Source organism: Cutibacterium modestum (assembly GCF_008326345.1).
Taxonomy (GTDB): Bacteria; Actinomycetota; Actinomycetes; order Propionibacteriales; family Propionibacteriaceae; genus Cutibacterium; species Cutibacterium modestum.
This window is the reverse complement of record NZ_BJEN01000002.1, coordinates 461,372-691,567: the sequence shown is the minus strand read 5'-3', so window position 1 is coordinate 691,567 and position 230,196 is coordinate 461,372. Positions and strand designations below refer to the sequence as shown.

The window sequence follows — 230,196 nt, the reverse complement described above, 5'->3', positions numbered from 1 at the left end:
CACAGCCGCGCACAGACTCCTGGAACTGCACGTAAATCTCCGAATTCGCATACGTAACCTGACGCGACGGGACAAGCTCGACGCCGAGTTCGGCAGCGATCTGCTCGGCAAGTTCGGGATAGGCCCGTCCTGAGCAGATCATGAGGTGCTTGTTGTTCGGACGGGTGGTTCCACTCACTGGTCAGCCTCCGGGGTCGGGGTGTCGTCTTGGCTGTCGGACGTGACGTCCGAGTTGGTGGCGGGAGCTGCGTACTCCCGAGAGAGAACGGATCCGGCAACGACGGAGGATCCTGCGATCACCTCGGAATCGCCAACGTAGGCCATGTGGGGAATGGCCGCTTCCGTTCCGACGTGGGTGTTCTTGGCTTCAACGAAGGCTCCGACTTTGGCGTCACGGTCGAGTACGGAACCAGGACGGATGTTTGAGAATGGGCCAACCCGCGCTCCCTCACCGACGACGGCGAGAGTGATCTCGGAGCGGGTGACGGTGGCTCCCTCGCGAATCTCGGAGTCGGTGACGGTGACGTCCGGACCAACCGTGGCCCCAGCACCAATGGTGGTGGCCCCATTGAGAAAAACTCCGGGATACAGAGTGACGTCATTGGCAAGATCAACATCAGGCTGGACCCACGTCGCTGAGGGATCAATGACAGTGACCCCGGCGCGCATCCATCCAGTGACGATGCGGCGATTAACCTCGGCATTCATGCGGGCGAGCTGGACCCGGTCGTTGACCCCCTCGGTCTGCCAAACATCATCGATACGGAAGGCGCCAACGCGACCGCGGCCAGGAACTTCGACAGTGCCGTCAGCAGCCATGGTGACAACGTCGGTGAGGTAGTACTCGCCCTGAACGTTGTCGTTAGAAAGCTTGGAGACACCATCGCGCAAGGCTCCGGCATCGAAAACATAAATACCGGAATTGATCTCGCGGACAGCTCGCTGGGCCTCATCGGCGTCTTTGTGCTCGACGATGCCCACGACGGCCTCGCCGTCTCGCAGGATGCGTCCGTAACCGGTAGGGTCCTCGACTTCAGCGGTGAGAACCGTGACAAGATTGCGGCGCTCACGATGAACCTCAACCATCTGCTGAAGAGTCTCACCGGTGAGCATAGGGACGTCGCCGTAGGTGACGACGACCTCACCGTGGAGCTCACCCAATCCCTCGAGACCGCATGCGACGGCGTGACCAGTACCCTTTTGCTCCGCCTGGACAGCCGTGGTGACGTCGGGGGCATCCTCAGCCAGATGAGCTTCGACCTGCTCACGACGATGCCCCACGACCACGACGAGGTGGTCCGGGTTAAGTCCGCGAGCCGCTCCGACCGCCCACGACAACATTGGCCGACCAGCAACCTCATGCAGCAGCTTGGACTTGGTCGATTTCATGCGGGTGCCGCCGCCGGCAGCCAGCACGATGACGGCGGCCACTCCGTCGATCATGGCTCGGTCAGTGGACGGGCTCGACGTCACGGTGCTCCCCCAGGCTCGGATGTGGCATGCAGGATTTACTTTAGCCGTCACTTGGTGACACCGCATTGTGGGGAGCGGGATGAGCGGGCTCCCCGGGCAGGAGTCGAACCTGCGTCGCTAATCCTGATTCAAAGTCAGGCGGGCCCTGCCGACAGACCAACCGGGGAACGCTCGGCGAACCGAGTCCCCATAACTCTAGAGCATGCATCGCGATTCGGCCACGCGGCAGCGCTGAGTAGGCTCAATGTCATGACGTCCGAATTCACATCCCAGCCATCACCCCCCCAGCGCCATGCGCGGATGACCAGTGGTCAGCGTCGTGAACAGCTCATCAGTGTGGCCCGCCGACTTTTCGCGGATAATGGCGTGGCGGGGACCTCCGTCGAGGAGATCGCTACGACTGCGGGAGTCTCTAAGCCGGTCATTTACGAGCATTTTGGGTCCAAAAATGGGCTGTACGCCGTCGTTGTAGACCGCGAGGTGCGCCACCTGCAAGATTCCCTCAATGCTGCCATGACTCGCCCAAAACAGGGTCCGAAACGCACCCTTGAGTCAGCGGTATTGGCCTTGTTGGACTACATCGGTGATCGTCCAGACGGTTTTCGGATCATTTCGAGAGACTCCTCGGTCGGTTCAACCACCGGTTCGTACGCATCGATTCTCTCCGACGTCGCATCGTGGGCTGAGGGAATTCTCTCTGACAACTTCGACCGTCACGGGTTCGACGCCTCGTACTCCTACCTGTACGCCCAAGCTCTCACCGGCATGGTCGGCATGACCGGCCAGGCGTGGCTCGACACCCGTGAACCGGCCAAGAAGGTCGTTGCCGCCCATCTAGTTGATTTGGCTTTCAACGGGCTCGCTCGTCTCTCGGAGAGCCCACGTCTCAGCCACCACGCCGAGAGAGAAATCCCTCAGTCCAGCTCCTCCTGACGAGCCAGGACGGCGCGCAAACCTTGGCCTAGCTGCTCGACGACCTCGGCGTCCATCGAGTCGAGTAGACGTCCCTCAGACTCAAGTAGTGCCGCCAGGGCACCATCGACCCGGTTGCGCCCTTCATCGGTGAGTTCGACGATGACTCCACGCCCATCCTTGGGATGGGGAAGGCGCCGCACCAGATCACGATCCGACAGCCTCGTAATGCGGTTAGTCATCGTCCCTGATGCCACCTCGAGCTCGTTGAGAAGTTGGCCCGGACTAAGTTGGTAGGGCTCACCACAGCGTCGCAGGGCCGCTAGCACGTCGAATTCCCAGCCCTCGAGGCCCCACTGCGAGAACGCTTTGGCGCGGTCACGATCCAGACGACGAGCGAGCCTCGAGACGCGCGACCACACCTCCATCACCTCGACGGGCAGATCAGGACGCTCCCTAGCCCACGCCGCGATAATGCCGTCGACCGCATCCTTCTGTGGCAAATTCTGATGCGGAGCGTTCTGATGTATGGGGCGGGTCATGCGAAACTCCCCACCGGGCCAGGCAGGAGCTGCGCTCCCGCGGCTGGACCGCAGGCAATTCGGGTGCGATGAACCTGGGGCAGATTGGACACCGCAGTGCTGACCTTCTTGACGCCAGCGGTGCCCCGAACGAGAAAAGCGCAGGTCGGCCCCGACCCGGAGACCAGAGCGGTCAGTGCTCCGGCCTCCCGCCCGACCGTCAGCACCTCTTCAAGTTCAGGTCTAAGGTCAATAGCGGCGGCCTGTAAATCATTGCTCAAGCTGCCAGCGACAGCATCGAGATCGCCGCGGGTCAAGGCCGAGATAAGGTCATTAGGGACTGCTTCTCCCCCAGGGTTGCCGCCTAACTCGTCGAAACGCCGGTAGACGGCTGGGGTGGACAGTCCTTGATTCGATGTCGCGAAGACCCAGCGATGACGTCCTCGGCAGATCACCGGCGCAAGGCGGTCTCCTCGGCCTCGCCCTAACGCCACTCCACCGGTGAGGCAAAAAGGTACGTCGGAGCCGAGCTCGGCAGCCAGCGGTTGCAATTCCTCAGGAGAATCGGGGATCCGATACAGCGCGGCTGCGGCCATAAGGGCGCCCGCGGCGTCAGCTGATCCACCAGCCATCCCACCAGCGACCGGAATCGACTTATCGATGTGAATATCAACGCCGTGGCCACGATTTTCCCACTCTGGGACGGATTCGTTGCGGACGAGTTCCACAGCCTGCCAGGCCAGGTTCGTCTCATCGGTGGGGACTTGGTTGGCGTCCTCTCCTGAGATGGTGAGGGTGATGCGCGAATCGTCGCGACGAGTCACCGTCACCTCATCGTAGATACAAATAGCCTCAAAAACCGTCGCCAACGGGTGAAAACCGTCAGGCGCGCGGTTGCCGACCCCGAGCGCCAGATTGACCTTGGCGCTGACCCGCACCGTCACCGTCGTCGGCCGGAGCAAGTCGAACGGATCGTCCATCATCACCATGTGCTTACCGTACCGGTAGAAGTTCACACCTGACCGGGGTCACCAAGGGCGCCAACCTGGGCTAGAGCCTCTGCGACCCGAGCCAGATCGGCAATGTCAAGGGCTTCACCGCGGGCCGTCGGGTCAATTCCAGCGGCAGTGATGAGCTCGGACGCCGCCGTTGATCCACCGCACAACCCAGCCAAGGCCGAGCGCAGCATTTTACGGCGAGAAGCGAAGGCTGCGTCGACAACTCGGAAGACTTGGGAGCGGGTGGCGTGCGGGTCCCGTCCGTCGATCTGGGGAGGACGTCGTCTCGTGATCCGGACCAACCCGGAGTCCACATTGGGCACCGGCCAGAACACCGTCGGTGGAACGTTTCCGACCCGGGTCGCCTCGGCATACCATGCCAGTTTGGCGCTAGGGATGCCATAAATCTTGGAGCCGGGAGCGGCTACCAGCCGGTCGGCCACCTCCGACTGCACCATAACGACGCCGGTGCTCCACTGTGGGCACATTGCCAGCATGTGGAGCAGCACCGGGACCGCGACGTTATACGGCAAGTTCGCCACCAAAGCGGTGGGTTCCGCGCCGGGAATGGCCTTGACATCGAGGGCATCAGACAGGACGACATCCAACCTCTCAGCGGCTTCTGGCATCCGCTCGGCAATGGTGTCGGGAAGCTGGTTGGCCAATGTCTCGTCAATCTCGACGGCGACGACCTGCGCGCCGGTTTCCAGCAGTCCCAAGGTAAGCGACCCTAGCCCAGGGCCGACCTCAATGACCCGGTCCTCGGATCCCACCAGTGCCAGGGAGACGATCCGCCGCACCGTGTTGGCGTCGTGGACGAAGTTCTGCCCCCGGGTCTTGGTCGGCCGCAAGCCGATCTGGTCAGCAATGCGTCGGATCGACGCCGGGTTAAGCAGTCCGGTCTCACTCACCAGGCACCTCCGTAGGCGGCAAAGGCGTTATCGGTTAACTGTTGACAGGCATGGACTTCATCCCAGCCACGCTGCTCCGCGACGAAGCGGGCGGTGTGAGGCAGCAAGTACGGTCCGTTGCGCTTGCCGCGGCACGGCACGGGGGTGAGGAAGGGAGCGTCAGTCTCAACGAGGATGCGGTTGTTCGGCGCGATCGCCAATGCGTCGCGTTGTGGGCCGGCCGAGTTGAAGGTGATGGTCCCTGAAAACGACAGGTATGCTCCGTGGTTCAGGCAGATCCAGGCCAGGTCAGCGTCACCCGAGTAGCAGTGCATGATAACCCGATCGGGCCAGCCTTCCGCGTTGAGAACGTCGACGACGTCATCGTGAGCCTGACGGCCCGAGCTCGACCCGCCACTCTCACCGCCATTATGGGCATCGCGCATGTGTATTGCCAAGGTGAGTCCGTGGGCGTGAGCCATGGCGATATGAGCGGCGAAAACCTCGCGCTGTAGAGCTTGACCGTCGGCGTCGGTGGTACCGAAATGGTCGATCCCGGTCTCACCTATAGCGCGAACGTGGTTGCCGACGCTGGCAAGCTCGTCGATCCGTTTCAAAGCCTCACCAATCGTTGTCCTGCCGAGACGCGCAGCGTCGTTGGGATGGATGGCAACCGCAGCGATGACATTCTTGTGCGTCCGCGCCAACTCCTCGGCGAACTCGGAGCCCTCGACGTCACACCCAATTTGAGCGATGCGGGTCACCCCGACCTCGCGAGCGGCTGCCAAGCTGATCGCCGGCTCGATGCCGACGATGTCCTGCACGGTGTCCAAGTGGGTGTGGGAATCCACGATACAGCCCGCCAACGGCTCAGGCAGAGGCGGTGCTCCGGCCTCGCTCAATACCTCGCGGATGGCTTCGTTCACGATTCCTCCTTGTCGGTGGTCACAGCGTTCTGGGCTGCGTCATAGAGTTCATGGCGGTCGACTCCGGTGGCACGGGCCACTTGAGCGACGGCTTTAGATCGCTTGATGCCGTCGGCGGTGAGCTCTGCGACCATCTCAGCAGCCTCATCGATGCCGATGACGGTGCCCTGGGCTCCCTCGATAACGATCGTGATCTCCCCGCGGGCGTGCTCACGGGCCCAGTTGGCCAACTCGCCTAAGCCGCCGCGGCGAACTTCCTCGTAGGTCTTCGTCAGTTCCCGGCACACCGCGGCCCGCCGATCGGTACCGAGGACATCAGCGGCGTCATCAAGAAGATCAGCAAGCCGGTGCGGGGCCTCATACAGGACGGTGGTGCGTGGCTCTTCAGCCAGTTCGGCCAGACGACGACGCCTCTCCCCCGACTTGCGCGGCAGAAATCCCTCGAAACAGAACCGGTCAGTGGGCAGCCCGGAGATAGCCAGGGCCGTCGTGGCGGCGGTGGGCCCAGGCACCGACGTGACAACGATGCCATGCTCAATGGCTGCGCTGACAAGTCGGTATCCTGGGTCCGAAACCGAAGGCATCCCGGCATCAGTCGTCACCACAACATCGTCACCGTTAAGAAGGCAGTCGATAAGTTCGGACGTGCGGGCGAACTCGTTGCCTTCGAAGTAGGACACCACGCGGGCAGAGGTCTCGACGTCGAGGTGGCGCAGCAGGTCACGCAGCCGGCGGGTGTCCTCGGCCGCAATGACGCGGGCATCCCGCAAGGCCTCGATGAGGGCTGGCGAGGCGCTACGACGGTCTCCAATAGGGGTGCCTGCCAGGATGACTCGTCCCGGATGTGTCTTGCTCACCGGGCTATCGTCCCACGCCGGCGCGACGATAGTGTCCCACCAACCCTTTACGATGGCACTGTGCCAGCAACGAGAAGATCGACCCTCGAACGCCTCGACGACGGTCGCATGACCGACGAGTACCCAAGCTGGATTATCACGGCCCTCATCACAACTGTGGCCTTCCTGCTGCGCACATGGAACGTCGGGTTCCCAAACACTCTCGTCTTCGATGAGACGTACTACCCCAAGGACGCCTGGACGATGCTCCATCAGGGGTACGAGACCACCTGGCCCGACGCCACCAAGGCCAATGCCGACATCATCCGTGGGATCACGAATACCTGGACTCCAGACGCCGAGTTCGTCGTTCACCCGCCAGTCGGTAAGTGGCTCATCGCAGCAGGGGAACAGCTGTTCGGCTTTAACTCCTTCGGCTGGCGGTTCGCCTCGGTGGTCTTTGGATCCCTGCTTGTCCTCATGACGATCCGGCTGGCTCGACGTCTCTCCCGTTCCACCATGGTGGGGGCTATTGCCGGCATCCTGCTCACCCTCGACGGTTTAGCCTTCGTCATGAGCCGGATCGGCCTGCTCGACATCTTCCAAGCCTTCTTCCTAGTGGCAGGGGTGTCCGCGGTAGCAGCCGACCGGGACTGGTTTCGTCACCGACTGGCCGATCATTTGCGCACTATGGGAAGTCCGCACCTCGACGGGGATTTCGGCCCCGCTCTGCGGTGGCGTCCCTGGCGGCTGGTAGCAGGCATCATGTTCGGTTTAGCCTGTGGCACGAAATGGAATTCCGTGTTCGTGCTGGCGACCATAGGCGTCGTCTCTGTCATCTGGGACTGGTCAGCGCGTCGCTTAGCTGGTGCCGGGGTGAAGGCGTGGTGGTCCTTCCTCCGGGACGGGGTGCCGGCCTTTGCGTACCTTGTCATCGTTGCACTGCTGACATACATCGCCACCTGGGCGAAATGGCTGGTCACCTACCCACACATGGTTTTCGGCAAGTCGTGGGCTGGCCCCAACCCTGATCCAGGCCTGTCTAAGGTAATCGGGAAACCATTGGCTGCACTGTGGGATTACCATCTGCAAATATATGACTTCCACACTGGCTCATACATGATGACGCAGACCCACGTCTATGCCTCGAATCCGTCGGGATGGCTGGTGAACCAGCGTCCATTGGGTATCGACGCCGTCAACGACATCAAACCGGGCCAGCAGGGTTGTGGGGCCGTCGGTGGTACGTGCCTGCGCATCATCTCTGCGACCGGAACCCCGGTGCTGTGGTGGTTCGCTGCCATCGCCCTGGTGGTTGCGGTGATCTGGTGGATCTTCGCCCGTGATTGGCGGTTCACCCTGCCGATCGTCGCCATGATGTCGACGTGGATTCCGTGGTTCCGCTACGACGACCGCCCGCTGTTCTTCTTTTACGCGATCTGCATCATCCCGTTCACCGTAACGATCTTGGCGATGTGGCTCGGTCGGATCCTCGGACCAGCAAAGGCCACTAGCCGACGGCGTATCGGTGCGATTGTCGTCGGGACGGTGATGGCCCTGGTCGCTGCAGATTTTGCCTTCATCTACCCGATCCTCACCGACGGTCTCATGACCCGTAAGGCATGGCTGGCGCGCATGTGGTTCCGCTCCTGGATCTAAGTCACCCATCCGGGGCTTGGATGAGTATGCGTGCCAGACCGATACGCTGAGGCTCTGGAAGGGAATCAACCCTGGAAGGACGCCCATGATCTGGAAACTGCACAATTGCGGTGTATTGAAGCCAGGTGAGGTGGTGGCTCCCGATGAGAGGCTCGGGTGGGGCCGCACCATCGGGCTAGGTGCCCAGCACGTGGTGGCTATGTTTGGGGCGACCTTCGTCTTCCCCGTTCTCATGGGTCTCAATCCACAGTTGGCGGTCATGATGTCGGGTGTGGCGACCCTGGTGTTTATCTTCGTGACTCAGCATGAGGTGCCGTCATATCTCGGCTCGTCGGCCGCTTTTCCTGGGGTGGCCACCGCTATCTACGCTTCGGGAGGTAAACCCAATGACGTTTCTGGTGCCCTGCTGTGCGTTGGCCTGACCCTGTTTATCTGTGGCATCGTCATCCAGACCGCCGGATCTCGGGTCGTCCATAAGGTTCTGCCACCGACGGTGACCGGCGCCGTCGTTATGCTCATCGGGTTCAACCTCGCGCCGGTCGTCGCCAAAGCCTACTGGCCCACCGACCAGTGGACCGCACTCATCGTCATGCTGCTCGTCATTGCACTGTCGGTGGGACCACGCGGCTTCGTGTCCCGGATCGCTATCTTCTTGGCCCTGGTTATCGGCTATGCGCTGTCGTGGGTCGAAGATCTCGTTTTCGGCCCGCTGCGCCACTCCGATGGCAGCACCGCCCCACGGGTAGATTGGTCGGCGGTACATGGCTCCGCGTGGATCGGCTTGCCTCCGGTGACGAGCTTGGACAGTTGGCGATACCTGCCTCAGGCCCGCAACGGGTCCCACTATGCGTCAACCAATGTCGTCGGATTCCACCTGCCGACCTTCCACTTGGCGTTTATCTTGCTAGCCCTGCCGGTCGTCATCGCCCTCATTGCTGAGAACACCGGCCATGTCAAGGCCGTCGCTGAGATGATCGGTAAGAATCTCGACCACCAGGTCGGACGGGCAGTGGCTGCCGACGGTGCGACCTCGATGCTGGCGACTTTCCTGGGCGCCGCCCCGACGACCACCTACTCGGAAAACATCGGAGTCATGGCTGCGACAAGGGTGTACTCGACGGCTGCCTATGCGGTAGCGGCCGTCGTGGCTATTCTGTTTGGCTTCTCCCCTAAATTCGGCGCTGTCATCTCGGCAACACCTAGCGGCGTCTTGGGCGGCATCACCGTCGTTCTCTATGGGATGATCGGTCTGCTAGGAGCGAAAATTTGGAAGGAGAATAAGGTCGATTTCGGTAATCCGGTGAACCTCGTCCCGGTAGCCGCTGGAATCATCATCGGTGTCGGAGACGTGTCGCTGAAGTTCAGCGAGTCCTTCACCTTGGGCGGCATCGCTCTGGGCACCATTGTCACCGTCGGCGTCTACCACCTAGCCAAGTGGCTGGCACCAAATGAGCTCTCTGACGTGGCGGGTGGCACCAACATCATCCTCGATGCCCCAGGGATGTATGTCGATGACGACATCCCCGGTAACCACGGTCATGACGGCGGTGACTGACGCCGTACCCAGTAGGCTTGCCGCGCAAATGTCGGAGGAGGCGATTCAATGTCAGCAACATTCCAGCCCAAGAATACCGCGCTAACGAGCGCGAGGACCCGTGGGGGAACCTCACCAGTGGCAACCGGACCGATCGCCGACACCAAACCAGGCATTGTCGACATCAAGTGGTTCGAGCAGGGAGTTCCGACTGACCCGGAGCATCAACCTGATGTCGAGTCCACTCTGTCTTGGTTGGACGGGCACCCGGAACGGCTAGGAATCATCGTTGAGCAGAGCCCCAATCGCACGCAGATCAAGCGGTTGGTTGACCTTATGAGCCTCGATCCGTTGCTAGCTGAGGACCTCGCCGAAGGCCATCAACGACCCAAGCTCGAGCGACATGGCGAGGCCCTGTTCCTGGTGCTGCATCCACCGTTCTACATCGATTCAATCGAGGACGTCGCCTTTGTTGAGGCTGAAGTCATTAAGCGGCGCAATTGCGTCGTCGTCATCATGCAGCGCATACCCGACGAACTGTCGAGCCTCAGGTGGGCTCCTCGCCTGCCCAGGGACGGAGAACTACTGCGACACGGCCCTGAATCGGTGCTGTATACGATTCTCGACGGCGTGGTCGATCAGACCTTCCCCGTCATCAGCGGCATCCAGTTCGACATCGAGCAGATCGAGAGGCAGGTGTTCAGTGGGGATTCTGCGGCCCCCGAACGCATCTACCGCCTGTCTCGAGAAGCCATCGACCTGCAACACGCCACTAACCCACTCATTCCGATCATTGCGGCGCTCAGGGCAGGGTCGGCCAAACACCAGGTCCCTCCAGAACTGCAGGCCTACCTGGTCGACGTCGCAGACCACCTAGCCCGGATCTCCTCACAAATCACCGACATTCGAGAGCTACTTACTCAGATCCTCACCGTCAACGCGACCCTGGTCGACCAACGTTCCAACGAGGATCTCAAGATCATCTCCGGTTGGGCAGCCATCCTTGTCGTCCCCACCCTCATCGGGTCGATCTATGGCATGAACTTCGACAATATGCCAGAGTTACATTGGAGGTTCGGCTACCTTTACTGCATACTCGCAATGGTGGCCAGCAGCGTGATCCTCTACGCCATATTCCGCAAGAACAACTGGTTGTAGGTCTGGAGGACGGAGCCACGGACCAGACCTCCATGACCACGACCTATGATGGGAGAAGTTTCCGCGGGAGTCGCACGGAACGAGATGCGGCTGAGAGGGCATATTCGCCGACCGCTTTTACCTGATGCGGGTCATGCCGCCGAAGGAAGGACACGCTGTGGGCACTGCCGTCATACCCCAAATGTTCGCTGGATCTACTGTCGTGGGTCACGCCGATAAGAGCCGCCACAGTCCCGAGGCTTCGATTCCTCGACCGTCGGGGCGTGGTCGCCCTTCCTCGGTCGTCATCGCCGGAGCCGGGATTATCGGCCTGACGACGGCCTGGCGACTGCGTCGTCGCGGGATCGAGGTCTCCGTCTTGGACGACGCTCCAGTCTCCGGTGCCAGTTTCGCTGCTGCCGGGATGCTCGCCCCGGTCTCCGAGGTCGTCTGGGACCAACCGACCCTCTACCCGCTGATAGTGGAGTCGGGCCGGATCTATCGCGACTTCGCTACCGCTATAGCCCAAGACGTTGGCCATGGCGTCGGGTATCGAGAGAGTTCCACCTTCGTTTGCGCTGGGGATTCTGCCGATCATCAAACCCTCAATGAACTGCTGGAGCTCCAGCACCGGATGGGCATGGACATCAACCGAATTAGCGTCTCCCAGGCACGAGTGGCAGAACCCGCACTGGGCCCAGGATACGTCGGGGCTGTCGACATTCCTGGCGACCACCAAATCGATCCCCGACGGCTGTGCGGTGCCATCCTGGAGATCCTTGGTGACCGGGTCGTGCCTACCCGAGCCAGTGAGGTTCTCTTCGATGAGAATCATCGCGCGATTGGTCTGCGTGGTGCCGACGGCAGAAGCTACCACGCCGATCACGTCGTACTCGCGGCCGGGGTAGAAACCGGTGAGATCGCCGGCATTCCGCAGGCTCTCACTGGTCTGCTGCGTCCGGTGCGAGGTGAGGTGTTGCGCCTTCGTGTCCCCGAGGCCTTGCAGCCGTTGGCGACAAGGACCATCCGCGGCGTCGTGCAGGGCAATGCAGTTTACATTGTCCCGCGCGTCGACGGCACCGTCGTCCTGGGCGCGACGACCCGGGAGGACGGCATGGTGGGGGTGCGTGCCGAGGGGGTCCACCAATTGCTACGCGATGCCCACCGCTTAGTGCCCGGAATCCTCGACTGCGAGTTCTACGAGATGACGGCCAAGTCCCGCCCCGGTTCCCCCGATGACGTGCCCATGATCGGACGGGTAAGCGACGGGCTCACCGTCTCGATGGGGTACTTTCGGCACGGCATTCTTCTGGCCGCTATTGGCTCCATGATTGGCGCAGATTTCGTCTGCGGCACCGAAAAGGACAATGACCCGGCCCTACTCACGGCAGTCAGCCCATTTCGATTCTGCAACCGGTAAGGAGCCATCATGACGACGCACAATGGTGAACACATGGCGATTAACCATGTCGGTTGCACCACCACGATGATCAACGGAGAGCCGTACGCCCATGGCGGTAACGAGACAATTCTTGATCTGGTCAGTGCCCGTACCGGCAAGACGCTGAGAGCCGACGGGCGGACCGTCGATGGCTCTCCTCTGGGGATTGCGGTGGCCGTGGACGGGACCGTCATACATCGCGCGCAATGGGCGAAGACCCCGGTGCGAGGAGTCATCGACGTCGTGGCTGCGGTACAAGGCGGATGACAAGGGGACAAGCGGACGTGACGAACACGAGCGAGATGACGGTGACCGAGGTTGGGAGGACAACGACGGACCCCGACGAGCCGCTGCGCATCGGTGGTCTGGAGTTCACATCCCGACTCATCATGGGCACCGGCGGTAGCACGAGCATGGTCACCCTCGAGCGGGCCCTGGTGGCTTCGGGAACCCAACTGACGACCGTAGCCATGCGTCGATTCGCCGCCGGGGCTCGTCAGTCGGTGTTTGAGATCCTGCAGCGGCACCGCATCACCGCCCTGCCGAACACGGCTGGCTGCTACACGGCACGAGACGCCGTCCTCACCGCGAATCTGGCCAGGAAAGCTCTGGACACCAACCTCATCAAACTTGAGGTCATCGCCGATGAAGATACCCTGCTTCCCGATCCCGTCGAGCTCATCGACGCCGCCGAACAACTCGTCGCTGACGGTTTCGTGGTGCTGGCCTACACCAACGATGATCCGGCAGTCGCCAAGCGGCTGGAGGATCTCGGTTGTGCTGCAGTGATGCCGGCCGGCGCCCCAATCGGTACTGGGCTGGGAATCCTCAACCCGCACAACATTGAGTTGATCGTCGATCGGGCAAGTGTCCCCGTCATTCTAGAGCTGGGGTTGGCACAGCATCGGAGGCCGCCCTGGCCATGGAACTAGGGTGCGACGCGGTGCTCCTGGCGTCGGCAGTAACCCGTGCCCACAATCCAGTGGGCATGGCCAAGGCGATGAAGATGGCCGTAGCGGCTGGACGGGCAGCTCGCACGTCGGGACGCATCCCACCTCGGCGTCTAGCGCAAGCCAGCTCGTCCTTCGACGGCATCATCACTGAGCGGGTACGTGGCCCGAGAGAGGACGATAGCCTGTGAACGCTCCGAACCCGGTGGGCAACGCGGCATTACGTGCCACCAGTGACCGCGACGCCGTAGGAGATTTGTCCCCCGAGACATCGCTGACCAACCGTGACCTGACCCGATATGCCCGCCACATCGTCCTACCCGGATTCGGGCAAGATGCCCAACGGCGGCTGCGAGATAGTCGGGTACTCGTCGTCGGAGCCGGAGGACTTGGCTCCCCGGCACTATTATACCTGTCCGCGGCTGGGGTCGGCCACCTCACAATCCTTGATGATGACGTCGTTGACGAGTCCAACCTGCAGCGTCAGGTAATCCACCGCCAAGCCGACGTGGGACGGCCCAAGGCCGTTAGCGCCAAGGATGCGGCGCACCGATTGGACCCGCAGCTGGCGGTGGAGGCCGTCGTCGCCCGGCTGGGAACCGACAATGCGCTCGGCCTAGTCAAGGATCACGACCTTGTCCTCGATTGCACCGACAATTTCACGACCCGCTACCTAGCCTCCGATGCTGCCGAGATCACCGGCACCCCGCTGGTCTGGGGAACGATTCTGCGGTACCAAGGACAGATATCGGTCTTCTGGCCTGGTCATGGACCGATGTTGCGTGACCTGTTTCCCGAAATTCCCGCTGCCGACTCGGTACCGTCGTCCGCTGTCGGAGGCACATTCGGCCCGATCGTCGGCCAGGTGGGATCAATGATGGCCGCCGAAGCCATCAAGGTGCTCACTGGGGTCGGGGCACCCTCCGTGGGGAAGCTCGTCGTCGTCGACGCTCTCGACGTGGGCGCCCGCACCCTCAGCTTCGCCCCAGACCCGGACCGGAAACCGGTGACGCGGCTTCCTCCGTCCGATCGGTGAGTCATCACCAATGGCTTTGGTGCGCTGTTCTGGCGTCTCGATACATTTGGGCGTTCCGACGAAGCTACTGCAGTACGGAGGTTTCCCCGCCTGATCGAGGGTGAGCTCGCGAATGGTGTCGGTTGGGCCAAAGACAGACAGCAAGGTTTCCCCTGGTTCGAAGTGAGGCTCTCCTGAGGGTTCGCGCCGCACGACGACAGGTGGGCTTCCCCGGGACGTCGTCATGGCCCACCCGTGCCCCGATCAGCTCTGGGTCAAGGCACCGCTATAGCTAACAGCAGCAATAGAAAACCGTATGGGGCACCGGACGCGTCGACCGCCGCGAAAGAAACACTCGCTGAAGCATACTGCCGCATTGTACAACAGCATAGTCAAACGCTACGACAACTCTCGCAGCAAACCGAGTGAGAGTCCGCCTAGATCCGCTGCCCGGAACATCCTTACTTTGCCTCGCCGCGAATTCCCGCACGATATGATGGCGTATCGACGACATGTCGTGTGTCGGGAGGTCTCAACGTGGAACCCAATTCGACCAATATGTCTGGAACACGTCCTAAAGTGAGTCGCCGTGAATTCATGAAGTGGTCCGCGGTGGTCGGTGGAACCGCCGCCCTCGCCCCGGCGCTGCACGAGGCGACGGGCGCGCGGACCAACTAGCTCGTCAACCACACCTCGACCACCGTGTGGTCTGCCTGCACCGTCAACTGCGGATCCCGCTGCCCACTGCGGCTGGAGATCAAGAACGGAACTGTCACGCGCGTCTTGCCAGACGACACGGTCGGCGACGAGCTCGGCTCTCAACAGGTGCGTGCTTATGTGCGCGGACGCTCGATTCGCCACCGCATCTACAACCCGGATCGGTTGAAGAAGCCGATGAAACGCAAGCCGGGCACTAAACGTGGTGACGAACAATGGGTGACAATCAGTTGGGATCAGGCTCTTGACGAGATCACCGACAAGATGAAACAGATCAAGGCCAAGTACGGAAACGGGGCCTTCTACATCAATTACGGCACCGGAACCCTAAGCTCAGTCATGGCCAAGTCGTGGCCGCCAGACCAGAGTGCCTTCGCCCGGCTCATGAACACCTGGGGTGGCTACCTCGATCACTACAGCGACTACTCCACCACCGAGATCACCCAGGCCTACCCGTACTTCTACGGGTCGTGGGTAGCAGGCAATTCTTTCGACGATGCCAAGAACTCCAAGCTGCAGGTAATGTTCGGCAACAACCCGGCCGAGACACGCATGTCCGGCGGCGGCCAGGTGTTCGTCTCCCAGCAGACACGCAAAGAGTTTGGGGTGAGCACGATCGTCATCGACCCGCGCTACTCCGAGACGGCCATCACCATGGCCGACGAGTAGATCCCCGTTCGGCCAGGCAGCGACGCAGCCTTGGTTGCGTGTCTCGTCCACACCATGATCACCGAAAACCTCCACGACCAAGCCTTCCTCGACCGCTACTGCATAGGATTCGACGACGACCATCTACCCAAGGGAGCACCCGCAGGGTCTTCCTACCGCGCCTACCTGGAAGGCAAAGGACCCGACCACACCGTCAAAGACGCCACCTGGGCCTCCCACATCACCGGAATCCCCGCAGACCGCATCCGCCGCCTCGCCCGTGAGATCGCCACTGCAAAGCCCTGCGCGATCACCCAAGACTGGGGTCCCCAACGCCACGCCAACGGTGAGAACAGCGCGAGAGCAATCTTCTTGCTCGCTGCTGCTACCGGCAACATCGGCATGCCCGGCGGCGGCACGGGGGCCCGCGAGGGCAGCCAGGCATTCGACTTCGCTTTGCCCTTCAACACGGGGATCACCAACATCCATTCCAACAAGATCATCTCGGTGTTCTCCTGGCTGGACGCCATCGACCACGGCGACCAGATGGACACCTTCAACTCCGGTGTGTGCAAGAAAGCAGTCCCAGGAGTGCGCGCCAACAAAGTGCCGATCGACGAACACGGCAAACCGACAAACGTGAAACTCACTACCCCGATCAAGATGGTCTGGCAGTACTCAGGCAACTCGTTACTGGGACAGACCGGTGACAACAATCGTTCAGCCGAGATCCTGCGCGACGACTCTAAGTGCGAACTCGTCGTCGTGTGCGACATTCAGTACACAACCTCGGCCCGCTATGCCGATTACATCTTGCCCGGCACCTCCACCGCCGAGGAGGACGACATACATCCCGGCGAAAACGGCGGCCCCATGGCCTATGGAATCGTCTCGTCCCAGGCAATCAGACCACTATACGAGTGCCGCAATATTTACGACATCTGCGTCGGACTCGCCAAGCGTCTAGGCACCGAAAAGGAATTCACCGGGGGACTGACCCGCACCCAGTGGTTGGAACGGACGATAGCGGAAACCCGTAAGGACAATCCCGAACTACCCACCTATCGTGAGTGGAAGAAGATGGGCATTTTCCGCAAGGACATGGACCCGCACGTTGAACTCGCCGAATTCCGCAAAGATCCAGGATCCAACCCGCTGGACACTCCGTCAGGCAAGATCGAGATCTACTCCGAGCGCCTAGCAGCGATGTCCAAGGTATGGACGTTCGGGACCTTCCACGACAAGCTTCGCGGTGACGACCTCACTGCCCTGCCCGAATACGTCGCCACTTGGGAGGGCCCCGAAGAAGCCAAAGCATCCAAGAAGTACCCGTTCCAGGTGATCGGCCACCACTTCAAGGGACGCACTCACTCCAGCTACGGCAATGTTGATTGGTTGGTGGATGCACACCCCCAGACGGTGTGGATCAACACCAAGGACGCCCGAACCAAGGGGATCACCAATGGCGACGAGGTCTTCGTCTACAACGACCGCGGCACCATCCGGCTGCCGGCTCGCGTGACCAACCGCATCACACCCGGAGTGCTCTCGGTACCCCAAGGTGCTTGGTACCGCCCCTCAGATGCCAGGGACATCACCCCGCCGAACGGGGCCAATCCCAATCACCCGGTCGATATTAACGGTGCCGTGAACACTCTCACATCCCTACACCCTTCGCCGCTGGCGAAGGGGAATGCGGTGCATACAACAATTGCTGATGTGGAGAAAGCGTAACCCGCATCTCTTTCCCATAATCGGCCAATCCGCGCCAGGTGATGAAAGTGAGCTGGTCGGATGTACCCGACGACGACGTGGCATCCACCGTCTTTAACGAGCAGCACCGCATATCACCTAATAAAAGCCTAGAGAATTTGAAAGAACCGAAGGATGAGTACGAACCACTACACCAAGAGGGGGCCAAATACGGCTTCTTCTTCGACCAGACGCTGTGTACCGGGTGCAAGGCCTGCCAGATCGCCTGCACCGATAAACACGATCTGCCTACGGGAGTGCGGTGGCGGCGGGTAGTTGAGTATGCCGGCGGAGGATGGCAGACCTCCGGCGACACCTTCAGCCCATCGGTTTTCACGTACTACACGTCGATTTCCTGCAACCACTGCGAGGACCCGATCTACATGGAAGTGTGCCCCACCACGGCGATGTCGCGTCGCGATGACGGCACCGTTTATGTTGATCAGGACAAGTGTGTGGGATGCAGGTACTGCGAGTGGGCTTGCCCGTACAGCGCACCACAGTGATACCAGCCGGATGAGCAAGTGCGACCTGTGTTATGACTACCGTAGCGAAGGCAAAGAACCGGCCTGCGTAGCCGCTTGCCCGTCGCGAGCCCTCGACTGGGGGCCGATCGACAAACTGCGCAGTAAGTACGGCGATGAAAATGCCATCGCACCGCTACCTGACCCCTCGGTGACAAAACCACATTTAGTCATCGCTGCACACCGTGATGCCCAAAGCATGGGATGAGGGCACCTGCGAGATCGCCAATCCCGGGGAAATCTGATGCACACTCACGATATACCTATGATCCTGTTCACCATCGTCACGCAGATGTGCGTCGGTGCCTTTGTGGTTCTGGGGTTCGTCCACGTGGGCGCAGCCATCAAAAGACGCGAAAACAGCGTCGTAGAACGGGCCAGCCGCCCTGTGCTCTACGCCATCGGTCCGGCCATGGTCTTTGGCCTCTTCGTCTCTATGTTCCATATGGGTTACCCAGCTCACACCCTCAATGTCCTGCGTCATCCGCAAACTTCCTGGCTGTCGCGCGAGATCATGTTCGGCTCTGGCTTCGCATTGCTCGGCTTTGCCTTCGCCCTGGTCAGTTGGTTCCGACGAGCCTCTTTCACTGTTCAACGAATTCTCGCGGCCCTCACCACAATCGTGGGCATCGGCCTGGTGGTGTGTGAGTCGATGATCTACTACTCCTTGGTGACGGTCCCGGCTTGGCACAGCTGGTGGGTGCCCTTCTCCTTCGCGGCTACCAGCATCATATTGGGGACTCTCGCAGTTGCGTGTGCGGTCATGATCACCGCGATGGTGCGTCATCGTCATGAAACCACTGGGACCCCAGCCAAGGAGACACCTCCGACGACCACGGGTTGGTGGTCTCGATACGTCACTGACGAGATTCACGCAACCAACGCCCCTACCGACGACCAGGATGGGCTCTTTCGCTGGCGGTGACCAAGTGGTGCTCCATCGTCGCTGCAATAGCCACAGCGGCCCTCATGGTGGGTTACCCGATCTATACCTCCAGCCTCGCATCAGGCGGGCCTGCAGCCCATCAAGCTGGCGGCCTATATTCCGGCGCAAGCTACACCATCCGGCTCATGCTGCTGGGTGTTGTCGTACTCATGCTGGGACTCGTCGTCTACCACGGTGCACTACGTACCCCGCGCGAACACCCCAACGGATTGGGTCGGTTACTCGTCGCTGTCCTGGTGATCGCTTTCACTAGTGAACTCGTCGGAAGGGCACTGCATTACGCGAGTCTGGCACGAATCGGGATATGACCGGCGACGACCTGAAACCACTGCTGAGATGGCAACGTGGCCACGATCTTCCTCGTGCAACGGTCTTCGGTTGCGGTCATGAGCCGGAACTGCGGGTACACCGATTCATGGTCGGGGTGCGCATCACTGGCTGCCTGCCTGAATACCCGGTGGATCTCGTGGCTCAGATATTGGCCATGGGGTGAGCGTGATCCCCGTCACCCTCTGTAAGGATAATCCACGGGGCGTGGCTGACCGCATCAAGGAGTGGTCGCGACTTCTACCGGGATACGTGCGGACGGTCACACGCTCCCAGATCCAGCCGCGATGGCCTCGCCGCGCCGGAGTCTCGCTGATCTTGGGACGAATTGCGCTGCCACGCCGCGAGGCACTTGGCCTAGAGGCGGTAGATCAACTGCGTGCCGTAAGCAACGAGACGCCGGATCTGTCTGATGACCACGCAGCTCGCACCACCCAGGCGCCGCGCACATCGCGCATATTAAGTCGCCGGCCGTCTTCCCGACCCAAATGTGCCCCACAGATGCGGCCACAGGCCGGCGAAAGGAGACTAGGTAATGCTGTTGTGCCCTCAGCGAGCCACATGGAGGCATGGATCAGCAGGGTGATACTGACGAAGCAGGCAGTAGCATCAGACCTCTGTTCCCGATCGTAGGCTCGGGGATGCGTGGCGTGCGGTGTGTGCGTTCAGGCGTGTCCGACACGGACATTACGACTGCGCACCGTGGACGGACTTGCTGAGCTTGTCCACATGACCTCATCTCACTGACAGGGCGGTGAGAAACGCCCGCACGGCCCGGTGCCTCGATCCCACCGCCTCTCGCACGGCTTTAGCTTTGTGCCGAACCTCGCTGGCCGGCAATCCGCGTCAGTTTCGTCGCCAGCTCCGTCGTATTGCCACCTTGTGCAGTGGCAAGACCAACGAGGAAGGCTGTAAGCGGCGCCCCCGGGCGTGACGGCCCGTGAGAGATGGCCGAGACCATATCGAGCAGGGGCTGCTCGGCATCTGTTAAAACGGCTGGGTCCACACTCAACTCGTCGGCCGCGGTCTTCAACCATTCGCGCATCTGGGCCATTTTCTCCGGGTTGTCGTCATGATGCGGCACGATTTCCTCCTGACATCTCATGGGCATCACACGTAGTAGTTCACCTATTCTCGTCCTAGGGACACCCTATGACCCAACAGCAACCCCGAGGACGGGGCGCAGGTGTGTTAGAGCGTACTCCGCAGACTTGCGAGATGTGACGCACCGTCCCGCGTGTGGTGGGCGTCAATGTCCCCCACCTGCAAGCTGGCTAAAGATGTGCTCGAGCACCGGACCGATCACGGCGAAGGTATCGCGCACCCCTCCGGTGGATCCCGGGGCATTGACGATGAGCGCCCCCTGACAGTCACGCGAAGTGACTCCCACCAGCCCGCGCGAAAGCCCTGCTACGGCGGAAGCATGACCGCCATTGGCTCGGATCTGCTCCGCCAACCCATCCAGACGGGCAACCAGCATTGGCTCAGTAGCTTCCGGGGTGAGGTCACGCGGCGATACCCCCGTTCCGCCAGTGGTGACGACAAGACGGTATCCATGCCTCAGCGCGTCCCTCAGGGCACCACGCACCGAGTCGATGCCGTCGGGCACGACAACTACCGGTCCGGGGCGAAGCCAGCTGTAACCCAAGCCAGCGAGCAACGAAAGGGCCAAAGGGCCAGACCGATCCGTCGCCGCTCCCGAGGCACAACGGTCCGAAACGGTGATAACACGGGCCTTGATCTCTTCCACGCGGGAAATGCTATCGGGGGCCTCACCAGCAGTACCGTTGACCAACCCCCAGTCGACTGGGTGAAGCGCATCCTCGCTGGAGAGCATAACCTGGACGTTGCGCGGGGAGAGATTCTGTCATCGCCAGCAGGCCTGCCGGCAAGCCAAGCATGAGCGAAGCCAACAGGAGCTTCTTCATCACCTGGGAGTTACGTCAATGCCCAGCTTCTGGCCGAGCGCGGCCCTTCCGCGACGAGAAGCGCCCAACATCTGTTTCTCCGGGAGAAAGCGTCTTGCATACCTCGAGCAACGTGAATGACCCGGGGCGGGACAACAGACGAGTAAGGCTTCCGAGAACACGCCAATCGGAGGGTCAATCGGCGGCATGGTGCCGCCACCATTCCAGGTCATCCGGGGTGTCGAGGTCACGACAGACTTCTGGGCCCACCGGCACATCGAGTAAATCCAACTTTCCCAGCACGCTGTGCACCGAGCGGTTGATGACCATGCCGGAAGCAACAATGGTTGCCTCCAAAGACACTCGTCGATACACCCCCTGCAGGAGTTGACGACGAGGTTGCGGGGTTCCTCCGAAGGCCACCGCCCCAGCGAGGTGACTCACCGAGTTGTCATCCAAGGCACGGCACAGTTGCGGAATACACTTCCCAATCCCTGGGGAATCCACTGCGCAGACGAGCACCAAGTCGCCCGGCCGAGCGGGAGGCAGAACCTGCAATCCTGCGTCGATCCCGGCCAGCGGCCCAGAGCCGGGCGGTTCCTCCATGGTGCGCAATACACGTCGAGGCAACCCGACCGATTCACGGGCAACGATAACGTCACAGCCTTCCGCCCCCTCACGGACCCGATCTACTGCATCCATCACGACATCCAGTAGACGACGCCCCCCTACACGCAAATCAGCCTTCGATACCCCGCCCAGTCGGCGGGCACGTCCTCCAGCGAGGATGACGGCATCCAGACGATGATCGGTCATGTCATGATCATGCCTCGCCACGGGCAGGCAACCTCAGAACTAGGACTTGCCATGTCGTGAAAGGCATTAGAAGATGAAGAATCTTGATCTTGACAGGTCACGGTCCCTGGCGAATGACGAGAGGGACCAGCTGCACATGAGGCCCATGAGGCCAACACCTCGTCGCTCAACGGCACCTGGTTTCACTGGGCGAGTCTCCCCGTGGAGGTGGCGTCATCGAGGCGGAAAACTTTTGTTGGTTCCACGACCCGGTCGCCCGCTCCCCACCCAGCTCGCTAGTGCAACCTGGGCCATGTCGACGTTGGGACGAAGTGCCCGATAGTATCCCAACACCGATTTTCTCTGGTAATCTCCGTGCTAATTAACCGATCCCACGCGGAGGCACCGTGAGCACAAGCCCCTCCCGCCATCTCATCGAGAACTGGGACCCCGAGGAAAACTGGGATTCCCGTATCGCATGGCGGACCTTGACCATTTCGACGTTCTCTATGATCATCGCGTTTTGCGTCTGGTTCTTGGTGAGCGCGATCGCACCCAAACTCAACGCCATCGGATTCCAGCTGACAAAGTCGCAGCTGTACTGGCTCACCGCCATGCCAGGGCTCTCGGGAGGCCTCATCCGGCTGGTCTACATGTTCCTGCCGCCGGTGACCGGCACTCGCAGGCTCGTGGGATACAGCTCCCTGCTCTACCTCATCCCCATGCTGGGCTGGTTCTTCGCCGTCCAGAACACGTCGACCGGGTATGGAACCCTTCTCCTGCTCGCCTTCTTATGCGGCATTGGAGGCGGCTCTTTCTCCGGTTACATGCCGTCGACGGGCTACTTCTTCCCTAAACGCAAACAGGGCACCGCTTTGGGACTACAGGCTGGCATCGGCAACCTGGGGATGTCCATCGTCCAGTTGCTCGGCCCGTGGCTCATGAGCTTCGGACTCCTCGGCCTCACATGGGTAGCCCCGCAGCGCACAGCCGGGAGCCCTCTGTGGGTGCACAACATCGCCATAGTCTTCGTACCGTGGACCATCCTAGCCACGATCTTGGCCTTCACCATGCTCAAAGACGTTCCAGTGAAGGCAAACTTCCGTCAGCAGATCGACATCTTCGCCAACCCCGACACTTGGATCATGACACTCATGTACGTCATGACCTTCGGCCTGTTCAGCGGTTTCAGCGCCCAGTTCGGATTGCTTATCAACAATACTTATGGCAGTTCGAGCAGCTTGGCTCAGGGATTCTCTGATTTGCCCGCCGGCGCCTCCTATGCCTTTCTTGGCCCTCTCATCGGTTCGTTAGTGCGTGTTATCTGGGGGCCGCTATGCGACCGCTTTGGTGGGTCGATCTGGACCTTTGTCTCGGGCATCGGGATGGCGCTGACGCTCGGATTCTGCGCTTTCTTCCTCAATCCCACCAATCCGGACCAGTTTGCCTACTTCCTGTGGGGAATGCTCACCATGTTCTTCTTCTCCGGCATCGGTAACGCCGGGACCTTCAAGCAAATGCCCATGATCATGCCTGCCAGGCAAGCTGGTGGAGCCATCGGGTTCACCGCCGCCATCGGCTGCTTCGGCCCGTTCGTCGTCGGCGTCGCCCTATCGTCGATGACGGCCGCTGCCTGGTTCTGGATCTGCACCGCCTTCTGCATCCTGTGCTCGATCATCTGCTGGATCCGTTACGCCCGCCCTGGTGCCCCATACCCAGGCTGACCAGTGGGCCCCAGTTCCAACACACTTAACTCGGTTCGTTTTTACGAAGGAGGCCCCCGATGACGGCGTACGGCGAAGCATCTGACCTCGAGCCCCCCAGCAGCTCAGCCTTACTCAAAATGGGAACCTGGCTACGCCGCGGCACGACGTCGTCCGATACACGCCAGCTGTTCCTGAAGGGCGGACGCGACGCCGACGTCTTCTACCGCAAGCGTTGGGCCCACGACAAGGTTGTGCGCTCTACCCACGGGGTGAACTGCACCGGCTCGTGCTCGTGGAAGATCTATGTCAAAGATGGGATCATCACCTGGGAGTCTCAGGAAACCGACTATCCGTCCACCGGCCCGGATATGCCCGACTACGAGCCACGCGGATGCCCGCGTGGCGCCTCGTTCAGCTGGTATGAATACTCTCCCACACGGATACGCCACCCTTACGTACGCTCGATCCTACTGGACGCTTGGCGAGACAAGCTCGCTGAACTCGGCGACCCGGTCGATGCCTGGGCAGCCATTGTCGATGACTCACAGCTCTCCCGCGCTTACAAAAGCGCTCGCGGGCATGGCGGTATGGTGCGTGTGTCGTGGGAGGAGGCCACGCAGATCATCGCGGCGGCCTATGTACATACCATCAAAGCCTACGGACCCGATCGCATTGCCGGGTTCTCGGTCATCCCGGCTATGTCCATGGTGTCCTACGGAGCCGGATCCCGGTTCACAGAACTTCTTGGTGGCACCATGTTGAGCTTTTACGACTGGTATGCCGACCTCCCCCCGGCCAGTCCCCAGGTCTTCGGCGACCAAACCGACGTGCCCGAGGCTGGCGACTGGTTCAACTCCCAATACCTCATCATGTGGGGATCTAACGTTCCCGTGACACGCACCCCAGACGCGCACTTCATGACCGAGGCGCGCTATCACGGCCAGAAGGTCATCGTCGTGAGTCCGGACTATGCCGACAACACGAAGTTCGCCGACGAGTGGCTGCGCGTCGCCTCGGGAACCGACGGAGCTCTTGCCATGGCCATGGGCCATGTCGTCCTCTCGGAATTTCATGTCAAGCGTCGCGAACCAATGTTCCTTGACTACATGCGTCGGTACACCGACTCTGCCTTCCTCGTCGAACTAGACCGTTTCGACGGCCCACAGGCCGACGGCGCGGCATATGTACCCGGAAAGTTTCTCACCGCCGACAAGGTCGATGTTGAGACGCGTCCAGATCACCCCGAGTTCCGTCCGCTAGTGATAGAGGCTGACGGGTCACTCAAGGATCCCGGTGGAACCTTGGCCGATCGGTTCTCCGAGTCGGGGGCCGGGCACTGGAATCTCAATCTCGATGGCGTCGACCCCGTCATGAGCATGATGGACACCGATTCCTGGGAAGCCGTAGAGATTGCCCTGCCCCGCTTCGACCTGCCCTCCAGCCCGGACCAGACAAGCCTAGGTGCCGGCATCGTGCACCGCGGAGTACCAGCCCGTCGCATCGGTGCCAGGCTCGTCACCACCGTCTACGACCTCCTGCTCGCCCAATACGCCGTCAGCCGTGAGGGGCTGCCCGGTCAATGGCCCAGCGGTTACGACGATCCCACGGTGCCGGGAACCCCCGCCTGGCAGGCCGAACTCACCGGCGTGCCAGCGACCGCGGCCGAACGCATCGGCCGGGAGTTCGCGCTGAACTCGCTGGAAACCGGTGGACGGTCCATGATCGTTATGGGAGCAGGAGTCAACCACTTCTACCATGCCGATGAGATCTACCGGACATTCCTCGCGTTGACGAACATGTGTGCCACCCAGGGCGTCAACGGTGGCGGGTGGGCCCACTACGTCGGTCAGGAGAAGGTGCGACCATTCACTGGCTGGGCCAACTACTCGTTTGCGCTGGACTGGGCACGTCCGGCACGTCAAATGATCTCCACTGCCTGGTACTACCTCACCACCGACCAGTGGCGCTATGACGGTGCCCGCGCCGAGAGCGTGGCCTCTCCCCTAGGCAGCAACTCCTTTGCCGGCCGAACCACTGCGGACTGCTTGGTGGACTCGGCACGCCGCGGATGGACACCGAGCTACCCAACCTTCACCCGCAATCCGCTGGATCTCGCCGACGAGGCCGCCGCTGCCGGGATGGAGCCAGCCGGTTACATCGCTCAGAAACTGACCGACGGTTCCTTGGGCTTCGCCTGTGAGGATCCCGATGCCGCTCAGAACCATCCACGCCTGCTGGCCAACTGGCGCACCAACCTACTGGGCTCCAGCGCCAAGGGCACCGAGTTCTTCATGAAGCACATGCTTGGCTGCGAAAACGACGTCAACGCCACCGAGCTACCCGAGGATAAGCGTCCTGCCGACATCCGTTGGCGCGACGACACCCCACCGGGCAAACTCGACCTCATGTGGACCGCGGACTTCCGCAACACGTCCACTACGCTGCATTCCGACATCGTCCTGCCGGCCGCTACGTGGTATGAGAAGCATGACCTGTCAAGCACCGACATGCATCCCTACGTTCATTCCTTCAACCCAGCGGTGGATCCACCGTGGGAGGCACGTACTGACTTCGAGGTGTTCCAGACCCTGGCACACCTCGTCTCCCAGATGGCGGCAACACATCTGGGGACCCGCACCGATATCGTCGCTGCACCGTTGATGCACGACACCCTCGACGAGATGACGACGCCCGCCGGTTCCGTCAGCCGGGAGCAGGAAACCTGGATCCCCGGAGTGACGATGCCCAAGCTCGTCACCGTGGAGCGTGATTACACCCGGATCGGTGCGAAGTTTGACACCCTCGGGCCACTCACCGAGAATCTCGGGATGGTGACCAAGGGGGTGCCATTCCATCCCGATCAGGAAGTCGCCGACTTGGCACGACGCCACGGCGTCGCCACCTCCGGCCCCGGTGCGGGACGCCCGCTCCTCGACACCGCGATCAAGGTCTGCAACACGATTCTGGCCACCTCCGGAACCACCAACGGTCGTCTGGCCACTGCCGGTTTCGAGCAATTGGAAACCCGTACGGGCACGAAACTAACCGACCTGTCCACGGGGTCACAGGACCGCAGGGTGACGTTTACCGACACAGTCATCCAGCCCCAGCCCGTCATCACCTCACCCGAGTGGTCGGGTTCGGAGCACGGAGGACGTCGCTACTCGGCCTTCGTCATCAATGTGGAACGACACAAGCCGTGGCACACCCTCACCGGACGAATGCATTACTACCTGGACCACGACTGGATGCGTGATATGGGTGAGAGTCTTCCGATCTTCCGACCCCCACTTGATGTCGCACACATCTACGACGAGCCAGCTGCCGGATACACGGGTACTGATGCCAATGGCACGGCGGTGGTGTCGGTGCGGTACATGACCCCACACAACAAATGGGGTATCCACTCGCAGTACTACGACAACCTGCACATGCTCACCCTGGCCCGCGGAGGCCAGACGATCTGGATGTCTCCTGTCGATGCCGCGAAGATTGGGGTCACCGACAACGACTGGGTGGAGGCTTACAACCGCAACGGCACGGTCGACGCCCGCGCCATTGTCAGCCACCGGATCCCGGAGGGAACAGTGTTCATGTACCACGGGCAGGAACGCACTGTGAACACTCCACTGACCGAACGCTCAGGCAAACGTGGCGGCACCCACAACTCCCTCACCCGGATCATGCTGAAACCTAGCCACTTTATCGGCGGGTACGCCCAGCTCAGTTACGCCTTCAACTACTACGGCCCCACCGGTAATCAACGGGACGAAGTGACGCTCATCCGGCGTCGTGGCCAGGAGGTGACGTTCTGATGAAAGTCATGGCTCAGATCGCAATGGTGATGAACCTCGACAAGTGCATCGGCTGCCACACCTGCTCGGTGACATGCAAGCAGGCCTGGACCAACCGTGAAGGCACGGAGTACATGTGGTTCAACAATGTCGAAACCCGGCCTGGCGTCGGCTACCCGCGCGGTTGGGAGGACCAAAAACGATGGAGGGGAGGATGGAAGCGCACCCGTTCCGGAAAACTGGTCCCCCGCCAAGGAGGGCGCCTGGCCACCTTGGGCAAGATTTTCGCCAATCCGAACCTGCCCGGAAACAAGGACTACTACGAGCCGTGGACCTACGAATACGACCAACTACTGTCGTCCCCATCGACGACGCACATCCCCACTGCCCGGGCGACATCAGCCCTCACGGGTGAGCACAGAGACACCATCGACTGGGGCCCTAACTGGGATGACGATCTTGGTGGTTCCATGGAAACCCTCGACCAGGACCCGGTGCTACACCAGATGAACCTCACGGTGCGCAAGTCCATCGAGGATTCATTCATGTTTTACCTTCCACGCATCTGCGAACATTGCCTCAACCCGACGTGCGTTTCCGCTTGCCCATCCGGGGCGATCTACAAGCGCACCGAGGATGGAATCGTCCTCGTCGATCAGGATCATTGCCGCGGCTGGCGCATGTGCGTGTCCGGATGTCCGTACAAGAAGGTGTTTTTCAACCACCGCAGCGGCAAAGCCGAGAAATGCACACTGTGCTACCCACGTCTAGAAACCGGGCAGCCAACAGTATGTTCGGAAACCTGTGTTGGACGACTTCGCTACCTGGGAGTGCTTCTCTACGATGCGGACAAGGTCACCTGGGCCGCATCCCAGCCGGATCCACGCACCCTGTGCGCTGCCCAGAGAGAAGTCCTTCTCGACCCCAACGATCCCGAGGTCATCACACGAGCCAAGGCCGAAGGCATCCCACACTCTTGGATCGAGGCAGCCCAAGCTTCACCGGTATGGCAGCTCATCAGCCGCTATCAGATTGCCCTGCCCCTGCACCCTGAGTACCGAACGCTGCCGATGGTCTGGTACGTACCACCCCTGTCACCAGTCGTCGACGCCGTCAGCGCCTCGGGCAACGATGGGGAGGACCATAGAGTGCTGTTAGCAGCGATCTCCCAGATGCGTATTCCGCTCGAGTATCTCGCCGGGCTGTTCACTGCCGGAGCCACGGCTCCAGTGGAGTTCTCACTTCGTCGTCTGGCCGCAATGCGCTCCTACATGCGAGACATCTTCCTGGAGAATGACACCGACGAGGCGATTCCCAAGGCAGTGAACATGACCAGTGAAGACATGCGAAGCATGTACCAGCTGCTGGCCATCGCCAAATATGACGACCGTTACGTCATCCCTACAACCCGCACCGATCTACCCGACGGAATCACAGGATTGGACCGCTGTCCGGTGGGCGGGAGCCTCGAGGCCTTCCACAGCATCTTCTCCCCGGCCAGTGCCCCGGAGGGCACACGCATACTGCCGTTGGAGGTGATCTGAGGTGGACGTCTTTTTGGGCGCACCGCGCATGCCAGTGTCGACTCACGTGGATGCTTCCCCTGCCCAGCGCCGCGTAGTCCACATGGCGATGAGTCTGTTGCTGGACTACCCGGACGGGCAACTCACCCACAGCATTGCGGCAGTGCGCCACGATCGTATCCTCATGCCTGCCGCTGTGGCCGATGAGATCATCGCCTTCTGTGATGTGGCTGAGAGCTGGGGGCTGCGCGCCCTGCAGGAACACTACGTGGAGACCTTCGACCAGCGTCGCCGTTGTGCGCTGTACCTCAGCTATTACTCGGCCGGGGACACCCGCGAACGGGGGGCTGCGATCCTGGGGTTCCGGGACGTCATGCGCAATGCCGGGTTCGAGATGAACCATGCCAACGAGTTGCCCGACTACCTACCCGTGGTGTTGGAGTTCTCGGCACGCGCCACAGAGGGTGACACGTTGTTACGTGCCAACCGGGAGGCCCTAGAGATCATCAGATCAGCATTGGTCGCGGCGTCCAGCCCCTATGCGCACCTTCTGGAGGGTTTGTGCCTCGTCTTGTCGCCCCTGGACGAGAGGACCCTCGGCCGTTACCAGAAACTCATCAGCCAGGGGCCGCCTGTTGAGATGGTGGGTCTCGCCGCCATGGATTCCGTATCAACCCCTAGGAGGCAGTCATGAACACGAAATCCTTGCTGGTGTGGCTGGTACTGCCCTACCTGTCGATCGTCCTCTTCATCGGAGGGATGATCTGGCGGTACCGCACGGATCAGTTCGGTTGGACGAGCCGATCAAGCCAGTGGAACGAGCCAGCCATCCTGCGCTGGTCATCGCCACTGTTCCACTTCGGGATCCTCTTCGTCTTCCTGGGACACGTGCTGGGGCTTGTTTTTCCAGCGCCGTGGATCTGCGCCATCGGGATCACCGAGGATGCCTATCACGTCATGGCAACTGTCCTGGGGGGTGCGGCTGGGCTGGCGGCCCTCATCGGGCTTTTCGGGCTGCTGTACCGCAGATTCGTCATGAAGTCAGTGCGCCTCACGACGACCAGGATGGACATCGTCACCTATGTGTTGCTCACCCTTGCAGTCGCACTTGGCTGCTGGGCTACCGTACATCAGCAAATGATTGTCGGTGGTTACGACTACCGGAATACCATCAGCCCATGGTTCCGCTCCATCGCCCTGTTCCAACCTCGGCCTGCGTTGATGGCCGCGGTGCCGCTGGATTACAAGATGCACGTACTGGCCGGGTTGATCCTACTTAGCGTATGGCCATTCACCCGACTTGTGCATGCCATCTCTGCACCAGTGAGTTATCCGACAAGACCATACGTCGTGTACCGGTCGAGGAACCAGCATCTGGAACCTTCGTCACAACGCTACGAATGGTGATGTGGTGAGCGAGCGAGGCATTGACGCGATCCTCACCACCATCGCATCGCTCACCCCTGCCCAGCAGGCAGTCCTCAGGGCGGTGTCGCTTCATGCGGGACCGGTAACAATTGCTGATCTGGCCCAGGAGTGCGGGCTGCACGTCAACACCGTTCGGGAACCCCTCAACGTGCTGGTGTCCGTGGGGCTGGTGGAACGCGAGCGGATGCCGGTGTCGGGCCGTGGACGTCCATCCTGGGGATATACGAGCCGCACTCTGTCCGGGCCGAACTCGCCGACCGATCTCCTGCGCCATCTTTTTCGCTCGACGACCCGCTGGATCCGCGACAGCAGCGACGATCCCGTCGCCGCTGCCACAAGTCTGGGGCAGTACCTGGGTGATGAGGCCTTGGCCATGGCCAAGGTGCCAGACCACTTGGGACGCCCCGTGACTGACCAGTTCAGTCTGGCCGAGCACATGACGAAGATCCGAGTATTCCTCACAGCGTTCGGCTTCTGCGCCGAGTCACACCCGACGAATCCCACCGCTTTGGTACTGCGTGCCTGCCCGTTCACCGACCCCAATGACACCGATCCAGTGGCCATGGCGATCCAGCGCAGCATGCTGTACCGGGTGATCGAGCGTACTGGTGGTAACTGCGTACATGCCACACTGCGTCACGATGAGGACTCGGGAACCTGCGAGTTGGTCCTGGTCTCGAACCGCGCCAGCGCGGCAAGTTGAGCCGTGAATGCCATGCACGGCTCCCTCAGCAGTTGAGACACGCCGCCATCCTCCACGACCCGGCCGTGTTCCAGAACCACCAACCGCTCAGCCAATGCCATCGTGTCGGCGACGTCGTGGGTGATGATCAGGGCCGTCGTGCCGGTCTGATCCAACCGAGACCTCAGCAGGTCCCGCACCAGTGTCTTGGCATCAACGTCAAGTGCTGCGGTGGGCTCGTCGAAGACCAGGACGTCCGGGTCGACGGCAAGCGCCCGAGCCAGGCTAACCAGTGCCGCTTGACCACCCGAGAGCTGTGCACCGCGCCGCCCGGCAAGGTGTGAACATCCCACCGCGGCAAGTTGGATGCGAGCCACCTTCCGTGCCTGCCTACGGCTCAGCCCGTGGCAACGTGGACCATAGGCGACATTGTCGAGTACTGACATGTGCCCGAAGATGCACGCATCCTGGGTAAGCAGGCAGACCCCACGACGTTCTGGACGTACGATGTTACCGTCCCCGGCGTCGACGACCCGCCCCCCGATGTCTACCTGGCCGCGGTCTAGGGCGAGCAGCCCGGTCACGACGCCAGCAAAGGTGGACTTACCGGCTCCATTGGGTCCCATGACGGCAACGACCTCACCGGACTTAACATCCAGCCTCACCTGCCATGACCGAATGGCTACCTGTCCGTCGACGTGGACTGCAGCCGCGGCAGAACCGGCCGGTTCATGATCAGCCGTCGCGCCCCAGACCCGATCCCCGCAAACGTCGACAGTCAGGGGGCGCAAGCCGGTCGTGGAAGCGGCACCCAGGCAGGCCTCAACCGGCGACTGTCGGGAGGGCTGTTGCGCAGGCGGGTTTAGCCCCACGAACACTGACTTGTCTCGTCGTCGTGGGCACTGACTCAGCCGCGACTGGGTGAATCCCACGACAATGGCCCCCACCACTACCAGGACGAGCCCTAATGCCATGGCGGTGCCCGAATCGGTTTCACGGGCCAGGTACACCTGCAGCGGCATTGTCCGGGTGACGCCTTGCAGCGACCCCGCAAAGGTGATCGTCGCCCCGAATTCTCCCAGACACCGTGCCGCAGCCAGCGCTGTTCCCCGTCCCAGAGCGGGAAACACAGTGGGCAGCGTGATGGTCGTGAGTACCCGCCACGGCCCTGCCCCCAAGGCCGCTGCCGTCTGCTCCAACTGCCGTGACCGAGCCCGGAGCGAGGACTCGAGCGTCGTGATGAAAAACGGCAGCGAGACATATACCTGTGCCAGGATGACAGCCGCCGTGGAGAACGCAATGGTGATACCTGCTGCGTGCAGCGACGCCCCAACCATGCCGCGTCTACCGAACGTCGCCAGCAGGGCCAGACCAGCTACCACCGGCGGCAGCGATAGGGGCAGCAGCACGAGTACTCGCACCACTGCCACACCTGTCCAGTCGCGGGCCAGAAGCAGCGCGATTGGCACGCCAAGGATCACGTCGATGACCGTGGCCATCACGCAGGTGCGCACGCTCAGCCACAGGGCTTCCTGAGCCGCCGAAGTGGCCATGATTGAGGGGATTCGAGCCCAGGGCACCTCGTTGCCCATTCCCACCAGAGGCAAAACGAGCGCCCAGATCCCCACTATGGCGGGGATAACGATCCACACCGGCAACGGGACTGGGGCGAGTGAGCGCCGTTGGGAATCAACCCCGAGATTGTTCATCGTGGCCTGAGGAAACCGTTACCGGCGAGAACCCTTTGAGCCTCACCCGACATGACGTATTCGACGAAGTCCTTGGCCAGGTCATGGTGGACCGCACCCGCAGCGACAGCGATCGGATAGTCGTTGACGACCTCGCCGGCTCGGTCGATCGGCACCACATGCACCTTGCTGCCAGCAGTGATGGCGTCTGTGCGGTAGACGATCCCTGCATCGGCTTCCCCAGACTCCACCTTGCCCCGAACGTCGGTCACCTTCTGTTCCTCACTCATCGGCTTCAGGGTGACACCTAGTCTGCTGGTGAGTTTCCTCGTCGCGTTGCCACAGGGCACTTCCGGGGCGCAAATGACGAGCTTGGCGCCATCTAGCGAGGAGTTCAGTCCAGTCACCTTGGCCGGGTTGCCTGCTGGAGTGATGAGGGCGAGGACGTTGCGGGCAAACTCGCGTGGAGCTTCCACGAGGTTCTCCTTGACAGCGGCGTCCATGCTTGTCCGATCAGCGGTGGCCAACACGTCAGCCGGAGCTCCCTGGGCCATCTGAGCGACGAGGTCTTGGGACCCCTCGAAAGTGAACTGTACGTCGACGCCCGAGTGATTCTTCTCAAACTGCTTACCGATCTGCTCGTACGACGGGGTGAGAGATGCTGCGGCAAGGACCGTCAACCTCGTCGTGTCAGCAGCGGGTGCGGACGACGGCGATCCACCGCCGCACCCCGAGACCGCAGCTGCGACGATGCACCCCAAGGCAGCCTGCAGAACTCTCCTCATGTTGCTCACCTGGTTTCGGGGAGTTGGAGGGACACGTTGGTCGCCTTGACCTGAGCGACGGCGATCGAGCCGACCTGCAAACCCAGCTCCTGCACGGCTTCGGTAGAGATGAGTGAGACGATACGCAAGCCTCCAGTGACGAGTTCGACCCGGCTCATTACCGTGTCGGAGGTAACGGCCGTGACGATCCCCTGAATGTGATTGCGTATCGACTGCACCTGTGAAGCATCGGAAAGGTTGTGACGCCCGTTCAACTGGTCGACGAGGAACGCAGCGAGATCAGCACCGTCCACACGAAGAGGCCCACTGCCATCCTTCGCAGCATGTACCTGCCCCAACTCGATCCAACGGCGCACCGTGTCGTCGGAGACCCCGAGCAAGGTCGCGACGTCGGAGACTCGATGCGAAGGCGAATGTGGATTCTTCGTGCCCATAGTGGAAAACTCCGTGTAATCACTTTGAAATACCCGTATCCGCGGACATACTGAGCGTTTTCCTCCGGATATCAGAAATCAGACTATCCCATTTCTCCGACGTACAGGACAAGGGATCGAGCCAACTTCATCTGCGCAGTAATGCCGTATATCCTCAGACTCATAGTTGTACCGCCGCATCAGCCATGACGCCTACACCAGCGGCAGAGCAGGAGGATGGTGAGGCTATGAGCACGATGATCGGCCCTCGCCCAAACCACCGCGGTCTGCCAGACCGGTTCGGACGGGTCGCCACCGACCTGCGTGTTTCAGTAACGGACCGCTGCAACCTGCGCTGCACCTACTGCATGCCGGCACAGGGCATGGATTGGCTGCCTAGACGTGACTTGCTCACCGACGCCGAGATCATCCGTGTCATCGGCATCGGGGTCAAGCGGCTCGGCATCACCAAAGTGCGATTCACCGGCGGAGAACCATTGCTGCGCCCCAGTTTGGAGCACCTTGTGAGCGCCACGGTGGACTTCCGATGCGCTGATGACAAACCACCGGTCGCGGCCTTGACGACCAACGGCATCGGCTTAGACAAGCGCGTAGCCGGACTCGTTAATGCTGGCCTTGACCAGGTCAACGTGTCCCTGGACACCGTGGATCCCGAACGATTCACCACGATCTCCCGGCGCAACCGGCTCAGCCAAGTGGTTACTGGGATCGACACCGCACTGGCCGCAGGACTGCCGGTGAAGATCAATGCCGTTCCCCAAATACACTCGTATCACAGCGACGTACCCCAGCTCCTGAACTTCTGCCTGGATCGTGGGCTCGAGTTACGATTTATCGAGTTCATGCCGATTGGGGCGAACGGCTGGCGGCGCGACGCCACCGTGAGCGCCGACGACATCCTTGGTGTGGTGCAGGATAGTGGGTTCATCCTCACCGAAGACACCAAGCCTCGGGGCTCTACACCGGCGCAGTGCTGGCGAGTGCGTTCTGCGGACGGTCGTACCGGACGAGTGGGGATCATCGCCTCAGTGACCAGGCCATTCTGTGAGCACTGCTCACGGACCCGATTGACGGCCGATGGACAGATCCGCAACTGCCTGTTTGCCATCCGCGAGGCCGACCTGCGTTCTGTGCTGCGCTCCGGAGGCAGCGATGACGAAATCGTTGCCGTGTGGCAGGGTGAGATGTTGCGTAAGAGCGCCCAACACGGAGTTGATGCCGAAGGTTTTGCCGACTCCGGACGACGCATGTCTGCCATAGGAGGGTGATGGTGCTGGTGCATTACTACGGTGGCACCGCCGAAGCTACGGGGACCACCGAGGAGACGATCGAGTTGCCTATTGACCTCACCGTTGACCAGGTGCTGGAGCACCTCGGCAAACTCCATTCCGATTTGGGGCGGGTACTGGGAGTGTGCACCTTATTCGTTAACGGATTTGCAGCCCGAGGTGACCAAACGGTGCCAGATGGCGCCCAGGTCGACGTGCTTCCGCCATTTGCAGGAGGGTGAATGTACGCCGAAATCTCTGAGCAGCCGCTAGACGCCGCCCGCATCGTCAGCCTTGCCGGTGACGACCGCAGCGGTGCCGTGGTGACCTTCACCGGCATCGTGCGTAACCATGATGCTGGCCACGCCGTCATCGCCATCGACTACAGCGCCCACCCACAGGCCGACCTGATCCTCCGAAAACTGGTTACACAGTACGGTGCGCGAGAGGGGGTGCACGGTGTCGCCGCCGTGCACCGGACCGGCCATGTGACCGTCGGTGAGATCGCGATGGTCGTGTCGGTGTCTGCGGAACACCGCCGGCAGGCCTTCGACGCAGCCTGCGATCTCGTCGACTCCGTCAAAGCGACGCTTCCGGTGTGGAAGTGCCAGTGGCTCGCCGACGGCTCCCACGAGTGGACCGGATTGTCAAGGAAAACCTTATGACCGACACATCGAGTCTCGTCCGGCCCGTAACTCCACCCGAGCGAGTGAGCATCGAGGAGCATCTGCAACTGGTCTCCGCTCTCCCCGCCACACCGGGGACGGTCACGTTGCCCCTGTCCATGTGCTTGGGACTGGTCACAGCCGAGGACATCGTTGCCCGGCTCGAGGTACCGCCGTTCACCAACTCTGCGATGGATGGATTCGCGGTATGCTTCGATGACGTCTCCGCCGCCACCCCGAACACGCCTGTCACTCTCCCGGTGACTGCCGACGTGCCAGCCGGTTCTCCAGCCGACTATCCGTTGAAGGTCGGCACTGCCCAGCGCATCATGACTGGTGCTCACATGCCGGAGGGAGCTGACACCGTTGTCAAGGTAGAAGACACCGATCACGCCGTCGGCGTGTTTGATGCCCCTGCAACGGTGACAATCATGCGCGCTCCCGCAGCTGGTGCTAACGTGCGTCACCACGGCGAGGCGCTGACCGTTGGGGATCTAGTGCTGTCAGCCGGGACGAGCCTCACTCCCGAGGCACTCACAGCTGCCGCCGCAGTTGGATACGGTGATCTGCGGGTGCATCCGGCACCACGGATCGGCGTGTTGACGACGGGCTCGGAGCTCAGCGAGGCCGGTGAGCCGCTGGATCGTGGGAAGATCCCGGACTCCAATGGTGTCCTGCTCGCAGGCTTGGTGCACTCATATGGTGGAATCATCACCGAACAGGCGAAGGTGCCCGACGACCCGACCCGGTTGCGTGAACTCATCACCTCCTGGCAGGTAGATCTCGTTGTCACGGCGGGAGGCATCTCTATGGGAGCTTACGAGGTCGTGCGCCAGGGGTTGCCAGAACTTACTTTCCACCCCGTCGCCCAGCAACCCGGCGGCCCACAGGGGATAGGTCTCATTGGCTCGACACCCGTAATGGCCTTGCCCGGAAACCCGGTCGGAGCATATGTGAGCTTCCATGTCTACGTCGTACCACTGATAGCCCGGCTACGTGGCCTCCCCCCAGATGGCACTCACGAGATGCCCGCCGAAGCGTCTATCATCCTTGACTCAGTGCTGAATCGCCCCATCAAACGGGCTCCCGCTGCTGCATCGTGGCGCTCCCCGGTTTCCAAGACACAGTTCATGCCCGTACGCTGGGTCGCCGGAGGAGTCGCTCCTGTGCACTCGTTGGGTTCACAGTCACACGTGGTGACGGCTCTGCCGGCCACCGACGGACTGGCCATCGTCGACCCCGGCGTTGATCACGTCGACATTGGCAACGAATTGAGCATCCTGTTGACCAGGAGGAATAGTCCATGAGCGCATCTCCTTTCACCCACCTACGAGGCGACGGATCGGCCCACATGATCGATGTGACCGACAAGACCCCCACCGTGCGTGAGGCAACAGCAGAGTGCTGCGTAGTGTGCTCCGAGCCGATCATGTCCGCACTGCACAACGAATCGGTTCCCAAGGGAGACGTGCTGGCCGTGGCCCGCATCGCAGGCATCCAGGCCATCAAACACACACCTGACCTCATCCCCCTGGCGCACCGTATCGGCGTGCATGGAGCCGAGGTGGACCTGTGGCTCGAAAACGACCGAGTGCGGATTCGCGCCACGGCGCGCACCGCCGACCGCACCGGGGTCGAGATGGAGGCACTCACCGCGGTGACGGTAGCCGCTCTCACGGTGGCCGACATGGTCAAGGGTGTCGATCGTGGCTTCGCCATCGAACACGCAGTGATTACTCATAAGGCTGGTGGCCGCAGCGGCGAATGGACCCGAGAGGACGATAAGTGAATCCCGGCGGCATCACCTCCGACAACGGGCAGGGCGCCAGCCTCATCCACGAGCCGTCCGAGGATGACCTCGATGCCTTCGCGGCCACGTTCACCACCTTGGGGTCGTTGCATCGCACAGCCCCCGGCCCCGAACAGCTCAGCACACTATTGGGGATGATCAACGAATGGCCACGAAAGGGCTGCCTGGCCGCAGGAGCACACCATCCCGCTGTGAGCTCAGGCCTCACGATGTGGCGCCTTTCTTGTGACAAAGCAGAGTCTTGGCAGGATGTTGCCTCCGACCATGATCGTCTGTACGGGGATTCCGCCGTGGCTGTCGTTGCACCGTACGAGTCGGTGCACCGCAGCGAGGAGGGCTTGGTCTTCGACGAACACACCCTTCAGGTACGCACCTGCTACGCGCGTCTGGAATTGGTCACACCAAACATGAACCGAGAACCTGACGATCACATCGGTCTGGAGCTGGACTTTCTGGCCCAAGGATGCCTTCACGCCTTGGACGCCCGGGAAAGCCACGACACCGACCAGAGCCACCACGTACTCATGGTCGTCGCCGATTTCCTGCATACCCACGTGCTCGTTTGGGCACCGTCGTTCCTGTCACGCGTCACCGAGTACGCACGGACATCCTTCATGCAGGGTGTGGCCTTACTCACCATTGGGACACTGGATGAGTTTGACGAATGTCTGGTTGAGCACCGACATTGGTGACATCATGTCGGCATCAATGTGAGGTGACAGCCCTCGGAAGTGGTGCGTCTAGTCGCAAGCCACGGCCCTTACTAAGAGACTCGCCTCTCCTCGCTCTAGCCCAAAACGTCTAGAAGTTGGGGAGATGAGGTTGGCGACACCGGCTCGTGTATGGAGACGGAGACACGTCAGGAGTGATGCTGTCACACCTGACGGACCCAGCGCCCGGTCGCGGATGGGTCAACCCACCACGTGTGGTTTCCGAGAACTACGGGCGCGCGGACACAGTTATGCCTCACAACAACCATATACACATGTGCGCGATTACGTCAGGTGCCCTGACCAAGAAAAAAGCCCCAAACATTAAAGTGGTTCACGAGGTGGACTGATTCAGAGGTAGGGGCCAAGCGACAAGGACTTGGCCGAGGCTAAGGAAGCCCCGATGCTCATACAGGGCGTGCCATGCTGACTTTTAGAGTCGCTACGGGCGGCATCGTGTGGATGTTTTAAGCAACGTGCTTCACCTCAACGAATTCATATTCACCACCGTTTGCCACGTGGGCGACGTTGCGCATTACCTGAAACCTCATACTTTCATACACCTTGATTCCCTGCTAGTTGAATGACACAGCGGAAAGGCGAATTTCGGCGCCCGGGTAGTACCGTCGGATCTATTCCAGGCTGTATCTCATGAAATTACGCCCAGGCCCCGACCGGTGATACCTGGGCGCAGCCCTAGCCCAATCTCCACAAACTCGCTCCTTCCTACGACGTCACCGGAAAAGAAACTAGTAAGCTAGTCGTCCTGCCGCGCCTGGGGAAAGTCTCCGACCACAGCGGCGAACACATTCCTGATAGTCCTCGGGTTCCGCTGTCATGCCGTAGAAGTCATATGGTAACGGGTATTCCCATTTATCCGTGATCTGTCGGGCGGTCGAAGCGTCCATTGGAAAGTACCCGAACTCGTGACCGATTTCGGTTGGCACTGAACGCAGCTTTCTCTCCTGCGTGGCGATAGGGAACGTCACGGGGCACAGCGCCCGCACGAAACAACCTAGCTGAGGTCATGCAGCATCCCCAGAAGCAGACCGCCCATGCCTCGCCGCCATCCGCGACGACCTCACCTCACCAGCACCGGCGTTCTGACGGGAGTCACCGCAGAAACGAGTTTGCCCTGCCCGTGATTCAGATAGGGCGAGCACACGAGTCGATCCGCGCTGGACAGCACAGGACGCACCGCCGGAGGTGCCAGCCACGGTAGACGCCGTGAGCATCCGAAGGCCTCCTCCAGCGAGTGGAAGCCGCCTACGCTTCCGGCGGGTCCCTGAAAGCCGTGGCCCGACAGGTTGGTCTTGGACACGAGCGGCTCTCTCGCCTCCTGCGAGAACGTGGTGTCATCCTCCGCGACCGCTCTCCGGCGACCACGAAATTGGGCTGATGCGTGCCATATATGAGCAAGGGGCTTCACTGGAGCGTATGGGCGACAAGTTCGGTTACACGGCAGGGACAGTCCGCAAACACTTGATCATCGCCGGCATCGTGATGCGCGACACGGACGGTCGTGTCTGAATGGAACCCCACGGCTTCGGCCAAGAACTCACGACAACATGACGAGCGTTGATGCTCGCAGCAAGCGCTGGTTCAGAGCATGCAGCCCGCGCCGCGCATATCAGCTCTGTACCTGGCCGCGCGCATGATCGCGGGCTTGCTGACGCAGTCTTGCCCGTACCTCACCGTAGATCATGGTCGACGTCTGTTCTGCTGTCTCGATGGAGGCCATGAGTGCGTATCGCACCGTCTTGCCGACACCAAGGTGTTGAGCCTGGTCCATGCATTCGACGTGGATTCGGAGCGTGTCATGGTCGCCGAACACTATGGCGCAGTTGCCTTGGACGATCTCGTGTTGGAGGCTCCTTCGCCCGACCGAGTTGTGCTCCGCACCAATGCGTTCTCTGCCTGCAAGTTGCTTGTCTGGGGCGGCGAGAAGTACACCTTCGCACTTCGGTAGCGGTTGAGCCGACTGACGGTGGGGACCATGTACGCCAGAATGATAGTGAGGCGATGCCATTCTGCGCGTACACGAAGCTAAGGCGGGAGGACAACTCGTAGGTGTTGCGTTGATCGCCGGCTATCAGCCCTCCGCTGACTAGGACCGCCGTGTTTGTGGCCGCAGCGCCGAGCTGAGCTGTGTCGAGGCGTCCATAGCCTAGAAGCGCGGTCAGGTGTTGACGAGCTTCCTGCTTGTTCAGACTTAGTTCGCGGCACAGTTGTGCCTCCCAATCGCCCCAGCTACTCGCATGGGCGAGGAGGGCTCTCACGAGTAGTGAATGATATTGAGGATCTGGTAGCGGCATATCTTCGGAATCGTCGGGGCACCCCACGCACAAGGTTCGAACTCTTGCTATCTTGGATGGCTTCGGTTCGGGCCTTGTTGTCGTTCTTAGGCCCAGGTGAGGGCGTTGGCGTTGATCTCGGGGTCGAGGAGCATTTCGAAGGGTCGGTTGTTTTTCAACGCGGAGTTGGTCGTCTTCGTCGATGTAGATCTTGGTGAAGAAAGCTTGATTGCATAGGCGTCGGTTGGCGTTGTCGCAGCGTGCGTAGACGTCGGCGCAGTTGGCGAGCAGGTTGAGGGCGTCGTCGAGGCGGTCACGGACTCGTACTGCCCTCCCTCGTGCAGATCGCCGCGGCTCTTGCCAAGCGCAACCTCGAGGATCTGCGGGAGCTTAGCCACGTACTCATCCTGCGTCAACGATCCTGATCGGTAGGCCTCTGGCACGATGCTGTCGATCATGAGGATGTCGCTAACCATAACATTCCTGCGGCGCAACTCGTCAGCGACGGCTACGGCCTCATTCCCACCGAACGAGTAACCGCCCAGCAGCACGCACCGACCCTGGCTGGTAGCTACGACCTCCTCCGCGTAGAGCGGAGCCAGGTCCTGCACGGTCATCATGGCAGAGCTGCCGCCGTAGGGTATACCGTACACATTGACCGGCAGATCCAGTCCACGCAGGAGATCGCGATAGCACTCGATGCTGCCGCCCGCTGGATGGATCAAAAATAGATCGGTACTCGAACAGGCGTCGTGGAGGCAGACGGCAAATGACCCCGAAACATCGTCATTACTAACCTGTTCGACCAGCGAGCGCGGGGTGACATCTCCCTCCAGGCGGTGAGAGGGGATCTCGCAGCCCAACAGGTCAGTCAGGTCCGAGGCAAGCATGAGCGTCGTGAACGAATCCAGCCCCAGCGAGACAAAGGTATCGTCGGCTCCGACAGGTGTGCCCACCTGCTGGGAGAACAGGTTGAGTACCTGATCAAGCAGGTTGCTGTGGTCGCCGCGGGTCGTCCCCGTGTTCTCCCGAACAGCTGGTGCCACCTCGAGCCAGCAGCGCTCGCCGCGCAGCGTGAGCACAGGTAGCGGCACGCGGTGACCGTCCACGGCCACCGTCGCGATCAATGATGTCCTGTCACCCGTGGTCAGCCAGTCCTGCACCGACTCGCACCCCTCGACGGTCCGTCCGGCCATTGGATCGGCCATCCAATCGTCCAACGCAGACACTAGCGCCGCCCGGTTGGTCGCGCGGAAGCAAGCCCGCCACGGTGCATCCACCGACACCCGCGAGACGAGCGTTGTGCTGATGTCGGCCAGCGAGAACGGTGCTTCAAGCAGGTGGTCGCGCAGCGACCGGACAAGCTGCAGCAAGTCGTCCTCACGGTCGGCGGCGAGCGGAAGGATGCGGAATCCGTCGTCGTCACGACGCCCGGACTGCTGGCCGGAAACGACAATGTGAACGTTGGTGCCACCCATGCCCAATCCCGTGACGCCCATGAGATGGCGTCCCGGTGCCAGCGACGTCTCCTCAACGGGCACCATCCCGTCGGCAGCGGCGTCAAAGGGCGAGACAATACCCGTCTTGGAGAACGGCGAGCCCGGTAGCCAGATGTAGCCACTAGGGTTGGGGAGTTGTAGGGAAGCGCCGCCGACGAGAGCCGCGTCACAGTCGCCGCTGTCGATAGCTCGGCACGCGGTGACGAGCGCCGTCAGTGACGCCGAGCAAGCGCTCAGCACGGTCATACTGGGCCCCTCCAGGCCGAGTTGGTAGGAGATTCGCGTGGCGGCTCTCACGATCAACACCCCTCGACCTTCTATTCGCAGCGCGGAACACATTCGAGTGAGGGCCAAGAACGCTATAACGACCACTTCCAGCCCCACAACGGGCGGCACCGACGAAGGTTTCTCCATCCCCGCCCAACGCGAAGCCGTGCGCCGGAAAACCGAACAACTCAAAGCCACCATCATCGAAGAATTCGTCGACGCCGGAGCCGTCCCACTGTCGGTGTTGGAATGAGGGCAAGACCGCGTCCTGGCCGAACTCGACACCACCAACCGCAGAATCCAAGCCCACCACGGCGACTACGCCGACGCCCGTGACCGCCTCGACGACGCCCTCAACCTGCTCGCCAACTGCGCCGACGTCTACGCACGCTGCGACAACGCCAACCGACGCCTATGCAATCAAGCTTTCTTCACCAAGATCTACATCGACGAAGACGACCAACTCCGCGTTGAAAAACAACCGACCCTTCGAAATGCTCCTCGACCCCGAGATCAACGCCAACGCCCTCACCTGGGCCTAAGAACGACAACAAGGCCCGAACCGAAGCCATCCAAGATAGCAAGAGTTCGAACCTTGTGCGTGGGGTGGAGCATAGGGGATTCGAACCCCTGACCTTCTCATTGCGAACGAGACGCGCTACCAACTGCGCCAATGCCCCAACGGCACAGTTAAGCTACCACACTCGGGCAATCTGCGTCACGCTACGAATCAGTTGGCAAAGAGAGCCCATCCGCTCAGGATCCCCCTCCTTCACCAGCAACATCACCAAAGGCAGCGCGCAGTACCCTAAATTATCATTTCGATGGTTGACAACCCCATTTGCCGAACACACCACCGGCGACTACCGACAGAGCACCCCGCACTCTCCCCACGGCAACATGGACAATACCTCTGAGAGCAATTGAGAGCCAGGGAGCTCTAACGCATCGAGGGCGTCACCGACAGCCTCGCGTGGCTGAACCTCATTGACACCCAAAACGACAAAAACAACAGCGGGGGAACCGCGCACAGCATCAGACCGGAAAACACAGGTGTCATTGTGTCAATCCCATGCCGTCAGAACTCGGTTCAGGCCGACGCAATTCCGACGACCCCCGAGGGACCCTCGTGCGCTCCCGCAGACTGCCCATCGTCGGACTTCCCAACCATCTCCTCGACAACGACAGGGGTGTCAACCTGGCCGGGAACCGGCCCGGGCGCGGACAGGTCAATGGTGCGGACTGTCCGGGCGCTCAGCGGCGTCGAGACATAGGTCGGGGCAGTGACGACGACGTCGTTCCACAGGGAGCCTTCCGGCGCCGTCACTGGACGGTCGAGGTCGATGGTCCAGGAGGTGGGCTCGACCTCGGCACGAAAGGGCTCCGTGCTCACCTCCAATACTACCGTGTCTTCGTCCCATCCTTTATCGATGAGCGCGTATCTGCGATCGAAGCGCTTGGCCATTGCCACCACGGACCAGCGGGCAAGGACAAAGAAGCCCACCACCAACAGCGCGAAGACGGCCACCAGCCACCATGGCGTCACGTCAACAACAGCAAGCACCATCGACAGCACCGTCAGCCCTAACAGCACCAACATCGTCGTCATCCGGCGTCGGGCGGCCACCGCCCATGAACGCCTCAGATTCCAACGTGCATATGACCTTGTGTACGGAGTGGAGAGCTCCACCCCGGGGCCCTCGTCGGTGTCGCCAGGAGTGACTGTGCAGGAGCCCCGAGATACCACGCTCATGGTGTCCGGAAAGTCCTCGTGCTTGTCGTCAGTAACCTCTTGGGACCGTCGTCGATTGACGACCATGGGGACGAGGTAAGCGATCCACCCCACGAGGACGATGGCAATGAGGACAGCTTGGAGGGCTTGCACGAATGACACGCTACGGGGAGGCTTCGGCGTGTCGCCGGGACCACACGCGGAGTGTCGGGAAACGAATCACAGCGATGTGGTTCAGCCCTCGTCTTCCCCTACCGCAGACCCTGGAAGAAGATGGTTGACCAGGTAATTGCGCAGAACCCCATCAGGATAATCATCAGCTAACAAGCGGAACACTCGATGGTCGCGCCATTGGCCGTCGATATGCAGGTATGCTGGCCGGACCCCTTCCTCCGTCAGGCCAAGCTTTTCGACGACGCGCAAACTCTTGGTGTTTTCCGGCCGCACGCAGATCTCAACGCGATGCAACCCTATGACCTGGAAAACGTAATCACACGCCAACGCCACTGCAGTGGGTGCAATTCCCTTACCAGCATAGGCGGAAGCCACCCAATAGCCCATCGAGCACGACATCGCAGACCCCAATGAAATCGACGACACCGTCAATTGCCCGATAAGCGGCGTGGTGGCTCGGTTCGCGACGGGACAATCGGGCCAACCATCATCCCATCCAATCGCCCACGGCAAAGAGGAGCCTCCTTTGGCTCGTCGGTGATTCCGGGAAACCATCGTAAGGTAGCCGCCAACCCGCTCTCGAGAGCCGGGAGGCTTGGTGGCCTCCCACGGGCCTAGCCAGTCCCAATCGAGTTCCCGTGTCGTCGTCCACCTCACCTGGTCGGCACAACGCAGCGGGCGCAATACCACCCCGCCGGCTTGCATTGTCACTGGCCAGTGTCGATGCCGCGGCATCGACACCCCCCACGGCAGACGCGATGAGGTCACGACGTCACCTCAACCGCCAACAGGTTAGCGGCATTCCGGTGGGAACTGGCTCATCCCCCGCCCCGACAACAGCGATGGCGTCGGACATCGACAAATCGACGACATGGGTGACATCCCCCATCCCTGCTCGCGATAGCACCGGGCGACCACCTACCCGCGCTAAACGTACCGGGACGAACGTGGTGGATTCTGGATGCCGCACAATCGGTCGATCCGTCTCAGCCGTGAGCTTCTCGGTCGGCGGCAGCCCCGATAATTTGCGCAGAAGGGGTTGCACAAAGGCCATGAAGGAAACGAGAGCTGGCCCAGGCCCAACCGGCAGGACGACGAGGGGAACCAAACCCGGATCTATCAGGGCGAACCCTTGATTCGCGCCAGGCTCCATCGCCACTCTGGCGAAGTCGGCACCTCCCATTCGCGGCAACACCGAAGATACGGGGTCCTGCTGACCCACAGCTATCCGGTCGCTGGTAGCGATCACAAGATCAGCTCCACGTGCAGCATTCGCCAGCAACCGCATCAACTCATTGTCACTAGAGGTACTGGTGGAAACGACCGTGACATTCACGTCGAGTGCTCGGGTAGCAGCTTCGATAGCGGCAGCAGTCGCGTCAAGGGACGCAACATCCTCGGCACCATTGGCCCGAGCCCTTCGCTCAATCTCCCCCCGCTGGTCCTCATCAGCACGCACTGCAACAATGACAACCTTGGGGCGCGGACGGACGAACACCTCGTCAATTCCGGCCGAAGCGAGCACCGAGATAATGCCGGGGTGCAGGATCGTCCCGTTACGTACCAGAACTTCGCCAGCGCCGTAATCCGAGCCCGCAAGTCGGGCCCCGGCCCATCTCTTCACCGGTGAGAACAGCACGATGTCGCCATCGACATTTAACAGGTCTAAAGGGAGGACGCAGTCGGTCCCCTCGGGAAGCAGAGATCCAGCTATGACCCGCACAGCAGTACCGGGGATGACCGGGCTAGGTGGGCGTCGGTCAACCTGAACCTCGATGGCACCGGGACGTCCGGCCATTCGAGTCGACGCCGAATCGAGGGCGTAGCCGTCATTGATCGCCGTCGTCACGACTGGAACGTCATAGGGTGCGTGGACGTCCTCACAGACAGCCAGACCAACGGCTCTCGGCACTTCCACGGTTACTGGCGGGACGGCTTGCACCAGGCTGCACAGGTAGTCGCGATGATCGTCGACAGATCGACGACCTGACATATCCGTCTCCGGCGCTCCCGGCAGGCCGAGAGGCTCCGCTTCGGGTTCGGGGGCCTCGACCTGCTTCTTCCTGTGGAACAACGCCATGACATCACCCTAGAGGGCATTATGTTGTCTGCCAGGCAGCGACTCGGCTTGGGCATAGCATGAGGTAGTGACGACAGACCATGTTCCGTCAGATAGGAGACCCGCCGGAGTGGATCCTCAACTCGGCAAGGAGGAGTTGCGATGCCGCTGCCTCGCTCGTCGTGCCGCATTAGATCACCGAACGCGGATGAGCCGCGACGATCGACGCACCGAGCATGCCATGAGTCGGTTGCTGTGGGCCCACAAGGTCGCCCTCTACCTCTCTCGTGGCGATGAACCTGACACTATGGATCTTGCCGACACCCTCGTCATGATAGGCAAGAAGGTCCTGGCACCCGTTTTGACCGACGGCCGTGGCCACCCACTTCACGAACCGGCCTGGGCGTGGTACGACAGCAAAAACGTACGAACCGGCCTATGGCAAATCCCCGAGCCGATAGCTCCCGTTCTCCCTGCCTCAGCGATCGACCAGGTCGAGGTGGTGCTGTGCTCGGCGCTCTTCGTCGACCGATCCGGATACCGCGTCGGCGTGGGCGGTGGCTGGTACGACCGTGTTCTCACCTACCGAGCCCGCGGCGTTCCCGTATGGGCAGTCGTCAACAACGACGAGATTCTCGATGAGGTGCCCCGCGAGCCATGGGACGAGCCCGTCACAGCAGCGCTCACCCCCAGCGGACTGCACTTGCTGGGCCAGTAAGTGACGCGGAGTTTCCTGGTACCCGGTGGCGCGCCTATCATTCGACAGGCGCCCGATACCGCCGGAACGAGGAGATCATGCCCACCTACCAGTACCAATGCAATAACTGCGGCCGTGACCTCGAGGTTGTGCAGAAGTTCAGCGACTCCTCGCTGACTGTCTGCCCATCCTGCGAGGGCACTCTGCGCAAGGTCTTCAGCGCGGTCGGGGTAGTTTTCAAGGGTTCGGGGTTCTACTCCACCGACAATCACACCAAGAGCGCATCAAAAGCAGCCACCGGGGATAGCTCCACGCCAACCTTCGCGGACCCCTCGACGAAGTCTGAGTCGTCCTCGTCGTCATCGTCCGCGACCACAAAGGCCTCCGAAAGCGCGTCCTAACATGAGCTTGGGTGAGGCAACTTCAAAATTGCCCTGTGGATAACTGAATATTCTGTTCTGGCCTGCCGATAACTGTGAGTGTGAGACTGACATCGAAGAACTCCCAGGACCCCCGACGCCCAAGCTTTACCAATAGATCCACCGCGCGGCGACGCGTGCACGTCATGGTGGCCCGCCACCGGCGTGGGTTAGCTGCCCTCCTCGCGGCCCTCGCGGTACTTCTGGTGGCATCCCCAGGAATGGCGACCTCGTCTTCCGGACGTGAAGTTGTGGTTGCCGCGCGCGCCATCGAAGGCGGTCGCGTCATTCAACGCTCTGACCTTCGCACTATCCGGATTGATCCAGGCATTCTCCCCCACGAGGCAGCCGCCCTTGCGCAAGTCGAGGGCCGCCAAGCATCGGTACGGATCACCGAGGGGACGATCCTGACAACCTCAGCGGTACTGTCCGGGTCCGCGACCGGGTCTGGAAAAGCGCTCGTTGGCATCCACTTGGCCGACTCGTCGATGGTCGGAATGTTGCAGGTAGGCCAGCAGGTATCCGTCGTCTCTCCTAGCGAGGACGGAACCCCGCACGTCCTGACGCGTGGCGCCATCATCCGGAGCCTGCCTACCAGTGGAGGTGGACTCATCCAGGGCTCTCCGTCAACGGAACTCGTCGTGGTATCCACCGGATCAGCCGATGCCGCGGCGATCGCGGTAGCCGGCCAGGGGCAGCCTTTGGGATTGGTGGTGGAGTGAATACGCGGCTGGCAAGACACAACGAACCGTATTAGCCAAGCCTTCCCAGTACCGTTACCGTTCTTAGCAGGCCCGACGTCTGCGGGCAACACACCAAACCGAAAGGAGCCCTGTGAAGGGATTCAAGGACTTCCTGATGCGTGGCAATCTCATTGAACTCGCCGTCGCATTCATCCTCGGCAGCGCGTTTTCCACCGTGGTCAAATCATTTACGACGATCATCATGGACCTGATCGGCAAGCTCGGCGGGACCCCGAACTTCTCCGGCTGGGTTCCGGGCGGGGTCCACGTCGGCACCTTTATCACCGACGTCATCTCCTTCTTCGTCATGTCCCTCGTCATTTACTTCGGACTCATCAAGCCCATCGAGGTGGCTACGGCAAAGCTCAAGCCTGCCAAGGATGAACCAGTGGCTGCCCCCACCACCGCCGACCTGCTTATCGAGATCCGCGACGAGCTGCGCTCCCGTCCGGTCCAGTGAGGGCAAGGCTGTCAGATTCAGTGCAACAGGCTGTGCGGTGGACGCTCGGCCAACAGACGAGCCTCGTCCGGCCCAATGACCACCGCACCCCGGTGCACCGTAGCGCTCAAGCCATCAAGGCCAGTGATCCGACGAACCTGGGCTAGTAACGCTCCGTAGCGAGCGAACTCCAGTCCTGTGGATAAATCGTCGGGGATCGGGGCGGGCCACGATCGCCTGGCCTGCTGAAACTCGGCACGCCTACCCGCCAACCGGCCCGCCGGCCACCCTTGCCCGGCCAGCCACTCTACGAGATCGACGGCCTGCCATCCTGGCTTGTCAGGGGCGGTAATTCGCTGTCCGGTCAGGACCGCAGCTACCGCCTCCCAGCACTGCTGATCCGGTGTCACTTCGTCTCGCCGGGAATATCACCCGTGAGCACGGTCCCATCGGGTATCGTCAGGGGCTTCTCAGTGGCCAGCGAAGCATCCCCCTCGACGACAACTCCCGAACCGAAAGTCCAGTCTCCCTTGACGTTGAGCGAGGTGGCGCGACGCAGAGACGGCAGCTCAGGAATGCGATCGACGAAATCACCGACCTTCTTGTAAAACTCCTTATCAAGGTCGACCGCGCAGGTCTCGTGCGTAGTCTTGACGAGGTGGCCCGAATCGTCAAGGTCATAGACATCGGAGCGGAGCAGCAGCAGCTCGTTGGTCGTCTTGACCGGTAGGAACCGGGAGCGATCGACGCAGATGCAGGTGGCGCCTTCGAAGACCTCAATAGCGCCTCCCATGGCGGACTCGATCTGGATGACGGGAGTGGATGAGGAATCCTTCGGATCGACCGTCTTCTCGTTGCGAATAATTTGCAGGCCCATGACGCCGTGCCGCTCGTCGAGCACCTTCTTGAGGGCCTCAAGGTCGAACCACAGATTGTTGGTGTGGAAGAAGGGGTGGCGATGCTCGTCGGTGAAATAGTCCATTTCCTCGGCAGCCGTCTGTGCGGTATCGCGCAGGATGAGCTGATCGTCGGACTTACGGATGGCCAGGTGGCCGCCCTTCTTGTCGTTGATAGTGCGACGGCACAACTCAGCAGCGTAGGGCGCGCCCGACGTTGCAAACCACCCTGCGAGACGACCGTCGGGAACAGCGCCGAGATTGTCACCGTTAGAAACCGAGGCGTATTTGTATCCGGCTTCGAGTAGATGGTCGAGGGCGCCGGACCCGAGCAGGGCGGTATAGAGGTCGCCGTGGCCCGGAGGACACCACTCGAGGGAGGGGTTCTTCACCCACTCGACCGGGGCGAGGGTCTCGGCGTCAAGCTTCGGCTCTTGATCTTGTAGAAAGTCGAGCTCCAAGGCGTCGACAGCCAAGTCTGGGTACTTCTCGAGGGCCTTGAGGGTGTCCTCACGGGTATTGAAAGAATTCATGAACATCAGCGGCAGCCGGGCACCAAAGGCCTTGCGCGCCGAGAGCACCTGGATGGCGATGATGTCAAGGAAGGACTTTCCATCACGCACCTCGAGCAGTGACTTGGCTCGGTCAAGGCCCATCGAGGTTCCGAGCCCACCGTTGAGCTTGATGATGACGGTCTTATCAAGGGCTTCAGCAGCCTGCGCTTCGCTGACCTCAACGTCGTCGAGCATCGGCGGATCGGTGAGCGGGGAGATGGTGTCCTCGCGGATGAGCCCGGTATCGCCGGTCTCGAGCTGGTGGTAGTAGGAGGTGAAGACCTCAATGGCGACGGGATCGACACCTGCCTCGGTCATTTTCTGGCGTGCAGCCGCAAGCCCTTCTTCACTCATCCTGGCTCCCCTACGTGTTAATAGACGCCGTCAGTCTATCGGGAAGGGTCCGCTAACAAGCCAGAGCACGCCACTCCGTCAGGTGCGGCGGTCCCCGAAACTCCCCTCCGTGAGATCACTGGCAAGGGTGAGCTGGCCGTCAAGCGTTCCTAGCATGGTGGTCCTGGGAAGGCCCGGGGAGACTGCCGTCTTTAGCGGCAAATCCCCTACCAGGGTGACGCGCCGCTGCTCTGGCAGGGAAGGCTTCTAGATACGCAGCCTCTGAGGCCCACCTGCGGGTGCGGGACTCGATATGCCACCTGGGTGAAGAAAGTCGATCCGATGAGGTGAGGGGGATAGCGTCGGACTGGGTAGTCACCCGGGCGACATGCGATCACCAAGTGGACAACCCACCCCACGACGACAAAGGTTTCGAAGTTGGTTCAGCCAGCTCTGCCGGACTAGTCTAGTAGGGCCGTTTGTGGGCATGGCCCCGTAGCTCAGGGGATAGAGCAGTGGTTTCCTAAACCATGTGTCGTAGGTTCGAATCCTATCGGGGCCGCCATACAAATCGCTCCCGGCAAGGGAAAACGTTTCCCACCTGCCGTCTGAGACCGTAGGGAGTAAAAATCGGTCCGCCCTCAGGCGTAGCGCCGTTTCATCTCGACCTCGATCTCCTCTAATGAGCGCCCCTTCGTCTCCGGCATGACCTTAACGAGGACCAACGCGATGACAAGGTTTACTAGGCCATAGGTCAGGTAGGTTCCCGCGCCTCCGAGCCCTGCGAGCATAGCTGGGAAGGTCCACGTGATGGTCGCATTCGCCAGCCATTCGCAAAATACTGCAGCACCGTTCATCACTCCGCGCATCCGGGTCGGGAACATCTCACCAAGCATGGTCCACACCACTGTGCCGTTGGTGGATTGCACGATGAGCATGAAGATGCTCATTAGGACGAGCACGAGGACGGGCGCCCACTTCGGGACCTCTCTACCCACATGAGGAGCAATCGCCAACCCGAACGTGGCCGCAATGCCTAGAAGACACGCCCCGACCGCGGTGACATCAAAGATAAGCAGGTGACGACGGCCAAACCGTTCGATGAGCCACAAGCCTGCGGCGGCCCCAATAACAGACATCACACCGTTGGCCACCTGGGCGATAATCGACGCCTGGGTGCTCATCCCTGCGAACTCCAGCACCTTAGGGGCGTAGTACATGACGGTATTGACGCCAGTCGTCTGGTTAACCGCAGCAAGGAGGACCCCGACCAGCAAAAGGCGACGCGTCCACCGTGACTCCATCACGGCCGCCCACTGCCGACGATGGCTGAGCCTGCCGCCCTCACCGTTGAGTTCAACCATCTCAGTGACCTCATCGACGACAGGCTCATCAACCCCTTCGACGCGCACCTGCTTTAGACATGCAATGGCCTCCCGGAGCCGACCGTGACTCAAGTACCAACGTGCCGATTCGGGCATCCTCCTCATACCGATCCACAGCACGATAGCGGGCAGGGTGCATACCACTAGCATCCACCGCCACGCTCCACCAGATCCGGCGGGCACCGACAGCTGCATGAGGAAGGCGTGGAAAGCCTCGTCGCTCATCGTTCCGCCATGGGAGGTCGTCATGGCCTGCAGGGTGTCCCACGAATAGGTCCCCGGAGCCAGCCGTCGCGACGGATCCGCCGTTACCGTCAAACTGGGTCCTCCGTGAGCTGCTGAAATGGCGGCATTGACGGAGAAAGCCAACAGCTGCCCAAAGACGATCATGAACTGGTCAAGCGCGACGATCCGACCACGCAGCCGCTTAGGTGAGGTCTCCGACAGGTAAACCGGCACTGTCGCTGAGGCCGCCCCTACGGCGAATCCGAGTACTATTCGGAAGGGGTGCATCACCCACACGCTGGGGGAAACGGCAGTGCCCAAGGCTCCCACGATGAAGAGGACAGCCAGGGTCAGGAGGTTATGACGACGACCCCAGCGGTCGCTCATCATGCCGCCCACGAGACCGCCGAAAGCCGCGCCAAGGGTAAGCGTGCCACCGATGGCACCTTCGTGTCCCAACGTCAGCGCCAGACCGCCGGCGCCATGGGGCAGATACATGAAGGGCAACGCGCCAGAAATCACTCCGGTGTCGTAGCCGAAAAGCAGTGAGCCCAGGGTAGCGACTGCGGCCACCACACCTATACGGCGCTTCGGGCCGGCCGGCTGCGTCGTCTCGACGAGCTCAGCCACCTCGATTCTCGATGTCACGGATAACTCCTAGGAACGGCATGGTCAGCCTACGCACCACTGCGCTCGGCACCACGACCCGCCCCATCGCTTCTTATGAGATACGACGAAAGACAGGCCGACGGCAGGACGTTACCACCCTGCCGCCGGCCTGGAACCCCGCGTTTCAGCGGGATATGGAAAACCCGGTGTCAGCCCTGGCTTTGGGCCGCAGCCTGCTTCTTGAGATCCTCAACGTCGATCTCTTTGACCTTCTCAATAAGCTCATCGAGCTGACGACCCTGCAGCAGACCAGACTGACGGAAGACAAGGTATCCGGCGCGGAAGGCCATGATCGTCGGGATGGAAGTGATCTCCAGACCGGCAGACAGCTCCTGCTGGTCCTCGGTGTCGACCTTGGCGAAGGTCACGTCCGAGTGACGTCCACTGGCGTCCTCATAGATCGGCGAAAACCGCTGACACGGCCCACACCAGGATGCCCAGAAGTCGATGAGAACGACATCGTTGGAATCGATGGTCGAGGAGAAATTATCCTTGGTCAATGCGACGGTTGTCACCTTGTACCTCCCGGTAATCGCTTAGGTTCGGTCGACCGCAACGCCGTGGCGCCTCGGCCCGTACGTCATCAAACAGCAACAAGCACCGAACTATTCCCCGACGCACCCGCACTTAACGGGATCTCAAGCAGCCTTCAACTCGGCAATTGCGGTGGCACCCAAATCTTGAAGCAAATGACCAGCTCGAATCGGCCGCGCAGCGATGACCGACACCACCCGGGACATCCCAGGCAACGCCTCGTCAGAGACATCAACATCATACCCCGGAGCCGACGGGTCGAGCATTGGATTGGAGCCATCAGCCCACTGCTCGTTGAGCTTGTTCCACGTCGTCACCCACGCATGTCCGATCTCGCTGCCCGACGGCACCCCAAAGAAATGACCCACCGGGGCGTGATGACGCAGGGCCACCAGGCCAGACTCTTGGAAAATCCGAGCCAGACGCACCCGAGCGTCAAGGGCTCTGCGCTCCTCCCGGGTCCCAGTCAAGGCCCACTGGCACGGTGCAGGACAGGTGATGCCAACGTCGGGACGCTCACCGGCACTGATAGTGGCATGGTTCATGGCGCACACTCCGAGGGCCTCCCCCAGCCGAGAGTGGAATTTGTCAAGGTACGAGGTATACCCCTCCTCGTCTCCCTGGGCAGCATGCAGACTGCGCCGCGCGGTGGCATTCATAGCGGAGGTGTGGGCACAGCCTTGACCATCACCACCCCATTTCTCGCCAACCTTGCCGGGAAGGGTGAGAGGGTCCCCGCCGTCGCCTAAGACCGGTTGCCAGGCCAACTGCGCTAAGTATTCACCCAGGATGTGGCAGACCATAACGACCTGCTGAGGCTCCTCACGATGCATCCGGATGTCAAGGACCTCAAGCATAAGCTCGTATAAAGGGACGAGGCTACCGAGCGCTCCTCTCGCTGCGGCACGCGGATGGTGCGGAAAACCGGAGTCAATAAGGCGGAATCGCAGATCGGTTGGCAAGGCGTCACCAATTTCCTCAAAATCCTCAGCGTCCAAAGTCATGACTCGGCGAGCTACCGCCATTACGGCAGCGGCCTGCACTAGGTGAGGATTGTCAGACTCAGATGCGTGCACCATTCTCAACATGGAATCAGCGGTGTCGTACCAGCCTGATTCACAGAGGGCGGCGATCTGGTCCAAGTTCAGTACCTGACTGGGCCACAGGGTTTGAGGCACACTCATTGCGGCGCAGTCACCGTGACTCAGGAATTCTGAGCGACGAATAGGCCCGAGAGGATCCCTGGATCGACGACGACAGAACCCTCAGAGCCGGTCAACCGGATACCATCGGCGTCATCATCGACCTCAATGCTCTTACCCGGCAATAAGCCGGCCGCGTAAACGTCCGCGAGATTGCCCTCTGTAGCTTGGAAGAACTCTGACAACCGGGTAACAGTCACACTGACCGGACAGCCAACCTCGGCGATGACCTCGTCTAAGGGCATGGAGTCGTCACGAAAGCGGACGGAACCATCCGGACAACACCCAGTTTGTTCAGGCGGCAGTGGGCAGCCGTACGGAGAAACATCAGGGTTGTCAAGGAGCCCCGTGAGTCGCTTCTCAACCTCGCCAGAAATGACGTGCTCCCACCGGCATGCCTCGTCATGCACCAAATCGGGGCGAAGGCCAATGACCTGGGTAAGCAGACATTCGGCCAGACGATGTTTGCGCATAACAGTCTGGGCCACGTCGTGGCCTTCTTGGGTCAGCGAGATCGAGCGATCAGACTCGACGACTACGAGGCCATCACGCGCCATACGAGCCACGGTCTGGGAGACAGTCGGGCCAGACTGGTGCAATCGCTCGACGATACGGGCCCGACGCAGTTCGACGCCCTCCTCGAGCAGCTCGTAGAAAGTCCGCAGATACATCTCCGTCGTGTCAACGAGCTCACTGCTCACGGTGCCACCTCTTCCCCGCCCTCGCAGCCGAAGGGCGACGCTAGCCGCCTGCCCATTGGACAAGCTCACTATCAACAATCTTTCGGGCGTCATTGCTCACGCCCGAGCGACCCCCTGCAAGGAAAGTTTAGTGCTCAATCAACCGCGGTAGCCGTCAGATTGTCTCACCGCGGCGAACGACGCGCACCAGATGACCCCTCGCGTCAGTGAGACACAAGTCAGCCCAGCGGCCCTCTTCGATGGCGCCAACCTCATCCAAACCGTGGATTCTGGCCGGTGTTGTGGCCGCCACGACGGCAACCCGACCCAACGGGACACCCACGACGGAAGTAACGAACTCGACCGCTCGACCCATCGTCAGAGTCGATCCCGCTATCGCTCCCAGCGAACCATCAGCAGCCAACAACCGGGCGCGCCCATCGACAACTTTCACTGGCAAACTACCCAGAATGTAGTCGCCGTCAGGCTGACCGGTCGCGCTCATAGCATCGGTCACCAAGGCGATGCGTTTCGGGCAGGCGGTCGACATCGCCATCCGAACGACGTCCGGGGCCAAGTGGACGCCATCGCAGATGAGCTCACAGACCACCCGAGAATCAGTGAGCATCGGCGGCACCGGACCGGGCTTTCGGTGATGGATGGATGGCATCGCATTGAACAAATGGGTCACGACGTCTGCTCCGGCGTCGACTGCAGCGCTAGCCGTCGTGTTGTCACATTCGGTATGACCGATAGCAGCGTGTACCCCCGCGTTACTGAAGGTGGCCACCGCCTCCAAGCCGTGCGCACGTTCCGGGGCGATAGTCACCATCTTGAGAGCCGAACCGCCAGCCTCGATGAGCCGATCCACAGATGCCGGATCTGGGTCACACAACAGCTCGACGGCGTGGGCCCCTTTCCGCGACTCAGCCAGGAACGGCCCCTCCAAGTGGATGCCGGCGATCTCGTCAAGGTCGACGAGTCGACGAAGTCGCTCAATCTGCGTGACGACGTCGTCAATTGCCGCAGTCACCGTCGAAGCAAACAGAGTCGTCGATCCCTGGCTGCGGTGGTAATGGACGGCACGTAGAGCGGCCTTGGAATCAGGATCGGTGAAGTCAGCACCGGCGCCACCGTGACAGTGGGTGTCGACATATCCCGGCAAGATCCACTCGTCAACGAGTTCGGCTTTCGGTTCAATACCCTCGCTGACGTCACTTATGCGTCCAGCCTCGACGGTGATCGTCGCTGGTGAATCCCTGCCATCACGATCGACGACGTGGTGAGAAGCAATGCGGGTGATCATCTATGCCTCCTAGCCCGGTTCCCCTCATCCTGCCACACGATCACAGCGTGAACTCTGCTGTTATGCACTACATGATCTGCGAAGATCGGATTATGGCTCAGCCGAGGATTCCCCGTGACCTTTTACCCTCCGACCCCCGATTCGGTTGTGGACCGTCTCGAATCCGTCGTGAGGTGGTAGCCAGCCTGTCCGAACCAGGATCAGTGATGGGCACCTCCCATCGCCAACCACCAGTCCGTCACATGGTCGCGGCGATCCGTGAAGAGTTAACCGAACTGTATAACTTGCCAGCCGACTATGAAGTGGCACTCGGCAATGGTGGGGCCACCCTGTTCTGGGATATGGCGACCGTCTGCCTCGTCGAAAACCGAGCTGCCATCGGTGTCTATGGCGAATTCACGCGAAAATTTTCCTCGGCGTTGCAGCGTGCTCCCTTTCTTGCCGACCCCGCCGTATTTCACGCCGAACCTGGCGAGCTCGCCTTACCGGAGGCTGTCAGCGGCGTCGACGCCTATGCCTGGGCCCACAACGAGACCTCCACCGGTGTCGTGGCACCAGTCCAGCGGCCTGGTGACATTGACGACAACTCCCTCGTCCTCGTCGACGCCACCTCGGCTGCCGGTGGCGTCGCGGCGGATATCTCAACCATTGACGCCTACTACTTTTCACCGCAGAAAAATCTGTCCTCAGATGGTGGATTATGGCTTGCAATCCTGTCACCCGAAGCAATCGAACGCTCGAACAAAGTGACATCCTCGGCCCGTTGGGTGCCCCAAATGCTCGACTTAAGCCTTGCGGTGACGAACTCGCGAGCCGACCAGACCCTTAATACCCCAGCTTTGGCCACCCTCGTCATGCTAGAGGCGCAGTGCCGGTGGTTACTCGATCAAGGCGGTATGGCGTGGGCTGCGTTACGCACGGCGTCAACGTCAGGAATCCTCTACCGCTGGGCCGAAGACAACCCCCTGACGACCCCCTTCGTCACTGACCTGACGCTACGCAGCCCGGTTGTCGTAACGATCGACATCGACGAGTCCATCGACGCCGCGCACCTGTGCGCCCGTGCCCGCGAAAACGGCATCCTGGACATCGAGCCTTACCGCAAACTGGGGCGCAATCAGATCCGGGGCGCGACCTTCAGCTCGATTGAGCCGAGCGACGTCGAAGCTTTGACGGCATGCCTGGACTGGCTGCTCGAACATCACGACTAGCGGTGGCGCCAGGTGGTGTCACGGGAGCGGCCGTAGAAGAAGGTGATGACGCCGGCGCACAACGCCACTGCAACCGCCCCCATCACCGCGATGAGAGTTCCTGATCGCGCCTTGGATGTCGGTTTGCCGTTAGCGTGGGGAGCCGCTGCCTTGACTTTTGGAGTGTGTGACGGGGTCGGCGTGATCGAAGTCAAAGTTGTTGGGAACTTGATCCCCTTCACCTTGTTACCTGAGGTCGCAATCTCCAGAGTCTTTTGAGTGGTGTCCGTCGTGATGGCCTGACCGCCGGAGAAGGCCGCGTTGGCGACTGTCTTCCAGGAGTAGGCGTCAACGATGCGCACCTCGTGCCCAGTAAGTATGGCCATTCGTGACCCGTCTGGCAAGAATGTGGCGTCCTTGACCCCAGCGGGAGCATCCGCCACTTTTTCGAGCGGGTTCGATTCGGTGCGACTCACCTGAGGACCGCCTCGGTAAATCGCAGGGTGCGGACCGTCGGTGATGATGTAAAAACTCCCCTTGGGGCTGACGGACAAGGCTTTGGCGTCGTGAGCACCGTCCGGATAGGTGAACATCCACTCGTAATAGGCGGACTGTTTAGCTGTCGTCGAGGTTGGGGACACCACCCGAATGCCATGACGCCGAGCTTTCTTGTCACCAATGTCAGCGACGTACAGCACACCGTTAGCCCACGACATCGCCTCGACGTCGTGGAAGGCTGGCTCCCATGCCACCCGGTGAACTTCTTTGCCCGACCTGTCGAGAGCAAGCAAAGAACGGACCGTTGACGAGGAACCATCGGTGATCCAGTACCAGTCATGATTAAGATCGGCAGCCATACCTACAAGGGTGCCAAGCTTCTCACCCGTGCTGACGGTGAGGCCAGCAGCTGCTGCAGGACCGACCGATAACCCCCAAGCGCATCCGAGCGCCAGGAACGCGCTCGCAGCTCGAGAGACGCGAAGTCGGGTCCGGGATCGTTGGGTCACAATGTCACATCCTGCCATGTCGGGCCGGCCTATCACAGCAGGGATCCCATCACGACGAGGAACACGAGGATGATGAGAACCCCGCTGATGATGTGCTGTCTGGAGCGTGAATTCATGGACGACACCTTATGCCGACCCGCTGTCTTATACCCTGTCGCTATGGGTGGGTTGAGATTCAACGCCATCGCGATCGACGAAGTTCGCGACATATTCGGGGCCGACGAGGGTCTCGCCATGAAACTACGTAGGTGGACCGAGGCTCGCCTTAGCGTGCCCGTTCATCACCACCGTCGGTCGAGGTGGCGCAGCACGTTCCACCCGCTCTACCAGCCCAACGTTGAAGGTCCGATGCTGCCAACCGGATGGCCGACCCCCAACGATGTCGAAGACCTCGTCCGCGGGCACTATATCGAATCCGATCGGTTGGCACGGTGCTAGCGGCTTGTTAGTGATTGGCTTACCCATCTGTCATGGGGGTGGACTGAAATTCCCATGTCGATGGCGCGCTCCGAAGAGTTGGATTGTGATCTGGCAGCGGCTGGATTACCCAGCGCCTACTCGCTCAAGCGGCTCATGAGTGGGGACCCCCAGATTCCATTACGACCAGCACCTGGCATGAAGATTGGTTACGTCGACACCGCTCAGATACTAGCCACCTGGGTTGAGCTGTCAAAGGTCATTGGCACAGTGCCGTCTGCACGACGAGGTGAGGCTGAGGCCGTGCTGAAGTTCCTCGATTCTTACCCGGGGTGGAAGCACCTTGCCGTAGACCTGGGCCGCCCGGCGCCAGACCTCTTAGTGGTCTGGCAGCCGGACACTGTCGAAGGCGCCCACCCTACTGGTCTCAGAGCTGACCAAACAGCCTCATAAGAAGGGACTGGCTGAAGTACACCACGAAGAGGAGGGCAACGACCCACAGCAGGGGGTGCACGCTGCGAGCCTTACCAGCGATGGCCTTGGTGATGCAGAACATGATGAGGCCAGCTCCGATACCCGTAGTGATCGAGTAGGCGAACGGCATGAGCACCATGCCCAGGAAGGCTGGTAGGCCCTCCTCAACGTGCTTCCAGTCAATGTGCGTGACCTGAGCCATCATGAGGAACCCGACGAAAACGAGCACCGGCGCGGCTGCCTCAGAAGGAATGATCGACACGATCGGTGACAGAAACATCGCCAACAGGAATCCCAGACCGGTGACGATGGAAGAGATACCTGTGCGGGCCCCCTCCCCCACGCCAGCAGCCGATTCAACGTAACCCGTTGCCGACGATGCTGACCCAAGACCGCCGGCGACCGCAGCCAAGGCATCAACGACGAGGATTCCCTTGAAGTGCTCAGGGTTGCCGGTCTCGTCAAGGATGCCAGCCTGGTCACCAATCGCGACAACCGTCCCCATGGTGTCAAAGAAATCAGCGAGCATCAGGGAGAACACCACCAGCAAGGTACCCAGGAAGACACCGATTCGGAAGTGGCCGTCGGCAAGGAACCCGCCAAAAAGGTCAACATGACCAAGCAAGCCCAAGTCAGGCCAGCGGAAATCCGAGGCTGCGGGCAGACGGGGCACGTTGAGAGCCCAGCCAGTGGGGTTCTTGTCACTCTGCGCGCCAATGGTTCCCATGGTTTCGATGACCACCCCCACCAACGAGGTGCCGATGATCGCGATGAGCATGGATCCCTTGACGTGACGCTGATGCAACACCACCAGCAGCAGGAAACCAAACAGGCACAGCAGGATTGGCCACCCCTCCAAGCTGCCACCAACTCCCAGAGTGACAGGGGTACCCGAACCGCGGCGAATCACACCAGAATCCACGAATCCGACAAAAGCGATGAACAGGCCAACTCCGACGCTGATCGCCGAACGCAAGGAATTCGGGACGGCCCGGAAAATCATTTCCCGGACGCCAGTAAGGACGAACACCAGGATGAGGATGCCCTCCCAAACAACCAAGCCCATAGCCTGAGACCACCTCATCGTCGGGGCGACGACGTAGGCCAGCAAAGAATTAATGCCCAAGCCTGTTGCGATACCCATCGGGAATCGTCCCCAGATACCCATGGCAATCGTCATGACGCCAGCCACGAAGGCGGTCACGGCCATTACCATGATTTTGTTGTCATCAATACCAGCGGTATTGAGGGTGGTGCCGGCAGCGTCAAGAAACTTTGGCGCTCCATTGAGGAGCTTGCCATTCTTATCTGCTGCGGTGCCGATGATAAGAGGGTTAAGGGCCAGGATGTAAGCCATCGTAAAGAAGGTGACGATGCCGCCGCGAACTTCACGTGACCTCGTCGAGCCACGTTCTGTCAAATGAAACCAATGATCGGATCTTACTGATGTGGTGTTGCTAGGCACGGAGGCATTCTAGGGATGACGTGTCACGGCAATGTTGCAGGGCATTACGATGGGGCCGTGTCCAACCATCACCTGCTTACCCAGGCGAACGTCGCCCCCATTGACGAAAACGGGGTGACGGTCGGCATCGTGGGAACTATCGCTTTCGCAATGGCATCTCTTATCTGCTGGATCATGCTCGACCGTCTCACCGAGAGTGGTTACCGCGACTGGCTATGGATCTGCCTGACGGGTACCGGCCTAGGTGTTCTCGGCAGCGCATATTGCTGGCGACGTTCCTGAATTCGCTCGCAGGCCGGGATTCCTGCAAGCGAGATGACTCAGTCGAACAACGACTCGTCGATCGAAATGGTGTCAAAAACCGGCTCTGGGAGCTCAATCCCCCGACGCTTCTCAACGACATCGGAGTGGCCTCCGCAACCATGGTCGACATGAACCACCGAGCCGTCGGAGGGAGAGAACTCGTTCGAGCACACCCCAAAAACCCATCCCAGGGAATGTTGCAGACGCACGAAGTACCCGCACGTCACGCAACTGGCTGGCGCATGCCGGCTCGTCGCGTTATCCGGACCGCCGTCACCAGCAAACCAGCGCTCAGCAGTGGAGTCACGGCCCTCTCGCGACAGCAGTCGCTCACGCCCTAGCCCCAACTCGGAGACGACAGCGCGAGTGGCAGCCCACTCAGCTGGGTCCTCATCTGCAGCCAATTCACCGCCGGTGTAGCCAGGTTCCAAACGCGGATCGTTGTCGGCGGTCGGCATGATGGTGCCGGCGGCGATGTCACCTGCCCGCACCCGGTCACGCCACGGCACCCATTCAGGGACCAGCAGGGAATCCTCACCAGGGATGAGAACGACCTCATTAACAGTGACGTTACGGCCACGTAGAGCGCGCGACATCGTCACGGCCCAGCGCCATCCCCGGTAGCCGGGATGCGGACACTCGAACAGGTGAGTCAGAACACGCTCATCCTCGGCGATAGTCCCGACGTGCTCACCCACACCGAAATCACCGGCACGACGTTCGGCAGCTTCCCGGGCCTGATCAACAGCCTTCGCAATGGTCACATCAGCCTTGACAACTCGGGTCGCAGTGCGCGGCTTCGACGTCACCTGTGTCATCACAGCTCCAACTCGTCAGCGACCGCACGAAGCATCTTGGCCACCGCGACGGCAGTGCGCGGATCAGGGTGACGTCCGTGCCGGTAACCATTGCCCATCTTGTCGAGCATTTTGATGAGGTCCTCGCAAATCACCGCCATCTCTTGCGGCTTCTTGCGGCTCGCCTTGGACAACGATGCAGGGGTCTCGACGATCTGCAGAGACAGGGCCTGCTCTCCTCGACGTCCCTCAACAATCCCGAAGTCAACCTTCTGACCGGGTTTCAGGGCGTTCACCCCTGCGGGCAGAGCGGAAGCGTTGACGTACACGTCACCGCCGCCGTCCTTCGTCAGGAAACCGAACCCCTTGGTGGCGTCGTAGAAACGCACCTTTCCGGTTGGCATCTCTGGCTCACTCCTTCTGGTCATGACGGTCAATGGACCGCCATACAAGGCTACAAGCCTTAACGGCGGTCCACCACTCACAGTTCTTTCGAAATTCGATAACCGAGGATACTTACCGGGCCGGAAGCGTCGCTGAATCTCACATCGCTCCGGAGAGCCCACCTCGCTGAGAATCGGTCCACCGGAAGTACTCAGCCATAGTGAGTTTCGAGGCTGCAGCCTCGTCGGCGATCACCAGAACGTGTGGGTGGAACTGCAGCACCGACCCGGGACACATCGCTGAAACCGGTCCCTCGACAGCTCCTGCTAGCGCATCAGCCTTGTTGGCGCCGACGGCCAATAGCACGACATTGCGGGCATCCATGATCGTGCCGAGTCCTTGGGTGACGCAATGGCTTGGCACCTTCTCCCCCCTCTCAAAAAAGCGGGCGTTGTCGGCCTTAGTACGCTCAGCGAGGGTCTTCACGCGAGTGCGCGAAGACAGCGAACTGGTGGGCTCATTGAAACCAATATGCCCATTCGCCCCGATGCCGAGGATCTGAACGTCTACCCCGTTGACGTCCCGGATGGCCTTCTCGTAGGCGGCACAGGCAGCGTCGAGGTCATCGGCCATGCCATCGGGGGTGTGGACGTTCGCCGCATCGAGCCCCAACTGTTCGGTGACGGTATGGCGGATGGTAGCGGCATAGGAACGCTCATCGTCTGCAGGAAGCCCGACATATTCATCAAGGGCGAAGGCGCGCAGACCGGTAAAGTCAGCCTTACCTTCCGCTGCGAGAGCGGCCAGAGAAGAGTAAGTCGTCAGCGGGGTCGATCCAGTCGCCACCCCTAACACCGGAGTCTCGGCCCGACTCAATACCTTTGTAATCCGGTCAGCGGCGATCCGCCCGACGGCCTGCTCATCGGAGCAGATGATGACCTCCATGTCGAACCCTCCTTGATGCGCATGGGTCACGTCCTATCTGACGACGTGCCTGATGTGAGACTAAAGCCGCGTGAGCGTTCCTAAGTGATCGCACTCACCACCTATGAGCGTTGGCCTGGTACGGGTGAGCGTGCCGCTTGGTCGGTCTTACCCTCTACCATGGAGTTATGGCACGCAGCATCACCGTACCCGTCGATGTCGTCGGCTCTCGGCCTGCTCCGCGCGCCTTCCGGGCACCTCGGGTCGAACCGTTGGAAACTCCCATCCAGCCTGTCAACCCCGCTGCTGGGAAGCCCATTAACGCCCCGCGCCACTATCGGGGAGGCGATCACCGCCCGCTCACCGAGTTGATCCCCCGTCGACGCAGTAGCCGTCAGCCCCTAGATCCGTTCTCCACCCAGGCTGGGCTGGCACGGCCGCGCATCACGCATCGCGATCCGCATGAACCAATCCGTACCAGCCGGCTGACTAGCGGTTATTCCACATGGTCAGCACCGACCGAAGCGCCGGTATCGACGACACCGCCGTCCCGCATCAAATTGGTTCGCATGCCTACCCGTCTCGATCCGCGTACCCCGGCCAAGGCTGGCAGTCGGTCCTTCCTCGACCTGTGCCGAGGGTTGGGGTGGCCGTGGATCGTGGTCCTCGTATTGGGATTCGCGTGGTCTCCGTTATCTATTCCGGCCCTCTTCGTCACATGGTGGCTGGCATGGCGTCACCCCTTTGCGGCCGGACGTCTCACTAAAGCTCTTACCGCGGTGACGGTAGCGGTCATTATTGGCGGAGCCATCGAGTCACCGGTACGCACCGCGTTGGCACAGTTCGCATGGATGTCTCGCCTTGGTTGCGGGATCATGCTCGGCCTGGGGTTCCTCCTCATTGACCGTCAGCTCACACCCACGGATCCGAGGACTTCCCGATGAGCGCGGCCGAGGAGCCGACGACCCTTGCCTCCACTATCCGAAATCTCGATGCGCAGAGTCTGTCGCGGCTGTTAACCCTGCGTCCTGACTTGGCCAACCCCACCCCGAGAGATTTAGCTGAGGTGTCGTCGCGCGCGAGCACCCACGCGTCGATCAATGCTGCGATCTCCAGTCTCGATCGTTGGCGATTGAGCCTTTTGACTGCACTGGCTGCTTTGGGGGACCTCAGCCTCGCCGAGCTCGCTGATGCGTTGTGCCAAGGGTGGCCGGCTACGCCTGAAGCCATCCAGGCCGACGTCGTCGACGGCATCTCCGACCTGCTCGATATGGCCCTAGTCCTGGAAGATTCCGGACGGCTGCACGTCATCCAAATCGTCACCACTCATCTACCCGGATATCCTGCCGGACTCGCGCCTGTGTCCGTCACGCCCATGGACATTGACAAGGTCACCGAAAGGTTGGCGCAGGCTGACCCCAAGGCTCGCTCGGTGCTCGAGCGTCTGGTGTGGTCCCCCACTGGGCACGTCCCCAATGCTTGTCGCTCTGTAACTCCCGCGACGGCCACCACCCCCGTCGAGACCGCTCTGGCCCATCGGCTCTTGCGTCCTCTTGACGACAACACCGTTATCTTGCCTCGTGAAGTGGCCCTGGTGTTACGCGGGAATCGCCTCTTTACCGAACAACCTAGCCCTGCCCCACCACCATGGCCCGAACCACGTCAGACCACTTTGGTGAACCGGGCCGGGCTCGGCACTGCCCTCGAAGCTGTTAGTGCGATGTCTGCTCTATTAGAGGCAGTGGAGCGTCACGACTGTGCTCTGCTGGCCAGCGGTGGCATTGCCAAACGAGACGCACGCATCGTGCTCTCCCGGGTAGCACCCGAAGACGATGCATGGGTTTACCTTGCCCTGGCGGCCGCGGGCGGTTTCATCGGGGCAGACGGACGCAGCTGGCTTCCCACTCCCCTGGCCGACCGATGGCGTACTGATTCACTATGGGGACAATGGGTGAGCCTCAGAGATGCATGGCGAAGCATTCCGCAGCTACCCGGCAACCTCAACAACACTCTCGACGCCTCAGCGCCTGCAACTGCTCGGGCATGGCGTCGACTGGTACATCGGGAACTACGCACCGCCGAACCAGGCACCCCAATCAAAGCCGAGGTCGTCGCGAATCGGATCCGGTGGCGTCAGCCTGGCACCACCGTCAACGATGCCTTGATTGAGGCCGTCCTAGATGAGTGCCGAGTGCTCGGCATGGTCGCGCTGGACGCGAGCACTGATCTGATCGATGCGCGCACCTGCACCGACATGCCGGAACGCACCGACGACGTGATCCTGCAATCCGACCTCACCGCAGTTGCCCCCGGCCCGCTGACCCCCGACACCGCTGCCGACCTCGCCCTGCTGGCCGACCGCGAGTCCACTGGGATCGCCGGAGTGAGACGATTTAATCGCGCAAGCCTGCGTCGCGCCCTCGATGCCGGGTGGACTGGCGAGCGAGTGCGCCAATGGTGGGCCAAGCACTCCCTTGGTGATGTTCCGCAGGGCCTTCTAGTGCTTCTCGACGACGTCGTGCGTGACTACGGCCGGGTGTCGGTAGCAGCCGCTGGAGCCCTCCTAGAAGTTGACGATCCCGCTGCCGTCGAGGCAATTCTGCGTAGCTCGCTGGCTACCGATGCTGGGTTGCGCCGCGTCGGACCGCAGGTGTTGGTGGCCCAGGCGGAGCCAGAGCAGGTGCTGGCACGTCTGCGTCAGTTGGGAATGTCTCCGGTAGCCCGCGACGCCCACGGTGACGTGTTCTCGACCCCTCCCCCACCTCGAGGCAAGGTAGAGGCACCGGCATCACCGGCTCCCCAGACCAACCCCGTGGAGCTGGCTGCGTCACTGTTGGACAATCGGGGACGCGGATTCTCCGATCGACGACAACTCATCGCTCAATTGCACCAGGCACAACAAAACGGCACCTGGATGCACATTGAACGGGTCGTCGACGACGGCACCTCGGTACGTCAGACAGTACGGATCATGGCCGTGGCCGCCGGCGCGGTGCGCTGCGGCATTCGGGGCGGCGGCGGGGTGGCCATCGTGCCCGTCTCGCGGATAACCTCCTGCCAGCCTGCCTGATTGAGCTACCAAGGCCGGTTAATTCCCTACCCGGACGCGTCGTGGAAGAGCATCATCTTGTTGCCAAAGTAACTGCCAAACTGGCTGATAGCCGGGAGCAAGAATACCATTTCAGTCTTTGCTACTATCCAGCCATTGAGCGACGCAAGCGACATACTGACCGTACTGTTCAAAGACCAGGGGAATCGCCACATCCACCTTTCGCGGATCTACCTCCACGTACTCATGGGTGAGGACGTTACGCATACCCACGCTGCGTTCTTGGTCTTCCACCAACGATATTGGTATCACGCGCGGCCGAGCGAAACGACTCCTTCACCTCAAAGGGGTCCCCGTACCCATGCTTGCACTGACATGAGTGTTGATGCCGACAGCCAGATCTACAAGCTGAATCAGTATGCGCTCCACAGCCAACCGCTCGACCAGCTCCAAGTTAGGCTTAGCACCCACCTCGCAGAGAGTGCGCAACAAACTAGACGACAAGTTCAGGCGCCGCAGCACGACATCTTGGTCAAACCGTCGCGGCACCATAGGCAAGCTCCTTCAACAATGCTCTCCGCAAGGGCTCCTCGCCACAGTACAGACCAAAAGCCGCGATCTGCTGGTTGGCGTACAGGTGCGGCACCCGCTCCACGAGAAGCTCACCGAGCATCAGGGCGCCGTACCGTGCGACGGCACCCGCGCGGACAAGCGGCATGAGGTCAACACAGTCGCCATACCGGTTGATGAAAGCACTCGCCACGTCGACGTCGTCACCATCCACCCCAAACTCAAACAGGTATGCCAGATCGAGGTCGTGGGCCTGAGATAGACGGTTCACTACGCTGCCGTGCAGCGTCAGCAGAGCAATCCGTTGCTCGGCGCATAGCTGCTCCAGCGCGGCCACTGCGGCAATCATCCCAAAGGCGCGAGATGGCTCCCTGCACTGTCGTCATGGCCCAACGTAATCGCGCACCGCGCCTTGGAACACGACCGGTATGGAACTGTTGGTTCCCTATGCCTCTGTCTGGCCGGGCCATCCGGTTCACAGTGGTTCCCCTTGCCATCTACGGTGGCAGAAAGATCCACACCGCACATGATTGCCACAACCCCTCGGGCTCTGACACCGACGCCCCCAACCCGGACCTCCTCGGGAACAAACACACGCCGCGGGGCGATACTTGAGGTGATGATTTCTGTACCCGGCCCTCTCATTGTCCAGTCCGACCACACCCTCCTGCTGGAGGTAGATCACCCTCAGGCAGACGAGTGTCGTCACGCTATAGCCCCGTTCGCAGAATTAGAGCGTGCCCCTGAACACATCCACACCTACCGGCTTACCCCGCTGGGACTGTGGAACGCCATGGCCGCCGGACACGATGCGGAGCAAGTCGTCGATACCCTCATGAGGTATTCGCGCTACCCGGTAGCCTCCGGCCTACTCATCGACGTTGCCGAAACGATGTCGCATTATGGCCGGTTACGCATTGAAAAGCACCCCACCCACGGGCTGGTACTGGTGTCGACTGACCGAGCCGTGCTCACTGAAGTATTGCGTTCCAAGTCGGTGCGCGGTCTTGTCGGTGACCAGATTGATGATGAGACGGCGGTGGTCCATCCTTCGCAGCGCGGCACCCTCAAACAGGCGCTACTTAAGCTGGGATGGCCCGCTGAAGACCTCGCCGGTTACGTCGACGGCGAGCACCACGACATCGACCTCGACGAGGGCGGTTGGAAACTGCGTCCCTATCAGAAAATAGCGGCACAATCCTTCTGGGACGGCGGATCTGGCGTCGTTGTGCTGCCTTGCGGCGCTGGTAAGACGATTGTGGGGGCCACCGCGATGAGCCTCGCCCGCTGCACGACGCTGATCCTCGTCACCAACACCGTCTCGGCCCGGCAGTGGAAAGAGGAACTCGTTCGTCGTACCTCCCTCACCCCCGACGAAATCGGCGAGTATTCCGGGTCGCGCAAACAGGTGCGCCCGGTGACAATCGCCACCTATCAGGTCATCACAACCAAGCGTCACGGAGTGCACCCACACCTAGAACTCTTCGAAGCCCGCGACTGGGGTCTGGTGATTTATGACGAAGTACATCTACTACCGGCCCCAGTCTTCCGAATGACGGCTGACCTACAGGCACGCCGCCGTCTCGGCTTGACGGCAACCCTGGTGCGTGAGGACGGACATGAGGACGACGTCTTTACCCTCATTGGCCCGAAGCGCTATGACGCTCCGTGGAGAGAAATCGAAGCCCAGGGGTGGATCGCCCCTGCTGATTGCGTCGAGGTGCGGGTGAGCTTGTCTGAGTCCGACCGGATGACATGTGCGATGGCCGAACCTGACGTCCGCTACCGGATGGCCGCAACCCTCCCGATTAAAAATCGGGTCGTGAGAGACTTGGTAGAGCGTCATCGTGGCCAGCCGACCCTCATCATCGGCCAATACGTCGACCAGTTGGAGGAACTAGCCACAGAATTGAAGTGCCCGATCATCACCGGTTCAACGACACCGACTCGACGTCAGGAGACCTACCAGGACTTCCGGGAGGGACGGGTCGACTTGCTCGTGGTCTCTAAAGTCGCCAACTTCTCCATTGATCTACCGAGCGCCGAAGTCGCCATCCAGGTCTCCGGAGCTTTTGGATCCCGTCAAGAAGAAGCACAGCGTTTGGGCCGTCTTCTGCGACCCAAGGACGGCCTGGTCGCCCGTTTTTATGCGGTCGTCTCGCGCGATACTGTTGATGCCGACTTTGCTAGCCATCGTCAGCGATTCTTGGCCGAGCAGGGATATTCGTACCGCATCATTGATGCGGACGATCTGGACGCGTTGGGCTGAACGGCGTGAGAATGGACGTGAACGCACCGGGTCCACGAATAGGAGGATATGATTGTCTGCGAAGGTGCTAATCACCAGGCGTACGGCGTTAGGGGGCTTACTCGTCGCTACCGGAGCCGCCATTGGTGTGCCAGCAGTGCGAGCTGCCAATAGGCCGGAGAAGTCAGCACCGCGCAAACCTGCCCCGACCACGGTGGTGAACCCTGCGGCTCCTGGGCTATATGTGCCATTCCCCTACCAGAATGAGCTGAAAAAATACCTCAAGACCCGTAACGGAGAACAGTCCGTGGCGATGCGGGTACACGGGCAGCGTGAAATCCATGTTCTCAATCACGGCGCTACCACCTACATCACCGCGTCCATTATCAAACTGGCGATTATGGAAACCGTCCTGATCCAGGCCATCGGTGAGAAGCGCCAGCTCACCAAGAGCGAGAAGGACCTTCTAGTTCCCATGATCGAGAATTCAAGTAACGAAGCCGCGACTGCGCTGTGGGAGCAGGTTGGCAAAGCTGACGGTGTCCGCAAGGCGATGCGTCGCATGGGAGCTACCCACACCACCTTCGATCCCGAAAACCGTTGGGGTCTGACCTCGACAACTGCCGCCGATCAGATCGTAATCGCCGACCACATTTTCTGCCCTAATACCATCATTCCAGAGTCCATGCGTGCGTACGCCTGCGAGCTGATGTCTAGCGTCGAGGACGACCAAAACTGGGGCATGTCAGCGGGCATGAAGTCCCCTTTCGTCAAGAATGGGTGGCTGCCGCGCGACGATGGTTGGCACGTGAATTCAGTGGCCTCTACCGGAGCCAAGGGATACACCGCCGTCGGTCTAACCCATTCCGCCACAGCGTCCATGGACGATCTGGTGGAGACCATCGAGGGAATGGCGCAGATTATTGCCCGCCATCAGCCTCGTGACGTCACAGCTCCTCCCCCGTCAGCCCGCCCACAGACCGCCACCCCAGCCCCTCAGACTGCGGGAGGCGATCACGGTCACATTCCTTTTCGGGCACCGGGCACCCGGAATGTCTGGGTCCGGGCGTTCTGACGCGAACCTGGCCTCACCCAGCCAAACGGTCGAGGAGATCTCGCCAGGACCTCACTAAGTCAGCATCAACCCACGCCTTCCATGACCCTTGGGGTCGAGCAGGGCTGCCAATGTGAAAGGCCCGAATGCCGGCCCGATATAGCCACGGGACATGTTCGGCGCGTAACCCACCGCCAGCCATGATGAGGTCGGCTACTCGAGGATCCGTTTTAGCCCGGGCGATGAGGTCGTCCAGACCGTGCTCGACACCTCGTGGCGATCCGGCCGTCAGCACCTGATCGAGCCCAGGTAAACCGAGCAATTGCACCCATGCCTTATCCGGCTCCAAGCTGTTGTCAATGGCACGGTGGAAGGTCCAACGCCGGCACCCCTCCGTCAGCTCGGTGATAATCCCGACGTCAACTCCGGTCGCCTCGTCGAGAAAACCCAGCACCGGGCCGTCAGCTCCCAGGTCCCGATACGTACTAACCAAACACAAGATCTCGTCACGACGACGCGGATCAGCCCGAAATCCACCACCAAGACGCAACATGGGACGCACCGGGATGTCGACAACGCTGAGGGTGCGTGCCAACAGCTCGGGGCTGGGCGCCAACCCGCCTTCGCCCATTGTGCCGACCAATTCTATGCGGTCAGCGCCTCCCTCCGCTGCCCGCTTGGCGTCGTGTTCGTGTAGACAGATGACCTCGAGCAATGCCATAGGTCTAATTGTTGCGCCATTCGTGTCTAATCGTCACGAGAAGGCCGGTAACAAGGATAACCAGGACAATCGTGCTGATGATGGATCCCTCCGCCCCGAACGTTCCCCCAGTTAGCCAAGGGTGGGAGCCAGTTGTCCTCACGGTCGTCAGTACGCTCTGGTTGAATTCCAGGCCTGAAACGTCGAACCCTAACACCATCCCCTGCAACCAATTCCAGACTGTGTGGAAGCCCATCGCCACGAGCAGGTTGCCTCGCCAGACCACCAGCAGCCCCAGCATGAGACCGAATCCTGCAACGTTGACCAAGGCCACCCATGTAGTACCTGGGTTAGCCCCGTGAAGCGCGGCGAAGACGACGGCTTGAATGGCCAATCCAGCGGGGATCCCCCATTTAGCTGCCACCGATTGCATGATGTAGCCGCGCAGCACGACCTCCTCGGCGCATCCCTGCACCAGAAACAACAAGATCGCGGCGACAATGAGCACTACCGCCATGGCGCTTGGCCTTGCCCACAGCATCGTCACCTGACCGCTGGTCGTCATAACCACAACGTCGATAACGAGGATTGCGACCGCGATTGCCACCCCAATCCAGACGTCGTTGCTATGCCCGCGAAAGCCAAGACAGTTCATGGGCCTCTGCTCGACGAACCGCATCCAAGCCCACAACGCTAACCAAACCCCAGCGAAGGATGCCAGCAGCAAGATCGTCGAAGTCTGAGCGTCTGGATGGCCGCCAACCAACGCGGTAAATACAAAGGCGAAACCAGCCTGTCCCACCCCAAGGATGGCCATTGCTGTTAACAATGACAACAGCGGGTGAAGCGTTCCGGCTCCAGCAAGAAACCGATCGACGGGTCGTTCGCGAGCACGAGAAGACCCCGGAGACAGGTCGAAAACACCTCCGTCACATCTCGGCGACATCTTCGCAGATTCAGTGTCCTCCGCAGGCGACACTGAATCTGCGAAACGTTGATTGTCGGTGTTCACCTAGGTGATCGTACCGAGCGGCATCAGAGGGCGACGACGCGATGCTCCTTGGCACTATGCGTTGCCGCATCGGCCAGGACCAAGGCTTCATAGCCGTCACGCGCTGACGAAGAGACCGCGCCGCCGATAGCGATTGAGTCAAGGAAAGTCTCCAACTCGATACGGTAGGCATCCTCATAGCGCTCAAGGAAGAAGTCCATGATCGCGGTCTTCGCCTCGGTCTGGGTGCTGGTGGCCTTGCGCACCGCAGTTTCGGTGAGGTTATCAGCGCTGAGCATGCCGGCGGCGCCAAACGCCTCAATGCGCTGGTCGTACCCAAAGGCGCAGGTCCGTGAGTTGATAATGGTCGCGAGCTTGCCGTCGCGAGACTTCAAAGTGACGATCACCTGATCGAAGTCACCCTGCTTTGCGATCTCCGAGGAGGCATTGGTACCCACAGCGTTAACTTCGGCAATGTCACCGAGGAAGTGCCGCACCATGTCGAAGTCGTGGATCGTCATGTCCTTGAAGATGCCCCCAGAGCCCGCAATGTAGGACGCCGGCGGGGCTGCCGGGTCTCGAGAGATGACGGTGAGTTGCTGCAGACTGCCAATCTCCCCATCGTCGAGGCGACTCTTCAAAGCGCTAAAAGTCGGGGCAAAACGGCGGTTGAACCCCATCATCACCTGGTCTGCACAATCACCCAGTTCGTTGATGCACCTCTTGGCAGACTCAACGTCGAGCGCAATCGGCTTCTCACACATCACTCGCTTGCCGCTGTTAACGGCTTTGAGGATGTGGTCGACGTGGAACTGGGTTGGAGATCCAATGACGACAGCGTCGATTGTGGAGTCGTCGAAGACCTCATCCGTATCCAAGCAGTAGTTCACGTCGTATTCCTCGGCGAGAGCACGTGCATTCTGCTCGAATGGATCACAGACGAGTGCCAACGTGACGTTGTTGCGGCCTCGGACGGCTCGGGCGTGGACGTGACCAATGCGTCCGGCCCCAATAATGGCGATCCTGATCATGCTGTGAACCCCTATGTTCGACAAAGCTGGTTTCTCGCCACTGACGGCAAGATCCCGCAATGTTAGCACAAAGTCTACTAGCAGCGTCGATTCTCACACCGGCGACAGCTATTGCTCCGTCATTTGACAGGACATATACTACATGGATCGGTCTGATGCACAGGAGCTCAGGCCTCCGAGACACGAGGAGCACATCAATGAAGATTGCCGGAGCGCCCATCAGCTGGGGCGTCTGCGAGGTTCCGAACTGGGGTTACCAGATGGACGCCGGAGCGCGTCCTCACCGAGATGAAGCAAATCGGTCTTACCGCCGCTGAGTTTGGCCCTCAAGGCTGGCTACCTATTGAGGCCAAGGCCCGCGCCACAGAAGTGAAGAAGTACGGCCTCACGCCCGTGGGCGCGTTCTTCCTGTCCGTCATGCACAATCCGGACTTCGATCCGATCCCCATGGTGAACAAAGAGCTTGATGCTTTCGAAGCCGCCGGGGGTGACTATCTCATCCTCGCCACGGACTCCGGACGCAATGGATACGACGATCGCCCCGTCCTCGACGAGACGGGTTGGAAGACGCTGTTCACCAACCTGGACCGTATTCGTGACGTCTGCACCAGCCGCGACGTCACCGCCTGTCTACACCCCCATTGGGGAACGATGGTCCAGAACCGTGACGAAGTGATCCGAGTGCTCGAAAACTCCTCGATTGGACTGTGCCTAGACACCGGACATTTGGCCTGTGGCGGCACCGATGTCGTTGAGCTGGTGCGTGAGTATGCCGACCGCATGGACATCGTCCACGCCAAAGATGTCCATAAGGAGATGGCCGACAAGCTTCTACCTGGCGAGATCACCTGGTCCGAGGGCATCCGCGCCGGGATGTTCGGGCCCATCGGCGACGGGGACATAGACTTCGCCGCCATTGTAAAGCTCCTTGACGAGGCTGGGTTTGACGGCTACTACGTGCTAGAACAAGACATCATGATCGACGAGGAGCCGCCCGTTGGCGACGGCCCTATCATCAACGCCCGCAAATCCTTCGAGGCCTTGTCAGCACTGGATCACTGATCCAAGACACAAACTCGGGTGGCCCCTCCATGGCAGAGCAGGCCACCCGGGTGTCCTCATCCTCTCGGCAGTCTCATAAGGACATGTTGACTCATAAGGACATGTTGACAACCCCGCGGGAGGCCATAGCCCCCGACAGCAGGAAGATCGACGCGGGTACGCGTACCGCAAGAATCCAGGATCGACTGTCTGCGTCGCACCGTACGGTCAATCTCGACGCCGCCCGTCTGTACTCTGGTCTCAGGCCAATGGACACCATCTGCCCCTCATCGGCGAGCACGCCCCATGGCCGTCGTCCACGTTGCAGGGATGCCCCAGCGCTTCGAAGGCAACGTCAACTCCGCACCCACCGGTGATCTCGAAGACCTTCTCTCATGCGTCGTCGGTAACGGAATTGACAATGTGAGTGGCGCCGAGCCTCTTGGCCTCAGCGAGTTTCTCACCCTGGACATCGATGGCGATGACCAGATCGGCACTCATGGCCCTAGCGAACGATGGTGTTCGAACCCGCTCCCCGGTCCCGACCACCACCACAAACTCCCCGTAACGAAGGTCAGCGCCGTGATGGGCAGCACCATAGGCCGTCATCACGTCACACCCCAGAATGGCAGAATTAACCGGGTCACGGTTATCAGAGAGGGGCGCCCAGCCGTCGCCGGCATCACACAGTATTGCGTCAAGGCTCCCACTGAGTACATTGCCACTGGCTCGCCGTCAGGGAGCTGAACAGACGGGTTCGCCCGTCATGGAGAGTGCCGTTTAGCCGATTCATCTTGATGAACGGCCCGAACAGATCGTCTCGTCCACGGCAGCACGCATCGCACCCGCCCGCAGGACACGAGGAGCCCACCCGAGACGGACTATCCAATCTCGAGGCCGAAGCGTCCCAGACTTTCACCGGGTTCAACGATGACGCAGCCGACCTCATGCCCGAAAACCGCCGGAACCGGAAAGGTTATCACCCCGACCTAGGGCATGCAAGTCCGAGTGGCACAGCCCACAGGCAGTGACCTTGAGAAGAACCTCATCGTAATGTGGTCGTGGGACATTGAGGTTTTCAATGACGAACGGCTCACCGGGTTTCCGTAGCACCGCGGCACGCATAGTTGTTGGCGAGGAAGCCATAGCCACCTACTCGTTTGTCCTTACATCAAATGTCATTGCACCAGGAGCTCTTAGGTGTCACAAGACCCAATCACAGCAAATTTCGAGATTTCCGCAGGCTCAGCGATAGCGTTATTTCATTACCCCAATCGGCAGTGGTTGCGTGCAGAATCACCCATCATGAGCCAAGGAGATAGGGTGCATGGCCACAGCTACACACCCCATTCAACAAACCAGATAAACTCAAGAGTAGCGCTCCTCCATATACGCTTCTATCTGTTCCAAGGACTTATTTCGAGTCTCGGGCATGATCTTGAAAAGGACTACTGCGATGACGAGATTCATAATGCCATAAATAATGTACGTCAACCCACCACCCAAGCCTGCCATCATGGACGGGAAAGTGAAGGTGATGACGGCGTTGATCACCCACATGAAGAAGATGGCCGTGCCATTCATGATGCCGCGAACGTTCGCCGGAAACATCTCGCCGAGCATGGTCCACACCACCGTGCCATTGGTGGACTGCACGATGAGCATGAACACTGCCATAAGTCCGAGAATAAGGTACGGTGCCCACGCCGGCGGTGTGGTCTTGTCAGCAATATGCGGAGCGATTGTGAACTGGAAGGTTGCCGCAATAACGAGCAAAGTAACGCCCACGGCGGAGACGTCGAAGATGAGTAGACCGCGTCGACTGAACTTAAGGATGAGCCACAAACCACCGACAGAGCCGATGACGGACATGACGCCATTGGCCACCTGCGCGGTAATCGACGCCGAAGTCGTCATACCGGCGTATTCCAGTACCTTCGGTGCATAGTACATCACGGTGTTGACACCCGTTGTTTGATTCACGATGGCAAGGAAGATACCCACTAGCATGAGCCTGCGCAGCCATGGCGTCCGCCACACATAGGCAAAAGCATTGCCCTGATACTTGTTCTCCAACTCGCGCTGCTGGGAAATAAGCATCTCCTCAACCTCTGCGTCCAGAGGGCCGTCCTTCTCAGGATCGCGCACTCGTTTGAGGGCTCCGACGGCATCAGCCACCCGACCTTTTGCCAGGTACCAGCGAGCCGACTCCGGCATGAGGCGGATACCGATCCACAGGGCAATTGCCGGAATCGAGCACAACACCAGCATCCAGCGCCAGGCCGCACCGTTGCCGGACTGGATCACGAGATTCTCCACGAACGCGCGGTACTGGTTCCCCTCTAGAGGCCCACCCTTTGAAGCCTGGAGAGCCAGAATTTGGTCCCAAGAGTAGGCGCCCTCGGTAATCCCGAGGCTGTTCGGATTGTTGTTGGTCTTGACGACCAACTGCGGACCGCCATGGGCAGCGTTAATGATGGCGTTCATGGAAAACGCCAGAAGTTGACCAGTGACAATCATGAGCTGGTCAATGGCAACGATCGACCCTCTGATTCGTTTTGGCGCATTCTCAGCAAGGTAGACCGGAACAGTGGCCGACGCGGCACCAACAGCGAATCCCAGCACGAAGCGGAAGACGTACATCACGAACACGTTCGGCGAGAACGTCGTGCCCAAGGCCCCCAGCAAAAAGATAACCGCGAGTACCGTGATGTTATGACGCCGCCCCCACCGGTCGGACATGATGCCGCCAGTCACGGCGCCAATTGCAGCACCGATGAGGAGTGTGCCGCCAATGGCACCCTCCTGCACCGGAGTTAGGGCGAGACCGCCAGCCAGCTGGGGCATGTATAGGTAGGGAAGCGCCCCGGATATGACACCTGTGTCATATCCGAAGAGTAGGGACCCCAGGTCGCCACAGCTGCAAGTGCACCGATGCCCCGGTGTTTGCCGGACGGCGGAGTCTCATCGATCATCCGGCTAATGTCTTCTTTGATGTGTGGAGGTGTACTCATGTCACCCTTTCAGTCAGAGGCAATTCCAGCCCCAATCCATCTGGCGGCAGCTCCCACCGGCGGCCCAGTTTTGCTGCCAGGCCCGGTTAAAGGCACGCGATAACGCGGTCACTTGTCGAATGTGGTTCTCCCCGAAACCGGCTTCACGTCATGCCAAGAGTGGTCCCCACAGGAAGCAACGATCGCGTCGTTGACCTCCGCCGAGGCCCAACCGTCTGCGACGGATGGGCCATACTGCTGCCCATCCAAGACTCCTCGGACGAACTTCGCAGCCTCAACGACCTTCATATCGTCGAAGCCCATGGATGTTCCGGCTCCTGGTTGGAAACGCATGAACTCAGGGAAGTCTGGTCCGGCCATGCAGTCGACATACCCTTGCAGGGCACGATTGTTTCGCCCCAGACAAACCTGTAGGTGGTTGAGATCCTCGAAGTTCCATCGGATTGATCCGTCTGTTCCATAGATCTCGACGATGTATTCCGCGCGCGGCCCAACACTGACCCGACTGGACTCCAGGGTGCACATCGCTCCGTTCTCCATGCGGGCGATGACGGCGCAATAATCCTCGTTGCTCACCGTCCCGAGCTCGTCGGAGACGACCCAGCCCGTGTGACCGATACCTTCCTTGAGCGGCTTGGGACGCTGACGAATGAACACCTCGGACACGGCGGACACCTCGACGATTCGCCCCCTGAGCAGATACTGGACAAGATCCTCGCCGTGACCCATGAGATCGAGGATGACGCCGGCGCCCGCCCGCTCTTTGTCATAGCGCCATGTCAGCGGCCCGCGCGGGTCGGACGCGTAATCCGCAATGAGCCATGCCCTAGCATTGGTCACCGTCCCCAAGCGCCCATCAGCTATCAGCTGGCGTGCGAACTCGATGGAGGGAACGTGCCGATAGTTGAAACCGACCGACGTAACAAGCCCCTTAACCTCCGCTGCCTCAGCGATCTGGCAGGACTGCTTCGCATTGGTCCCCATCGGCTTTTCAATCCAGAACGGCTTTCCCGCCTCCGCAGCGACAAGAGCTATATCGCGATGCAGAAAATTCGGTGCGCAAATGGAGACGACATCCACCTCGGGATTGTCGATAAGATCATGATAGTCCTCGACCGCAGTAGAGAATCCCAGTCGGTCCACTGCCTGTATTCGGTTTTCCTTTAGCAAATCGCAACACGACACCAGTCGGATCTTTGCGTCAATCTCTGGAAATTTCTCGGCAAGTGCTTTGTACGCACGGGTGTGTAGTCTCCCCATCCACCCTAGCGAGACCACGCCGACACCAATGGTTCGTCTCTTGTTCATCATGACCCCCATGAATCACCGTCAGCTCCCATAGCTGACGAACCCACGCACAGCGCCGTGCATTTGTCCTGTCAAAAGGATAGCACAACGAAAGTTGCCGTCCAGTGCCTATGCCAGCCAGCCCCAGACCTCCCCATCGTCACTGACCTCAGTCATGGCTATAGGAACGTCGACAACCTTTATCTTCCCCGCCAACGCGACCCCGGCTCGAGGATAACGAGGCGGCCGGGGTTGAACCCGGCCGCCTCAATCACACCCGCCGTGTCATTCCTCGCGCTGGAACGACATCGTCGCGGCGTAGGTCTTCTCCGTTAGCCAGCGCTCGGTGATGGCCTTGGCACGAGTGTAGAAATTAACGCCTTCTGGACCGTGGATGTGGGTGTCGCCCAGCAGCGACTCCTTCCAGCCGCCGAACGAGTAGAACGCGACCGGGGTCGGAATCGGCACGTTGACGCCGACCATGCCCGCTTCCACATCAAGGGTGAAGCGACGGGCTATACCACCGTCGTTGGTGAAAATCGCAGAGCCGTTGCCGAATGGCTGAGCGTTGACGATCTTCAGCGCCTCGTCGTAGGTATCGGCGTGGACAACAGCGAGCACCGGTCCGAAGACCTCCTCAGTGTAGACCGGGGCATCGAGTGGGACGTCGTCAAGGATTGTCGGCCCAAGGAAGTGCCCGTTCTCGTAGCCGGGAACAGTGAGTCCGCGGCCATCAAGGACGACCTTCGACCCACGCTTCTCGGCGTCATCGATGAGGTCGACGATACGAGTCTTGGCCCGGGCAGAGATGACGGGCCCCATCTCGACACCCTCACCCATGCCCTCACCGACCTTGATGGCCTCGGCATGCTGCTTGACCTTCTCAGCCAATTTCGGACCACAGCCCCCCACAGCGACGACCACCGGGAGCGCCATGCATCGCTCACCGGCAGCCCCGAAGGCGGATGCGGAGATGTGCTCGGCAGCGAAATCTAGATCACAGTCAGGCATGACGATGGCGTGGTTGTTCGCACCACCAAGGGCCTGGACGCGCTTGCCACGGCTTACACCCGTGTCTTGGACGATGTGAGCCACCGGCGTCGAACCAACGAAGGAAATAGCGTCGATGCCCGGGTGGATCAGGATGTCCTGAACGCTGCGGCGATCACCCGAGAGCACATTGAAGACACCGTCGGGAAGTCCGGCCTCTTTGTAAAGTTCTGCGGTAAGAAGCGACGCGGACGGCGTGGGCGACGCCGGCTTGAGGATGAAGGCGTTCCCCGTGGCGATCGCCAGCGGGTGCATCCACATCGGCACCATAGCCGGGAAATTGAATGGACAAACGCCCGCAACGACGCCAACCGGCTGACGGGTCGTATGAATGTCGACTCCGGTGGAAACATCGTGAGAATATTCACCCTTGAGGGCAACGTTGATTGCCGTTGCGAAGTCAAGGGTCTCCCGACCACGCTGAATCTCGCCGATGGCATCGGAGTAGTTCTTGCCATGCTCTTCGACGATGAGTCGTGCCATCTCGTCCTGGTTGTCGAGGACGAGCTGACGCATCCGGAACATGATGGCCACACGCTTCGCCAAAGAATAGCTCGCCCACTTCTTCTGCGCCTGGCGAGCCACCTCGACAGTGTGGTTCAAATCCTCCTGGGACGCCTGCAAGAGCTCTGCAATTATCTCGCCAGTTGCCGGGTTCTCAACGGGGATCGCTCCCAGCGGGGATCCCTCGTAGTACTCACCGCCAACCCATTGCTTGATGGTCTTCATGCTCGATAACTCCTTCGTCGTCGACGGATGTCGAAGGCGACCGCCTCCATGGTTAACGCACCTCATGATAACCCCTCAAGCACTCTTTGTACTAACAATTAGCGATCCTGGTTCTAGTACGGGATCGTTTCCCCATGCCCCCGGCGACACAACCACGCGGAATCATGAATTCATTCCATGCCCACATGAAGATTGAGTATGGTCAAAGTTTCCGTAGAGGACTCGACTGACAGCGCCGTCACCAGCTTCAGCGCGCATAACGCACGGGCATCGTGGATCGCAGCGGCTTCGATGATCGACGTCGGAAGTTCGTGAAACTGCGCGCATTCAGGACACACCGAGTGCGACCGACCGTGAGAGCTGAGGTGCCATCACCGCCGCCCTGACGATCATGCGATCACTCAGGTTATTGTGCTAACATTCGATCCATTGGGGTAGTTCCCCACCGCTCGAGAGACCTCGAGCGTGCACACGGTCGTGCCGAGCACGGCCGTACGGTCATGTCTCGGCACCCGAGAGGGAGTTAAGACACCACATATGTCCTTGAGCTACGTTGACTCTAACGTCATTCTGCGCGCCCCGGCTGGTATGCGGTCGGTCGCGCACAGTCAGGCAGTCATCTTGCTTCGCTTTGTTCCGGCGGCACTAGTCTTGTTTGCTTTAGCTATCGCCGGTGTCATCAACCAAGCCACAATCCTCACCATCGTCTCTGGCCTCATGACTGTCGCCCTGACGATCACGTTGAGCATGATGCACTTCTTCGACAACGCCTGAGCACACGCAGCCCCATATCGCAGCAACCACGCCCGACGGGCAGGGCAAGACACCAAAACATCGACGTGTGAAGGGGCCCAGCCAAGCTGGAACCCCTCGCACTGCCTTTGGGACCCGTCGTTCGACCGCCCGGCCGATAGGGCGTGGGTACCGTCAGAAGAACCTGCGCTGTGCGGCTACTCGTCCGATATACTCGGCATAGGCTTTCTGCGTCGACTCCAGACGCGATTGTGACGTGACCGGCACATCCCACCATCCTGATGCGGGTGGATTGGGCCCGTACAGGTCAGTCTCGATATGGATCATGGTGGCATGATCAGACGCCGCGGCCTTGTGGTAGGCCTCCTTGAATTCCTTGATGGTGTGAACCTCGAGGACGTCAATTCCCCACGACCGTGCATTGGCAGCAATGTCAAGAGGTAGCAGGGCGTCATCCCCGACCACATGGCCTTGTCCGTCGTCGTGCTGGCGGTACTTCGTCCCGAACCGCTGGGAACCGTGAGATTCGGACAGCGCCCCGATGGAGGCGAATCCGTAGTTCTGAAGCAATACGAGGATGACCTTTGCACCCTCCTGGACGATCGTCGCCAACTCCATCGGCAGCATCTGGTATGTGCCGTCACCGACAATCGCGACGACCTCGGAATCTGGCAACGCCATTTTCACGCCCAAAGACGCCGGAATCTCGTAGCCCATGCAGGAGAAGGCGTATTCCACGTGGTACTGCACCGGCGTGCTGGCACGCCACAGGCACTGCAGGTCGCCGGGCATCGATCCGGCCGCATTGATGACGACGTCGTCGTCACCCATGAGCTCGTTGAGGGCACCGAACACCTCGGTCTGGGCGGGCAACGGCCCGTGGCCCAGGTGGTAGCAGCGGTCGGTGACTTCGGCCCAGGCCCGCGCCTGGGTCACGGCGAAGTCACTCCACTCCTGGTCGACGTGGTAGTCGGCCAGCTCTTCGGTGAGAACCGTGAGGGCCTCGCGAGCATCGGCCACCACCATCTCGGCGCCCTGCTTGGCCGCGTCGAAGGAGGCGACGTTGATGTTGACGAACCGCACGTCCGGGTTCTTGAAGGCCGTCTGGGATGCGGAGGTGAAGTCCGAGTACCGGGTTCCCACCCCGATGATGAGGTCCGCCCGGGCCGCCAGCGCATTGGCACTGTCGGAGCCCGTGGCACCAACACCGCCGACTGCACACGGATGATCCCAGTTGATGGCCCCCTTGCCGGCCTGGGTGTCGGACACCGGGATGCCCGTCGCGGTGGCCAGCTCCCGGAGTTGCTGGGACGCCTCGGAGTAGATGGTGCCGCCGCCGGCGATGATGAGTGGGCGACGTGCCGACCGGATCGCCGCCACGGCCCGCCCCAACGCAGCGGTATCGGGACGACGTCGGTCGATGTACCAGACCTTCTTGTCGAAGAAGGAGACCGGCCAATCGTAAACCTCCGTCTGCACATCCTCTGGCAGGCAGATGACTGCAGCGCCCGTGTCCACGGGGTCAGTGAGCACACGCATCGCACGAGGCAGCGAAACCATGAGCTGTTCGGGACGATTCACTCGATCCCAGAACTTCGAGACCGGACGGAACGCATCATTGCACGACACATCGGGATTGGTGGGGTCCTCCAATTGCTGAAGGACAGGGTCTGGTGCCCGATTGGCGAAAATGTCAGCCGGGAAGAGCAACACCGGTACCCGATTGGTGGTGGCGAGGGCTGCGCCGGTGACCATGTTGAGCGAGCCCGGACCAATGGACGCCGTCGCAGCTAACGCTTGCAACCGGTTAGTAGCGCGGGCATAAGCGGAACAGGCGTGAACCATACCTTGCTCGTTTCGGCCCATCCAGTACTCGAGGCGACCTTCCTCATCGTCAGGGGCGACCTCGTTCTGCAGCAGTGCCTGGCCTAGACCGGTGGCATTTCCATGGCCGAAGATCCCGAAGACCCCTCGTATGAAGCGGCGTTCATTCCCGTCTCGCTCGGTGTACTGATGGGTCAGATAGCGCACGATGGCCTGTCCGACGCTAAGCCTCACAGTCTTGTCAGTCATAATCACTCCTCTGAGCCATCCACTGCCAACAGCAGACGGGGGTCAACGTCTTGGTCCTCCCAAGTCTGACGAATCCACCCGTAATGCGGATCGTCGACCGATTTCCACTCGGCGGTGCCCGGCCCCGCCATAACGTTGAGGTAATAGAGGTCATACCCGGGAGCGGCCGAGCAGGGGCCGTGCCAGCCGTGCGGCACCAGTGCCACGTCTCCGTTGGCGACCATCTCGGCCACATGGATCGGCCGATCCGGAGTCCCGTAGGTCCCGTGAAAGGCCATGCCGGGGCCGTGCTCGTCACCGCGGATCTCGAAGTAATAGATCTCCTCGAGCTCGTGCTCGGCCTCCGACTCCTCATCGTGTTTGTGCGGCGGGTACGACGACCAGTTGCCGCCTGGAGTAAGGACCTCACAGGCCAACAGTCGAGATGTGTGTAGGGGATTGGAGACGGCGTAGTTCACCACCTGTCGCGAACAGTTGCCCGCCCCACGCAGTTCCACACGCACCTCTTCGGCCGGACAATAGCGCGGTTCGAGATCCTCGCTTGCAAGCGCATTCGGCAGGGCCACTCGTCCACCACTGACTGCAGTGACGGCGACCGTCCTGCGCCGGGGCACAAAGGCATAATCGGTGACCTCACCCCAAACAGTGTTGCGCCCGGCGAGACTAGCTCGGAATCCATCGCCCTGCACCGTGAACGACCCTTCCAGAGGCAAAACGAGGTACTCGTGGTCGTCGGTGATCAGCTCAAAGGTCTCGCCTTTCGCCAGACTCGCAATAGTTAGGCCGGAGTACGTCCAACCAGCCCGCTCAGGGTCAACGACGACGTCGCGGCAGCCTGAGGCAGTACTCCCAGATCGAAATATCAGTTCCGTCATACTTGTGCTCCCAACAAATGAACAGCGTTGTCAATCGCAGCCACCACGCCCGAGTCCGGTGGATAGAGAACCGACCGACCCAAGACGAGCCCATGGACATTTTGTGCAGCCAATGCAGTGGCCCAGCGACGCCGGGTCCCTCCAGGATCCGTGCTCACCTCTCCCCGAACAGGGCAATAGGCAACGAGGTGGCTCGTACCGCCCGTTCCTTGTCGTCTACCCCAGGCAGGATGATCAGCCGCAACGACCATTAGCGGTTCGGTGAGGCTCCACGTCACTCGTGGACACTGTCTGACACGATCGGCGAACCGAATTGAATCGGCACGTCGCCGATCCCACAGCTTGTCGATAAGCGGCGTGCGCGTCATGACAGACGCTCCTCTTTGATAGCAATGTCTGGATGCTTCGCCATCATCGCGAACAATTCCGGTTCCGAGGGCATTGCCGTGGAGCATTCCAACCGCGTCGTGACAAGGGCTCCGGCGGCCGAGGCAGCCTGAATCGTCTCGGTAAGGCTCCATCCCTCCAGCAGTCCGTGACATAAGCTGCCGCCGAATGAGTCTCCGGCTCCAAGTCCATTGGTAACGTCAACTGGGGTAGGGGCGACCTCTACGCGTTCTTCGCGAGTCATGGCCAAGGTGCCTTTGGGCCCCTGCTTAACGACGGCCAGCTGAACGCCTGTCTCAAGCAGCGCACGGGCGGCTCGGTCGGGGTCAGCCTCCCTAACAGCCACCTCACACTCCTCGCGGTTTCCGATCGCCACCGTCACATGCGGCAAGATCGCCGAGACGGCCTCATGGGCTTTCGCAGCAGATTCCCAAAACATCGAACGGTAGTCGAGGTCGAGGACGGTGTGTTCTGCCTTGCCGCGCACTTCGAGGGCCCGGCAATGCGCATCGTAGGAGGGCTGTTGACACAGACCAGTCACCGAGAGCCACAGGATCCTCGCATTCCCCACGGCATCCTCTGGCATGTCGTCCGGGGTTATCCTCAGGTCTGGAGCGGTGGGGCGCCGGTAGAAGTACAACGGGAAGTCGTCGGGTGGAAAGATCTCGCAAAACGTCACCGGGGTGGGCAGTTCGGAATTGACGAGCACATAGTCGTCATAGACGCCGAGCCTGGCCATCTCACGGCGACAGAAGCGCCCGAAGGGGTCATCGCCCACTGCTGTGATAACTGCAGCAGAATGACGTAACCTGGCAGCCGCGACGGCCACATTGGTCGGGCTACCACCGAGAAACTTTCCGAACGACGTGACATCCTCCAGCCCCACCCCGTACTGCAGCGGATAGATGTCTACACCGATTCGTCCCACCGTGAGCACATCAAGGTCACGACGGCGGCTAGAGACCATGACCACTCCACTTCATCGAGGATGTCTAACCTCCTAAATGCTACCAACCAAGGGAAGTATGTCAATACAATTGACGACGCTGTCAGATACCTCACATGCAAAGCTGTCGAAAATCGCCATCCGCGCACATCCTGACGCAGTCCGCACGATCGGCCGCCCCTTGCGCCGACCACCAATAGACTGTGCGGCAGCACATACTCACAGATGAGGAACGGCAGTGGAGAACGAGCCCTACATCGCTGACATCACCATCGACCGGTCCAGCCCGGACCCACTCCACACTCAGATCGCGGAGCCACTGGCACAACTCATCGAATCTGGGGAACTTCCTCCGGGAACGCGCATCGAGGACGAGATATCCATGGCGGCACGCCTGCATGTGTCGCGTCCCACCGCGCGTCGGGCCTTCGAGACTCTCACCCAACGTGGACTCGTCATCCGCCGACGCGGCATCGGCACCCAGGTGACTCCTACCCGGGTGCACCGTGCCATGAATCTCACGAGCCTTTACGACGATTTGCAGGCATCTGGGCAAAGGCCCCGCACCAGCGTGCTCGACTGGAAAGTGGAGACCGCCCCACCAGCTGTCGCCGCAGCACTTGGCCTACCCAGCAACTCCGAAGTGACCCATTTCCGCCGATTACGAATGTCCCAGGACGAACCGTTGGCGATTATGACAAACTGGGTGCCTGTAGACCTCGCACCCAGCGCGGAGGCGCTTACAACCACTGGTTTCTATAACTATCTGCGCAGCAGGGACGTCGTCATCGCGGTAGGTCATCAACGATTCAGCGCCCGTCTCGCCCTCCCCGACGAAGCACGTCTACTCAACGAACCAGCTGGCGCCGCCTTGCTTACGATGCAACGCACGGCGTGTGACGAATCGAACCGTGTCATCGAGTTCGGACAGCACGTGTACCGAGCTTCTATCTATGCCTACGAGAACACGGTGTACGCCTGACACCACAGCGAAACATTTGACAGGACAAATCTTGGGGTGTTGGCTAAACCTCGTACCGGCGACGACGACGCGCCGGTGAAGACCTCGCATAGGAGCCGCCATGAACATCGAATACACCCCAGGTCCACTCCTTGACGCGTCCCGCATGACCCCGACGGCGCTGTGGAACGACTCGGCCGACCTGGACGAACTTCGTCAGTCCATCGCGTTTGGCGGCGTCGGTGCCACTTGCAACCCGGTCATCGGTTACACGACGATCAGGAAGCACCCAGACATCTGGCAAGACCGCATTCGCGCTATCGCCGAGAGCAATCCCACGTGGGGGGAATCGCAAATCGGATGGCAGGCCATCAAGGACATGTCGGTCGAGGCCGCAAAACTCCTCGAACCGATCTTCGTCGAGCACAGGGGCCGAAACGGCCGCCTCTCCATCCAGACCGATCCGCGGCTACACCGCGACGCCAAGGCCCTGACAGACCAGGCCGAAGAATTCAGCAACCTTGCGCCAAACATCATCGTCAAGATCCCCTGCACCTCTGTGGGCATCGAGGCCATCGAAGAGGCCACCTACCGTGGCGTCTCGGTCAACGTGACGGTATCCTTCACCGTCCCTCAGGCAGTGCGCTCTGCTGAGGCCATCGAGCGAGGGCTAAAGCGCCGGGTAGCCGAAGGCAAACCTATTGACGAGATGGGACCCGTGGTTACGATCATGGCCGGTCGCCTTGACGACTGGCTCAAGGTCGTGGCCGAACGCGATCGCCTTTTTATCGATCCCGGGCACCTGGAATGGGCCGGCATCGCCGCGATCAAGCGCGCCAACCAAATCTTCATCGAGCGCGGATTCCGCTCCCGGGTGCTGTGCGCTGCATTCCGCAACGTCCTGCAGTGGTCAGAACTCGTCGGTGGCGACCTCGTAGTTTCTCCCCCATTCAAGTGGCAGAAACGCATCAACGACTCCGGCTACCAGACTGTCCCCCGCATGGATGAACCGGTTGCCACCGAGCATCTCGACGCTCTCAAAGAGATCCCGGAATTCATGCGCGCCTATGACCCGGATGGAATGACGATCGAGGAGTTTGACACCTTCGGTGCCACGCGAGCAACCCTCCGCCAGTTCCTCCAGGCTGATGCCGATCTCGACATCTTGGTGCGTGACATCGTCACCCCAGCCATCTGATCCTCCTCGGAGACACTGATCTGATCGACACATGACCCGACCGGGGCGGTTGCCACGGTCGGGTCTCGTGTAGCCTGCGGCGATCCACACAGTCGGCGCGTGCTGTCCTCACCCTTACTCGCTGTATCTGGTCATGACATTGGTGACACGGCCGTGACGCGCGTCACAGGTAACGGGCCACCAACTGCGCGCCTCTCGGCAACAGCTAAACATACTTATCGTTCGATTTAACTGATGCATGATCTGACGTACATTACCTCTTCAGCAATCCGGGTTAGCAGCAAAAATATACGTACGAGATAACTATTCCTATGCAGGTCAGCTAGAGACGATAATGGGTTAGACATTCCCTGGGAACATGTACGGTGCAGGTTCCGACGAGTCGCCGGCAGCGCAGCGATGAGAAACTGGTAGAGAGCACCACGACCATGTCGGTCAGGGCCCGCTGGCAATACACATCGTGCGCCGCCTAGGTAGCCTATCCCAGGCCACGCCACCGCAGAAATTAGCGCCATGCTACGGGACTCATCTCAGAGGAAATCGCATGAAGCGGGGGATTCTATATTCCGCACGAATATCTACTCACGGGTGCGGATGCAGTAGCCTGTCCACACGAATTGTTTCCCACATGGCACATTTCCAAGCCAGAGAGGATCTCATCATGACCAATCAACCGCCAGGCGGTGGATGGTCCCAAGGACCACAACCACCCATATGGCAGTCCCCGTATGGGCCGAATCAGCCCTACCCAACTATCCCTCAACAGCCAATGCGCAGGACACACCGCCCCCAAGTGGAGTGGATTCGTTTCGGTGTGGGCGCTGCATTGATGCTGTGCGGAGTCCTCACTCTGTTGAGTCTGATGCTATCCATGGTTACATTGCACGCCTCCAACGTTCGGGAAGACGTTCCACAGAGCGTGTCCATCAAACCGTTCAAGGGAATCGACGCGGGAATTGTGACGGACGCGATGTCAGCTGACGCTCATGCCAGGCCCTTCGTCGACGGAGCCCATCCATGGCAACTTTCACCGGTATCTTGTCCTTGCTGGCCGCATTGCTCTTCATCGCCGCAGGCATCCTTCTCATGCTGCGTCGCACGGTTCTCCTCACGACCGGTATGACCGCAAGGGCCCTTTATCTGTGCTTGACAGCGCGTATTCCTGTCAAGATTCTCACTGGATTATCAGGTGCGGCGGATCCATCAGGAGAAGACCAACTCGAAGACCTCGGAGATCTGGGCTTCATTTCTTCACGCATATTACGTCGTACTAATGATTTCTTAACATCAACCTCAATAAGCAATGGGGCTGGAACGAATCTCATCATCGCTTCCGAAGTTATCGGAGGCGTAGCGTTGATCACCCTGGTTGTCTGGGCCATCATCCGCGGGTTCAAGGCGACGAGGAGGGTCCCGCGATGAGCGAGAACGACGACTTCGACAAGACTCACATCAGCGCGGCGCCGACGTCGAATCAGCCCCCGAGCCAACCCGGGAGCCAAGGTAACGGGCCGCTTCCGCCTTCCCAAGACAACGGACAGCCGCGCCCCGCTCCGTACCCACAGCAGTACGGGCGACCCCCGCAGCAGCCACCCTTCCCTCTGGGCGCTCAACAACACCCCAACCCCTACCCCCAGCAGTACGGCCAGCCCAATCCGTACTACAACACGCCGGCCGCACCATCCGGCATACCTGCGAGATCGTCCCACGGCTTCATGACGTGGGTGAAGCAGGACAAGACTTCGCTGCTGTTCGGCGGGGGGCTGGCGCTCGTGGGTATTCTGCTGTTCTTCGTCCCGTTGTTTACATGGTTTTCCATCGGAAATCTCAAAGGCAAAGCCACGATAACGGGCACCGGCCACGTCACTGTCAGTTCCGTGGAACTCGGTGACAGTACCGAGGACATCAACGCACTCCAACTAATCAAGTCATGGGCACAGGCATTCACCAGCCCGACCCACACGATGCTCATATGGACGGGGATCATCTTCATCGTCGCCGGACTCATCACCGCGCTGACGGCGAGCAAGCTCGGTGACGTCATCGCCGCCGTCTCTGCCGGGTGCATGGCCGTGTCCTGGCTGACGATGGCTGTCGTTCCCATTCACAAGATCGCCGAGGCGCTTTCAAAATCCGAAGCCTCGGCACATGCGAAGATGGGCTCCGGTGTCATCATCGGCCTGGTGCTGCTTGTCGCAGCTCTCGCCGTATCGATTGTCCATCTCGTGCGAGAACCATCACCTTCGCGCAGGATGGTATCCACGGATCATCTCTGACCCATACGAATATCCATAAAACAATGGGGCGGCTCCAATTGGAGCCGCCCCATTCAGCTGGGCTAGATCACATCATGCCGCCCATGCCGCCCATGCCATCCATGTCGCCGCCGCCAGCGGGAGCCTTGACCGGCTCAGGCTTGTCGGCGATGACAGCCTCGGTGGTGAGGAACAGGGCCGCGATAGAGGCCGCATTCTGCAGGGCCGAACGAGTCACCTTCGCCGGATCGATGATGCCGGCGTCGACCATGTCGACGTACTCGCCAGTAGCGGCGTTGAGCCCCTCGCCGGCAGGCAGGCCGGCGACCTTCTCGGCAACAACTCCACCCTCGAGACCGGCATTGATTGCGATCTGCTTGAGCGGGGCGGCGCAGGCAGCCAGGACGATCTGGGCACCCGTCAGTTCATCATCCGACAGGCCCTCGATCTCGGCAGCCTTGGAAGCCTGCAGCAAGGCGACACCACCACCGGGGATGATGCCCTCTTCCACGGCGGCCTTGGCATTGCGCACGGCGTCCTCGATGCGATGCTTACGCTCCTTGAGCTCGACCTCGGTGGCTGCACCCACCTTGATGACGGCAACGCCACCGGCAAGCTTAGCGAGGCGCTCCTGCAACTTCTCGCGGTCGTAGTCGGAGTCGGAGTTCTCGATCTCCTTGCGGATCTGGCTGACGCGCCCGGCAATCTGCTCGGAGTCCCCGGCACCGTCAACAATAGTGGCCTCGTCCTTGGTAACGACGACCTGACGAGCGTGGCCCAGCAGGTCTAGGGTCACGGCGTCAAGGGACAGACCGACCTCTTCGGAGATCACCTGACCACCGGTGAGGATGGCGATGTCGTTGAGCATAGCCTTGCGACGGTCGCCGAATCCCGGGGCCTTGACGGCGACGGACTTGAAGGTGCCGCGGATCTTGTTGACGATGAGGCCAGCCAGAGCCTCCCCCTCGACGTCTTCGGCGATGACGAACAACGGCTTGCCCGACTGCATGACCTTCTCGAGGACTGGCAGGAGGTCCTTCAACGAGGAGATCTTGGAATTGACGATGAGGATGTAGGGATCCTCGAGGACGGCCTCCATGCGCTCGGTATCAGTAACGAAGTAAGGCGAGATGTAGCCCTTGTCAAAGCGCATGCCCTCGGTGAGTTCGAGCTCCAGGCCGAAGGTGTTGGACTCCTCGACAGTAATGACGCCTTCCTTACCGACCTTGTCCATGGCCTCGGCGATAATCTCACCGACGGTGGGGTCGGCAGCCGAGATGGAGGCAGTGGAGGCGATCTGGTCCTTGGTCTCGATGTCGATAGCCATGTCGGACAGACGAGCGCTGATGGCCTCTACCGAGGTCTCGATGCCCTTCTTCAGGCCCATCGGGTTGGCACCGGCGGTGACATTGCGCAGGCCCTCCCGGACCATGGCCTGGGCCAGAACGGTTGCGGTAGTGGTGCCGTCGCCAGCGACGTCGTCAGTCTTCTTGGCGACCTCCTTGACAAGCTCGGCACCGATCTTTTCGTAAGGATCGTCGAGCTCAATCTCCTTGGCGATGGAGACACCGTCGTTGGTGATAGTGGGAGCGCCCCACGACTTTTCGAGAACGACGTTGCGGCCCTTGGGACCGAGGGTGACCTTGACCGCGTCGGCGAGGGTGTTCATACCCGCCTCGAGTCCGCGGCGGGCCTCGATGTTGAATTCGATGAGTTTTGCCATATTTGGGGATTCCTCCGCTCCGGTGGGCTTGGCAGCCCGTGGACGTCAGATGGTGTGGCGGGAGCGACCCGCGTTGTGGTTCCCCGTGATGCCCGCGACGGACGATCTGGTGATCTCATCACCGGGATAACCACCCCCATCGGCGCTCGCAACACCGATCCGGGCGGTAGCACTCTCGCTTGCCGAGTGCCAATGACATGTTTAGCACTCACGCCCGGCGAGTGCAAAGAGTTCGTGAGCGGAAAATTGCCACTTACGCCGCCAACGATGACGAGGGACCCCTGTAGCGTCACTTACCCAATCCATTACGGGGCCGCCCCTAAACTGGCACCGTGTCAGATTCCGTCACCCCCGACTCCGAGAAGTCCGGCGAGCTGTGCGCCTCGGACCGCGCGATTTTAGACGTGGAAGATTCCTGGCAAGCCGGGAATCTAGGCGTTGACAAGGAAACCGCCATTCGCGACAGCCTTGGCCTGTCGTCCCCCCGCTACCATCTGCGACTCAATGAACTCATCGACGACGAGAGGGCCGCACGATATGCGCCGTCCCTTATCGGGCGGCTCCAGCGGATTCGCAGCCAGCAACGCCGTTCCCGTAGCGCACAATTGCTCGGATAACATCTGCGATGTCGTCAACGATGCGACACGATGAGAGGCACACTATGAAACGCCTGACCGGAACGGTCCGGACGTACTCCTGGGGCTCCTACGATGCAATCCCAGACATCCTTGGAAAAGAGGCTGACGGACAGCCCTGGGCGGAATACTGGCTGGGAGCCCATGAGACCTCGCCGTCAGTCCTCGATGGCATCTCACTGACCGATTACATTCACACCCACCCCGACGAACTCGGCGATCGCAGCCGCGACGTCTTCGGTACCCGCTTACCGTTTCTCCTCAAGATTCTCTCGGCCCGCCACCCGTTAAGTCTGCAAGCTCATCCTGACGCCGCGATGGCACGGACTGGATTCATCCGAGAGAACCAGAGCGGCATCGACGTCAACGACCCCCACCGCACCTTCGTCGACGATTGGCCCAAGCCCGAGATTCTCGTCGCCCTCAGCGATTTCGAGGGGCTGTGCGGGTTCCGCGATCCGCACGAAACCCGCCAACTCTTTGATGGGCTCAACATCCTCACCCCGACTGACCCGCTGTTAGGATCGCTGACCGAACGTTCCGGTTCAGCCGCCCTTGCCGAAACCTTCCTCGACTGCCTCGCCGGGGACGGCATGCGACGTCAGATCGCCACCGAGGTGGTATCGGAAGCTGTCAACCATGTGGGAGAGGACACACCGCTGGGAGAGTTCGCTCGCACCGCTGTCGAACTCGACGAGTATTTTCCTGGAGATCCCTCGATCCCGGCGGCACTCATGCTCAATCGAATTCACCTGAAACCGGGGCAGGCGTTGTCCGTACCGCCGGGGCTTATGCACTCATACCTATCGGGCACGGGCATTGAGATCATGGCTGATTCCAACAATGTCGTGCGTGGCGGGCTCACCGACAAGCACATCGACGTCGACTCACTGATCCAAATCGTCTCCTTCCAGCCCCAGCCACCACAAATCATCGAGACCGAGGAGATCGAGCACGGAGCCCACGCATATCCCGGCATCGCCAACCAGTTTCGGCTATGGAAACTTGACCTCGACGCGACTCGCCCGGCAATGCTGCCTGCCACCGATCTGGCCCGTATTCTCCTCATCACCGGAGGATACGCCGTATGCTCTAGTTCAGGCGACACCGAAGAAGTGGTCCGTGGACAGGCCATGTGGATCCCAGCGAACGAACAGATCCAGGTCGACGGCGATTGCGACGGATTCCTAGCCGCTGCTGGAGTGTGACGGACACACCCCAGGCAGGGAACCCGCTACATTACAGACGGCCGACAGCTGCCCAAATCATATCAACAAGGCGAAAAGGCTTGTAAGCCAGTTTTCGACATATCTGATCTATCTGCCGTGCTGAGCCCCGAACCCCAGAGCAGCCACCGCCCGAAAAACACGAGGGATCCGATGGCGACCGCTGAGCCATCCGCGACGACCGAACCCGAACAAGAAGGTGATCATTATCTTCATGCACGCCATATTTGCTGGGCCCTCAAACCGGTTTTGGAGGAGATCGCCACGGATTCCCCAGCCAAGAACCCCAATATCCTGTCATATTGCAAGAGCAGACGACTTCCCCACCCTGCATACCAAGCCCCAGACCCAGATCGCGGCCACCTCCGCTCCCGCCTTGGCCCAGGTCTACGAGAACCGAGCCACCGAACACCGAGATACTGGCAAGATCGACGAGCTCTACAAGGAGGTCGAGAAAGATATCGAACTAGCCGACAGCAAAACCTGAATGTCGCCATTCAACAAGTCCCTCATGATGATCTACCGCAACACCAGGATGGTCCTCGACGCCCTCGTCGAGGCCTGCCGGATCATCGGAACACCGCGCATTATTGCCCTGCACGGGTTCCATCCGGAACGGTTTGACGTGCCCGGATCGGTAACCGTCCTGCCCGAGTTGAGTGAATCCATCACGGTGTGATGTGGGCGTTGACGACGCTTGGAGTTCCCCGGTTCACGAATGGTTGCTGGCGTCTTTCTGACGTTGCAGTGCCCTATCAAGGACAGGTTCGGTGGCGGCCGTGATAAGTGTCACCACAATGGCAGCAGAAAAGGCACAGATAGCAGGGTGTATGAGAGCGGAGTAAAACCACCAGAGCACCAGAAATGCAAGGGATTCGTGAGTGACCTTGTTGACCACAGGGTGAGCCAATGGCGCAAAGAGCCTTGCGAGCACGCCCATGAGCAGGGAGACACCCATCCCCATGGCGAACAGCGCCACCCCACCGACAATGACAGTTTGCCACATCCACGGTGAATCTAGATCACACCCGGGAAAAACCAGGGCAAAGATTGCTGGAACCATAATAAAAGGCGCCATGACAAAAACGATGACACCAAGGAAAACGGCACCTGCACCCAGCATTCCTACCAGGTCATCGAATTTTTTGAGTCCTGCCATATCCAACCTCACCCTAAGAAAAGCACGATCCAATCTGCAACCGCAGCAGCAACATCGTATGGGATTCTTGCCTTGGTTACGACGGAGATGATAGAGGCTTTTCCCAAACTTGTGTATACTCAAGAATATCTGCGATTTTGTTTGCCCACGGCCGGATTTTGGCGGGCAACTTGTGAATCGTGTGGCGAAGCACGAATAGGACAGCTTTACGCCCCCAAGACACCCAACTATACGTGGTCACTTCGGGAGAGTTCACCACTCCTGCGACTGGCATTCCACGATGCGATCGCAATACTCCAATATCACCAACACGATCAGTACAAACAGAGACGCGAGCACCGTCGGCATAGCCTAGGTCATGACGATCCGACATGGATCGCATCATCGAGATAGCGGTTTGGCTCTTGCCAGATACTGTCTCCGCATACGCGACTACAGACGTCGATCCACCAGGAACACTAAATAGTGCCGCAAGGGTAACCGTCGCCACTGTAGTTGAGACGAACTTCTTTGTTCTCATGGCTGTACTTTTCGAGCGAGATAGCTTCATAGCCCGCGATAGTTAGGTAACCCTTGCTTACGACAATAGATTGTATCAGTGCGCCCGTCAACCCCTGCTAGTTGACCGATCCAGGAGTGCAGTCGAAGCGGGGCGCTGTCTTACCCGCTTTTCGGGTCGGGCCATGGAGCAACCGCATAGTTCATCATCACGCGAATCAATCTGTTCTACGAACTCAGTTGCTCGCCTTTGCTGCGTAGAGAGTCGATCAAACTGACGTGCGAGAGAATGGGATCATGGCACACAAGATGAATGTCGAGAGTTTCAACCTGGACCACACCAAGGTCGCGGCACCCTTCGTGCGGGTGGCCGACGTCAAGCATCTGCCCGCCGGGGACGTCCTCACCAGGTATGACGTGAGGTTCTGCCAGCCCAACCGGGAGCATTTAGAGATGCCTGCGGTGCATTCGCTCGAACACTCCTTCGCCGAATGCGTGCGAAACCACTCCGAGTCCGTCATCGACTTCGGGCCGATGGGATGTCAGACCGGGTTCTACCTCATCATGGTTGGTGAGCCAGATGTCCCGGCCACGTGCGAGCTCGTCGAGACCACCCTGCGCGACATCCTGAAGCTCGACACCACCCCGGCTGCCAACGAGGTGCAGTGCGGATGGGGAGCCAATCATTCTATCGAAGCCGCCCGGAAGGCTGCCCAGACGATGCTGGACCACCGCGATGAGTGGGAACAGGTAATGGCCTGATTGAGCCGGGGCACCCTTCCCAAGCATATGGTGTGGGTAATAGGATAAAGTGTCTCATTCTTGCGCCGATGGAAAGGTTACAGTGATAAACTTAACCAGTATTTTACCTTCGGAGGCAATTCGACTCGGAGTGCAGGCCCTTGACTGGCAGGGCGCCATTCGTCTTGCTGGCGAATTGCTGGTTACCGCTGGCACGACCGCCCCGGAATACACCGAAGCTAATGGTCGACAATGTCAGGCAAAACGGTCCTTACATCGTCGTCGCCCCCGGGTTCGCACTGGCCCATGCCAGGCCGGACTCCTCAGTGCTGTGGACAGGCATGTCGTGGATACGTCTTGACGAGCCGGTGGCATTCGGCCATGAGACGAACGATCTAACTCTAGTAGCAGGACTCGCAGCCACAGACGCCTCTGCCCACCAAAATGTTCTGACCGCGTTGGCGAGCGCACTGGCCGATCCAAACAGACGCAACGCCCTCGACACTGCGACGACCCCCCAGGAGGTCGTGTCGATCCTCTCCAACGAGGCCGGACACCGTTCAACTGGGGCATCGGCATCCCGAAACCTCTTGCTCACAGTCTGCGGCAACGGATTAGGTACTAGCTTGTTCCTCAAGAACACTACCGAACAAGTTCTCGACACCTGGGCATGGACCCCATACCTGTCGGTTGAGGCGGCAGACACTATCTCAGCGAGAGGGCGCTGCAGTGAAGCAGACGCCATTCTGACGTCGGGAGCCATTGCCCAGACCCTCGGTGAGCTACCCATTCCCGTCGAGGTTATTGACGATTTCACATCAATGTCCCAGGTTGATGCCGCGTTGCGCCGCATCTACGACGTCTGATCGCCGACCACCAGCCATTCCGCCCGCATCGTCCCCGGAGGTCCTCCATGAGCATCGCCCTGGCCATCGTCCAGTTCCTCGTCAGCGAGATCCTCAGCGTCCCTGCCTTCCTCATCGGCATCATCACCGCGGTCGGACTGGCAGCTATGCGCAAATCCGTCGGCCAGATCGCCGATGCTGCTATCAAAGCCACCCTCGGTTTCCTCTTGATTGGGGCCGGGGCAGGACTAGTCGTCAACTCTCTCGGACCGTTGGGAAAGATGATCGAAGGAGCGCTCGGAGCACACGGCGTCGTACCTACCAATGAGGCGATCGCCGGCATAGCCCAGCAACAATATGGATCCCAAGTCGCATGGATCATGCTCGCAGGGTTCCTCATCTCACTGTTACTGGCCCGCATCACCCCACTCCACTACGTGTTCCTCACCGGACACCACATGCTGTTCATGGCAACCCCCATCACCATTGTCATGGCATCGTCATCAATGCCCACCCCCGTCACCATCGGACTGGGATCGCTACTGCTGGGGGTGCTCATGGTGAGTCTTCCCGCTCTGGCTCACCCCTTCACACGAAAGGTCACCGGCGGCGAAGGCATCGCCATCGGACATTTTGGTACCTCGGCCTATATCGCCGCTGCCGCCACCGGCCGCTTAGTCGATCCGCACGGAAAGAGCCAGTCGACCGAGAATATCAAGGTTCCCGAAGGCCTGCGGTTCCTTCGAGACTCCATGGTGGCGAAAGCACTGTCAATGGTTCTTATGTACGTCATCATCGCCATTATCTTCCTGGCTCGTCGCGGCAAGCAGGCCGCATTCCAGACGTTCCTAAAACCAGCGACCGACACCGGGAACTACATCATGTCGTCGGTCACCCAAGGGCTCGAGTTCGGCATCGCGGTGGCCGTCATCCTCTTCGGCGTCCGCACCATCCTCGGCGAGCTCATCCCTGCATTCCAAGGGATCGCCAACAAGGTCGTCCCCGGAGCCATCCCGGCACTCGACTGCCCTATTGTCTTCCTACGCCCAGAATGCCGTCCTCATCGGATTTATCTCCTCATTCATCGGGGGACTAGTGGGATTAACGATCCTCGCGACCGTGCTCGCCGGCATTGGGGCTCGCCCTGATCCTGCCCGGGCTCGTACCCCACTTCTTCACCGGTGGAGCCGCCGGAGTCTACGGAAATGCAACTGGCGGACGACGCGGCGCGGTTGCGGGAGCGTTCGTCAACGGTCTACTGGTGACCTTCTTGCCAGCTTTCCTCCTCAAGGTTCTTGGGCCGTTCGGTTCGGCCAATACGACCTTCGGAGATGCCGATTTCGGATGGTTCGGGGTTCTCATCGGATTCAGGGCTCGAACCGGCACCATCCCAGGGTCCATTATTCTCGCCCTTATCGGTGTCGTCATCCTCGGCGCCGCCATCGTGGTACAGCGCGGGGCCGTCACCGCCGGTTGGGATCCAGCTCCGGCACGACGATCGGCATCCTCTGGTGTGACGGCCGTCGTCATGACCCAGGACGTGAGCGCTGGCCAAAGCGAAGCCGTGTGTGTAGCAACAGCATCTACGAATCACGACCACCGCATCACTCCTCCTATCGGGGCACCAAAACCTCCATCCCGGGATAAGTTGGGGTTGTAACAACCTCCGCGAACGGTATCGAAAACAGAAAACCACCCAAGCGATAAGACCGTTCTCTGCGGGTCGATGGTGGATTCATGCAGCACACTGTGGATGAGCCACTCGCGTGCTAGCGTCCCTCCAATGGTTAGCGGTTCCCTAAAAACCCTTGCGAAGGGCGGTGCCGCGATTAAACGGATAGAAGGCACCATGAGTCGCCAATCTCGGCATCCGCCATAGTTTCATCGCGCATTCATGATTCACTGACGTTGAATGATGACTTACCAGACACCAATCCTTCACGCACCTAACACCAAAATGGTTGCATATATTTTATCTGTTCGGCGACGAAGGAGACGCCAACAATGCTCATCTCAAAGCGCCCTATAAAACTGGCTGCGATCGTCATGTCGCTCATCCCTGTCGCCGCCATATCGGCCCCATCCGCTATAGCGGCATCGACATCCAACGACACCGCTATCTCACCGCAGGACCAGGCTGCTCTCACCGATCGTACCGGCCCGGCAACATCACCTATGACCCGAACGTCGCCCAAATGGTCGACAACGAACTCGACCCGGATAACGCACATACCGTCCAATTCAGGCGGATTCCATTCATCAGATGACCGAAACGAGCCAGCCCCGAACTGAATCACTCGACAAGGAGACGATTCACATGAAATCACACAAGCTACTCACGATCGCCGTGGCTGCAGTCATGGCCACATCCGGACTCGGTACCATGATTCCTTCCCAGTCCGCTCATGCGTCGGGACCATCGCAGGAGGAACAGGCCCAACAGATCGGCCCCAAGACATGTGTGTCCTTCCTCGGACGCCCCGGCAGCTCGGGACAATTCCCCCTCGGGATCATCCCACCGAACTGGGGGACCAACGGTTGGCAGCGAATGGGCTCTGCCAACCGCCCCGATTTGCCCAGCAAGGTCGTCATGCGGGACAACAACGAGGGTTTCAACCAGCGCATGGATTTCGCCCTGCGTGACGGCAAAGTCTACGGACGTTTCCAATCCGAGAACCAGTGGCGTCACGTCGACACGCCACCCTGCTTGGATGGGCAAATCTCGGCCATCTCCGTCAATGACGCCATGCTGGTTGCTGTCGATTCGAACGGATGGGTCTACACCCTTAATAATCTGCTCTCCTCCCCTAAGGATTGGGGCTGGTTCCGGGCGTGGGGCAGCCCATTCTGGTTCGGACGCGGCCTCAAACTCGACAACCACGACCAAGGCCGGTGGGCCCTGTCCCTCATCGACAACCAGACCGACCGCACCTATCGCGGTGTCGACGGTCATGATCACCCAATCTCGTTGGCGATGTGCACCGAGATCATGATGGTCTCAAAAGACGGAGCTCACATCTACCAGCACGATCCCTGGCTGCAGAACGACTACTCCTTCGAAGCTTCAACCCCGTACAACTCGAGGTTCCGTGTGCACTCCATGTCCGCGTCGGGGTCAGTGGCGCTGATCACGAATGATCACGGCGACATGTTCACGAGGCTCTGGGACTACGACATCGCCGGAACCGACCCGGCCCAGTTCCGCTACACCTGGCAGGACCAGAGTAATCTTCCCAGTCCTTCCACGTGGCTGCAGGGCAAAATCAATCCCCGCTACGCTGCCATTAAGCTGCCACCGGCCGGATGGAAGCACCAGCCGAAGGTCCCTGGCGAGATCACCGACAGACTTACTGTGGTGTCCACGGCTCCCGGATCACAGAACCGGGAGCTGCGTGTCGAAGGACGTCGTGACGGCCATACCGGTTACTGGTCCAAGATGATTGACGCGAAAACCTGGACGTTCGTACCCACCGATCAGAGTCTCAAGGGCAAGTCCCTTGACAACCCGCAGCGCGATACCTCGAAGGTGGGTCTCGGGTCTGCCAGCGGAGTTCACTACTCGGGAAGCCTGCAGGGCGCGGCAACCATTGATATCAAAGACTTCGCTTACCAGTCGACGACACGGACGGTTGACCTCAAGATCAGCGGAAAGACTTACCCTGTGAAGCTCCATTCGATCGACGGCCGCCTCAAAACAGCCATTTCCATGCTGAGCCCCCGCAAACGCGGACTCACCGATACCCCGCGTTACTACGACGCCGCCATTGAGGTCCCCGACTCTTACCTCGAGGATCCGAATTTCTCGTCCTTCATGAAGGGGTATATGAGGGGAGAAAAGGTCCACGAGGTCTACCTAGTGGTGACCAAGGACTCGTTCAAGGTGATCAACGACAGACACCCCGGAATCGCGTTACGTCTCGGACGAAACGTTTCCATCCTCCACCGGGTCAAGTGACGCAATCCCCGCCTGATGGCGCTGGCGCTTCAGCGTCGGCGTCATCATGGTGGTTGCTCGCGCGGAGAAGTGTTCTGCACCTAAATTGGAGGCCGATAGAATGATTGATTCTCGTGCTTGACCTTCGAATCCTGTTATGGCAGCAGGGGCAGCAATGTTTAACGCCTCTAGACGTGAAATACAAGAGCCCCGAGACTTTCGCTCGTGAAGCGAGCGGACCTGATCAAGCTCATCCAACCGATGGGACAAGGACCACTAATTGGATGTCCCATACGCCGAAGGCAGAAACCACACCAAAGTCAAGGTGACCGTGACAGCCGGTCGGGCCACTGGTAGGCCATCGATGTACCCCAGATCAAAGAACTTTTCACCAGGCCCGACAATTGGACCATGTGCAAACCATGGTTGTCGGCGCAGCTGGAATGCTCACTAGGTAACCCGCAAGCAGCTTCCAGGTCTGCATGGACACAACGGGACCGTGCAGAGACGAATTGTCCGCTCACGAGGAGGCCAGCGGACAAGCTGAAGCAGCAGCCAAGCGCGCCATGCAAGCTTCACGCGATGCATTGGCTGCTATGCGCGCTGATGCCTCGCCAGCTCGTGGTACTACCACCCCGATGTAGGTCGCCCCGCAGCGGGTCAGCCAGTTGAGCCGTTCATGAACTCATGGCATCGGTCATGGAATGGTCTGATTGACCTACTCCCTCCACACTCGGAAGCCGCATGGACTCCAGTTCGGTGTCCACCACTGACAGGAGACGGCTCCGTCATCGCCATCGGGGAAACTCGCCTGACCGGAGAGTGCCGCTGTCGGGATACACCCGTTGGGACGTTTTACAGACAGCTACAAATCCCGACGATGACGAGACTCCCCAAATGGCCTCTGGCCAGGGATTTGTTGAGCCTCTGACAGGATTCGAACCCGCGACCATCGCTTTACAAGAGCGGCGCTCTACCAACTGAGCTACAGAGGCCTGCCGCCTCATGGCGACGTGGGACATTGTGGCACATCTGCCGACTATGCGTCATCAGCCCGGCCGACAAGGTGTGTCGTCAGGCTATTGCCCGGGCAAGATACCGACGCGCACCCACCATGGACGGGCCGTACCACGCGAGCTTTTGGCCATCAACCAAACGCACGTCAAGGCCGGGGAAGGCAGATACATCGTCGGGACCGAAGTGGTACGGCTCGTCGGGAAGGATGACGCGATCAGGATGCGTCGAAATAAGCTCGGACAACTCGGCATGGGGATAGCGAGACTCCCCCGGCAGGTCGATCAGCTCTACCCCAACCCGCCTGAGTGCATCGGCGATGTAGGTGTCTTTTCCAACGCAGATCCACGGATCTCGCCACACCGGGACGACGGCGCTGCGGGTCTCACCGGGCCACGGTTCATTCCACTCCTCGCCGGCGTCGTGTAGCCACTGCGGTTTCCCGCCGTCAAATCCCTCCTTGAAGAGTCTCGTCAGGCTGGAAATCGCCTCCGGTACGGTGTCGATGCACGTTACCCACACTGGCACTCCCGCCTCGCGCAGCATGGTGACGTCGTGCTCACGGTTTTCCTCTTGATTGGCGACGACGAGGTCCGGACGAAGGCCGATGATGGCCGGCCGATCAGGGTTCTTCGTCCCCCTGACCCGAGCCACCTTGTGCCCCACGACCTGTTCGAGATTGGCCGGACGGATGCAGTAATCAGTACACCCCACCAGGACGGTGGGACACGTCATCGCGATGGCTTCGGTAATCGATGGCACCAAGCTCACCACTCGCTGCACCGACCCTACCATCGGCACCTCGACACCAAGATCGTCGATCATGACACCACCGCCACTGTCAGCGCCGACAAAACCCAAAACGTCATCTGGGTCACTTCATTAATGCTTCCAAAAGTGTCCCCCGTCATCCCGGACAAGCGTCGCACCAGATGATGAATCCATCCTCGCGCGATAAGCAAAGTCGCCGCAGTACAGCCAAGGGCCACCAGGCACCACACCCAACCTCCAGCCACCAATCCGGCCAAGACACACACGCAACTCACCGCCGTGAGGTTGATCGTCGCGGACCTCGGCGTCGTCACTCCTGCAACCAAGGACCCAAACCCGCCCGGGCGGGCACATGGCACTCCGGTCATCGTCGCGAAGAGAATGGCGGCACGACCTACCGTAGGGCCCAGTCCCACCAGAATCGCCACGCGCCACCATGCTCCCGGTCCAGCGGTTCCAGCCAGGCTCACTACAGCGGTCGCGTCAACGAACAGCACCAAGACGATACTGATGACGCCCATCGGCCCGATATCGGACTTCTTCATGATCTCGAGAGCCTTCCCTGGTGCCGCCCGGGACCCCAAACCATCAGCGGTATCAGCGACCCCGTCCAGATGGAAGCCACCCGTCGCCCCAGCCAACCAGCACAGGGCTAGCGCCCCAGCAAGCCAGGACCCAGCACCCATTACCAGCACGAGAGCGACGATCCCTCCCGCCACCGCGCCCAGACACAAGCCCAGCCACGGGAAAGCGGTAATGGCACGACGGGCCAGCGGGCGGTCAACGTTGCCCAGGTACGGCCCAGGCAAGATCGTAAAAAGGGACAATGCCTCGGCAACCCCACGCAGCGGCCCGAGCCTCCTAAGATCCATATGTGGGGTCATGCCCACCTCTTCGGGATCCCGGCCACACACATCCACACCTCATCGCAGGCCTGCCCAACAGCGGCGTTGAGTCGCCCCAACTCGTCGCGGAAGAGCCTCCCGGCCGGAGTGTCGGGCACAACCCCCATCCCGACCTCGTTGGAGACAAAGGTGACGTCGCGACGAGTACGGCGGATAGCGTCCGTCAACTCATCGACGTGGCCTTTCAGATCATTTTGCCAAGTCTGGTCGCCGGGGGCGGCAGTCCAGGCACCAACCTCGTCAAGAATCCGCGTCATCCACACCCCGAGGCAATCCACCAGCATCGGGGATTCATCGTCGGCTAGCAGCACTGAGGCGATGTCGGTGGTCTCGACGGTGTGCCACGTCGCCGGGCGCCGGGCCTGGTGCAGGCGGATTCGCTCCTCCCACTCGGCGTCGCCAGAATTGCGCTGGGAGGTCGCGACATAAGTGACACAGGAATCACGGGGCAGTCTCGACTCGGCAAAGGTCGACTTGCCCGACCTCGCACCACCCAGAATTAGCGCCCGGCACGGGGGAATGCTCGCTTGGACAGCGTCGGGAATGTCCGTCTCCCCGCTCACCTTGATGTCGGTAACCTCGGCGTCCTCAAAGGTGGCCATCTCGTTGAGGATGTGAGCGCTGGCCTGCACGATCGGCAGGGCCAGGATGGCCCCGGACCCCTCCCCCAGCCTCATGCCGAGGTCCAACAAAGCGGGCAAGCCCAAGGCAGAAGTTGTCGCCGTAATTCCCGGCTCGGCGCCCGCATGGCTCGTGATGACGAAATCTCGCGCCCTCGGACAGATCGCGGTAGCCGTCAGGGCGGCAGAACAGGCGATGACTCCGTCAATGAGTACGGGGATCCGCAACGAAGCCGCAGCCAAGATAAAACCGGTCATGGCAGCGTGTTCGAGACCGCCTACCTTCGCCAACGCCTCGACCGGGTGCTCGGCGTCGGGTCGGTTGACCTGCAGGGCGCGAGCGACGACACCGATCTTATGCTGGTGACGACGATCGTCCGACCCGGCTCCTTTTCCGGTCACCTCGGCGGGTGGCAGCCCGGTGAAGACGCTGATGAGGGCCGATGCCGGAGTGGTGTTGGCGATTCCCATCTCCCCGGTGACAAGGATGTCAGCCCCCTGCTCGACGGCCTCCACCCCAGTCTCAATACCGACCTCGAGGGCCTGGACAGCCTCGTCAAGGCTCATCGCTGGCCCTTGGGAAATGTCGTCAGTGCCGCGGCGCACACACCGCTGCCGGATTGGGGCGTCCACCTCGTGACGAGCGCCGACGTCGGTAATCCACAGCTGCGCACCCATCTGGCGCGACAGCACGCTGATCGCCGCCCCGCCAGCTGCCATATTGACCATCTGCTGGGTGGTGATCTCCTGAGGATCCGGGGAAACACCTTGCGCCCATACCCCGTGATCACCGGCGAACAGCCCGACAACTGGGTGGCTGGGCACCGTCTCTGGCACCTGCCCGTACATTCCTGCCAAGCGAATCGACAGATCCTCCAGCAACCCCAGCGATCCCTCGGGTTTGGTCAGAAGCTGTTGGCGGGATCGCGCGGCCTCCAGGGCTGTGGAGTCAGCTCCTCGGATGGCCCGCACTGTGCGTGCGAGCAAGCTTTCAGCAGATAGGGACTCGGGCAGGCGGGCCATCATGCTCCATCGTCGGGGACGCCGCCGCATCCCCCGGGTCTGTGTCCTCGCAGACCCGGGCGCCACGCACGGCGCCGCAGTGGTTCCGCTCCGGTTGGAGCGGGTGAGCGCGGTTCTGGTCTGGCTTCGCCCCAGAGGCGTCACAGTGGCGGGACCGTCCCGGATTCTCACCGGTGTTCCACCGCGATCGAGGTTCATTGTTCCACAGGCTGGTTTGATGGACTTATGGACGTCCTCATTCTTGGCGGTACGACGAAAGCTCGGCAATTGGCCACCCGGCTGGTCGATGAGGGGGTGGACCTGTGTACGTCGTTGGCGGGGCGCACGAAGTCGCCCCGACCAGTTCCTGGCCTGACCCGGCTGGGTGGTTTTGGCGGCGTCGATGGTCTCAAGGAATTCCTGACTGATAATGAGGTCAAGGTCATGGTGGACGCCTCTCATCCCTTTGCCGCGACTATGCACGGCCACGCCGCCCAAGCATGCCGCGACCTTAACCTTCCGCTAGCCCGGCTGGCACCACCAAGCTGGCGTACCCAACCTGAGGCGGCCACCTGGCGCTGGGTTGACGACCACTACAGCGCTGCTCAAGCTCTAGCTGACATGCCAGACGTCATCCTGCTGACGGTGGGACGCCAGCCCGTCAGCCACTATTTGAGACTTGGCCCGCGCCAGGTGATCGTGCGCTGCGTCGACGCCCCCGAGCAGGAGCTTCCCGAAGGCTGGACGGTACTGCAGGAGCGCGGACCATTCACTCTCGACCGCGAGCGAGAGATCTTCTCGCAGGGCGTGGCCACGGTTGTCTCCAAGGACTCCGGGGGCACTGACCTCGACCCCAAGCTCAGACTGGCGGCAGAAACCGACGTCCAGGTCGTCATGGTGTCACGTGGTCCGGCCCCCGGCTGGGGGGATGAGCTGAGTACGGTCGACGAGACGGTGCAGTGGACAAGCGATCACATTGCCACCGTGATTGAGCTCCCCCGCCAAGCAACGACTCAGTGATCAGACGGCTCGTGAACCTGGGTCCCATCGAGGTTTAGCCCAGCAACGTCGCCTACGACGGTGATGGCCGGCGGCTTGATCTCGGCCTCAGCCATGGCTTCGGCAGCCTTCTCAAGGGTCGTCGTCAGGCAACGCTGAGTGGGCAGTGAGGCATCAGCAATAACGGCGACGGGCGTGTTCCCGGTCAGCCCGCCGTCCATAAGGCGTGCCGCGATGTCGTCAATATGAGCCACACCCATGAGAATCACCAGGGTGGTGCCCGTCTTGGCGATCTGGGCCCAGTCCAACTCCGACCGGGTATCACCAGGGGCGACGTGGCCCGACACGACGGTGAATCCCTGCACCATGTGGCGGTGGGTCAGCGGAACCCCCATGAGTTCGGGCCCCGCCACACATGAGGTGACTCCGGGGATGATGCGCACCGGAACGCCAGCAGCGACGCAGGCCTGCCATTCCTCGCCACCGCGACCGAAGACGAACGAGTCACCACCTTTAAGACGCACCACCTTGCGTCCGGCTTTAGCATGCTCGATGAGCAGTTTGTTGGTGCGTTCCTGGGGAACGTAAGGTCCTCGTGGCACCTTGCCGACCGGAATCCTTTCGGCCTGGGGGTTCTCGTCCATGACGGCAGCTGGGGCCAGACGGTCATAGAGGATGACGTCGGCCTGACGCACCGCCTCAAGTCCTGCGACAGTCAGCAACCCTGGGCCACCAGGGCCACCTCCGACAAGGGTGACGGTGCCGGGAACGAGGTTTGCGGAGTAGGTCATTAGTATTCCTTAGTTGTGCTGTGCGGTCAGGTCGGAGATAGCTCGAGCGAGCTCAGCGTGGATCTCCGGGTCACGGACTGCGAGCCTGATCCAGGTGGGCCCGAGCCCGGGGAACGTCTCTCCTCGCCTCACCGCAAAACCACGCTTGGCAAGGGGCTGTCGTATCGACTTCCCGCTGAGGGACGATGTGTCGACCAGAACGAAGGGAGCCTCAGAGGTGACGACGCTCAACCCGAGGACTGTGAGCCTCTCGACAAGGTCAGCGCGGGCGGCAGGGATATCGTCGCACAGCTTGGTCTGGAAGCGTCTTGCCTCCTCACAGGTGCAGGCGATCATGGCTGCGATGGCTGGAGTCGACACCGACCATGGAGTCTGATGGTCTGCCAGCCGTGCGATGAGTCGCCGGTCGCCGATAACATATCCGGCCCGGATTCCGGCTAGCCCGTAGGTCTTTGTCAGGGACCGTAAAACGAGGAGGCCATCCATATCGCATCCTATGAGGGACTGGGACTCATCGGTGGCATCCATGAAGGCCTCGTCAATGACGAGGATTCTTCCGGGTCGGCGCAAAGCCAGCAGATCAGTAGCTGGGTGCAGCCTGCCAGTGGGGTTCGTCGGGTTCCCGACGATAACGAGGTCGGCGTTGTCAGGAACGAGAGCCGGGTCGAGGGCGAATCCATCGGAAGCCTTGAGGATGTGCCGAGCGACGTTAATCCCGGCCACTCTCAGAGCAGCTTCAGGTTCGGTGAACTGGGGGTGGACGACGACTGCGTGGCACGGTTCGAGGGCGGAGACCAGCGGGAAAGCCTCTGCGGCGCCTGCGGTAGGCAGCACCATGTCGGTTGGCACCCCATGCATGGCCGCCAGAGCCTCGCGACCCGGTGTGGCGTCGGGGTAGCGGGCCCAGTCATGCTCGGTGGAGGTGATGGCGTCACGGAGCCACTGCGGAGGCTCAGTCACGCGGACGTTAACGGCCAGATCGACCAGGCCGTCGGCGATGTCACGGTCCCCGTGATGGTTGAGATCGAGATAAGCGTCTTGACCACCTCGCTCCTCATGGAACCTCGCCACCTCACTGGCAAACCACGCTGCTTGGGCGGGCTGACCGGCCCAGTGCAGGTGCAGATAGGACGCCTGGATCGTGGGTCGGCCCCGCCCTGCTGGGTCCCCCAGGGCACCTTCGGCGCGGCCGGTTCCGTCGGGCATCGTGATGTTCCACGCCGGCTCGACGTCAGCAAGTGGAGTCGCCATGGTGCGGTGGAATTCATGGCCAACGACACTGATGGAGTCACGCGTAGCGACGCGGTAGCCCATCGTGAGCCATTTCGCCATAGCTGCATCCATCGGCAGCACTCCAGCCATCTCATGCCCGTCAAGATGCCGGCACAGATACAGCAACCCGGCACACTCGGCGACAATCGGCATCCCGGCGTCAGCGTGAGACCGCACGTCATCCGCCAGCTCCGAGTTGGTTTCTAAATCGGTGACATGCATCTGGGGGAAGCCACCCCCCAAGTAGAGCCCTTGAATACCATCGGGAAGACGCCGATCGGTCAGGGGGTCGACGTCGACGACCTGGAACCCTGCGGCTGTCAGCATCTCGGTGGTCTCGGGGTACCGGAAGGTAAAGGCCCGTCCGGCGAAGATACCCACTAACGGAGGCTCATCAAAGGAACGACCTTGCCAACCCGCGGATTCTAGAGCGGCAGCAGGATCCCATGGTTCGACGTCGAGGTCGGGGGCAGCGGCAGCCAGATCCATGACAGCGTTAAGATCGACGTATTCAGCAATAAGGTCTCCCAACCCGGCGACCTTGGCTGCGGAGTCCTGCCACTCCCCCGCCGGCACCAGACCGAGATGGCGCGACGGCACGAAGATCGACTCAGTGCGCGGAATCTGGCCGAGCACCGGGATACCCAGTCGAGCTAAGCCGCGAGTGACTTCGGCACCGTGTCGCGGCGAGGATACTCGGTTCAGGATCACTCCCGCGAGGGTGACGTCAGGGTCAAACGTCGCCAACCCGGCCACGACGGCGGCATGGGTGAGTGATGCATGCGCGGTGTCAACGACCACAACAACCGGAGTTTCAGTCGTCGTGGCGATCTCGGCGCTGGAGCCGCGGCCGGTTCCAAGCTGGCCGTCAAAAAGCCCCATAACCCCCTCAATGACCGCGACATCGGCCGGATCGGGGGTGATGAAACCGTGGGCTAGTAGGGGGGCCATGAGCTCGTCACCGCACATGACGGAATCGAGGTTGCGGCCGGGACGTCCACTCGCCATCGAGTGGTATCCGGGGTCGATGTAATCTGGTCCGACCTTGAAAGGCGCCACCGTCCGGCCGCTGGCGCGAAGCGCTGCCATGAGACCAGTGGCAACAGTCGTCTTGCCGCCACCTGATGCTTGGGCGGCTATGAGAATTCGTGGAAGGCGCATCACCACTCAATTCCTGCCTGGCCACGCTGACCAAGGTCAAACGGGTGTTTGATTTTCGTCATCTCGGTGACGATATCGGCCACCTTGATGAGCGCATCCGGTGCCCGACGACCGGTAATGACAACGTGCTGGGTTCCGGAGCGGTTGACCAGGATCTCGACGACCTCGTTGACGTCGAGCCATCCCCAATCCATCGGGTAGGTGAACTCGTCAAGGAGATAAAAGTCGAAGGCCTCGTGGGCTAACAGGTCAGACACATGGCGCCACCCCTCTCGGGCGGCAGCCTCAGGGTTTTCCGCAGCATCAAAGGATCGCGCCCACGACCACCCAGTGCCCATCACCTCCCAGGTGACTGGCCCTCCGACACCGGTCTCCTCATGCAGCTGTCCGAGGGCCTGCAGAGCATCTTGCTCACCGACGTGCCAACGCCCGGATTTCACGAACTGAAAGACGCCAACTCGCCATCCCTGGTGCCAGGCGCGCAGGGCGGTTCCCACAGCTGCCGTCGTTTTTCCCTTGCCTTCACCGGTATTAACCACCAAAACTGGACGTAACCGCCGCTGCTTTGTGGACAGTCCATCGTTGGGTTCGGCGTTAGTGCACGCGTGCGGCATGAACGACCTCCTTGCGGGTCCGCGACCTGACCTGCGGGACCGACCTGGCTTGTGCCGAGACGCGCACAGTGGCGGGACCGCCTCGGATTCGTACCAGTTTTCCTCCCCACGGGTCTCGCCCGATTCTGTCATATAGGTCATGTTGCTCTCATACCACGCTGCCCTAGGCTTCCCACATGACCCATGATCCTGACACCACCCTTCTCGGACGCACGCCTGGCCTGGACGAACAGCATTTCGTTCACGATGGCCTCATCACCAAGCACCCAGTACGCGCGGTCGCTATGGCTGCCCTGCGACCCATGCCGGGGCAACTGCTGTGGGATCTGGGGACTGGGGCCGGGTCAATCGCCGTGGAATGGTGCCGCGCAGATCCGAGTTGCCGGGCCCTTGGGGTAGAGCGCAAAGCGGAGCGAGCCGCCAACGCCCGCACCAATGCAGCCGAGCTCACCTTGCCCGGACAATTCGAGGTCATCGACGCTGACCTGACGATGGGACTACCCGACGGGCTCCCGGACCCCGACGCCATCTTTATCGGTGGCGGTGTCACTGAAACCCTCGTTGGCCAGTGCCGACTTCGCCTACCCATCGGAGGGCGCCTCGTCATTCACGGGGTGACGATGGAAGCCGAGATGCTAGTAGAGGCTTTGCACCGGAACCTGGGCGGGGACCTCATGAGGTTCGGAGTTGAGACCGCCGACAGCATCGGACGGCTGCGCGGCTGGAAGCCGGCCCGCACCGTCGTGGCGTGGACGTGGCAGCGCACTGAGTGACAGCTCTGGCCACCAGCGCGCCACTCGACGACTTCGAGTTCCATCGAACCACCGAGGCCACATCACCGAGACTGACTCATACCGCCCCTGCGACGAGGCACAACACCATCACTGTGCAACGCTCGGCGGGTGCCTGCGCGACAGCATCGCCACAACCCCGCTCATCGTTCGCGGCCGCTCGTCCATGCCAAGGCGACGAGCCAGTTCAAGAGACCATGGCAGATGCAGGTGAGCTTTCTCCACCACGGACGCATTCGCCAGCAGCTCGTCAATCGGACCTTGACGCACTCCCCCGTCAACAACGATGAGGGCTTCATCAGCCCAGGCCAGAGCCAGGTCGACGTCGTGGGTGGCCATCGCCACCGTTGTCCCGTGGTCGCGCAGCCGATCCAATGCCTCCAGCATCTGGGTGACCCCAACTGGATCAAGTCCGGCGGTGGGCTCATCAAGGAGCAGCAGATCCGGGCGCATGGCCACGGCACCGGCCACCGCAATCCTTTTACGCTCGCCATAGGACAATTGATACGTGGCACGTTCAGCCAGGTGGCTAGCCCCGAGTAGTTCTAGAGCTTCGGAGACCCGGTCACGCACCTCGCCAACATTGAGGCCCATATTCATGGGACCGAAAGAAACATCCTGACTGACATCGGCACTAAAGAGCTGATCGTCAGGGTCTTGCAGCACGAGCTGGACGGCTCGTCGGTGCTCACGAAGTTGGGCGCGCCCGTAGCTGAGCACGGTGTTGCCTCTCTTGACATGACCCTTGACAGGTTTGAGAGAACCGGACAGGCAGCGCATGAAGGTCGTCTTGCCGGATCCATTAGCTCCCAGGATCGCCACGCGGACCCCGGCACGAAAGGACACATTGACGTCGGTCAGCACCATAGGACGCCCCGGGTGAGTGGCGTACAGCTGCTCGGTCGACAGCAGGACCTCGGCGCTCATCTGAAAATCCTTCCAGTCGTCGTCCAACTGACCCCCCACAGGCCAGCAATGACGAGGACGACGATGATCTTGTACCGCACCGAACCGGTGCGCTTGATGGGGAGAGTGACCAGTGCAGCTTCAAAGCCACGGTTAACCAGTCCATCGTTGAGGCGGCTAGCCCTCGTCCATGCCCGGATCCCCACTGATCCCAGCAGAGCGGCTGTGTTGTTCATGCGCCGATTGAACCCGCCGAATTGTCCAACCGGGGTATCGCCGAGGCGGGCGTGCTGGGCCTCGCTGGCCGTCACAACGGTATCGAGTAGCACGAAAATGAGTCGATATGTCAAAGATGCGATTTCCAACAATGGATCAGGGATGTGGAATTTCCGCAGCCAGGTGAGAAGATCAACCATCGGCGTGGTGACGGCCAACACCATGAGGGTGAGAGTGCCGCATACACCGTGTTCGATCAGGGACATCGCTTGGGCGCTGGAGACCGGTCCAATGTTGAATAGCCCGGCATGCCACCAGACCGTTCCTACGGGGGTAGAACCAAGGCTGACAAGGACGGAGATACCGCCGATGATGAGGAAAACCAGCGGGGCGACGACCGCCTGCCACAGCACTCGTCCAGCAATGCGGGCCGGCCCCAGGATGACGAACACACTAACGATCCCAGCCAACAGGGCCCCGGGCCAGATACCAGAACCGACGACCGAGCTCACCCACCGCGAGAACTTCATCGACGGGGTGCAAAGGGCGGTCAGAAGCAAGGCAGTCGACAGGGCAACCTTTTCTCCGACCGGACGACGCCGCCAGGGGGAATCCCAGGCGGCGTCGTCAAGAGAGGTAATCGTCATGACTTGTCAGTCGCGTTGACTTCCGACGAGGTGACGGCGGCCTCGGGCACATCGTCAACACTGTGGAGATCAGAGGCATGCTCAGCCTCTTCGCGACCTTTCTTACGGCCACTCATGCGGCCTAGGGCGTATCCAGCGATACCAGCACCCAAGGCTGCCTGCAGCGCGAACAGACCGGATTCGACCTCACCAGAGTTCGGCTGGAAAATCGGCTCGATCCACTTCTTGGCACCGGCTTGCTCGGCGGCCTCGGCAGCAGCGTCGTCAGTTCCTCCGAAACCTTCCTCGTCACTGCTGGTCTTCTTAGCACCGAAAACCATGCTTATGATGAAAAGGGCAACCAAGAGGACGATGATGACCGGAGTTACCCACTTGCTCTTGCCGGTCAGGGAATTGTCCTGACGGACCTTAGCAACAGTATTCTCAGGCATGAGTCACCTCCGGGTTGCCGTCGAGGACACCGAGCTGCCGAAGTTGCGGGGCTGCGACCTTGGCGAGGAAACGGAACAGCAGGATGCCGACCAGACCCTCAGCGAGGGCCAGCGGAACCTGGGTCACGGCGAAGATGCCAAGGAACTTGCCGACGGCTCCCCAGAAACCACCAGTCGGATCTGGGAAAGCAAAAGCCAGTTGGAAGCTCGTAACGACATAGGTGATGAAGTCGGCGAAGACCATGCACAAGAAAATCGCCAACGCGTCAGGTCCATGGAGTTTTTTAGTGAGCTTGTAGAAGGCGTAACCGGCCCATGGTCCAGCGATGGCCATGGAGAAGGTGTTGGCACCCAGGGTGGAGATACCGCCATGAGCCAATAACAGCGCCTGGAAGATCAGCACGATCATCCCCAAGAATGCCATGACCGGTGGTTTGAACAGGGCTGCACCGACTCCGGTTCCCGTAGGGTGGGAGGACGAACCGGTCACACTCGGAAGCTTGATAGCAGATAGAACGAAGGTAAAGGCACCTGCGGTAGCTAGCAGGAGCTTGTTTTCGGGGTGCTCCTTGACTTCCTTGACGACTCGATAGCCGCCATGGATCAAAAATGGTGCGGCAGCCGCGTACCAGACTGCGCACTGGGTCGGTGAGAGAATCCCCTCAGCGATATGCATGAGGTGTCATCTCCTTTCTCGGGATTCGCGTCCCGTCCTGGAAAGGCCTGACGTACGTGGCAGATCTGACTTTCGATCCGCATGGGATTGTTCACAGTGGCGCGCCCGTGCCGGCACTTCCCGGCTTCAACCACGTCATCAAGACGTTCTTGAGTTGTACAGAAGCCAGTAAAACACAGCCATTTCAGACATTGAATCCGAGGGTTGCCTAAGCATAGTCCCGCTCCACTACAGCGCAATGGCTTAATGTTACGCTTCCAAGGAATCACCCTAAGTCTTCGCCATCGTCAGGAGCAAGATCGTGGCCCACGAGTACGTCAACAACGGATCCGACATTTATCGCGAGTCTTTCCGCATCATTCGCTCCGAAGCACACCTGGATCGCTTCCCAACCGACGTCGAGGGAGTCGTCGTCCGGATGATCCACGCTGCCGCCGATCCAGCCATCGCCAACGACATCGCCTTCACCCCCGGCGTAGTGACGGCAGCTCGCAAAGCTCTAGGTGACGGAGCACCAATATTGTGCGATTCCTCCATGACCGCCACCGGCATCATCCGATCCCGACTTCCGCGCGATAACGAGACGATCTGCTACATCAAGGACCCTCGCCTGGCCGATTTCGCGAAGGCAAAAAACATGACGAAGACCTGCGCCGCGGTCGATTTGTGGGCCGAGGAAGGCAAACTCGACGGAGCCATCGTCGCCATCGGCAATGCGCCGACTGCCCTGTACCGGGTTCTCGAGGTCTGCGAGGAAACGGGAGCTAAACCCGCAGCCATCGTCGGCATCCCGGTCGGGTTCGTCGGTGCAGCGGAATCCAAGCAAGCCCTTGTCGACTCGACACTTGGCTTGGAGTACCTTACCTTGCTGGGACGACGCGGCGGCTCAGCGATCGCGGTAGCAGCCGTCAACGCCATCGCATCGACCGACGAGCTGACCAACAGTCATCGCTGAGGGCAGCACATCGCTCTTTCCGAGACGGCGAATCGTCACTTTTGAAGCTCCTTCGTTACCTACTAGGTGCGAGCGCTATCGTGGGATCCCTCATCCTGCTGAAAACCGCCTCCCATACTGGCCTAGGAGCACTATTCGGTGCCACACTGTTATGGGTTGCAGGCTGTGTGCTGTTGGTAGCATCAACCCTGTTCTTTGCAATATGTAGAGTGTTTTCGCGCCTGCCCGGTACAGGCTGGGCATGGCCTGCTCGTATTAGTCTCGTCCGTAATCGCGTTTTCAAGCTCTCTGCCAGCGTCACTATAGTTGCGCTAGCTGCATTATTGTTTTCTGCGACCGTTTCCATGATTACTGGTGCCGAGCAAGTGCAGCGCGAAGCACTTGCTAAGTCTTTCCGGCCGGCAGCCATTGTCGCCACGACCACGAATGGCATCCCACCGGACGTAACTACTGCCCGATATATATGCACCAGCAAGCCTGGCTGTTCCGGCATCGTGCTGATAGCACCAAAGAGTAGTTCACAGTCAGGAGAAGCTTATACAACTTCACAAGTAATCAACCCTTTATATAGCAACGGATTCCACGAAATAGTGCCCGGTAGCCTATCAGCCTCGCCATGGAGACATCTGAGTGTTACTCCCCCGGTTGACCTATCGGAAGCTTGGCATGGGATCCCGATCTTCAAAACGCAACCTGCGTCCACCCACGCGAGCCTGCGTCATGCGTCTAGAATCATCACGCAACCAGCAACCTCGTGGGCACGCACCGGTCCAGCGCAAGTTATTTTAAGAGGAAGCGGAGCCGCCGACATTGGTCCGATGATGGCTCCCATGCTCACCACGGCGCTGCTGTTTTCTGCAGCCTCGGCTTACCTGCTCCAAGCAAGCTTCCACCGCACAACCCACACCATCGACATGCTGGGATCAGGCAAGTTCACTGATATGACATTCGTATTAGCCGACGCATTCGCTCGGAGTCTAACCGTTTATGCTATCATGTGGGCTAGTTGGATCTTGATGGCCAGAGCGCTCGTAGCAGTTGGTCACTCGTATGGCCTGCGTACTATCGCGCACCCGCTGCCAAGTGTTGTGCACGTCGCCTTCGTTGGATTACTTATCATTACTTTCATCGGAGGGTTGCTTGGTATGCGCGCAGGGCGAAAACTTTAGTGGAGTTAAGGTCACGATGTTAACCCGAGTGACAGAGCGCCGTGCAAAAATGCTTGAACAAGCACCAGCAGACACGGTTTGTTTATGCTCAAAGGGTCGTCGGTACTTTGGAATCACCATCGCCTGCGCGTCGTCCGGTGTCGGTTCTGTTTTGATGGTGCTACAGCCCATGGCGGCGAGAAAAGCCATAGAAACCGGATGGCAAAGTCGACTATGGTTTGTAGGCGCAGCATGGGTTGCCCTTCTTGTAGGGCAATGCGCGCAGGCTCTTTAGTTGCAACAATTATCGGCGTCTTTTTAGTCTCACACGGGGAGGCAAACACTGTTGACCTTGCAACACTACTCATGTTAGGCGGTCTAATCGCGAGTCCCTTTGGAACTTTTTCCACCATCGGCCAAGACATGACACGGCCGCGAAGAGCGTTGCGAGATATACAGAGGATTATCCACCACGATCATGACCTCGTCCACTGCTCAGGTGAGATTACTTTGGGGCGACGTATGACACTTAGAAACGTATCCGTCAAAGCTGGAGACACGCAAATCCTGAAGAGCGTCAACCTTGATTTAATTAAAGGTACGAAAGTAGCCGTCGTGGGAGCTTCCGGGAGCGGAAAATCACTCTCCTTCGGTTGCTGAGCGCACAGATTATTACCGCTGAGAGTCACGATTATTCAGCCTTGGATTCATGTCGAAGAACGCTGTTTTAAATCTTATTAAAAAGACTTCTTCTACGCTTATTCTGGTTACTCATGACAAAGTATTAGCCTCCGTATGTGCAAGGGTATTATTCGTTTCTCATGGTCAAATTCGAGCTGTTGGTAGGCATGACCGCCTGAAGATCACCAACCCAAAATATCGTCACCTATGGACCCCAAAAATGTTGACGATAAATAACGAGCTTATCGTCTTAATCGGTGTAAGAATTCCTCAGCCCTCGTGCCCCGGCACGGATGTAGGGATGATGAGTTGCGGCTTGATCGACGACTTAGGCTCCAACCCCCACTTCTCCAGGCTGACCCGCAGGTGCTCAGCAGCATCAATGTTGAGAGGGCCAGAGGTCCACATGGCGTAGGGAAGATTTAGGAAGCGCTTCTTCTGCACCGCAGCAAGCTTCTTGGTCGCCGGGTTGGATTGCAGAACCTTTACCTTCTCAGAGAAGGGCTGGGCATCGTAATCAACGAAGGCGATGGCGTCGGGCTTGAGTGTCGCCACTTTCTCCCAGCCGATCCCCACCCATGTGTCGTTGACATCGTGAGTCGCATTCTGCCCACCGGCAGCGTTGATGATGGCCTGCGGGCCGCCCTTGCTGCCGCTAGTGAGGACGGTGTCCTTAGCTGAGTCGAATAGCAGAACTACAGGGGTTCTCGCAGCCTTCGGAGCCTTGTTGAGTGCATCAAGTCGGTCATCGAGATCCTTAACCGCTTTCTTCCCGGTCGGTTCATTACCAGTGAGCTTAGCCAGGTTACCCAGATCGGTACGGACGGCGTCCCACGGCTGCATGACACCACGGGCCTTCTCACTGCCCTCCTGCCGACAGGATTCGCTGAGCAGGTAACTGTTTATGCCCCGCTCATGGAGTTTGTCGGGTGTCAGATTGCCCTCTTCGGAGAACCCATAATTCCAGCCCGCGACGACGACATCGGGCTTGTTGGCTATGATCGATTCCAGCGTCGGGCACCCCTTGACAGCTTCATGCAGGTTGTCGATGACACGTGAGCCGTACTTGGCGGCAAGAATCGTTTTGTCATCATCCAATGAACTTACAGCAGCAATCTGCTTAGCGGCCCCCGCGCTGAGAGCCATGGCGATGATGTTGCCGTCATTGACATAGAGGCGCCGGGCGACCTTGGGGTACGTCACCTTGTTCCCACAGTTAGTCAAGGCGACTTCGGATGGGCTCTTGGCGTCGTCACCCTTGGAGGTGGATCCATTGCTGCATCCGGCAAGAGCCATGGCTAGGCACGCGACCACGGCGATGGGCAGGCGAGGAATAGACATTTCAGATTTCCTTTCTGGAGGGCTCGGGCAGCGCTGCGGTACAGACGAGTTCCCGGCTGCCTTCAGGAGTGGTGACATGATGCGCGACGACATGGAAAGCCGTCGCCACGTTCGATGAGCTGAGGGCCTCCTCGGCGGGTCCCGTGGCAAGAACCCCACCGCTGGCCAGGACGACCACGCGATCGAAGTGCGAAGCGGCCATGCTTAGGTCGTGGATGGTGGCCACGACCGTCCGCCCACTGGCACGCAGCGTCTCCAGCAACTGCAACTGATGCCGAACGTCGAGGTGATTGGTCGGTTCGTCCAGCAGGATGAGATCGGCCCCTTGAGCCAGCCCACGCGCGATGACGGCGCGTCGCCGTTCACCGCCCGACAAATGGTCGCACCGACGATCGATCAAATGATCCAACCCGACCAAAGCCAAAGCGTCACGAATGATCGCGCGCTCGGAACGCTGCCCCACCTGCCACGGCTTGCGGTGCGGCGTGCGTCCCAGCGCCACCATCTCTCCCAGCAGGAGGTCCGGGGAAGGAGATTCCTCCTGCCCAACGAATGCCATGAGTCGAGCCCGCTGCATCGGGGTATACTGGTTCACGGATTTCCCATCGAGCAGGACATCCCCGGCATTGACCTTTCTGACACCGGCGATGGATCGCAACAGCGTAGACTTACCCACACCATTGACCCCAACGATGGCAGTGAGTTGTCCCGCTTCCGCCGTGAAGCTCACGTCGTCAACGATGACGCGATCACCGATCCGGCACTGCACATTGCGAACGTCAAGACGCGTCATGATTCACTCGAGAATCGGTACTGGCTGCGACCCATGAGGTACAGGAAGATGGGCGCACCGATGAATCCGGTTACAACGCCGAGGGGCACTTCTTGCGGCGCCGCAATGACTCGTGCACCGACGTCCACCCATAACAAGAACAGGCTGCCCACGGCGGCAGCAATTGGGAGCATCGACCGATGACTGGCTCCCACGAGCAAACGAGCCATGTGGGGGATGACAAGCCCCACGAACCCGATGCCGCCGGAAACGGCCACGAGCACCCCAACGAGCACTGAATTCCCGACGAACAGCGCCTTGCGGACACGAATGTCAGGTATGCCCAGGGAACGAGCGACGTCGGTGCCGGCCGCCAGAGCATCTAACCACCCGGAGAACGCGATCATCAGCACGGCGATAACAACAGTGACAAGGGCCGCCACCCACAGGCTGTCCCAGGTGGCACCCGCAACCGACCCCAGCATCCAAAACAGCACCGACTGCGCCGCACGCGGTTCGGGACTTCGGAAGACGAGGAAACTCGCCAACGCAGAGAACGCCGAGGACAACACCACGCCCGACAGCACCAACCGAAGCGGCGTCATGCCTCCTTGCACCATCGAAATGAGATAGACCAGTGCAGCTGCCGCCAAGGCCCCTACAAGGGCACCAAGAGTGAGTCGGTGAGTCCCCCACGAAGTGAACATCCCTAAAGCGATGACCGCGGTTGCTCCCACACTCGCGCCAGCCGACACACCTAGCAGGTAGGGGTCAGCCAACGGGTTCCGTACCAAAGTCTGCATGCCGCTTCCAGCCAGGGCAAGACCCGCGCCAACGATAACCGCCAGTAGAGCCCTCGGAGCACGCAGGTCCCAGACGATGACGTCGATCGTCGGATCAGGTCCCGGTTGACCGGTCACCCGAGCCCCAAGGGTGTCAAGGACTCCACGCAGCGGCAACGGTTCGGAGCCGATGGCCAACGAGACGACGGCGCTGACGACGATGAGCACCACGAGGACCAGCAGCAAAGGCGCCACCGGCAACCTGCGGTCACGCTCCACCGATCGCCTCGAAGAGGGCATGATAGTTCCTTCTTGGTGCGAGGACCTTGATGCGAGATCCGAACAACCCAACGCCATGCATGGGAGTCTTCGGACTTCGGATCACCCTCGGTCGGCCCTTCCCAGGATCGCTCCCAGTGGTTTCGCCGACGTCGTCACCGTCACCGCTGCGCAACAGTCCCGGAATCACACCGGGTTCCTGCGACCTCATCGGGGTCGCACCATGCAGACCCATGGAGGATATCAGGGACCTCCATTCCATGCCGCACAGCCTCGTCAACGTACCGGGCCACACAACAGAATCGGCTCGGACCACAACTTTGTGAATGGACAGTTATACCGGCGATCGCGAGGTGCCCACGGGTTTTCGATCGCCTACGAGCCAAGCTTCACCGTGATGCAAACCTTGCGTGAGAGCAAGCCACTGGACGCGAAAACGTCAGGACGTGTTGTCACCACGCAGATAGTGGAATCCACAACCCGCCATGCTCTTTGACGAAGGCCTCAACACACCTTGGCCCAGGAGATCTTTCAGGACCGGTCCACATTGGAGGCCAGAGCACCCACAGTGGCACCCAACTCCGTCGTACTGATGCGACCCCGATGTTGGGCATACCGGCGTGCCGTCGTCATCCGGTTGGGCACCGAACGGACCAAGCCCCGCTGCCGATAGTCTTTCTCCAAACTCGCTGTTGCACTCCTAGACAAGGTGAATGCCGGATGGGCATCAGCCTGAATGCCTCGGATCGCGCTCAATAGCGGCTCCCCACCCACCTCCATCTGCCGTAGCAGGTCAAGAACCTCGCGCACCTCCTCACTCGCAACCTATAGCTCGTTCGGGCAGCAGCTCGCTAAGCTTCCCTTTCAGCTGACGTCCTCCTTGAAGTCGACGCGCTTGTGTTCCTTCACCCTAAAACCCCTATCGAGGTGCTCCAGCGCTGCTTGGATCTCGACTGTGATCGGATCCAGCCCGAAAGTTGTACCCATGTGGACAATATCGGTGACGAGTGCAATTTTATGATCGAAAAGTTGTACCTCCGGCGTCGGTGCGGGAGGCGCCTACAACTTTGGACGCTCGACGTGAAACACCGACGCCCGCGAGAAGGTCCCGTTGCCTGCCACAGGAAACCGTCCGCCACGATCCACACCGGAAAACCACAAACGCCGCAACTCAATTCACACTGCAAAACTTAAAGTGTTAGTTGTAGTGTGACGTTCCCACACTGCAAGCATGACCAGCCCGCCATGACGACGAGGTGTAGAGCGTTGCAACAAAGGACCGCTCATTCTCACCCCCAGAGGGCATCACCCTCCCAGGTTCCCGTCGACACCACCGGGACAACCTGCCCCGTGACGACTGACCCCTCATGCGGCGTTCGCGGTAGGTTCGCGGGGGCAGCCAAAGTCATGGGAATCGAAGTATTCCCCACGATCCGGTACCAGTCTGCCCCGGTAAGCGCGTTCGTGCGTTTCTCAACTTTCTTACAGACCATCGTCATCTCAGCGACAGCGCTGGCCTCATCACGGGTGGCACGCCCGGCGTTGATCTCCATGAGCCAGGGACTGATCAGCGTTCCTGCGGCGAACTGTAGCTCGCTGCCCAGGGAACCTTCGTGGGAACGACCATACTCCTCTTCGGCCTCGAACACCCGCAACATCTGATTGGCGACCGCTCCCACACGCAGGTGCTCGACGAAACGCGGGGTGTCGTCGCCGGGTTCGGGACACAGCGGCACTTCAACGGGATCGTCAACGTTGGCCAGGAACCGCGCCAGGTGCTTGCGATTCGTCATCGGCAGCTTGAGGACAGACTCCCCGGTCAGCATCGAGGCGAGGCTGGCATGGGAATAGATGTCGACCAAAGCCACCGACGGGCTGAATCGCACCAGATCTGCTGGATGGGTCGTCGGGGCGACGAGGGAGGCCATCGTCTCCATCTCCTCATGACCTTTTTGCTTCATGAGGGCTAGCCGAGCTCCAGACGGATCCGTGTAGGCAGCCAGCAGGTCAAATCCGCCGACATCCCCCACACCGACAGCACCAGCCTCAGCCGCAGAGTTGACGAGGGCGTCGAGATCGGGAGCGTCGAAGCCCAGGGCATGCAGGTCGTGAGAAATCACCCGACGATGATATGCACCGCCAAACGCGTCCGTCAGGTCAGGCGATCCCACGACACGTCATGAATGACCCAGTTGATCACCCCTGCAAGGCTCGCAACACCTCGTCACGCAGCCTGGCGGAACGACGTGGGGTGCGATCACCGACGACGCTGACTGTCATGCCGCCGGCCTGCTGGGTGGCCGGAGTGAAGGCACTACCCTTGCAGCCCTTATCGCCGCGCACGCAGAAGATGCCCCGCCTGTCGGCCTCCTCAGCCACCAGAGCATTCACCTCCGGATCGTTTGTCAGCGCTTGGACAAACCAGACGCCGTCGAGATCCTCAACCCGGAAAGCCCGATGCTCCAGATTCACCAGCCCTTTACGGGACATCCGGGTGAGTTGGATGCCCGAGTTGGGGGCTACGACGTGGACGTTGGCGCCGGCATCCAATAACCGCACGACGCGACGCTCAGCCACGTGCCCAGCACCAACGACGAGCACCTTGCGCCCTTGCAACCTCAGCCCTGACATGTACACCGGGGCACCCTCCCCGAGACCGACCTCGTCGAGGGGTTCGCGATAACGATCGACAACAACATCTGCAACTTCGTCACAGTCGCCGATCACCGAGGCAATGCGGATCTCGACTCCGGGGTGGCTGACCTGCCAGGCCTCCACTTGCTCGGTCATCCACACATGTAGCAAGCCTGGGAAGAGGAAGTTGCCCTGCACGACGATCTGGTCGGCACCCTGAGCGGCAAGGGCTGACAGGGCTTCCGGAACCGATGGACGGGTCACCTGGATGAACGCCGGCTCCACCCGCGACAGATCGTTTTCCTCCCAAAACATGCGTGTCAAGGTGTAATGGGCGGCGTTAGCGTCAAGCACTAAGGCACCACGCCCCACCAACACCACCGACGTGTCGCGTGGCCTCCACTCCTCGCGTCCGTCACCAACAGCAAGAGCCTCGACAAGGCGATGGCTGAGGGCCTTGCGCATGCGAACGTCTGGCAGCAACGGGGCAGAGTACATCACCCGGGCATCGCCCCGACCTTCGTCAATAGCCTCTGGGATGTCCTCGCGGACGTGACCACCAGTGTTGAACATCAGCGGTACGACGACGACGGCTGCCTCCTCGTCGCCGTCGGCGCCCTCGGGATTGTCCGGGGCCTGGGCGACGGCGGCACGGACAGCCTCTGGAATGCCAGGCTCGGCGAGTTCGACGAATCCCAGTTCCACCGGGATTCCGGGCAACTTGCGGGCAACGCGCTCAGCCAACGCACGGCATTCGGCTACGCCTGCCTCGTCACGGGTGCCATGAGCAGCAATAACGAGCGGGGTTCCGCTGGTAAGGGGATCGGTCATTTCGAATCCTTCGTATCGGGTGTGGACTCGGGCATGCGAGTCGAATGGACCGGAGGCTTGGAGAGGTAGGTCCCCTCGTCAGCCTTGGGCAGATCCTTGTGGGTGTAGTTCTTGCGAACCTCACCGGAGACATGTCCGTCCATCCAGTGGTAGTCACGCGGCGTAACCATAAGGCGCTGCCCGTCCCCGGAACTGACGTACTTGGTCGTCGTCGAGCCAACGACCACCAAAGTTGTCATGCCACACCACTCGGGTTTGAACTCCTCCAGGGTGGACATGATCACTTGCTGCTGACGACGCTCAGCGTGGGAAACCAGAGCTACTGGGGTGGACGGGGGACGGTGCTCCGCCATGATCGCCAGAGCGTCAGGGAGCTGATGGGTACGGGTACGCGAGCGCGGGTTGTAGAAAGTGGTGACGAGGTCTCCCTCGGCAGCCGCCTTCACTCGCTTGAGGATGAGGTCCCAGTCGGTGTGCAGGTCCGACAAAGAGATGGTGGCGTGATCATGACCCAACGGCGCTCCGAGGATCGCCGAGACGGCGAGCTCTGCGGTGACTCCAGGGACGATCTCGACGTCGATACCGTCGGTGCCCATCTCTAACGTCGGGGAAGCCATCGCGTATATAGCCGGATCGCCGCCACACACAAAAGCCACATTGCGGCCGCCGCGAGCGGCGTCGATAGCAGCCTGAGTGCGCTCCTCCTCAGTGCCCATCTTGGTCGCCAGGATCTTGGCTCCCGGACGCACCAGGTCGCGAATCTGACGCACGTAGGGGGCGTAGCCGGCGACGAAGGTGGCGTTGCGAATAGCCTCAACGGCGCGCGGAGTCAGCAGGTCACGAGAGCCTGGCCCGAGCCCCACCACCGAAAGATGGCCGCGAGCTGGGATGCGGCCGATAGCGCAGGTGGCCTCAGGCGTTTTGGTCTTATGCACCAGCAACTCGGCTCCCTGACACATCACGGCGGCCTCACTAACACTCGGGGTTCCGACCTCACGAGCGACGACATCGGAAGGGCTCGGAACGTCCTGGGCGGCCAGGGCCTCGGCTGACTCGGTGCGGTACTCCACACCGAGTTGGTTGGCCAGCTTTACCAGACCAAGCTCACCGGCCTTGACCTCATGAGATACCAGGCGGGTCACCGAGCCAAGGGCCAAGCCGTTATCCTCCAAGGTCGTGACGAGGAGTTCACGCAGCGTCTCGACCTCGGTGCCTCGGTTGCATCCCATCCCGACGACCAGGCAACTCGGATGTAGTACGACGGTAGGCAGGTCGTCACCATGATCGTCGAGAACACGCTCCGCAACCCGCTCGGACACAATGATCCGGGTAGCCGGGGCCTCGGCGTCCTCGGTGACGTTCTTGGGTAACGGGGGCAATGGCCAAGGCTGCTCGCGGATGACGTGCACCGGGCGTCCGGCAATGATCGAGCCAGTCACGCCCGCGACGTCACCTTCGTAGGCCCAGCCGAGCTGGTCGAGGGCCGGTACACCGAGGGAGTCGGTGGCGGTGGAAACGACCGCAGTACCGCCAAGAGCCTCAGCGACAGTGCGGGAGAGCTCGTTGGCTCCACCGACGTGGCCACCCACTAGCGGAATGGCGAAGCGTCCAACCTCGTCAACGACGACCACTCCCGGGTCGGTCTTTTTGGACTTCAGCAGCGGGGCAATGATCCGGGTGGTGGCGCCCAGGGCTAGGTGGGAAATGATGAGGTCGCATTCCCCCCACGCTGCGGCCAGTCCAGTGCGCGATGGCCCAACGTATTTCTTCGTCTCGCGCTTGAGAGCACCGTCGATGGCTTCGGCGTGAGCTGCCGCAGCGTCGGAGTTGATGATCTGTCCGATGATCGGGTCACGGTCGGAACCGTCGGGGTTGGTGTCGGAGCCTGGATGCGGGTCGTCGGGGCCATTGACGTTAACGTCACCGGCGAGTTCCGGGGTGACGCCAAGCGCCTCCGGGGAATCTGGGTGGTGGTCAAGCACCAGCACAACGTTGGGGCTAAGAATGTCCTCCTCGGCAATGACGGCCTTGGCGGCGTCCTCGTCGAAGATGCGCACCCGCTGACCCTCCTCTCCGATCTTTTCGGCCAGCACGAAGGTCTTGCCACGCCCGGCGAGTCCCTCGACCAGCTCAGCGAGACCTCGGTTGGGAGCCGTCAGCACGCCGACCTTGGGATGGATCTTCGCAAGCCGAATGGCCGTCCCGATGTCCTTGGAGTGGGAGGAGACGAATTGGGCGTCATCCCACGGCAACGCAACGGCGGCGAAAGCGGCCTGCAAAGAGGTCGGGGCGGTCACCACGTCGACGCGCAAACCGGCCTGCCGGATGCGGCGAACCACACCAAAGAACAGCGGGTCGCCGGAGGCAATGACGACGATGTTGGCGTCGTCGGGTAGGGACTGGATCCGTTCGACGGCGGGCCCAATAAGGCCAAGCTTTTGACGCTTATCGACGGGGACGTTGAGGGCGTCGAGGTGACGCTGGCCCCCGACAACCAGATCAGCCTGGACAACCTCCTCGCGCAAGGCGTCGCTAATGGTGCCGAGATATCCGTGGACGCGAATCATGAATTGCCCTTCGTGTCGGGGTTCTGGTGGTAGACGCCGCGGGTGCCGTGAGTCTTAAGGTCAGCGTGGGCCTGAGCGTCGGCACCTCGGTATTCGTGGCGGAAGCCGGGATGGTATAGGTGGCTGCGGGTGGAGATCGGTCCCTCCGCCAGTGCCGGGCCCACCAGGACGACGGCATGCTTCCATAGCTTGTGGTTGCGCATCGTCTCCGACAGGTGAGCCAGGTCGCAGCGGAACATCATCTCCTCGGGCCAGGTCACCGCGTATCCGATGATGCACGGAGTCTCGGACGGATACCCACCCTCCAATAAGGCCTCCTGAAGCGCCTTGTTACGGGCTGCCGACAGGTAGATCGCCATGGTCGCCCCGTGGCGGGCAAAGGATGCGACGGTCTCGCCGTCGGGCATGGGCGTGCGCCCACCCTCAAGCCGAGTGAGGATGAGGGACTGAGAGACTTCTGGGACGGTAATTTCGACGTCCATCCGGGCAGCAGCGGCCGAAAAGGCAGAAATGCCAGGAATGGTCTCGAAGTCGATGCCGATGCGACGGCACAAGTCACGCTGCTCTGCGGTGGCCCCGTAGATAGACGGATCACCGGTGTGGACCCTGGCCACCACCAGCCCCTCGTCACGGGCGCGGATGTAGAGGGGTTCAAGGTCTTCCAACGGGATGGATGCGGAGTCGATGAGCTCGGCGCCCTCCTTGTGACGGGCGACCATGTCGGGGTGTACCAGGCTGGATGCCCAGATGATGATGTCGGCAGTCTCAATAACTCGAGCGCCACGCACACTTACCAAGTCTGGGGCGCCCGGACCGGCCCCGACGAAGACGATCTTGCCGGCTCCTTCGGGGATATCGCGACGGGACACCGGCGGAGGCTCGATGGCGTTGTGGTCTAAATCCTCCAGGGCTTTCTCAGACACGTGCTGAGTAGGTCGTGCGGCCTGGGGTTCGTTCACAGTTTTCCTCCTGTGGTGGTGCGCTCCGGAGTGGTAAGGACGGTCGAAAAGTACGGCAGGGTTTGCGCGTCGGTCACTTCGTCAAGGTTGATAATCTGCTCGGACTTTAGGGTGATGTCGGTGCCGATGACGGCTTGACGGTCCCGGCTGCGCAGCTGCTCGACGACCTCGGGAAGTTTGCGTCCGCCTTTGTAGATGGCCACCGAGTCGACGAGGTCGAGGACCTTCCCAAGTTTGTCTATGCCGACGGTGGCCGGGACGAGAGCTAGGATCTCCTTGCCTTCCACCAGCGGACGCCCGGACACCGCTGACAGGGCCTGCATGGCGGTAATACCGGGGCTCAACTTGACGGTGACGTCGGGCAGCCTCTCCTCAACGTTGGCACGCAGGTAGGTGAAGGTAGAGAAAACAGTCGGATCTCCGACGGTGGCGAGGGCAACAGTACGGGCTCCCTCGCCGAAGGCTGTCACCACGGCGTCTGCGGAGACTTGCCATGAGGCCTTGCGCTTCTCACCGACGCCGGACCTCTCCCGCATTGAAAAGGGGATGCGTTTGATGCGCTCGGTGATCTCGGGGGCGATAGCCGTAATGATGCGCTCGGCACGCCCCGGACCGTCAGTAGTGGCCTCGGTGTAAGGGACGAGGATGACGTCTGCCTCACGCAAAATGTGCACGGTTTTTAGGGTGACCAGTTCCGGGTCTCCCGGACCGACCCCCACTCCGAAGAGCGTGCGTGACGTGGCATCATTCATGTAGTTCTCCTCAGATATCCTCGCCTGACGGTTTGTTCGGCAGGAGTCGGGAAAGCGTCTGGCTACACCGCATGGGGTGTTACAGTGGCGGGACCGCTCCGGACTTGCACCGGCATTGCTCATCGCCCGATCGCGTGTCGAGCATAGCTGAGACGAGAGGCCACACACCCAGCACTGCCAGGAACACATCCCCAACGCCGTGTTCTCCATCGTCACGGAGCCGTTCTTGCATACAGTACGGTTTGGGCCAAGTCCTCCGAGCCGAGGTGGCCGAGCCCGTCGCCGAGTGGGGAGGCACCTCAGCCGCCCTCAGCGAGCCAGATGCAGTATCTGATCGACATCGACATGGGCCTCCACGGCATCGGCGAGGGTTTCGATCATAGCCTCGCGTCTAACCTGATAACCCGGCTCGTCGGGGTTGGGGCGCCAGGATGAACCAGCGTGACGGGCAATATCGGAAAGCCAGGTACGTCGGAACTCATCATGCTCGAAGGCCCCGTGCCACATCGTCCCCCACACCGAGCCCACGCGGACTCCATCGAGGAAGGCCTCAACCTCCTCGAGCGGGTGACAGACGCCGTGATGGATCTCGTAACCGCCGACGTCGATACCCCGCCACCTCCCGTGCGACAGGGTAAGGGTCTTGGTAGCGCCGAAGTCGACCTCGACCGGCAGCAACCCGAGCCCCCCGACGACAGTGCCCGGAGCCGCCTCCTGACCGTCGGGGTCGATGATGGTGCGGCACAGCATCTGATACCCGCCGCAGATACCCACCACGGTGCGCCCCTGCTCGGCACGACGAGTCACGACGTCGGCGATGCCCGAGCGTCGCAACCATTCCAGGTCAGACACAGTGGACCGTGACCCCGGCAGGACGAGGACGTCGGCAATCTGACACGTGTCCGGGTTTGTCGTCACCTGGACGTTGACGCCGCTTTCACCGGCCATAGCATCGACGTCGGTGGCATTCGAGATGCGCGGGAATCGCACCACGGCCACCCGCAAAGCTGACGGGACGGTGGCGTTACCTTCGTAACGCCACCGTCCCACCTCCAAGGCATCCTCGCCGTCGAGCCAAACCCCCGGCACCCAGGGCAGCACGCCGAAACTCGGCATGCCGGTACGCCGAGTGACCTCCTCAAGTCCGGGAGCGAGGATGGCATCGTCACCACGGAACTTGTTGATGATGTACCCGGCTAACAGTGCCCGGTCGTCATCGTCGAGGAGCGCCCAGGTACCAAAGAGGCTGGCGAGCACCCCACCCCGGTCGATATCGCCGACCACGACCACCGGAAGGTTCTTGGCTCTAGCCAAACCCATGTTCGTGTAGTCGCCGCGGCGAAGGTTGATTTCGGCCGGAGATCCGGCTCCCTCGCAGATCACCAGATCGTGGGTCGCGGCAAGTTCGTCGTAGGCTGACCATGCGGCATCGGCTAGGCGACGCCGTCCGGTGGTGTACTCCCCCGCCTCCAACGTTCCGCAGGGTTTTCCGCGCAGCACGATGAAGGAGCGTCGATCAGTGCCCGGTTTGAGCAGGACGGGGTTCATGGCAGAGGTTGGTTCCACGCCGGCTGCGGTGGCCTGGAGGTACTGGGCCCGGCCGATTTCGGAACCGTCGGCACACACCATCGAGTTATTCGACATGTTTTGGGCCTTGAAGGGCACCACGTGGACGCCGCGACGCCGGGCGACCCGACACAAGGCGGTGACGACGAGGGATTTGCCAGCGTCCGAGGATGTTCCGGCGACGAGGATTCCGGTCACTGTGAGTCTCCTTGTGATCGACGCCTTGTGCTGTGTGGCAGAAGACCGCGTGGAATCGGGCCACCGTAAAACAGCACGTGGGCTACACTGGCCAGCCCTGCGACAGCGCAGCAGGTGGCTGCCATGGTAACCGTAGTGACCAGGAGCGCCGCGTCTGCTGTCTTGTTGGCGTCGGGACGCGGGCCCGACCCCAACAGGGGACGGAACTCCACCCGGTTACCGTAGTAAACGTTACGTCCGCCGAGTTGAATGCCGAGGGCTGCTGCCCAGGCAGACTCGCACCAGCCGCCGTTGGGGCTGGGATGGTGGCCATGCTCGGCCCGCATCACTCGCCAGGTGGTTGCGCGATCGCCTCCGACCATCGGGGCACACGCAGCAGCCAAGGCTCCGGTAAGCCGAGCTGGCACCCAATTGACGGCGTCGTCGAGGTGAGCCGCCACCTTGCCGAAGTATTCATAGCGATCGTTGTGGTGGCCGATCATGGCATCGAGGGTGTTGGTCCCGCGGTGGACGAGTAGGCCGGGCAACCCGGCGATTGCACCCCACCAGATCGATGCGACGGCGGCATCGGAGGCGTTCTCGGCCATGGACTCGACGGTGCCTCGGGCGATCTCAGGGGCGTCGAGGGCGTCAGGGTCGCGCCCACACAGGTGCGGTAGACGTTTGTGCGCGGCACGCAGGTCATTGTCGGCCAAGTGGTCAGCCATCGCCCGTCCTTCCCGAGCCAGGGATGCGGACCCGATGACGGCCCACGTGGTCAGGGCGGTGGTGGCGATGCGCAGTGCCGATCGATGCCGGGTGAAGCGGTCGACAAGGGTTCCAGCAACGGTGAGCGGAGTCAGGCATGCGGCGGTAAAGATGGCACCACGCCGAACCGAATCCGCGTACATGATCTTTTCCAACCGGGCGACCGCCGAGCCGAATACGGCCACCGGGTGATGGGTCTGTGGGTCGGGCACGATGCGGTCGGCGATGATGCCTAGCCCCAGCCCGGCCGCCCGGGCCAGCAGACCGGCGGCGGTGTGGCGACGTGGCGTGATCGACATGCCTTACACCTTATCGAGAGCGAGTTATCAAGACGCCCGGGTAGCCTTCGTGGGGTGAGTCGCATCGTCATCGTCAGGCACGGGCAGTCGACGTGGAATCGTCAAGGGCGCATCCAAGGGCAGACAATGGGTATTCCCCTGACGATGCTCGGGAGACGCCAGGCTCGCCAGGCCGCTCACACGGTGGCAGGTCTGGTACCCCACGACACCCCGATCATCGCCTCCGACCAGAAGCGGGCGCGTCAGACAGCTCGTCCTATCGCGCGGGTGCTGGGCGTACCAGCGACGACCGACCCACGGCTGCGCGAGCAAGGGTTGGGAGCCATGGAGGGTCACACCGCGGATGATCTCGAGCCCCTTCCCCAGCCAACGGGTGTACATCCGGCCGACGTGCGATGGGCTGGTGGGGAGTCGCTCGCGGATGTGGCGGAGAGGTGCCGCAGCCTGTTGGATGACGTGGCAGCTCGCGACCTACCGGCGATCGTCCTCGTCACCCACGGTGACACCATGCGGGTCCTGCTGGGGATTCTCGACGGTCGCAGTCACCGCGACCTCGACTGGGACCTTCCACTGACGAACGGAAGTGTCATAGCGCGAGATGTGAACCTCAGCGAGTCGCATCGGCGGCTTTCGCTGTCGTAACCAGTCAATCAGCGGTGTGTCCCACGTCCATCAGCGCTAGCGAGGATGTAGGGTCCTCTTTCCACTCATCGCGCGTGTCAACAATCACCAGATCGCCGTCGAGACCTCCCGAACACATTGACTGGACTTTGAAAGCATAGGTCCCGGATCGCCCTGAGAGGGTTGTATAAAGACTCGCAGCCGACTCCAGCACAATGGGCAATCTCCCTCATGACCTCGACCTTGGGATGTCAGACTGTTGGCTCGCCTTGTCACCACCGCTGCGCAACGCCCGCGGCCGCAATCACGAATCTCCTCACAACCACCCCCGCTGTCGAGCCGTGACGGCAGCCTCGGTGCGATTCGCAGCACCCGTCTTGCCGATGGCCGAGGATACGTGGTTGCGCACCGTGCCCACCGACAGATAGAGCTGGGAGGCGATGAGGGAGATGGAGGCCCCCGACTCGGCCAGCCGCAGAATCTCCCGTTCCCGCTCCGACAAGGGATTGTGTCCCTCGATGAGGGATTCGGCGGCCAAAGCTGGGTCGATAACTCGACCTCCGGCATGGACCTCGCGCACCACTCGGGCCAGGTCCTCAGCTGGGGTGTCCTTGACGAGGAACCCAGCCACACCGGCATCCATGGCCCGCCGCAGATAACCCGGCCGCCCGAAGGTCGTCACAATGAGAACTCGACACCACGATGCCTGGTCTCTCAGCTCAGCGGCGACGGTGATCCCGTCGATACCTGGCATCTCGATGTCGAGCAGACACACGTCGGCATGGGTGGCCTGCACAAGGGCGAACACCTCGTCTCCCCGACCACACGTACCAACGATCTCCAGGTCGTTCTCCATGCTAAGCAGGGCTGCCAGAGCGCCGCGTACGAGGGTCTGGTCGTCGGCCAGCACGAGCTTGATCATGGTCTTATCGATCATGGTCTCAGCCTGTCACGATGATCCGGGTACCGTGGTCGCGCTCCCCCGGTCCGATCCACAGCTCTCCCCCTGCTGCCTCGACCCGCCGGCGCATTCCCGTCAAACCATTGCCCTCGGGGGCATTACTCCGACCCCGGCCATCATCGCTGATGGCCAGAATCTCGTCACCGACCTCGATGAGGCAGGTATGGGACTGCGCGTGACGCACAACATTCGTCACCGCCTCGCGCAACACCCAGCCGCGCACTGTGTCGAAAGCCGAGTCCTCCTCGTGGCCTCCATGGGTACGCGAATCGGAGACGACGCATTCGACCCCAGCAGCCTCAAGCGCCGTGCGAGCCGCCGCCAGTTGCGCATCGACCTCCATGCGGGCCATGCCGCTGACCAGTTCTCGCACCTGTGCCAAGGCGTGGCGCGACAATCCGTGCAGTTCGACCGCCTGGGCACGCGCAGCGTCCGGGTCGGTGCCAATGAGGCGTTCCACCAACTGGGCCTTCATGGCCATAACCGTGAGTGTCTGACCGAGCAGGTCGTGGACATCGGAGGCGACCCGTTGGCGTTCCTCCAGACGTGTCAGGACGTCCTGTTCGGCTTGACGAGCCAACTGCCCCCGGCAGGCCGCCCGCTCCAGGACCCCCACCACCGTCACTACAGCAACCGAGATGGCTGAACCGATCGCCCACGCCATCAAGCTCGGAGTGACCCACACCAGGACGGCCATCCCGACAACCTCGATGGCGAGCGTGATCCCTAGGGCTACCTCAGGCATCTGGAAGACAGCGAAGGCTATCGGGTATGCCAGCACACTGGCCGCCACCTTGGGTCTGACAAGGGCCAATAGGGCGCACAAGACCACGAGCATAATCTGACCCACGATGGCACTTGCGCGAACCTGATGCTTTGTGTACCACAGTTCCAGGCCGTCGACATGCCACCAGAACAGCGCCAGGTAGAACAGCGCGAAGATGGCCAACCCCATCCAGCCCAAAGCAATACGCCATGGCGGTAAATGCGAGCTCTGAAGGGACATCACAGCATAGGCCAGGAAAACGAGCCAGATACCAGCAGCGAGGGCGTTGCGGTTGCGACGGCGTAGGGGAATCGAGGTCGATGCCCCTACGATCACTGCCATGGTGGTCTCCTTCCTGCTGGCCCAGTTGATTCCACGGGTGCTGTCATGGCCGACCCCGTCGCCGAGTGGGCTTCTCGCTTACTCGGCCCTTATCAGCGGTTCTGACGGCGTCTGCCCACCAGCACCGCCACGATCCCCATGATGATCGTCCAAGCGATAATACTGACGACAGGACGCCACACCGGCTCGTTAATCACGCCGTCCATCGTCACCATCTGCTTTCCGATGAGCGGCATCCGCGTCAGCTGACCGGGCCCATACATCGGGGTGAATCGCGACACTTTCAGAATGAATCCACTTAGCGGGATAAACATATTGCCGAGGAAGGACAGGGCGACGATGCAAAAGGAAGTGATCCCGGTTGCTGTCTCGCCACGCACCAGCAGGGCGACGGCCAGACCGAACAGAGTGAAGGGCATCGAGCACACCCAGCACAGCAGGAAGGTCCACAGCCAGCGCAACCCGTCAGCGCGGGCATTGGTGGCAGCACCCGTGACGAAAACGATCGCCAGCGGAACCAAAGCCACAGTTTCAATCGTCAGCACCTTCGAGAAGACGTATTTCAACGGCGTCATCGGGGTAAGCGCCAGCTGACGGCCCCATCCGCGCTGCTGTTCGAGGGCGGCTTGGGACCCCCACATAGTGACGGCCATGATGGCCCCGTAGACGGCCATGGATACCATGATCGTCGCCTTGACGTTTCCATGAGCAACGGCGGTATCGAGGTTCGGTTGGGTGGCTCCGAAAATAAGGTAGAAGCCAGCAGGCATAAGGATAGTAAAGATGATGCCGCCGGTGTTGCGAAGCAACCTGCGGGTGTCGAGAAGGGCGTAACTGATCATGCTGCTGCCTCCGAGTCGTCGGAATTATCGCGGGGGTCGTTGGAGCCTGTGAGTTGGACGAAAGCGTCCTCAAGGGTCGTCGTCGAGATGAGTAGCCCGTGGGCGTCGGTGCGGGTCAGGAGGTGACGAGCCAGATCGTCGGGTTGATCGGTATGCATGATGAGTTGCTGTCCCTGGACGGTGACATCGGTAACACCAGGGAAAGCGTGCAGGCCATCGGTTAGCCCGGTGGGGTCATCGAGGGTCACCCTGACGGTAGATCCGGACATCGATGCGCGAATCTCGGTGATGGTGCCGTCCGCAACGATCTGTCCGCCACTGACGAGGACGACGCGACGAGCGAAGGAGTCGGCCTCCTCGATGTAGTGGGTAGCGAAGATGATTGTGCGGCCGGCGTCGGCCTCCTCACCCATGACCTGCCAGAAGTGGCGCCGAGCCTCAACGTCCAGGCCGGTCGTCGGCTCGTCAAGGATAAGTACATCGGGGTCGGGCAGCATGGCGAGAGCAAACCGAAGACGCTGGCGCTGACCTCCTGAGCATTTGCCAACCTTGGTTCCAGCGAATGGAGTAAGCCCCCACCTCTCAATGAGGGGCTTCATCCTCGAGCGCTTCCCATGTGCGGCAGCGATGGCCTTCATGGTCTCTACGACGGTGAAGTCAGGTAACAGCCCGCCAGTCTGAAAGACGGCACTGATGCGGCCAGCACGCGCGGCCATCCTCGGATCGGAACCAAGGACGACAACCTTCCCACTGTCGGGGCTGGTCATGCCCAGAAGCATATCGATGGTGGTGGATTTTCCGGCACCATTGGGGCCGAGAAAAGCGACAACCTCTCCGCAGTTGATTGTCATCGACATGTGGTCGACGGCAACGAGACGTTCGTGACTGCCGACTTGGGGGAACGACTTGACGAGATCGTGTATCTCAATCGCTGGTTTTTCCATAGCTTCAGTCTCGAACCGACAAAACTGAAGCCACCATCATCCAATGTCACAACCTGGCCGTGACATTCGTCATGGTCATCAGCGCAGGCTGCTGACCAGTACTTGTTCAAGGGTTGAACAGCCCCCGCGATTCACAACCGGACTAGCATCTTCCCCGTATTTGCCCCATTGAGCATGTCGATGAATGCTTTCGCAGCGGCGTCGAGGCCGTCGCGGAAAGTCTCGTCCCAATGGATTTCGTCGGCCGACAACCATTTGGCCATCCGCTGCTGGAACTCTGGACGGACCTCCTCGGCGTATTTGGCGATGACGAAGCCACGTAGGGTGAGACGTTTCCCGATGGTCAATGCGAGATTACGAGGAGCGCACGGCGGTTCGACGGAGTTGTACTGGGAGATCGCCCCACACATCGCGACCCGCCCGTCGTTGTTGAGATGGTCGATGGCGGCCTCCAGGTGATCGCCGCCGACGTTGTCGTAGTAGATGTCGATGCCGTCGGGGGCAGCTTGTCCAAGCAGCTCGGTAACCGGGCCGTCGTGGTAGTTGAAGGCGGCGTCAAAACCGAGGTCGCGCAACCGGGTAACCTTCGCGTCAGTACCAGCCGAACCGATAACCCGCGAAGCACCGAGCAACCGCGCTAACTGACCGACCATCGATCCGACGGCCCCAGCGGCTCCCGAGACGAAGACGGCGTCACCGGCCTTCATCTCGGCGGCACGGGTCAGGCCAGCGTAGGCAGTGAGTCCAGTCATTCCAAGCACGCTCAGATATGCGGACGCGGGGGCGATGTCGGTGTCAATGATGTGTGCGCCATCAGCGTCGAGGACAGCGTGCTCGCGCCACCCCAGCTGGTGGACGACGTGGCTGCCCACCGGGATCTCCTCACTGCGGGATTCGATGACTGTGCCAACCGCGCCGCCATCGAGCGGCTGGTCAATCTGGAACGGCGGTACGTAGGACTTGACGTCATTCATCCGGCCGCGCATGTATGGATCGACCGACATGACGTCATTGGCAACCAAGATTTGTCCGTCGGACAGTTCAGGGAGACTGATTTCCTCAATGCGGAAGTTGTCCTCGGTCGGTGCGCCGTCCGGGCGAGAGGCCAGGTGGACGGCACGAGAGTTTGTCGGACGCGTAGTGCTCATGAAGATACTCCTGTTCTCGACCCGCTACGGCATCATTACCTAACTCTTGCGCGAGCATCACGCCCACACCAGACGATTCCGCGGAGGGTGATCACGGGTCATGCACAATAGGGATTATGGCCGACATTACGATCCTCCGAACAGACATCACCACTCTCGACGTCGAGGCCGTCGTCAACGCGGCAAACCGTCAGCTGGCTGGTGGCGGCGGGGTTGATGGGGCCATCCACCGGGCTGCTGGGCCGGAGCTGTCGGCGGCCTGCCGGAAGCTACGCGAGACTACACTGCCCGACGGTCTGCCCACCGGCCAGTCGGTGGCCACCACTGCTGGAAAGATGCCCGCGAAGTGGGTCATTCACACCGTAGGCCCGGTATGGGCCAAGACCATCGACAAGTCTGATCAACTCGCCTCCTGTTACCGCAGCTCGCTACGGGTGGCCGACGAGATCGGCGCGCGAACGATTGCCTTTCCGACCATCTCTGCCGGGGTCTACGGCTACCCCATGGACGAGGCTACCAAGATTGCCGTCGAAACCTGTCTCCAGGCCGACACCAAGGTGGAGACGATCTACCTCGTTGCCTTCAACACCGAGGCCGAGGCGGGCTACCGTGCCGCTCTCGGAGAAGACTGATCCGGGTACTCGACCGAGAACACTGACAATTCAGCTAGCCAACTCTGTGAGGATCCGCGCCAGTATAACGGCATGGTTGACCTCGCGGTCGCCTGCGCCGAAGAGAAGGATCACCTCGTCACGGTCGGCACACTCGTCAACGAACTTCTTCGCCGCACCGGACTCGTCGAGTTCGGCCTCATAGCGACCTGCGAACTCGTCGAAACGCTCAGGATCGTGGTTCCACCACGTGCGCAGGTGGGAGGACGGGGCCAAATCGGTACGACGCTCGTCAAGGTCGGCGTCGTCCTTCTTGACTCCTCGCGGCCACATCCGATCAACCAATACCCGGTACCCTTTGGCAGGGCCCTTCTTGAGGTCATCACGAATGTTCACTGCACGGAAGATCGTCATACCTCCCACTGTGTCATACGGGGATCAAGCCTTCTGCTTCTTTCTGACGAAGATCGGCGCCAAAATGACAATGACTAGGGCGATAGCCACCCAATTAGCAATCTTGGCGTAGTACTTAAGGGCGCCGACGATGGGATCACCCACTCCCCAGCCCAGCCCCAGATATCCCAGGTTCCAGACAGTCGCGGCGATGAAGTCCAGGGCAACGAACCACCTCACCTTCATCCCAGACGCCCCCGTTAAAACGAAAACAACCGGCATGATCGGAAGCGGGATAGGCACATAGGCGACGAGCACTCCTAGCCAGCCAAGCTTGCGTGCCCATTTCTCCGCCTGGTCATACCTGCGACGGGCCCGCTCAGACCGTCCAGCCCAGACCTCGATCATGCCTCGGCCCCACAGCTTGCCGGCCCACCAGTAGACCCAGTCGAGTTTGATCGACATGATCGAGCCCAGCAGCAGCCACCAAACCCAGTGCGGAACCTGCCCTACTGATGCCAACGCCCCAGTCGCGGCCGCACCGGTACGAGACCCCGTCAACCCCATGAGGATGGGCGGATCAAGGCCAAGCAGCCAACCACGCAATGGGAGCATCGCCAAAGAGAAGATGCCGAGGAAGCCGATCCACCCCATGCACCAGTAGTCGGCGCGACCCGGCTTGTGGTTCCAGGGCATGCCCTCGGCCTTCCACCACTCCTCCTCTGTTGCGGAGTCAGATCCGGCGGAAGACTGCTCGTCTTCGGCTACGGCGGTAGCGACAACGGCGAAGGAATCCCTCTCACCTACCGCCGCGGTGCTCATCTCATCCTGCACGCCGTTGAGGATACCCAGAACCAGTGACAACTCTGCGTCGGCAATATCCGCCAAGAGGAGAACGCCCTACTCATAGAACTATCGCAGCGGTAACATGGCGCCTCAACCGGCCACCCAGCACACGCGAACCTCCGCCGGGCGAGGAGGGACCACATGATCCGCTTCGACCACGTCAGCAAGCGTTTCGATAACGGAACGGTCGCCGTTGACAACTTCGATCTGAAAGTGGAATCCCACCACCTGGTCGTCCTGCTGGGGTCTTCCGGGTGTGGCAAGACGACCCTGCTGCGGATGGTCAACCGGATGGTCGATCCCTCTGAAGGGCGAATACTCATTGACGATATCGACGTCGCCACGATCGATCCGGTCAGGCTGCGCCGTCAGATCGGGTACGTCATGCAGTCGGGCGGGTTGCTACCGCATCGCACTGTTGTCGACAACATCGCCACAGTGCCTCTTCTCTCGGGGGTGTCCCGAGCTGCCGCCCGTACTCGGGCGATGGACTTACTCGACAGAGTCGGCCTAGATTCTTCCCTGGCACATCGATACCCCACACAGCTATCGGGCGGGCAGCAGCAACGGGTCGGGGTGGCACGCGCCCTGGCCGCCGACCCCAACATCCTTCTTATGGACGAGCCTTTTGGTGCCGTCGACCCGGTGGTGCGGGCCGAATTGCAGCAGGGTCTGCTGCAAATCCAGGCTGATCTGGCTAAAACGATCGTCTTCGTCACCCACGATGTTGACGAAGCATTCCTGCTCGGCGATGAGGTGCTCGTTTTGCGACGGGGGGCCCAGATCGCGCAGCGAGGGTGCCCCGACGACATCCTTCTTCACCCGGTTGACGACTTCGTCTCCTCTTTCATCGGTGGCGATCGCCGGAGCCTCCATATGGAACGGTATGACGACCACCTCACCGTCGTTGACGCCGGTGGTCGACTCGTGGGACGCCTCGCCGATCAGCCCACAACCGTCAAGGAGAATTCGTGAATACCCGATGGGTGAGCGAAAACTGGGACCAGATTTGGCAGCTAGCAAGCCATCACGCGGTGCTAGGCGTCACCCCCGTAATGACGAGCTTACTGTTGTCGGTTCCGCTGGGGTGGTGGGCGTATCGCTCCCAAACCGCCAGGCGCATTCTTGTGCCGGGCACGTCGATCCTCTATGCCCTTCCATCTCTTCCGTTGTTCGTCCTTTTACCTCTCGTCCTAGGCACAAAGATCCTTGATCCGATCAACGTCATCGTCGCGCTGACGCTGTACGGCATTGCCCTGCTGGTGCGCACCGCCACTGATGCCTTCGATTCGGTGGGACGATCGGTGCGCCGTGACGCCGTCGCCATAGGGCATTCAGATTCCCAAGTGTTCTGGCGGGTTGCCTTGCCGCTAGCTGTTCCCGCCCTTGTTGCCGGAATGCGGGTGGTCTCGGCGTCCACCCTGTCCTTAGTCAGCGTCGGCGCCTTAGTCGGCGTCCCCTCTCTGGGTTACTTCTTCACCGACGGCTACCAGCGCTCCTTCCCGACCGAAATCTGGGTAGGGATTATCGGAACCCTAGTGTTGGCGGTCATTTTCGACCTCATCATCGTCTGTGTCGGTCGGCTCCTGACGCCGTGGCAGAGGGGAGCGGCGACATGAACCAGATCGCAGCCGCTATCACCTGGTTGACGACCTCCTCTCATTGGACTGGTTCCGGATCTATCGGGATCCGCATCAGCGAGCACCTGTGGTACACCCTGCTGGCACTCATCGTCGCCGCTACCATCGCCATTCCTGCCGGGCTAACTATCGGCCATACCGGTCGTGGAAAGACCGTCGCGGTGGCCTGTTCTGGAGCTTTGCGTGCTCTCCCCTCTCTCGGCCTGCTCACTTTGCTAACGCTTTCAACGACGATCGGGATCGGAAATCCCGTCGTACCTTCCACCATCGTGCTAGCCATCCTGGCGATCCCGCCCCTGCTAGCAGGTAGTTACTCCGGCGTTGAGGCCGTTGTCGACGAGGTAGCCGACGGAGCCCGGGCCTGCGGCATGACCCAGATGCAGGTGCTAAGGCGCGTCGAGTTGCCGCTGGCCGCTCCTCTGCTCTTGGGCGGACTGAGGTCGGCCGCCTTACAGGTCATCGCGACCACAACGATCTGCTCATATCTGGGCATGGGAGGCCTTGGCCGTTTCATCCTTGACGGGCTCGCGGTCTCCGACTACCCGCAGATGCTCGCCGGGTCCATCGTCATCATCGCGCTGGCCTTAGTCACCGACGGGCTGCTCTCCCTCGCTACCCACTTACTCATTGACCCGGGTGTCAAACACGCCTTGGCCTTGACCCCGCAATGATCCCATCGAATGGAGCACCCTATGATCACAACGACGATGCCCCGCCGAATCCTGCTCGGAACAGTGTTGCTGACCGGCCTGGCAGCATGTTCTTCAAATGATCCTCTCAACTTTAATGACTCAGGATCCGGGAGCGGAGGCGTGACCGTCGGCTCGGCGAATTTCACCGAATCCGAGATCATCGCTGAGGTCTACGCTCAAAGTCTGGAGAAGGCCGGGATTACGGTCAAGCGTCGCATGCAAATCGGCACCCGAGACATCTACGTCAAGGCGCTGAAAGATGGTTCAGTCGACCTCGTCCCGGAGTACTCAGGCAATCTGCTGCAATTCTTTCAAGGGACGCCGTCCGCCTCCGACGAGACGTCCGTCATGGCCGCCCTGCGCAGGTCGATGCCCGCCGGTATGACGGTGGGTGAGCCCTCGGCAGCTCACGACGCCGATTCCTGGTGCGTCACCGCTGAATTTTCACAATCCCACAAGGTGACTTCCCTGGCCGACCTAGCCAAGCTGAATTCCTTCAAGGTAGGCGGCAACCCCGAGCTCAAAGAACGCCCCTACGGCCCAAAGGGATTGACGAAGGTATACGGCGTTCCAGCATCCAAGATCACGTTCACCGCCCTGTCAGACTCCTCTGGGCCGCTCACCGTCAAGGCGCTTACCTCGCGTACGGTGGATCTCGTTGACCTCTACACAACAACCCCCGCAATCAAGGAACAGCACCTCGTCGTCCTCTCCGATCCCAAGCACCTCATCATGGCGCAAAACATCGTCCCGCTCATGAATAAGAAGGTTGACGACAAGGCGCGTAAACAATTGGCCAAGGTGTCGAGGGCACTGACCACTGACGATCTCATCGCGATGAATCAGCGCTCCCAAGGAGACGAGAAAGCCTCAGCAGCCACCATCGCCAAGGATTGGCTTGCAAAAAAGGGGCTGGCCTGATCGCCAGCCCCTTCCCAAACTCAGTTTTTCACTCAGCTCACTCGACTTCCTCGCGCGCCTCCTCGAAGGCCTTAATGGCCTTGTCGAGCTGTTCTCGGCTAAGCCCGGCCGACATTTGGGTACGGATGCGAGCCTTCCCTTTGGGAACCACCGGGTAGCTGAAGGCACGAACGTAGATGCCCTTGGCGAGCATGGCGTCGGCCATCTTCGCAGCCTTGACGGCGTCTCCCACCATCACCGGCACAATCGGGTGGGTGGACTCGGGGATCTCAAATCCGCGACGCGTCATCTCGGAACGGAAGTACTCGGTGTTCTCGCGCAGCTTGGTGAGCAGGTCGCCGGAGGTCTTGAGCAAGTCAAGGGCAGCTAGCGAGGCTCCGGCGATCGAAGGAGTCAGCGAGTTAGAAAACAGGTAAGGACGCGAGTTTTGGCGCAACATCTCGACGACCTCCCGATGGGAACAGGTGTAGCCACCCGACGCGCCACCCAGAGCTTTGCCAAGGGTACCCGTGAGGACGTCGACGCGGTCACGAACACCCCAGTACTCAGGGGTTCCGGCACCGTGGTCACCAACGAACCCGACGGCGTGGGAGTCGTCGACCATGATCATCGCGCCGTATTTCTCGGCGAGATCACAGATCTGCGGCAGCGGGGCAACGAATCCATCCATCGAGAAGACGCCATCGGTGGCGATCATGATGTGCCTGCAGCCCTTGGCCCTAACGTCCTCAAGCTGAGCTTCGAGGTCGGCCATGTCCTGATTGCGGTAGCGGAAGCGTTGGGCCTTGCATAGCCGGACCCCGTCGATGATCGAAGCATGGTTGAGCTCGTCGGAAATGATCGCGTCGTCGGGGCCGAGAAGGACCTCAAAGAGACCCCCGTTGGCGTCGAAACACGACGAGTAAAGAATGGTGTCCCAGTTGTCAGGGCCGTCGGGGTGAAGGAACTCGGTAATGGCTCGCTCGAGCTCCTGGTGAAGGGTCTGAGTGCCACAAATAAATCGAACCGAGGCCATCCCGAAACCCCATTCATCGAGGGCCTTTTTGGCGGCCTCAATAAGCACCGGGGAATCAGCCAAACCAAGGTAGTTATTCGCGCACAGGTTGATGACCTCGCGTCCGTCACCGACGGTGATCTCGCCCGACTGGGGGCTGGTCAACGGGGCCTCCGCTTTGTAGAGGCCTTCCTCCTTGAGGGCTGCGATCTTGGCACTGAGTTCATCCTTCATAGATCCGTACATAGTTGTCCTTCCTGTAAATCGCTTATCAGTCGAGGCATTCCCAGTTCATGACGACCTTGCCGCCGTGGCCTGAGCCGGCGACGTTGAAGGCTTCCCGAAAATCCGTGATCGGGTATCGATCGGTGATGATTCCGGAGATGTCTAGACCAGAACGGATGAGGGAGGACATGGTGTACCAGGTTTCGAAGATCTGGCGCCCGGTCACTCCCTGAAGTGTGATCATGTTGAAGATGATCTTGGAGACGTCGAGGGTAGTGTCGTTGCTCGGGGTTCCTAACAGCGCGATACGTCCGCCATGGGTCATGTTGCCGATCATGGACGTCAAAGCTGCCCCCGACCCGGACATTTCCAGGCCGATGTCGAACCCCTCCTTCATGTCGAACCGGTCCCACACCGTCTCTAAACCTTCACGGGAAACATTGACGGTGTTCTTCAAGCCCAACTGCTGAGCCAGCTCCAGCCGCTCGTCGGACAAGTCGGTGACGACGACGTTACGCGCCCCTTGGAACTGGGCAACCAGGGCCGCCATAATGCCGATCGGCCCAGCACCTGAAACCAGGACGTCCTCGGCCAGACAGGGGAACTGCAGGGCCGTATGTACGGCATTGCCAAACGGGTCAAAGATCGCCGCAACGTCGGGGGCAAGGTCGGGGATGTGATGTACCCAGACGTTGCCGGCCGGCATGACGAAATATTGGCAATAGGCTCCGTCGACGGCATACCCGATACCTTGGGTGTTGCGGCACAGGTGACGTTTGCCTGCTAGGCATGCTCGGCAGCGCCCGCAGACGTAGTGGCCCTCACCGGAGATGAACTGCCCGACCTCTAGATCATTGACCTCTGAACCGAGCTCGACGATCTCGCCGCAAAATTCGTGACCGAGGACCAGCGGGGTATGCACCGTCTTGGCAGCCCAGCCATCCCATTTATCGATGTGAACGTCGGTGCCGCAGATCCCGCTGCGCAGCACTTTGACGACGACATCGTTGGGCCGTGGTGTTGGGTCGGGAATGTCAATAAGTTCAAGTCCCGGTTCTGGCCGGGTCTTTGCCAAAGCCTTCATCGCCGTTTGCCTTTCCGGGGGATCACCCCCAAACCACATCCTTGTGACAACACAACTGTGCCACTACCTCGTCGGGGATGCACACCCAGTCGGTAACTATTCATTCAGCCTTTCAAACCGGAGCTGGCTAGCCCTTCGATGACCTTCTTCTGCATCGAGAAGAACAGCAGGAAGATCGGCGCCATAGCCATCACCGAGGCGGCCATCATGAGGGCAAACTCGCTGGAGTGCTGGCCTGCCAGGGTGGCAATCCCCACACTCAATGGCATGGATTCTTCCCGCGTAGTCACGATCAGCGGCCACAACAAGTCGTTCCAGGACCAAAGAACGGTGGTGATCATGACGGCGAACAGTCCTGGTTTGACGACAGGAACCATAACTCGCCAGAAGGTCTGCCAGGGGTTGCAGCCATCCAGGCGGACGGCCTCTTCGAGTTCGACAGGCACGCTCATAAAGGACTGCCGCATGAGAAAGATACCGAAGGCTGAAAAGAATCCGGGAAGAACAATACCCCACGGCGTCTCTAGCAAGCCGAGGTCACGAATGATCTGATACTGCCCAAGGAGGCACGACTGCCCCGGCACCATAAGGATAGCCAGCACGAGGCCAAAAATGATCGACCTGCCCCCGAACTTCATCCGGGCAAACGCATACCCGCCCATAGCGCACAGGATCAGCTGTGCGACAGTTCGCAGGACGGTAATCGTCACAGAGACACCGAACTGCTTGAGGAACGGCAATCTCGTGAAAACTTCGGCATAGTTCTTAACCTGCCACTTATCAGGGATGAACTTAGGTGGGACGGCCTGAATCTCAGCATTCGTCGACAATGACATGAGCACCTGGTATGCGAACGGGAAGATCATGACGATGCCGCCGAGGAGCAGCAATACGTGAACACCGACAAGACTTTTTTGGGAGTTCCGATCGCCCTTCTTGATGAGCTGGTCGACCTCCTGCTGGCTCAAGGCCCCGCCCTCCTGTGCAATCTCAGACATAGTTGACCCATTTCTTCTGACCCAGAAATTGAACGACGGTGACGGCAGCTACGAGGAGGAAGATGACGATGGCAATTGCTGCTCCCATCCCCTGATTGTTGTTGACGAATGCCTCCCGGTAGAACAGGGACACTAACGATCGTGTTCTAGGTTCAGCTGGGTTTCCGGTACCGATCATGGCGTATAAGGCGCCAAAGAGCTGGAATCCGCTGATCGTCGTCATAATCGCCAGAAAGAAGATCGATGGGGACAATAGTGGGACCGTGATCGACCGGAACTGGCGCCATCTCGAAGCGCCATCGATCGATGCGGCTTCGTATAACTCCCGAGGTATCGACTTCAAGCCGGCTGAGAGGATAATGACGTTGAACCCAATAGATGCCCACAACCCGAATAGTGCGACCGCAGCTAAGGCCCACCCCGGCGTGACTAGCCAGTAAGGTGGATCGTTCACACCCAAACCCCGGAGGATCTGATTGAACAGGCCGAACTGACCGTTGTAGACGATCTTCCAGACTTGGGCGACAGCCATCGGCATCGCCAGGTAGGGCATGAAGTACAGGATTCGGTATAACCTCTTAAACTTCAGACCCGGCAATTCGATTATCGACGCGATAATGACCGACAGAGGGATCCCTAGCAGAACGATGAGTGTGTATAACAGGGTGTTGAACATCGCCGAGCCCAGGTCCGGACTCGAGAACACGTCGCTGTAGTTCTGCAGTCCGACAAACTCGGGGTTCCTCCCGAAAGCATTAGTCTGCTGCAACGAGGAGACGATGTTCTTGACGATGGGCCAGTAATAGAACACCGCAATGCCGAGCATGAATGGGCCGATAAAGAGAATTGGCCACGCCCCCACACTCGTCGGATTTCTTCGTCGGGGCCGATGGGATCTCGGCCGGCGGGGAGAGGCGCCCGCCGAACCACCACACCCACCAGACGGGGTCATCACTTTTCCTTACCTAGGGCGTCGTTCATGAAGGCCGCCAGCTTTTTGGCTGCTTCGGAGACCGGCGTTTCGCCACCGAAAGCTGGGGTTAGGAAGTCAGCCTCCCGGTTAGCCCAGGAATCAGTGTTCTGACTGACTGGGTAAGTCACGGCATACCTGGTCGCCGCATCGACAAACATCTTGCAGTTCCATTTCGGAAAGTTCTTGACCCAAGCGCTCTGAGTGCCATTGAAGGCCGGGATGGCCGTGCCGTTCTTCGCCTCGACCTTCTGGCTCTCCTTGCCGGACATGTGGGCGATGAGGGCTAGAGCTGCCGCTTTATTCTCACTCTTGGCTGACGCGACCCAGCCAAGGCCATGGATAATGGTGGCCTGCTTTGCCTTCTTGGGCAGGTCAATCACGTCGTAGTCGCCTTCTTGGCCTTTGAGCTCTTCGGCAAGCTCGGAGGCCGTCCAATCACCCGTCCAGAACATGGCGGACTTACCACTCGTGAACATTTGGGACGGTTTCGTGTCGGTAACAACCTTCGGCGATGCAACCGATCCGTCCTTAACCCAGTCTGCCCAGCATTGTAGCCCCTCGATGCTCTTAGGATCACCGAATCCAGAAGCATGGTCTTTGATGACATAACCACCAGCCTGCGCAATGGTGTTGTAGTATGTATCCTGACCATCACCGTTGATGGTGGTAGCACATCCGTAAATACCTTTGGATTTGCCCCAATCAGAAATCTTCTTGGCTTTATCGTGGAAATCATCCCAGGTCCAGCCCGCGGTAGGCGCCTCGACTCCGGCCTCCTTAAAAATCTTCTTGTTGTAGAAGACGCCGATGGTGTCAAAGTCTTTGGGCACGCCGTAATGCTTGCCCTCAAATGTATAGAGATCAACCAGCGCTTTCGGGTAGTTAGACCACTTAACACCTGCGCCAGTGATCTTGTCGATGGGGGCGAGCATGCCGTTGGCAGCGTAAAGTTGGATGTTAGGACCGTTCATCCAAAAAACGTCGGGAAGTTCGTTGCCCTGCGCCTGGGTGCGCAGCTTGTTCCAGTAGTCCTTGAACCCGGCCAAGTTCGTTTTGATCTTGATGTTTGGGTATTTCTTAGCGAAGGACTTAAGGTTCTGCTCGATCGTCTTCGTCTGGTTCTTGTCCCAGTAGGCCAGGGTCAGCTCCGCCGACGTTTTTGAGTCGGCGCTCGGCGAGACGTCCGACTCGTTCTCCTCGCTTGATGAGCATCCAGCAACGGCTAGGGCGGCGAGAGCAGCCCCGATGAAACCTCTGCGATCCATGATTGACCTCTCTGTCTCGTTCTCGTTGTGATCACTTGACCTGGTTGTTGTTGAAGTACCGGACGATCTCGTCATCCAGCGTCGGCACCTGACGCGGCGTCGACCCATGACGCAACGACTCAGTGGCCTCAATTCCCGCAGCGACGGCATACCAGGCACCCAACGGCGAGGTATCCGTGCAGGTTCCGTTCCTCACGAAGTTGAGGAATTCGGTAACCGTCAATACGTCGGCGTCACCGTGCCCATTAGCATCCCCAATGATTGGGAAAATCTCATCACCGTCGGCGTTGTAGTGGGTTCGCTTGTTCCACAACCGGATAACGCCTCCTTCGCCGTCACCGAAGTTCTCAATGCGTCCCTCCGTACCGATGACGGTGTAGTTGCGCCAATAATCCGGGGTGTAATGGCACTGTTGGTAAGAGGCGAAAACCCCCGAGTCCATTCGCATAAGCATCATCGAAATATCTTCGACGTCAATAACAGGATTGAGGCCTTTCTGAGTCAGCGGAGGCCAGTTATCCAGCGAGTACCAATCCCCCATGAGTTGGTCGGAGTTGTCACGGCGATCGGTAATTTGGTCGTAGAGGGTCAATCCCCCCATGCCGACGACATCGGCGGTGTAGGAGTCTGCGAACCAGTGCATGACGTCAATGTCATGAGCAGCCTTCTGCAATAGCAGGCCCGTACCGTGCTCGCGGGTGGCGTGCCAGTCTTTGAAGTAAAAGTCACCACCTGACCCGACGAAATGACGGCACCAAATCGCCTTAACCTCGCCGATCCGACCCGTGCGGATGAGGTCACGCATGGATCTCACCACGTTCATATGCCTCATATTGTGGCCGACGTAGAGCTTCGTGCCGGTCTCGAAGGCGGTCGTCAGGATCTTGGTCGCCGTAGCCATGGTGACAGCCAGGGGCTTCTCCAGGTACACCGGGATTCCAGCCTCTAAAAGCGGGCATGTGACCTCGGCGTGGGTGTCGTCTGGGGAGGTGACGAAAGCGACGTCGATACCCGAGGCGATGAGTCCGGCAACGTCGGAAGTGATCGTGATCGAGTCGGGGTCCTTCCCTAATCGCTCTGCTACCCGTTTGCGGGCCAAGTGATGCGGCTCGCAGACCGCAGTGACGACGCCCTCGTTGCCCTCCATTTCGGCGTTAAGGGCAAGCCGGCAGCGAGCTCCAACGCCAACGACGCCCACCCTCATGTGATCGCCGAGGCGCTCTTCTCGATGTGTCGTCATGACGCTGTGCTGTCCTTTCTCAACTGCGGAAACGACCTTGGCCATGTCTCGCAGGGCCACGGGATGTGGATGCTCGGTACCTAGGCCTTCCTCGTCACCACTTCCAATGCGGTGTTAAGAGTCCCCACGACTGACGCGGCCCGGCCCAACTCTTCAACCTCGGCGGTCATCGACTCCGAACCGAGCGGACGCCTGGATATGAGTCGTTCGATGACCCGGCGAATCACCGTGACCGACGCATTCGTAGGCCCGGACATGACGATGACATCCGGGTCTATGACCGCTGCCACTGAACCGGTCGTCAGGGCTGCTCGATCGATCCAGTCGTCATCGGGCGTCTCGTCGCCGTCCAGACGCAGATCGAGCACGTCGCTAATCTCACCCGCATTCCACGTCCGGCCTCGGTGCAACTGTCCGTTGAGCACCAGACCGGTGTGCAGACCGCGGCTCATCCGCACCAGGAGCATGTCAGCGTCAGGATCGAGCGCACCGCGCTGGCGACGTTGGCAGAACTCGCCGTAGGCAGCCATATTGATGTCGTTGTCGACGGTCACGGGGACGTCAACACGTTGGGAGAGCAGATGGCCAAGGTTTAACCCGGTCCACTGCGGTACCAGATCGCTTCGGACGACGCGCCCCTCCCCATCGACGACTCCTGTGGTGGAGACAGCCAGGTGCAGTAAGGGCCCCTTGTCCCGGCAGGCGTCCCGCAGCGACTCGATAGCGCTGACGACAGCCTCAAGACGGGCGTCAGGCCGGTACTGGCTGAGCCGAGAGCTCCGCGCAGCCATGATGGTTCCTCCGAATGTCACCGCCACCATCAGCATGGAATCAACGAGGATGTCAGCACCGATAACGATTCCGACGTCGCCGCCCAGGGACCACGTCGTCGCGGGCCGACCCAGACCACCGGGGTCGGAGGCACCACGAATCACCCACCCGGATGATTCGAGGTCGTTGAGGATCGAGATGACGGTCGGACGAGATAAACCGGTGGCTTCCACTAGGTCAGCAGCGCTCATCGCATCTCCGGCACGCAGCTCGAGTAGGACGTCGTCAGCCCGTTCGCTGCGTCGATCACGCTTCGCCACTGTCAGCTCTCCATTCCCGAGTCTAAAGACAACGCCTTCACAACCTTTGTAAAGGCATATTTCAAAAGAGGATTTCACTTCTTGCTTGAAATGAGCATGGACCACCCTGACGAGTTGGTCAAGAGGTTGAACGAAACTCGCCGCTGTTTCGCTCACTCGCGGCGCATCCCCTGCGAAGACTGATGAAGACAACTCGCTGCGACCCAGCCATTGCGGTTCGCTGACATTGCTCTTCAGACTTTGGCAAAATTGATGGCGTGGCAGTCAGTGTTTTCGACATCTTCAAGGTCGGCATCGGCCCGTCCAGTTCTCATACCGTCGGCCCCATGCGAGCCGCCCGGATCTTCGTAACTGATCTGGCTAAGTCACCGGTGTGGCCAGAGGTCACCCGCGTGCGCGCTGAACTCTTCGGATCGCTGGGAGCGACCGGGCACGGACACGGATCTGAGGCCGCTGTCCTGCTGGGCCTCGAAGGCGAGGATCCGGCCACCGTCGACACGGATCAGACTCCGGCTCGAGCCGCCACCATCGTCAACGGCGGTTGCATCACCCTGGATGCTGCCCATAGCGGTCGGGAGGTTTCCTTCGACGTCACGACGGACCTCGTCCTTCATTGCAACCGGTCGCTACCCTTCCACCCCAATGGCATGACGTTTACCGCCTGGTCTGGTCAGGACGTCGTGGTTGAGCGCACCTTCTACTCCATCGGCGGCGGTTTCGTCGTTGAACATGGAGAGGACGAGCACCCCGCCATCGTACGGGACTCCGCGCCGGTCCCTTACCCCTTCAAGACCGGCACGGAGCTCCTCCAGCAGTGCTCGGACTACCGGATGAGCATCCCCGAGGTCGCAATGGCCAATGAGATGACCCTCAGAGACGAGGAAGAGGTGCGAGGCCAGCTCCTTGACATCTGGGCAGTCATGCATGCCTGCGTCGAGCGCGGTTGCTCGCGCGCCGGCGTTCTTCCGGGCGGTCTGCATGTGCGCCGCCGCGCCATGAAGATGCACCGTGATCTTGTCACCCGAGAGCGGATCACTCCAGGCAAACCAGAACCGTTTGGTTCGGTCGACTGGCTGACGGTGTGGGCCCTAGCTGTCAACGAAGAGAACGCCGCAGGTGGCCGTATTGTCACCGCACCGACCAACGGCGCCGCCGGCATCATCCCGTCCTGCCTGCACTTTGCGGTGAAGTTCCTCTCCCCCGGTTCGGACATCGATTCGGGCACGCCAGGCGTCGATACCGGTGACGACGACCTCATCGTTGACTTTCTGCTAGCAGCTGGCGCCGTCGGGGAGATTTACCAACAGTCCGCGTCGATCTCCGGGGCCGAGGTCGGGTGCCAGGGTGAGGTCGGCGTAGCATGCTCAATGGCTGCGGCTGGTCTGGCTCAGGTCATGGGCGGGACGCCGGCCCAGGTCTGCAACGCCGCCGAGATCGGCCTAGAGCATCACCTCGGGCTCACCTGCGACCCCGTCGGCGGTCTGGTACAGATCCCTTGTATTGAACGCAATGCGCTAGGCGCTATCAAGGCCGTCACGGCTTCCCGCCTAGCGATGGCTGGGGACGGCTCTCAGATTGTCAGCCTGGATCAGGTCATGAAGACGATGATGGAGACCGGGCGCGACATGAAGGTGAAGTACAAGGAGACGGCGCGCGGCGGTTTGGCCGTGAACATCGTTGAGTGCTAACAGCCCCTACCCGCACGCCGGAAATTCGCCACTTGACAAGGATAATCACCCCGGATTCATCCCCCGCCCCACCTTTGTAGTTCGTGTCCATTATGATCGGTTCTGGTTTTTCGAAGCCTCGGAGAGCCCCGGTGACATCCGTCGCCGATTTTCCACAACGGATCGTCGGGCACGTACCTGCCCGTGGAAAGGAACAACGGTTATGGCAACCGTGCAATATAAGGAGGCGACTCGGGTTTACCCGGGCACCGATCGCGCAGCCGTCAGCAAGCTCAACCTCAACATTGGCGACGGGGAGTTCATGGTCCTCGTCGGACCTTCTGGCTGTGGTAAGTCGACCTCCCTGCGAATGTTGGCCGGCCTCGAAGAGGTCAACGCCGGCTCCATATGGATCGGGGACCGTGACGTCACCGACCTACCCCCAAAGGACCGTGACATCGCCATGGTCTTCCAGAACTACGCCCTGTACCCCCACATGACCGTGGCCGACAATATGGGCTTCGCCCTTAAGATGCAGAACGTGCCAAAGGCTGAGCGTCAGCAGCGCGTCCTGGAGGCCGCCAAGCTCCTGGGCCTAGAGGACTTCCTCAACCGTAAGCCAAAGGCGCTTTCCGGTGGTCAGCGTCAGCGCGTCGCCATGGGCCGTGCCATTGTTCGTAACCCGCAGGTCTTCCTCATGGATGAGCCGCTGTCGAATCTTGACGCCAAGCTGCGCGTCCAGACCCGTACCCAGATTGCCGCTCTACAACAGCGCCTCGGCGTAACCACCGTCTATGTGACCCACGACCAAGTCGAGGCCATGACGATGGGCGACCGCGTTGCCGTCATGAAAGACGGCGTGCTGCAGCAAGTGGACTCTCCCCTCGCCCTGTACGACACCCCGAAGAACCTCTTCGTCGCTGGTTTCATCGGGTCGCCCGCCATGAATCTCATGGAGGGCGATGTCGTTGACGGCGGCGTCAAGCTCGGCGACTACATCATCCCGGTTTCTCGCGACGTCCTTGTCAAGGCCCCAAACGAAACCAAACTGACCCTTGGCATCCGCCCAGAAAGCTTCACCCTCGCCAATGAAGGCATCGGATTGGACGTTGCCGTCGTGGAGGAGCTCGGAGCTGACGCCTACCTGTACGGCTCTCTCGTCGGATCCGGTGAGCAAGCTTCGATCGAGAACGGCGAGGCTCACCAGGTCGTTGCTCGTATCTCTTCACGTCGTCCTCCGCAGCGTGGCGAGCAGGTGCGTCTGGGCGTCAACCCGGCTGCCGTCCACGTCTTCAGTCAAGAGACCACTGAGCGCATCTCCTGACTCTCGATGAACGCCACGAGGCCCCAGTACATCCGTGGGCCTCGTCGTCTCAGAGGTTCAGATCATTCGTTATTGGGCTCAACCTTGGAAACGACGACGTCTACCTTCCCTGGAGCGCGCCCGGATTGGGTAATGGCGGTGAAAACACGATGACGAAGATCCTGTGTTAATTGCACGATAGGCACCGTCAGGTCGACGGTAACCTCCACCTCCACATCACTGTGCCCATCCTCCTCACTGATCCGTATCGCTGAGCGGCCGTCATTACCGAAACGACGCCACCACGGTTTGACGAGTCGCGTCACCCCGGGGGTGTTACAGACTGTCGTGACGATGACCCCCGCTAGGTCATCAACAGCTTTTTCGCCCGTCAGCAGCGTCCCGGAGACGATGATGTCGTTTTCTAACTCAGACATGGATATCCTCCACGAAGATGTCGATAGCTTCCGGACGACCACCAAGCTCGCGGGTCATCGCCATTGAAATGCGATAGCGCACTCTCTCGGCGCAATCAGGTATCGGTATCCCTCGTGCGACGGATAGACCAATGCGAAGTCTCAACGGGGTGTGAGGAACCGAGAACCGAATCCGATTGAGTCTCCCATCCTCGCAGTCGGCGAGGCTGTTACGCACAATCGTGGCCAGCACGGTCTCCCGAATCTTCCACCTGGCCACCATCGTCATTGGCAACACAGTGTCGCGGCGACAGGTCAGCACTGTATGACCTCCACGCTGACTCCAGCTTCAGCGGATCGACGACCACCTTCGTCTGCGCGTGCTCAGCGACCGTGTCGTCACGCAGCTGGTCAGCACGAAAAGCCTCAGTGCGCACGGATTGGCAAACTGGGCGCTCGACCTCATGTTCGATAGGAGGCTGCGTCGCTCTCTCTCCCAGACACGGTTCATGTCCGCACCACACGCGAGCTTCACCTCCATGGCTCCATTTCCTTCGCGATGGTAGCCCTTGCCCGAGCCAAACGGCCTCGGATGGTAGACAGTGGCAATTCCTCAATATCGGCAATCTCGGCATATCCGAGGCCATCTATCTGGGCCATTATCCAGATACGTCGCTGGTTATCCGGCAACCCGGCGACACCCTTTCGCAGCGCCATCATTGCGGCATCTCTGGTGTGAGCCCTCGCTGGATCCTGCTTGGAGCCGATCCTCACCGCAACCTCTTCCGGAGGCACTGGGTCGGTAGCGCGCCTGCCTGCGTTTCTAATAACTTCTCGGCACCGATTGCGGGCGATAGTGTATATCCACGCTCTGAACCTGGTCTGGTCGTCGAGGCCAGGCAGTTTTTGCCAGGCGGTGAGCAGAACGTCCTGGACAGCATCTTCAGCGTCGATCGTGGCCGGCAGGTTATTGTGGCAGAATCTCAACAGCCGCCCGCCCCACGATTCAACGAGGCGAGCGTAAGCGCCGGCATCTCCGTCCTGAGCAGCGCGAATATCTGCCAGAACGGCCTCATCGCCACCGGGACCGTCGACTCCGCTGACCATGACTTGACGCTAGCAGTGGTCGAGGCCAACTTCCGTGTCCTCGACCACGAACGCACTTCAGGCGAGCATCTTCCCCTCACGGGTCCTCGGCTTGGCCCGGTCGGACTTCTCCTTAAGGAATGTCGGTTTCGGCATCAGACTGGCGGGAAGACTGTCTTCCGAATCATCAACGTTGGGCACCTCGGTCACACCGACGTGGCTCACACCCATTCCGGCAACGTGGGCCCCGGTACGCAGCTTCGTCCCGAACCGCACCAACTTCGTATCCAAGGTTGTCTCGACGTCGCGAGCTACCTCAGACTCCAACCGGTCAACGAGCTTTCTCACGTCGGTACGGTCATCAATGTCGATCTGAACCATCATCTCGGGAGCCACGCGGGCCCCGAAGAACTTCACGCTGGCGCTGCTAACGCCAGGGAACTCCTCGATCTGCTCCTCGATAGCCCTTCCCAGGGCATCGGTGGACAGCACCGTTGAGCCATGATCCGTCTCGTGGCTAATGCCGTAGGTGCGGGCCCGATTGCTCGACGAAAACTGGCGCAGCAGCCAAATCAAACCGATCACCGCGGCTAGAACGCCGATGATAAGCAAGGCCCACGATGCGTAGTCAGTTCGCCATACCTTCGGCACGTCGATGATAGGAGCATCGGGTTTGGGCTGCCGCCATCCCCATGACGAGGCGACGTTAAACCGCACCAGCATGAACCACGCAACCACCAACAGACCGATGATCCCGACGATGGCGAGTCGTGTTCTATTTGCGCGGCCCCTCATCGCAACCTCACTTTCACCTTCGGGGGCTGTTTCAGCCCCAGCGAATCAACGCGGTCAGCGATCCTCGTCATGAGCTGCTCTCGCATCACTTCTGGGTCCTTGACGGCAGTCTCGACGTCAACCCTGAGAGTGTTGACGCGGCGTTTCACTGCTGACGACGCGACACCGTCTTCCTCGTCAAGCCAGCGAGACAACCAACCTGTCAGGTCAGAGTTGTCCATGACGACCTCCCGATTGTCAGGAGCACCCTCGCCCGGTTCGAGAAGCACCCCGGAGGTCCGCCCAGGTTTCAAGGCCCAGATCAGCAACAGCAGCGCAATGACGCCGATAACAATGGCCACTGTCAGAGCAGTGCTGTTCAGCCATGTCACGGTGGTCATGTGACCACGCCCCCAGGCCAACCATCCCGGCAAGGATCCGTGCTGGAGTCGTTGAATGGCAGCAATGATGGCCACCACCCCGGCTGCCACGAGCAAGACGGCAAGAATCGTCACCGGAACCGTCCGGGAAGGGCGACGAATGAGAGGCGGGGACATGTATTGCCTACTCATCTCAGGTCAACTCCTTCGTCGTCAAAGTCTTACTGACGACCCGGCTTACCAGGATGTCGATCGTGCCGATATCCACACCGGACAGTTTCGGCACCTGCTCGGTCAATCGGGCTCGAAGATCGTCACACTGAGCCTGGACGGGGGCGGGGTAGCCAATGGCAACCTCCACCTCAAGATCAGCCGTACGACCGGTGAGGACCGCGCTAACCTTCGGACCTCGGTCGAAGTCGGCACGCGATCCTGACCCGAAGAAAGACGAGATGGGAGCCCCGAAACCCTCACTCTGAGCCGCCACGCGAGCGGCGATCTTCTCGACAACCGCTGTGGTGACTGTCAGGGCTCCACGACTAGCCTTCTCACGGTTGTGGACCGCCAGCGAGGGCACCGAACGTACGCGTGTGGTGCCGGCGGACATCAGCGGTTCCGTTGACTTGGTTTGCCGAAGATGTCATGCACGTCGAGCTGGCCGTCAATGATCCGGCCAATGATGAGACCGAGTAGCCCCAGCACGAAGACGACGATGGTCTGCCACACGCCGACACAGACCGCAATCACACCCAACAGCAGTCCAACGAGTGCTCCGATGCGTGACGCATTCATAGTGTGACCTCTCAAGAAAGCTCGGTGTTCTTATGCTGGTTGGCAGCCTGAGCATGCTGCTCGTCGTCATCATCCTCACCCTGGATGTAGACATCGGTAACCTGGACGTTTACCTCAACCACCTCAAGGCCGGTGCCGTACTCAACAGCGTCAATGATGGTTTCGCGAAGTTTATTGGCGACCTCAACGACCGAGTAGCCGTATTCAATAACCACCGATAGATCGATAGCACACTGGCGCTCACCTTTCTCGACCTGGACTCCGTTCGACACATTGGTGGTCGATCCGGGGATGCGATCGGTGATGGAGCTGAGCATACGGCGCCCAGCCGAGCCCATAGCGTGCACGCCAGGGACCTCACGACAGGCGATGCCAGCGATCTTCTGGACGACCTGCTCAGCGATAAGGGTCGAGCCGTGATCGGTGTGCAAAGGGGAGGGGGGTAGGGTCTCCTTCTCCTTGGACCTCGTCTCCAGCAGGTTCTCGGTCTTTGCGGCGTCGGACTTGGTGGAGTCGGTCTTCGCGGAGGCGGTATTGTTGTCAGCCATATCGGCTCATCTCCATTTCGATGTGGGGGACTTTCATACATAAGGATGCCTCACACGAGAATTCGTCACGGCGAATCCAAAAGTTGGTCGAAATATTTCCAATGCCTCATCTCGGCTACCCTCAAAATCACCCGATGACAGGAGGGGCCATGCCGACGTCCACCACTATGCAGGGACTGACGACCGGGTTGTGTTCAGACCATGACCACTCCAGCGTCATCCCGCCAGCCTTCCTCTTCTCGAATTATTTCTACGACACTTTCGGGGAATGCCCGCCCTTTGACTACGGGCGAGGAGGCAATCCAACCCGGGCGTTGCTCGCCGACACTTTGACGACCCTTGAAGGTAGCGCAGGAGCTGTCGTCACCTCATCAGGAATGTCGGCGGTAATTCTGGTGCTGCAAGCCTTCGTACCGATTGGCGGCCACATCGTCGCTCCGCACGACTGTTACGGCGGCACCTGACGCATCCTTGACACGTGGGCCGCCGCTGGTCGTCTGAGCGTCGATTGGGTCAACGAAACTGATTTTGACGCCCTGCGCACCGCTCTGGAGCCTCCTACTGATCTGCTCTTGGTGGAGACTCCATCGAACCCTCTACTGCGCATCACCGACATCGCAGCGGCAGCTGAATTAGCGCACTCCTCTGCTGGGAAGCGCACCGTTGTTGCCGTCGATAACACCTTCTGCTCACCGATTCTGCAACAGCCACTCAGCCTTGACGCTGATCTCGTTATTGCCTCTGACACCAAGTTCCTTAACGGTCACTCCGACGTCATCGGCGGCTCGGTGGTCGCCGCGAACCAACAAGACGTCGACCTGATAGCCTTCCACGCCAACATGATGGGGCTGACGGCCTCCCCGCTGGATTCCTGGCTGACCTTGCGAGGTTTGCGAACCCTTGGTGTGAGGATGCAGGCTCACTGCGCGAACGCCGCTCGGATGGTGGAGATTCTCCAAAGTCACCAGGCCGTCACAGCCGTCTATTGGCCTGGCCTGCCCAACCACCCCGGCCATGAGTTGGCCGCCCGCCAACAGAAGAACTTCGAGTCCCTGCTGAGCTTCGAACTGGCCGGTGGCCGAGCATCCGTCGAGGCTTTTATGACCGGGCTGAAGGGGTTTATCCTCGCGGAATCCCTGGGCGGGGTGGAGTCCCTGGTCTGCCACCCGGCGACGATGACCCACGCCGCCATGAGTCAGGAGGCTCGGGACGCAGCGGGGGTCACCGACGCCATGATTCGGATGAGCCCAGGAATCGATCCTGTTAATGACCTCGCGATCTGCCTGTCCGAAGCCCTCGATCGGGCCACGACTGTCTGAAATTCCTCTCGAATCCCCCCTGACTAGGCCCCACACCACCCAACCGGAGTGCGAGTGGCAGACTATTTCCGTGACCCGTTTCCTCAGCGCGAAGCCCGACTCCCGCCTGCTTCCGTTGCCGTGGAGTACACCGCTGGCACAATGGCCACAGGAGCGACTAGTCGCGCTGCCCCGGGGTATCTCTCGTCACGTGGTGCGGTTCATCACGATCGGCGACGATGTCTATGCCGCCAAGGAAGTCGTTGAACACCTGGCGATTCACGAATACCGCTTGCTACACGACCTCACGCGGCTCGATACCCCGTCAGTCGAGCCCATCGGCGTCATCACTGACCGCGTCGCACCCAATGGTGAGCCGCTGGAACCGATCATCCTTACCCGCCACCTACGGTTCTCGTTGCCTTACAGGTCCCTCTTCCATTCTGGTGTACGTCAAGGAACCGTCATGCGACTCCTGGACGCCCTCGTCGTCCTGCTTGTGCGGCTTCATCTGGTGGGCTTCTTATGGGGTGACATCTCGCTGTCGAATGTATTGTTCCGACGCGACGCCGAGGCCTTCGCCGCCTATCTGGTCGATGCGGAGACCGGTGAGTTGCACGATCGCCTGACCACCGGGCAGCGGGAACACGACCTACAGATCGCCCGGACGAATCTCTATGGCGAGTTCCTCGACCTTGAAGAAGGTGACATGCTCGATGATGCCCTTGACCCATTGGGCTTGGTGACGACTATTGAGGACCGCTATCACGACTTGTGGAACGAACTCACCGCGGCCGAGGAATTCGCCGGCGGCGACTACTCCCAGGTTGAGTCGCGGGTGCGTCGCCTCAACGCCCTTGGCTTCGACGTCGCCGAGCTGGACATCCAGACCTCACCGGACGGTCAGCGACTACGCATCCAACCCAAGGTTGTCGACGCCGGGCACCACCAGCGACGCTTGTTGCGTCTAACTGGCTTAGACACCGAGGAATTTCAGGCACGGCGTCTGCTCAACGACCTTGACACCTTCCGGGCGCGCAACGGACTCCAAGGGGACGACGAGGCCGTCGCAGCTCACCGCTGGCTCACTGAGTGTTTCGAGCCGGTCGTGCAGCAGATCCCTCCGGAACTTTCCCGGAAACGCGAACTCGCGCAGTTTTACCACGAGGTACTCGACTATCGGTGGTACGAATCCCAGCGTCAACAGCGGGAAGTTCCGCACGCCGAAGCGGCCCAGGGCTACGTACGGGACATCCTCGCCAAGCTGCCTGACGAGGCCATGAGCACGGAGTCCGTCGTACCAGTGGACGGTTCTCCAATGCGCAACGGACATGAATTGGTCAACGTCTACGACCCGTCACTCGGATACGTCGAGGATGAAGAGGGGGACGCCCCCTACGACCCGTGGGAGGCCCATGCTGAGGTCGTCGACGTGGAGTCCGCGTCGCGTCTCGATATCGACGCCTTACGCGCCCGGATGAAAAGTTAGATCAACCCAATTAATCTGAAAGCTTCGGTGGCGTCGTCACGGTGAAGGACCCCCACTGGGTGGCAGTTGCGGCGGCCGATGAGGTGGACTCAGACTTCGTCTCCGGCTCTTCAACCCCCTTGTCGGGGCGCGATCCAGGGACAACCGGCTTGATGGATTCACCCATTGCGGCCTCCAAAGCCCGGGCGATGGGGCTGGACGACGGTTTGTGTTTGCGGATCTCGGCCATACGGCCATGGTAGGCGATGGGTCGGGGACCACCGGTAACCTGGGAGCGTGACGCTTAAGCTTTACAACACCGCTACCCACGGCATCGAGACCTTCGAACCCTTTCGCGAGGGTCAGGTGTCGATTTACCACTGTGGCATGACGGTGCAGTCCAGTCCGCATCTGGGCCACATCCGCAAGGAGGTTGTCTTCGACGTCCTACGGCGCTGGCTGGAGTGTTCTGGCTACCAGGTGACCGTCGTCGCCAACGTCACCGATATTGACGACAAGATCCTCGCAAAGTCCGCCGCTACTGGCACCCCGTGGTGGGCCCACGCCTACCACTACGAAAACGAGCTTCATGCGGCGTACAAGGCGTTGGGATGCCGTCCACCGACCTATGAGCCTCGGGCTACCGGCCACATCCCGGAGATGATCGAGTTGGTCAAGACCCTCATCGACAAAGGTCACGCTTATCCCGCCCCCGACGGTTCTGGTGACGTCTACTTCGATGTTCGGGCCTGGCCCCGTTACGGGGAGTTGTCCGGGATGCGTGTCGACGAGATGAACCCAGCCGAAGATTCCGACCCGCGTGGCAAACGCGACCCGCGGGATTTTGCACTATGGAAGGGTCACAAGGAGGACGAGCCCGAAACAGCGTCGTGGATGTCCCCGTGGGGACGGGGTCGGCCGGGCTGGCACCTGGAGTGCTCGGCGATGTCCGGGAAGTATCTGGGTGAGACCTTCGACATTCACGGTGGCGGCATCGACTTGCGGTTCCCTCACCATGAAAATGAGCTAGCTCAGTCGGCAGCGGCGGGTCGTCCCTTCGCCCGTTACTGGATGCACAACGCCTGGGTGACGATGTCCGGGGAGAAGATGAGTAAGTCCCTGGGCAATACTGCCCAGGTGACTGAGGTCACCAAGGCCTACAGCCCACGCGCCGTCAGGTACTTTCTGTTGGCCCCGCATTATCGCTCCATGATCGAGTTCAGCCCCGCTGACGAAGGCACCAAGGGGTCTCTGGATGAGGCCACTAAGGCCATCGAACGCATCGATTCCTTTCTGGACCGAGCCGGCGACCTCGTCGGCGAGCAGGTGACGGCGTCGCAAGAGCTGCCGGCGGCATTCGTTACGGCGATGGATGACGACCTAGGCACTCCACAGGCGGTAGCGGCCCTGTTCAGCCAGATCACCGAGGGCAATAAGTCCGTGTCGACCTGCGATGTCGAGGCCACCCGTCACCACCTGGCCCGTGTAAAGGCAATGCTCGCGGTGTTTGGACTCGATCCGCAGGCCCCCGAGTGGGCCGACGTCGCAGGCAGCGACGACCGGTTAGAGCCGGTCGTTGACGGCTTGGTGCATGCCATGCTGGAGCAGCGTGCCGAGGCTCGTGCCCGCAAGGATTGGGCTACAGCTGACGCCATCCGCGACACCTTGACAAACCTTGGATTGACGATCGAGGACACCCCCGCTGGCGCCCATTGGTCGCTGAGCTGACAAGGAGACTGACATGGCAGGAAATTCTCAGCGGCGCGGCGCAGGGCACAAGGGCAAGAGTTCGGCTGTTGGCTCTGGCGGACGAGGCCGCAAGGCTCTCAAAGGCCGAGGCCCCACCCCCAAGGCGGAGGACCGCGTTTACCACAAGGCGTATAAGGCCAAGCAGGAGAGGTTGGCCCGCGCCGCGGCCCGCAAACCGGCGAAGTCCAAAGGGGCAGGCCCGGAGTGGGTCATCGGTCGCAATCCTGTACTCGAGGCCCTTCACGTCGGCCTTCCAGTACGCACTGCTTACGTCGCCGAAGGAGCTGAGCATGACTCGCGGCTGAGGGAGATCCTCACCTTCGCTGCTGATCATGGCATCGCATTGATGCAGGCCACTCGTGGCGAACTCGACCGTATGACAGGTGGGTCCAACCATCAGGGAGTGGCCCTGCGCCTACCCGAATACGAGTACGCGACCGTGGACGACCTTATCGCAGCTGGCAACCAGACCTACCACGGTGGGCTCATAGTAGCCCTCGACAAGGTCACCGATCCGCGCAATCTGGGGGCGATCATCCGCTCGGCTGCCGCCTTTGGTGCTCAGGGGGTGCTCATCCCGTCGCGTCGCTCGGCCTCGATGACGGCAGCGGCGTGGAAGACCTCAGCTGGGGCAGCCGCACGCGTACCGGTGGCGATGGCCTCGAACCTCAACCAGGCCCTCGGCAAGTTCGCTGCGACTGGCTGGATGATCGTCGGGCTGGCCGGTGAGGCCGACTCCGACATCGCCGCCGCTCCGGGTCTGGACGGCCCGCTGGTGCTCGTCGTCGGCTCAGAGGGAGAGGGCTTGGCCCGTCTCACCCGGCAGTCCTGCGACGTGCTGACGTCGATCCCGATCAGCAGTGATGTCGAATCCCTCAACGCCTCGGTGGCAGCGTCGATCGCGCTGTACGAGGCGTCGAGGGTGCGTGGGAGTGCATCGGAGGACTGAGGCTCACGGCGGGCTGTCCCGGGAAGGTCACCGTCACCGAGTCGTCAGCCACGTCGATCTGCGGATGGGGGCCACACATCCCGAGCCCGACGAGGGCGATGTAAGGTCCACTGCCCGCATGGGCGTCTCCATCTGCTCGACGGTCGTCGCCTCTGACAGCCCCGTGACCGCCTGAGCCGTCAGCCGTTGCCTGTACTGCCACGGCGTCACTGGTTCGAGGAAGGAATCCGGTCCCTGTTCGGGGTCAGTCGGCCAACCCGGCCACGACGACGGATGCCACCGGTACGTCCTCGTCGAACCAGGCACAACGCACCTCGATTCCTTGGTGACAGACCTGGGCACACACGATGCGCGGGCCCAGGTCGGACTCACCACGCGCGCCGTAGCCCACTTGGGAATCCGGTTCGACCTTGATCCAGTGAACCTGCCAGGAGGATTGCCCGACGAGGACGTCCCCGAGCTGTTCCAACCGGTCGACGTGCTGGCCCGATCTGCACGAAACCCGCCCCTTCGCATCGCGCAGAGCGACCACATTGGCAACAGGTTGCAGGGTCCACTCCCCCGCCTGTGCTGGGGCCGTCACGGTGGAAAAGCCGAGAGACGTGTACAGGGGTGCCTCACTGACAAGGTCTGCCTCGTTCTCACCATCGGTACCGATGTTGAGCACACGAACCACGCCGTCGGCTGACGTTCCGCTGACCATCCATCCCGGCGTGGAAATGAGGCGATGGGTGTCCTCCTTCTCCACCGGCAGAGCCTCCTCCTCAGCTGCCCATACCAGGTGGTCGGCAGGCAGGGCTAGACCGAGCATCCCCTTGGAGGCCCAGTAGGGGGATCCCACACCGAAGTAGAACTGGGCCATCGGGCGGAATTCCCCGAACCAGCCCATGGTGAGGATGCCGTCAGCGCCCGCTCCTCGATCGAGGAAATGCCTTACGGTTCCCGAGCAGATACGCCTCGTCAGTCCGGGGGGACACTGGATAAACACCCATGAAGGTTCCGGCCCACAGCGGCGCGCAGGTGCACCACCGGTAGATGAGGCTACGTCCCTGGATGAGAGGAGCGGTACCTCCGTGGCCGTCCAGATCAGCTCCGACGAGGAAGGGGACGTCCTCAAGGTATCTCCTCAACCTGGGCCCGTGAACGGTGGCGAAGTCTCTGCTAAGATCCCAGGTCGGGTCCATGAGGGTCCACAGGGCCGGCAGAGTCTCCATGGCCCATCCGACATAGTGGTCGTAGCAGCGCCTCGGTCCGTCGCTGATCCAACCGTCGGTGCGGTACCAGTCCTCGTGACGTTCGAGGTGCTCGCGGACGAGGGCCTCGTCCCAGTCGGCACCGAGGCCTCGCAGGAAGGTCTCGACGATGACCTGGAACCAGATCCAGTTGTTGTCGGGGATCTCGGGATTGCGCACGTCCTGAAACCACTCGACGGCCTGCTCCTGGGTCCGCTGAGAGAGCTGATCCCAGATCCAGGGCTTGGTGAAGTGGAGCGTCAGGGCCAATGAACAGGCCTCGACAACGGCCTGCCAATGTTCAGATGGTCGCAGCCAGCGATCCTCGGCCCTCTGGTCGACGCCGGCGGCGACGCCTCCGGCCCACCACGACGCCAACTCTTCGAGCCCGTCGATGTCAGGGCCCAGTCCGCCCGGTTCCCCCGGCATCACAATCCGCCCGTGGCCTGGTGTTGCATGGCTCATGGCCGTCGTCACCAGACGATCAGCGAGATTGCACCAGTCCTCGCGTCCCCAATGGGTCAGTGGACTCCTCTGCGTCATGTCATCACACCCTGCCGCTCACCATCGAACTGTCGCGTAATTCGAGGATCAAAAATATGATGTCCAACTGGTGACAATGGTAACCGCTTTCCTGTAATGTTTCTGGAAAACAAACCTGTACGTGTGGCAGTGTTGCCACCCTCTCCCGAGGAGCGTGACCCTTGTTCGGCACCCCATCTCGACGAACCTTCCTCACCGCATCTGCGCTGTCAGCCATGGCGCTCGCCGCTTCTCCCACAGTGACGGACGCCATTGCCGCCCCCGGGCCCGACAGCTGGTCGGCGCTGTGCGAGCGATGGATCGACATCATCACCGGACGCAGAGCCGCCCGGACCTCTGACCCACGTGCCCGAGCGATCATCGCCAAGACCGACCGGAAGGTCGCCGAGATCCTCACCGACCTCGTATCCGGCTCGAGCCGTCAGACCGTTCTGATCTCGGCAGACCTCCGCAAGGAGCAGTCGCCCTTCATCACCAAGACAGCCCGAGCCATCGAGTCGATGGCCTGCGCCTGGGCCACACCCGGGTCCAGCTACCACAAGGATCCCGAAATCCTCTCCGCGTGCATCGAGGGGCTCAGGGACTTCTGCCGACTTCGGTACAACCCCTCCCAGGACGAGTATGGGAACTGGTGGGACTGGGAGGACGGCGCGTCAAGAGCTGTCGCCGATGTCATGTGCATCCTGCACGACGTCCTGCCGCCCGAGGTCATGTCCGCAGCGGCAGCCGGCATCGACCACTTCATCCCCGACCCCTGGTTCCAGCAGCCGGCGTCGGTCAAGCCCACTGCCAACCCCGTTCAGCCCGTGGTCTCGACAGGCGCGAATCGCATGGACCTGACCCGTGCCGTCATGTGCCGTTCCATCGCGACCGGCGACGAGAAGAGGCTGCGTCATGCCGTTGACGGATTGCCTGACGCCTGGCGCGTCACCACCGAAGGTGACGGTTTCCGTGCCGACGGCGGATTCATCCAGCACTCCCACATCCCCTACACCGGCGGCTACGGCGACGTCCTGTTCAGCGGACTGGCAATGCTCTTCCCGCTGGTCTCCGGGATGAGGTTCGACATCGTCGAATCGGCTCGTAAGGCTTTCCACGACCAGGTCGAACGCGGCTTCATCCCCGTCATGTACAACGGCCAGATCCTCGACGACGTGCGCGGCCGATCCATCTCGCGCATCAACGAGTCTGCCGCCATGCACGGCATCTCGATCGCCCGTGCCATGCTCATGATGGCTGATGCCCTGCCGACACACCGCGCCGAACAGTGGCGAGGGATCGTGCACGGTTGGATGGCTCGAAACACCTTCGATCACCTGTCCGAGCCGTCCACCCTTGTCGACATCTCCCTGTTCGACGCCGCCGCCAAGGCGCGCCCCGTCCCGGAGTCGTCGACGCCGAGCTACTTCGCGTCCATGGACCGTCTCGTCCACCGCACCGCGGACTGGCTAATCACCGTCTCCAACTGTTCGGATCGCATTGCCTGGTACGAGTACGGCAACGGGGAGAACGAATGGGCGTCCAGGACCAGCCAGGGAATGCGTTACCTCCTGCTGCCCGGAGACATGGGACAGTACGAGGACGGGTACTGGGCCACCGTCGACTACTCAGCACCGACGGGGACGACGGTGGACTCCACTCCGCTCAAACGCGCCGTCGGAGCCTCGTGGGCGGCCAAGACCCCGACCAACGAATGGTCCGGGGGCCTCGCATCGGGGTCGTGGTCTGCCGCCGCGTCCCACATCACCTCCCAGGACTCCGCCCTCAAGGCACGCCGCCTATGGGTGGGTCTGAAGGACGCCATGGTAGAGCTGACGACCGACGTGACCACCGACGCATCGCGGGCCATAACCGTCGTCGAGCACCGCAAGGTGGCCAGCTCGTCGACGAAACTCCTCGTCGACGGCAACCGGGTCTCATCCGCGACCTCCTTCCAGAACCCCCGGTGGGCCCATCTGGACGGAGTCGGCGGTTACGTCTTCGCCACTGACACCGATCTCTCCGCAGATGTGGCGACGAGAAAGGGAACGTGGATCGACGTCAATCCCTCCCGCAAGGTCAAGGGGGCTGACGAGGTCATCGAGCGCGCCTACGCATCCCTGCACGTCACCCACCACGATCGTCCAGTCGCGTGGGCGCTGCTTCCCACTGCCAGCCGTTCCCACACGATGGCCCTGGCCACGCGCCCAGGAGTCGAGCCGTTCACCGTGCTCCGGAATGACGCAACCGTCCAGGCCGTCCGCTCTGCGGGTGCCCTCTTGACGAAGGACCCCACTGTCGTCACCACCTTGGCTTTTTGGAAGCCAGCTACCTGCGGCGGCGTGGCAGTTAACCGTCCTGCGCTGGTGCAGACTCGGGAGAGCGCAAACCAAATGGAGGTCGTCATCGTCGAACCCACCCAGAAGAGGGGATCACTTACCGTAACTATTGAGGGAAGCTGGAAGGTCAAAACCGCAGATAGCCACGTTGATGTCAGCTGCGAAAACGCGGCCGGGACTCTGCATGTCGACACGGCGGGGCTAGGCGGCCAGTCCGTGCGAGTAACGCTGGCACGCCAGGTAACTCAAACTCCCTCCGGCGGCGGCCGCCACGACCGAGCCTGATGTGCCGCCTCACCTAACTAGATTGCCGCTAACCCAAGTCACGTCCCGCTTCATCAGGCACGCCCCGCGTACTGACCGACCGGGAATTCCCCGGCCACGGGGGCACCGGAAATGTAATTCGCCAGGTCATCGACCGCGCCGTCGCCGAGGCGGTGAAGCTCTCGTCCCATTGACCCGGCAGCGTGTGGGGTCAGGATGACGTTCGGCAGGGTCCACAATGGGGAGTCGGGCGCGTTGACCTCGGGGTCGGTCACGTCGATGATGGCGCTGATCCGGTCGCGCTGCAGTTCAGCGATGAGGGCGTCCTGATCACAGATGGCCCCGCGCGCAGTGTTGATGAAAGTCGCTCCGTCCTTCATCTTCGCGAAATCCTCAGCTCCCAGCATGTGGTAGGTCTGCGGCGTCGACGCCGAGTGCAGGGAGACGACGTCACGTCGCTACCGAGCTCTGCGCACCGCCATCGAGGCCGGCAAGAACATCTACACCGAGAAGCCCACTGCCGAGACCCTCGACGAGGCCATCGAGTTGGCGGAGCTGGCACACCGTCACAACATCATTGACGGCGTCGTCCACGACAAGCTCTACCTGCCTGGCCTGGTGAAGCTGCGTCGTCTGGTCGACATGGGATTCTTCGGACGCATCCTCTCCATGCGCGGCGAATTCGGATACTGGGTGTGGGAAGGCACCGACGTTCCCTCCCAGCGACCGTCATGGAACTACCGCAAGACTGACGGCGGCAGCATGACGACCGACATGTACCCGCGGAACTACGTCATCGAGGGCATCATCGGACAGACCCGGGACGTCTACTCCCAGACCGCCACTCACATCACCAAGCGCGTGGATGAGCAGGGCAACATCTACAACGCGGACACCGACGATGCCGCTTACGCCATCTTCAACGTCGTCACACCCTCCGGGGACCCAGTCATCGTGCAGATGAACTCCTCGTGGGCGACCCGCGTCTTCCGCGACGAACTGCTCGAGTTCCAGATCGACGGCACCCACGGCTCCGCCGTCGCAGGCCTGTTCGGATGCGTCTGCCAGCCCCGCGGGGTCACCCCCCCCCCGCCCGACCTGGAATCCCGACATCCCTGACACTAATGACTACATGTCGATGTGGCAGGAGGTTCCCGACAACGCCGCCACTGCCACCGGCAGCCTCGACAACGGTTTCAAGGCACAGTGGGAGGAATACCTCACCGACGTCGCGATGGATCGTCGGCACCGCTTCGACCTGCTGTCGGGAGCACGCGAAGTCCAACTTGCCGAACTCGGATTGCGGTCGGCCGCCGAGGGACGACGCGTTTACGCCCCCGAGATCGTGGTGGACCAGCGATGAGTGACCTCTCGAGGCTGTCCCTCAACACTGCGACGGCCAAGCACGCGACCCTGGCAGAGTGCACCTCCGCATGTGCCGAAGCCGGCCTGGGATGGATCGGCCCCTGGCGCGACCGGATCCAAGGAGTAGGCAACGACGAGGCGGCCCGGATCATCTCCGAGGCCGGGCTCAAGGCGTCGACAGTGTGCCGAGGAGGATTCCTCACCGGCACTGACGCTGACTCCCTCCCCGGGGCCATCGCCGAGAACACCAGGGCTCTCGAGGAGGCCGCAGCCGTCGGGGCCAGCGAACTCGTCATGGTCGTCGGTGGGTTGCCCACCGGGGACAAGGACATCGTCGCTGCCCGTCAGCGGGTGGCAGATCGGCTTGGCGATCTCGTCTCCATTGCACGCGACCACGGGGTGCGCCTGGCACTCGAGCCGATGCATCCCTTGTTCACTGCGGACCGAGGAGTCCTCACGACGTTGGGGCAATCCCTCGACATGGCCGCACCCTTCTCCCCTGACGTGGTGGGTGTCGTCGTCGACACCTACCACGTGTGGTGGGATCCGCAGGCCCGCGAGTCAATCGCCCGTGCCGGCAGGGAGGGACGCATTTCCAGCTACCAGATCTGCGACTGGATCCTGCCCCTGGCCGCCGAGACCCTGAATTCGCGCGGATTCCCCGGGGACGGGTACATCGACTTCCCGACCATCACCCAGTAGGTCAGCGAGGCAGGCTACACCGGCCCGGTCGAGGTCGAGATCTTCAACGAGGAGGTCTGGGCGATGCCAACTCGCCGGATCGTCGAAAGACTTGCAGCCAGGTACGAGGAACTCGTCCTGCCCCACCTGTGAGACGAACGGCCCGGTCGCTTCATGCGACCGGGCCGTTTCCTGTCCAGCTGTCCTCATACCGTTCGGAGTCTCAGCTGAGCAGCCAGTCCACCTCGTTGATCAGGAACTTGCGATGTGACGGCGAGGAGTAGGACCTCGCGTCATGACCCATACCGTCATAGATGACGTTGTCTCCATGGGCCCACCCCATCACCTGCCACTCCTCACTGAGTTCATGGCGAATGAGCGGAGTGGAGCCCTCGTGGACGACGAGGTCTGAGTACCTCTCGTCGTAGACGGTGACGACGTCGAGCCCAGTCCAAACCGGATAATCCTCCGCCCCGGGGGCCTTTCCGAAGGTCGCAATACAACGCTTGGGGTGCCAACTCGTACCGCGCACCCATTGACCGCCAAGCAGAGCGGGCCATTCAGGCCAGTCCGGGAAGGAATTCGCGGCAGTGTGGACAGCCAGCACTCGTCCGCCGCCACGAATCCACTGACCGAATTCATGCTGGGCAGCGGCCCATTCGTCGTCGTGTTCGAGCTCCACCTCGACGTTGCCCCCGAGATTGACGACCACCAGGTCCAGGGCGTCAAGCTCCTGCAAACACGAGACGTCGTCGTCACGAACCTCGACGCGATGACCGACCGCCTCCAGGATCTCGCGGATTGCCGCAGATCCCTCGGCGAAGGGATGCCATGGATCGGTGTATCGGCCATGGCCGGACAGAACTCTGATGGATGCCACGATGTCTCCTCATCGAGTGGGCGGTCAGTGGATGTTGTGATCGACCCGGTAGGTCTTCCAGACGTTCTCCAAGAACTCGTCCTCGGTCGGGATGGGACGCACCGGACCCCAATGCGCGTGGATGGCCTCCCCAACGGCGTCGACGGACACACGCTGGGTGACGCCGTGATGGGCCTTGGAGTCCAGACGGTGCCGGAAGATCTCCTCGACGTCGAGGTCGGCGCCGTCGTTCCACCATGAGACCGGCAGATCACCGTCGGGGTCGGTGTAGAGGACCGATCCGCGCGAGCCCACCCCATGATCAAGATGGTCGAGCATGGCGGCCACGTAAACGGCCTGGACGTCGAGGATGTCACGGACCAGGAAGAGCCTGTCGACGCTGCGTCTGCTCGTCGGGTCGACGACACATTCATCGACAACCCGACGACGCCATTCGGCGACGTTCCTTGCCAGCTCCTCAAGGCCCTGACGAGACCGCACAAGCCCGGCATTGTCGCTCATTGCACGGGTGGACTCCATCAGCACATCATCGATCAGAACCCCTGAGGATTCCTCGCGTCCACAGGCTGCCTCGAGAAGGCTCCGCGCCTTCTGCAAAGCATCACCGGCCAACTCCTGCCAGCCCTCGTCAGCGCGAGCAGCACCCTGCTCTCGGGCCGCGATCCACTGGGCTGCCCTCGTTGCCCCGACCTGGGCCGAGTTGAGGGCAGCACCGCCTGGACGCGCCACCCCATGGGCTCCGGCAGCCTCTCCCACCGGAAACAGGCCGGCGATGGAGGATCGCCACCACAGATCGACGTCAATCCCGCCGTTGTTGTGCTGAGCACACACGCCGATCTCGAGGCGATCGGCGGCCAGATCGATACCCGGATTGCGGTTGAGGTAGAACTCGTAGGCCGGCTGGTTCATGTGCTGCAGACGCTCGACCGGCGTCTCTAAGCCGAGCACACCTGCAGACTCCAGGTATCCGCGAGCCTCGTCGTCAAGCAGATTCGGATCCCAGCTCGGCTGGTTGATGCGGAAGTCGAGGAAGACCCGACGTCCTCGCATCACCGTCTCGCGGTAGGTGAGGATGTCGATGAGGCTGGAACCGTCATGGACCTTGTCGATGTCGAAGGGCCACTGGTAACCCTTGCGGAAGATGAGGCTGGTGAGCGCGCCCGGATCGTCGATGACCTCGGCCAGGAAGTCGTGCTCGGTGCCGTCGGGGCCCACCGAGACAAAGGCAGGAACCACCTGCATATAGGTCCCCGACACGTTCCAACGAGGTCTCAGGGAGGCCAGCCCGAACTGGAACTCGGGCAGGTTGTGGCCGACGGCTCCGGCGCGCAAGGCGGCACCTGTGGCACCCCACTGACCGTGCGGCCACACCGAGTCGGCGAACATTCCGGCGGGTCCGCCGGTGGCCAGGACGACATTGCGTGCGGCAATCAGAATGAACGGACACCCCTGGTCGGCGACTACGTCACGTCGCAGCCCGAGAAGGCCGACGCAGCGAGGGATCTCTCCCGAACGATCGACGATGAGGTCGACGACCCGCACCCCACCGACGATCTCGGTCCCCCGGGAGCGCACCCGTTCCTCAAGATGCTCAACCATCGACTTCGAGGTGAAGGGCCCCACCGAGGTCGCTCGCTGCCGGGGGTCGTGGTCAGTCTTGTAACCGATAAACTGTCCGTGACGGTCACTAGGGAATTCGACACCAGCCTCTACCAGGTTGTAGAAGCACCGCGCCGAGAGCGCTGCCTCCGTCAGGGCGATGTCGCCGTCCATCGCTCCCCCGTCGAAGAGGATGCGGGCCATCTCTCCCACCGAGTCCGGTCCGTCTCCGGCCAGGGTCAGCTTGTAATAGGTCTGCTTGTCGGAGCCAGCATTTCGCGAGGCTCCGGCATTGATGGTGTCTGCAATGACGAGGACGTCGTGCTGTCCGAACTGGGCCAGCCGGTCTGCCGCACAATACCCGGCCGATCCGGTCCCGACAACGACGGTGTTGACGCTGGCGACCGGGACGTCGAGCCCGGCAAGGTGCATGGTGGGCAGGTCCATCTCACAACCTCGCGATGTGCATGCCGCCGTCGACATTGATGACTTCACCGACGGAGTACCTCATCGATCCGATGACCAGGTTGACGACAGCTGCAGCGACGTCCTCGGGACGGCCCCAGCGTGGCATCGGCGCGAGCCCCTCGGCGAACTGGCGGTCATACTTCTCCTTGACCCCGGCCGTCATCTCGGTGGCGATGACGCCTGGACGCACCTCATTGACGAGGATCCCCTCCGGAGCGAGTCGCGCGGCCCAGAGCTGGGTTGCCATCGAGACCCCAGCCTTGGAGATGCAGTACTCGCCGCGGTTGAAGCTGACCATCGTCGAGGAGCAGGAAGCCACGTTGACGATAGCCCCGACGATCCCGTCAGTGGTGTCGGTGGTGCCGTCACCCCGTTGGGCGATGAGCTGACGGGCGACGGCCTGGGTGAGGAAGTAGGGCCCGCGCAGGTTGATCCCCAGCACCCGGTCAAAGGACTCGACGGTGGCGTCAAGGATGTCGTCACGGCTGGTCGGAGCCACGCCGGCATTGTTGACGAGGACGTCGATGCGACCCCAGCGGTCCAGTGCGTCACCGATGAATCGCTGATGAGCGGTCAGATCGGAGACGTCGCCACTGGTGTGACCAACCTCGCTTAGACCTTGCAGCTCCGTCAGCACCTCCGGCGCTAACTCGCTTCGTGACAGGATCTGCACCGCGTATCCCTGCTGCAGCATGGCCTTGCTGATAGCCAGACCGATGCCACGGTTTCCTCCGGTGATGAGCGCAACCTTCGTCATGCCGACTCCCTCGTCGTGTGTCCGTGGCGTTCATTATTCCTGTCAAGACCAGCTTCGGCAAGCGCTTGCCGCTAGTATTTGAGCGGATCGGAGAGACTGCCACGCTTTCGACAAAATCGACGGGAAACGATGGCAAGGCCTCGCCACCCCCTCCCCCTCCGGAACAACAATTGACACAAACCCCCAACGTCGGAGATCACAAGTGAGCAACGAAGCACTCGACAAAGTCCTGGCGAATCTCGTCATCCCAGTGGTCGTCATCCATGACGCCGCCACCGCCCCGGCCGTCACCGACGGTCTCGTCGACGGTGGACTTCCCGTCGCCGAGGTCACCTTCCGTACCGACGCCGCACCCGCCGCCATCGAGTCGATGGCCAAGGACGGACGCGTCATGGTCGGAGCCGGAACCGTCATCAATGCCCGTCAGGTTGACGAGGCGGTGAGCGCAGGAACGACGTTCGTCGTCGCCCCTGGCCTGTCCCGCGAGGTCGTCGACCGCTGCCGTCACCATGACATCCCCGTCCTGCCGGGAGTCATCACCCCGACCGAGATCATGGCCGGAATCGACATGGGACTGGACACCTTCAAGTTCTTCCCGGCCGGCAACTTCGGTGGCGCGACCACGATCGCGTCGCTCGATGGCCCCTTCCCCAACCTGCGCTTCGTTCCCACCGGTGGTGTCAAGCCGCACAACCTGGCGGACTTCCTCTCCCGGCCCAACATTCCTGCCGTCGGAGGCACCTGGCTCACCCCGGCCGACGCCGTCGCCGCCCGGGACAACCGAACCATCGCCAACCTGGCACGCGAGGCCGCCCGCAGTGCCCACAGCATCGTCGAGGAGCAGTCATGAGCATCACACTTCGTCCCGCAGATCGGTGCCGTTACGACATCGTCTCCCTTGGTGAGGTGATGTTACGCCTCGACCCACGCGAACGTCGCATCCGCACCGCTAAATCCTTCGACGTCTGGGAGGGCGGTGGCGAGTACAACGTCGGCCGTGGCCTGTCCCGCGTCTTCGGCAAGCGTGCCGCCGTCATCACCGGTCTGGTCGACGACCCGGTCGGCCACCTCGTCGGCGACCTCATCACCGCCGGCGGAGTCGACGACCAGTTCATCACCTGGGTGCCTTCTGACGGAGTCGGCCGCACGGTGCGCACCGGACTCAACTTCACCGAGCGCGGTTTCGGAGTTCGCGGCGCCGTCGGTGTCTCGGACCGTGGCCACACAGCGGCCAGCCAACTGCGCGCTGAGGACATCGACCTCGACTGTCTCTTCGGAGAATTGGGAGTGCGTTGGCTGCACACCGGCGGCATCTACACCGCCCTGTCGGAGACCAGCGCCCAGACCGCCAAGGCCGTCATGGAGGCTGCCCACGCCAATGGCACGATCATCTCCTACGACCTCAACTACCGCCCCAGCCTGTGGAAGTCGATCGGCGGCCAGGAGGAAGCCCGCCGCGTCAATCGCGAATTAGCTAGTTTGGTCGACGTCATGATCGGTAACGAGGAGGATTTCACGGCGTGTCTGGGATTCGAAGTGGAGGGCAACGACGAGAACCTCTCCCACCTCGACGTCGACTCATATGCTGCCATGATTGACAAGGTCGTCGAGGAGTTACCAAACATTTCCGTCGTCTCCACCACCCTGCGCCAGGTACGTACTGCTAGCCGCAATGACTGGTCAGCTATCGCGTGGTCCAAGGGCACCGGTTTGGTTCGCTCAGTGGAACGCCCCGACCTAGAAATACTCGACCGCGTTGGTGGTGGCGATTCCTTCGCTGCTGGCCTGGTGGCTGGTCTCATGGAGACGGGAGGTCTGCAGAAGGCCGTCGAGTGGGGAGCCGCCCACGGCGCTCTGGCAATGACAACTCCCGGCGATACGTCGATGGCTACCCGCTCCGAGGTGGAGAACCTCGCTGCCGGAGGTTCCGCCCGAGTGAAGCGCTGATCGATCGATTCCGGACTCACACTGGACGGCGAGCCTGACTGGCTCGCCGTCCTTTTGGTCCCTGCCCACGAGTGGATCCAGGGACGAGTAGATTCGTGCCTACCATCCCGTCATGACAGGAGCCATCCGTGACCAGCGCCGTCGATCCCACCGCCCGTGACATTGCCGAGAAGCTAGCCCCGGCCTACCGCACCATGCTCGATGCGATTGCGCAAGTCGAGCCGCGGATTGCAGAAGCCACCCGTGCTGAGCTCACTGACCAGCGTCACTTCCTCAAGCTTATCGCTTCGGAGAACTACGCATCCTTGCCAGTACTGGCGACCATGGGCACGTGGCTTTCTGACAAATACGCCGAAGGTACTGCTGGCCATCGGTTTTACGCTGGCTGCCAGAACGTTGATTCCGTCGAGACGATCGCCGCAGAGCATGCATGCGCTTTGTTCGGCGCGGACCACGCCTACGTTCAGCCCCACTCAGGTATTGACGCCAACCTCACCGCCTACTGGACGATCCTCACCCACCACATCGAAACCCCAGCTCTAGCCGAGTTTAGTGCCCGCACCGTCAACGACTTGACCCAGGAAGACTGGGATACACTGCGCCACCGTTTCAACGACCAGCGAGCTATCGGTATGAGTCTCGACACTGGAGGCCACCTCACTCATGGTTTCCGTCCTAACATCTCCGGAAAGATGTTCGATCAGCGCTCCTACGGCACCGATCCGCAAACCGGTCTGCTCGACTACGACAAGGTCGCAGAGCTAGCCCGCGAGTTTAAGCCGCTCGTCATCGTCGCCGGATACTCCGCCTACCCGCGCCGGGTGAACTTCGCGAAGATGCGCGAGATTGCTGACGAAGTCGGTGCTGTGCTCATGGTCGATATGGCCCACTTCGCTGGACTGGTTGCTGGCAAGGTTTTCACCGGCGACGAGGACCCTGTCCCGCACGCCCAGATTGTGACGACGACAACCCACAAGTCCCTGCGTGGCCCGCGCGGCGGCATGGTTCTGACTACCAAGGACTACGCTGACGACGTCGACCGCGGTTGCCCGATGGTGCTCGGTGGCCCACTGTCCCACGTCATGGCTGCCAAGGCCGTCGCCTTGGCAGAAGCCCGCACTCAGGCCTTCCGCGACTACGCTCGGCGCGTCGCGGACAATTCGAAGGCCCTGGCCGAGGGGCTTATGAAGCGTGGCGTCAAGCTCATCACTAACGGGACTGACAACCACATCAACCTGCTTGACGTCACCACGAGCTTCGGACTGGCCGGACGCCAGGCTGAGGCCGCCCTGCTGGACGCAGGCGTGGTCACGAACCGCAACTCGATCCCGGCCGACCCGAACGGCGCCTGGTACACCTCTGGCATTCGCATCGGCACCCCGGCACTGACCTCTCGCGGATTCGGATCCGACGAATTCGATCAGGTTGCCGAACTCATCGTCACCACATTGAAGGCCACCACCCCGCTGACGTCCTCCACTGGCAAGCCTGGCAAGGCCAAATACCACATTACGGACGGAGTGGCTCAGAGGGTCCATGACGCTGCCGACGAGTTGCTGGGTAGCTTCCCGCTCTACCCAGGATTGGACCTTGCCTGACGATACCCAGTCCTAGTTTCGGGAGCACCTAACCAGGTATCTACCCCACACAAATTCAACACCGTTTTCGATCGACGGTCTATGTTCTGAAACGGCCAGAACATAGACCGTCGATTTCTCGTCGCTATCCTTTCTCCTTCGTTTCTTTGACACCTTGCCCCCGATCCTGCGACTTCGATCAGCTGGGTCTGTGACGTCGGGATGGTCCGCCTCATCGGACGGGGCCTTACCACACGGTGACGCTGATAATTCAACCGTCCCACTCTTTTTGATCCGGTTGTAAAGCTACTTATCCTCAGTGCAGAGTGGCCCTGTCGCGGCGCTAGCATTCCCGTGCTAGACCGGGGCGCTATCGTCACGAGGAGGTTCCCATGCAGGAAGGTAATCCTGTTACCCCGCAGACCAGCACCACCGTTGACAAGGGGGATAGTGGCTACAACAAGGCCTTAAGGAATAGGCACCTGCAGATGATCGCCATCGGCGGCTCAATCGGCACCGGCCTGTTCCTAGGGACCGGCGGACGCATTGCCCAAGGCGGCCCCGGATTGGCAATCAGCTACGCCGTCTGCGGCATTTTCGCCTTCCTCATGGTAAGAGCCCTCGGTGAAATGGCCATTCGTCGCCCATCCTCGGGTGCCTTCGTGTCCTACGCGCGTGAGTTCATGGGCGAGAAGGGCGCCTACGCCACCGGATGGTTCTTCTTCCTCGACTGGTCTGTGACGGTAATGGCCGACATCACCGCAGTGGCGCTGTACCTGCACTACTGGACGGCCCTACGTTCCGTCCCGCAATGGGTGCTAGCGCTCATCGCCCTCGGCGTTGTGTTTGCCCTCAACATGCTGAGCGTGAAGATGTTCGGCGAGGCTGAATTCTGGTTCGCTGCCATCAAGGTGACCGCCATCGTCCTATTCATGATCGCGGCTATCTGGGCCATTGTCGCGGGCGCCCGGGTTGGCAACTATACGGCAGGATTTCACAACATCACTCGACATGGCGGGTTCTTCCCCGCTGGCCTGGCGCCGGTCTTTGCGCTCACGTTGGGAGTGATCTTCGCCTTCGGCGGCACCGAGATGGTCGGCGTGGCAGCAGGCGAGACCAAGGACGCGAGCAAGATCTTGCCCAAGGCCATCAACTCAATGATCCTGCGTATTTTCGTGTTCTACGTCGGTTCAATCATTCTGATGGCGCTCGTGCTGCCATACACTGCTTATTCGACCAATGAGTCCCCGTTTGTCACCTTCTTCACCGGAATTGGAATTCCCTATGCTGGCGACATCATCCAGGTCATCGTTCTGACGGCCGCCCTCAGCTCTCTCAATGCCGGCCTGTACTCAACGGGGCGCACCTTGAGGTCGCTGGCGGTGGCCGGCGAAGCTCCAAAGGCCGCAGCCAAGCTCAACCGTCACCACGTGCCTTCCGGCGGCATCGCCATGACCGCTGCCCTTGGCCTGCTGGGCGTCGCCCTCAACGCCTTCCTCCCCGATAGTGCGTTCGAGATCGTCATGAACCTCGCCGGCATCGGTATCGCCGGCACGTGGGCGATGGTGCTGTTGTCACATACTCGTTTCGTAAGCGCGGTCAAGGAGGGCGAGGAGACCCGACCGGAATACCGCATGCCGGGTGCTCCGGTCACGAACTACGTCTCGCTGGCCTTCCTGCTGATCGTCGTACTGTCGAACCTCACCTCGAAATCGGGGCGCTGGACGTTAGCCCTGTTCGCCATTGTCGCAATAGCCATGGTCGCCGGGTGGTACGCGGTGCGTGACAAGATCAAGCCTGACCTGCTCGACAATGTGGTTCCGAGCGACGAAGGGATGTAAACCATGCAAACCCACATTCTCTACACCGGCGGAACCTTGGGTATGGTATCCACTCCTGACGGTTTGGCTCCGGGTGCTGATCTGACAGGGTGGCTTACCCAGTTACTATCTGGCACCGAACTCGCCGGAGCTTTCGAGACTCAAAGTTTCGAGCATCTCATTGATTCGGCCAACGCCACTCCCGATGATTGGCGCCGAATTGTCGACGACCTGTGGAAGTACCGCGACGACGCCGACTCTTTTATTGTTCTTCACGGAACCGACACCTTGGCCTACACTTCAGCAGCGCTGTCCTACGCCCTCACAGAGTTCGGCAAGCCGGTCGTCGTCACCGGAGCACAGTACTCATTAGGAGTAGTCGGGACAGACGCCGCACCAAACGTCACGGGGGCGCTCCGAGCTGCCACGAGCGGCCGTCTCAATGGGGTCGCAGTCTTTTTCGGCCACAAACTGCTGCGCGGCAATCGCGTCACGAAACTCTCTTCGTGGGCCTATAACGGGTTCGACTCCCCCGCTGTCCCACAATTAGCGCGCACCGGTGCACCGTGGCAATGGGGCGAGAACGCGTCGACAGGCTGCGGCTGGCTCAATCCCGCCCCGTATCAGCGCCACGACGTGCTCGTCGTTGACCTATCGCCCGGCATCAGCGCTCAACGCCTCAGCGCAGTCCTCGACCCCTTGCCCGAAGCCGTCATCTTGCGCGCATTTGGGGTCGGAAATATCCCCAGCGATGAGCCCGGCTTCGTTGAGGCTATCCTCGACGTCATCTCTGCCGGTACCCCCGTCGTCGTCGCATCCCAATGTATGCAAGCTGATGTCCAACTAGGTCAATACCAGTCAAGTCATGCCCTCACGGAGGGCGGAGCAATCAGCGCCCATGACATGACCCTTGAAGCTCTCTATGCCAAGCTGGTCTTTCTGCTCTCCCAAGGAGTGCATGGTAAAGAACTGGGACGATGGATCGAGACTGACATCGCTGGTGAGATCAATGCCTAAATACGGAATTTTCCCCACGAAAGTCCCACCTCGATGCACGTTCGTCGCAAAATGATGTGAGATTTACCGCTAACACTGGCTAACGGCCTGAACATGAACGACTATGGAAGCATTAGAGGTGGGGTATTGTTGTTCCTTTGTCACCGCACCCCCAAAATAGCCGACGAGGTGGGTTCGGCATACACGTGAGGAGAGGCATTGATGGTCAACAAGAAGATTCTGGTCTGCTGTGGCACCGGCATCGCCACCTCCGTCCAAGTGGCCAACAAGTTGCAGCGGATGCTGCGCGATCGGGTCGTCACCGCGACGATGAAGGAATGTAAAACGGCCAACATCCCCGCTCAAATGGAGACTTTCCAGCCTGACGCCATCGTCGTCACTACCGCCATCACCCCTCCAGATGAGGCAGTCAAAGTCTACCGAGGCACGCCACTGCTCACTGGGGTCGGTGCCGAGGAACTCGCCGACCAGATCGCTAGCGACCTAACAGCGTGATCATCCACCGGTCGTCGTCGATGCCGTGGAAAGGGGCATCCCGTCTCATCGTGGCCAATGTGACAGCCACCAACCAGAATGACCTCTTTGCCCAGGTCAATGATTGTCTCACTGCCGACAACATGGTGGAACCGACATTCCTTAGCGCAGTGACTGCACGAGAGATGAGATTCCCCACCGGCCTCGACTTCGGCTACGTGTCCATCGCTATTCCGCACGTTGACCCCGAACACGTCATCTCGCCGGGCGTGTTGGTGTGCCGCAATAGTACGTCAACAACCTTCCGCGCTATGGATGGCCCTGAACGCGGTCTCGACGTCCAGCTCAGTATTTGGCCCCTAGTCACAGACCCCAGTAATCAAGTAGACATGCTCGGTGCCGTCATTACGCTCATCCAAGACGAATCGTCGTACCCAGTCTTACTGCACGGCGATCAGACGGAGGTCGTGGACAGAATCTCGTGCGCGCTCGCACCGACAGAGGACTGAATGAACTACGTTGCCGAGCTCGCCGTCGAACGGCCGAGGCCATGGTCGAGATCCCGGAATCGGCACGTCGACGCGGATCGGGTAGGGGCAGCGAACGCTCATCTCTCAAGCCCACTATGGTGGAGCCATGACTGCAAAGCTCATCCTGCTCCGCCACGGCGAGAGCGAGTGGAACTCCAAGAACCTTTTCACCGGCTGGGTAGACGTCGACCTCAACGAGAAGGGCGAGGGCGAGGCTCGCCATGCCGCCGACCTACTCAAGCAGGAGAATCTCCTACCCGATATCGTCCACACCTCGTTGCTACGTCGTGCCATCCACACCGCCTATCTAGCCCTTGACAGCTGTGACCGCCACTGGATCCCTGTGCGCCGCTCCTGGCGCCTCAACGAACGTCACTACGGCGCACTGCAAGGCTTGAACAAGGCTGAAACTAAGGAGAAGTACGGTAACGACCAGTTCATGGCCTGGCGTCGCTTCTATGACGTTCGTCCTCCGGACCTTGACCACGACGGCGAGTTCAGCCAGTTCAACGACCCGCGCTACACCGACATTCCGGAGTCCGAGCGTCCGGTTGCCGAATGCCTCAAGGATGTTGTGGCTCGCATGGTGCCATACTTCACCTCTGATATCGCTGCCGACCTTAAGGATGGCAAGACTGTGCTGGTGGCTGCTCACGGCAACTCTCTGCGCGCCCTCGTCAAGCACCTCGATGAGATCAGCGACGAGGACATCGCCGGCCTCAATATTCCGACTGGTATCCCGCTGCTCTACGAGCTTGACGACAGCCTCAAGCCGGTAACCAAGGGTGGTCGCTACCTCGACCCTGAGGCTGCTGCCGCTGGCGCCAAGGCGGTCGCCAACCAGGGAAACAAGTGAACCACCGCGACTAGCTCGCATAAATGCCGTGGTGCCCCCCGGAATCCCTGGGGGCATCACTTGCTTCGCGTGACGTTCTGGAATCAGGAAATGACGCCGAACTCGTAACCCTGGCTCTTAAGCCACGAAAGGATCGACGGCATGGCCTCGGCCGTCATCTGCTTGCCGAAGGTGTCGTGGTTGAGGATGACCACGACATTCGGATTATTGGACTCCTTAATGCTCTTCTTGACCATCTCGAGATAGCCGGGAATGGTTGTGGGACGCTGCACGTCCGCGTCACCACTCATTGCGTTCCAGTCGATCCAGTCCACCCCACGCTTAGCTAAGGCGGCGTCGGCTTGGGACAGGTTGGTCCAGGACATGTGGCCGCCCGGGTAGCGGAAGGCCGAGGAGAAGTAATTCGACCCGAGGACGGCGCGATTCTGGGCCATTGCCCAGTCCCAATCGCATGCGATGTGCTTGGCCTTATCCGCAGAGCTGCCGTGATACAGGTATTTGTAGTCGTGGGAGTACGAGTGGATAGCCAGCGCATTACCCATTTTGAGCGAACGGCTAAGCATGTTCTTATTTACATCCCGAATTTGCGGGGAAATCATAAAGAAGGTGGCACGGGCACCGGCCTTCTCTAGATTGTCCAGCTGCTCGCCAGTGAACTTGGTCGTTGGGCCATCGTCAAAGGTAACGAAGACGATCTTCTTATTCTTGGGCTGGGTGGAAGGTTTCTCCAACCACTGATTCACCACCGAAGCCGGGTAGGCATACTTATCGGCAGCCGTGCCGTGGTTCGTCCCCGACTCCAGACCGTTGATGTCCTTGACGACAGTCCCCGGCACCTTAAGCGGGGAGTAATTTGACGGCGGCTCGGGGCAGGCAGGTTTCGTGACGGCCGCGCCAACCCCGAATGTGCCGGCAGGCACCGGGCCACGCGGCATGCCGGCCGTTACGCTGGCCCCGCTGGGCTTCGCGACGGGACTCTTCGACGGCGACGGCTGCGACGCCTGCGCCGAGCTAGCACCTGATTTCAACGGGGAGCTAACAGACTCCGGATCACTATTCGCACACCCGGTGATGGCCATCAAAACGGTAGTGACGAGAGCGACGACGCCAACCATCGTTTTCCTGCGGAAGACAAGAGCCATGTGACAAGACCTCACTGAGAATTTTCAGCCGTGTATCACGGCACATCGAACAAACTGATTGTACGTACTCAGTACAAGGCATCCCAACTGCGACACGACAAACCCCTCCCGGCGGCGGGAAACGCCGACGTGAAGGGTGAGTTGATCAATACGCGCTCGGCCAGTCTTCGCCTGCGGGACCCTCACCAGTGACGATGTAGATGACACGGGAACCGACGGCCACGGCGCGATCGGCGATACGCTCGTAATAGCGACCCAACAACGCAGTGTCGACGGCGCTCTCCACTCCGTAAGTCCAGTCGTCGCCCAGCAACAGACGGAACTGGTCGCGCCGCAGGTCGTCCATCTTCGAGTCCTCGGCCGCCAAAGACTCTGCGGCCTCCGCGTCGCGATCGGCGAGAGTCTTCTCAGCCTTGCCAATCATGGAGTCGGCAATCTTCGACATCTCGACGAACTGGTCGGCGACTTGCGGAGGCACAGCCACCTCGGGGAAGCGAAGACGAGCGATCTTAGCGACATGGGCAGCAAGATCACCCATACGTGCCAGTTCGTAACACATCCGTAGCACCGCGACAATAGTGCGCAACTCGCCAGCCACCGGGGCCTGACGGGCAAGCAGATCAAAGCAACGACGCTCGATCTCCTCGTTCAGGGCGTCGACCTTGGAATCGTCAGAGATGATGCGCTCAGCGGTGGTCAGATTCGCACCAATGAGAGCCGCCGTGGCATCCCTGACGGCGACCCGAACCAACTCCGCCATCGTCAGAATCCTGTCGCTGGTGGCATTGAGCTCGTCGTGGTAGCTCTCACGCATGCCGGTGTCCTTCCGTAGTGGGGTCCAGCCAAGCCTACCGACCCTGTCGACCGAGACATTTCTCCCGTGTGGCGCCCCCGTGAACCTTAGATGAACGGCCAGTGACCTCGTCAGCCTTTCGTGACACGCGGGTGACGAGTATGACGGTCATCCCCCTATTATGCGAATCGTGGGCATGATTCTGTCAGCGATCCTTGGTGCCGTTGTCGGTGCCGGATTGACGGTCCCCATTAGCCGCGTGGTGGAGTCATTTCGCCACCCCGTGGACACCCTCGCCACCGACATCGAAGCCATTGAGGTTGATTCAACCCTCGCCCGGGCTCTCGACCTCACCACCGAGGCAGCCGTCATCGTCGGACCACACGACGAGGTCCTTCACACCACCGTGGGTGCCCGCTCGATGGAACTCGTACGCGGTTCACGTATCGCTGACGATGCTCTACTCAACCTGGTGCGCACTGCTCGGCGGGAAGGCCGCGACATCGTCGACACCATGGAGATGAAACGAGCATCCACGGGGGCCGACCTCATTCTCACTGTGCGAGTCGGCCCTCTCGATGATCACGGCAACGCGATCATCTCTGCCAGTGACAGCTCGCGACATGTCAGGCTGGCCGAGACGCGCCGAGACTTCGTCGCCAATGTCTCTCACGAGTTGAAAACCCCCATCGGTGCTGTCTCTATCCTCGCCGAGGCCATCGAAGGTGCAGCTGACGATCCGGAGGCCGTTCGACATTTCTCCCGGCGGTTGACAGCAGAGTCCTCGCGACTATCTGCCCTTGTCACCCAGATCATCGATTTGTCCCGACTCCAAGCCGACGAGCCATTACTGCGCGCCGAACCAGTAGCCGTCGCAGAGGTCATTGACGAGGCCGTCTCACGCCATCGCGAACAAGCTGCCAACCGAGACGTGTCCTTGGTAGTACGCTGCGACGACGACTTGTGGGTCCTCGGGGACCAAAGCCAGCTCACCGAAGCAGTCGCCAACCTTGTTCACAACGCCATCGTCTATTCTGAGCAGAAGGCACGGGTAGCGGTCTCCGCCCGACGGGTCCGTGACGTCGACACCGACGTCATCGCGATCGTCGTCGCCGACAATGGAATCGGCATTAGCGAGGCTGACCAGGAACGTATTTTCGAACGGTTCTACCGAGTGGACTACTCCCGCTCCAGAGAGAACGGTGGAACTGGCCTGGGATTGTCGCTGGTCAAGCACATCTGCCAGGCGCACGGAGGATCCGTGGATGTGTGGAGCAAGCTGGGCCAGGGGTCCACATTCACGCTTCGACTTCCAACCCTCGACGTCGACCACCGCAACGAATCCGATCAGGAGGAGTCATGACCCGCGTACTCATCATCGAGGACGAGGAGTCCTATCGCGAGGCCACCGCCTTCATGTTGCGCAAGGAAGGATTTGAAGTCGACACTGCCACCAGTGGCTCTGACGGTCTCGAAACCTACTCGCGCAACGGCGCCGACATCGTGCTGCTCGACCTCATGATGCCGGGGCTCCCGGGGACCGAGGTCTGCCGTCAGCTACGTCAGCGTGGCAATGTTAGGATCATCATGGTGACGGCCAGAGATTCGGAGATCGACAAAGTCGTCGGGCTGGAGCTCGGAGCCGACGACTACGTCACCAAACCATTTAGCCACCGAGAACTGGTCGCGCGCATCCGCGCCGTCACTCGACGTGGCGGCCCCGAGATAGAGGTCTCCCCCGATGTGCTTGAAGAGAGCGGGGTACGGATGGACGTCGAACGCCACGAGGTCAGTGTCGAGGGGACGACCGTACGTCTCGCCCTCAAAGAGTTCGACCTGCTTGAGGTGCTGCTACGCAATGCGGGACGCGTCATGACCCGAGCCTCCCTCATCGACCGAGTCTGGGGAGCCGACTATGTCGGCGACACAAAAACTCTTGACGTGCACATCAAGAGACTGCGCGCGAAGATCGAAAAGGATTCATCCCGCCCGGTACGCATCACCACCGTACGCGGGCTGGGCTACAAGTTTCAGGCCTGAGGCAACGCCATATGGCGTATTCGGCTGATCAAGACTGAGCCGACGGAACCCCTGAGGGAGCGTGCTTCTCGAAGTCCGGGTGGGTGGACGGCACAACCGGGGCATCCAGAGTAATCGGCACTGAATGCGCAAACTTGATCGTCACCTTGGCCAGCAGCCCGTCCGACAGCCCCTTAACGGGAGCCTGAAGACTGGACTGAGTGAGGTTGACCGACGTCTGAGCCGGAAGTTTGACATGCACCGACCTCACGGTGAAGGACCGCCCAGACAGGGAGTTGTTCGACGTGAGTGGCTGCCCAGTAATTCCGGCAACTTGGTCGTTCTTCCGAGAAACAACTGCGGCGGACACACGAGCCTGACCATCACCATTGATGAGCACCAGGTTTTGCACCTTGACGGTGTCGGAGGAGCCGCTAACCCCAGCTGCCGGAGTGTAACTGGTAAGAACCTTGGGGTCGGCACCACAAGCTGCCACACCAAGAACCCCGAAGGCAGCAAAAACAGCAGTCGTCCGGCGACGGTCGATCATCATAGAATCTCCTCTTCCGGGGTTCATAGTCGTCGCTGAGTTTAGCCGAATCAGCGTCCGCGGGGCCGCATCAGCCGAAACAAAGCGGCTCATCTGCAGCGCCAAGAATCCCGGGTTCATGGGTACGCCTTCAACCAATGAGGTAAGCGCGCCATAACGCTATTACGAACGTCTGCTCGAAATGAATACTTCCCTCAATGGCTTTTATGTGATAAAATTAACCCTGAAAGGGGTTGCACAAATGACTTTCAATGTTGGTGAAACCGTTGTCTACCCGAATCACGGTGCCGCCGTGATCGAGGACATCGAGACTCGCACTATTAAGGGCGAGGAAAAGCTTTACCTCGTTCTGAGGATTCTAGGACAGAACGACTTGGTTGTGCGAGTGCCTGCCAGCAATCTTGACCTCGTCGGCGTTCGTGACGTCGTCGACGACGAGGGTCTCGAGAAGGTTTTCGAGATCCTTCGCAAGACCAATGTTGAGGAGCCGTCTAACTGGTCTCGTCGTTACAAGGCCAACCTCGAGAAGCTCCATTCTGGCAATGTTCTCAAGGTTGCCGAGGTCGTCCGTGACCTGTGGCGCCGCGAACGTGACCGCGGTCTGTCGGCCGGTGAGAAACGGATGCTTTCAAAGGCTCGTCAGATCCTGGTATCCGAGCTAGCCCTCGCCAAGAGAGTGGAGGACGACCAGGCCGAGGAGATGCTAGACGAGGTTCTCGCCTCCTGATTCATCACTTACTACGAAAACGGGGGTTCACCGCATTTTGAGTGAACCCCCGTTTCTCATGTTTTGAGGCTTGTCACAGAATCGTCAAGATTTCAGTGCGCCCGCAAGCTCGTCTGCTAACTGTCCTTCATCAACTCCCGTGAGAAAGGCGACGCCGCGGAACATCTTGACGTTCTCGTTGGGCTGCTTCACTGCGGTCGTTGAGACGATCGCGTCAGGGTTAAATTCCTCAACCGCTCGCGGAACCTCCGCAACACGGCAGTGCTCCATCAAGGCGTTGACCCCGCGCTCACGCAGCAACCGCTGAAGTTTGTTGCCAACCTGCACGGACGTCGCGATGCCCGTGCCGCAGCAGACGAGAATCTTCTTCTCGATCATGGTGACCACTCCTCCTCCGGGAAACCTCATCGCCCCTTGGATGTGGCCTACCAAGGGATTCTTCCACGATGTTAAACGCACCCCTGTTACCCGGTTCAGTGGGGGTGTGCCCCCGCGTTCATAGCCTCTTGAGAAACGAACATTGATGCTACCGTGCCCTCAGGGGCATAACGTCCAGCTTAGGGGGCCCGCCATGGCGACTGTGTACAGCACATTATGGAATGCCATGGTGCTCCGCACCGACAAAGGTGCCCAAGACATGTTGGATACCGGAGTCATCGTGCTGTTCGGAGAGCCCGTACCTGATGCCTTGTCTGATATCTGCGTCGTCCACAACCGCGGCGGTCGCTCCCCGCTGGCCCCTCGACGCAACCTGCTCCCCGGAGACATCCTCAATCTCGCTGGCACTACTTACACCATCGATGAGGTCGGAGAAGCCGCAACCTCAAACCTCAGCGATCTCGGTCATGTCGTGTTGTACTTCAACTCGCCCGACCAATCTCTACTTGCTGGGGCTATCAAGCTGTCCGGGCCACAGCCGCAGCTACCGGATCAGGAAGCCATCCTCTCCTTTGAGCCCTCGAGTAACAAGGGCTGACGCAATCGCCGCCACCCCCTCGCCGCGTCCGGTAAACCCCAAGTGATCGGTTGTCGTCGCCGACACCGATACGGGAGCCCCGACAGTTTGTGACAGGGTGGCTTCCGCCTCGGCCCTGCGAGCAGCCATACGTGGTCTCTGACCAACAACTTGCACCGCAGCGTTCTGGATCGTCCATCCTTCAGCAGTGACGAGAGCTACGACATGGCTCAGTAGGGCGACTCCAGCCGCCCCGGCCCACTGCGGATCTGCGGTGCCGAACACTGACCCGACGTCACCCAGCCCGCTCGCCGATAACAGCGCGTCGCATATAGCGTGGCAGGCGACGTCTCCGTCAGAATGACCGGCCAGACCGACCTTCTCGTCAGGGAAGTGAAGACCAGCAACGTGCATCGGCACGCCGTCGCTCAGCTGATGGACGTCGGTCCCGATCCCGGTCCGAATTTCCATCACTCCTTGCCCCCGTGGCCCAACTTGTCGACGACATTGTTCGGGGCGATGGCCCGCAACATCCGACCGACGCGACGGCCGGAATGGTGACCGGCCCCAGCCGCGGCTTTGGCCAGGACCTCGGCGATGTCGAGATCGACCGGCTCAGTGATCTTGAGCGCCATCCGGGAACCCTCCACCAGGGTGGCGCGGTGTCCGTAACGCTCACAACAGGAAATGTCATCGGTCACCGTGCCTCCATCGCGGGACAGCTGCTCATGGCACTCGGTGATGACGGCGCGGTCGAATCCCTGCGGAGTTTGGACCGCGCGAAGAGCGGAACGGTCGATGACGCGGGACCCCTCGTCGTCAATCTGCCGAATGGTGTCGGTGACCTCAACGACAGGGGTCACCGCGACAGCTCCGGCCTCGACGGTGTCAATGACGTCTTCGACGATGTAGGCGGGCACCAACGGGCGGACGGCGTCATGAATGAGAACGGTGGTGGCCTGGCTGAGATGCTCATCACCGGCGATGTATCGCAGCCCATTGCGCACCGAGTCTTGACGGGTGTCCCCTCCGGTCACGAAGTGAACCGGGATCGGAGATGCGGCCAGGGCAAGCTGCAAGTGGTTGTGCATACCCTCCTTCACCACGACAACGGCTTCGTCACAACCGCCTGCGGCTAGGGATTCAACTGCGACGGCGACGACGGCCTTTCCGGCCAGCGAAGTAACTTGCTTGGGAACGGGGCCCCCGAACCGTGCCCCCAAACCGGCTGCGACGACAACCGCGACAACGGGCGGGGTGTGCTCATCAACCATGGTTCGCACTCTATCGGCCCCGACCCACCACGTCGTATCATCGCGCAGTCGGCTATCGTCGACCCTGACATTTTCACCCCACCAAGGAGGCAATCATGCCGAGTCGCACTACCACCATCGCAGCCGAGAGCGGCCTGCACGCCCGTCCCGCAGCCATGTTCGTTCAGGCAGCGTCAAAATCCGGCCTGGCCGTCAAAATCGGACGCCCTGGCGAAGAGCCAGTAGACGCCCGCTCGATTCTGTCGGTGATGGGGCTCGGAGCCAAGCACGGCGAGACCGTCGAACTGACTGCGGAGGGCGACAACGCCAACGAGGTGCTCGATGCCCTCGTCGCGAACCTGCAGACCGACCCGGAGGCCTGACCCCATGCGGACCCTCTCGGGGCTCGGGGTCTCGGCAGGAGTCGGACAAGCCCACGCGCTTGTCGTCTCCCCTGCCCCCGGACTGCCCGCTTCAGATCCCAGTCACGGCGCAGAAGAAGACTTAGCCAAGGTTGAGGCCGCCCTCAGCAAGGTTGCTGATCGTCTTGATGAGCGCTCCCTTCACGCCGACCCATCGGCCCTTGCGGTACTGCAGGCCACTGCCATGATGGCTCGCGATCCTGGGTTGCTTACCAGCGTTAAGTCCCACCTATCTGACGGACATGGCCCGGCCCACACACTGTGGGCAGCCTTCGACGATTTCTGCGCTCAGCTGAGTGCCGCGGGTGGTTACCTTGCCGAACGCGTCACCGACTTGCGCAACGTCCGCGACCGCGCAGTCGCCGTCATGCAGGGACTGCCTGAGCCAGGTGTTCCCTCTTTTGATTCGCCAGTAATCCTTGTCGCGGAAGATCTCGCCCCTGCTGACACCGCGACCCTCAACCCTGAGTTGGTCCATGGTCTCATCACCGCAGCTGGCGGCCCGACGAGCCATACCGCGATCCTGGCCTCTCAGATCGGCATTCCCGCTGTAGTGAGGTGTAGTGAGGCTCGGGCCATTGACGACGGCACCCGACTGGCCCTTGACGGTGTCACAGGCACGGTCCTTGTTGAGCCTGATGAGGCAGCCGTCGCCGAGCTCACTGAGCGTGCCAATCGTCGCGCCGAGGTGCTGGCATCAGCCCCCGAGGGTGACGCCACGCTGTCTGACGGTGAGCGCATCCTCGTGCTCGCCAACATTGGCAGCCCTTCCGACGCCCCCACGGCGAAGAAGAAAGGTGCTGAAGGAGTCGGCCTGTTCCGCACCGAATTCCTCTTCTTGGACCGCCAGGATGCCCCCACCGTTACGGAGCAAACTGAGGCGTACACCACCGTACTTATGACCTTCGATAAAGGCGCCAAGGTTGTTTTCCGTACCCTGGACGCCGGGGCGGACAAACCGTTGGCTTTCGCCGACCTGGGCCCTGAGGAAAACCCCGCCCTGGGGCGTCGCGGTTTGCGACTGTCCCAGGTGCGCACCGACCTCATCGATACTCAGCTGGAGGCACTCGCTAAGGCTGCCGAGCAGACAGGCCGTAACCCATACGTGATGGCCCCGATGGTCGCCACCAAGGCAGAGGCCGAGTGGTTCTCGTCTCGTGCCCGTGCCGCCGGTATCAAGACCGTGGGCATCATGGTCGAGGTACCCTCGACGGCACTACGGTCATCCCAAGTGCTGGAGTCGGTGGACTTTGCCTCCATTGGCACCAACGACCTAACCCAGTACGCGATGGCCGCTGACCGTCTACAGGGCGAGTTGGCCGAACTTTTGACGCCATGGCAGCCTGCCGTCATTCAGTTAGTCAAGGCCACCTGTGATGGAGCTGGCGAACGGCTTATTGGCGTGTGCGGAGAGGCTGCCGGTGATCCTTTGTTGGCCTTGGTCCTCGTGGGTGTCGGGGTCCGTTCACTTTCGATGGCCGCCGGCAAGATCACCGCTGTCAAGGCGGCCCTGTCCTGCCACAGTTTGGAACAGTGCCACCAGATCGCCGAGGCCGCTCTGGCCGCTTGCAGCCCGGAAGAGGCTCGCAAGGCCGCCTTGGGGCTAGCTGATCCGAGTGTCGAGGTTCTCGTCAGCTGACGCAGGCTTGATCCGACATTGAATATGCTAAGGCCCCGGAGACGGGGCTTTAGCATGCTCCCTGTAGGAGCACAATGGGGCCCATGACTAAGACTGCAGTGGTGACAGGAGCAAGTTCGGGAATTGGCGCGGCCACGGCCCGCGCTCTAGCGGGCGATGGCTGGCACGTCATCTGTGCGGCCCGCCGAATCGAGCGCATCGAACCGCTCTCCGCCAATATTGGTGGGCAGGCCGTGGTCTGCGACGTGACGAGCGACAAGTCTGTATCCAATCTCGTCGAGACTGTCGGCGGCAAAGTTGACCTCCTCGTCAATAATGCTGGTGGCGCCGTCGGTCAGGAACCCGTCGCCGCGGCTGACCTCGATGCCTGGATGACGATGTACCAGACCAACGTGCTAGGTATGGGGCGAGTCACGAAGGCCCTCTTGCCCGCACTCGAAATTGCTGAAGGCACCATCGTCACCATCACTTCCACCGCCGCTGAGTGGGGCTACGAGGGCGGCGCCGGATACTGTGCCGCCAAATCTGGCGAAAGAGCTGTCGTCGAGGCCCTGCGCCTAGAACTGTGTGGCCATCCAGTGCGGGTGTGCGAGGTAAGCCCTGGCATGGTGCACACCGAGGAATTCTCGCTGGTACGTTTTCATGGTGACCAGGCTAAAGCTGACAAGGTCTATCAAGGGGTCGACTCTCCCCTGGTCGCCGCGGACATCGCCGAATGCGTGCGTTGGATTTCTGGCCTGCCCAGCCACGTCAATATTGATCGAATGATCGTCCGTCCTCGCGCCCAGGCTGCCCAGTACAAGGTGGCCCGCGAGTCCTGATTCCGAAGGGCTGCGACCCGTCAATCCAGCTGCTGGACTTCCGCGGGCAGGTGGACGTTCTCGTCAGGCTCGGTTATCTCGTCAACTCCTCGCGAGGAGACCTTATCGAAGAGGATCTTGATCGTCTGGATCATGATCTTAACGTCAAGGATAAGCGAGTACTGCTTGATGTAGATGAGGTCGAAATTGAGCTTGGCGGCGAAGTCTGAAGCGTACTTTCCGTAAACTTGCGCGTACCCGGTGATGCCGGCGCGCACGTTGTGCCGCAACGTGTAGTGAGCGTTCTGTTCCTGAAACTGGTCGACGAAAAAGGGCCGTTCCGGGCGAGGACCGACGATCGACATGTCACCGATGAGCACGTTGATGAGCTGCGGGATCTCGTCGATGCGCAGGCTACGCAGGTATTTGCCGACTGGGGTGACGCGCGGGTCATTACTGGTGGCCAGCATAGGGCCGGACTCCTTCTCGGCCGTCACACCCATGGACCGGAACTTGAGGATCTTGAACTCGCGTCCGTCCTTGGTGATGCGGGTCTGGCGGTAGAACACCGGGCCGGGCGAACTAGCCTTCACCAAGATCGCGGTAACGATCATGATTGGCGAGGCGATAACCAGAGCGATCAACGACAACAAGATGTCAAAGAACCTCTTGACAATATCCATTTCCGCCGGAATCTTAAACGGACTCGCGGCAATAATCGTCTCGTCTTCAATCGACATTATTGTCGGATTGATAAGCATCATATGCTCAAACGAGGTGGACATGAAGATTTCCTTGTCCTCGCTTAGTAGCAGATCATAAATCGCGACTCGCTCAGAAGAAGGAATATCATCAGAAACGTGGGCGGTATCAAATTCGTCGATATGAGATCGAATCTGCTCCAGGTAATGGCCACGCACCACATGGGTAAGACGATGACGGGTCGCTTTATTCGCCATGTAATTCATGACGGCCCGGTTGAGCATCTCTGGCGGGCCAAGCAGCATCACCCGTTTAGCCCCTCGTAGACGTCGATAGGCTGCAACCTCGACGCTGCGCCACACGAGGAGTAAGACAATGCCAACAACCAAGTTGATGAGGAGAACTGAACGCGGGAAGGCAAACCATCGTCCAAAGAAGGTCAACGCCATAATGACGATCGTCACCATGATCTGGTCGACAACCGTAATGATTCCTATGTCCAACAGCGTCTTATTGTACAGGACATAAACGCCAGACAAGACATTGATAATCAAGAACGCAATAACCGACGCTGTGAGCGCAGCTTTTCCGTCGTCCAGGTTCCGTTGTGGAATGACCATTCCGAAACGCATCCAGAATGACAGAACAATGCCGGCCACGAAGACGATGACGTCAACGAGGACCGTCACCAGTTTCTGGGTGCGGTTGAAATAATCCTTCTTCACGTGCTTCCTCCTCGACCCTGTTGGGGCACAGGCTCACACTACCGGGCGGACGTGCAGGCCAACTTCGGGATCAACGAGCGGCTGCTGACCCGCCGTAATCCCGTCGACCTCTAGCTCCAGACCGACGTCGACACCACGCCGCACCAGGGCCAGCCCGATCGGACCGTCGACGTAATGGTTGGCGGACGAGCCCATGGCCCCGACCCGACGCCCACCAGCGTGGATCTCGGCACCGACCTCGGGGAGCTCAGCGCGGGAACCGTCGAGCTGCAACAGAGTAAGCCGACGCGGCGGGCGCCCCAGATTGTGAACCCGGGCGACTGTCTCCTGGCCGCGGTAACACCCCTTATCCAAATGGGTGCCATAGAGACCAATCTCATTGGGGATAGTTCGATCGTCGGTATCTAACCCAATCCGCGGAACGCCGGCAGCAATCCGCAACGCCTCCCAGGCCAGCACCCCAACCGGCTCGACGGCGCTGAAAGCCACGGAGTCATCGGGCAAGATCACCTCACGCCCCCCGGCCACCTCTGAGTCAAGGACTACGCCCTCAGAAACGGCAACGTCATGACCGACCCATCGGATGGTCATATCCGGGCGCAGCTCGACGTCGACCCGCATCATGAAACGCATTGAGTCCAGCCATGCCGCCAGGCAAGCCCCACGGCCCGGCTCCGTCCACGCCCAGAAGGTCTGGCCGTCATCGACGCCGTGCAAGACGTGCTTAACGTGACCAGTCGGCGACAGGACGAGGCTCGTCGTGGTGCGTCCCGGTTCTATGTCGTCGAGGAACTGCGAGGTCAAGGAATGCAACCAGCCCAGCCGGTCGACGCCGGAGACCGCCAGCACCTCACGATTAGACAACTCGATGCTCCCACCTCCGTCGACCATCAGGCGCTGCTCGGCTATCGGGTTCCCAATGTGGGAAACCAAACCGACGTCCGGGCCGCCGGTCAGCAATACCGGATCGGACATCTCAGGACCTCTTGAGGCGGGCCCACATGTAGGGTTGTAGGGGGGCGTCGGCAGTGGCTCGGTCGAAGGTCCACAGCAGATCGCCTTCGACCTGACCATAAAGACGTTGCCCACCGGTGTAGGAGACCAGGGCGTCCTCGGTACGGGCCACAGCATCGGTGACCAACTCGATTTTGGCACCGTCGATGGTGCCGGTCCACACTTCGGCCCATCCCTCCGGGGCGGCCATCAACACGTCAACCTTGCGGGTGTCGACGTTGGGACGCCAGAAGCCGGTCTCCATGCGCAACGGGGCGACCGGGGTGCCGTCAGGATTCATGGTGAACATCTGGCAGATGTAGTGCAAGTAGTCCCCGCCGTTTTCAGTGAAATCGACCTGGCATCCGAAACCGAACTCACCGTCGTCCGGGGTGTTCCCTCGTCCCTCACCCTCCCAGTGGCCGATCATCCAAGCTAGGGGCATGAGATCACGATTCAGGTCATCAGGAATCTGAAAGGGCATGGGTCCTCGTGTCGGGTCGCGGTTGAATGGGCGAGGTAGGCGCATCTGGGACGTTCCCATGTGCAGCGTGACCTCAACGACGATTCTATGCGATGTAGCCCATGCAGCCACGACGCCAAGCAACGATCATGCCAGGACAAGCAGATCTCGTCAGCGGCATCCTCGGCAGCAACAGCACGTCGGCTCAGGAAAGACGCTTCCTTGCCATGCTGTACAGACCAACGAAGATCGCTGCGACATTGATGCCGACCATCAAGATGGGAAGGGTCACGGAAAGTTGCCCGCCAACGCGATCCGAGACGTCGATCAACTGCACGAACCATGCGATGCCCATGACCACATTGATCAAGATATAGGCAAGAAGAAATCCAGAAAGTACGACCCAACCCCGGGACGATCCCCCGTTGCGAAAGTTCATCTTGAATGGCAACTCACTCACCTCCCCCATGCGGAAATCAGACAACGCACCACAGCGGCCAGGGGTACGACAGCCCCCACCACCGCAACAGTCACCAAAACCACAAGATCCGTCACAGCCACACCTCAACCCTACGAGGTTGATTGCGTAGACTCGAGGTTTGTGCGAGTCGTCATCCAGAGAGCAACCAGTGCCGAGGTCATCGTCGACAACACAACAGTCGGGACGCTAACCAGCCCGGGGCTGGTGGTGCTCATCGGAGTCACCAGCACAGACACCGCCACCGACGCCGAGAAACTCGCCGAAAAGATCTGGAGGCTGCGCATCCTGGCGGACGAGAAATCTGCCAGTGATCTCGATGCCCCGCTGCTCGTCGTCAGCCAGTTCACCCTCTATGCCAGTACCCGTAAGGGACGCCGTCCCTCCTGGAGCGCTGCGGCTCCCGGCTCGGTTTCCGAGCCGTTGGTGGACCACTTCGTGACCCATCTACGCAGCTTGGGAGCGCACGTCGAGACCGGGATCTTCGGTGCCGACATGAAAGTGGGCCTGGTCAACGACGGCCCGATGACGATCCTCATCGACACCGACGACTGGCGCTGACCAATCCACACAGTTCAGGACTCCTCGTACAACTGCACTGTCGAGATGAGAACCGAGTCCCGGGTGGGCTCGCCGAGCAGACCCGGTTGGGTCGTCGCGATGATAGTGAGGGTGATGTCCCCTTTGACAGTGCGTGGGGGGATCATGACCTTCTGTAGATCTTGATCGTCGTCGGTGAAGTCCTGGTTGAACCAGGTCCCGTCAGGCATCGTCCAGCGCACCGTGCGCACCCGGCGATATTGCGGGTAGAGGTCGACGTCGCCGAAGGCCTTCGCGTAGCCGTTGATCATCCCCACACCAACGATCCGGGAGGGGTGAGTCAGGGTGAGGGTAATTTGCTGTCCTTCCCCAGAGCCGTTGCACCGCCACGCCGTCTCCGGCTTGTCATCGACGATGAACTCAGCGTCATAGCGAACCAGCTTATGCTCAGAATCGACTGCAGGGTCGGACACACACGATGCCGTTGCTCTCACACCGCCGATTGCTTTGACCCGCCCCTGATATGGCATATCCGCCGCAGCGGTGGATGCTGACACCAAGGCTCTTGGGGTGACCCGCACTATACCGGTGCTATCACGGGACTGGGTGATGAAGGTTCCCAGCACCAGTCCGACGACTAGTGCCGCCGTGACTATCAGGATCCAGACTGGGAAATGTCGGCCACCTGAGGATGTCGAGGCACCGGTGGCGTGGGCACGTCCGACCACCACACTAGGCCCAGCATCGTCAGTAACGACGCGAATCAAGCTGCTAGTCGTTGAGGAGATCGGACTATCCCCGGCGTCCTCATGACGAAGGTGCGGATCCTCGCTATCTGGGATCTCTGCAACGCGCTCAGCCGGGCAGGGTTCGTTCGGCCCGGACCCATCGTCGTCCGGACGGAACCACTCGTCAGGCATCCTCGTCACGGCACAGATCGTAGTGCCGATATCGTGAGACGGCTCGGTCGCCCGTGGGATGATGGGATGCGGCATCGTTAGCGACACGACCTCGGGCAACGCGATTTCAGCAGGGGAGGGCATCTGGATGGCACGACTGTCCTTGCTGGGCCCGTTGGACGCCCCGCTGCCTCAGGCTTTGGAACTACTACCGCACAGCATCTCTCGCTACGACGATTTACAGGAGTGCATATCTCATCTGGAGGGAGTCGACGTCGTGTTGGTCGACTGCCACGACGAACCCACCAGGGCTCGCGAAGCTTGTCTTCAGCTGTCCTGTCACGAGAGACGGGTGCCGGTCCTGCTGCTGGCTGGCCCCGACACCCTCTCAGTCATCAGCCCCGACTGGGGAATGGACGACTTCCTGTGTGATTCCGCAACTCCGTTAGAGGCCGAGACTCGACTTCGCTGTCTGTTTACAGTACAAGTCACCAATCAACTCGTCGCCGGGCCGTTCACCGTCGACGAGGACGGGTACACAGCGAGTGTCGGGGGCAAAGATCTTAACCTCACCTACACTGAGTTCGAGTTACTGAAGTACCTCGTCGGGCACCCTGGCAGAGTGCTCACCCGAGACCTACTGTTGTCGGACGTGTGGGGCTACGACTACTACGGAGGCACCCGGACCGTGGACGTCCATATCCGCCGCCTGCGCGCCAAAGTCGGACCGGAGTACGAGGGCCACATCCAAACGGTGCGGTCGGTGGGCTACCGATTCCAGGCGGAACGGTGAATTCATTCGGACGGTACGGGGAGACATGGAAGTCGTACACCCTGCGAGCGGGTTCCTTCCGATAGATTAAATGCAGCTACGCCCACCCAATGGTGGGCGGACGAACCTCCAAGGAGTATGTCCATGGCCAAGAAGCCCACCCCCGGGGCCTCCCCGGCTTCTCCTGAGGAGTTGCCGAAGGGTCGCTACAGCGATCGCGAGCTATCATGGCTCGCCTTCAACGAACGGGTGCTGGATCTTGCCCGGGACGCCGAGCGCATCCCTCTGCTCGAGAGAGCGAAGTTTCTGGCCATTTTCTCGTCCAACCTTGACGAGTTCTTCATGGTGCGAGTCGCCGGTCTCAAACGCCGGATCGACGCTGGGGTTGCCGTCCCCTCCGTCGCCGGAATGCTGCCGCGTGAGCTTCATGACGCCATTCTGGCCCGTACTCATGACCTGGTTTCCGAGCAATCCCGGGTGTTCGCCGAGGAAGTACGACCGGAGCTGGCGGCTGAGGGAATCGAGATCCTGCGTTGGGCCGAGTTGTCCGATGACGAAAAGGGCCGCATGCGCACCTTGTTCTCAGAGCGGATCTTCCCCATCCTCACTCCCCTAGCCGTCGATCCATCCCATCCCTTCCCGTACATTCGTGGCCTGTCGATCAACCTGGCCGTCATGCTGGCGAATCCCATCACTGGGGCAGAGCAGTTCGCCCGGGTCAAGGTACCGTCGGTGCTGCCCCGACTGGTCAACCTGGGCGAGGGACGGTTCCTTCCGCTAGAGGAGATCATCAGCCGTCACCTCGACCAGCTGTTCACCGGCATGCACGTACTACAGCACACCACTTTCCGCGTTACTCGAAACGAGGACCTCGAGGTCGAAGAGGATGACGCCGAAAACCTGCTCTTCGCGTTAGAGAAGGAGCTTCTTCGTCGCAAGGTGGGTCGTCCCCCGGTACGGCTGGAAGTGCAGGACGACATCACCGACGAGATGCTCGCCCTACTCACCCGTGAACTCGACATCAAAGACAAGGAGGTCTTCCAGCTTCCTGCCCCGCTGGATCTTACCGGGTTGTTCTCCCTTGCCGACGTCGACCGTGACGATCTCTCGTACCCGAACTTCCTGCCCATTACGCATCCGCATCTGGCCGAGGTGGAAACAGCACGCCCGGCCGACATGTTCGCGGCGATCCGACGGCGTGACGTTCTCGTCCACCACCCGTACGACTCTTTCGCCACCAGCGTTCAGAGGTTCACCGAGCAGGCCGCCGCCGACCCGCAAGTGCTAGCCATCAAGCAGACTCTCTACCGCACCTCGGGAGACTCCCCCATCATCGACGCCCTGGTTGACGCCGCCGAAGCTGGTAAACAGGTGCTGGCCGTTGTGGAAATCAAGGCCCGGTTCGACGAGCAGGCCAATATCACCTGGGCGCGGGTACTAGAGCGTGCCGGCGTCCATGTCGTCTACGGCATGGTGGGGCTCAAGACCCACTGCAAACTCGCGATGGCCATCCGCGACGAGGGTGAGGGGCTGCGACGTTACGCACACATCGGCACCGGCAATTACAATCCCAAGACCGCCCGCCAGTACGAGGATCTCGGCCTGTTGACGTCGAACCCGATCATCACCGAGGACGTCGCGAGGTTGTTCAATCACCTGTCCGGGATGACAGCCGAGAAGCGCTACCGCCGTCTCCTAGTAGCCCCAGAGGGCATCCGGAGCGGCATCATCGAGGCGATTGAGCGTGAGATTGAGAACAAGAAGGCCGGGTTGCCTGCCGCAGTACGAATCAAGGTCAACTCCATCGTTGATGAGCGCGTCATTGACGCCCTTTACCGCGCTTCCCGCGCCGGTGTTCCGGTGGACCTGTGGGTGCGTGGTATTTGCTCCATCAGACCAGGGGTTCCCGGGCTGAGCGAGAACATCCGGGTCATTTCCATCCTAGGACGGTTCCTGGAACACTCTCGCATCTTCTGGTTCGCCAATGGCGGCCGCCCGATGGTGGCAATCGGCTCAGCTGATCTCATGCACCGCAACCTGGACCGCCGCGTTGAAGCCCTTGTTGGCTTGTCCAACAAACAGCATGTAACGGAGGTTGAAGAGATGTTCGACATGGCCTTCGACCCGGATACGGTGTCGTGGCACCTGCAGGATCGCACCTGGACCGAGGTCTCGCGCGGACCGGATGGCATCCCCCTGACTGACTTCCAAGAGGAACTCATCCGACGCACTCGCGATAAGAGGCGGTGAAACCGAGTTGGGAGGACACAAGGGCCCTATCCAGGCAGCTGGCGCCGTCGTGCTGCGCGACGGTGACGACGGAGCCCGCGAGGTGCTCGTCGTTCATCGTCCCGCTTATGACGATCTCTCCCTGCCCAAGGGAAAACTCGCGCCTGGCGAGGACCTTCCCACCACGGCAGTGCGCGAAGTCGCCGAAGAAACCGGCATCAACATCCGGTTGACGATACCCCTGCAACCCATCGAGTACACCGTCAGATATCTCACACGTAACGGCAAGCCAAAGTCGCGGGCTAAGGTCGTCTCGTGGTGGCTAGGGGTCGACATCGGAGGGTCCATCGAGGATGCCACAGCCAGCCCGGAGGAGATCGATGGCGCCTTCTGGATGCCGACTGACCAGGCCCTTGGGCACCTCACTTATCCCACCGACGCCCAGGTGCTAGGGGAGGCTCTCGACTTGCCGACGACGTCAACGGTCATCCTGGTACGTCATGGCAAAGCTGTCTCCCGCAAAGAGTGGAACTCCCGCAAGAGACACGGCAAAGACGCCACACGCCCCTTGGAAAGGCGTGGTCGCCGTCAAGCCAAGGCCTTAGCCAACTTGCTGAGCGCTTTTGGGGTGACCCGTCTTGCGAGCTCGTCATCGACGCGATGTATGCAAACCCTTCAGCCGTATGCCGACACCATTGAGGTCGAAATCACCGGACTCGATGCTCTGAGCGAGGAGGTACACGAAGCGAACCCCCGCAAGACGGTGTCAGCTATGAGAAAAGTTATTGGCCGCGCACTGGCTGACCCTACCCAACCAATCGCCATTTGTGGTCATCGTCCTGTGCTGCCGACGATGCGAGAAGCTCTTGGTGGGGCGAATCACCCCATGTCAACTGCGGAATGCCTGATTGTTCACCTGGATGAAGCGGGACGTACGGTTCGCCAAGAATGGTACTCGTCACGGTACTAACCAGCAGGTCACAAACCGCGTCTTAGGCGATTTTCTTCAGTCAGGGTGACGACGGTGTTCACGTTGCGTTCACCTTGACGCGATCCTTGCGACACTTTCAAACCCTAGCGTCATTCCTGTACCAGGGACCGCAACTGCGGCTCCAGGACGACATCACTCAGAGAAGGATGCGCCGTGACGAATCGTTTCGCCAAAATCACTGCTCTGGCTGCTATCAGCGCCATCTCCCTCACCGCTTGTGGAGCCAATGGGGACAAGGGCTCCAGTTCTACCTCGTCCTCCGCTGCGCAGTCCAGCGTTTCCTCGGCTGACGCTGCCTCGTTCAAGCCCGCCTGCCCCGGTGGCAGTATTTCCGGTGCTGGTTCCTCGGCTCAGTTGAACGCCATCAATCAAGTCATTTCCGATTACAAGGCCGCCTGTTCCTCGGCAACCATCAACTACTCCCCCACCGGCTCCGGCGCCGGCGTGAAGTCCTTCATCGGCAAGCAGACCGACTGGGCTGGCTCTGACTCCGTTCTCAATCCTGACAAGGGTGAACCCGATAAGGCCAGGCAGCGCTGCAACGCCGACCCATGGCATCTCCCGATGGCTGCCGGCCCAATTGCCGTGGTCTACAACGTCGACGGCGTCAAAGATCTGGCTCTCTCTACCCCGACCCTCGCCAAGATCTTCTCCGGAACCATCAAGAACTGGAACGACGACACCATCAAAAAAGAGAACCCGAAAGCCAAGCTGCCGTCGGCCCAGATCGAAGTGTTCTACCGCAAGGACGAGTCGGGCACGACCGACAACTTCACCAAGTTCCTCAACAAAGCGGCCGGTGACATCTGGACTGAAAAGCACTCTAAGGCATGGAAGGGTGCCGGAAAGGGGGCCGACAAGTCGGCTGGCATCGCGCAGGCCGTCAAGAGCACCAAGAACTCGATCTCGTACGACGAGTGGTCCTACGCCACGAAAAACAGCCTCGACATGGCTGCCATCGACAACGGCAATGGCCCGGTTAAACTGACCAGTGAGTCCGCTGGTAAGGCCGTCTCCGCGGCTAAGGTTGTCGGCCAGGGTAATGACCTGCAGCTCGAGCTTCAGTACAAGAACACCCAGACGGGCGTGTACCCGGCCGTCCTTGTAACCTACGAGATCGCCTGTTCCAAGGGCCAAGACTCCGCCAAGACTGCCCTCCTCAAGGACTTCCTGTCCTTCTATGCCTCTAAGAAGGAGCAGAAGAAGATCCAGGACCTCGGTTACGCTCCGCTGCCCTCCGACGTCGCTTCAAAGGTTCTGGGTTCTGCCCAGGCTCTCTCCTGATCGAATCTCTGCCGGGGCGGGAGGACGCCGGTCGTCTTCCCGCCCCTCACCAGAACACGACCATGATCGCGACGAAGGAAGTCCATGGCTGAAACCACATCGACGGCACAGCGGAAACCCACGGCGGCATCCTGCATGAAGCCGGTGTCTAGGGTTGGGGACACAATTTTCGCTGGTGCTTCGTCGGTTATCGCCGTAGCCCTGGCCATTATCGTCATCCTCATGTTCGTCTTTCTCATTAAGACGGCAGCCCCGACATTGTCGGCTAACACCGATAATTTCTTCACGTCCCGAGCTTGGACGACGGATCAGAACCCGCCGGCCTTCGGTATCCAGGCCCTGCTTTGGACGACAGTCATCTCGTCTCTGCTTGCCCTACTCATCGCAGTGCCACTCTCGGTGGGCATCGCCCTGTTTATCACCCAACTCGCACCCAAGAAGCTTGCTAGCCCGGTCGCCTTCATCGTTGATCTGCTGGCTGCGGTCCCCTCGATAGTCTTCGGTCTGTGGGGCGGTATCGTCTTCGGATCCTCGGCCGTCGTCAACGGTCTACGCGAGGCCTTAATCAAAGTTCTCGGCTGGATTCCGATCTTTTCCGAGGACCCGTCGTGGTCCTCGGCCACCGGAACGATCTACCTCGCCAGCCTCGTCCTAGCTATCATGATTCTGCCGATCGTCACTGCCGTCAGCCGCGACGTTATGGCCCAAACACCTCACGACCAGATTGAGGCTGCGCTGGCCCTCGGATCGACGCGCTGGGAGGTCATCAAGCTCGCGGTGCTCCCTCACTCGCGGTCCGGCATCATTTCGGGAGCCATGTTGGGTCTGGGCCGCGCCCTCGGCGAGACCCTGGCCGTCACCCTAATTCTGCAGACGATTAGCCCCATGGCCCTTAAACAGAACCTCGACCTGTCGATCTTCGTTGGTGGCGAGACCTTCGCGTCTAAGATCGCCGGTAACTTTTCCGAGGCCATTAGCGATCCCACCTCGCTGGGTGCCCTCGTGGCGTCGGCTTTGGCCCTGTTCGTCATTACCTTCGTGGTCAACGCGGCTGCCCGGTTGATCGCGGCGCAGGGAGTTAAGCGATGAGCGCGACCACCCCTGACCACATCGCTCGTCACGGCGACGACACGCCCGAGGCAGGACAACTGGACCTCTCCCGCCCGTCCGGCAAGCGGACCACCACGAGCGGCTGCGCCTCGGTCTTCATGATCGTGGCCACTCTGCTCGCCGTCATACCACTGGTCTGGCTACTCTCCGCGGCAATCCGGCGCGGCATCGGATCACTGTTCCACGTGTCGTGGTGGACCCACTCGATGGATCCCTCCTTCGAGTTGGCCAAGCAGGGTGCCATTCACGCCATCGTCGGAACCCTCGAAATCGGCCTTCTTACGTCGATCATCTCAGTTCCGATCGCCCTGCTGACCGCCATCTTCCTGGTCGAGTACGCACGTGGAACTAAGATCGCCAAGGCCATCAGCTTCGCTGTCGACGTGCTGACCGGTGTGCCATCAATCGTCGCAGCCCTCTTCGTCTTCGCCGTGGTCGTTACCACCTTCGGTGGCGCCCAGTCCGCGTGGGCCTCCTCGCTGGCCCTCATGATCCTCATGATTCCGACAGTGCTGCGATCGACCGAGGAGATGCTCAAACTGGTGCCAGACTCTTTGCGTGAGGCCTCCTTCGCCTTGGGCGTTTCCAAATGGAAAACGATCATGAGGGTCGTCTTGCCAACCTCCATGACCGGCATCCTCACCGGTATTGTGCTGGGCCTAGCTCGGGTCATGGGCGAGACGGCTCCGCTCATCGTGTTAGTACAGTTCAACACCGAGTTGACCTTCAATCCGTCGACGCCGAACTTCGCAACTCTGCCAACCGTCATCACTAACGCCTACACCCAAGGTGGCGTCGATACTCCGGTGGTGTGGGGAGCTGCAATTACCCTGATCATCCTCGTCATGGGCTTCAACCTCATTGCCCGTGGGATCTCCCGCCGCTACATGCGTCGCATGGGCAAGTGACACGAAAGTGAGCTGAATATGGCAAAACGGATCGAGGTCAAGGACCTCAATATCTACTACGGCTCCTTCCACGCCGTTGAGTCGGTAAATCTGACGGTCGAACCCCGCACGGTCACAGCCTTCATTGGCCCATCCGGATGTGGCAAATCGACAGTGTTGCGGACCCTCAATCGTATGCACGAGGTCATTCCAGGCGCCTACTGCACCGGCAAGGTGGAGCTCGACGGCGTTGACCTATACGGCAAGAATGTCGACCCGGTCGCTGTGCGACGCAATGTTGGCATGGTTTTCCAGCGGGCGAACCCTTTCCCGGCGATGTCTATCCGTGACAACGTCGTGGCTGGGCTGAGGCTCAACGGTGTGCGGGACAACAAGCTCCTTGACGAAGCCTGCGAGAAATCACTGCGCGGTGCCAACCTGTGGGGCGAGGTCAAGGATCGTCTGGACCGTTCCGGCGCTTCCTTGTCCGGCGGCCAGCAACAGCGTCTGTGCATCGCGCGCGCCATCGCCGTCGAACCCGAGGTCCTGCTCATGGACGAGCCCTGCTCGGCCCTGGATCCGATCTCGACCTTGGCCATCGAGGATCTCGTCGGGGAACTCAAGGAGCGCTTCACCGTGGTGATCGTGACCCACAACATGCAGCAAGCTGCCCGTGTCTCTGATCAGACCGCCTTCTTCAACCTGAAGGCGCAGGGAGAACCAGGCCATCTCGTTGAGATTGACTCCACTGACAAGATCTTCTCTAACCCGAAGGAGAAGGCTACCGAAGATTACATTTCGGGCCGCTTCGGCTGAGTCACGAATCAAGAGCCCCGGCCATTGATAATGACGTATTTCCTGAAGTTATACTGAGCGACCGATCCGGCATCCTTACCGTCGCTTTAGCACCTGGGCTGCTGGTACTACTGACTAATTCCCGTCGCCTTAATACCCTCGCCATCGGAGACGAGTCAGCGACTCGGATCAGTTGGCTAGAACAATCCAGGCAGCGGGGATCGACTGGTCGAGGCCATCCGGGACCACCCCAAACGATTTCCGCTGCCGAAGTGTCAGCAGGGTTCCCCGAAGAGGGTCTAGACGACGTGCGGTGGGAAAGCCCCCCTTAGTTCTCACTCGTGGATCGCCGGGCAGTCTTCCATGGTGCGTCGACTGCGTCGAACTCTCGTCGACGATCACGGCGTTAACCGGCGCCACATCGCCTTATGGGGTATTGGAGACAGGACAGTCCAGGAATGTGAGCCTCTCGAAAACCCACTGTGAAGCGATGCTAAGCTGACGCCGTCCGACGTAGGGAATCTCGTGCAAATCGAGGACTGACGCGCAGCGGTAAGGCGGATGAACAGGCAGACGACCACTGGGACAACCCGGGAAGGCGCCCGTTCGGATGATGCCGAGTCCGAAAATCTCTCGGACCGCATCTACCCGAAGGCCGCGCGACTCGGCCCTGACGAGGACGGCTTCCTTGGCTCGATCGCATCACCGCCGTATACCGGCGCGTTTTTCACTGTTAGCGACCCTGCTCGTCCTCACCCCGGTGTTGTCCATTGCTTTTGGTGCCGCCCCTGTACCTATCGACCAAGTCCTGGGAGTACTCGCTGACCATTGCGGCATTCCGGTGCACTTGACGTGGGACTCCATCACTGACGCCATCGTGTGGCAGAACAGGATGCCCCGAATCGTCACTGGTCTAGGAGTGGGAGCAATCCTCGGTGTATCTGGTGTCACCCTTCAGGCGGTGGTACGCAACCCCCTTGCTGAACCCTATGTCCTCGGCGTCAGCGCCGGGGCATCGTGTGGAGCCGCCGCCGCGATCATCCTCATCGGCATCTCATCGTCCTTCGGTGTAGCCGGTATAGCCTTCCTTGGAGCGTTGCTGTCCACAGCCATCGTGTTGTTCATGGGAGGCGGACGGAACTCGTCGACCCTACGACTCATCCTCGCCGGTCTCGCAGTGGGGTTCGTGTTCCAGGCCGCCACCAACTTCATCATTTTCTCCTCGGACTCCCCTGAGACCGCCCGAGCGGTGATGTTCTGGACCCTCGGTGACCTCTCCCGCGCGAGTTGGGCCCAGGGATGGACGAGCATTGTCGTGGCTGCTGCGCTTGCGATACTGCTGTGGGTCTGTGCACCGTGGCTCGACGCCTTGGCATCCGGCGATTCCACCGCCATTGCGGTAGGGCTCGACCCAGCGCTGATACGCGTCCTGCTCCTCATCCCAGTCTCGGCGGGAGTGGCGATGGCTGTGGCGATCTCGGGTGGGATCGGATTCGTCGGCCTGGTCATCCCGCACCTCATGCGATCCTTTATCGGCCATGGGCATCGTCGGCTGGTCGCATCCTCGGCAATTACCGCCGCGATCTTTCTGGTGTGGGCCGATACCTTCTCCCGAACTGTCTTTAGCCCGGCGGAACTGCCGATCGGCGTCATCACCGGTCTCCTCGGTGCTCCGTTCCTGCTGATCCTGGTGAGAAGGGGGACGCTGGCATGATCGCCGCCTCTGACTTAATTGTTCGTCGCGGACAGCGAGTTGTCCTCGACAGCGTCGATCTGTCCGCGAATCAAGGTATGACGGTTGGGATCGTCGGCCCCAATGGTGCGGGCAAATCCACCCTACTGTCAGCCCTGTACCGCAACGTCACTGTCTGCTCTGGACGAATCACAGTCAGCGACCGCGACGTGTCCGCAATGAGTCGTCGTGAAATAGCCCGTGAGATAGCCGTCGTGGCGCAAAGCCCTGATCAGGCCCTGCCATTGACAGTCCGCGACACCGTTGCCTTGGGACGGCTCCCCCACCGCTCCCTCATGGGATATGGGGACACAACCGACCGCGGCATCGTCAATGACGCCCTGGCACGTACTGATCTCACCAGCTTGGCGTGTCGCCTCGTCACCCAGCTCTCGGGCGGGGAACGTCAGCGTGTTCTCATCGCCCGAGCCATCGCCCAACAAGCTGGTCACCTACTGCTCGACGAGCCCACCAACCACCTCGATATCGGCTACCAGTTCGCCCTACTTGACCTCGTCCACACCATCGACGCCACCACTATCATCGTGCTGCACGACCTCAACCTAGCGGCCCGGGTAGCCGACCAGTTGGTACTTCTCGATAAGGGGCGCTTGGTTGCATCCGGCCCATGTGAGGAGGTTCTGCACCCCGATCTACTCTCCGAGGTCTACCGGGTCAACGTCGAGCGGATCACTCACAACGGTCGCATCCACCTCTTGTTCAATCCACCCCAACAATGAAGGAGAATACTATGTCACCATCGCTCATCCACCGCCCCGGGGCACGCGCCACCGCGGCAACACTTACCGGTCTGTGTCTGTTGACCATGGCTGCCTGTGCGGGATCGTCAACCGAGCGCCCTTCCACCTCGACGGCAGGCCGCACCGTCATGAGTTGCAATGAAAAACTCACTTTCACCGATCCACCTAAGCGGGTCATCATGATGGGCGACACCGACGCCTCCACGATGAATGCCCTCGGTGTGCTCGACCACGTGGTCGCCCGGGCCGGGCAGATCAAGGAGGGGGCCTACGACGCCAAGACCCTCGCCAAACTCAAGGCCATCCCGACGATCGCCTCACAGCAACTGAACACGGGTGGCGTCAAGTTGTCCACCGAGACGGTTCTCAACCAGCATGCTGATCTCGTCATCGGTTACGACACGGGCGTCGATCGTAACGCCCTGCGCAAATCCGGCGTCAAGATGTACAGCACCGACGCCATGTGCACCGATAAGAAACCACCCGCCCCCGCCTCCTTCTCCCAGGTCAAGGACGAGGTGACCAAGGTCGGACAGATTTTTAACGTCCCGGCTAAGGCCAACCAGGTCAACAAAAACCTCGACGACAAGATCTCCAGAATCCAGAAGCAGACCGCACCCGGGGCCAAGGCCGATGCCGTCGCCCTATACATCACCCCGGGTAGCACCGAGTTCTATACCTACGGCTCGTCGAGCATGATTGAGCCAATGTTTGCCGCCAACGGTCTGCGCAATATGTACCACTCCAACACCACGCGGGTCTTCGATACCACGATGGAGGACCTACTGCACAAGAATCCGGAGTGGATCGTGCTCTTGGCTGGCGATGGCGCGATGTCGAAGGTGGAGCCGACTTTCCTGTCCTTCAAGGGAGCCAAGGAGCTCAAGGCCGTCAAGAAGGGCCACGTGGTGACAATGTCCTTCGCGCTGACCGATCCTCCAACCCCACTGACGATTACCGGCACCGAGAAGCTGCACGACCTCATCAAGGACAAGAAATAACCACGATGAGTTTATGAGGGTACGCCTGGTATCCCCGAGTGCTCCCCTAGGGCATTCGGGGATGTGGGTGGCAAGTGTGCGTCACCTCGTGGCGTCCATCTCGTTGCCCAGCCCCAGCAGGGCGTTTTCAACGACCTCGGGCAGGGCAGGATGGATCCAGTACTGCCCGCGCGCCATCTCGTCGATCTTCTGCCCAGCGCTCATCCCCTGAATACAAGTTTGGATGAGGGTGGACGCTTGAGGCCCGATAATATGCGCCCCCAGTAACATCCTCGTCTGTGGGTCTCCCAACAGCTTGACACAGTGCCCCTCGTCCTCCATGGCCCAGCCATAGGCAACATCGGCGTATTCCTGAAGATACGCCGCGTACGGAGTGTCGGACTGCAACAGTTCCTGTTCCGTGGCCCCCACCGACGCTACCTGCGGATTCGAAAACACCGCGTGCGGTACGAAGCGATGATCGGAACTGGCCAGATCATCAGGATGCAAGAGGTTGTGACGGACCACCCGAGCCTCATGATTGGCCACGTGCTTGAGTTCCCGATGGGAACACACGTCGCCAAGGGCCCAGATGTGCTCGACGTTGGTGCGTTGGTGTTCATCGACCACTACGTACCCGTCGTCGTCGACGTCGACACCAGCCGCTGACAGGTTCAGACGGTCCCCGTTGGGAACCCGACCGGTGGCATTGAGGACGACGTCTGCCGGGTAGTCGTAGTCGACGCCGTCACCGTCGACAGACAGCACCACCACGTGACCACCCGGGTCACGGTCGATGCCCACCAGCCCTTCCGACATTCGCAGCCGCACGCGGCGTCCAATTTGTTCAGTAAAACGCTGCGAGATCTCGCGATCCTCGTGGCGCAACATTCGACCAGAGCGGTTGATGACAGTCACCTGGGATCCGAGCCCAGAGAAGATGTGGGCAAATTCCGCCGCGATGAACCCGCCACCAAGGATCACTAAACGCTGCGGCAGCTCCGCTAACCTCATAATGGTGTCGGAGGTGTGAATCGACCCAGCCCTACTGGGGTCGTCGATACCAGGTACATCAGGCACTCGCGGACGCGATCCGACCGCCAGGACAATCTGGTCAGCAGTGATCCGCCTATCCCCCACCTCGAGGGTGTATGCATCAACGAACTTCGCCTCGTCGCTGTAGACGTCGATGTTCTCTAGACCCTGACGATACGAAAAACCGGCTTCGGATATGGGGTCGATTCGGCCAAAAATCCGGTCGCGGATCGAGGCGAAAGACGCTCCACGGAATTGCAGGTTAACTCCCAGCCGGGCAGCCTCGGACGGCGAGGTCGCAAGGTCTGCTGGGAGCACGAACATCTTTGTAGGTATGCAGCCGACGTTGAGACACGTGCCCCCAAAAGTGCCCGAATCGATGATCGCGGCGCGTCGATCTGCGAAGTCCTCATCCAGGATCGTGTTTCCCGACCCTGAACCGATGACGACGATGTCGTAATGCTCCATGTCCCCAGTTTGTCATCCCCACCCGTACGGATCTGGTCAACCCGGTGCAGGACACAATCGCTGATCCGGTAATCGCGGGCAACGCCATGTAGGGTGATCGCCAGACCGTAGCCGGTGTCACAGGAGCGGAATGTTCACCCTCACTTCAACGTCCGTCACCTTCGTCGGGCTTTTCATCCTCTTTGCATGGTCACTCGTGTGGTCGGTACGGGATGCCATCAAGGCCCCGACTGTTGTCACACGGATTTCCACATGGGTCCACGTCGTCATGGCCGTGGCCATGATCCTCATGGTGCCGAAGTCATGGTGGAAACCCACTGTCTCTGCCATCGGCGGCCCCACTACCCCTGTCATCATCTTCGCCATATGCACCGCATGGATGGTGTTCATGGCCGCCTGGCGATCCTCGTGGTCGTCATGGGGCCATGCCGCGATGTTCGCGGCGATGGTCTGGCACCTGGCCGCAATGCGCAAGGTGTCCTCGCTCATGGCCGCCCCCCAGCACTCCGGTATGAGCCAAACGAATTACAACCACAGTGGCATGCACAGCGTAGGCCACGGCATGCAGACGATCATAAATGCCGCCATGCACGATTACGCCGTCGCCGGTGCTCCGCTCATGGTAGCCCTGCTGGCCATGGCCATCGCCGGGCTACGGCGTGCTATCAGTGGCCGTGCGGAAAGCCCGAGCAAGGTGCCTGCCTGCCATGTCGTCGCTACCGAACCGCTGGCGATTCGGCTCTCGGGACTCGCCGACTTCGCGATGGCCTTTGGCATGGCCTGGATGAGCACCGAACTACTCACCCCGATCATGCCCTTCATGGCCCACCTACATCCCTGACGGCCTATTCCGATATCTGTGCGTCTCGGGATACGGACCAGTGTTCCATATTTCTAAACGCTGCTAGCGTCGAACCATGATGAACGGTTGGATTTTTATTACCCGGCGCGCGGCTTAACCCCGCACCGGATTTCAACCGCGCGCCCTCCTTCCACCTTCGGACGGAGGGCGTCGTCATGTTTATGCCGTCGTCGAGGGGGAACACTATGCCCACGCTGAGATCTGCCACCAGCACCACCGGACGCGCCATGGCTGGAGCCCGAGCCCTGTGGCGCGCCACCGGCACGCGAGACGACGAGTTTGGCCGTCCTATCGTGGCAATCGCGAACTCCTTCACCCAGTTCGTCCCCGGCCATGTTGGGCTACGCGACGTCGGAAAAATCGTCGCCGAGCAGGTGCGCGCAGCCGGCGGCGTACCCAAGGAGTTCAACACCATCGCCGTCGACGACGGCATCGCCATGGGTCACGACGGCATGCTCTATTCCCTACCCAGCCGCGAGCTCATCGCCGACTCGGTGGAGTATATGGTTAACGCCCACTGTGCTGACGCCCTCGTCTGCATCTCCAATTGCGACAAGATCACCCCAGGTATGCTCATGGCTGCGATGCGCCTCAACATTCCGACCGTTTTCGTCTCCGGTGGCCCTATGGAGGCCGGAAAGGCGACACTGTCCGACGGGGAGCGCAAGCTCGACCTTATTGACGCCATGATCACCGCCGGTGACGAAACCGCAGCTAACGCCGACGTCGAGCTCATGGAGGCCAACGCTTGCCCTACCTGCGGGTCCTGTTCAGGCATGTTCACCGCCAACTCAATGAACTGCCTGACCGAGGCCCTCGGGCTCTCTCTACCCGGTAATGGGTCCCTACTGGCCACCCATTCTGATCGCCGCCGTCTCTTCAAGACCGCCGGGTGCACAGTCGTTTCCCTGGCCAAGTGCTGGTATGACGAGGACAATGCTTCTGTACTGCCCCGATCTATCGCCACCAAGGCTGCCTTCCATAACGCCATGAGCCTGGACATCGCGATGGGAGGCTCGACGAATACTGTCCTTCACCTGCTAGCCGCTGCCCAGGAGGGCGGGGTCGACTTCACCATGGCCGACATCGACTCCCTGTCTGGTAGGGTTCCACACCTGTGCAAGGTGGCCCCGTCGACCAACGTCTTCCACATCGAGGACGTCCACCGCGCCGGTGGTGTGATCGGTATCCTCGCTGAGCTGGACCGTGGCGGCCTCATCGACACCACCGCCTCGACGGTGTGGTCACCCAACGGCATACCCACCACTATGGGCGTCGAAATTGCCCACCACGACGTGATGTCCGACCCAGATGAGGAGGTCCGTACCCTCTACTCGGCTGCCCCGGGCGGGGTGCGCACTACCGAGATGTTTTCCCAGTCCTCGCGCTGGAAGAGCCTCGACACCGACCGCGCCAACGGCTGCATCCGTGACGTCGACCACGCCTACTCCGCTGACGGCGGCCTAGCGGTGCTGTTCGGCAATATCGCTGAACGCGGCTGCATCGTCAAGACTGCGGGAGTCGACGAGTCCAACCTCACCTTCTCCGGGCCAGCCGTCGTCTACGAATCTCAGGACGACGCTGTCACTGGGATTCTCGGCAAGAAGGTCAAAGCCGGCGACGTCGTCATCATCCGCCACGAGGGTCCCAAGGGCGGCCCTGGCATGCAGGAGATGCTGTACCCGACCAGCTACCTCAAGTCGATGCACCTGGGAAAGGCGTGCGCTGTGCTCACTGACGGTCGTTTTTCCGGGGGCACATCGGGACTATCCATCGGTCACGTCTCCCCCGAGGCGGCCTCCGGTGGCCTCATCGGGCTGGCTCGCGATGGCGACATCATCAGCATCGACATTCCCAACCGCACGATCAGTCTCGACGTCGACGACTCCGAATTGGCTCGCCGTCACGAGGAAGAAGAAGCCCGAGAGCTCGACGCGTGGACTCCCCATGCTCCACGTCCGCGTCACGTGTCTACCGCGCTGCGCGTCTATGGGATGCTCGCCTCCTCTGCCGATCGTGGCGGGGTGCGCGACCTGTCTCAAGTCCGCCCAATAGCTTGATTGAGGGGACCGTCCATGAGTGACCAAGAGTATCTGCACGCCGTGCTGCGTGCCCCCGTATATGAGGTGGCAGAGAAGACCCCGCTGGAGCCCATGCCGAACGTGTCAAAGCGACTCGACAACACCGTGCTTGTCAAGAGGGAGGACCGTCAACCGGTTCATTCTTTCAAGATCCGCGGGGCATATAACCGGATGCGCAACCTCACCGAGCAGGAGCGTCGTGCCGGGGTGGTGACGGCCTCTGCCGGCAATCATGCCCAGGGAGTCGCCTTGTCGGGTTCCCGATTGGGCGTCAAAGCGCGGATTGTCATGCCGCGCCCCACCCCGTCAATTAAGGTCGACGCGGTGCGCCAGCTCGGCGGTGAGGTAGTGCTGGCCGGGGACTCCTTCGACGAGGCTAAGGCCCACGCCCTCGAACTAGCCGAACATGATGGACTGACCTATGTCGCCCCCTTCGACGATCCACTTGTTATCGCTGGCCAGGGAACGATCGGACTGGAACTCATCCAAGACGCCGCCGACATTAACCGGGTTTTCGTGCCGGTTGGCGGAGGAGGCTTGGCCGCCGGGATCGCCGTTCTCGTCAAGCAGCTCATGCCTCAGGTCAAGATCATCGGAGTCGAGCCAGTTGAGTCGGCATGTTTGGTGGCCGCTATAGCGGCCGGGAAGCCGGTCACCCTGGACCAGGTTTCACTGTTCGCGGAGGGTGTGGCCGTGGCTCGGATCGGTGCCGAGACCTTCCGGCTGCTCAAGGATCACCTCGACGACGTCGTCACCGTCGACTCTGACGAGATCAGCGCCGCCGTCAAGGATCTGTTTGACGACGTCCGTGCGGTCGCTGAGCCCGCCGGAGCTGTTGCACTGGCTGGGCTCAAAAAGTACGCCCGCGCTCATGACATCCACGGCGAGAAGCTCGCCACCGTGCTCAGCGGCGCCAATCTCAACTTCGGATCCCTGCGTCACATCGCAGAACGTGCCGAGATCGGTGGATGCCGCGAGGGGATGTTCGGGGTCATCATCGACGAACGCCCGGGGGCCTTCCTGGACTTCTGCCACCTGTTAGGTGGTCGCATGGTCACCGAGTTCAATTACCGGCTGGCTGATGACACCTCCGCCGCAATCTTCGTCGGTGTGCAGTTGGCGCACCGTGATGAACGCTCCGAAATCGTCGATATCCTGCGCAGAGCGGGTCTCCGGCTCGTCGACTTGTCAGACGACGAGGCCGCTAAAACCCATGTGCGCTATATGATTGGCGGACACCCGTCACGATCTGTCGGTGAGAAGGTTGTCTCTTTCGTCTTCCCCGAGTCACCGGGTGCCCTCACCCACTTCCTCACTACCTTGGGCGCGCGCTGGAACATCTCGTTGTTTCACTACCGCTCTTTCGCAATCGATACCGGTCGGGTACTCGCAGGGTTTGAAGGTGCAGCCGATGATCCCGACCTGCCTGCTCACCTCGATAACATCGGTTATCCGTGGTCTGACGTCTCTGACTCACCCGCATATCAGATGTTCCTGCGAGAGCGTTGAGAACCCTGTGGAACACTTGGGACATGAATAGTGATGCGACTCGCGACGAACGCCCGTGGGCACTGGTAAGCGGGGCCAGTGGTGGTCTAGGGCAGGCATTCAGCCGCTACCTGGCCAGCTGCGCAGTTAACCTCATTTTGACGGGACGACGGCATGACGTCCTCAACGACCTCACCGGCCGGCTCACCACCCGGTACGGAATCCAAACCATTGTCCATCCCTGTGACATCTCCTCAGCATCGCAGCGGCTAGCCCTTATCGACGACATCGCGGGGCGCGGGATCGTCATCGACACCCTCATCAACAATGCCGGGTTCGGTGCTGCTGGCCGGATTTCCGAGACCGACCCGGTGCGTCAGACATCCCAGGTGGAGGTCAACTGCGAAGCGGTCGTCCACCTATGCGGATTGCTGCTGCCTGGCATGATCGCAGCCAAGCAGGGATCAATTATCAATGTCGCCTCGACTGCGGCTTTCCAGCCCATTCCGCAATTCGCCACTTACGCGGCATCGAAGTCCTTTGTGCTGTCCTTCACCCGCGCCCTGTGGGCTGAGACCAACGGCACCGGGGTGCGCACCACCGCGATCTGCCCTGGCCCCACTGAGACCGGGTTTTTCGACGTCGCGGGAGTACCGCGTATGGGGGCGGGTACTCGACGCGACCCAGACGACGTCGTCCGTACCGCCTTCAATGCCCTGGCCCATCATCGCCCCTACGCCGTTGACGGGTTTGTCAACCGCACCGTCGCACGGCTGACGCCGCATCTACCGACGCGTCTGGTAATGGCCCAAGCCGAAAAGTATCTCCAGGTCTAAGAGCGCTGGTCTACTTGGCCGTAATGACCTTCTCCTCAGCGACGTGGGTTCCCTCCCGGATGACGAGGTCATACTCGCCCTTCGGAATGGTGAAGTTGGCGCGCCACGGCCTCCATTTGTCACCGTCGCTAGCTGACAGATTGATCTGCCCGCTCGTGATCATCCGGCTACCCTGGGGAGACTTTACTTCATAGGTCATAACAGATACCGTCGGCTGCGCGACACCGCTGATGGTGATTGTGCCAGCCGACACGTCGGCGCCGGCTTGAGGCGAGTCCACCCACACCCGGGCGCATCGAGCAAATCCTTCGTCGACGAAGTCCGCCGCGGGCTTGCCAATAATAGGCAAATTGGGAGAGCCGTCAACGAGGATGTGCACTGTTTTATCGCCGGTACGGTCTCCGACAGCAGCCGTAGCCGTGACGACGAGTTGCTGGATAGCGCGCTGTACCTGTTCGCCGTTCTTGAACTGGCTAAAGGCTGAAGCGGAGAGGTCGAGGGTGATCCGGTTGCCTTTCACCGAAGCCCGATTCACCTGACCAGCTGCCCAACCTGAGGTGTAATTCGGATCTAGGGGCGCGACATTAAGGACGGCACCGACAGCCGTTCCTAGCCGGTCGCCAGAGGTAGGAAGGTCACGCAACTCACGGTGAATGAGGCCGTCATCGCGGCCTAGGTAAAACACGTCGAGGTCAGTCTGTAGAGTCGACAGTGACTGGCTATTGGACTCTGGAGTTTGGGTAGACGGTGAAGTCTCCGGATCCCCTACCGTCGAACCATGCCCCGACCCTAGCAAGGGCAAAAATATGCCGACTAGGAAGGCTAGCCCACAGGCAAGCACCATCGCCCAGGTAGCAGGCCTGCCTCGATGAGGACGGCGTGCGATCTGGGACATGATCGCGTCATACCGCGATACCGGGTGGATCGACTCTGCGAGGGTCTCTAACGCAGAACGCACGACCGCTTCGACTCTGGGATCAGCCTGGCCCGGATTCGTGTGCGATCCTGGACGCAGGCTCTCACCAATGGCAACAAGGCCCTTAGTTTCGTTGTTGCGCACTGCGTTAACGCTCATGCCGAGGGTCTCAGCGATGTCGTCGTCAGAGAGATCCGGCGTAGCCAACTTAAGAACGAGCACCTCGCGTTGACGAGCTGGCAAAACCCTTAGGCACCAGTAGGCCAGGTCTTCAGGAGCTTCGGGTGGAGTGGCATCCCTCTCAACCGGCTGACGTCCCCTCACCTTGTTGACGACAGCAGTACGCAGATACGACACGGCATGCTCATAGGAATGCAACTTTGGGTTCCGCAAGTAACTCGTGGCGAAAGCTGCAATCACCGCGTCCTCAGCCGCGTGCTGGTCTGCCAGTAGCAAGAATGCCAACCGCACGAAAGCGTCCCACCGCTCTTGGTAGAGCTGTGGAAGCCACTCGTCGCGGGAGTCGGAAAAGGTCATGTCAGATGCCGGCATACGAGTGCAGACCATTGAAGATCAGGTTGACGCCGACGAAATTGAACCAGAAACATGCCACACCGGTGATCGCGATCATGGCGGCCGGGCGACCGCGCCATCCGGCGGTAGACCGAGCGTGGAGGTAAGCCGCGTAAACGACCCAGGTCACCAAAGACCAAGTCTCTTTGGGATCCCATCCCCAGAAGCGTCCCCAAGCGTAGTCAGCCCACACAGAGCCGGCAGCGATCGTGAATGTCCAGATCGGGAAACCGATGGCGTGAGCGCGGTATGCCAGAATGTCCATGGACTCCAGCGAAGGCAGTTTTGCCAGCAATCCCTTGACGGGGATTCCGGTCCGTTGGGCCTTCGCCTGCGCATTCATGGCGATGAGGTACATGATTGAGGCGATAGCCCCAACATTAAGAGCAGCTGCAGCGATACAAGCGGCGATGATGTGAATAACGAACCACACCGAGTGCAGAGCCGGCACGAGCGGCGCCACGGCCACGTAGAAGACCGTAGCTGCCAGCCCGTTTCCAACTGCCAACAGCAGCGTGACGGCGATACCCATCCATCTAACGTGGTGGACGGCGACGAGCACAAAATAGGCGATGACGACGAAGAGCAGCGCAGAAGTGACGAACTCGTACATGTTGCCCCAGGGCAACCGGTGGGCAGCAATGCCGCGGCAGACGACACCGATGGCCGCGCAAACAGCGCCCAGCACGGTGAGGTTAAGCCCCATGCGGCCCCAGGTTTCTGAGCGCAGACGAGCCTCGTGACTGGGGGTCCCGGCCCCCCGCACACTAGCCCATTCCACGACATGAACGAGGAAAGCAAGCATATATAGCACCGCCGCGGTCACGATACCAACGGCAGACAGATTCTCCACGCTCACGACTGGTCCTCCTCGATATTGCCAGACATGCTATCCCCGCATACCGCAGCCAGCAGAGAGTTTACGTCGTCCACTGCCCCGGATCGGGAATCACTGCGGTCCAAGCCACCAATCTCTACCCTCAGGCCATCGTCCCCATGGATAGTCCTCACCCACACCCTCCGGGACCGTGAAAACAAGCTCATACACAGCCCAACCACGGACAGCAGCACCGACAGGAAAGTTAACGGGAGCCCGGGGGTCTGAGACACCTGGATCTTGATCCACCTCTGCCAGCCATTGAACTGGATCGATCCCTTGCCGTCGGGCAGCTTGTAGCCCTGGCCTGGAGATAGCACGAAACGGGCCTTCTCCTTACCGTTCGTCGCCTGGGTCATTTCGGTGGTGTCGAGGGTGTAAATGTTTGACGGTACCCCCGTCTCCAAGGCCGGTTTGCCATACCAGGCGGTCAAATACAGCTGCGGGTTGAGGGTGTCTGGAAAGAGGGACGTTGGACCATCGGCCGTGATCGCGCCGGTCGGCAAAAAGAATCCCTGAAAGGCCAGACGATCCGGACGAGCGTCGGGAGCCTTGATGACACCGACGGATTTGAAGTTGCCGTCCTGCGGTAGGAAGACAACCGGTCCGGAATAGGCCACCTTGCCCTCGCCGTCGCGGACAATGACATCTGCGGCGTAGCCGTGACCAAGCAGGTGTACCTTTGTCGATCCGATCCGCAGTGGGTGGTTGACCTGCAAATCTCGGGTTTGCGTCTTGCCATCAACGGTGAGGTCGACGGTGGCGTCAAAGGTGCGGGCAGCGCCGCGTTGCACTTTGCCAGTTTCGAAAGAGGCCACGAACTTGCGCAGCTTCACGGAGAATGGGGTGAGGTTATCGGTATCGACCATCGCCCCAGCCTTAAATTCGTCGTACTGGGTGACATTGTTGGAAAAACCCTGCCCCTCCACAACGACGGAAGTTCCCTTAAACCCCCACAAGGTGTTCCAACCGACGCCGACCAGCAAGAAGACCAGGAAGACATGGAATACCAGGTTGCCCGTCTCACGATGGCGTCCGGCCTCGGCGCGAACGGAACCAACGTCGTCAACAACGAATCGATACCGGTGGGATCTCAGCCACTGCTGAGCACGCCTACTGACCTCCGCCGCGGAAACGGAGGTGGTCGTCGAGGCGTAGGCTGCCAGCCGGTCCAACCTGGCCGGGACACGGGGAGGTTGACGACGCAGGACCTTCGCGTGGCTGATAATGCGCGGGATAATGCAGCCAATAAGGCTAATGAACAACAGCAAGTAGATCGCCGAAAACCACACCGAGGTGTAGACGTGGTACATCCCCAGCAACCGACAAATGCGATCCAGAGTCGGATGGTTGGCGGCAAAGTCAGAAACCTTGATCGCACTATTAGCACTCTGCGGCACGACCGAGCCCGGGATGGCCGCCAGTGCGAGCAGGAAGAGCAGAACGAGGGCTGTCCTCATGCTCGTCAACTGGCCCCACAACCAACGCATGAACGGACGGAAGCCCAGCCCGTTGCCTCTGCCAGCTTTCATCACTGTCGGATCTGTCACGGAATCACCCATCAGATCACCGCCCCGAACTTAGCTGCCCAGGTCCGCAGCATCGTCATAATCGACTCCCACCACCCGGTGACCAGCAGCACGCCGATTGCCATTAAGAGAATCCCTCCGAAGCGCTGCACACCATGTTGATAGGTCCGTACCGCGTCAATTGTGCGAGCCATCCACGTCAAAGCGGCAGCCACCGCAATAAAAGGAATCCCCAAACCCAACGAATAGCAGGTAGCCAGCACTGCGCCTCGGGGCGCTGATCCTTGGGTCAAGGACAGCCCATAGACCACCGACAGGGCCGGTCCGATGCACGGAGTCCAGCCCAAGCCAAAGGCAACTCCCAGAATCGGTGCGGCAGCCAACCCTGCCCGGGGCAGACGATGAATCCGCAGTTCACGTCGGCCCAGCGGAACAAGCCCAGCAAACATCGCCCCGAGTACGACTGTCAGGGCTCCAACAACGGACTCAATGGCGCGACGGTGACCCATGAGTACCTCGCCGAGGGTGCCAATAATCGTCCCGGTAGCGACGAAGACGACGGTAAAACCCACTACGAAAAGAACTGTGCCCACCACAGTGCGTGCCCGACGACGTCCCTCAATGACGTCCGCGGCTCCCAGACCCGTCACATAGCTGAGATAGCCGGGAATGAGAGGCAAGACACATGGGGAAAAGAAGGACAGCAGACCGGCAAATACTGCCACCGGGATCGCCCCGGCCATCGATCCAGTTAGCGCCTCAGCTGCCCAGGATCCCAGGTCGAGCGGCGTCACTGACTCTCCTTGGCAACATCATTAATCGCCTGGACGAGGGTGGCGGTGCTCACCTCTCCCACAAATCGGGCGGCCGAGCGGCCCTTGCGATCGATGACGAGGGTGGACGGAATCGCTTGGGGAGGCAACTCGGTGAACTTGAGCAGCATTGCCCCATCGGGGTCGTAAAAGCTCGGATAGGAGATGTGGAAAGCTCGAGAGAAAGCCTGGGGCGGTCCGGGGTCAAGATCGCGCGTGTTAATCCCGTAAAAGGCTGCAACGTTCTTGGTGTGATCAGCCGCTTTCATCAAGGCAGGAGCTTCATGACGGCATGGCGCACACCAGGACCCCCACACATTGAGGACGATGACCTTACCCTTGGCGTCAGCAGTGCTGATCTTCGTACCGTTCAGATCGGCCCCGGTGAGAACTGCGGCAGGCTCCCGCTTATCGGCTGGAAGTTTCGACCAGGATCCATCTCCTACCGTGAATCCCTTGTCGTCACTGGTCGAGGTTGACGAGCATGCCGAAACACCCGTCGCCATGAGGGTCGCCGCAGCAAGAATGGCGATAAGCCGAGTCGTCACTCCGGTGCACCACCTGCAGAGATATTGGCCCTGCGGTCCTTCGCCGGGATAAGATCATGTGCCGGTTCGCAATAGTCGACACGGACGATACGACCGTCTAGCACCCCAAAACTCGTGACCGAAGCCAAGGTGCACTTGCGGGAACGCGGATCGTGGGGAAGGCGTCGTCCTTCGGCTGCGCAGCGCGCAATCCAAATCGGCAGCTGGTGGGAAACGATGAGAGCCTGACCTCCCGCGGGAACCCCTTCTGCTGCCCGCATGATAGCCCGGGTCATCCGCTCAGCGATCTCGACGTAAGGCTCCCCCCAGCTGGGAGTAAAGGGATCCGATAAATAGCGCCAGTTACGAGGGTTACGCAAGGCCTTGTTGCCCTTGCCAAAAACCTGGCCCTCGAAGACATTAGCCGCTTCGACGACGTCAGAATCAATGCGGACTTCAAGTTCAGGATGCAGCGCGGCAATCGGGGCGATCGTCTCCTTAGCGCGCTCCAATGGGGAACTCACCAGGGCCGACAGCTCGACATCGGCGAAGTGCTCAGCAGCGCGGGCAGCCATGCGCCGCCCCAGCGCAGATAGGTGGTACCCGGGCATACAGCCGTACAGAACCCCGGTCGGGTTATCGACTTCACCGTGGCGCAGCAGGTGGACAGTCGTCGTGGCGCCCATCGTCTCCCCTTCCGATACCTCACGGACGGCAAACCCCGCCCTGTCCATGACCCTACGTCATGGGTCTGTGTTAGCGTGACGGATGACGGCCTCGACGCTTGCGCTGGGAAGGCCGAACCACCGACAGTCCCTTGGCGACCATCTCGTCACGACGCTTCGCAGCGAAATCTGCCAGGGCATCAGCCAAGCCCAAAGCGGTCGGCTCGGGGGCGATGACGTCAACGGTCAAGCCATGTTCACGACAGGTTTCGGCAGTGCGCATGCCAATGGCGGCGACCACGGTGTGCTTGTGTGGCTTTCCAGCAATACCGACAAGGTTGCGCACAGTCGTCGATGAGGTAAACACGACAGCATCGAATTTGCCGGTCTTAATGGCTTCACGGGTTTCAGCTGGTGGCGGGGCGGCACGCACGGTGCGATACCCGACAACATCTTCGACCTCCCAGCCCAACTCAGATAGGTCGGCTGACAGGGACTCAGTGGCAATATCGGCACGCGGCACAAAAACCCGGTTAATGGGGTCGAGAGCCTCGTCGAAGGCTGGGAATACCGCAGCCAGTGCCCGGGTGGACTGCTCCCCCGCTGGCACGAGATCGGGCCGAACACCCCACTCAGCCAAAGCGTTGATAGTCGAGTCGAAGATCGCGGCGATCCGCAAGCCTGAGTATGCGCGAGCGTCCAGACCGATCTGCTCGAGCTTCTCCGACACGGCGTGTACGGCGTTGGCAGAGGTAAAGACGACCCACTCGTAGCGTCCCTCAACAAGACCGCGAATCGCCTTATCCATCTGCTGCGGCGTACGCGGAGGCTCCATCGAAATCGTCGGAACATCGAGGGAGTGGGCACCGTAACTCTGTAGCCGCGAGGGCAGGGTTGCGGAATGGTCACGGGTGCGCGGGATGAGGATATTCCAGCCAAATAACGGCTTGGATTCGTACCAATCGAGTTGCTCACGTTCGGGGGCTTCGACCACCTTGCCGATGGCAATGTGAACCGGCTCAGCATTGTCCAGCCGCGCTGTCTTGGCGGTCTGCGGCAACTCGCCGAGGGTGACAGTATGGGTGGTCTGCTGGGTCGTCGCGCCATGGCAGATGAGGGCTGCCGGCTCATCCTTACTGCGTCCAGATTCAACCGCGTGCTTGACGACGTCTTTAAGCTTGCCCACCGCGGTATTGACGACGATGAGCCCCTGATCTGACCAGTCCGAACCGTGCCCATCAACATCGCGCTGACATGCCGCGTCCCCAATGAGCTGGACGTCATGGCCATGTAAGGCCAACCCAGCGTATTCCGGAACGGCTGTCATACCAGTGACGCCAGGAACAACGTCGACGTCGTGATCAGCGCGAGCCACAGCGGCAGCCTCCGCACCAATATCGCCGTCAAGGAAAGGATCCCCAGAAACGAGACGAACGACCTCAAGGCCTTGGGAGGCCGCATCAATAACGGTGGCCGTGACGTCAACACAGTGCTCGTCTACGTCGACGGGAGTCGGAGTGCCAGTCCCCGGCTGGCTAGGCAGGTCGGTGGCTTCTTCATCAGCACCGTCAGCCGACACGATTCTGACGTCAGGGCGAAGCTCTAGGAAATCACTACCAAGCAGCAAGCGGTGCTGCGCGCACGAAATGACGATGACCTGGGCGCGATTGATGGCATCGACAGCCCCGAGGGTTAACAGATTCGGATCTCCTGGACCGGTACCCACAAACTGCACCCTGGCCTGAGCCGATGCAGTGCCCAGATCACCGGCCGGCTGCATCGTCGACTGGTGAGCCTCGTCAGTCATCTGGAGTCCTTCCGGTGTCTGCCGTCGTGCCAGACGGTGTGCTCCGGCATTGGGCATCGAGGTCAATAGTGCTGGTCCGTGGGCAAAGGTGCAAGCCTGCCCGTCCACTGAACGTCCTGGTTATCAGGGCAGCACCATCGGGGGCGAGGGGCCATCATTCAAAGCTGACAGGAAGGTGTCAGCGTCAAGGGTCCAATAGGCAATAAGGGTGCCGTCAACGAACGTGACCGGGACATGGTCGCCCCAGCGGGAGCGAAGATCCTCATTGGTATCGACGTCAACGATCGTCGGTTCGGGCACGAGGTTGCGGTGATCCTGTCTCATATGTGCAACAAGGCTGATGGCCTCATCGCACAAATGACAGCCTTGGCGGGTGACAATAACGACGCGCCCCTCGACCGGCGGGTCGAGGGGCCGTGATTCACCGCTGCGGGCGGCAGCCATGCCATGTCGATGCCGCCACATGCCACAACCGCCCGAAGCGTCACTTGCCGGCGCGACGACGCTGGATGCGCGTCTTCTTGAGTAGCTTGCGGTGCTTCTTCTTCGCCATGCGCTTGCGACGCTTTTTGATCACGGATCCCACGGTCAACCTCTTTCGTTGGAACTGGACGCTTGATACACCCGGGCAGGTGTGAAGTTCTTGGCCCACCGACAAGGCGGACAAAGGGGTACTTTACGCTGTATCAGCCACTGGAGCCAAAATGACCGCGCCGACGCGTCAAGACAGGTCAGCTGCGCGGTCTCGGCATGCCGTCATCGCAGTGGCGAAAGTGGAGCGCAGACCTCCAGCCTCCAATGCGGCCAGGGCAGCCGCCGTGGTGCCACCCGGGCTCGTCACCGTGGATCGCAGGACTGCGGGGTGCTCGCCTTTTGTCAACAGTTCAGCTGAACCGGCCAAGGTCGCCACGGTGAGTTGGCTGGCTTGGTTACGCGGCAAACCCATCGCAACGGCGGCGTCAATCATGGCCTCGGCCACTAGGAAGACGTACGCCGGCCCAGATCCCGAGACGGCTGTGGCGGCGTCATGCAGTTTCTCGGGCACGGTGACGACGACTCCCACGGATTCGAGCAGGTCACCCACCTTCGTGGCTGCTTTTTCGGCGCCGGGGGCAGGGCTCACGATGAACGCCCCTTTGCCCACCTGAACTGGGGTGTTTGGCATGACACGGACGACCTCTCCCTGCCATGCCCTGAGCAACTTCTCAGTCGTGACGCCGGCAGCGATGGAAACAACGGTCGCATCGGCTTTCAGAACACCCGAGACCTTTCCGAGTACTTCAACGGCCGCATAAGGCTTGACGCCGAGGATGACGAGGTCGGCGTCACGCGCAGCCGCCGTGTTGTCACCACTCGTAGTCACACCCAAAGTCTTGGTGATCTCATCACGATGGGACGCTGATCGCGCTGTTGCCACGACGTCCTCGGCCTTCACCGTTCCAGCGTCGATGAGCCCCCCAACGAGCGCCCCAGCCATCGTTCCGCAGCCCAGGACGGCGATCTTCCCACTCACTCGGCAGCCACCAGCTCAGCGAGTTGCACCGCATTGAGGGCTGCACCCTTGCGCAAGTTGTCCGCAGCGCAGAAGAAGACCAGACCTTTGCCAACCGGTGCGGACTGGTCCGCACGGATACGCCCAACCAAGGATGGATCAATTCCGGCTGCCGACCGGGGGTCAGGGACGTCGACGACCTCGACTCCAGGTGCCTGTCTCAAGAGCTCAGTGGCCTTCTCCGGGCTGAGGTCCTCCCGGAACTCAGCGTGGACGGCAAGCCCATGACCGCTATACACCGGCACCCGCACGCAGGTCCCCGCAACCAGCAGATCCGGAATGTGAAGGATCTTGCGAGACTCGTTGCGAAGTTTCTGTTCTTCGTCAGTCTCGCCACTGCCATCGTCAACGAAGTTACCCGCCACCGGAAGAGCGTTGAATGCAATCGGCGCGACGTAAGGGCCACAGTCCGTCACCGGCACACCACGACCGTTCAGCGCAAGGCCTGCGGGATCGTTAATGGCAGTGGTTTGGTCGGTAAGAGCTCGCACCCCGGCCACCCCCGACCCCGAAACGGCCTGGTAGGTAGCGACGACAAGGCGGGTCAAACCAGCAGCGTTATGCAGTGGCTTAAGTACCGGCATCGCGGCCATCGTCGTGCAGTTGGGGTTAGCGATGATCCCCTTGGGGCGCTTAGCGACGTCTTCGGGATTGACTTCGCTGACAACCAACGGAACGTCAGGATCGCGTCGCCAAGCCGAGGAGTTATCAATGACGACAGCCCCGGCAGCGGCGACTTGGGGGGCAAACTCGCGGGAGGTGCCGCCACCGGCAGAAAAGATCGCAATATCGAGCCCAGCGAAGTCAGCCGTCGCGGTGTCTTCAACGACGACTTCGCTGTCACCCGCGCCGCCATTCCAGGACAATTTCTGGCCCGCCGAACGGGCAGAGGCGAAGAACCTCACCTCGTCGGCGGGAAAATGACGCTCTGCCAGTAGGGTGCGCATCACCCGACCGACCTGGCCAGTGGCTCCGAAGACTCCAAGCTTCATGATACCCATGATAGGGGGCAGAGTCCGACAGGTTTTGGTGAGCGTCCGAATCGTTTTATAACCAGCTCACACGGCCAGCCAGGTAAGAGTATCCCAGGAAGGAAACGATGTCGAGGAAAGCGTGCGCCACGATGAGGGGTAAAAGTCGACGCCGACGAGAGAAAACCCAGCCCAGGAACAGGCCCATGACGATGTTGCCGATGAAACCGCCCCAGCCTTGGTAAAGGTGATAGGTGCCGCGAATGATGGCCGAGGCAACGATAACCGTCGTCATCGACCATCCGATCTGACGCCATCTCGCGAAGAGGTAACCGACCATGACGGTTTCCTCGAGGACTGCATTCATACCAGCCAGCCCAATAAGAACCGGGGCGGTCCACCAGACATGCTGCAACCCAGCGGCCTGAACAGTGGTGTTAAAGCCAAGAGCACGAGCCGTCCAGTAGAAACCAAGCCCGGGTATACCGATAACGGCGGCCAGCACCGCCCCAGCTCCGACGTCACGTCCCCACCCCGGCGCCTCCAGCCCTAGAGCGCGACGGACGCCCTGTTGTGGTGGCTTGACCTGAGCTAGCAGGAGGACCGCGAGCAGCGCTGGCGCGACCCCAAAAATGATGTCAGACAGTTGGTACACCAAATCGAGCCACGGTCGCCCTGGAGTCACCGTGGAGTTGAGTGTGGAGGTTTGCTGATTCATCGGCACACCCCGAGTGAGGCGCTCGATCATCCGCAGAATTGAGTACCACGCTGATTGCCCCAGACTGACGGCCAACAGGGCTATCGTCTCCCAGAGCAGGCGCGGGCGAGGATCGATGGTGCTCGTGCTATTCCACATCGTCAACGCCTCTCCACCAGCGATCGCCCAAACAGCCAAATATTGCCCGGCCTTTCGACGATTCGTCGAGTGCAGTACCGATACCAGTCGTGGCCATAGGGCAGATACACCCTCACTCGATGGCCGATGTCCACCAGTCTCCGCTGCTCTAGGGGGCGAATCCCTTGCAGCATCTGGAACTCTAGTTGACGGCCCAAACTCGCCATGAGTTGCTCACCGAGCGCCACAAAGACGGGATCATGGCTGGCTAACATCACCGTCGAAGGACCAGTCATGAGGGCGCGCAGACAGGCCGCCATCCTCAAGTCGACGTCGTGCGGACGGATTAACGTGACCGAGCGAGGGCCGGTATACGAGCCTTTGCATAGCCTGATGCGGCGTCCTGGGGCAGCTAGTTCTCGAACCTGCATGAGGGAATCGTGACGTGCAGCCTGGATGACGATGCCGGTGTCTTCGTATTCGTCAAGCAGGCCCATCACAATGCGATGCGAGCGATCGTGGATGTCGGGACCTTCGTCGTCAACAGTCACAGCAACGTGGTTGTCGCGGGCAACCTGGCAAACTTGTCGGGCGTGGTCCCGAGCCAGATCGTCATTGACCCTCAGCCCCAGAGCCGCCAAGCTGATCGACACCTCGGCGTGGCCATCAAAGGCTGGGTTAGCGCCGAGTCTCTCAATAACCCCGCACAGCCTGACCATCGCTCGCCGGGCCTGGGCAAGGTCCACCGGGTCGGGGCCAAGGGGGTGCAGGCTGACGTCTAGGCCTTTAAGTACCTGATCAGCAGCGTTATCGATCGCCGGTCCGACGTCCTCTCCCGCCACGTACGTCGCGGCAATCTCGCGAGCGAGCCGAGACTGAGACACTTTGTGAGCGATCGTGGGGTCCATCGCCAATTGCATCGCAAGACGTCGGCCCCATGCCAGCAGAGCTCCACCACGGAAATCATGACGACTCTCGGTCACTGCCGAGCCCCTTCCCGCACCTGGCCAGAGCGGCGAGCAAAGATGCCACGATCAACCGCCATCCTGGTCTGCATCAGAGCTTCAGACAATGCTTCGAAACGAGCGTCTTGTCCTACACCCTCACCAGAGAGCTTACGGGTGTTGACCTCCAGCACAATGTCCCCGTTAAATCCACCCGCCACTGCGCGCTCGGCAACCTCCCAGGCATGCTGGTTTCCCTGCCCGGGCAGAAGATGCTCGTCTTTAAAGGTGCCGGAGCCGTCCGTCAGGTGGATGTGACGCAATCGCGAACCCCACCGGGCAACCAGGGTGCGGGAATCCATCTGAGCGGTTGCAGCGTGAGAGAGATCCAAGACCAGATGGTCGTAATTGAGGTTAGTGGGATCGAACCCCGGCGAATAGGCAGCAAAGCGACCAGCTGGAGTGCGCCACGGATACATGTTTTCCACGGCAAAGACGAGCGGGGCGTGCTTCTCGTTGAGCTCGGCAATACCTTCCTCGAATCTACCGGCATAATCGCGCTGCCAGCGGAAGGGAGGGTGGACGACAATGAGCTTGGAGCCGAGCCGTCCGGCAGCTTCGGCGGCTTTATCCAATTTGCCCCACGGGTCGCTTCCCCACACATTCGGCGTGACGAGCAGACATGGAGCATGAATCGACCACACTTTGACGCCATATTCGGCCGAGAGATCGACGATCCGGTCAACGTCTGCGGCGATTGGATCAATACCGACCATTAACTCGACCCCGTCATAACCGATGGCCCTAGCGCGGGCGAAGGCGTCGGCGGTCGACTCGGGATAGACCGAGGTCGTCGACAACGTCACACGGGGAGCGACTGAAGCAGACGTGGTCGTGGTTTCAGAAAGTCCGAAACAGTCAGGCACATGCTCAACCTACCGTGCCTACGCCAACGCCGTAACCGGGGCGCCGGATACGCCGCCGCCGTGTCACGAAGAACCATGGTTATCCCGCATTATGACGGCCAACTGGGGGGCCGATTTCATCGTGGGAAACATAAAGGGGACAATATTGTCATGCACGTCGACCATCTCATGTTCGCCGCTGGCCCCGCAGGTCTCGATGAGGACGCCGCCCGCCTCGGCGAGGTCTTGGGGACCTCCTTTATCAACGGCGGAGTCCATCCCAGCTTTGGTACCCGCAATCGCATCCTGCCACTGGCTGGTCCGCGTTACATCGAGATTGTGGAGGTCCTTGACCACCCGGCCGCAGAGAAAGCTGTCTTCGGGCAGGCAGTGCGTGCACGCCAAGAGCAAGGCGGCGGATGGATGGGGTGGGCCGTCTCCGTCGATGACCTCGCCCCTTACGAAAAGCGCCTAGAGCGCCAGTCGGTCCCGGGCAAGCGCACCTTCCCCGACGGTCGCCACCTCGAGTGGCGTCAAATCGGGATTAAGGGCCTGATGGCAGATCCGCAGTTGCCTTTTTTCATCAAGTGGACTTCCCCGGCCGAATTGTTGCCTTCCAGCCTGAGCGGTAACGTCACCTTGGCTTCGGTCGAGATATCCGGATCGCGTCAGCGCGTAGAGGATTGGCTAGGAGAGACGATCCCTGACGAGGTTGAGGGAATCACCTTTGATTTCACCAGCCCGAACGGTCATCCCGGAATCGATGCTGTGACCTTCGACACCCCCTCGCGCGGGCGAGTTCGCGTCTGACGTCACAGCACTGGCAGGTCCCGGTGGTGTAAGAAAAGAAGTCACCACCGGGAGGTAGTCGTGGCACGGATACCTGAGCCCATGGTCAACCTGATCAGGAATCGGGAGACAGCATTTACCCAGCAGGTCGTCGAGGAGATGTGTCGGGAAGTCGGGCGCCCCATCATCCTGCCGTTATCGGATCCGACCGAGGAGATCGAGGCGATGCCTGCCGACGTCATCGCGCAGTAGTGGGGAAAATCTAGTTTTCGTCGGAATTCCGGTCAAGCCTTTCGGCTATGACGGCATCTGTTACAAGTAATGGGCAGGGCAATAATGGCCTCCTCTACCCGGGCCTGGGGTCTGGGGTATCGTCTCAGGGGCTCACAACGTGTGAGCGCCCACATGCTCTGCGCCGCCGATGCTGTGGCCTTTAAGGTCGACCCGCGTCCGGTTGAGTCATCCCTGCTACCGACGGTAGAAAACCTACGTGCTTCCTCGGCAGGCGTCGCAGTGGCAGTCGTGGAGGCTGCCCTCGAGGAGGGGACCGTTACCAGAAGAGCAGCCAACGTCGTCCAGGCAGCACAAAACGCCATGTGGTATCCGCATAACCCATCGGTGAGCTGACCGAAGCAGAACGCGGAACACCGTCATCGCCGAACCTGTCGGCTCTTGCTGGCATGGTATGAGTCATGGCGAGGAAGACGCAGGCTCCGACGTGGGTGTGCACCGAGTGCGGCTGGGCGACGACCAAATGGGTTGGCCGATGTGGCGGGTGTCAGACCTGGGGTTCGGTAGTTGAGAAGGGGGCACCGAAACTCGCTGAGGTCACCTCATCGACGCCCACCTCAAAGGCTGTGCCCATCGGTGAAGTCAGCGAGCAAGCCGCTAATCGTCATCTCACCGGGATCAGTGAACTCGACCGAGTACTGGGCGGTGGGCTCGTACCTGGGGCCGTGGCCCTGCTCGCCGGAGAGCCAGGAGTCGGAAAGTCGACCCTGTTGCTAAACGTCGCAGCTAAGTGGGCTAAAGCGGGCAGGCGCACCCTTTACGTCACCGGGGAGGAGTCGACCGCCCAGGTGAGGCTGCGGGCTGGTCGCACGAAGGCGCTGGCTGATGAGCTCTACCTAGCTTCCGAGACGGATTTAGGCACAGTGCTCGGACATATTGAGCAAACCGAGCCCTCCCTCATGGTGCTGGACTCGGTGCAAACGGTTGGCACCAGCCAGGCTGACGGTTCCCCCGGCGGCGTCTCCCAAGTGAGGGAGGTCACCGGGGCCCTGGTGCGAGTAGCAAAGAGACGTGGGATGGCGGTCATCATCGTCGGCCATGTCACTAAAGAGGGTTCGATCGCTGGCCCGCGCACCATGGAGCACCTCGTCGACGTCGTCCTCAATTTCGAAGGTGATCGCCATTCTGGATTTCGTATGGTCCGTGCCACGAAGAACCGCTATGGCCCGGCCGACGAGGTGGGCTGCTTCGAGATGACCGACGCCGGGATTATGGAGGTCCCTGACCCGTCGGGTCTGTTCACGTCAGACAACGCCGATCCCCAGCCAGGTACCTGCGTGACGGTAACGATGGAGGGCCGCCGTCCCCTACTCTCGGAAGTGCAGGCTCTAGTAGCTCCGTCAGCTTCCGAAAAGTACCCGCGCCGCACCACCCATGGTGTCGAGGGTGGCCGTGTGGCCATGATTCTGGCCGTGCTGGAGCGTAAGACGGGTCTGCCGTTGAGCAATCGAGACGTCTACGTCTCGACAGTGGGTGGCGCCCGAGTCTCCGACCCGTCGGCTGACTTAGCGATCGCGGTCGCGGTAGCCTCCGCAGTCCTTGATACCAATTTCCCGACCCGAGTCGTTGCTCTCGGAGAAGTCGGTCTAGCTGGGGATTTGCGCCGTGTTCCGGGATTGGAACGACGCGTGGGCGAGGCGGCACGGTTAGGGCTCGACCTGGCTGTGGTGCCACGTAACTCTCGGGAAGCACATACCAAGATCCCGATGATGCACGAGTTGCACGTCATTGAGGTCGGGAGTGTGGCCGAGGCTCTTTTAGTGCTCAATCTGCGCCGACAGCGGAAAACAGATCGGGATAGTAAGGACATCCGAAGTGAGAACCTCGGCGCAGCGAACTAGAGTCGACCTATGACCGACGCTCAGCCCGATCTCGAGACCTCCCGGGAGTTGCAGACGGATCGGGTACGCCATCTGATGGCCCTCTTGGCCCCTGGCACGCCCATCAGGGAAGGACTAGATCGCATCGTCAATGGAGGCACTGGCAGTCTCATCGTGCTCGGTGATGGGCCAGAGATCAATGAGGTTTGTTCTGGCGGATTCCCCCTCGACGTCCGGCTCACCCCGCAGGCCCTGCGCGAGCTGTCCAAGATGGACGGCGGGCTAGTTGTCTCGAGCGATCACGAGCGCATCAAGGCAGCTGCGGTCCATTTCGTTCCCGACGGTAGCCTGCCCACGATGGAGACAGGGACCCGTCACCGCACTGCAGATCGGCTCTCCCAGCAAACGGGTGCGCCAGTGGTGGTCGTGTCGGCGTCAATGTCGGTGATGTCGCTGTTCCTTAACGGTCGGCGGTATCTGATCGAGAGGCCTGAGCAGTTGCTCGCTCGGGCTAATCAGGCCCTCGACACCCTGGCAAGCTACCGCAGGCGTCTAGTCGAGGAGGCTGGGAACCTCACCACCCTGGAAATTCGCGACCAAGTCCAGGTGCGTGACGTCGCTGCTGTCGCTCAGCGGTTCGAAATGTGGCGTCGTATCGACGTTGAGGTTCGTGGATATGTCTCTGCTCTGGGGGTGGAGGGACGCCTCGTCCAGTTGCAGCGCAACGAACTGTCCCTAGGCGTGGAGGACCTTGGGCGGTTGCTCACCGAGGATTATCGTCCCGATTCCGTCGCTCCTGGCGAGTTTTCCCTGTCCGGGCTGCAGAAACTGTCCTGGGCGGATCTGCTTGACGTAACCAAGGTGGCCGATGCTATCCACCTCGGCCCGGCTGAGCACCCGCTGGACTCCCCTATCCGGGCACGCGGTCATCGACAGTTGGCATTGATGACGGATCTGTCGTCACGCACAATCCAGCGGGTCATCAACCACTTCAGCGACCTGCAAAGCCTGGTATCGGCATCCACCTCCGAGCTCGGCGATATTAAGGGGGTCGGCCTCAGACGAGCCCGTGAGATTCGTCAAGGGTTGGAATCCATTTTCGAGGGGGATCATCGCACCCATCACCTGCATTAGATCCGCACACGCATCGACATGTGTGTCGTCGGGGTTCAGGCGCCCATCTGCATAACGAAGCGATCGCTGGGGCCACCACCGAGATTGACAGTGGCGACATAATACCCCGCCCCCAGGGATTCCTTGGACAATTTGCACTTGCCCGTAGAACGCTTTGTCGGCCACGAAACCTCGTAGGTCCAAGGATTCTTAGGCTTGATCTCGTGCACCCCCTTGGGCCCCCAGGAACTGCAATCATCGGTCGACCAGATCCGATCTGAGCCAGACGTGACAGTGAGCGTCTGCTTCACCTTCTGGGTGTTCCAGCGGCAATCAGTCGAGCTACTGACCCGCACGGTTAACGTTTCAGTGCGGCCCACACTGGGCTTCTTGGTATCTCCGGTTACCTTCACCGATAGCTGTGAGCCTTCACACACCGCTGACGACGTTGACGGTGTCGAAGCCGATGGAGATGGGGATTCCGTCCGGCGCCCAGACCTACTTGGGCTTACTGCGGATGAACTTGCTGAGGGAGTCGCCGACCCCCACGCAGTGTCCGTCCACGACGGGTCCGGTGTGAACGACGAGGCCTCCGGAGCAGCCGCCTCTTTCGTCCCCCCTACCAGCTTGGCAATTCCGGCAATTACCAACGCCACGACGACGACCACAGCAACCAACAACACCAGTCGGCGCACCCAATATGTTTGCGGAGATTCTGGCCCCACCGGGTCAGTC

Annotated in this window: 216 protein-coding genes, 4 tRNA genes, 18 pseudogenes and 4 riboswitches (1 of these 242 running past the window's edge); of the genes and pseudogenes, 112 read left to right on the top strand and 126 right to left on the bottom strand. The window is 60.7% G+C overall.

Annotated elements, in window-relative coordinates; translation table 11 throughout:
* The 3 genes from F1563_RS08010 to F1563_RS08000 form a co-directional block, all read right to left on the bottom strand.
* On the bottom strand, nt 1–178 hold the beginning of the coding sequence (locus tag F1563_RS08010; protein WP_007433395.1) for a ribose-phosphate diphosphokinase. 791 nt of this gene lie to the left of the window's left edge; the window shows 178 of its 969 coding nt (coding positions 1–178); the start codon lies at nt 176–178; its stop codon lies beyond the left edge, outside the window.
* Nucleotides 175–1,473: a bifunctional UDP-N-acetylglucosamine diphosphorylase/glucosamine-1-phosphate N-acetyltransferase GlmU gene (glmU, locus tag F1563_RS08005; RefSeq protein WP_172623620.1), complete on the bottom strand. Its 1,299-nt coding sequence runs from the start codon at nt 1,471–1,473 to the stop codon at nt 175–177. Before glmU ends, F1563_RS08010 begins: the two co-directional genes overlap by 4 nt.
* 88 nt (nt 1,474–1,561) lie before the next feature.
* A tRNA-Gln gene (locus F1563_RS08000) sits at nt 1,562–1,640 on the bottom strand.
* 133 nt (nt 1,641–1,773) lie between these two features.
* Here F1563_RS08000 and F1563_RS07995 point away from each other — a divergent pair.
* Nucleotides 1,774–2,406, top strand: a complete 633-nt coding sequence (locus tag F1563_RS07995; RefSeq protein WP_002526937.1) for a TetR/AcrR family transcriptional regulator — start codon at nt 1,774–1,776, stop codon at nt 2,404–2,406.
* On the opposite strand, the gene F1563_RS07990 is transcribed toward F1563_RS07995, so the two are convergent.
* From F1563_RS07990 to rsmI, 5 genes are read right to left on the bottom strand one after another with little or no spacing between them, the layout of a single operon-like run.
* Nucleotides 2,388–2,927, bottom strand: coding sequence for a MarR family winged helix-turn-helix transcriptional regulator (locus F1563_RS07990; RefSeq protein WP_002526936.1), 540 nt, complete (start codon nt 2,925–2,927; stop codon nt 2,388–2,390). The two genes, F1563_RS07995 and F1563_RS07990, sit on opposite strands and share 19 nt — an antisense overlap.
* Nucleotides 2,924–3,895, bottom strand: a complete 972-nt coding sequence (locus tag F1563_RS07985) for a 4-(cytidine 5'-diphospho)-2-C-methyl-D-erythritol kinase (RefSeq protein ID WP_036958257.1) — start codon at nt 3,893–3,895, stop codon at nt 2,924–2,926. The genes F1563_RS07990 and F1563_RS07985 overlap by 4 nt, the downstream gene beginning before the upstream one ends.
* Before the next feature lie 23 nt (nt 3,896–3,918).
* Nucleotides 3,919–4,815: a 16S rRNA (adenine(1518)-N(6)/adenine(1519)-N(6))-dimethyltransferase RsmA gene (rsmA, locus tag F1563_RS07980; protein ID WP_002526934.1), complete on the bottom strand. Its 897-nt coding sequence runs from the start codon at nt 4,813–4,815 to the stop codon at nt 3,919–3,921.
* Nucleotides 4,812–5,720, bottom strand: coding sequence for a TatD family hydrolase (locus F1563_RS07975; RefSeq protein ID WP_002526933.1), 909 nt, complete (start codon nt 5,718–5,720; stop codon nt 4,812–4,814). Before F1563_RS07975 ends, rsmA begins: the two co-directional genes overlap by 4 nt.
* Nucleotides 5,717–6,577: a 16S rRNA (cytidine(1402)-2'-O)-methyltransferase gene (rsmI, locus tag F1563_RS07970; RefSeq protein ID WP_002526932.1), complete on the bottom strand. Its 861-nt coding sequence runs from the start codon at nt 6,575–6,577 to the stop codon at nt 5,717–5,719. The genes F1563_RS07975 and rsmI overlap by 4 nt, the downstream gene beginning before the upstream one ends.
* Nucleotides 6,578–6,685: 108 nt before the next feature.
* On the opposite strand from rsmI, the gene F1563_RS07965 reads away from it, so the two are divergent.
* The 14 genes and pseudogenes from F1563_RS07965 to F1563_RS14875 form a co-directional block, all read left to right on the top strand.
* Nucleotides 6,686–8,215 carry a dolichyl-phosphate-mannose--protein mannosyltransferase gene (locus F1563_RS07965; protein WP_002526931.1) on the top strand — a complete coding sequence of 510 codons (1,530 nt, stop codon included), beginning with the start codon at nt 6,686–6,688 and terminating at the stop codon, nt 8,213–8,215.
* 85 nt (nt 8,216–8,300) lie between these two features.
* A complete protein-coding gene (locus F1563_RS07960) occupies nt 8,301–9,770 on the top strand; it encodes a uracil-xanthine permease family protein (protein WP_036958255.1) in 1,470 nt (489 codons plus the stop codon).
* A gap of 117 nt (nt 9,771–9,887) precedes the next feature.
* Nucleotides 9,888–10,907, top strand: a complete 1,020-nt coding sequence (locus F1563_RS07950) for a magnesium and cobalt transport protein CorA (RefSeq protein ID WP_002533913.1) — start codon at nt 9,888–9,890, stop codon at nt 10,905–10,907.
* A gap of 53 nt (nt 10,908–10,960) precedes the next feature.
* Nucleotides 10,961–11,072: riboswitch (TPP riboswitch) on the top strand.
* Nucleotides 11,032–12,306 carry a glycine oxidase ThiO gene (thiO, locus tag F1563_RS07945; RefSeq protein ID WP_002526928.1) on the top strand — a complete coding sequence of 425 codons (1,275 nt, stop codon included), beginning with the start codon at nt 11,032–11,034 and terminating at the stop codon, nt 12,304–12,306. It overlaps the preceding riboswitch by 41 nt.
* A 6-nt stretch (nt 12,307–12,312) precedes the next feature.
* Nucleotides 12,313–12,594 (top strand): sulfur carrier protein ThiS, encoded by a 282-nt coding sequence (gene thiS / locus F1563_RS07940; protein WP_371863508.1) that lies wholly within the window; start codon nt 12,313–12,315, stop codon nt 12,592–12,594.
* A gap of 35 nt (nt 12,595–12,629) precedes the next feature.
* A pseudogene (locus F1563_RS07935) lies at nt 12,630–13,468 on the top strand (thiazole synthase).
* Entirely contained in the window at nt 13,465–14,313 is an 849-nt protein-coding gene (locus F1563_RS07930) for a HesA/MoeB/ThiF family protein (protein WP_002526924.1), read from the top strand. Before F1563_RS07935 ends, F1563_RS07930 begins: the two are co-directional and overlap by 4 nt.
* Nucleotides 14,314–14,850: 537 nt before the next feature.
* A complete protein-coding gene (locus tag F1563_RS14980) occupies nt 14,851–14,970 on the top strand; it encodes a twin-arginine translocation signal domain-containing protein (protein WP_227432002.1) in 120 nt (39 codons plus the stop codon).
* A gap of 24 nt (nt 14,971–14,994) precedes the next feature.
* A pseudogene (locus F1563_RS14975) lies at nt 14,995–16,608 on the top strand (molybdopterin-dependent oxidoreductase); the annotation flags it as partial.
* 129 nt (nt 16,609–16,737) lie between these two features.
* The gene (locus F1563_RS14970; protein WP_443090028.1) at nt 16,738–17,391 is read left to right on the top strand and encodes a molybdopterin dinucleotide binding domain-containing protein; all 654 of its coding nucleotides are present in this window, start codon (nt 16,738–16,740) and stop codon (nt 17,389–17,391) included.
* 137 nt (nt 17,392–17,528) lie between these two features.
* Nucleotides 17,529–18,178: pseudogene (locus F1563_RS14210) on the top strand (DMSO/selenate family reductase complex B subunit).
* Nucleotides 18,178–19,187 (top strand): annotated as a pseudogene (locus F1563_RS07910) (dimethyl sulfoxide reductase anchor subunit family protein). Before F1563_RS14210 ends, F1563_RS07910 begins: the two co-directional pseudogenes overlap by 1 nt.
* Nucleotides 19,184–19,372 carry a hypothetical protein gene (locus F1563_RS07905; protein WP_002526916.1) on the top strand — a complete coding sequence of 63 codons (189 nt, stop codon included), beginning with the start codon at nt 19,184–19,186 and terminating at the stop codon, nt 19,370–19,372. The pseudogene F1563_RS07910 and the gene F1563_RS07905 overlap by 4 nt, the downstream one beginning before the upstream one ends.
* Before the next feature lie 476 nt (nt 19,373–19,848).
* Nucleotides 19,849–19,953: pseudogene (locus F1563_RS14875) on the top strand (4Fe-4S binding protein); the annotation flags it as partial.
* 61 nt (nt 19,954–20,014) lie between these two features.
* Here F1563_RS14875 and F1563_RS07895 read toward each other — a convergent pair.
* The 3 genes from F1563_RS07895 to mobA all read right to left on the bottom strand — a co-directional run bounded on the left by F1563_RS07895 (nt 20,015) and on the right by mobA (nt 21,929).
* On the bottom strand, nt 20,015–20,320 hold the full coding sequence (locus F1563_RS07895) for a DUF6457 domain-containing protein (RefSeq protein ID WP_007433385.1): 306 nt from the start codon (nt 20,318–20,320) through the stop codon (nt 20,015–20,017).
* Nucleotides 20,321–20,455: 135 nt separating this feature from the next.
* Nucleotides 20,456–20,956 (bottom strand): MogA/MoaB family molybdenum cofactor biosynthesis protein, encoded by a 501-nt coding sequence (locus F1563_RS07890; RefSeq protein ID WP_036958256.1) that lies wholly within the window; start codon nt 20,954–20,956, stop codon nt 20,456–20,458.
* 352 nt (nt 20,957–21,308) lie between these two features.
* Nucleotides 21,309–21,929 carry a molybdenum cofactor guanylyltransferase gene (gene mobA, locus F1563_RS07885; protein WP_002526912.1) on the bottom strand — a complete coding sequence of 207 codons (621 nt, stop codon included), beginning with the start codon at nt 21,927–21,929 and terminating at the stop codon, nt 21,309–21,311.
* Nucleotides 21,930–22,315: 386 nt separating this feature from the next.
* Between mobA and F1563_RS07880 the strand changes: the two genes are divergently transcribed.
* From F1563_RS07880 to F1563_RS07855, 6 genes are all read left to right on the top strand, one after another.
* Nucleotides 22,316–23,632, top strand: coding sequence for a nitrate/nitrite transporter (locus F1563_RS07880; RefSeq protein WP_007433383.1), 1,317 nt, complete (start codon nt 22,316–22,318; stop codon nt 23,630–23,632).
* A gap of 59 nt (nt 23,633–23,691) precedes the next feature.
* Entirely contained in the window at nt 23,692–27,429 is a 3,738-nt protein-coding gene (locus F1563_RS07875; RefSeq protein WP_002526907.1) for a nitrate reductase subunit alpha, read from the top strand.
* A complete protein-coding gene (narH, locus tag F1563_RS07870; protein WP_002546560.1) occupies nt 27,429–28,952 on the top strand; it encodes a nitrate reductase subunit beta in 1,524 nt (507 codons plus the stop codon). Before F1563_RS07875 ends, narH begins: the two co-directional genes overlap by 1 nt.
* Nucleotides 28,953–29,034: 82 nt before the next feature.
* Nucleotides 29,035–29,625 carry a nitrate reductase molybdenum cofactor assembly chaperone gene (gene narJ / locus F1563_RS07865; RefSeq protein ID WP_002526905.1) on the top strand — a complete coding sequence of 197 codons (591 nt, stop codon included), beginning with the start codon at nt 29,035–29,037 and terminating at the stop codon, nt 29,623–29,625.
* Complete coding sequence (gene narI, locus F1563_RS07860; protein ID WP_002526904.1) at nt 29,622–30,338, top strand: respiratory nitrate reductase subunit gamma; 717 nt, start codon at nt 29,622–29,624, stop codon at nt 30,336–30,338. The genes narJ and narI overlap by 4 nt, the downstream gene beginning before the upstream one ends.
* An 82-nt stretch (nt 30,339–30,420) precedes the next feature.
* Entirely contained in the window at nt 30,421–31,062 is a 642-nt protein-coding gene (locus F1563_RS07855) for a helix-turn-helix transcriptional regulator (protein WP_002526903.1), read from the top strand.
* On the opposite strand, the gene modB is transcribed toward F1563_RS07855, so the two are convergent.
* Genes modB through F1563_RS07840 form a run of 3 tightly spaced genes read right to left on the bottom strand, consistent with a single transcriptional unit; the run spans nt 30,996 to nt 33,948 of the window.
* Nucleotides 30,996–32,750, bottom strand: a complete 1,755-nt coding sequence (gene modB / locus F1563_RS07850) for a molybdate ABC transporter permease subunit (RefSeq protein ID WP_002526902.1) — start codon at nt 32,748–32,750, stop codon at nt 30,996–30,998. The genes F1563_RS07855 and modB overlap by 67 nt on opposite strands.
* On the bottom strand, nt 32,747–33,523 hold the full coding sequence (modA, locus tag F1563_RS07845) for a molybdate ABC transporter substrate-binding protein (protein ID WP_007433381.1): 777 nt from the start codon (nt 33,521–33,523) through the stop codon (nt 32,747–32,749). The genes modB and modA overlap by 4 nt, the downstream gene beginning before the upstream one ends.
* Nucleotides 33,520–33,948 carry a TOBE domain-containing protein gene (locus tag F1563_RS07840; RefSeq protein ID WP_002526900.1) on the bottom strand — a complete coding sequence of 143 codons (429 nt, stop codon included), beginning with the start codon at nt 33,946–33,948 and terminating at the stop codon, nt 33,520–33,522. The genes modA and F1563_RS07840 overlap by 4 nt, the downstream gene beginning before the upstream one ends.
* 185 nt (nt 33,949–34,133) lie before the next feature.
* Here F1563_RS07840 and moaA point away from each other — a divergent pair, with 185 nt between their 5' ends.
* Genes moaA through F1563_RS07810 form a run of 6 tightly spaced genes read left to right on the top strand, consistent with a single transcriptional unit; the run spans nt 34,134 to nt 38,383 of the window.
* Nucleotides 34,134–35,216, top strand: coding sequence for a GTP 3',8-cyclase MoaA (gene moaA, locus F1563_RS07835; RefSeq protein ID WP_002526899.1), 1,083 nt, complete (start codon nt 34,134–34,136; stop codon nt 35,214–35,216).
* A 2-nt stretch (nt 35,217–35,218) separates the two neighbouring features.
* Nucleotides 35,219–35,458, top strand: a complete 240-nt coding sequence (locus tag F1563_RS07830) for a MoaD/ThiS family protein (protein WP_007433379.1) — start codon at nt 35,219–35,221, stop codon at nt 35,456–35,458.
* Entirely contained in the window at nt 35,459–35,881 is a 423-nt protein-coding gene (locus F1563_RS07825; protein ID WP_002526897.1) for a molybdenum cofactor biosynthesis protein MoaE, read from the top strand.
* Nucleotides 35,878–37,188, top strand: coding sequence for a molybdopterin molybdotransferase MoeA (locus F1563_RS07820; RefSeq protein ID WP_002546561.1), 1,311 nt, complete (start codon nt 35,878–35,880; stop codon nt 37,186–37,188). Before F1563_RS07825 ends, F1563_RS07820 begins: the two co-directional genes overlap by 4 nt.
* A gap of 44 nt (nt 37,189–37,232) precedes the next feature.
* Nucleotides 37,233–37,670: a cyclic pyranopterin monophosphate synthase MoaC gene (gene moaC / locus F1563_RS07815; RefSeq protein WP_002526895.1), complete on the top strand. Its 438-nt coding sequence runs from the start codon at nt 37,233–37,235 to the stop codon at nt 37,668–37,670.
* Between the two features lie 44 nt (nt 37,671–37,714).
* Complete coding sequence (locus tag F1563_RS07810) at nt 37,715–38,383, top strand: TorD/DmsD family molecular chaperone (RefSeq protein ID WP_172623651.1); 669 nt, start codon at nt 37,715–37,717, stop codon at nt 38,381–38,383.
* Nucleotides 38,384–39,482: 1,099 nt separating this feature from the next.
* Here the strand turns inward: F1563_RS07810 and F1563_RS07800 are convergent.
* The gene (locus F1563_RS07800) at nt 39,483–39,722 is read right to left on the bottom strand and encodes a hypothetical protein (protein WP_002546562.1); all 240 of its coding nucleotides are present in this window, start codon (nt 39,720–39,722) and stop codon (nt 39,483–39,485) included.
* A gap of 288 nt (nt 39,723–40,010) precedes the next feature.
* Here F1563_RS07800 and F1563_RS13620 point away from each other — a divergent pair, with 288 nt between their 5' ends.
* Nucleotides 40,011–40,370 (top strand): hypothetical protein, encoded by a 360-nt coding sequence (locus tag F1563_RS13620; RefSeq protein WP_036958251.1) that lies wholly within the window; start codon nt 40,011–40,013, stop codon nt 40,368–40,370.
* 432 nt (nt 40,371–40,802) lie between these two features.
* On the opposite strand, the gene F1563_RS07785 is transcribed toward F1563_RS13620, so the two are convergent.
* Nucleotides 40,803–42,491, bottom strand: a complete 1,689-nt coding sequence (locus F1563_RS07785; RefSeq protein WP_172623619.1) for a thioesterase domain-containing protein — start codon at nt 42,489–42,491, stop codon at nt 40,803–40,805.
* Between F1563_RS07785 and F1563_RS13615 the strand changes: the two genes are divergently transcribed.
* Together F1563_RS13615 and F1563_RS07780 are read left to right on the top strand one after the other, a co-directional pair.
* Nucleotides 42,478–42,714 carry a hypothetical protein gene (locus tag F1563_RS13615; protein WP_036973610.1) on the top strand — a complete coding sequence of 79 codons (237 nt, stop codon included), beginning with the start codon at nt 42,478–42,480 and terminating at the stop codon, nt 42,712–42,714. The two genes, F1563_RS07785 and F1563_RS13615, sit on opposite strands and share 14 nt — an antisense overlap.
* 79 nt (nt 42,715–42,793) lie before the next feature.
* Nucleotides 42,794–43,003 carry a hypothetical protein gene (locus F1563_RS07780; protein ID WP_002533918.1) on the top strand — a complete coding sequence of 70 codons (210 nt, stop codon included), beginning with the start codon at nt 42,794–42,796 and terminating at the stop codon, nt 43,001–43,003.
* 65 nt (nt 43,004–43,068) lie between these two features.
* Here the strand turns inward: F1563_RS07780 and F1563_RS07775 are convergent.
* The 4 genes from F1563_RS07775 to F1563_RS07760 all read right to left on the bottom strand — a co-directional run bounded on the left by F1563_RS07775 (nt 43,069) and on the right by F1563_RS07760 (nt 46,447).
* A tRNA-Ala gene (locus F1563_RS07775) sits at nt 43,069–43,141 on the bottom strand.
* Nucleotides 43,142–43,551: 410 nt separating this feature from the next.
* Nucleotides 43,552–44,346 carry a hypothetical protein gene (locus tag F1563_RS07770; RefSeq protein WP_172623618.1) on the bottom strand — a complete coding sequence of 265 codons (795 nt, stop codon included), beginning with the start codon at nt 44,344–44,346 and terminating at the stop codon, nt 43,552–43,554.
* 81 nt (nt 44,347–44,427) lie between these two features.
* Complete coding sequence (locus F1563_RS07765; RefSeq protein ID WP_036958497.1) at nt 44,428–45,072, bottom strand: GNAT family N-acetyltransferase; 645 nt, start codon at nt 45,070–45,072, stop codon at nt 44,428–44,430.
* Between the two features lie 67 nt (nt 45,073–45,139).
* Nucleotides 45,140–46,447 carry a MoeA family protein gene (locus F1563_RS07760; protein ID WP_002528803.1) on the bottom strand — a complete coding sequence of 436 codons (1,308 nt, stop codon included), beginning with the start codon at nt 46,445–46,447 and terminating at the stop codon, nt 45,140–45,142.
* A 136-nt stretch (nt 46,448–46,583) separates the two neighbouring features.
* On the opposite strand from F1563_RS07760, the gene F1563_RS07755 reads away from it, so the two are divergent.
* The 4 genes from F1563_RS07755 to F1563_RS07740 all read left to right on the top strand — a co-directional run bounded on the left by F1563_RS07755 (nt 46,584) and on the right by F1563_RS07740 (nt 48,745).
* Nucleotides 46,584–47,144 (top strand): 5-formyltetrahydrofolate cyclo-ligase, encoded by a 561-nt coding sequence (locus F1563_RS07755; RefSeq protein WP_081414928.1) that lies wholly within the window; start codon nt 46,584–46,586, stop codon nt 47,142–47,144.
* A 77-nt stretch (nt 47,145–47,221) separates the two neighbouring features.
* Nucleotides 47,222–47,524 carry an FmdB family zinc ribbon protein gene (locus tag F1563_RS07750; RefSeq protein WP_002528805.1) on the top strand — a complete coding sequence of 101 codons (303 nt, stop codon included), beginning with the start codon at nt 47,222–47,224 and terminating at the stop codon, nt 47,522–47,524.
* A gap of 164 nt (nt 47,525–47,688) precedes the next feature.
* Entirely contained in the window at nt 47,689–48,264 is a 576-nt protein-coding gene (locus F1563_RS07745) for an SAF domain-containing protein (protein ID WP_002528806.1), read from the top strand.
* Nucleotides 48,265–48,376: 112 nt separating this feature from the next.
* Nucleotides 48,377–48,745, top strand: coding sequence for an MscL family protein (locus F1563_RS07740; RefSeq protein ID WP_002528807.1), 369 nt, complete (start codon nt 48,377–48,379; stop codon nt 48,743–48,745).
* Nucleotides 48,746–48,762: 17 nt separating this feature from the next.
* Here the strand turns inward: F1563_RS07740 and F1563_RS07735 are convergent, their stop codons facing one another.
* Both F1563_RS07735 and F1563_RS07730 read right to left on the bottom strand, forming a co-directional pair.
* Nucleotides 48,763–49,134, bottom strand: a complete 372-nt coding sequence (locus F1563_RS07735) for a hypothetical protein (RefSeq protein ID WP_002528808.1) — start codon at nt 49,132–49,134, stop codon at nt 48,763–48,765.
* Nucleotides 49,131–50,528, bottom strand: coding sequence for a UTP--glucose-1-phosphate uridylyltransferase (locus F1563_RS07730; protein WP_069181705.1), 1,398 nt, complete (start codon nt 50,526–50,528; stop codon nt 49,131–49,133). The genes F1563_RS07735 and F1563_RS07730 overlap by 4 nt, the downstream gene beginning before the upstream one ends.
* Before the next feature lie 468 nt (nt 50,529–50,996).
* On the opposite strand from F1563_RS07730, the gene F1563_RS07725 reads away from it, so the two are divergent.
* Nucleotides 50,997–51,072 (top strand) — tRNA-Arg (locus tag F1563_RS07725).
* A gap of 76 nt (nt 51,073–51,148) precedes the next feature.
* On the opposite strand, the gene F1563_RS07720 is transcribed toward F1563_RS07725, so the two are convergent.
* The 5 genes from F1563_RS07720 to F1563_RS07700 form a co-directional block, all read right to left on the bottom strand.
* Nucleotides 51,149–52,765, bottom strand: coding sequence for an MFS transporter (locus F1563_RS07720; RefSeq protein WP_002528811.1), 1,617 nt, complete (start codon nt 52,763–52,765; stop codon nt 51,149–51,151).
* 170 nt (nt 52,766–52,935) lie between these two features.
* Nucleotides 52,936–53,301 carry a thioredoxin gene (gene trxA, locus F1563_RS07715; RefSeq protein WP_002528812.1) on the bottom strand — a complete coding sequence of 122 codons (366 nt, stop codon included), beginning with the start codon at nt 53,299–53,301 and terminating at the stop codon, nt 52,936–52,938.
* Between the two features lie 123 nt (nt 53,302–53,424).
* Complete coding sequence (locus F1563_RS07710; protein WP_002528813.1) at nt 53,425–54,504, bottom strand: hypothetical protein; 1,080 nt, start codon at nt 54,502–54,504, stop codon at nt 53,425–53,427.
* Nucleotides 54,505–54,524: 20 nt separating this feature from the next.
* On the bottom strand, nt 54,525–55,223 hold the full coding sequence (locus tag F1563_RS07705; RefSeq protein WP_036958465.1) for a metal-dependent transcriptional regulator: 699 nt from the start codon (nt 55,221–55,223) through the stop codon (nt 54,525–54,527).
* A 154-nt stretch (nt 55,224–55,377) separates the two neighbouring features.
* Entirely contained in the window at nt 55,378–56,508 is a 1,131-nt protein-coding gene (locus tag F1563_RS07700; RefSeq protein WP_149302628.1) for an N-acetylglucosamine-6-phosphate deacetylase, read from the bottom strand.
* Between the two features lie 47 nt (nt 56,509–56,555).
* Here F1563_RS07700 and serC point away from each other — a divergent pair, with 47 nt between their 5' ends.
* Nucleotides 56,556–57,719 carry a phosphoserine transaminase gene (gene serC, locus F1563_RS07695; RefSeq protein ID WP_172623617.1) on the top strand — a complete coding sequence of 388 codons (1,164 nt, stop codon included), beginning with the start codon at nt 56,556–56,558 and terminating at the stop codon, nt 57,717–57,719.
* On the opposite strand, the gene F1563_RS07690 is transcribed toward serC, so the two are convergent.
* On the bottom strand, nt 57,716–58,555 hold the full coding sequence (locus F1563_RS07690) for a hypothetical protein (RefSeq protein WP_002528817.1): 840 nt from the start codon (nt 58,553–58,555) through the stop codon (nt 57,716–57,718). The two genes, serC and F1563_RS07690, sit on opposite strands and share 4 nt — an antisense overlap.
* A gap of 309 nt (nt 58,556–58,864) precedes the next feature.
* Here F1563_RS07690 and F1563_RS14205 point away from each other — a divergent pair.
* A pseudogene (locus tag F1563_RS14205) lies at nt 58,865–59,575 on the top strand (hypothetical protein).
* On the opposite strand, the gene F1563_RS07675 reads toward F1563_RS14205, so the two are convergent.
* Entirely contained in the window at nt 59,550–60,953 is a 1,404-nt protein-coding gene (locus F1563_RS07675) for an NCS2 family permease (RefSeq protein ID WP_002528820.1), read from the bottom strand. The pseudogene F1563_RS14205 and the gene F1563_RS07675 overlap by 26 nt on opposite strands.
* A 123-nt stretch (nt 60,954–61,076) precedes the next feature.
* Between F1563_RS07675 and F1563_RS07670 the strand changes: the two genes are divergently transcribed.
* Nucleotides 61,077–61,343 carry a DUF2530 domain-containing protein gene (locus F1563_RS07670; protein WP_002528821.1) on the top strand — a complete coding sequence of 89 codons (267 nt, stop codon included), beginning with the start codon at nt 61,077–61,079 and terminating at the stop codon, nt 61,341–61,343.
* Between the two features lie 38 nt (nt 61,344–61,381).
* On the opposite strand, the gene F1563_RS07665 is transcribed toward F1563_RS07670, so the two are convergent.
* The 3 genes from F1563_RS07665 to nagB form a co-directional block, all read right to left on the bottom strand.
* Nucleotides 61,382–62,182 carry a DUF3027 domain-containing protein gene (locus F1563_RS07665; RefSeq protein WP_002528822.1) on the bottom strand — a complete coding sequence of 267 codons (801 nt, stop codon included), beginning with the start codon at nt 62,180–62,182 and terminating at the stop codon, nt 61,382–61,384.
* A complete protein-coding gene (locus tag F1563_RS07660) occupies nt 62,182–62,565 on the bottom strand; it encodes a cold-shock protein (protein WP_007433356.1) in 384 nt (127 codons plus the stop codon). The genes F1563_RS07665 and F1563_RS07660 overlap by 1 nt, the downstream gene beginning before the upstream one ends.
* A gap of 139 nt (nt 62,566–62,704) precedes the next feature.
* Nucleotides 62,705–63,490 carry a glucosamine-6-phosphate deaminase gene (gene nagB, locus F1563_RS07655; protein ID WP_002528824.1) on the bottom strand — a complete coding sequence of 262 codons (786 nt, stop codon included), beginning with the start codon at nt 63,488–63,490 and terminating at the stop codon, nt 62,705–62,707.
* 548 nt (nt 63,491–64,038) lie between these two features.
* On the opposite strand from nagB, the gene F1563_RS07645 reads away from it, so the two are divergent.
* Both F1563_RS07645 and F1563_RS07640 read left to right on the top strand, forming a co-directional pair.
* Nucleotides 64,039–64,413, top strand: coding sequence for a hypothetical protein (locus F1563_RS07645; protein ID WP_002528825.1), 375 nt, complete (start codon nt 64,039–64,041; stop codon nt 64,411–64,413).
* Nucleotides 64,410–66,539 carry a helicase-associated domain-containing protein gene (locus F1563_RS07640; RefSeq protein ID WP_002528826.1) on the top strand — a complete coding sequence of 710 codons (2,130 nt, stop codon included), beginning with the start codon at nt 64,410–64,412 and terminating at the stop codon, nt 66,537–66,539. Before F1563_RS07645 ends, F1563_RS07640 begins: the two co-directional genes overlap by 4 nt.
* Before the next feature lie 511 nt (nt 66,540–67,050).
* On the opposite strand, the gene F1563_RS07625 is transcribed toward F1563_RS07640, so the two are convergent.
* A complete protein-coding gene (locus tag F1563_RS07625) occupies nt 67,051–67,437 on the bottom strand; it encodes a hypothetical protein (RefSeq protein WP_002528829.1) in 387 nt (128 codons plus the stop codon).
* Between the two features lie 270 nt (nt 67,438–67,707).
* Here F1563_RS07625 and F1563_RS07620 point away from each other — a divergent pair, with 270 nt between their 5' ends.
* Nucleotides 67,708–69,357 (top strand): DNA repair helicase XPB, encoded by a 1,650-nt coding sequence (locus tag F1563_RS07620; protein WP_002528831.1) that lies wholly within the window; start codon nt 67,708–67,710, stop codon nt 69,355–69,357.
* 223 nt (nt 69,358–69,580) lie between these two features.
* Entirely contained in the window at nt 69,581–70,411 is an 831-nt protein-coding gene (locus F1563_RS07615) for a serine hydrolase (RefSeq protein ID WP_149302640.1), read from the top strand.
* A gap of 13 nt (nt 70,412–70,424) precedes the next feature.
* On the opposite strand, the gene F1563_RS07610 is transcribed toward F1563_RS07615, so the two are convergent.
* From F1563_RS07610 to iolG, 3 genes are all read right to left on the bottom strand, one after another.
* A complete protein-coding gene (locus F1563_RS07610) occupies nt 70,425–71,111 on the bottom strand; it encodes a copper homeostasis protein CutC (RefSeq protein ID WP_002528833.1) in 687 nt (228 codons plus the stop codon).
* A gap of 4 nt (nt 71,112–71,115) precedes the next feature.
* On the bottom strand, nt 71,116–71,907 hold the full coding sequence (locus F1563_RS07605) for a CPBP family intramembrane glutamic endopeptidase (RefSeq protein WP_002528834.1): 792 nt from the start codon (nt 71,905–71,907) through the stop codon (nt 71,116–71,118).
* Between the two features lie 218 nt (nt 71,908–72,125).
* Nucleotides 72,126–73,112, bottom strand: a complete 987-nt coding sequence (iolG, locus tag F1563_RS07600; RefSeq protein WP_002546671.1) for an inositol 2-dehydrogenase — start codon at nt 73,110–73,112, stop codon at nt 72,126–72,128.
* A gap of 155 nt (nt 73,113–73,267) precedes the next feature.
* Here iolG and F1563_RS07595 point away from each other — a divergent pair.
* Both F1563_RS07595 and F1563_RS07585 read left to right on the top strand, forming a co-directional pair.
* Nucleotides 73,268–74,174 (top strand): annotated as a pseudogene (locus F1563_RS07595) (sugar phosphate isomerase/epimerase family protein).
* A gap of 309 nt (nt 74,175–74,483) precedes the next feature.
* Nucleotides 74,484–74,900, top strand: coding sequence for a hypothetical protein (locus F1563_RS07585; RefSeq protein WP_202877267.1), 417 nt, complete (start codon nt 74,484–74,486; stop codon nt 74,898–74,900).
* 198 nt (nt 74,901–75,098) lie between these two features.
* On the opposite strand, the gene F1563_RS07580 is transcribed toward F1563_RS07585, so the two are convergent.
* The 4 genes and pseudogenes from F1563_RS07580 to F1563_RS07560 all read right to left on the bottom strand — a co-directional run bounded on the left by F1563_RS07580 (nt 75,099) and on the right by F1563_RS07560 (nt 80,233).
* Nucleotides 75,099–75,299: an alcohol dehydrogenase catalytic domain-containing protein gene (locus F1563_RS07580; protein WP_002533923.1), complete on the bottom strand. Its 201-nt coding sequence runs from the start codon at nt 75,297–75,299 to the stop codon at nt 75,099–75,101.
* Between the two features lie 222 nt (nt 75,300–75,521).
* Nucleotides 75,522–77,128: pseudogene (locus F1563_RS07575) on the bottom strand (MFS transporter).
* 147 nt (nt 77,129–77,275) lie between these two features.
* Entirely contained in the window at nt 77,276–78,487 is a 1,212-nt protein-coding gene (locus tag F1563_RS07565; protein WP_002528843.1) for a Gfo/Idh/MocA family protein, read from the bottom strand.
* A 252-nt stretch (nt 78,488–78,739) separates the two neighbouring features.
* Nucleotides 78,740–80,233, bottom strand: a complete 1,494-nt coding sequence (locus tag F1563_RS07560) for a CoA-acylating methylmalonate-semialdehyde dehydrogenase (RefSeq protein WP_002528845.1) — start codon at nt 80,231–80,233, stop codon at nt 78,740–78,742.
* 537 nt (nt 80,234–80,770) lie between these two features.
* Between F1563_RS07560 and F1563_RS07555 the strand changes: the two genes are divergently transcribed.
* Nucleotides 80,771–81,007 carry a hypothetical protein gene (locus F1563_RS07555; protein ID WP_002528847.1) on the top strand — a complete coding sequence of 79 codons (237 nt, stop codon included), beginning with the start codon at nt 80,771–80,773 and terminating at the stop codon, nt 81,005–81,007.
* 153 nt (nt 81,008–81,160) lie between these two features.
* Here F1563_RS07555 and iolD read toward each other — a convergent pair whose 3' ends face one another.
* The 4 genes and pseudogenes from iolD to iolC all read right to left on the bottom strand — a co-directional run bounded on the left by iolD (nt 81,161) and on the right by iolC (nt 85,288).
* Nucleotides 81,161–83,059, bottom strand: a complete 1,899-nt coding sequence (iolD, locus tag F1563_RS07550) for a 3D-(3,5/4)-trihydroxycyclohexane-1,2-dione acylhydrolase (decyclizing) (RefSeq protein WP_002528848.1) — start codon at nt 83,057–83,059, stop codon at nt 81,161–81,163.
* Between the two features lie 2 nt (nt 83,060–83,061).
* Entirely contained in the window at nt 83,062–83,934 is an 873-nt protein-coding gene (gene iolB, locus F1563_RS07545; RefSeq protein WP_002528849.1) for a 5-deoxy-glucuronate isomerase, read from the bottom strand.
* Nucleotides 83,931–84,163 (bottom strand): annotated as a pseudogene (locus F1563_RS14870) (Cgl0159 family (beta/alpha)8-fold protein); the annotation flags it as partial. The pseudogene F1563_RS14870 and the gene iolB, both read right to left, overlap by 4 nt.
* Nucleotides 84,164–84,298: 135 nt before the next feature.
* Nucleotides 84,299–85,288 carry a 5-dehydro-2-deoxygluconokinase gene (gene iolC / locus F1563_RS07535; RefSeq protein ID WP_002528851.1) on the bottom strand — a complete coding sequence of 330 codons (990 nt, stop codon included), beginning with the start codon at nt 85,286–85,288 and terminating at the stop codon, nt 84,299–84,301.
* A gap of 217 nt (nt 85,289–85,505) precedes the next feature.
* Here iolC and F1563_RS07525 point away from each other — a divergent pair, with 217 nt between their 5' ends.
* From F1563_RS07525 to F1563_RS07510, 4 genes are all read left to right on the top strand, one after another.
* Nucleotides 85,506–86,249 (top strand): GntR family transcriptional regulator, encoded by a 744-nt coding sequence (locus F1563_RS07525; protein ID WP_002528852.1) that lies wholly within the window; start codon nt 85,506–85,508, stop codon nt 86,247–86,249.
* Between the two features lie 100 nt (nt 86,250–86,349).
* Complete coding sequence (locus F1563_RS07520) at nt 86,350–87,426, top strand: transaldolase family protein (protein WP_002528853.1); 1,077 nt, start codon at nt 86,350–86,352, stop codon at nt 87,424–87,426.
* Nucleotides 87,427–88,443: 1,017 nt separating this feature from the next.
* A complete protein-coding gene (locus tag F1563_RS07515) occupies nt 88,444–88,848 on the top strand; it encodes a hypothetical protein (RefSeq protein ID WP_149302625.1) in 405 nt (134 codons plus the stop codon).
* A complete protein-coding gene (locus tag F1563_RS07510) occupies nt 88,845–89,702 on the top strand; it encodes a hypothetical protein (RefSeq protein ID WP_002528856.1) in 858 nt (285 codons plus the stop codon). The genes F1563_RS07515 and F1563_RS07510 overlap by 4 nt, the downstream gene beginning before the upstream one ends.
* A gap of 67 nt (nt 89,703–89,769) precedes the next feature.
* Here the strand turns inward: F1563_RS07510 and groL are convergent, their stop codons facing one another.
* Nucleotides 89,770–91,404 (bottom strand): chaperonin GroEL, encoded by a 1,635-nt coding sequence (gene groL, locus F1563_RS07505; RefSeq protein WP_002546665.1) that lies wholly within the window; start codon nt 91,402–91,404, stop codon nt 89,770–89,772.
* A gap of 332 nt (nt 91,405–91,736) precedes the next feature.
* Between groL and F1563_RS07495 the strand changes: the two genes are divergently transcribed.
* From F1563_RS07495 to F1563_RS07480, 3 genes are all read left to right on the top strand, one after another.
* A complete protein-coding gene (locus F1563_RS07495) occupies nt 91,737–92,021 on the top strand; it encodes a DUF3263 domain-containing protein (protein WP_002528859.1) in 285 nt (94 codons plus the stop codon).
* A gap of 44 nt (nt 92,022–92,065) precedes the next feature.
* A complete protein-coding gene (manA, locus tag F1563_RS07490; protein ID WP_036958470.1) occupies nt 92,066–93,247 on the top strand; it encodes a mannose-6-phosphate isomerase, class I in 1,182 nt (393 codons plus the stop codon).
* A gap of 505 nt (nt 93,248–93,752) precedes the next feature.
* Nucleotides 93,753–93,944 carry a hypothetical protein gene (locus F1563_RS07480; protein WP_002528862.1) on the top strand — a complete coding sequence of 64 codons (192 nt, stop codon included), beginning with the start codon at nt 93,753–93,755 and terminating at the stop codon, nt 93,942–93,944.
* 33 nt (nt 93,945–93,977) lie between these two features.
* On the opposite strand, the gene F1563_RS07475 is transcribed toward F1563_RS07480, so the two are convergent.
* The gene (locus F1563_RS07475) at nt 93,978–94,424 is read right to left on the bottom strand and encodes an Asp23/Gls24 family envelope stress response protein (RefSeq protein ID WP_002528863.1); all 447 of its coding nucleotides are present in this window, start codon (nt 94,422–94,424) and stop codon (nt 93,978–93,980) included.
* A 777-nt stretch (nt 94,425–95,201) separates the two neighbouring features.
* On the opposite strand from F1563_RS07475, the gene F1563_RS07465 reads away from it, so the two are divergent.
* From F1563_RS07465 to ulaA, 3 genes and pseudogenes are all read left to right on the top strand, one after another.
* On the top strand, nt 95,202–95,684 hold the full coding sequence (locus tag F1563_RS07465; RefSeq protein ID WP_172623616.1) for an S-ribosylhomocysteine lyase: 483 nt from the start codon (nt 95,202–95,204) through the stop codon (nt 95,682–95,684).
* An 82-nt stretch (nt 95,685–95,766) separates the two neighbouring features.
* Nucleotides 95,767–96,529: pseudogene (locus F1563_RS07460) on the top strand (PTS sugar transporter subunit IIA).
* 47 nt (nt 96,530–96,576) lie between these two features.
* Nucleotides 96,577–98,168, top strand: a pseudogene (ulaA, locus tag F1563_RS07455) (PTS ascorbate transporter subunit IIC).
* Nucleotides 98,169–98,454: 286 nt separating this feature from the next.
* On the opposite strand, the gene F1563_RS07445 reads toward ulaA, so the two are convergent.
* On the bottom strand, nt 98,455–98,805 hold the full coding sequence (locus F1563_RS07445) for a hypothetical protein (protein ID WP_007433331.1): 351 nt from the start codon (nt 98,803–98,805) through the stop codon (nt 98,455–98,457).
* Nucleotides 98,806–99,056: 251 nt separating this feature from the next.
* Here F1563_RS07445 and F1563_RS07440 point away from each other — a divergent pair, with 251 nt between their 5' ends.
* Nucleotides 99,057–100,463, top strand: a complete 1,407-nt coding sequence (locus tag F1563_RS07440) for a hypothetical protein (RefSeq protein ID WP_172623649.1) — start codon at nt 99,057–99,059, stop codon at nt 100,461–100,463.
* Nucleotides 100,464–101,364: 901 nt separating this feature from the next.
* Here F1563_RS07440 and F1563_RS07435 read toward each other — a convergent pair.
* The 4 genes from F1563_RS07435 to cobT form a co-directional block, all read right to left on the bottom strand.
* A tRNA-Thr gene (locus F1563_RS07435) sits at nt 101,365–101,437 on the bottom strand.
* A gap of 79 nt (nt 101,438–101,516) precedes the next feature.
* Entirely contained in the window at nt 101,517–102,281 is a 765-nt protein-coding gene (locus F1563_RS07430; RefSeq protein ID WP_002528874.1) for a helical backbone metal receptor, read from the bottom strand.
* Nucleotides 102,278–103,111, bottom strand: a complete 834-nt coding sequence (locus F1563_RS07425) for an adenosylcobinamide-GDP ribazoletransferase (protein ID WP_002528875.1) — start codon at nt 103,109–103,111, stop codon at nt 102,278–102,280. The genes F1563_RS07430 and F1563_RS07425 overlap by 4 nt, the downstream gene beginning before the upstream one ends.
* Entirely contained in the window at nt 103,108–104,778 is a 1,671-nt protein-coding gene (gene cobT / locus F1563_RS07420; RefSeq protein WP_002528876.1) for a nicotinate-nucleotide--dimethylbenzimidazole phosphoribosyltransferase, read from the bottom strand. Before cobT ends, F1563_RS07425 begins: the two co-directional genes overlap by 4 nt.
* An 80-nt stretch (nt 104,779–104,858) precedes the next feature.
* A riboswitch (adenosylcobalamin (AdoCbl) riboswitch) is annotated at nt 104,859–104,974 on the bottom strand.
* A 26-nt stretch (nt 104,975–105,000) separates the two neighbouring features.
* Between cobT and F1563_RS07415 the strand changes: the two genes are divergently transcribed.
* Nucleotides 105,001–105,774: a cobalt-precorrin-6A reductase gene (locus F1563_RS07415; protein ID WP_002528877.1), complete on the top strand. Its 774-nt coding sequence runs from the start codon at nt 105,001–105,003 to the stop codon at nt 105,772–105,774.
* Here the strand turns inward: F1563_RS07415 and cobA are convergent.
* Genes cobA through cobO form a run of 3 tightly spaced genes read right to left on the bottom strand, consistent with a single transcriptional unit; the run spans nt 105,768 to nt 109,591 of the window.
* The gene (cobA, locus tag F1563_RS07410) at nt 105,768–106,544 is read right to left on the bottom strand and encodes a uroporphyrinogen-III C-methyltransferase (protein WP_002528878.1); all 777 of its coding nucleotides are present in this window, start codon (nt 106,542–106,544) and stop codon (nt 105,768–105,770) included. The two genes, F1563_RS07415 and cobA, sit on opposite strands and share 7 nt — an antisense overlap.
* Before the next feature lie 9 nt (nt 106,545–106,553).
* Nucleotides 106,554–108,977, bottom strand: coding sequence for a bifunctional hydrogenobyrinic acid a,c-diamide synthase/histidinol phosphate aminotransferase CobBC (gene cobBC, locus F1563_RS07405; protein WP_002528879.1), 2,424 nt, complete (start codon nt 108,975–108,977; stop codon nt 106,554–106,556).
* A complete protein-coding gene (gene cobO, locus F1563_RS07400; RefSeq protein WP_002528880.1) occupies nt 108,977–109,591 on the bottom strand; it encodes a cob(I)yrinic acid a,c-diamide adenosyltransferase in 615 nt (204 codons plus the stop codon). The genes cobBC and cobO overlap by 1 nt, the downstream gene beginning before the upstream one ends.
* A gap of 176 nt (nt 109,592–109,767) precedes the next feature.
* On the opposite strand from cobO, the gene cbiT reads away from it, so the two are divergent.
* Nucleotides 109,768–110,364 carry a precorrin-6Y C5,15-methyltransferase (decarboxylating) subunit CbiT gene (cbiT, locus tag F1563_RS07395; RefSeq protein ID WP_002528881.1) on the top strand — a complete coding sequence of 199 codons (597 nt, stop codon included), beginning with the start codon at nt 109,768–109,770 and terminating at the stop codon, nt 110,362–110,364.
* 108 nt (nt 110,365–110,472) lie between these two features.
* On the opposite strand, the gene F1563_RS07390 is transcribed toward cbiT, so the two are convergent.
* The 4 genes from F1563_RS07390 to F1563_RS07375 are packed head-to-tail and all read right to left on the bottom strand — an operon-like array spanning nt 110,473 to nt 113,258.
* The gene (locus F1563_RS07390; protein ID WP_002528882.1) at nt 110,473–111,309 is read right to left on the bottom strand and encodes an energy-coupling factor ABC transporter ATP-binding protein; all 837 of its coding nucleotides are present in this window, start codon (nt 111,307–111,309) and stop codon (nt 110,473–110,475) included.
* The gene (gene cbiQ / locus F1563_RS07385) at nt 111,306–112,151 is read right to left on the bottom strand and encodes a cobalt ECF transporter T component CbiQ (protein ID WP_002533929.1); all 846 of its coding nucleotides are present in this window, start codon (nt 112,149–112,151) and stop codon (nt 111,306–111,308) included. Before cbiQ ends, F1563_RS07390 begins: the two co-directional genes overlap by 4 nt.
* Nucleotides 112,148–112,582 carry an energy-coupling factor ABC transporter substrate-binding protein gene (locus tag F1563_RS07380; protein WP_002528884.1) on the bottom strand — a complete coding sequence of 145 codons (435 nt, stop codon included), beginning with the start codon at nt 112,580–112,582 and terminating at the stop codon, nt 112,148–112,150. Before F1563_RS07380 ends, cbiQ begins: the two co-directional genes overlap by 4 nt.
* Nucleotides 112,575–113,258, bottom strand: a complete 684-nt coding sequence (locus tag F1563_RS07375) for an energy-coupling factor ABC transporter permease (RefSeq protein WP_002528885.1) — start codon at nt 113,256–113,258, stop codon at nt 112,575–112,577. The genes F1563_RS07380 and F1563_RS07375 overlap by 8 nt, the downstream gene beginning before the upstream one ends.
* Before the next feature lie 301 nt (nt 113,259–113,559).
* Between F1563_RS07375 and F1563_RS07370 the strand changes: the two genes are divergently transcribed.
* A complete protein-coding gene (locus F1563_RS07370) occupies nt 113,560–114,213 on the top strand; it encodes a precorrin-8X methylmutase (RefSeq protein WP_002528886.1) in 654 nt (217 codons plus the stop codon).
* A gap of 818 nt (nt 114,214–115,031) precedes the next feature.
* The gene (locus F1563_RS07365; RefSeq protein WP_002528887.1) at nt 115,032–115,382 is read left to right on the top strand and encodes a hypothetical protein; all 351 of its coding nucleotides are present in this window, start codon (nt 115,032–115,034) and stop codon (nt 115,380–115,382) included.
* Nucleotides 115,383–116,312: 930 nt separating this feature from the next.
* On the opposite strand, the gene F1563_RS07360 is transcribed toward F1563_RS07365, so the two are convergent.
* From F1563_RS07360 to F1563_RS07310, 12 genes are all read right to left on the bottom strand, one after another.
* Nucleotides 116,313–117,383, bottom strand: a complete 1,071-nt coding sequence (locus tag F1563_RS07360; protein WP_002528888.1) for an ABC transporter substrate-binding protein — start codon at nt 117,381–117,383, stop codon at nt 116,313–116,315.
* Between the two features lies 1 nt (nt 117,384).
* Nucleotides 117,385–118,176 (bottom strand): ABC transporter ATP-binding protein, encoded by a 792-nt coding sequence (locus tag F1563_RS07355; protein ID WP_002528889.1) that lies wholly within the window; start codon nt 118,174–118,176, stop codon nt 117,385–117,387.
* Entirely contained in the window at nt 118,173–119,192 is a 1,020-nt protein-coding gene (locus F1563_RS07350; RefSeq protein ID WP_172623648.1) for a FecCD family ABC transporter permease, read from the bottom strand. The genes F1563_RS07355 and F1563_RS07350 overlap by 4 nt, the downstream gene beginning before the upstream one ends.
* A gap of 89 nt (nt 119,193–119,281) precedes the next feature.
* A riboswitch (cobalamin riboswitch) is annotated at nt 119,282–119,457 on the bottom strand.
* Nucleotides 119,458–119,591: 134 nt separating this feature from the next.
* Nucleotides 119,592–119,693 carry a 23S rRNA methyltransferase gene (locus F1563_RS13605; protein WP_172623615.1) on the bottom strand — a complete coding sequence of 34 codons (102 nt, stop codon included), beginning with the start codon at nt 119,691–119,693 and terminating at the stop codon, nt 119,592–119,594.
* 54 nt (nt 119,694–119,747) lie between these two features.
* Entirely contained in the window at nt 119,748–120,026 is a 279-nt protein-coding gene (locus F1563_RS07345; protein WP_002528892.1) for a hypothetical protein, read from the bottom strand.
* A 479-nt stretch (nt 120,027–120,505) separates the two neighbouring features.
* Complete coding sequence (locus tag F1563_RS07340) at nt 120,506–121,336, bottom strand: hypothetical protein (protein ID WP_002528894.1); 831 nt, start codon at nt 121,334–121,336, stop codon at nt 120,506–120,508.
* A 76-nt stretch (nt 121,337–121,412) separates the two neighbouring features.
* Nucleotides 121,413–122,681 (bottom strand): CbiX/SirB N-terminal domain-containing protein, encoded by a 1,269-nt coding sequence (locus F1563_RS07335; RefSeq protein ID WP_069181707.1) that lies wholly within the window; start codon nt 122,679–122,681, stop codon nt 121,413–121,415.
* Nucleotides 122,678–125,248 carry a precorrin-3B C(17)-methyltransferase gene (gene cobJ, locus F1563_RS07330; RefSeq protein WP_149302622.1) on the bottom strand — a complete coding sequence of 857 codons (2,571 nt, stop codon included), beginning with the start codon at nt 125,246–125,248 and terminating at the stop codon, nt 122,678–122,680. The genes F1563_RS07335 and cobJ overlap by 4 nt, the downstream gene beginning before the upstream one ends.
* Nucleotides 125,245–126,207, bottom strand: coding sequence for a precorrin-4 C(11)-methyltransferase (cobM, locus tag F1563_RS07325; RefSeq protein ID WP_002528897.1), 963 nt, complete (start codon nt 126,205–126,207; stop codon nt 125,245–125,247). The genes cobJ and cobM overlap by 4 nt, the downstream gene beginning before the upstream one ends.
* On the bottom strand, nt 126,204–126,959 hold the full coding sequence (gene cobI, locus F1563_RS07320) for a precorrin-2 C(20)-methyltransferase (RefSeq protein ID WP_002528898.1): 756 nt from the start codon (nt 126,957–126,959) through the stop codon (nt 126,204–126,206). Before cobI ends, cobM begins: the two co-directional genes overlap by 4 nt.
* A gap of 309 nt (nt 126,960–127,268) precedes the next feature.
* A complete protein-coding gene (locus F1563_RS07315; RefSeq protein WP_172623647.1) occupies nt 127,269–128,741 on the bottom strand; it encodes a cobyric acid synthase in 1,473 nt (490 codons plus the stop codon).
* Nucleotides 128,720–129,769, bottom strand: a complete 1,050-nt coding sequence (locus F1563_RS07310; protein ID WP_002528902.1) for a cobalamin biosynthesis protein — start codon at nt 129,767–129,769, stop codon at nt 128,720–128,722. The genes F1563_RS07315 and F1563_RS07310 overlap by 22 nt, the downstream gene beginning before the upstream one ends.
* 69 nt (nt 129,770–129,838) lie before the next feature.
* On the opposite strand from F1563_RS07310, the gene F1563_RS07305 reads away from it, so the two are divergent.
* Complete coding sequence (locus F1563_RS07305; protein ID WP_306472542.1) at nt 129,839–130,411, top strand: histidine phosphatase family protein; 573 nt, start codon at nt 129,839–129,841, stop codon at nt 130,409–130,411.
* 295 nt (nt 130,412–130,706) lie between these two features.
* On the opposite strand, the gene F1563_RS07295 is transcribed toward F1563_RS07305, so the two are convergent.
* From F1563_RS07295 to F1563_RS07275, 5 genes are all read right to left on the bottom strand, one after another.
* Complete coding sequence (locus tag F1563_RS07295; RefSeq protein WP_002528905.1) at nt 130,707–131,327, bottom strand: response regulator transcription factor; 621 nt, start codon at nt 131,325–131,327, stop codon at nt 130,707–130,709.
* A 4-nt stretch (nt 131,328–131,331) separates the two neighbouring features.
* Nucleotides 131,332–132,489, bottom strand: coding sequence for a sensor histidine kinase (locus F1563_RS07290; RefSeq protein ID WP_172623646.1), 1,158 nt, complete (start codon nt 132,487–132,489; stop codon nt 131,332–131,334).
* A 62-nt stretch (nt 132,490–132,551) separates the two neighbouring features.
* Nucleotides 132,552–133,301 carry an ABC transporter permease gene (locus F1563_RS07285; protein ID WP_002528907.1) on the bottom strand — a complete coding sequence of 250 codons (750 nt, stop codon included), beginning with the start codon at nt 133,299–133,301 and terminating at the stop codon, nt 132,552–132,554.
* Nucleotides 133,298–134,245, bottom strand: a complete 948-nt coding sequence (locus tag F1563_RS07280; protein WP_002528908.1) for an ABC transporter ATP-binding protein — start codon at nt 134,243–134,245, stop codon at nt 133,298–133,300. The genes F1563_RS07285 and F1563_RS07280 overlap by 4 nt, the downstream gene beginning before the upstream one ends.
* A gap of 131 nt (nt 134,246–134,376) precedes the next feature.
* Entirely contained in the window at nt 134,377–135,393 is a 1,017-nt protein-coding gene (locus tag F1563_RS07275; protein WP_002528909.1) for an NADP-dependent oxidoreductase, read from the bottom strand.
* 116 nt (nt 135,394–135,509) lie between these two features.
* Here F1563_RS07275 and F1563_RS07270 point away from each other — a divergent pair, with 116 nt between their 5' ends.
* Complete coding sequence (locus F1563_RS07270; protein ID WP_002528910.1) at nt 135,510–136,025, top strand: O-acetyl-ADP-ribose deacetylase; 516 nt, start codon at nt 135,510–135,512, stop codon at nt 136,023–136,025.
* A gap of 30 nt (nt 136,026–136,055) precedes the next feature.
* On the opposite strand, the gene F1563_RS07265 is transcribed toward F1563_RS07270, so the two are convergent.
* Both F1563_RS07265 and F1563_RS07260 read right to left on the bottom strand, forming a co-directional pair.
* Nucleotides 136,056–136,418, bottom strand: coding sequence for a DUF488 domain-containing protein (locus tag F1563_RS07265; protein ID WP_002528911.1), 363 nt, complete (start codon nt 136,416–136,418; stop codon nt 136,056–136,058).
* A 24-nt stretch (nt 136,419–136,442) separates the two neighbouring features.
* Nucleotides 136,443–137,261 (bottom strand): DedA family protein, encoded by an 819-nt coding sequence (locus F1563_RS07260; protein WP_172623645.1) that lies wholly within the window; start codon nt 137,259–137,261, stop codon nt 136,443–136,445.
* 123 nt (nt 137,262–137,384) lie between these two features.
* Between F1563_RS07260 and F1563_RS07255 the strand changes: the two genes are divergently transcribed.
* The 4 genes from F1563_RS07255 to F1563_RS07240 are packed head-to-tail and all read left to right on the top strand — an operon-like array spanning nt 137,385 to nt 140,496.
* Nucleotides 137,385–138,218: an ABC transporter ATP-binding protein gene (locus tag F1563_RS07255; RefSeq protein WP_002528913.1), complete on the top strand. Its 834-nt coding sequence runs from the start codon at nt 137,385–137,387 to the stop codon at nt 138,216–138,218.
* Nucleotides 138,215–138,862: an ABC transporter permease gene (locus tag F1563_RS07250; RefSeq protein WP_002528914.1), complete on the top strand. Its 648-nt coding sequence runs from the start codon at nt 138,215–138,217 to the stop codon at nt 138,860–138,862. The genes F1563_RS07255 and F1563_RS07250 overlap by 4 nt, the downstream gene beginning before the upstream one ends.
* A complete protein-coding gene (locus F1563_RS07245; protein ID WP_149302619.1) occupies nt 138,859–139,554 on the top strand; it encodes an ABC transporter permease in 696 nt (231 codons plus the stop codon). The genes F1563_RS07250 and F1563_RS07245 overlap by 4 nt, the downstream gene beginning before the upstream one ends.
* A gap of 9 nt (nt 139,555–139,563) precedes the next feature.
* A complete protein-coding gene (locus F1563_RS07240; protein ID WP_002528916.1) occupies nt 139,564–140,496 on the top strand; it encodes an ABC transporter substrate-binding protein in 933 nt (310 codons plus the stop codon).
* Nucleotides 140,497–140,533: 37 nt separating this feature from the next.
* Here the strand turns inward: F1563_RS07240 and F1563_RS07235 are convergent, their stop codons facing one another.
* The 6 genes and pseudogenes from F1563_RS07235 to F1563_RS07210 form a co-directional block, all read right to left on the bottom strand.
* Nucleotides 140,534–141,724, bottom strand: coding sequence for a glycine C-acetyltransferase (locus F1563_RS07235; protein WP_002528917.1), 1,191 nt, complete (start codon nt 141,722–141,724; stop codon nt 140,534–140,536).
* A 37-nt stretch (nt 141,725–141,761) separates the two neighbouring features.
* A complete protein-coding gene (gene tdh / locus F1563_RS07230; RefSeq protein WP_007433321.1) occupies nt 141,762–142,799 on the bottom strand; it encodes an L-threonine 3-dehydrogenase in 1,038 nt (345 codons plus the stop codon).
* A gap of 104 nt (nt 142,800–142,903) precedes the next feature.
* Nucleotides 142,904–143,797, bottom strand: a complete 894-nt coding sequence (locus F1563_RS07225) for a carbohydrate ABC transporter permease (RefSeq protein ID WP_002528919.1) — start codon at nt 143,795–143,797, stop codon at nt 142,904–142,906.
* Nucleotides 143,790–144,623 (bottom strand): carbohydrate ABC transporter permease, encoded by an 834-nt coding sequence (locus F1563_RS07220; RefSeq protein WP_002528920.1) that lies wholly within the window; start codon nt 144,621–144,623, stop codon nt 143,790–143,792. The genes F1563_RS07225 and F1563_RS07220 overlap by 8 nt, the downstream gene beginning before the upstream one ends.
* A gap of 125 nt (nt 144,624–144,748) precedes the next feature.
* Nucleotides 144,749–146,035, bottom strand: coding sequence for an ABC transporter substrate-binding protein (locus F1563_RS07215; protein ID WP_002528921.1), 1,287 nt, complete (start codon nt 146,033–146,035; stop codon nt 144,749–144,751).
* A 31-nt stretch (nt 146,036–146,066) separates the two neighbouring features.
* Nucleotides 146,067–148,426: pseudogene (locus tag F1563_RS07210) on the bottom strand (ROK family protein).
* Between the two features lie 197 nt (nt 148,427–148,623).
* Between F1563_RS07210 and F1563_RS07205 the strand changes: the two are divergent.
* Together F1563_RS07205 and F1563_RS07195 are read left to right on the top strand one after the other, a co-directional pair.
* Complete coding sequence (locus tag F1563_RS07205) at nt 148,624–150,054, top strand: L-serine ammonia-lyase (protein ID WP_002528923.1); 1,431 nt, start codon at nt 148,624–148,626, stop codon at nt 150,052–150,054.
* Between the two features lie 202 nt (nt 150,055–150,256).
* Nucleotides 150,257–151,357 carry an ABC transporter ATP-binding protein gene (locus F1563_RS07195; protein WP_002528924.1) on the top strand — a complete coding sequence of 367 codons (1,101 nt, stop codon included), beginning with the start codon at nt 150,257–150,259 and terminating at the stop codon, nt 151,355–151,357.
* Nucleotides 151,358–151,419: 62 nt separating this feature from the next.
* Here the strand turns inward: F1563_RS07195 and F1563_RS07190 are convergent, their stop codons facing one another.
* The 8 genes and pseudogenes from F1563_RS07190 to F1563_RS07155 form a co-directional block, all read right to left on the bottom strand.
* Nucleotides 151,420–151,773: a hypothetical protein gene (locus tag F1563_RS07190; protein ID WP_002528925.1), complete on the bottom strand. Its 354-nt coding sequence runs from the start codon at nt 151,771–151,773 to the stop codon at nt 151,420–151,422.
* A pseudogene (locus F1563_RS07185) lies at nt 151,766–152,293 on the bottom strand (Asp23/Gls24 family envelope stress response protein). The gene F1563_RS07190 and the pseudogene F1563_RS07185 overlap by 8 nt, the downstream one beginning before the upstream one ends.
* Nucleotides 152,284–152,859, bottom strand: coding sequence for an RNA polymerase sigma factor (locus F1563_RS07180; RefSeq protein ID WP_002513122.1), 576 nt, complete (start codon nt 152,857–152,859; stop codon nt 152,284–152,286). Before F1563_RS07180 ends, F1563_RS07185 begins: the two are co-directional and overlap by 10 nt.
* 57 nt (nt 152,860–152,916) lie before the next feature.
* The gene (gene amaP, locus F1563_RS07175) at nt 152,917–153,633 is read right to left on the bottom strand and encodes an alkaline shock response membrane anchor protein AmaP (protein ID WP_002513121.1); all 717 of its coding nucleotides are present in this window, start codon (nt 153,631–153,633) and stop codon (nt 152,917–152,919) included.
* Nucleotides 153,630–154,184 carry a DUF6286 domain-containing protein gene (locus tag F1563_RS07170; RefSeq protein ID WP_002528927.1) on the bottom strand — a complete coding sequence of 185 codons (555 nt, stop codon included), beginning with the start codon at nt 154,182–154,184 and terminating at the stop codon, nt 153,630–153,632. Before F1563_RS07170 ends, amaP begins: the two co-directional genes overlap by 4 nt.
* 1 nt (nt 154,185) lies before the next feature.
* Nucleotides 154,186–154,599: an Asp23/Gls24 family envelope stress response protein gene (locus F1563_RS07165; protein ID WP_002513119.1), complete on the bottom strand. Its 414-nt coding sequence runs from the start codon at nt 154,597–154,599 to the stop codon at nt 154,186–154,188.
* Nucleotides 154,599–154,784, bottom strand: a complete 186-nt coding sequence (locus tag F1563_RS07160; protein ID WP_002513118.1) for a DUF2273 domain-containing protein — start codon at nt 154,782–154,784, stop codon at nt 154,599–154,601. Before F1563_RS07160 ends, F1563_RS07165 begins: the two co-directional genes overlap by 1 nt.
* Before the next feature lie 11 nt (nt 154,785–154,795).
* Nucleotides 154,796–155,332, bottom strand: coding sequence for an Asp23/Gls24 family envelope stress response protein (locus F1563_RS07155; RefSeq protein WP_002513117.1), 537 nt, complete (start codon nt 155,330–155,332; stop codon nt 154,796–154,798).
* 167 nt (nt 155,333–155,499) lie between these two features.
* Between F1563_RS07155 and F1563_RS07150 the strand changes: the two are divergent.
* Together F1563_RS07150 and F1563_RS07145 are read left to right on the top strand one after the other, a co-directional pair.
* Nucleotides 155,500–156,651, top strand: a pseudogene (locus tag F1563_RS07150) (trans-sulfuration enzyme family protein).
* 70 nt (nt 156,652–156,721) lie between these two features.
* The gene (locus tag F1563_RS07145; RefSeq protein ID WP_171015288.1) at nt 156,722–158,119 is read left to right on the top strand and encodes a DUF4032 domain-containing protein; all 1,398 of its coding nucleotides are present in this window, start codon (nt 156,722–156,724) and stop codon (nt 158,117–158,119) included.
* A 10-nt stretch (nt 158,120–158,129) separates the two neighbouring features.
* Here the strand turns inward: F1563_RS07145 and F1563_RS07140 are convergent, their stop codons facing one another.
* A complete protein-coding gene (locus tag F1563_RS07140; RefSeq protein ID WP_002521172.1) occupies nt 158,130–158,348 on the bottom strand; it encodes a hypothetical protein in 219 nt (72 codons plus the stop codon).
* Nucleotides 158,349–158,395: 47 nt separating this feature from the next.
* Between F1563_RS07140 and cysS the strand changes: the two genes are divergently transcribed.
* Entirely contained in the window at nt 158,396–159,826 is a 1,431-nt protein-coding gene (gene cysS, locus F1563_RS07135) for a cysteine--tRNA ligase (protein ID WP_002513112.1), read from the top strand.
* Nucleotides 159,827–159,839: 13 nt separating this feature from the next.
* On the top strand, nt 159,840–160,796 hold the full coding sequence (rlmB, locus tag F1563_RS07130; RefSeq protein WP_002513111.1) for a 23S rRNA (guanosine(2251)-2'-O)-methyltransferase RlmB: 957 nt from the start codon (nt 159,840–159,842) through the stop codon (nt 160,794–160,796).
* Here the strand turns inward: rlmB and F1563_RS14625 are convergent.
* Nucleotides 160,723–161,784 (bottom strand): annotated as a pseudogene (locus tag F1563_RS14625) (DUF2264 domain-containing protein). The gene rlmB and the pseudogene F1563_RS14625 overlap by 74 nt on opposite strands.
* Entirely contained in the window at nt 161,699–162,571 is an 873-nt protein-coding gene (locus F1563_RS14620) for a DUF2264 domain-containing protein (RefSeq protein WP_002546652.1), read from the bottom strand. The pseudogene F1563_RS14625 and the gene F1563_RS14620 overlap by 86 nt, the downstream one beginning before the upstream one ends.
* Nucleotides 162,572–162,732: 161 nt before the next feature.
* Between F1563_RS14620 and hylB the strand changes: the two genes are divergently transcribed.
* Complete coding sequence (gene hylB, locus F1563_RS07110) at nt 162,733–165,174, top strand: hyaluronate lyase HylB (protein ID WP_002513107.1); 2,442 nt, start codon at nt 162,733–162,735, stop codon at nt 165,172–165,174.
* A gap of 53 nt (nt 165,175–165,227) precedes the next feature.
* Here hylB and F1563_RS07105 read toward each other — a convergent pair whose 3' ends face one another.
* Complete coding sequence (locus F1563_RS07105; RefSeq protein WP_002513106.1) at nt 165,228–165,560, bottom strand: NAD(P)-dependent oxidoreductase; 333 nt, start codon at nt 165,558–165,560, stop codon at nt 165,228–165,230.
* Nucleotides 165,561–165,699: 139 nt separating this feature from the next.
* Here F1563_RS07105 and F1563_RS07100 point away from each other — a divergent pair, with 139 nt between their 5' ends.
* The 3 genes from F1563_RS07100 to F1563_RS07090 are packed head-to-tail and all read left to right on the top strand — an operon-like array spanning nt 165,700 to nt 167,220.
* A complete protein-coding gene (locus F1563_RS07100; protein ID WP_149302616.1) occupies nt 165,700–166,272 on the top strand; it encodes a Gfo/Idh/MocA family protein in 573 nt (190 codons plus the stop codon).
* A 13-nt stretch (nt 166,273–166,285) separates the two neighbouring features.
* Nucleotides 166,286–166,516, top strand: a complete 231-nt coding sequence (locus F1563_RS07095; protein WP_149302613.1) for an oxidoreductase — start codon at nt 166,286–166,288, stop codon at nt 166,514–166,516.
* Nucleotides 166,513–167,220: a sugar phosphate isomerase/epimerase family protein gene (locus tag F1563_RS07090; protein WP_002513103.1), complete on the top strand. Its 708-nt coding sequence runs from the start codon at nt 166,513–166,515 to the stop codon at nt 167,218–167,220. Before F1563_RS07095 ends, F1563_RS07090 begins: the two co-directional genes overlap by 4 nt.
* A 202-nt stretch (nt 167,221–167,422) precedes the next feature.
* Here F1563_RS07090 and F1563_RS07085 read toward each other — a convergent pair whose 3' ends face one another.
* From F1563_RS07085 to F1563_RS07075, 3 genes are read right to left on the bottom strand one after another with little or no spacing between them, the layout of a single operon-like run.
* Complete coding sequence (locus F1563_RS07085; RefSeq protein ID WP_002513102.1) at nt 167,423–168,079, bottom strand: ThuA domain-containing protein; 657 nt, start codon at nt 168,077–168,079, stop codon at nt 167,423–167,425.
* Between the two features lie 24 nt (nt 168,080–168,103).
* Nucleotides 168,104–170,125, bottom strand: coding sequence for an FAD-binding protein (locus F1563_RS07080; protein ID WP_002528938.1), 2,022 nt, complete (start codon nt 170,123–170,125; stop codon nt 168,104–168,106).
* A gap of 1 nt (nt 170,126) precedes the next feature.
* A complete protein-coding gene (locus tag F1563_RS07075) occupies nt 170,127–170,903 on the bottom strand; it encodes a 3-ketoacyl-ACP reductase (protein ID WP_002513098.1) in 777 nt (258 codons plus the stop codon).
* A 202-nt stretch (nt 170,904–171,105) separates the two neighbouring features.
* On the opposite strand from F1563_RS07075, the gene F1563_RS07065 reads away from it, so the two are divergent.
* The 8 genes from F1563_RS07065 to F1563_RS07030 all read left to right on the top strand — a co-directional run bounded on the left by F1563_RS07065 (nt 171,106) and on the right by F1563_RS07030 (nt 179,124).
* On the top strand, nt 171,106–171,753 hold the full coding sequence (locus F1563_RS07065; RefSeq protein ID WP_002528940.1) for a bifunctional 4-hydroxy-2-oxoglutarate aldolase/2-dehydro-3-deoxy-phosphogluconate aldolase: 648 nt from the start codon (nt 171,106–171,108) through the stop codon (nt 171,751–171,753).
* Complete coding sequence (locus tag F1563_RS07060) at nt 171,750–172,850, top strand: sugar kinase (protein WP_002513096.1); 1,101 nt, start codon at nt 171,750–171,752, stop codon at nt 172,848–172,850. Before F1563_RS07065 ends, F1563_RS07060 begins: the two co-directional genes overlap by 4 nt.
* A 128-nt stretch (nt 172,851–172,978) precedes the next feature.
* Nucleotides 172,979–174,448, top strand: a complete 1,470-nt coding sequence (locus F1563_RS07055) for a glycine hydroxymethyltransferase (RefSeq protein ID WP_002528941.1) — start codon at nt 172,979–172,981, stop codon at nt 174,446–174,448.
* A 371-nt stretch (nt 174,449–174,819) separates the two neighbouring features.
* A complete protein-coding gene (locus F1563_RS07050; protein WP_002513094.1) occupies nt 174,820–176,268 on the top strand; it encodes an amino acid permease in 1,449 nt (482 codons plus the stop codon).
* A gap of 3 nt (nt 176,269–176,271) precedes the next feature.
* Nucleotides 176,272–177,264 carry an asparaginase gene (locus F1563_RS07045; protein ID WP_002528942.1) on the top strand — a complete coding sequence of 331 codons (993 nt, stop codon included), beginning with the start codon at nt 176,272–176,274 and terminating at the stop codon, nt 177,262–177,264.
* Nucleotides 177,265–177,465: 201 nt separating this feature from the next.
* Complete coding sequence (locus F1563_RS07040; RefSeq protein WP_002528943.1) at nt 177,466–177,759, top strand: PTS sugar transporter subunit IIB; 294 nt, start codon at nt 177,466–177,468, stop codon at nt 177,757–177,759.
* A 20-nt stretch (nt 177,760–177,779) separates the two neighbouring features.
* The gene (locus tag F1563_RS07035) at nt 177,780–178,247 is read left to right on the top strand and encodes a PTS sugar transporter subunit IIA (protein ID WP_002528944.1); all 468 of its coding nucleotides are present in this window, start codon (nt 177,780–177,782) and stop codon (nt 178,245–178,247) included.
* A 127-nt stretch (nt 178,248–178,374) separates the two neighbouring features.
* Entirely contained in the window at nt 178,375–179,124 is a 750-nt protein-coding gene (locus tag F1563_RS07030; protein WP_002528945.1) for a phosphoglyceromutase, read from the top strand.
* 83 nt (nt 179,125–179,207) lie between these two features.
* On the opposite strand, the gene F1563_RS07025 is transcribed toward F1563_RS07030, so the two are convergent.
* Complete coding sequence (locus F1563_RS07025; RefSeq protein WP_172623614.1) at nt 179,208–180,044, bottom strand: polysaccharide deacetylase family protein; 837 nt, start codon at nt 180,042–180,044, stop codon at nt 179,208–179,210.
* 13 nt (nt 180,045–180,057) lie between these two features.
* On the opposite strand from F1563_RS07025, the gene F1563_RS07020 reads away from it, so the two are divergent.
* Nucleotides 180,058–180,270, top strand: coding sequence for a hypothetical protein (locus F1563_RS07020; RefSeq protein ID WP_002528947.1), 213 nt, complete (start codon nt 180,058–180,060; stop codon nt 180,268–180,270).
* A 141-nt stretch (nt 180,271–180,411) separates the two neighbouring features.
* On the opposite strand, the gene phoU is transcribed toward F1563_RS07020, so the two are convergent.
* Nucleotides 180,412–181,080, bottom strand: a complete 669-nt coding sequence (phoU, locus tag F1563_RS07015) for a phosphate signaling complex protein PhoU (protein WP_002528948.1) — start codon at nt 181,078–181,080, stop codon at nt 180,412–180,414.
* 160 nt (nt 181,081–181,240) lie between these two features.
* Between phoU and F1563_RS07010 the strand changes: the two genes are divergently transcribed.
* Nucleotides 181,241–182,422, top strand: a complete 1,182-nt coding sequence (locus F1563_RS07010) for a sensor histidine kinase (protein ID WP_002528949.1) — start codon at nt 181,241–181,243, stop codon at nt 182,420–182,422.
* Nucleotides 182,419–183,099, top strand: a complete 681-nt coding sequence (locus F1563_RS07005) for a response regulator transcription factor (RefSeq protein WP_002528950.1) — start codon at nt 182,419–182,421, stop codon at nt 183,097–183,099. The genes F1563_RS07010 and F1563_RS07005 overlap by 4 nt, the downstream gene beginning before the upstream one ends.
* 28 nt (nt 183,100–183,127) lie before the next feature.
* On the opposite strand, the pseudogene F1563_RS07000 reads toward F1563_RS07005, so the two are convergent.
* Nucleotides 183,128–183,733, bottom strand: a pseudogene (locus F1563_RS07000) (hypothetical protein).
* A gap of 136 nt (nt 183,734–183,869) precedes the next feature.
* Between F1563_RS07000 and F1563_RS06995 the strand changes: the two are divergent.
* Entirely contained in the window at nt 183,870–184,355 is a 486-nt protein-coding gene (locus tag F1563_RS06995; protein WP_007433311.1) for a CarD family transcriptional regulator, read from the top strand.
* 84 nt (nt 184,356–184,439) lie between these two features.
* Here F1563_RS06995 and F1563_RS06990 read toward each other — a convergent pair whose 3' ends face one another.
* Nucleotides 184,440–184,733 (bottom strand): PTS sugar transporter subunit IIB, encoded by a 294-nt coding sequence (locus F1563_RS06990; protein ID WP_007433310.1) that lies wholly within the window; start codon nt 184,731–184,733, stop codon nt 184,440–184,442.
* A gap of 193 nt (nt 184,734–184,926) precedes the next feature.
* On the opposite strand from F1563_RS06990, the gene F1563_RS06985 reads away from it, so the two are divergent.
* Entirely contained in the window at nt 184,927–185,331 is a 405-nt protein-coding gene (locus tag F1563_RS06985; RefSeq protein WP_172623613.1) for a PTS glucitol/sorbitol transporter subunit IIA, read from the top strand.
* On the opposite strand, the gene ispF is transcribed toward F1563_RS06985, so the two are convergent.
* Nucleotides 185,278–185,781, bottom strand: a complete 504-nt coding sequence (gene ispF, locus F1563_RS06980; protein ID WP_002528955.1) for a 2-C-methyl-D-erythritol 2,4-cyclodiphosphate synthase — start codon at nt 185,779–185,781, stop codon at nt 185,278–185,280. The genes F1563_RS06985 and ispF overlap by 54 nt on opposite strands.
* Nucleotides 185,781–186,584 (bottom strand): 2-C-methyl-D-erythritol 4-phosphate cytidylyltransferase, encoded by an 804-nt coding sequence (ispD, locus tag F1563_RS06975; RefSeq protein ID WP_002528956.1) that lies wholly within the window; start codon nt 186,582–186,584, stop codon nt 185,781–185,783. Before ispD ends, ispF begins: the two co-directional genes overlap by 1 nt.
* 95 nt (nt 186,585–186,679) lie before the next feature.
* Here ispD and F1563_RS06970 point away from each other — a divergent pair, with 95 nt between their 5' ends.
* The 3 genes from F1563_RS06970 to F1563_RS06960 all read left to right on the top strand — a co-directional run bounded on the left by F1563_RS06970 (nt 186,680) and on the right by F1563_RS06960 (nt 189,445).
* The gene (locus F1563_RS06970; protein WP_002528957.1) at nt 186,680–186,946 is read left to right on the top strand and encodes an HPr family phosphocarrier protein; all 267 of its coding nucleotides are present in this window, start codon (nt 186,680–186,682) and stop codon (nt 186,944–186,946) included.
* Between the two features lie 4 nt (nt 186,947–186,950).
* Nucleotides 186,951–188,624, top strand: coding sequence for a phosphoenolpyruvate--protein phosphotransferase (ptsP, locus tag F1563_RS06965; protein ID WP_002528958.1), 1,674 nt, complete (start codon nt 186,951–186,953; stop codon nt 188,622–188,624).
* An 83-nt stretch (nt 188,625–188,707) separates the two neighbouring features.
* Nucleotides 188,708–189,445, top strand: a complete 738-nt coding sequence (locus F1563_RS06960; protein WP_036958499.1) for an SDR family NAD(P)-dependent oxidoreductase — start codon at nt 188,708–188,710, stop codon at nt 189,443–189,445.
* A 20-nt stretch (nt 189,446–189,465) separates the two neighbouring features.
* On the opposite strand, the gene F1563_RS06955 is transcribed toward F1563_RS06960, so the two are convergent.
* The 4 genes from F1563_RS06955 to F1563_RS06940 form a co-directional block, all read right to left on the bottom strand.
* Complete coding sequence (locus tag F1563_RS06955) at nt 189,466–190,851, bottom strand: sugar transferase (RefSeq protein WP_002528960.1); 1,386 nt, start codon at nt 190,849–190,851, stop codon at nt 189,466–189,468.
* A 33-nt stretch (nt 190,852–190,884) separates the two neighbouring features.
* Nucleotides 190,885–191,826 carry a CAF17-like 4Fe-4S cluster assembly/insertion protein YgfZ gene (ygfZ, locus tag F1563_RS06950; protein WP_002528961.1) on the bottom strand — a complete coding sequence of 314 codons (942 nt, stop codon included), beginning with the start codon at nt 191,824–191,826 and terminating at the stop codon, nt 190,885–190,887.
* Between the two features lies 1 nt (nt 191,827).
* Nucleotides 191,828–192,328, bottom strand: coding sequence for a nitrobindin family protein (locus F1563_RS06945; protein WP_002546649.1), 501 nt, complete (start codon nt 192,326–192,328; stop codon nt 191,828–191,830).
* Between the two features lie 184 nt (nt 192,329–192,512).
* Nucleotides 192,513–192,776 carry a hypothetical protein gene (locus F1563_RS06940; RefSeq protein WP_002528963.1) on the bottom strand — a complete coding sequence of 88 codons (264 nt, stop codon included), beginning with the start codon at nt 192,774–192,776 and terminating at the stop codon, nt 192,513–192,515.
* Between the two features lie 132 nt (nt 192,777–192,908).
* On the opposite strand from F1563_RS06940, the gene dtd reads away from it, so the two are divergent.
* The gene (gene dtd, locus F1563_RS06935) at nt 192,909–193,346 is read left to right on the top strand and encodes a D-aminoacyl-tRNA deacylase (protein WP_002528964.1); all 438 of its coding nucleotides are present in this window, start codon (nt 192,909–192,911) and stop codon (nt 193,344–193,346) included.
* Between the two features lie 14 nt (nt 193,347–193,360).
* On the opposite strand, the gene F1563_RS06930 is transcribed toward dtd, so the two are convergent.
* On the bottom strand, nt 193,361–194,245 hold the full coding sequence (locus F1563_RS06930) for an NADase-type glycan-binding domain-containing protein (RefSeq protein ID WP_002528965.1): 885 nt from the start codon (nt 194,243–194,245) through the stop codon (nt 193,361–193,363).
* A 58-nt stretch (nt 194,246–194,303) separates the two neighbouring features.
* Between F1563_RS06930 and F1563_RS06925 the strand changes: the two genes are divergently transcribed.
* The 11 genes and pseudogenes from F1563_RS06925 to F1563_RS06870 all read left to right on the top strand — a co-directional run bounded on the left by F1563_RS06925 (nt 194,304) and on the right by F1563_RS06870 (nt 205,786).
* Nucleotides 194,304–195,017 carry a winged helix-turn-helix transcriptional regulator gene (locus F1563_RS06925; RefSeq protein ID WP_002528966.1) on the top strand — a complete coding sequence of 238 codons (714 nt, stop codon included), beginning with the start codon at nt 194,304–194,306 and terminating at the stop codon, nt 195,015–195,017.
* Nucleotides 195,018–195,140: 123 nt separating this feature from the next.
* Nucleotides 195,141–197,246 (top strand): RNA degradosome polyphosphate kinase, encoded by a 2,106-nt coding sequence (locus F1563_RS06920; RefSeq protein WP_007433308.1) that lies wholly within the window; start codon nt 195,141–195,143, stop codon nt 197,244–197,246.
* A gap of 7 nt (nt 197,247–197,253) precedes the next feature.
* The gene (locus F1563_RS06915; RefSeq protein WP_002528968.1) at nt 197,254–198,195 is read left to right on the top strand and encodes an NUDIX hydrolase; all 942 of its coding nucleotides are present in this window, start codon (nt 197,254–197,256) and stop codon (nt 198,193–198,195) included.
* A 174-nt stretch (nt 198,196–198,369) separates the two neighbouring features.
* Nucleotides 198,370–199,500, top strand: a complete 1,131-nt coding sequence (pstS, locus tag F1563_RS06910) for a phosphate ABC transporter substrate-binding protein PstS (RefSeq protein ID WP_007433307.1) — start codon at nt 198,370–198,372, stop codon at nt 199,498–199,500.
* Between the two features lie 84 nt (nt 199,501–199,584).
* Nucleotides 199,585–200,589 (top strand): phosphate ABC transporter permease subunit PstC, encoded by a 1,005-nt coding sequence (gene pstC / locus F1563_RS06905; RefSeq protein WP_069181710.1) that lies wholly within the window; start codon nt 199,585–199,587, stop codon nt 200,587–200,589.
* Entirely contained in the window at nt 200,586–201,518 is a 933-nt protein-coding gene (gene pstA / locus F1563_RS06900; RefSeq protein ID WP_002528972.1) for a phosphate ABC transporter permease PstA, read from the top strand. Before pstC ends, pstA begins: the two co-directional genes overlap by 4 nt.
* A gap of 18 nt (nt 201,519–201,536) precedes the next feature.
* Nucleotides 201,537–202,313: a phosphate ABC transporter ATP-binding protein PstB gene (gene pstB, locus F1563_RS06895; RefSeq protein WP_002528973.1), complete on the top strand. Its 777-nt coding sequence runs from the start codon at nt 201,537–201,539 to the stop codon at nt 202,311–202,313.
* Between the two features lie 195 nt (nt 202,314–202,508).
* Nucleotides 202,509–202,756: pseudogene (locus tag F1563_RS13600) on the top strand (SIP domain-containing protein); the annotation flags it as partial.
* Between the two features lie 28 nt (nt 202,757–202,784).
* Nucleotides 202,785–202,944: riboswitch (cobalamin riboswitch) on the top strand.
* 36 nt (nt 202,945–202,980) lie between these two features.
* Complete coding sequence (locus tag F1563_RS06885) at nt 202,981–204,006, top strand: FecCD family ABC transporter permease (protein WP_007433305.1); 1,026 nt, start codon at nt 202,981–202,983, stop codon at nt 204,004–204,006.
* Nucleotides 204,003–204,764, top strand: a complete 762-nt coding sequence (locus F1563_RS06880; protein ID WP_002528977.1) for an ABC transporter ATP-binding protein — start codon at nt 204,003–204,005, stop codon at nt 204,762–204,764. Before F1563_RS06885 ends, F1563_RS06880 begins: the two co-directional genes overlap by 4 nt.
* Before the next feature lie 11 nt (nt 204,765–204,775).
* Nucleotides 204,776–205,786, top strand: coding sequence for an ABC transporter substrate-binding protein (locus F1563_RS06870; RefSeq protein ID WP_007433304.1), 1,011 nt, complete (start codon nt 204,776–204,778; stop codon nt 205,784–205,786).
* Nucleotides 205,787–205,867: 81 nt separating this feature from the next.
* On the opposite strand, the gene F1563_RS06865 is transcribed toward F1563_RS06870, so the two are convergent.
* Both F1563_RS06865 and F1563_RS14185 read right to left on the bottom strand, forming a co-directional pair.
* Nucleotides 205,868–207,268 (bottom strand): mycothione reductase, encoded by a 1,401-nt coding sequence (locus F1563_RS06865; protein ID WP_002528979.1) that lies wholly within the window; start codon nt 207,266–207,268, stop codon nt 205,868–205,870.
* Nucleotides 207,269–207,385: 117 nt separating this feature from the next.
* Nucleotides 207,386–207,658 (bottom strand): hypothetical protein, encoded by a 273-nt coding sequence (locus F1563_RS14185; protein WP_230845079.1) that lies wholly within the window; start codon nt 207,656–207,658, stop codon nt 207,386–207,388.
* On the opposite strand from F1563_RS14185, the gene F1563_RS06860 reads away from it, so the two are divergent.
* The 4 genes from F1563_RS06860 to F1563_RS06850 all read left to right on the top strand — a co-directional run bounded on the left by F1563_RS06860 (nt 207,549) and on the right by F1563_RS06850 (nt 212,535).
* Nucleotides 207,549–208,109 (top strand): DUF5134 domain-containing protein, encoded by a 561-nt coding sequence (locus F1563_RS06860; RefSeq protein WP_308479114.1) that lies wholly within the window; start codon nt 207,549–207,551, stop codon nt 208,107–208,109. The two genes, F1563_RS14185 and F1563_RS06860, sit on opposite strands and share 110 nt — an antisense overlap.
* A 206-nt stretch (nt 208,110–208,315) precedes the next feature.
* Nucleotides 208,316–210,190 carry a dihydroxy-acid dehydratase gene (gene ilvD, locus F1563_RS13835; protein ID WP_069181711.1) on the top strand — a complete coding sequence of 625 codons (1,875 nt, stop codon included), beginning with the start codon at nt 208,316–208,318 and terminating at the stop codon, nt 210,188–210,190.
* 15 nt (nt 210,191–210,205) lie between these two features.
* Nucleotides 210,206–211,720, top strand: coding sequence for a threonine ammonia-lyase, biosynthetic (ilvA, locus tag F1563_RS13830; protein WP_002528983.1), 1,515 nt, complete (start codon nt 210,206–210,208; stop codon nt 211,718–211,720).
* A gap of 23 nt (nt 211,721–211,743) precedes the next feature.
* On the top strand, nt 211,744–212,535 hold the full coding sequence (locus F1563_RS06850) for an SDR family NAD(P)-dependent oxidoreductase (RefSeq protein ID WP_002528984.1): 792 nt from the start codon (nt 211,744–211,746) through the stop codon (nt 212,533–212,535).
* A 10-nt stretch (nt 212,536–212,545) separates the two neighbouring features.
* On the opposite strand, the gene F1563_RS06845 is transcribed toward F1563_RS06850, so the two are convergent.
* The 14 genes from F1563_RS06845 to F1563_RS06780 all read right to left on the bottom strand — a co-directional run bounded on the left by F1563_RS06845 (nt 212,546) and on the right by F1563_RS06780 (nt 225,409).
* Entirely contained in the window at nt 212,546–214,003 is a 1,458-nt protein-coding gene (locus tag F1563_RS06845) for a GerMN domain-containing protein (RefSeq protein ID WP_002546642.1), read from the bottom strand.
* Complete coding sequence (gene ccsB / locus F1563_RS06840; RefSeq protein WP_002528986.1) at nt 213,990–214,883, bottom strand: c-type cytochrome biogenesis protein CcsB; 894 nt, start codon at nt 214,881–214,883, stop codon at nt 213,990–213,992. Before ccsB ends, F1563_RS06845 begins: the two co-directional genes overlap by 14 nt.
* Entirely contained in the window at nt 214,880–216,463 is a 1,584-nt protein-coding gene (gene resB / locus F1563_RS06835) for a cytochrome c biogenesis protein ResB (protein WP_002528987.1), read from the bottom strand. Before resB ends, ccsB begins: the two co-directional genes overlap by 4 nt.
* The gene (locus tag F1563_RS06830) at nt 216,463–217,173 is read right to left on the bottom strand and encodes a cytochrome c biogenesis CcdA family protein (protein ID WP_002528988.1); all 711 of its coding nucleotides are present in this window, start codon (nt 217,171–217,173) and stop codon (nt 216,463–216,465) included. The genes resB and F1563_RS06830 overlap by 1 nt, the downstream gene beginning before the upstream one ends.
* 47 nt (nt 217,174–217,220) lie before the next feature.
* Nucleotides 217,221–217,790 (bottom strand): TlpA family protein disulfide reductase, encoded by a 570-nt coding sequence (locus F1563_RS06825; RefSeq protein ID WP_002528989.1) that lies wholly within the window; start codon nt 217,788–217,790, stop codon nt 217,221–217,223.
* Entirely contained in the window at nt 217,787–218,503 is a 717-nt protein-coding gene (locus F1563_RS06820) for a histidine phosphatase family protein (RefSeq protein WP_002528990.1), read from the bottom strand. The genes F1563_RS06825 and F1563_RS06820 overlap by 4 nt, the downstream gene beginning before the upstream one ends.
* Before the next feature lie 22 nt (nt 218,504–218,525).
* Entirely contained in the window at nt 218,526–220,241 is a 1,716-nt protein-coding gene (locus F1563_RS06815; RefSeq protein ID WP_002546641.1) for a bifunctional uroporphyrinogen-III C-methyltransferase/uroporphyrinogen-III synthase, read from the bottom strand.
* A gap of 123 nt (nt 220,242–220,364) precedes the next feature.
* Nucleotides 220,365–220,685, bottom strand: coding sequence for a glutaredoxin family protein (locus F1563_RS06810; protein ID WP_172623612.1), 321 nt, complete (start codon nt 220,683–220,685; stop codon nt 220,365–220,367).
* Between the two features lie 40 nt (nt 220,686–220,725).
* Entirely contained in the window at nt 220,726–220,827 is a 102-nt protein-coding gene (locus tag F1563_RS06805; protein WP_002550589.1) for a 30S ribosomal protein bS22, read from the bottom strand.
* Nucleotides 220,828–220,962: 135 nt separating this feature from the next.
* Entirely contained in the window at nt 220,963–221,754 is a 792-nt protein-coding gene (proC, locus tag F1563_RS06800) for a pyrroline-5-carboxylate reductase (RefSeq protein WP_002528994.1), read from the bottom strand.
* Complete coding sequence (locus F1563_RS06795; protein ID WP_002528995.1) at nt 221,751–222,794, bottom strand: aspartate-semialdehyde dehydrogenase; 1,044 nt, start codon at nt 222,792–222,794, stop codon at nt 221,751–221,753. The genes proC and F1563_RS06795 overlap by 4 nt, the downstream gene beginning before the upstream one ends.
* Before the next feature lie 46 nt (nt 222,795–222,840).
* Nucleotides 222,841–223,620 (bottom strand): CPBP family intramembrane glutamic endopeptidase, encoded by a 780-nt coding sequence (locus tag F1563_RS06790; RefSeq protein WP_002528996.1) that lies wholly within the window; start codon nt 223,618–223,620, stop codon nt 222,841–222,843.
* A 2-nt stretch (nt 223,621–223,622) separates the two neighbouring features.
* Entirely contained in the window at nt 223,623–224,519 is an 897-nt protein-coding gene (locus F1563_RS06785; protein WP_002528997.1) for a proline dehydrogenase family protein, read from the bottom strand.
* Nucleotides 224,520–224,578: 59 nt separating this feature from the next.
* Nucleotides 224,579–225,409, bottom strand: a complete 831-nt coding sequence (locus F1563_RS06780; RefSeq protein WP_002528998.1) for a sugar phosphate isomerase/epimerase family protein — start codon at nt 225,407–225,409, stop codon at nt 224,579–224,581.
* A 210-nt stretch (nt 225,410–225,619) separates the two neighbouring features.
* On the opposite strand from F1563_RS06780, the gene F1563_RS06775 reads away from it, so the two are divergent.
* The 4 genes and pseudogenes from F1563_RS06775 to disA all read left to right on the top strand — a co-directional run bounded on the left by F1563_RS06775 (nt 225,620) and on the right by disA (nt 229,482).
* The gene (locus F1563_RS06775) at nt 225,620–226,258 is read left to right on the top strand and encodes a VOC family protein (protein WP_036958501.1); all 639 of its coding nucleotides are present in this window, start codon (nt 225,620–225,622) and stop codon (nt 226,256–226,258) included.
* 81 nt (nt 226,259–226,339) lie between these two features.
* Nucleotides 226,340–226,864 (top strand): annotated as a pseudogene (locus F1563_RS14180) (malic enzyme-like NAD(P)-binding protein).
* A 65-nt stretch (nt 226,865–226,929) separates the two neighbouring features.
* The gene (radA, locus tag F1563_RS06760) at nt 226,930–228,369 is read left to right on the top strand and encodes a DNA repair protein RadA (RefSeq protein WP_002529002.1); all 1,440 of its coding nucleotides are present in this window, start codon (nt 226,930–226,932) and stop codon (nt 228,367–228,369) included.
* Nucleotides 228,370–228,378: 9 nt separating this feature from the next.
* Nucleotides 228,379–229,482 carry a DNA integrity scanning diadenylate cyclase DisA gene (gene disA / locus F1563_RS06755; RefSeq protein WP_002529003.1) on the top strand — a complete coding sequence of 368 codons (1,104 nt, stop codon included), beginning with the start codon at nt 228,379–228,381 and terminating at the stop codon, nt 229,480–229,482.
* Nucleotides 229,483–229,517: 35 nt separating this feature from the next.
* Here the strand turns inward: disA and F1563_RS06750 are convergent, their stop codons facing one another.
* Nucleotides 229,518–229,898 (bottom strand): hypothetical protein, encoded by a 381-nt coding sequence (locus F1563_RS06750; protein WP_172623642.1) that lies wholly within the window; start codon nt 229,896–229,898, stop codon nt 229,518–229,520.
* Nucleotides 229,899–230,196 lie beyond the last annotated feature (298 nt).

Bases quoted from the DNA above. Each gene is read 5' to 3' on its own strand.
- F1563_RS07995 (WP_002526937.1), top strand. From the start codon at position 1,774: ATGACCAGTGGTCAGCGTCGTGAACAGCTCATCAGTGTGGCCCGCCGA.
- F1563_RS07990 (WP_002526936.1), bottom strand. From the start codon at position 2,927: ATGACCCGCCCCATACATCAGAACGCTCCGCATCAGAATTTGCCACAG.
- F1563_RS07985 (WP_036958257.1), bottom strand. From the start codon at position 3,895: ATGGTGATGATGGACGATCCGTTCGACTTGCTCCGGCCGACGACGGTG.
- F1563_RS07965 (WP_002526931.1), top strand. From the start codon at position 6,686: ATGACCGACGAGTACCCAAGCTGGATTATCACGGCCCTCATCACAACT.
- F1563_RS07960 (WP_036958255.1), top strand. From the start codon at position 8,301: ATGATCTGGAAACTGCACAATTGCGGTGTATTGAAGCCAGGTGAGGTG.
- thiO (WP_002526928.1), top strand. From the start codon at position 11,032: ATGCGGGTCATGCCGCCGAAGGAAGGACACGCTGTGGGCACTGCCGTC.
- F1563_RS14980 (WP_227432002.1), top strand. From the start codon at position 14,851: ATGTCTGGAACACGTCCTAAAGTGAGTCGCCGTGAATTCATGAAGTGG.
- F1563_RS14970 (WP_443090028.1), top strand. From the start codon at position 16,738: ATGGGCATTTTCCGCAAGGACATGGACCCGCACGTTGAACTCGCCGAA.
- F1563_RS07905 (WP_002526916.1), top strand. From the start codon at position 19,184: ATGACCGGCGACGACCTGAAACCACTGCTGAGATGGCAACGTGGCCAC.
- mobA (WP_002526912.1), bottom strand. From the start codon at position 21,929: ATGACCGATCATCGTCTGGATGCCGTCATCCTCGCTGGAGGACGTGCC.
- F1563_RS07875 (WP_002526907.1), top strand. From the start codon at position 23,692: ATGACGGCGTACGGCGAAGCATCTGACCTCGAGCCCCCCAGCAGCTCA.
- narH (WP_002546560.1), top strand. From the start codon at position 27,429: ATGAAAGTCATGGCTCAGATCGCAATGGTGATGAACCTCGACAAGTGC.
- narJ (WP_002526905.1), top strand. From the start codon at position 29,035: ATGGCGATGAGTCTGTTGCTGGACTACCCGGACGGGCAACTCACCCAC.
- narI (WP_002526904.1), top strand. From the start codon at position 29,622: ATGAACACGAAATCCTTGCTGGTGTGGCTGGTACTGCCCTACCTGTCG.
- modB (WP_002526902.1), bottom strand. From the start codon at position 32,750: ATGAACAATCTCGGGGTTGATTCCCAACGGCGCTCACTCGCCCCAGTC.
- F1563_RS07840 (WP_002526900.1), bottom strand. From the start codon at position 33,948: ATGGGCACGAAGAATCCACATTCGCCTTCGCATCGAGTCTCCGACGTC.
- moaA (WP_002526899.1), top strand. From the start codon at position 34,134: ATGACGCCTACACCAGCGGCAGAGCAGGAGGATGGTGAGGCTATGAGC.
- F1563_RS07825 (WP_002526897.1), top strand. From the start codon at position 35,459: ATGTACGCCGAAATCTCTGAGCAGCCGCTAGACGCCGCCCGCATCGTC.
- F1563_RS07820 (WP_002546561.1), top strand. From the start codon at position 35,878: ATGACCGACACATCGAGTCTCGTCCGGCCCGTAACTCCACCCGAGCGA.
- moaC (WP_002526895.1), top strand. From the start codon at position 37,233: ATGATCGATGTGACCGACAAGACCCCCACCGTGCGTGAGGCAACAGCA.
- F1563_RS13620 (WP_036958251.1), top strand. From the start codon at position 40,011: ATGCAGCCCGCGCCGCGCATATCAGCTCTGTACCTGGCCGCGCGCATG.
- F1563_RS07765 (WP_036958497.1), bottom strand. From the start codon at position 45,072: ATGCAAGCCGGCGGGGTGGTATTGCGCCCGCTGCGTTGTGCCGACCAG.
- F1563_RS07760 (WP_002528803.1), bottom strand. From the start codon at position 46,447: ATGGCGTTGTTCCACAGGAAGAAGCAGGTCGAGGCCCCCGAACCCGAA.
- F1563_RS07750 (WP_002528805.1), top strand. From the start codon at position 47,222: ATGCCCACCTACCAGTACCAATGCAATAACTGCGGCCGTGACCTCGAG.
- F1563_RS07745 (WP_002528806.1), top strand. From the start codon at position 47,689: ATGGTGGCCCGCCACCGGCGTGGGTTAGCTGCCCTCCTCGCGGCCCTC.
- F1563_RS07730 (WP_069181705.1), bottom strand. From the start codon at position 50,528: ATGAGTGAAGAAGGGCTTGCGGCTGCACGCCAGAAAATGACCGAGGCA.
- F1563_RS07710 (WP_002528813.1), bottom strand. From the start codon at position 54,504: ATGAGTGTGCCTCAAACCCTGTGGCCCAGTCAGGTACTGAACTTGGAC.
- F1563_RS07700 (WP_149302628.1), bottom strand. From the start codon at position 56,508: ATGATCACCCGCATTGCTTCTCACCACGTCGTCGATCGTGATGGCAGG.
- F1563_RS07690 (WP_002528817.1), bottom strand. From the start codon at position 58,555: ATGGCTGCCGATCTTAATCATGACTGGTACTGGATCACCGATGGTTCC.
- F1563_RS07675 (WP_002528820.1), bottom strand. From the start codon at position 60,953: ATGGCTTACATCCTGGCCCTTAACCCTCTTATCATCGGCACCGCAGCA.
- F1563_RS07670 (WP_002528821.1), top strand. From the start codon at position 61,077: ATGACGTGTCACGGCAATGTTGCAGGGCATTACGATGGGGCCGTGTCC.
- F1563_RS07665 (WP_002528822.1), bottom strand. From the start codon at position 62,182: ATGACACAGGTGACGTCGAAGCCGCGCACTGCGACCCGAGTTGTCAAG.
- F1563_RS07660 (WP_007433356.1), bottom strand. From the start codon at position 62,565: ATGCCAACCGGAAAGGTGCGTTTCTACGACGCCACCAAGGGGTTCGGT.
- nagB (WP_002528824.1), bottom strand. From the start codon at position 63,490: ATGGAGGTCATCATCTGCTCCGATGAGCAGGCCGTCGGGCGGATCGCC.
- F1563_RS07645 (WP_002528825.1), top strand. From the start codon at position 64,039: ATGCCTACCCGTCTCGATCCGCGTACCCCGGCCAAGGCTGGCAGTCGG.
- F1563_RS07640 (WP_002528826.1), top strand. From the start codon at position 64,410: ATGAGCGCGGCCGAGGAGCCGACGACCCTTGCCTCCACTATCCGAAAT.
- F1563_RS07625 (WP_002528829.1), bottom strand. From the start codon at position 67,437: ATGATTGCCGCAGTGGCCGCGCTGGAGCAGCTATGCGCCGAGCAACGG.
- F1563_RS07620 (WP_002528831.1), top strand. From the start codon at position 67,708: ATGATTTCTGTACCCGGCCCTCTCATTGTCCAGTCCGACCACACCCTC.
- F1563_RS07610 (WP_002528833.1), bottom strand. From the start codon at position 71,111: ATGGCATTGCTCGAGGTCATCTGTCTACACGAACACGACGCCAAGCGG.
- F1563_RS07605 (WP_002528834.1), bottom strand. From the start codon at position 71,907: ATGGCCATCCTTGGGGTGGGACAGGCTGGTTTCGCCTTTGTATTTACC.
- iolG (WP_002546671.1), bottom strand. From the start codon at position 73,112: ATGATCAGGATCGCCATTATTGGGGCCGGACGCATTGGTCACGTCCAC.
- F1563_RS07585 (WP_202877267.1), top strand. From the start codon at position 74,484: ATGCCCCAGCGCTTCGAAGGCAACGTCAACTCCGCACCCACCGGTGAT.
- F1563_RS07580 (WP_002533923.1), bottom strand. From the start codon at position 75,299: ATGGCTTCCTCGCCAACAACTATGCGTGCCGCGGTGCTACGGAAACCC.
- F1563_RS07565 (WP_002528843.1), bottom strand. From the start codon at position 78,487: ATGGGGGTCATGATGAACAAGAGACGAACCATTGGTGTCGGCGTGGTC.
- F1563_RS07560 (WP_002528845.1), bottom strand. From the start codon at position 80,233: ATGAAGACCATCAAGCAATGGGTTGGCGGTGAGTACTACGAGGGATCC.
- F1563_RS07555 (WP_002528847.1), top strand. From the start codon at position 80,771: ATGTCCTTGAGCTACGTTGACTCTAACGTCATTCTGCGCGCCCCGGCT.
- iolD (WP_002528848.1), bottom strand. From the start codon at position 83,059: ATGACTGACAAGACTGTGAGGCTTAGCGTCGGACAGGCCATCGTGCGC.
- iolB (WP_002528849.1), bottom strand. From the start codon at position 83,934: ATGACGGAACTGATATTTCGATCTGGGAGTACTGCCTCAGGCTGCCGC.
- iolC (WP_002528851.1), bottom strand. From the start codon at position 85,288: ATGGTCTCTAGCCGCCGTCGTGACCTTGATGTGCTCACGGTGGGACGA.
- F1563_RS07520 (WP_002528853.1), top strand. From the start codon at position 86,350: ATGAACATCGAATACACCCCAGGTCCACTCCTTGACGCGTCCCGCATG.
- F1563_RS07515 (WP_149302625.1), top strand. From the start codon at position 88,444: ATGGCAACTTTCACCGGTATCTTGTCCTTGCTGGCCGCATTGCTCTTC.
- F1563_RS07510 (WP_002528856.1), top strand. From the start codon at position 88,845: ATGAGCGAGAACGACGACTTCGACAAGACTCACATCAGCGCGGCGCCG.
- groL (WP_002546665.1), bottom strand. From the start codon at position 91,404: ATGGCAAAACTCATCGAATTCAACATCGAGGCCCGCCGCGGACTCGAG.
- manA (WP_036958470.1), top strand. From the start codon at position 92,066: ATGAAACGCCTGACCGGAACGGTCCGGACGTACTCCTGGGGCTCCTAC.
- F1563_RS07480 (WP_002528862.1), top strand. From the start codon at position 93,753: ATGTCGCCATTCAACAAGTCCCTCATGATGATCTACCGCAACACCAGG.
- F1563_RS07475 (WP_002528863.1), bottom strand. From the start codon at position 94,424: ATGGCAGGACTCAAAAAATTCGATGACCTGGTAGGAATGCTGGGTGCA.
- F1563_RS07440 (WP_172623649.1), top strand. From the start codon at position 99,057: ATGGGCTCTGCCAACCGCCCCGATTTGCCCAGCAAGGTCGTCATGCGG.
- F1563_RS07430 (WP_002528874.1), bottom strand. From the start codon at position 102,281: ATGATCGACGATCTTGGTGTCGAGGTGCCGATGGTAGGGTCGGTGCAG.
- F1563_RS07425 (WP_002528875.1), bottom strand. From the start codon at position 103,111: ATGACCCCACATATGGATCTTAGGAGGCTCGGGCCGCTGCGTGGGGTT.
- cobT (WP_002528876.1), bottom strand. From the start codon at position 104,778: ATGATGGCCCGCCTGCCCGAGTCCCTATCTGCTGAAAGCTTGCTCGCA.
- F1563_RS07415 (WP_002528877.1), top strand. From the start codon at position 105,001: ATGGACGTCCTCATTCTTGGCGGTACGACGAAAGCTCGGCAATTGGCC.
- cobA (WP_002528878.1), bottom strand. From the start codon at position 106,544: ATGACCTACTCCGCAAACCTCGTTCCCGGCACCGTCACCCTTGTCGGA.
- cobBC (WP_002528879.1), bottom strand. From the start codon at position 108,977: ATGCGCCTTCCACGAATTCTCATAGCCGCCCAAGCATCAGGTGGCGGC.
- cobO (WP_002528880.1), bottom strand. From the start codon at position 109,591: ATGCCGCACGCGTGCACTAACGCCGAACCCAACGATGGACTGTCCACA.
- cbiT (WP_002528881.1), top strand. From the start codon at position 109,768: ATGACCCATGATCCTGACACCACCCTTCTCGGACGCACGCCTGGCCTG.
- F1563_RS07390 (WP_002528882.1), bottom strand. From the start codon at position 111,309: ATGAGCGCCGAGGTCCTGCTGTCGACCGAGCAGCTGTACGCCACTCAC.
- cbiQ (WP_002533929.1), bottom strand. From the start codon at position 112,151: ATGACGATTACCTCTCTTGACGACGCCGCCTGGGATTCCCCCTGGCGG.
- F1563_RS07380 (WP_002528884.1), bottom strand. From the start codon at position 112,582: ATGCCTGAGAATACTGTTGCTAAGGTCCGTCAGGACAATTCCCTGACC.
- F1563_RS07375 (WP_002528885.1), bottom strand. From the start codon at position 113,258: ATGCATATCGCTGAGGGGATTCTCTCACCGACCCAGTGCGCAGTCTGG.
- F1563_RS07365 (WP_002528887.1), top strand. From the start codon at position 115,032: ATGATGGCTCCCATGCTCACCACGGCGCTGCTGTTTTCTGCAGCCTCG.
- F1563_RS07360 (WP_002528888.1), bottom strand. From the start codon at position 117,383: ATGTCTATTCCTCGCCTGCCCATCGCCGTGGTCGCGTGCCTAGCCATG.
- F1563_RS07355 (WP_002528889.1), bottom strand. From the start codon at position 118,176: ATGACGCGTCTTGACGTTCGCAATGTGCAGTGCCGGATCGGTGATCGC.
- F1563_RS07335 (WP_069181707.1), bottom strand. From the start codon at position 122,681: ATGACCGATCCCCTTACCAGCGGAACCCCGCTCGTTATTGCTGCTCAT.
- cobJ (WP_149302622.1), bottom strand. From the start codon at position 125,248: ATGATTCGCGTCCACGGATATCTCGGCACCATTAGCGACGCCTTGCGC.
- cobI (WP_002528898.1), bottom strand. From the start codon at position 126,959: ATGAATGATGCCACGTCACGCACGCTCTTCGGAGTGGGGGTCGGTCCG.
- F1563_RS07310 (WP_002528902.1), bottom strand. From the start codon at position 129,769: ATGTCGATCACGCCACGTCGCCACACCGCCGCCGGTCTGCTGGCCCGG.
- F1563_RS07295 (WP_002528905.1), bottom strand. From the start codon at position 131,327: ATGATCGATAAGACCATGATCAAGCTCGTGCTGGCCGACGACCAGACC.
- F1563_RS07285 (WP_002528907.1), bottom strand. From the start codon at position 133,301: ATGATCAGTTACGCCCTTCTCGACACCCGCAGGTTGCTTCGCAACACC.
- F1563_RS07280 (WP_002528908.1), bottom strand. From the start codon at position 134,245: ATGGAAAAACCAGCGATTGAGATACACGATCTCGTCAAGTCGTTCCCC.
- F1563_RS07275 (WP_002528909.1), bottom strand. From the start codon at position 135,393: ATGAGCACTACGCGTCCGACAAACTCTCGTGCCGTCCACCTGGCCTCT.
- F1563_RS07270 (WP_002528910.1), top strand. From the start codon at position 135,510: ATGGCCGACATTACGATCCTCCGAACAGACATCACCACTCTCGACGTC.
- F1563_RS07265 (WP_002528911.1), bottom strand. From the start codon at position 136,418: ATGACGATCTTCCGTGCAGTGAACATTCGTGATGACCTCAAGAAGGGC.
- F1563_RS07255 (WP_002528913.1), top strand. From the start codon at position 137,385: ATGATCCGCTTCGACCACGTCAGCAAGCGTTTCGATAACGGAACGGTC.
- F1563_RS07245 (WP_149302619.1), top strand. From the start codon at position 138,859: ATGAACCAGATCGCAGCCGCTATCACCTGGTTGACGACCTCCTCTCAT.
- F1563_RS07240 (WP_002528916.1), top strand. From the start codon at position 139,564: ATGGAGCACCCTATGATCACAACGACGATGCCCCGCCGAATCCTGCTC.
- F1563_RS07235 (WP_002528917.1), bottom strand. From the start codon at position 141,724: ATGAAGGATGAACTCAGTGCCAAGATCGCAGCCCTCAAGGAGGAAGGC.
- tdh (WP_007433321.1), bottom strand. From the start codon at position 142,799: ATGAAGGCTTTGGCAAAGACCCGGCCAGAACCGGGACTTGAACTTATT.
- F1563_RS07225 (WP_002528919.1), bottom strand. From the start codon at position 143,797: ATGTCTGAGATTGCACAGGAGGGCGGGGCCTTGAGCCAGCAGGAGGTC.
- F1563_RS07220 (WP_002528920.1), bottom strand. From the start codon at position 144,623: ATGCTCGGCATTGCGGTGTTCTATTACTGGCCCATCGTCAAGAACATC.
- F1563_RS07215 (WP_002528921.1), bottom strand. From the start codon at position 146,035: ATGGATCGCAGAGGTTTCATCGGGGCTGCTCTCGCCGCCCTAGCCGTT.
- F1563_RS07195 (WP_002528924.1), top strand. From the start codon at position 150,257: ATGGCAACCGTGCAATATAAGGAGGCGACTCGGGTTTACCCGGGCACC.
- F1563_RS07190 (WP_002528925.1), bottom strand. From the start codon at position 151,773: ATGTCTGAGTTAGAAAACGACATCATCGTCTCCGGGACGCTGCTGACG.
- F1563_RS07180 (WP_002513122.1), bottom strand. From the start codon at position 152,859: ATGGTCAGCGGAGTCGACGGTCCCGGTGGCGATGAGGCCGTTCTGGCA.
- amaP (WP_002513121.1), bottom strand. From the start codon at position 153,633: ATGAGGGGCCGCGCAAATAGAACACGACTCGCCATCGTCGGGATCATC.
- F1563_RS07170 (WP_002528927.1), bottom strand. From the start codon at position 154,184: ATGAGTAGGCAATACATGTCCCCGCCTCTCATTCGTCGCCCTTCCCGG.
- F1563_RS07165 (WP_002513119.1), bottom strand. From the start codon at position 154,599: ATGTCCGCCGGCACCACACGCGTACGTTCGGTGCCCTCGCTGGCGGTC.
- F1563_RS07160 (WP_002513118.1), bottom strand. From the start codon at position 154,784: ATGAATGCGTCACGCATCGGAGCACTCGTTGGACTGCTGTTGGGTGTG.
- F1563_RS07155 (WP_002513117.1), bottom strand. From the start codon at position 155,332: ATGGCTGACAACAATACCGCCTCCGCGAAGACCGACTCCACCAAGTCC.
- F1563_RS07140 (WP_002521172.1), bottom strand. From the start codon at position 158,348: ATGGCCGAGATCCGCAAACACAAACCGTCGTCCAGCCCCATCGCCCGG.
- rlmB (WP_002513111.1), top strand. From the start codon at position 159,840: ATGGCAGGAAATTCTCAGCGGCGCGGCGCAGGGCACAAGGGCAAGAGT.
- F1563_RS14620 (WP_002546652.1), bottom strand. From the start codon at position 162,571: ATGACGCAGAGGAGTCCACTGACCCATTGGGGACGCGAGGACTGGTGC.
- F1563_RS07105 (WP_002513106.1), bottom strand. From the start codon at position 165,560: ATGCTGGGAGCTGAGGATTTCGCGAAGATGAAGGACGGAGCGACTTTC.
- F1563_RS07095 (WP_149302613.1), top strand. From the start codon at position 166,286: ATGTCGATGTGGCAGGAGGTTCCCGACAACGCCGCCACTGCCACCGGC.
- F1563_RS07090 (WP_002513103.1), top strand. From the start codon at position 166,513: ATGAGTGACCTCTCGAGGCTGTCCCTCAACACTGCGACGGCCAAGCAC.
- F1563_RS07080 (WP_002528938.1), bottom strand. From the start codon at position 170,125: ATGGACCTGCCCACCATGCACCTTGCCGGGCTCGACGTCCCGGTCGCC.
- F1563_RS07075 (WP_002513098.1), bottom strand. From the start codon at position 170,903: ATGACGAAGGTTGCGCTCATCACCGGAGGAAACCGTGGCATCGGTCTG.
- F1563_RS07060 (WP_002513096.1), top strand. From the start codon at position 171,750: ATGAGCATCACACTTCGTCCCGCAGATCGGTGCCGTTACGACATCGTC.
- F1563_RS07050 (WP_002513094.1), top strand. From the start codon at position 174,820: ATGCAGGAAGGTAATCCTGTTACCCCGCAGACCAGCACCACCGTTGAC.
- F1563_RS07045 (WP_002528942.1), top strand. From the start codon at position 176,272: ATGCAAACCCACATTCTCTACACCGGCGGAACCTTGGGTATGGTATCC.
- F1563_RS07040 (WP_002528943.1), top strand. From the start codon at position 177,466: ATGGTCAACAAGAAGATTCTGGTCTGCTGTGGCACCGGCATCGCCACC.
- F1563_RS07035 (WP_002528944.1), top strand. From the start codon at position 177,780: ATGCCGTGGAAAGGGGCATCCCGTCTCATCGTGGCCAATGTGACAGCC.
- F1563_RS07030 (WP_002528945.1), top strand. From the start codon at position 178,375: ATGACTGCAAAGCTCATCCTGCTCCGCCACGGCGAGAGCGAGTGGAAC.
- F1563_RS07020 (WP_002528947.1), top strand. From the start codon at position 180,058: ATGCCGGCCGTTACGCTGGCCCCGCTGGGCTTCGCGACGGGACTCTTC.
- phoU (WP_002528948.1), bottom strand. From the start codon at position 181,080: ATGCGTGAGAGCTACCACGACGAGCTCAATGCCACCAGCGACAGGATT.
- F1563_RS07010 (WP_002528949.1), top strand. From the start codon at position 181,241: ATGCGAATCGTGGGCATGATTCTGTCAGCGATCCTTGGTGCCGTTGTC.
- F1563_RS07005 (WP_002528950.1), top strand. From the start codon at position 182,419: ATGACCCGCGTACTCATCATCGAGGACGAGGAGTCCTATCGCGAGGCC.
- F1563_RS06995 (WP_007433311.1), top strand. From the start codon at position 183,870: ATGACTTTCAATGTTGGTGAAACCGTTGTCTACCCGAATCACGGTGCC.
- F1563_RS06990 (WP_007433310.1), bottom strand. From the start codon at position 184,733: ATGATCGAGAAGAAGATTCTCGTCTGCTGCGGCACGGGCATCGCGACG.
- F1563_RS06985 (WP_172623613.1), top strand. From the start codon at position 184,927: ATGGCGACTGTGTACAGCACATTATGGAATGCCATGGTGCTCCGCACC.
- ispF (WP_002528955.1), bottom strand. From the start codon at position 185,781: ATGGAAATTCGGACCGGGATCGGGACCGACGTCCATCAGCTGAGCGAC.
- ispD (WP_002528956.1), bottom strand. From the start codon at position 186,584: ATGGTTGATGAGCACACCCCGCCCGTTGTCGCGGTTGTCGTCGCAGCC.
- F1563_RS06970 (WP_002528957.1), top strand. From the start codon at position 186,680: ATGCCGAGTCGCACTACCACCATCGCAGCCGAGAGCGGCCTGCACGCC.
- ptsP (WP_002528958.1), top strand. From the start codon at position 186,951: ATGCGGACCCTCTCGGGGCTCGGGGTCTCGGCAGGAGTCGGACAAGCC.
- F1563_RS06960 (WP_036958499.1), top strand. From the start codon at position 188,708: ATGACTAAGACTGCAGTGGTGACAGGAGCAAGTTCGGGAATTGGCGCG.
- ygfZ (WP_002528961.1), bottom strand. From the start codon at position 191,826: ATGTCCGATCCGGTATTGCTGACCGGCGGCCCGGACGTCGGTTTGGTT.
- F1563_RS06945 (WP_002546649.1), bottom strand. From the start codon at position 192,328: ATGCCCTTTCAGATTCCTGATGACCTGAATCGTGATCTCATGCCCCTA.
- F1563_RS06940 (WP_002528963.1), bottom strand. From the start codon at position 192,776: ATGGGGGAGGTGAGTGAGTTGCCATTCAAGATGAACTTTCGCAACGGG.
- F1563_RS06930 (WP_002528965.1), bottom strand. From the start codon at position 194,245: ATGCCTGACGAGTGGTTCCGTCCGGACGACGATGGGTCCGGGCCGAAC.
- F1563_RS06925 (WP_002528966.1), top strand. From the start codon at position 194,304: ATGATGGGATGCGGCATCGTTAGCGACACGACCTCGGGCAACGCGATT.
- F1563_RS06920 (WP_007433308.1), top strand. From the start codon at position 195,141: ATGGCCAAGAAGCCCACCCCCGGGGCCTCCCCGGCTTCTCCTGAGGAG.
- pstC (WP_069181710.1), top strand. From the start codon at position 199,585: ATGGCTGAAACCACATCGACGGCACAGCGGAAACCCACGGCGGCATCC.
- pstA (WP_002528972.1), top strand. From the start codon at position 200,586: ATGAGCGCGACCACCCCTGACCACATCGCTCGTCACGGCGACGACACG.
- pstB (WP_002528973.1), top strand. From the start codon at position 201,537: ATGGCAAAACGGATCGAGGTCAAGGACCTCAATATCTACTACGGCTCC.
- F1563_RS06880 (WP_002528977.1), top strand. From the start codon at position 204,003: ATGATCGCCGCCTCTGACTTAATTGTTCGTCGCGGACAGCGAGTTGTC.
- F1563_RS06870 (WP_007433304.1), top strand. From the start codon at position 204,776: ATGTCACCATCGCTCATCCACCGCCCCGGGGCACGCGCCACCGCGGCA.
- F1563_RS06865 (WP_002528979.1), bottom strand. From the start codon at position 207,268: ATGGAGCATTACGACATCGTCGTCATCGGTTCAGGGTCGGGAAACACG.
- F1563_RS06860 (WP_308479114.1), top strand. From the start codon at position 207,549: ATGATCCTCATGGTGCCGAAGTCATGGTGGAAACCCACTGTCTCTGCC.
- F1563_RS14185 (WP_230845079.1), bottom strand. From the start codon at position 207,658: ATGAACACCATCCATGCGGTGCATATGGCGAAGATGATGACAGGGGTA.
- ilvD (WP_069181711.1), top strand. From the start codon at position 208,316: ATGCCCACGCTGAGATCTGCCACCAGCACCACCGGACGCGCCATGGCT.
- ilvA (WP_002528983.1), top strand. From the start codon at position 210,206: ATGAGTGACCAAGAGTATCTGCACGCCGTGCTGCGTGCCCCCGTATAT.
- F1563_RS06850 (WP_002528984.1), top strand. From the start codon at position 211,744: ATGAATAGTGATGCGACTCGCGACGAACGCCCGTGGGCACTGGTAAGC.
- F1563_RS06845 (WP_002546642.1), bottom strand. From the start codon at position 214,003: ATGCCGGCATCTGACATGACCTTTTCCGACTCCCGCGACGAGTGGCTT.
- resB (WP_002528987.1), bottom strand. From the start codon at position 216,463: ATGGGTGATTCCGTGACAGATCCGACAGTGATGAAAGCTGGCAGAGGC.
- F1563_RS06830 (WP_002528988.1), bottom strand. From the start codon at position 217,173: ATGGCCGGGGCGATCCCGGTGGCAGTATTTGCCGGTCTGCTGTCCTTC.
- F1563_RS06820 (WP_002528990.1), bottom strand. From the start codon at position 218,503: ATGGACAGGGCGGGGTTTGCCGTCCGTGAGGTATCGGAAGGGGAGACG.
- F1563_RS06815 (WP_002546641.1), bottom strand. From the start codon at position 220,241: ATGACTGACGAGGCTCACCAGTCGACGATGCAGCCGGCCGGTGATCTG.
- F1563_RS06810 (WP_172623612.1), bottom strand. From the start codon at position 220,685: ATGGCTGCCGCCCGCAGCGGTGAATCACGGCCCCTCGACCCGCCGGTC.
- F1563_RS06795 (WP_002528995.1), bottom strand. From the start codon at position 222,794: ATGGGTATCATGAAGCTTGGAGTCTTCGGAGCCACTGGCCAGGTCGGT.
- F1563_RS06790 (WP_002528996.1), bottom strand. From the start codon at position 223,620: ATGTGGAATAGCACGAGCACCATCGATCCTCGCCCGCGCCTGCTCTGG.
- F1563_RS06785 (WP_002528997.1), bottom strand. From the start codon at position 224,519: ATGCAATTGGCGATGGACCCCACGATCGCTCACAAAGTGTCTCAGTCT.
- F1563_RS06775 (WP_036958501.1), top strand. From the start codon at position 225,620: ATGCACGTCGACCATCTCATGTTCGCCGCTGGCCCCGCAGGTCTCGAT.
- radA (WP_002529002.1), top strand. From the start codon at position 226,930: ATGGCGAGGAAGACGCAGGCTCCGACGTGGGTGTGCACCGAGTGCGGC.
- disA (WP_002529003.1), top strand. From the start codon at position 228,379: ATGACCGACGCTCAGCCCGATCTCGAGACCTCCCGGGAGTTGCAGACG.